General features: G+C 67.9%; 207 protein-coding genes, 4 tRNA genes and 2 pseudogenes (2 of these 213 running past the window's edge). 74 read left to right on the top strand and 139 right to left on the bottom strand.

All coding sequences use genetic code 11. From position 1 onward, the window contains the following. Together OG405_RS06190 and OG405_RS06185 are read right to left on the bottom strand one after the other, a co-directional pair. Nucleotides 1-185, bottom strand: the 5' end (the start) of a protein-coding gene (locus OG405_RS06190) for a hypothetical protein (protein WP_327150661.1). 1,417 nt of this gene lie to the left of the window's left edge; 185 of the gene's 1,602 nt are visible here — the first part of the coding sequence; the start codon lies at nucleotides 183-185; the stop codon falls past the left edge of the window. Continuing rightward, on the bottom strand, nucleotides 182-499 hold the full coding sequence (locus tag OG405_RS06185) for a type VII secretion target (RefSeq protein ID WP_327150660.1): 318 nt from the start codon (nucleotides 497-499) through the stop codon (nucleotides 182-184). Before OG405_RS06185 ends, OG405_RS06190 begins: the two co-directional genes overlap by 4 nt. 203 nt (nucleotides 500-702) lie before the next feature. On the opposite strand from OG405_RS06185, the gene OG405_RS06180 reads away from it, so the two are divergent. The 4 genes from OG405_RS06180 (at nucleotide 703) to OG405_RS06165 (ending at nucleotide 6,027) form a co-directional block, all read left to right on the top strand. Beyond that, nucleotides 703-1,704 (top strand): NAD-dependent epimerase/dehydratase family protein, encoded by a 1,002-nt coding sequence (locus OG405_RS06180; RefSeq protein ID WP_327150659.1) that lies wholly within the window; start codon nucleotides 703-705, stop codon nucleotides 1,702-1,704. A gap of 31 nt (nucleotides 1,705-1,735) precedes the next feature. Next, entirely contained in the window at nucleotides 1,736-2,752 is a 1,017-nt protein-coding gene (locus OG405_RS06175) for an Rv2578c family radical SAM protein (protein WP_327150658.1), read from the top strand. A 228-nt stretch (nucleotides 2,753-2,980) separates the two neighbouring features. Then, a complete protein-coding gene (locus tag OG405_RS06170) occupies nucleotides 2,981-4,942 on the top strand; it encodes a 2-oxoacid:acceptor oxidoreductase subunit alpha (protein ID WP_327150657.1) in 1,962 nt (653 codons plus the stop codon). After that, nucleotides 4,939-6,027 carry a 2-oxoacid:ferredoxin oxidoreductase subunit beta gene (locus tag OG405_RS06165; RefSeq protein ID WP_327150656.1) on the top strand — a complete coding sequence of 363 codons (1,089 nt, stop codon included), beginning with the start codon at nucleotides 4,939-4,941 and terminating at the stop codon, nucleotides 6,025-6,027. The genes OG405_RS06170 and OG405_RS06165 overlap by 4 nt, the downstream gene beginning before the upstream one ends. 58 nt (nucleotides 6,028-6,085) lie before the next feature. On the opposite strand, the gene OG405_RS06160 is transcribed toward OG405_RS06165, so the two are convergent. Together OG405_RS06160 and hisS are read right to left on the bottom strand one after the other, a co-directional pair. Further along, nucleotides 6,086-6,730, bottom strand: a complete 645-nt coding sequence (locus tag OG405_RS06160; protein WP_327150655.1) for a hypothetical protein — start codon at nucleotides 6,728-6,730, stop codon at nucleotides 6,086-6,088. Nucleotides 6,731-6,917: 187 nt separating this feature from the next. Continuing rightward, nucleotides 6,918-8,177 carry a histidine--tRNA ligase gene (gene hisS, locus OG405_RS06155; RefSeq protein ID WP_327150654.1) on the bottom strand — a complete coding sequence of 420 codons (1,260 nt, stop codon included), beginning with the start codon at nucleotides 8,175-8,177 and terminating at the stop codon, nucleotides 6,918-6,920. Between the two features lie 185 nt (nucleotides 8,178-8,362). On the opposite strand from hisS, the gene OG405_RS06150 reads away from it, so the two are divergent. Both OG405_RS06150 and OG405_RS06145 read left to right on the top strand, forming a co-directional pair. Next, nucleotides 8,363-9,256, top strand: coding sequence for a peptidylprolyl isomerase (locus OG405_RS06150; RefSeq protein WP_327150653.1), 894 nt, complete (start codon nucleotides 8,363-8,365; stop codon nucleotides 9,254-9,256). A 322-nt stretch (nucleotides 9,257-9,578) separates the two neighbouring features. Beyond that, nucleotides 9,579-10,175 (top strand): hypothetical protein, encoded by a 597-nt coding sequence (locus tag OG405_RS06145; protein WP_327150652.1) that lies wholly within the window; start codon nucleotides 9,579-9,581, stop codon nucleotides 10,173-10,175. A gap of 78 nt (nucleotides 10,176-10,253) precedes the next feature. Here OG405_RS06145 and OG405_RS06140 read toward each other — a convergent pair whose 3' ends face one another. The 23 genes and pseudogenes from OG405_RS06140 to yajC form a co-directional block, all read right to left on the bottom strand. Beyond that, entirely contained in the window at nucleotides 10,254-10,718 is a 465-nt protein-coding gene (locus OG405_RS06140) for a DUF4913 domain-containing protein (protein ID WP_327150651.1), read from the bottom strand. Next, nucleotides 10,715-12,676 carry a type IV secretory system conjugative DNA transfer family protein gene (locus tag OG405_RS06135; RefSeq protein ID WP_327150650.1) on the bottom strand — a complete coding sequence of 654 codons (1,962 nt, stop codon included), beginning with the start codon at nucleotides 12,674-12,676 and terminating at the stop codon, nucleotides 10,715-10,717. The genes OG405_RS06140 and OG405_RS06135 overlap by 4 nt, the downstream gene beginning before the upstream one ends. 28 nt (nucleotides 12,677-12,704) lie before the next feature. Continuing rightward, nucleotides 12,705-13,217: a hypothetical protein gene (locus OG405_RS06130; protein WP_327150649.1), complete on the bottom strand. Its 513-nt coding sequence runs from the start codon at nucleotides 13,215-13,217 to the stop codon at nucleotides 12,705-12,707. 89 nt (nucleotides 13,218-13,306) lie between these two features. Beyond that, the gene (locus OG405_RS06125) at nucleotides 13,307-14,983 is read right to left on the bottom strand and encodes a peptidoglycan DD-metalloendopeptidase family protein (protein ID WP_327150648.1); all 1,677 of its coding nucleotides are present in this window, start codon (nucleotides 14,981-14,983) and stop codon (nucleotides 13,307-13,309) included. Nucleotides 14,984-14,999: 16 nt separating this feature from the next. Then, nucleotides 15,000-15,308 (bottom strand): transposase, encoded by a 309-nt coding sequence (locus OG405_RS06120; RefSeq protein WP_327150647.1) that lies wholly within the window; start codon nucleotides 15,306-15,308, stop codon nucleotides 15,000-15,002. Next, a complete protein-coding gene (locus tag OG405_RS06115; RefSeq protein WP_327150646.1) occupies nucleotides 15,305-17,353 on the bottom strand; it encodes a hypothetical protein in 2,049 nt (682 codons plus the stop codon). Before OG405_RS06115 ends, OG405_RS06120 begins: the two co-directional genes overlap by 4 nt. 7 nt (nucleotides 17,354-17,360) lie before the next feature. Further along, nucleotides 17,361-18,851: an SCO6880 family protein gene (locus OG405_RS06110; RefSeq protein ID WP_327150645.1), complete on the bottom strand. Its 1,491-nt coding sequence runs from the start codon at nucleotides 18,849-18,851 to the stop codon at nucleotides 17,361-17,363. Continuing rightward, nucleotides 18,848-20,410 (bottom strand): hypothetical protein, encoded by a 1,563-nt coding sequence (locus tag OG405_RS06105; protein WP_327150644.1) that lies wholly within the window; start codon nucleotides 20,408-20,410, stop codon nucleotides 18,848-18,850. Before OG405_RS06105 ends, OG405_RS06110 begins: the two co-directional genes overlap by 4 nt. A gap of 5 nt (nucleotides 20,411-20,415) precedes the next feature. After that, nucleotides 20,416-21,225, bottom strand: a complete 810-nt coding sequence (locus tag OG405_RS06100; protein WP_327150643.1) for a hypothetical protein — start codon at nucleotides 21,223-21,225, stop codon at nucleotides 20,416-20,418. After that, nucleotides 21,222-21,872, bottom strand: a complete 651-nt coding sequence (locus tag OG405_RS06095) for a hypothetical protein (RefSeq protein WP_327150642.1) — start codon at nucleotides 21,870-21,872, stop codon at nucleotides 21,222-21,224. The genes OG405_RS06100 and OG405_RS06095 overlap by 4 nt, the downstream gene beginning before the upstream one ends. A gap of 31 nt (nucleotides 21,873-21,903) precedes the next feature. Next, nucleotides 21,904-22,173 carry a hypothetical protein gene (locus OG405_RS06090; protein WP_030521531.1) on the bottom strand — a complete coding sequence of 90 codons (270 nt, stop codon included), beginning with the start codon at nucleotides 22,171-22,173 and terminating at the stop codon, nucleotides 21,904-21,906. A 7-nt stretch (nucleotides 22,174-22,180) separates the two neighbouring features. Further along, complete coding sequence (locus tag OG405_RS06085; RefSeq protein ID WP_030521532.1) at nucleotides 22,181-22,480, bottom strand: hypothetical protein; 300 nt, start codon at nucleotides 22,478-22,480, stop codon at nucleotides 22,181-22,183. Between the two features lie 96 nt (nucleotides 22,481-22,576). Then, nucleotides 22,577-23,242 carry a hypothetical protein gene (locus tag OG405_RS06080; protein ID WP_327150641.1) on the bottom strand — a complete coding sequence of 222 codons (666 nt, stop codon included), beginning with the start codon at nucleotides 23,240-23,242 and terminating at the stop codon, nucleotides 22,577-22,579. A 64-nt stretch (nucleotides 23,243-23,306) separates the two neighbouring features. Then, entirely contained in the window at nucleotides 23,307-24,173 is an 867-nt protein-coding gene (locus OG405_RS06075) for a MinD/ParA family ATP-binding protein (RefSeq protein WP_327150640.1), read from the bottom strand. 14 nt (nucleotides 24,174-24,187) lie between these two features. After that, on the bottom strand, nucleotides 24,188-25,120 hold the full coding sequence (locus OG405_RS06070) for a hypothetical protein (protein ID WP_327150639.1): 933 nt from the start codon (nucleotides 25,118-25,120) through the stop codon (nucleotides 24,188-24,190). Nucleotides 25,121-25,177: 57 nt separating this feature from the next. Next, nucleotides 25,178-26,824 carry a cutinase family protein gene (locus OG405_RS06065; protein WP_327150638.1) on the bottom strand — a complete coding sequence of 549 codons (1,647 nt, stop codon included), beginning with the start codon at nucleotides 26,822-26,824 and terminating at the stop codon, nucleotides 25,178-25,180. 294 nt (nucleotides 26,825-27,118) lie between these two features. After that, the gene (locus tag OG405_RS06060) at nucleotides 27,119-29,515 is read right to left on the bottom strand and encodes a RelA/SpoT family protein (protein ID WP_327150637.1); all 2,397 of its coding nucleotides are present in this window, start codon (nucleotides 29,513-29,515) and stop codon (nucleotides 27,119-27,121) included. Between the two features lie 176 nt (nucleotides 29,516-29,691). Next, a pseudogene (locus tag OG405_RS06055) lies at nucleotides 29,692-30,081 on the bottom strand (ABC transporter ATP-binding protein); the annotation flags it as partial. 351 nt (nucleotides 30,082-30,432) lie between these two features. After that, on the bottom strand, nucleotides 30,433-30,939 hold the full coding sequence (locus tag OG405_RS06050; protein WP_442790727.1) for an adenine phosphoribosyltransferase: 507 nt from the start codon (nucleotides 30,937-30,939) through the stop codon (nucleotides 30,433-30,435). A gap of 97 nt (nucleotides 30,940-31,036) precedes the next feature. Beyond that, nucleotides 31,037-32,722: an ABC transporter substrate-binding protein gene (locus OG405_RS06045; protein WP_327150635.1), complete on the bottom strand. Its 1,686-nt coding sequence runs from the start codon at nucleotides 32,720-32,722 to the stop codon at nucleotides 31,037-31,039. A gap of 18 nt (nucleotides 32,723-32,740) precedes the next feature. Beyond that, nucleotides 32,741-33,955: a protein translocase subunit SecF gene (gene secF, locus OG405_RS06040; RefSeq protein ID WP_327150634.1), complete on the bottom strand. Its 1,215-nt coding sequence runs from the start codon at nucleotides 33,953-33,955 to the stop codon at nucleotides 32,741-32,743. Nucleotides 33,956-33,957: 2 nt separating this feature from the next. Continuing rightward, nucleotides 33,958-35,904 (bottom strand): protein translocase subunit SecD, encoded by a 1,947-nt coding sequence (gene secD, locus OG405_RS06035; RefSeq protein WP_327150633.1) that lies wholly within the window; start codon nucleotides 35,902-35,904, stop codon nucleotides 33,958-33,960. A 104-nt stretch (nucleotides 35,905-36,008) separates the two neighbouring features. Further along, a complete protein-coding gene (gene yajC / locus OG405_RS06030) occupies nucleotides 36,009-36,392 on the bottom strand; it encodes a preprotein translocase subunit YajC (protein ID WP_327150632.1) in 384 nt (127 codons plus the stop codon). Between the two features lie 191 nt (nucleotides 36,393-36,583). Here yajC and OG405_RS06025 point away from each other — a divergent pair, with 191 nt between their 5' ends. Beyond that, nucleotides 36,584-36,829, top strand: coding sequence for a DivIVA domain-containing protein (locus OG405_RS06025; RefSeq protein WP_327150631.1), 246 nt, complete (start codon nucleotides 36,584-36,586; stop codon nucleotides 36,827-36,829). Nucleotides 36,830-36,868: 39 nt separating this feature from the next. Here the strand turns inward: OG405_RS06025 and ruvB are convergent, their stop codons facing one another. Genes ruvB through ruvC form a run of 3 tightly spaced genes read right to left on the bottom strand, consistent with a single transcriptional unit; the run spans nucleotide 36,869 to nucleotide 39,132 of the window. Further along, nucleotides 36,869-37,957: a Holliday junction branch migration DNA helicase RuvB gene (gene ruvB / locus OG405_RS06020; RefSeq protein WP_327150630.1), complete on the bottom strand. Its 1,089-nt coding sequence runs from the start codon at nucleotides 37,955-37,957 to the stop codon at nucleotides 36,869-36,871. Nucleotides 37,958-37,963: 6 nt separating this feature from the next. Beyond that, nucleotides 37,964-38,566: a Holliday junction branch migration protein RuvA gene (gene ruvA / locus OG405_RS06015; protein WP_327150629.1), complete on the bottom strand. Its 603-nt coding sequence runs from the start codon at nucleotides 38,564-38,566 to the stop codon at nucleotides 37,964-37,966. Then, nucleotides 38,563-39,132 (bottom strand): crossover junction endodeoxyribonuclease RuvC, encoded by a 570-nt coding sequence (gene ruvC / locus OG405_RS06010; RefSeq protein WP_327150628.1) that lies wholly within the window; start codon nucleotides 39,130-39,132, stop codon nucleotides 38,563-38,565. Before ruvC ends, ruvA begins: the two co-directional genes overlap by 4 nt. Before the next feature lie 336 nt (nucleotides 39,133-39,468). Here ruvC and OG405_RS06005 point away from each other — a divergent pair, with 336 nt between their 5' ends. Together OG405_RS06005 and OG405_RS06000 are read left to right on the top strand one after the other, a co-directional pair. After that, nucleotides 39,469-39,870 (top strand): metalloregulator ArsR/SmtB family transcription factor, encoded by a 402-nt coding sequence (locus tag OG405_RS06005; protein ID WP_327150627.1) that lies wholly within the window; start codon nucleotides 39,469-39,471, stop codon nucleotides 39,868-39,870. Then, on the top strand, nucleotides 39,867-40,361 hold the full coding sequence (locus OG405_RS06000) for an SRPBCC family protein (protein ID WP_327150626.1): 495 nt from the start codon (nucleotides 39,867-39,869) through the stop codon (nucleotides 40,359-40,361). Before OG405_RS06005 ends, OG405_RS06000 begins: the two co-directional genes overlap by 4 nt. On the opposite strand, the gene OG405_RS05995 is transcribed toward OG405_RS06000, so the two are convergent. The 3 genes from OG405_RS05995 to OG405_RS05985 form a co-directional block, all read right to left on the bottom strand. Continuing rightward, on the bottom strand, nucleotides 40,358-41,113 hold the full coding sequence (locus OG405_RS05995; protein WP_327150625.1) for a YebC/PmpR family DNA-binding transcriptional regulator: 756 nt from the start codon (nucleotides 41,111-41,113) through the stop codon (nucleotides 40,358-40,360). The genes OG405_RS06000 and OG405_RS05995 overlap by 4 nt on opposite strands. 12 nt (nucleotides 41,114-41,125) lie before the next feature. Then, entirely contained in the window at nucleotides 41,126-41,785 is a 660-nt protein-coding gene (gene pdxT, locus OG405_RS05990; RefSeq protein WP_442790726.1) for a pyridoxal 5'-phosphate synthase glutaminase subunit PdxT, read from the bottom strand. 119 nt (nucleotides 41,786-41,904) lie between these two features. Next, entirely contained in the window at nucleotides 41,905-42,723 is an 819-nt protein-coding gene (locus OG405_RS05985; protein ID WP_327150623.1) for an acyl-CoA thioesterase, read from the bottom strand. A 94-nt stretch (nucleotides 42,724-42,817) separates the two neighbouring features. Here OG405_RS05985 and OG405_RS05980 point away from each other — a divergent pair, with 94 nt between their 5' ends. Beyond that, on the top strand, nucleotides 42,818-43,432 hold the full coding sequence (locus OG405_RS05980; RefSeq protein WP_327150622.1) for a hypothetical protein: 615 nt from the start codon (nucleotides 42,818-42,820) through the stop codon (nucleotides 43,430-43,432). Between the two features lie 156 nt (nucleotides 43,433-43,588). On the opposite strand, the gene pdxS is transcribed toward OG405_RS05980, so the two are convergent. The 17 genes from pdxS to OG405_RS05895 form a co-directional block, all read right to left on the bottom strand. After that, the gene (gene pdxS, locus OG405_RS05975; RefSeq protein WP_327150621.1) at nucleotides 43,589-44,509 is read right to left on the bottom strand and encodes a pyridoxal 5'-phosphate synthase lyase subunit PdxS; all 921 of its coding nucleotides are present in this window, start codon (nucleotides 44,507-44,509) and stop codon (nucleotides 43,589-43,591) included. A gap of 403 nt (nucleotides 44,510-44,912) precedes the next feature. Next, the gene (locus OG405_RS05970) at nucleotides 44,913-45,950 is read right to left on the bottom strand and encodes an NUDIX hydrolase (protein ID WP_327152237.1); all 1,038 of its coding nucleotides are present in this window, start codon (nucleotides 45,948-45,950) and stop codon (nucleotides 44,913-44,915) included. Beyond that, a complete protein-coding gene (locus OG405_RS05965) occupies nucleotides 45,950-47,074 on the bottom strand; it encodes a glycosyltransferase family 4 protein (protein ID WP_327150620.1) in 1,125 nt (374 codons plus the stop codon). Before OG405_RS05965 ends, OG405_RS05970 begins: the two co-directional genes overlap by 1 nt. Beyond that, nucleotides 47,071-48,042 carry a phosphatidylinositol mannoside acyltransferase gene (locus OG405_RS05960; RefSeq protein ID WP_442790668.1) on the bottom strand — a complete coding sequence of 324 codons (972 nt, stop codon included), beginning with the start codon at nucleotides 48,040-48,042 and terminating at the stop codon, nucleotides 47,071-47,073. Before OG405_RS05960 ends, OG405_RS05965 begins: the two co-directional genes overlap by 4 nt. Beyond that, complete coding sequence (gene pgsA / locus OG405_RS05955) at nucleotides 48,039-48,707, bottom strand: phosphatidylinositol phosphate synthase (RefSeq protein WP_327150619.1); 669 nt, start codon at nucleotides 48,705-48,707, stop codon at nucleotides 48,039-48,041. The genes OG405_RS05960 and pgsA (OG405_RS05955) overlap by 4 nt, the downstream gene beginning before the upstream one ends. Nucleotides 48,708-48,782: 75 nt before the next feature. Further along, nucleotides 48,783-49,382, bottom strand: coding sequence for an HIT family protein (locus OG405_RS05950; protein ID WP_327150618.1), 600 nt, complete (start codon nucleotides 49,380-49,382; stop codon nucleotides 48,783-48,785). A gap of 35 nt (nucleotides 49,383-49,417) precedes the next feature. Then, nucleotides 49,418-51,490: a threonine--tRNA ligase gene (gene thrS / locus OG405_RS05945; protein ID WP_327150617.1), complete on the bottom strand. Its 2,073-nt coding sequence runs from the start codon at nucleotides 51,488-51,490 to the stop codon at nucleotides 49,418-49,420. 234 nt (nucleotides 51,491-51,724) lie between these two features. Beyond that, the gene (locus tag OG405_RS05940; protein WP_327150616.1) at nucleotides 51,725-52,372 is read right to left on the bottom strand and encodes a (2Fe-2S)-binding protein; all 648 of its coding nucleotides are present in this window, start codon (nucleotides 52,370-52,372) and stop codon (nucleotides 51,725-51,727) included. Nucleotides 52,373-52,389: 17 nt separating this feature from the next. Next, nucleotides 52,390-52,776, bottom strand: coding sequence for a TIGR02611 family protein (locus OG405_RS05935; RefSeq protein WP_442790725.1), 387 nt, complete (start codon nucleotides 52,774-52,776; stop codon nucleotides 52,390-52,392). Nucleotides 52,777-52,967: 191 nt separating this feature from the next. Continuing rightward, complete coding sequence (locus tag OG405_RS05930) at nucleotides 52,968-55,277, bottom strand: bifunctional SulP family inorganic anion transporter/carbonic anhydrase (protein WP_327150614.1); 2,310 nt, start codon at nucleotides 55,275-55,277, stop codon at nucleotides 52,968-52,970. A 390-nt stretch (nucleotides 55,278-55,667) separates the two neighbouring features. Next, complete coding sequence (locus OG405_RS05925; RefSeq protein WP_327150613.1) at nucleotides 55,668-57,995, bottom strand: SulP family inorganic anion transporter; 2,328 nt, start codon at nucleotides 57,993-57,995, stop codon at nucleotides 55,668-55,670. A gap of 1,096 nt (nucleotides 57,996-59,091) precedes the next feature. Then, nucleotides 59,092-60,462: a class I adenylate-forming enzyme family protein gene (locus tag OG405_RS05920; RefSeq protein WP_327150612.1), complete on the bottom strand. Its 1,371-nt coding sequence runs from the start codon at nucleotides 60,460-60,462 to the stop codon at nucleotides 59,092-59,094. Next, entirely contained in the window at nucleotides 60,455-61,057 is a 603-nt protein-coding gene (locus OG405_RS05915) for an energy-coupling factor transporter transmembrane component T family protein (protein ID WP_327150611.1), read from the bottom strand. The genes OG405_RS05920 and OG405_RS05915 overlap by 8 nt, the downstream gene beginning before the upstream one ends. Beyond that, entirely contained in the window at nucleotides 61,054-61,734 is a 681-nt protein-coding gene (locus tag OG405_RS05910; RefSeq protein ID WP_327150610.1) for an energy-coupling factor ABC transporter ATP-binding protein, read from the bottom strand. Before OG405_RS05910 ends, OG405_RS05915 begins: the two co-directional genes overlap by 4 nt. After that, on the bottom strand, nucleotides 61,731-62,858 hold the full coding sequence (locus OG405_RS05905) for a thiolase family protein (protein WP_327150609.1): 1,128 nt from the start codon (nucleotides 62,856-62,858) through the stop codon (nucleotides 61,731-61,733). Before OG405_RS05905 ends, OG405_RS05910 begins: the two co-directional genes overlap by 4 nt. Beyond that, entirely contained in the window at nucleotides 62,855-63,976 is a 1,122-nt protein-coding gene (locus OG405_RS05900; RefSeq protein ID WP_327150608.1) for an AMP-binding protein, read from the bottom strand. The genes OG405_RS05905 and OG405_RS05900 overlap by 4 nt, the downstream gene beginning before the upstream one ends. Beyond that, nucleotides 63,969-64,553 carry a biotin transporter BioY gene (locus OG405_RS05895; protein WP_327150607.1) on the bottom strand — a complete coding sequence of 195 codons (585 nt, stop codon included), beginning with the start codon at nucleotides 64,551-64,553 and terminating at the stop codon, nucleotides 63,969-63,971. The genes OG405_RS05900 and OG405_RS05895 overlap by 8 nt, the downstream gene beginning before the upstream one ends. Before the next feature lie 232 nt (nucleotides 64,554-64,785). On the opposite strand from OG405_RS05895, the gene OG405_RS05890 reads away from it, so the two are divergent. From OG405_RS05890 to glyS, 3 genes and pseudogenes are all read left to right on the top strand, one after another. Then, nucleotides 64,786-67,176 carry a molybdopterin-dependent oxidoreductase gene (locus OG405_RS05890; protein ID WP_327150606.1) on the top strand — a complete coding sequence of 797 codons (2,391 nt, stop codon included), beginning with the start codon at nucleotides 64,786-64,788 and terminating at the stop codon, nucleotides 67,174-67,176. Nucleotides 67,177-67,319: 143 nt separating this feature from the next. Beyond that, nucleotides 67,320-67,703 (top strand): annotated as a pseudogene (locus OG405_RS05885) (glycine--tRNA ligase subunit alpha); the annotation flags it as partial. Beyond that, nucleotides 67,675-70,203 (top strand): glycine--tRNA ligase subunit beta, encoded by a 2,529-nt coding sequence (glyS, locus tag OG405_RS05880; protein WP_327150605.1) that lies wholly within the window; start codon nucleotides 67,675-67,677, stop codon nucleotides 70,201-70,203. The pseudogene OG405_RS05885 and the gene glyS, both read left to right, overlap by 29 nt. Before the next feature lie 133 nt (nucleotides 70,204-70,336). On the opposite strand, the gene OG405_RS05875 is transcribed toward glyS, so the two are convergent. The 4 genes from OG405_RS05875 to OG405_RS05860 are packed head-to-tail and all read right to left on the bottom strand — an operon-like array spanning nucleotide 70,337 to nucleotide 73,161. Beyond that, nucleotides 70,337-71,071, bottom strand: a complete 735-nt coding sequence (locus OG405_RS05875; RefSeq protein WP_327150604.1) for an ABC transporter permease — start codon at nucleotides 71,069-71,071, stop codon at nucleotides 70,337-70,339. Between the two features lies 1 nt (nucleotide 71,072). Continuing rightward, complete coding sequence (locus tag OG405_RS05870; protein WP_327150603.1) at nucleotides 71,073-71,792, bottom strand: fluoroquinolone export ABC transporter permease subunit; 720 nt, start codon at nucleotides 71,790-71,792, stop codon at nucleotides 71,073-71,075. Further along, entirely contained in the window at nucleotides 71,789-72,652 is an 864-nt protein-coding gene (locus OG405_RS05865) for an ABC transporter ATP-binding protein (protein WP_327150602.1), read from the bottom strand. Before OG405_RS05865 ends, OG405_RS05870 begins: the two co-directional genes overlap by 4 nt. Continuing rightward, a complete protein-coding gene (locus OG405_RS05860; protein WP_327150601.1) occupies nucleotides 72,649-73,161 on the bottom strand; it encodes a GbsR/MarR family transcriptional regulator in 513 nt (170 codons plus the stop codon). Before OG405_RS05860 ends, OG405_RS05865 begins: the two co-directional genes overlap by 4 nt. A 420-nt stretch (nucleotides 73,162-73,581) precedes the next feature. Between OG405_RS05860 and OG405_RS05855 the strand changes: the two genes are divergently transcribed. Both OG405_RS05855 and OG405_RS05850 read left to right on the top strand, forming a co-directional pair. Beyond that, nucleotides 73,582-74,904, top strand: a complete 1,323-nt coding sequence (locus OG405_RS05855) for a TrkH family potassium uptake protein (protein ID WP_327152235.1) — start codon at nucleotides 73,582-73,584, stop codon at nucleotides 74,902-74,904. Between the two features lie 31 nt (nucleotides 74,905-74,935). Beyond that, nucleotides 74,936-75,568, top strand: coding sequence for a potassium channel family protein (locus tag OG405_RS05850; RefSeq protein ID WP_327152234.1), 633 nt, complete (start codon nucleotides 74,936-74,938; stop codon nucleotides 75,566-75,568). 67 nt (nucleotides 75,569-75,635) lie between these two features. Here the strand turns inward: OG405_RS05850 and OG405_RS05845 are convergent, their stop codons facing one another. Continuing rightward, nucleotides 75,636-76,430: an ABC transporter permease subunit gene (locus OG405_RS05845; protein WP_327150600.1), complete on the bottom strand. Its 795-nt coding sequence runs from the start codon at nucleotides 76,428-76,430 to the stop codon at nucleotides 75,636-75,638. After that, nucleotides 76,420-77,319, bottom strand: coding sequence for an ABC transporter ATP-binding protein (locus tag OG405_RS05840; RefSeq protein WP_327150599.1), 900 nt, complete (start codon nucleotides 77,317-77,319; stop codon nucleotides 76,420-76,422). The genes OG405_RS05845 and OG405_RS05840 overlap by 11 nt, the downstream gene beginning before the upstream one ends. A 74-nt stretch (nucleotides 77,320-77,393) precedes the next feature. Between OG405_RS05840 and OG405_RS05835 the strand changes: the two genes are divergently transcribed. Continuing rightward, the gene (locus OG405_RS05835) at nucleotides 77,394-77,873 is read left to right on the top strand and encodes a GbsR/MarR family transcriptional regulator (protein WP_442790667.1); all 480 of its coding nucleotides are present in this window, start codon (nucleotides 77,394-77,396) and stop codon (nucleotides 77,871-77,873) included. Nucleotides 77,874-78,040: 167 nt separating this feature from the next. On the opposite strand, the gene OG405_RS05830 is transcribed toward OG405_RS05835, so the two are convergent. The 9 genes from OG405_RS05830 to OG405_RS05790 form a co-directional block, all read right to left on the bottom strand. After that, entirely contained in the window at nucleotides 78,041-79,015 is a 975-nt protein-coding gene (locus tag OG405_RS05830) for a fused (3R)-hydroxyacyl-ACP dehydratase subunits HadA/HadB (protein WP_327150598.1), read from the bottom strand. Between the two features lie 17 nt (nucleotides 79,016-79,032). Further along, a complete protein-coding gene (locus tag OG405_RS05825; RefSeq protein ID WP_327150597.1) occupies nucleotides 79,033-80,154 on the bottom strand; it encodes a class I SAM-dependent methyltransferase in 1,122 nt (373 codons plus the stop codon). Beyond that, nucleotides 80,151-81,539 (bottom strand): FAD-binding oxidoreductase, encoded by a 1,389-nt coding sequence (locus tag OG405_RS05820; protein ID WP_327150596.1) that lies wholly within the window; start codon nucleotides 81,537-81,539, stop codon nucleotides 80,151-80,153. The genes OG405_RS05825 and OG405_RS05820 overlap by 4 nt, the downstream gene beginning before the upstream one ends. Then, entirely contained in the window at nucleotides 81,536-82,882 is a 1,347-nt protein-coding gene (locus OG405_RS05815; protein WP_327150595.1) for a class I SAM-dependent methyltransferase, read from the bottom strand. The genes OG405_RS05820 and OG405_RS05815 overlap by 4 nt, the downstream gene beginning before the upstream one ends. Continuing rightward, on the bottom strand, nucleotides 82,879-84,084 hold the full coding sequence (gene hsaA, locus OG405_RS05810; protein WP_327150594.1) for a 3-hydroxy-9,10-secoandrosta-1,3,5(10)-triene-9,17-dione monooxygenase oxygenase subunit: 1,206 nt from the start codon (nucleotides 84,082-84,084) through the stop codon (nucleotides 82,879-82,881). The genes OG405_RS05815 and hsaA overlap by 4 nt, the downstream gene beginning before the upstream one ends. A gap of 71 nt (nucleotides 84,085-84,155) precedes the next feature. Next, the gene (locus tag OG405_RS05805) at nucleotides 84,156-84,878 is read right to left on the bottom strand and encodes a class I SAM-dependent methyltransferase (protein WP_327150593.1); all 723 of its coding nucleotides are present in this window, start codon (nucleotides 84,876-84,878) and stop codon (nucleotides 84,156-84,158) included. Further along, nucleotides 84,875-92,128: a polyketide synthase gene (locus tag OG405_RS05800; protein ID WP_327150592.1), complete on the bottom strand. Its 7,254-nt coding sequence runs from the start codon at nucleotides 92,126-92,128 to the stop codon at nucleotides 84,875-84,877. Before OG405_RS05800 ends, OG405_RS05805 begins: the two co-directional genes overlap by 4 nt. Beyond that, on the bottom strand, nucleotides 92,125-92,619 hold the full coding sequence (locus OG405_RS05795) for an OsmC family protein (protein WP_327150591.1): 495 nt from the start codon (nucleotides 92,617-92,619) through the stop codon (nucleotides 92,125-92,127). Before OG405_RS05795 ends, OG405_RS05800 begins: the two co-directional genes overlap by 4 nt. Continuing rightward, nucleotides 92,606-96,532: a non-ribosomal peptide synthetase gene (locus tag OG405_RS05790; protein ID WP_327150590.1), complete on the bottom strand. Its 3,927-nt coding sequence runs from the start codon at nucleotides 96,530-96,532 to the stop codon at nucleotides 92,606-92,608. The genes OG405_RS05795 and OG405_RS05790 overlap by 14 nt, the downstream gene beginning before the upstream one ends. Before the next feature lie 46 nt (nucleotides 96,533-96,578). Here OG405_RS05790 and OG405_RS05785 point away from each other — a divergent pair, with 46 nt between their 5' ends. Then, nucleotides 96,579-97,670 (top strand): aldo/keto reductase, encoded by a 1,092-nt coding sequence (locus OG405_RS05785; RefSeq protein ID WP_327150589.1) that lies wholly within the window; start codon nucleotides 96,579-96,581, stop codon nucleotides 97,668-97,670. A gap of 35 nt (nucleotides 97,671-97,705) precedes the next feature. After that, a complete protein-coding gene (locus tag OG405_RS05780; RefSeq protein WP_327150588.1) occupies nucleotides 97,706-98,320 on the top strand; it encodes a class I SAM-dependent methyltransferase in 615 nt (204 codons plus the stop codon). Between the two features lie 282 nt (nucleotides 98,321-98,602). On the opposite strand, the gene OG405_RS05775 is transcribed toward OG405_RS05780, so the two are convergent. Further along, nucleotides 98,603-99,868 carry an alpha/beta hydrolase gene (locus OG405_RS05775; RefSeq protein ID WP_327150587.1) on the bottom strand — a complete coding sequence of 422 codons (1,266 nt, stop codon included), beginning with the start codon at nucleotides 99,866-99,868 and terminating at the stop codon, nucleotides 98,603-98,605. Nucleotides 99,869-99,986: 118 nt separating this feature from the next. Here OG405_RS05775 and OG405_RS05770 point away from each other — a divergent pair, with 118 nt between their 5' ends. Both OG405_RS05770 and OG405_RS05765 read left to right on the top strand, forming a co-directional pair. Continuing rightward, nucleotides 99,987-100,532 (top strand): helix-turn-helix domain-containing protein, encoded by a 546-nt coding sequence (locus tag OG405_RS05770; RefSeq protein WP_327152232.1) that lies wholly within the window; start codon nucleotides 99,987-99,989, stop codon nucleotides 100,530-100,532. Continuing rightward, nucleotides 100,529-101,476, top strand: coding sequence for an alpha/beta hydrolase family protein (locus OG405_RS05765; RefSeq protein WP_327150586.1), 948 nt, complete (start codon nucleotides 100,529-100,531; stop codon nucleotides 101,474-101,476). Before OG405_RS05770 ends, OG405_RS05765 begins: the two co-directional genes overlap by 4 nt. 51 nt (nucleotides 101,477-101,527) lie before the next feature. Here the strand turns inward: OG405_RS05765 and OG405_RS05760 are convergent, their stop codons facing one another. Then, nucleotides 101,528-102,430, bottom strand: a complete 903-nt coding sequence (locus OG405_RS05760) for an alpha/beta fold hydrolase (protein WP_327150585.1) — start codon at nucleotides 102,428-102,430, stop codon at nucleotides 101,528-101,530. A 35-nt stretch (nucleotides 102,431-102,465) separates the two neighbouring features. On the opposite strand from OG405_RS05760, the gene OG405_RS05755 reads away from it, so the two are divergent. Next, on the top strand, nucleotides 102,466-102,993 hold the full coding sequence (locus OG405_RS05755) for a helix-turn-helix domain-containing protein (protein WP_327150584.1): 528 nt from the start codon (nucleotides 102,466-102,468) through the stop codon (nucleotides 102,991-102,993). A 123-nt stretch (nucleotides 102,994-103,116) separates the two neighbouring features. On the opposite strand, the gene OG405_RS05750 is transcribed toward OG405_RS05755, so the two are convergent. From OG405_RS05750 to OG405_RS05740, 3 genes are all read right to left on the bottom strand, one after another. Next, the gene (locus OG405_RS05750; protein ID WP_327150583.1) at nucleotides 103,117-103,356 is read right to left on the bottom strand and encodes a hypothetical protein; all 240 of its coding nucleotides are present in this window, start codon (nucleotides 103,354-103,356) and stop codon (nucleotides 103,117-103,119) included. Next, the gene (locus OG405_RS05745) at nucleotides 103,353-103,589 is read right to left on the bottom strand and encodes a hypothetical protein (RefSeq protein WP_327150582.1); all 237 of its coding nucleotides are present in this window, start codon (nucleotides 103,587-103,589) and stop codon (nucleotides 103,353-103,355) included. The genes OG405_RS05750 and OG405_RS05745 overlap by 4 nt, the downstream gene beginning before the upstream one ends. Nucleotides 103,590-103,638: 49 nt before the next feature. Further along, a tRNA-Val gene (locus OG405_RS05740) sits at nucleotides 103,639-103,710 on the bottom strand. A gap of 311 nt (nucleotides 103,711-104,021) precedes the next feature. Between OG405_RS05740 and OG405_RS05735 the strand changes: the two genes are divergently transcribed. From OG405_RS05735 to OG405_RS05725, 3 genes are all read left to right on the top strand, one after another. After that, a tRNA-Gly gene (locus tag OG405_RS05735) sits at nucleotides 104,022-104,094 on the top strand. Between the two features lie 44 nt (nucleotides 104,095-104,138). Next, nucleotides 104,139-104,209, top strand: a tRNA-Cys gene (locus OG405_RS05730). Nucleotide 104,210: 1 nt separating this feature from the next. Next, nucleotides 104,211-104,285, top strand: a tRNA-Val gene (locus OG405_RS05725). Between the two features lie 67 nt (nucleotides 104,286-104,352). On the opposite strand, the gene OG405_RS05720 is transcribed toward OG405_RS05725, so the two are convergent. Next, complete coding sequence (locus OG405_RS05720; protein ID WP_327150581.1) at nucleotides 104,353-105,459, bottom strand: baeRF11 domain-containing protein; 1,107 nt, start codon at nucleotides 105,457-105,459, stop codon at nucleotides 104,353-104,355. A 449-nt stretch (nucleotides 105,460-105,908) separates the two neighbouring features. Here OG405_RS05720 and OG405_RS05715 point away from each other — a divergent pair, with 449 nt between their 5' ends. Further along, complete coding sequence (locus OG405_RS05715; protein ID WP_327150580.1) at nucleotides 105,909-107,132, top strand: sigma factor-like helix-turn-helix DNA-binding protein; 1,224 nt, start codon at nucleotides 105,909-105,911, stop codon at nucleotides 107,130-107,132. A 157-nt stretch (nucleotides 107,133-107,289) separates the two neighbouring features. Here the strand turns inward: OG405_RS05715 and OG405_RS05710 are convergent, their stop codons facing one another. The 3 genes from OG405_RS05710 to OG405_RS05700 form a co-directional block, all read right to left on the bottom strand. Continuing rightward, entirely contained in the window at nucleotides 107,290-108,204 is a 915-nt protein-coding gene (locus OG405_RS05710) for a hypothetical protein (RefSeq protein WP_327150579.1), read from the bottom strand. Nucleotides 108,205-108,352: 148 nt separating this feature from the next. Next, the gene (locus tag OG405_RS05705; protein ID WP_327150578.1) at nucleotides 108,353-109,306 is read right to left on the bottom strand and encodes a LysR family transcriptional regulator; all 954 of its coding nucleotides are present in this window, start codon (nucleotides 109,304-109,306) and stop codon (nucleotides 108,353-108,355) included. A 7-nt stretch (nucleotides 109,307-109,313) separates the two neighbouring features. Further along, the gene (locus OG405_RS05700; protein ID WP_327150577.1) at nucleotides 109,314-111,725 is read right to left on the bottom strand and encodes a flavin-containing monooxygenase; all 2,412 of its coding nucleotides are present in this window, start codon (nucleotides 111,723-111,725) and stop codon (nucleotides 109,314-109,316) included. 176 nt (nucleotides 111,726-111,901) lie between these two features. On the opposite strand from OG405_RS05700, the gene OG405_RS05695 reads away from it, so the two are divergent. Then, the gene (locus OG405_RS05695; RefSeq protein ID WP_327150576.1) at nucleotides 111,902-112,435 is read left to right on the top strand and encodes a GNAT family N-acetyltransferase; all 534 of its coding nucleotides are present in this window, start codon (nucleotides 111,902-111,904) and stop codon (nucleotides 112,433-112,435) included. Nucleotides 112,436-112,444: 9 nt separating this feature from the next. Here OG405_RS05695 and OG405_RS05690 read toward each other — a convergent pair whose 3' ends face one another. Together OG405_RS05690 and zapE are read right to left on the bottom strand one after the other, a co-directional pair. Next, nucleotides 112,445-113,248, bottom strand: coding sequence for a tyrosine-protein phosphatase (locus tag OG405_RS05690; RefSeq protein WP_327150575.1), 804 nt, complete (start codon nucleotides 113,246-113,248; stop codon nucleotides 112,445-112,447). 159 nt (nucleotides 113,249-113,407) lie between these two features. Further along, nucleotides 113,408-114,424, bottom strand: coding sequence for a cell division protein ZapE (gene zapE / locus OG405_RS05685; RefSeq protein WP_327150574.1), 1,017 nt, complete (start codon nucleotides 114,422-114,424; stop codon nucleotides 113,408-113,410). A 35-nt stretch (nucleotides 114,425-114,459) separates the two neighbouring features. On the opposite strand from zapE, the gene OG405_RS05680 reads away from it, so the two are divergent. From OG405_RS05680 to msrB, 4 genes are all read left to right on the top strand, one after another. Further along, nucleotides 114,460-115,224: a pyrimidine reductase family protein gene (locus tag OG405_RS05680; RefSeq protein WP_327150573.1), complete on the top strand. Its 765-nt coding sequence runs from the start codon at nucleotides 114,460-114,462 to the stop codon at nucleotides 115,222-115,224. Nucleotides 115,225-115,319: 95 nt separating this feature from the next. Then, nucleotides 115,320-116,870 (top strand): alpha/beta hydrolase, encoded by a 1,551-nt coding sequence (locus tag OG405_RS05675; RefSeq protein ID WP_327150572.1) that lies wholly within the window; start codon nucleotides 115,320-115,322, stop codon nucleotides 116,868-116,870. 107 nt (nucleotides 116,871-116,977) lie between these two features. Then, nucleotides 116,978-118,324: a glycosyltransferase family 87 protein gene (locus OG405_RS05670; protein WP_327150571.1), complete on the top strand. Its 1,347-nt coding sequence runs from the start codon at nucleotides 116,978-116,980 to the stop codon at nucleotides 118,322-118,324. Between the two features lie 38 nt (nucleotides 118,325-118,362). Continuing rightward, nucleotides 118,363-118,815, top strand: coding sequence for a peptide-methionine (R)-S-oxide reductase MsrB (gene msrB, locus OG405_RS05665; protein WP_327150570.1), 453 nt, complete (start codon nucleotides 118,363-118,365; stop codon nucleotides 118,813-118,815). Between the two features lie 80 nt (nucleotides 118,816-118,895). On the opposite strand, the gene hemQ is transcribed toward msrB, so the two are convergent. The 3 genes from hemQ to hemE form a co-directional block, all read right to left on the bottom strand. Beyond that, nucleotides 118,896-119,591, bottom strand: coding sequence for a hydrogen peroxide-dependent heme synthase (hemQ, locus tag OG405_RS05660; protein WP_327150569.1), 696 nt, complete (start codon nucleotides 119,589-119,591; stop codon nucleotides 118,896-118,898). Nucleotides 119,592-119,684: 93 nt separating this feature from the next. Next, complete coding sequence (locus tag OG405_RS05655; protein WP_327150568.1) at nucleotides 119,685-121,043, bottom strand: protoporphyrinogen oxidase; 1,359 nt, start codon at nucleotides 121,041-121,043, stop codon at nucleotides 119,685-119,687. 17 nt (nucleotides 121,044-121,060) lie between these two features. Then, nucleotides 121,061-122,116, bottom strand: coding sequence for a uroporphyrinogen decarboxylase (gene hemE / locus OG405_RS05650; RefSeq protein WP_327150567.1), 1,056 nt, complete (start codon nucleotides 122,114-122,116; stop codon nucleotides 121,061-121,063). A gap of 296 nt (nucleotides 122,117-122,412) precedes the next feature. On the opposite strand from hemE, the gene OG405_RS05645 reads away from it, so the two are divergent. Further along, a complete protein-coding gene (locus OG405_RS05645) occupies nucleotides 122,413-122,964 on the top strand; it encodes a DUF3000 domain-containing protein (protein WP_327152231.1) in 552 nt (183 codons plus the stop codon). 38 nt (nucleotides 122,965-123,002) lie between these two features. After that, nucleotides 123,003-124,370 carry a ribonuclease D gene (locus OG405_RS05640; protein WP_327150566.1) on the top strand — a complete coding sequence of 456 codons (1,368 nt, stop codon included), beginning with the start codon at nucleotides 123,003-123,005 and terminating at the stop codon, nucleotides 124,368-124,370. Between the two features lie 81 nt (nucleotides 124,371-124,451). On the opposite strand, the gene dxs is transcribed toward OG405_RS05640, so the two are convergent. Beyond that, a complete protein-coding gene (gene dxs, locus OG405_RS05635) occupies nucleotides 124,452-126,350 on the bottom strand; it encodes a 1-deoxy-D-xylulose-5-phosphate synthase (RefSeq protein WP_327150565.1) in 1,899 nt (632 codons plus the stop codon). Nucleotides 126,351-126,581: 231 nt separating this feature from the next. Here dxs and OG405_RS05630 point away from each other — a divergent pair, with 231 nt between their 5' ends. Beyond that, nucleotides 126,582-127,247 carry an SIMPL domain-containing protein gene (locus OG405_RS05630; protein ID WP_327150564.1) on the top strand — a complete coding sequence of 222 codons (666 nt, stop codon included), beginning with the start codon at nucleotides 126,582-126,584 and terminating at the stop codon, nucleotides 127,245-127,247. A gap of 27 nt (nucleotides 127,248-127,274) precedes the next feature. Here the strand turns inward: OG405_RS05630 and OG405_RS05625 are convergent, their stop codons facing one another. Together OG405_RS05625 and OG405_RS05620 are read right to left on the bottom strand one after the other, a co-directional pair. Then, nucleotides 127,275-128,648: a class I SAM-dependent RNA methyltransferase gene (locus OG405_RS05625; RefSeq protein WP_327150563.1), complete on the bottom strand. Its 1,374-nt coding sequence runs from the start codon at nucleotides 128,646-128,648 to the stop codon at nucleotides 127,275-127,277. Nucleotides 128,649-128,655: 7 nt separating this feature from the next. Then, nucleotides 128,656-130,644: an APC family permease gene (locus OG405_RS05620; protein ID WP_327150562.1), complete on the bottom strand. Its 1,989-nt coding sequence runs from the start codon at nucleotides 130,642-130,644 to the stop codon at nucleotides 128,656-128,658. Between the two features lie 185 nt (nucleotides 130,645-130,829). Between OG405_RS05620 and OG405_RS05615 the strand changes: the two genes are divergently transcribed. Both OG405_RS05615 and OG405_RS05610 read left to right on the top strand, forming a co-directional pair. Beyond that, nucleotides 130,830-131,495 (top strand): potassium channel family protein, encoded by a 666-nt coding sequence (locus OG405_RS05615; RefSeq protein WP_327150561.1) that lies wholly within the window; start codon nucleotides 130,830-130,832, stop codon nucleotides 131,493-131,495. 2 nt (nucleotides 131,496-131,497) lie between these two features. Continuing rightward, complete coding sequence (locus tag OG405_RS05610) at nucleotides 131,498-132,217, top strand: potassium channel family protein (protein ID WP_327150560.1); 720 nt, start codon at nucleotides 131,498-131,500, stop codon at nucleotides 132,215-132,217. A 38-nt stretch (nucleotides 132,218-132,255) separates the two neighbouring features. On the opposite strand, the gene shbA is transcribed toward OG405_RS05610, so the two are convergent. The 3 genes from shbA to OG405_RS05595 form a co-directional block, all read right to left on the bottom strand. Beyond that, nucleotides 132,256-132,894, bottom strand: a complete 639-nt coding sequence (gene shbA / locus OG405_RS05605) for an RNA polymerase sigma factor ShbA (RefSeq protein WP_327150559.1) — start codon at nucleotides 132,892-132,894, stop codon at nucleotides 132,256-132,258. Nucleotides 132,895-133,037: 143 nt separating this feature from the next. Beyond that, nucleotides 133,038-133,763 (bottom strand): DUF3159 domain-containing protein, encoded by a 726-nt coding sequence (locus tag OG405_RS05600; protein ID WP_327150558.1) that lies wholly within the window; start codon nucleotides 133,761-133,763, stop codon nucleotides 133,038-133,040. 3 nt (nucleotides 133,764-133,766) lie between these two features. Continuing rightward, entirely contained in the window at nucleotides 133,767-134,171 is a 405-nt protein-coding gene (locus OG405_RS05595) for an OB-fold nucleic acid binding domain-containing protein (RefSeq protein WP_327150557.1), read from the bottom strand. A gap of 158 nt (nucleotides 134,172-134,329) precedes the next feature. Here OG405_RS05595 and OG405_RS05590 point away from each other — a divergent pair, with 158 nt between their 5' ends. Beyond that, on the top strand, nucleotides 134,330-134,992 hold the full coding sequence (locus OG405_RS05590) for an alpha/beta hydrolase (protein WP_327152230.1): 663 nt from the start codon (nucleotides 134,330-134,332) through the stop codon (nucleotides 134,990-134,992). A gap of 44 nt (nucleotides 134,993-135,036) precedes the next feature. Here OG405_RS05590 and OG405_RS05585 read toward each other — a convergent pair whose 3' ends face one another. Next, the gene (locus OG405_RS05585; protein WP_327150556.1) at nucleotides 135,037-135,978 is read right to left on the bottom strand and encodes a DUF3710 domain-containing protein; all 942 of its coding nucleotides are present in this window, start codon (nucleotides 135,976-135,978) and stop codon (nucleotides 135,037-135,039) included. Nucleotide 135,979: 1 nt separating this feature from the next. Next, entirely contained in the window at nucleotides 135,980-136,474 is a 495-nt protein-coding gene (dut, locus tag OG405_RS05580) for a dUTP diphosphatase (protein ID WP_327150555.1), read from the bottom strand. A 142-nt stretch (nucleotides 136,475-136,616) separates the two neighbouring features. Between dut and OG405_RS05575 the strand changes: the two genes are divergently transcribed. Further along, nucleotides 136,617-137,114, top strand: a complete 498-nt coding sequence (locus tag OG405_RS05575) for a DUF3093 domain-containing protein (RefSeq protein WP_327152229.1) — start codon at nucleotides 136,617-136,619, stop codon at nucleotides 137,112-137,114. A gap of 13 nt (nucleotides 137,115-137,127) precedes the next feature. Here OG405_RS05575 and OG405_RS05570 read toward each other — a convergent pair whose 3' ends face one another. After that, nucleotides 137,128-137,430, bottom strand: coding sequence for a DUF4193 domain-containing protein (locus OG405_RS05570; RefSeq protein WP_062995989.1), 303 nt, complete (start codon nucleotides 137,428-137,430; stop codon nucleotides 137,128-137,130). 391 nt (nucleotides 137,431-137,821) lie between these two features. Here OG405_RS05570 and cei point away from each other — a divergent pair, with 391 nt between their 5' ends. Next, entirely contained in the window at nucleotides 137,822-138,502 is a 681-nt protein-coding gene (gene cei / locus OG405_RS05565) for an envelope integrity protein Cei (RefSeq protein WP_327150554.1), read from the top strand. Between the two features lie 25 nt (nucleotides 138,503-138,527). Here the strand turns inward: cei and OG405_RS05560 are convergent, their stop codons facing one another. Then, on the bottom strand, nucleotides 138,528-139,439 hold the full coding sequence (locus OG405_RS05560; protein WP_442790666.1) for an inositol monophosphatase family protein: 912 nt from the start codon (nucleotides 139,437-139,439) through the stop codon (nucleotides 138,528-138,530). Between the two features lie 210 nt (nucleotides 139,440-139,649). Here OG405_RS05560 and ppgK point away from each other — a divergent pair, with 210 nt between their 5' ends. Beyond that, nucleotides 139,650-140,408 carry a polyphosphate--glucose phosphotransferase gene (ppgK, locus tag OG405_RS05555; RefSeq protein ID WP_327150553.1) on the top strand — a complete coding sequence of 253 codons (759 nt, stop codon included), beginning with the start codon at nucleotides 139,650-139,652 and terminating at the stop codon, nucleotides 140,406-140,408. A 168-nt stretch (nucleotides 140,409-140,576) separates the two neighbouring features. Next, nucleotides 140,577-141,956, top strand: coding sequence for an RNA polymerase sigma factor (locus OG405_RS05550; protein ID WP_327150552.1), 1,380 nt, complete (start codon nucleotides 140,577-140,579; stop codon nucleotides 141,954-141,956). Nucleotides 141,957-142,035: 79 nt separating this feature from the next. Here the strand turns inward: OG405_RS05550 and eutC are convergent, their stop codons facing one another. Continuing rightward, a complete protein-coding gene (gene eutC, locus OG405_RS05545) occupies nucleotides 142,036-142,830 on the bottom strand; it encodes an ethanolamine ammonia-lyase subunit EutC (protein WP_327150551.1) in 795 nt (264 codons plus the stop codon). A gap of 37 nt (nucleotides 142,831-142,867) precedes the next feature. Then, nucleotides 142,868-144,289 carry an ethanolamine ammonia-lyase subunit EutB gene (locus OG405_RS05540; RefSeq protein WP_327150550.1) on the bottom strand — a complete coding sequence of 474 codons (1,422 nt, stop codon included), beginning with the start codon at nucleotides 144,287-144,289 and terminating at the stop codon, nucleotides 142,868-142,870. A gap of 244 nt (nucleotides 144,290-144,533) precedes the next feature. Here OG405_RS05540 and OG405_RS05535 point away from each other — a divergent pair, with 244 nt between their 5' ends. Together OG405_RS05535 and OG405_RS05530 are read left to right on the top strand one after the other, a co-directional pair. Then, nucleotides 144,534-145,748, top strand: coding sequence for a sensor histidine kinase (locus OG405_RS05535; RefSeq protein WP_327150549.1), 1,215 nt, complete (start codon nucleotides 144,534-144,536; stop codon nucleotides 145,746-145,748). Beyond that, nucleotides 145,745-146,407, top strand: coding sequence for a response regulator transcription factor (locus OG405_RS05530; protein ID WP_327150548.1), 663 nt, complete (start codon nucleotides 145,745-145,747; stop codon nucleotides 146,405-146,407). The genes OG405_RS05535 and OG405_RS05530 overlap by 4 nt, the downstream gene beginning before the upstream one ends. A gap of 18 nt (nucleotides 146,408-146,425) precedes the next feature. On the opposite strand, the gene OG405_RS05525 is transcribed toward OG405_RS05530, so the two are convergent. Next, entirely contained in the window at nucleotides 146,426-146,785 is a 360-nt protein-coding gene (locus OG405_RS05525) for a DUF952 domain-containing protein (protein WP_327150547.1), read from the bottom strand. Between the two features lie 269 nt (nucleotides 146,786-147,054). Here OG405_RS05525 and OG405_RS05520 point away from each other — a divergent pair, with 269 nt between their 5' ends. Continuing rightward, a complete protein-coding gene (locus tag OG405_RS05520) occupies nucleotides 147,055-147,249 on the top strand; it encodes a DUF7455 domain-containing protein (protein WP_029903635.1) in 195 nt (64 codons plus the stop codon). A gap of 87 nt (nucleotides 147,250-147,336) precedes the next feature. Here the strand turns inward: OG405_RS05520 and OG405_RS05515 are convergent, their stop codons facing one another. Continuing rightward, the gene (locus OG405_RS05515; RefSeq protein ID WP_327150546.1) at nucleotides 147,337-148,074 is read right to left on the bottom strand and encodes a TetR/AcrR family transcriptional regulator; all 738 of its coding nucleotides are present in this window, start codon (nucleotides 148,072-148,074) and stop codon (nucleotides 147,337-147,339) included. A gap of 383 nt (nucleotides 148,075-148,457) precedes the next feature. Here OG405_RS05515 and OG405_RS05510 point away from each other — a divergent pair, with 383 nt between their 5' ends. Next, nucleotides 148,458-150,209: a DEAD/DEAH box helicase gene (locus tag OG405_RS05510; protein WP_327150545.1), complete on the top strand. Its 1,752-nt coding sequence runs from the start codon at nucleotides 148,458-148,460 to the stop codon at nucleotides 150,207-150,209. Continuing rightward, a complete protein-coding gene (locus tag OG405_RS05505; protein WP_327150544.1) occupies nucleotides 150,209-150,769 on the top strand; it encodes a hypothetical protein in 561 nt (186 codons plus the stop codon). The genes OG405_RS05510 and OG405_RS05505 overlap by 1 nt, the downstream gene beginning before the upstream one ends. 11 nt (nucleotides 150,770-150,780) lie before the next feature. Here the strand turns inward: OG405_RS05505 and OG405_RS05500 are convergent, their stop codons facing one another. Further along, nucleotides 150,781-152,514: a DEAD/DEAH box helicase gene (locus OG405_RS05500; protein ID WP_327150543.1), complete on the bottom strand. Its 1,734-nt coding sequence runs from the start codon at nucleotides 152,512-152,514 to the stop codon at nucleotides 150,781-150,783. 185 nt (nucleotides 152,515-152,699) lie between these two features. Here OG405_RS05500 and OG405_RS05495 point away from each other — a divergent pair, with 185 nt between their 5' ends. Further along, complete coding sequence (locus OG405_RS05495; protein ID WP_442790724.1) at nucleotides 152,700-153,797, top strand: YihY/virulence factor BrkB family protein; 1,098 nt, start codon at nucleotides 152,700-152,702, stop codon at nucleotides 153,795-153,797. A gap of 127 nt (nucleotides 153,798-153,924) precedes the next feature. Here OG405_RS05495 and OG405_RS05490 read toward each other — a convergent pair whose 3' ends face one another. Next, nucleotides 153,925-154,161 carry a DUF3039 domain-containing protein gene (locus tag OG405_RS05490; protein WP_327150541.1) on the bottom strand — a complete coding sequence of 79 codons (237 nt, stop codon included), beginning with the start codon at nucleotides 154,159-154,161 and terminating at the stop codon, nucleotides 153,925-153,927. Nucleotides 154,162-154,325: 164 nt separating this feature from the next. Here OG405_RS05490 and OG405_RS05485 point away from each other — a divergent pair, with 164 nt between their 5' ends. The 3 genes from OG405_RS05485 (at nucleotide 154,326) to OG405_RS05475 (ending at nucleotide 157,501) form a co-directional block, all read left to right on the top strand. Next, complete coding sequence (locus OG405_RS05485) at nucleotides 154,326-154,772, top strand: DUF3099 domain-containing protein (RefSeq protein ID WP_327150540.1); 447 nt, start codon at nucleotides 154,326-154,328, stop codon at nucleotides 154,770-154,772. Between the two features lie 60 nt (nucleotides 154,773-154,832). Next, the gene (locus OG405_RS05480; protein ID WP_327150539.1) at nucleotides 154,833-156,356 is read left to right on the top strand and encodes a DUF7782 domain-containing protein; all 1,524 of its coding nucleotides are present in this window, start codon (nucleotides 154,833-154,835) and stop codon (nucleotides 156,354-156,356) included. Between the two features lie 176 nt (nucleotides 156,357-156,532). Further along, on the top strand, nucleotides 156,533-157,501 hold the full coding sequence (locus OG405_RS05475) for a sigma-70 family RNA polymerase sigma factor (RefSeq protein WP_327150538.1): 969 nt from the start codon (nucleotides 156,533-156,535) through the stop codon (nucleotides 157,499-157,501). Nucleotides 157,502-157,743: 242 nt separating this feature from the next. On the opposite strand, the gene OG405_RS05470 is transcribed toward OG405_RS05475, so the two are convergent. Together OG405_RS05470 and OG405_RS05465 are read right to left on the bottom strand one after the other, a co-directional pair. Further along, nucleotides 157,744-160,443: a bifunctional acetate--CoA ligase family protein/GNAT family N-acetyltransferase gene (locus tag OG405_RS05470; protein ID WP_327150536.1), complete on the bottom strand. Its 2,700-nt coding sequence runs from the start codon at nucleotides 160,441-160,443 to the stop codon at nucleotides 157,744-157,746. After that, complete coding sequence (locus tag OG405_RS05465) at nucleotides 160,436-161,701, bottom strand: acetoin utilization protein AcuC (protein WP_327150535.1); 1,266 nt, start codon at nucleotides 161,699-161,701, stop codon at nucleotides 160,436-160,438. Before OG405_RS05465 ends, OG405_RS05470 begins: the two co-directional genes overlap by 8 nt. A gap of 183 nt (nucleotides 161,702-161,884) precedes the next feature. Between OG405_RS05465 and OG405_RS05460 the strand changes: the two genes are divergently transcribed. Together OG405_RS05460 and galE are read left to right on the top strand one after the other, a co-directional pair. Continuing rightward, a complete protein-coding gene (locus OG405_RS05460; RefSeq protein WP_327150534.1) occupies nucleotides 161,885-162,574 on the top strand; it encodes a metal-dependent transcriptional regulator in 690 nt (229 codons plus the stop codon). Between the two features lie 3 nt (nucleotides 162,575-162,577). Continuing rightward, nucleotides 162,578-163,558, top strand: a complete 981-nt coding sequence (galE, locus tag OG405_RS05455; protein ID WP_327150533.1) for a UDP-glucose 4-epimerase GalE — start codon at nucleotides 162,578-162,580, stop codon at nucleotides 163,556-163,558. A 17-nt stretch (nucleotides 163,559-163,575) separates the two neighbouring features. Here galE and OG405_RS05450 read toward each other — a convergent pair whose 3' ends face one another. Continuing rightward, entirely contained in the window at nucleotides 163,576-164,946 is a 1,371-nt protein-coding gene (locus OG405_RS05450) for a DUF4192 domain-containing protein (RefSeq protein ID WP_327150532.1), read from the bottom strand. 429 nt (nucleotides 164,947-165,375) lie between these two features. On the opposite strand from OG405_RS05450, the gene OG405_RS05445 reads away from it, so the two are divergent. The 3 genes from OG405_RS05445 (at nucleotide 165,376) to speD (ending at nucleotide 169,337) form a co-directional block, all read left to right on the top strand. Then, nucleotides 165,376-166,314 (top strand): PAC2 family protein, encoded by a 939-nt coding sequence (locus tag OG405_RS05445; RefSeq protein WP_327150531.1) that lies wholly within the window; start codon nucleotides 165,376-165,378, stop codon nucleotides 166,312-166,314. Nucleotides 166,315-166,391: 77 nt separating this feature from the next. Further along, nucleotides 166,392-168,890: a DEAD/DEAH box helicase gene (locus OG405_RS05440; protein WP_327150530.1), complete on the top strand. Its 2,499-nt coding sequence runs from the start codon at nucleotides 166,392-166,394 to the stop codon at nucleotides 168,888-168,890. 36 nt (nucleotides 168,891-168,926) lie between these two features. Continuing rightward, nucleotides 168,927-169,337 (top strand): adenosylmethionine decarboxylase, encoded by a 411-nt coding sequence (speD, locus tag OG405_RS05435; protein ID WP_327150529.1) that lies wholly within the window; start codon nucleotides 168,927-168,929, stop codon nucleotides 169,335-169,337. Here speD and OG405_RS05430 read toward each other — a convergent pair. Then, nucleotides 169,319-169,954: a DUF5134 domain-containing protein gene (locus tag OG405_RS05430; protein ID WP_327150528.1), complete on the bottom strand. Its 636-nt coding sequence runs from the start codon at nucleotides 169,952-169,954 to the stop codon at nucleotides 169,319-169,321. The genes speD and OG405_RS05430 overlap by 19 nt on opposite strands. Nucleotides 169,955-170,116: 162 nt before the next feature. Between OG405_RS05430 and hrpA the strand changes: the two genes are divergently transcribed. After that, nucleotides 170,117-174,325, top strand: a complete 4,209-nt coding sequence (hrpA, locus tag OG405_RS05425; RefSeq protein WP_327150527.1) for an ATP-dependent RNA helicase HrpA — start codon at nucleotides 170,117-170,119, stop codon at nucleotides 174,323-174,325. Nucleotides 174,326-174,335: 10 nt separating this feature from the next. Here hrpA and nrdR read toward each other — a convergent pair whose 3' ends face one another. Continuing rightward, nucleotides 174,336-174,803, bottom strand: coding sequence for a transcriptional regulator NrdR (nrdR, locus tag OG405_RS05420; protein ID WP_327150526.1), 468 nt, complete (start codon nucleotides 174,801-174,803; stop codon nucleotides 174,336-174,338). A gap of 203 nt (nucleotides 174,804-175,006) precedes the next feature. Beyond that, nucleotides 175,007-175,510 (bottom strand): hypothetical protein, encoded by a 504-nt coding sequence (locus OG405_RS05415; RefSeq protein WP_327150525.1) that lies wholly within the window; start codon nucleotides 175,508-175,510, stop codon nucleotides 175,007-175,009. A 221-nt stretch (nucleotides 175,511-175,731) separates the two neighbouring features. Between OG405_RS05415 and lexA the strand changes: the two genes are divergently transcribed. Both lexA and OG405_RS05405 read left to right on the top strand, forming a co-directional pair. Then, nucleotides 175,732-176,469 (top strand): transcriptional repressor LexA, encoded by a 738-nt coding sequence (lexA, locus tag OG405_RS05410; RefSeq protein WP_442790665.1) that lies wholly within the window; start codon nucleotides 175,732-175,734, stop codon nucleotides 176,467-176,469. Between the two features lie 75 nt (nucleotides 176,470-176,544). Continuing rightward, the gene (locus tag OG405_RS05405; protein WP_327150523.1) at nucleotides 176,545-177,258 is read left to right on the top strand and encodes a histone deacetylase; all 714 of its coding nucleotides are present in this window, start codon (nucleotides 176,545-176,547) and stop codon (nucleotides 177,256-177,258) included. 68 nt (nucleotides 177,259-177,326) lie between these two features. Here OG405_RS05405 and OG405_RS05400 read toward each other — a convergent pair whose 3' ends face one another. Beyond that, entirely contained in the window at nucleotides 177,327-178,199 is an 873-nt protein-coding gene (locus OG405_RS05400) for a helix-turn-helix domain-containing protein (RefSeq protein ID WP_327150522.1), read from the bottom strand. Between the two features lie 103 nt (nucleotides 178,200-178,302). Here OG405_RS05400 and OG405_RS05395 point away from each other — a divergent pair, with 103 nt between their 5' ends. Both OG405_RS05395 and OG405_RS05390 read left to right on the top strand, forming a co-directional pair. Beyond that, the gene (locus tag OG405_RS05395; RefSeq protein WP_327150521.1) at nucleotides 178,303-179,094 is read left to right on the top strand and encodes an SDR family oxidoreductase; all 792 of its coding nucleotides are present in this window, start codon (nucleotides 178,303-178,305) and stop codon (nucleotides 179,092-179,094) included. Nucleotides 179,095-179,104: 10 nt separating this feature from the next. Next, a complete protein-coding gene (locus OG405_RS05390; RefSeq protein ID WP_327150520.1) occupies nucleotides 179,105-180,184 on the top strand; it encodes an NAD(P)H-dependent amine dehydrogenase family protein in 1,080 nt (359 codons plus the stop codon). Between the two features lie 119 nt (nucleotides 180,185-180,303). Here OG405_RS05390 and OG405_RS05385 read toward each other — a convergent pair whose 3' ends face one another. The 8 genes from OG405_RS05385 to OG405_RS05350 all read right to left on the bottom strand — a co-directional run bounded on the left by OG405_RS05385 (nucleotide 180,304) and on the right by OG405_RS05350 (nucleotide 188,227). Then, complete coding sequence (locus OG405_RS05385; protein WP_327150519.1) at nucleotides 180,304-180,495, bottom strand: hypothetical protein; 192 nt, start codon at nucleotides 180,493-180,495, stop codon at nucleotides 180,304-180,306. A gap of 177 nt (nucleotides 180,496-180,672) precedes the next feature. After that, the gene (locus tag OG405_RS05380) at nucleotides 180,673-181,818 is read right to left on the bottom strand and encodes an acyl-CoA dehydrogenase family protein (RefSeq protein ID WP_327150518.1); all 1,146 of its coding nucleotides are present in this window, start codon (nucleotides 181,816-181,818) and stop codon (nucleotides 180,673-180,675) included. Nucleotides 181,819-181,991: 173 nt separating this feature from the next. After that, nucleotides 181,992-182,894 (bottom strand): lysophospholipid acyltransferase family protein, encoded by a 903-nt coding sequence (locus OG405_RS05375; protein WP_327150517.1) that lies wholly within the window; start codon nucleotides 182,892-182,894, stop codon nucleotides 181,992-181,994. 123 nt (nucleotides 182,895-183,017) lie between these two features. Next, nucleotides 183,018-184,577, bottom strand: a complete 1,560-nt coding sequence (gene hflX / locus OG405_RS05370; protein WP_327150516.1) for a GTPase HflX — start codon at nucleotides 184,575-184,577, stop codon at nucleotides 183,018-183,020. Nucleotides 184,578-184,637: 60 nt separating this feature from the next. Beyond that, on the bottom strand, nucleotides 184,638-185,519 hold the full coding sequence (gene dapF / locus OG405_RS05365) for a diaminopimelate epimerase (protein WP_327152227.1): 882 nt from the start codon (nucleotides 185,517-185,519) through the stop codon (nucleotides 184,638-184,640). A 100-nt stretch (nucleotides 185,520-185,619) separates the two neighbouring features. Further along, nucleotides 185,620-186,453 carry a TrmH family RNA methyltransferase gene (locus OG405_RS05360; RefSeq protein ID WP_327150515.1) on the bottom strand — a complete coding sequence of 278 codons (834 nt, stop codon included), beginning with the start codon at nucleotides 186,451-186,453 and terminating at the stop codon, nucleotides 185,620-185,622. Further along, nucleotides 186,450-187,433 carry a tRNA (adenosine(37)-N6)-dimethylallyltransferase MiaA gene (gene miaA, locus OG405_RS05355; RefSeq protein ID WP_327150514.1) on the bottom strand — a complete coding sequence of 328 codons (984 nt, stop codon included), beginning with the start codon at nucleotides 187,431-187,433 and terminating at the stop codon, nucleotides 186,450-186,452. The genes OG405_RS05360 and miaA overlap by 4 nt, the downstream gene beginning before the upstream one ends. Further along, nucleotides 187,430-188,227: a hypothetical protein gene (locus OG405_RS05350; RefSeq protein ID WP_327150513.1), complete on the bottom strand. Its 798-nt coding sequence runs from the start codon at nucleotides 188,225-188,227 to the stop codon at nucleotides 187,430-187,432. Before OG405_RS05350 ends, miaA begins: the two co-directional genes overlap by 4 nt. A gap of 390 nt (nucleotides 188,228-188,617) precedes the next feature. Between OG405_RS05350 and OG405_RS05345 the strand changes: the two genes are divergently transcribed. Beyond that, nucleotides 188,618-190,006: a DUF349 domain-containing protein gene (locus OG405_RS05345; protein WP_327150512.1), complete on the top strand. Its 1,389-nt coding sequence runs from the start codon at nucleotides 188,618-188,620 to the stop codon at nucleotides 190,004-190,006. Nucleotides 190,007-190,075: 69 nt separating this feature from the next. Here OG405_RS05345 and OG405_RS05340 read toward each other — a convergent pair whose 3' ends face one another. Then, nucleotides 190,076-190,789, bottom strand: a complete 714-nt coding sequence (locus tag OG405_RS05340; protein ID WP_442790664.1) for an Rv2732c family membrane protein — start codon at nucleotides 190,787-190,789, stop codon at nucleotides 190,076-190,078. Further along, on the bottom strand, nucleotides 190,786-192,252 hold the full coding sequence (miaB, locus tag OG405_RS05335; protein ID WP_327152226.1) for a tRNA (N6-isopentenyl adenosine(37)-C2)-methylthiotransferase MiaB: 1,467 nt from the start codon (nucleotides 192,250-192,252) through the stop codon (nucleotides 190,786-190,788). The genes OG405_RS05340 and miaB overlap by 4 nt, the downstream gene beginning before the upstream one ends. Nucleotides 192,253-192,706: 454 nt before the next feature. On the opposite strand from miaB, the gene OG405_RS05330 reads away from it, so the two are divergent. The 4 genes from OG405_RS05330 to OG405_RS05315 all read left to right on the top strand — a co-directional run bounded on the left by OG405_RS05330 (nucleotide 192,707) and on the right by OG405_RS05315 (nucleotide 196,282). Continuing rightward, nucleotides 192,707-193,435 (top strand): amino acid ABC transporter ATP-binding protein, encoded by a 729-nt coding sequence (locus OG405_RS05330; protein WP_327152225.1) that lies wholly within the window; start codon nucleotides 192,707-192,709, stop codon nucleotides 193,433-193,435. A gap of 71 nt (nucleotides 193,436-193,506) precedes the next feature. Next, entirely contained in the window at nucleotides 193,507-194,346 is an 840-nt protein-coding gene (locus OG405_RS05325) for a glutamate ABC transporter substrate-binding protein (protein ID WP_327150510.1), read from the top strand. Between the two features lie 135 nt (nucleotides 194,347-194,481). Beyond that, nucleotides 194,482-195,111, top strand: a complete 630-nt coding sequence (locus OG405_RS05320; RefSeq protein WP_327152224.1) for an amino acid ABC transporter permease — start codon at nucleotides 194,482-194,484, stop codon at nucleotides 195,109-195,111. Nucleotides 195,112-195,388: 277 nt separating this feature from the next. Next, complete coding sequence (locus tag OG405_RS05315; RefSeq protein WP_327150509.1) at nucleotides 195,389-196,282, top strand: amino acid ABC transporter permease; 894 nt, start codon at nucleotides 195,389-195,391, stop codon at nucleotides 196,280-196,282. A 94-nt stretch (nucleotides 196,283-196,376) separates the two neighbouring features. Here the strand turns inward: OG405_RS05315 and recX are convergent, their stop codons facing one another. The 11 genes from recX to pgsA (OG405_RS05260) all read right to left on the bottom strand — a co-directional run bounded on the left by recX (nucleotide 196,377) and on the right by pgsA (OG405_RS05260) (nucleotide 204,763). Next, nucleotides 196,377-197,030 carry a recombination regulator RecX gene (gene recX, locus OG405_RS05310; protein ID WP_327152223.1) on the bottom strand — a complete coding sequence of 218 codons (654 nt, stop codon included), beginning with the start codon at nucleotides 197,028-197,030 and terminating at the stop codon, nucleotides 196,377-196,379. Nucleotides 197,031-197,109: 79 nt separating this feature from the next. Then, on the bottom strand, nucleotides 197,110-198,150 hold the full coding sequence (recA, locus tag OG405_RS05305) for a recombinase RecA (protein ID WP_327150508.1): 1,041 nt from the start codon (nucleotides 198,148-198,150) through the stop codon (nucleotides 197,110-197,112). 221 nt (nucleotides 198,151-198,371) lie between these two features. Then, nucleotides 198,372-198,566, bottom strand: a complete 195-nt coding sequence (locus OG405_RS05300) for a DUF3046 domain-containing protein (RefSeq protein ID WP_327150507.1) — start codon at nucleotides 198,564-198,566, stop codon at nucleotides 198,372-198,374. A gap of 44 nt (nucleotides 198,567-198,610) precedes the next feature. Continuing rightward, the gene (locus OG405_RS05295) at nucleotides 198,611-199,774 is read right to left on the bottom strand and encodes a glycosyltransferase (protein WP_327150506.1); all 1,164 of its coding nucleotides are present in this window, start codon (nucleotides 199,772-199,774) and stop codon (nucleotides 198,611-198,613) included. 161 nt (nucleotides 199,775-199,935) lie between these two features. Continuing rightward, the gene (locus tag OG405_RS05290; RefSeq protein WP_327150505.1) at nucleotides 199,936-200,649 is read right to left on the bottom strand and encodes a PIG-L deacetylase family protein; all 714 of its coding nucleotides are present in this window, start codon (nucleotides 200,647-200,649) and stop codon (nucleotides 199,936-199,938) included. Nucleotides 200,650-200,738: 89 nt separating this feature from the next. Next, nucleotides 200,739-200,948: a hypothetical protein gene (locus tag OG405_RS05285; protein WP_327152632.1), complete on the bottom strand. Its 210-nt coding sequence runs from the start codon at nucleotides 200,946-200,948 to the stop codon at nucleotides 200,739-200,741. A gap of 72 nt (nucleotides 200,949-201,020) precedes the next feature. Then, on the bottom strand, nucleotides 201,021-201,965 hold the full coding sequence (gene pspM, locus OG405_RS05280; RefSeq protein WP_327150504.1) for a phage shock envelope stress response protein PspM: 945 nt from the start codon (nucleotides 201,963-201,965) through the stop codon (nucleotides 201,021-201,023). Between the two features lie 29 nt (nucleotides 201,966-201,994). Beyond that, complete coding sequence (locus tag OG405_RS05275) at nucleotides 201,995-202,828, bottom strand: PspA/IM30 family protein (protein ID WP_327150503.1); 834 nt, start codon at nucleotides 202,826-202,828, stop codon at nucleotides 201,995-201,997. Between the two features lie 224 nt (nucleotides 202,829-203,052). Next, nucleotides 203,053-203,493, bottom strand: a complete 441-nt coding sequence (locus OG405_RS05270; protein WP_327150502.1) for a helix-turn-helix domain-containing protein — start codon at nucleotides 203,491-203,493, stop codon at nucleotides 203,053-203,055. Between the two features lie 125 nt (nucleotides 203,494-203,618). Next, nucleotides 203,619-204,134, bottom strand: coding sequence for a CinA family protein (locus OG405_RS05265; protein WP_327150501.1), 516 nt, complete (start codon nucleotides 204,132-204,134; stop codon nucleotides 203,619-203,621). After that, nucleotides 204,131-204,763, bottom strand: coding sequence for a CDP-diacylglycerol--glycerol-3-phosphate 3-phosphatidyltransferase (pgsA, locus tag OG405_RS05260; protein WP_327152222.1), 633 nt, complete (start codon nucleotides 204,761-204,763; stop codon nucleotides 204,131-204,133). Before pgsA (OG405_RS05260) ends, OG405_RS05265 begins: the two co-directional genes overlap by 4 nt. A gap of 131 nt (nucleotides 204,764-204,894) precedes the next feature. Here pgsA (OG405_RS05260) and OG405_RS05255 point away from each other — a divergent pair, with 131 nt between their 5' ends. Both OG405_RS05255 and OG405_RS05250 read left to right on the top strand, forming a co-directional pair. Continuing rightward, on the top strand, nucleotides 204,895-205,446 hold the full coding sequence (locus tag OG405_RS05255; protein WP_327150500.1) for an amino-acid N-acetyltransferase: 552 nt from the start codon (nucleotides 204,895-204,897) through the stop codon (nucleotides 205,444-205,446). An 86-nt stretch (nucleotides 205,447-205,532) separates the two neighbouring features. Then, nucleotides 205,533-205,817 carry a YciI family protein gene (locus OG405_RS05250; RefSeq protein ID WP_327150499.1) on the top strand — a complete coding sequence of 95 codons (285 nt, stop codon included), beginning with the start codon at nucleotides 205,533-205,535 and terminating at the stop codon, nucleotides 205,815-205,817. Nucleotides 205,818-205,865: 48 nt separating this feature from the next. Here OG405_RS05250 and OG405_RS05245 read toward each other — a convergent pair whose 3' ends face one another. The 3 genes from OG405_RS05245 to OG405_RS05235 form a co-directional block, all read right to left on the bottom strand. Then, nucleotides 205,866-206,870 (bottom strand): TerC family protein, encoded by a 1,005-nt coding sequence (locus tag OG405_RS05245; RefSeq protein WP_327150498.1) that lies wholly within the window; start codon nucleotides 206,868-206,870, stop codon nucleotides 205,866-205,868. 127 nt (nucleotides 206,871-206,997) lie between these two features. Beyond that, the gene (locus OG405_RS05240) at nucleotides 206,998-209,628 is read right to left on the bottom strand and encodes a DNA translocase FtsK (RefSeq protein WP_327150497.1); all 2,631 of its coding nucleotides are present in this window, start codon (nucleotides 209,626-209,628) and stop codon (nucleotides 206,998-207,000) included. A 173-nt stretch (nucleotides 209,629-209,801) separates the two neighbouring features. Further along, nucleotides 209,802-210,425 carry a TIGR03085 family metal-binding protein gene (locus OG405_RS05235; protein ID WP_327150496.1) on the bottom strand — a complete coding sequence of 208 codons (624 nt, stop codon included), beginning with the start codon at nucleotides 210,423-210,425 and terminating at the stop codon, nucleotides 209,802-209,804. 124 nt (nucleotides 210,426-210,549) lie between these two features. On the opposite strand from OG405_RS05235, the gene OG405_RS05230 reads away from it, so the two are divergent. Together OG405_RS05230 and OG405_RS05225 are read left to right on the top strand one after the other, a co-directional pair. Next, a complete protein-coding gene (locus OG405_RS05230; RefSeq protein WP_327150495.1) occupies nucleotides 210,550-210,945 on the top strand; it encodes a DUF4189 domain-containing protein in 396 nt (131 codons plus the stop codon). 67 nt (nucleotides 210,946-211,012) lie between these two features. Next, a complete protein-coding gene (locus OG405_RS05225; RefSeq protein ID WP_327150494.1) occupies nucleotides 211,013-211,573 on the top strand; it encodes a hypothetical protein in 561 nt (186 codons plus the stop codon). A 78-nt stretch (nucleotides 211,574-211,651) separates the two neighbouring features. Here OG405_RS05225 and OG405_RS05220 read toward each other — a convergent pair whose 3' ends face one another. Next, complete coding sequence (locus OG405_RS05220; protein WP_327150493.1) at nucleotides 211,652-213,625, bottom strand: ribonuclease J; 1,974 nt, start codon at nucleotides 213,623-213,625, stop codon at nucleotides 211,652-211,654. Next, nucleotides 213,622-214,530 carry a 4-hydroxy-tetrahydrodipicolinate synthase gene (dapA, locus tag OG405_RS05215; protein WP_327150492.1) on the bottom strand — a complete coding sequence of 303 codons (909 nt, stop codon included), beginning with the start codon at nucleotides 214,528-214,530 and terminating at the stop codon, nucleotides 213,622-213,624. Before dapA ends, OG405_RS05220 begins: the two co-directional genes overlap by 4 nt. A gap of 150 nt (nucleotides 214,531-214,680) precedes the next feature. Here dapA and OG405_RS05210 point away from each other — a divergent pair, with 150 nt between their 5' ends. Further along, on the top strand, nucleotides 214,681-215,133 hold the full coding sequence (locus OG405_RS05210; RefSeq protein WP_327150491.1) for a hypothetical protein: 453 nt from the start codon (nucleotides 214,681-214,683) through the stop codon (nucleotides 215,131-215,133). A 23-nt stretch (nucleotides 215,134-215,156) separates the two neighbouring features. On the opposite strand, the gene OG405_RS05205 is transcribed toward OG405_RS05210, so the two are convergent. The 5 genes from OG405_RS05205 to OG405_RS05185 form a co-directional block, all read right to left on the bottom strand. Next, nucleotides 215,157-215,423, bottom strand: a complete 267-nt coding sequence (locus tag OG405_RS05205; RefSeq protein ID WP_327150490.1) for a hypothetical protein — start codon at nucleotides 215,421-215,423, stop codon at nucleotides 215,157-215,159. A gap of 198 nt (nucleotides 215,424-215,621) precedes the next feature. Next, nucleotides 215,622-216,074 (bottom strand): flavodoxin family protein, encoded by a 453-nt coding sequence (locus tag OG405_RS05200; RefSeq protein WP_327150489.1) that lies wholly within the window; start codon nucleotides 216,072-216,074, stop codon nucleotides 215,622-215,624. A gap of 121 nt (nucleotides 216,075-216,195) precedes the next feature. Then, entirely contained in the window at nucleotides 216,196-216,636 is a 441-nt protein-coding gene (locus OG405_RS05195; RefSeq protein ID WP_327152221.1) for a hypothetical protein, read from the bottom strand. Between the two features lie 59 nt (nucleotides 216,637-216,695). Further along, a complete protein-coding gene (dapB, locus tag OG405_RS05190) occupies nucleotides 216,696-217,448 on the bottom strand; it encodes a 4-hydroxy-tetrahydrodipicolinate reductase (protein ID WP_327150488.1) in 753 nt (250 codons plus the stop codon). 181 nt (nucleotides 217,449-217,629) lie between these two features. Beyond that, nucleotides 217,630-218,730 (bottom strand): alcohol dehydrogenase catalytic domain-containing protein, encoded by a 1,101-nt coding sequence (locus OG405_RS05185; protein WP_327150487.1) that lies wholly within the window; start codon nucleotides 218,728-218,730, stop codon nucleotides 217,630-217,632. 137 nt (nucleotides 218,731-218,867) lie between these two features. Here OG405_RS05185 and OG405_RS05180 point away from each other — a divergent pair, with 137 nt between their 5' ends. Further along, entirely contained in the window at nucleotides 218,868-219,263 is a 396-nt protein-coding gene (locus tag OG405_RS05180) for a VOC family protein (RefSeq protein ID WP_327150486.1), read from the top strand. Between the two features lie 8 nt (nucleotides 219,264-219,271). Here the strand turns inward: OG405_RS05180 and OG405_RS05175 are convergent, their stop codons facing one another. Beyond that, nucleotides 219,272-220,471, bottom strand: coding sequence for an MFS transporter (locus OG405_RS05175; protein ID WP_327150485.1), 1,200 nt, complete (start codon nucleotides 220,469-220,471; stop codon nucleotides 219,272-219,274). Between the two features lie 90 nt (nucleotides 220,472-220,561). Here OG405_RS05175 and OG405_RS05170 point away from each other — a divergent pair, with 90 nt between their 5' ends. Next, nucleotides 220,562-220,903, top strand: a complete 342-nt coding sequence (locus tag OG405_RS05170; RefSeq protein WP_327152220.1) for an ArsR/SmtB family transcription factor — start codon at nucleotides 220,562-220,564, stop codon at nucleotides 220,901-220,903. Nucleotides 220,904-221,031: 128 nt separating this feature from the next. Here the strand turns inward: OG405_RS05170 and OG405_RS05165 are convergent, their stop codons facing one another. The 4 genes from OG405_RS05165 to OG405_RS05150 all read right to left on the bottom strand — a co-directional run bounded on the left by OG405_RS05165 (nucleotide 221,032) and on the right by OG405_RS05150 (nucleotide 226,532). Next, a complete protein-coding gene (locus tag OG405_RS05165; protein ID WP_442790723.1) occupies nucleotides 221,032-222,441 on the bottom strand; it encodes a M16 family metallopeptidase in 1,410 nt (469 codons plus the stop codon). Beyond that, nucleotides 222,422-224,719, bottom strand: a complete 2,298-nt coding sequence (locus tag OG405_RS05160) for a polyribonucleotide nucleotidyltransferase (RefSeq protein ID WP_327150483.1) — start codon at nucleotides 224,717-224,719, stop codon at nucleotides 222,422-222,424. The genes OG405_RS05165 and OG405_RS05160 overlap by 20 nt, the downstream gene beginning before the upstream one ends. A 394-nt stretch (nucleotides 224,720-225,113) precedes the next feature. Beyond that, entirely contained in the window at nucleotides 225,114-225,383 is a 270-nt protein-coding gene (rpsO, locus tag OG405_RS05155; RefSeq protein ID WP_327150482.1) for a 30S ribosomal protein S15, read from the bottom strand. Nucleotides 225,384-225,566: 183 nt separating this feature from the next. Next, nucleotides 225,567-226,532, bottom strand: coding sequence for a bifunctional riboflavin kinase/FAD synthetase (locus OG405_RS05150; protein WP_327150481.1), 966 nt, complete (start codon nucleotides 226,530-226,532; stop codon nucleotides 225,567-225,569). A 189-nt stretch (nucleotides 226,533-226,721) separates the two neighbouring features. Between OG405_RS05150 and OG405_RS05145 the strand changes: the two genes are divergently transcribed. The 3 genes from OG405_RS05145 (at nucleotide 226,722) to OG405_RS05135 (ending at nucleotide 229,640) form a co-directional block, all read left to right on the top strand. Then, nucleotides 226,722-227,465, top strand: coding sequence for a metal-dependent transcriptional regulator (locus OG405_RS05145; RefSeq protein WP_327150480.1), 744 nt, complete (start codon nucleotides 226,722-226,724; stop codon nucleotides 227,463-227,465). Nucleotides 227,466-227,811: 346 nt separating this feature from the next. Further along, on the top strand, nucleotides 227,812-229,059 hold the full coding sequence (locus tag OG405_RS05140; protein ID WP_327150479.1) for an aspartate aminotransferase family protein: 1,248 nt from the start codon (nucleotides 227,812-227,814) through the stop codon (nucleotides 229,057-229,059). A gap of 86 nt (nucleotides 229,060-229,145) precedes the next feature. After that, nucleotides 229,146-229,640 carry a DUF3830 family protein gene (locus OG405_RS05135; RefSeq protein ID WP_327150478.1) on the top strand — a complete coding sequence of 165 codons (495 nt, stop codon included), beginning with the start codon at nucleotides 229,146-229,148 and terminating at the stop codon, nucleotides 229,638-229,640. A 101-nt stretch (nucleotides 229,641-229,741) separates the two neighbouring features. Here the strand turns inward: OG405_RS05135 and OG405_RS05130 are convergent, their stop codons facing one another. Beyond that, nucleotides 229,742-230,686: the 3' portion of an amidase gene (locus OG405_RS05130; RefSeq protein ID WP_327150477.1), read on the bottom strand. The gene runs 459 nt beyond the window's last position; only the last 945 of its 1,404 coding nucleotides appear in the window; its start codon lies beyond the right edge, outside the window; it ends in the stop codon at nucleotides 229,742-229,744.

Below are 230,686 nucleotides of genomic sequence, written 5' to 3'. Positions count from 1 at the left end.
GGCGCCTCCACCGGCTGCTCACCGTCGGGAAGCTGAGCCAGCGGAATGTCCTGGATGGCGGCGTTCGGATCCGGTTGTACCGAGGGCGCCACCGTTTCCGGAACACTCGCCGGGGCTGTCGACACCGCGTGCTGGAGTTCGGGCGCGATCACACCCGCCGACGCGGTGTTGTCGAGCGGCCTCACAGCCCGCTCCCGGTCGTACCGAGCGCACCAGCCGTACCGTCATCGGTCAGGTCGTAGTTGAACGCGGAGGTGAAGGCGGCCTCCGACAGCTTCTGATACTTGGCCGACAGATCGTTGATATCGCGCGCCTGCAGTACTTGGGCGGCAGCGAACATGGCCAGATAGTCGGCGCCGATCAAACCGAAAACCGGCGTCAGTGCGGCGACGTTGGTCACGGCGTCGATATTGCCGACCGCCGCGATCTCGGTCCCGATTCCGGAATTCGTGATTCCGAACGCGCGCAGGGCGTCGGTTGCTACCGAGACATCACTCATCGAGCTCCCCCCTCATTCTTCGTGAAACTTCATCGTGGCCACCGCATGGAACGTCTCGTAAGCCGCAACGACGCACACCCCTTGCGGCACCAAATGGTTGCCGCCCGAATATAGCCCACTCGACCACCCGCACACGAGACACCGCAAGGGGGGCGAAAATAGAACATGTTGCAAATTAGAACAAGTTCTATATTCTCGTCTCCATGAAGGTCGCAGTGACCGGCGCAGCCGGCTACCTGGGTACGAATCTGCTCCCGCTGCTCGCCGCGCGCGGCGACGATATCGTCGCCATCGACCGCGTGGCGCCACGGCAGCCCGGCGCGGCGAACATCACCTGGGTGAGCGCCGACGTCCTGGATCCCGAATCCATGCGGGCAGCCCTCGACGGCGCCGAGATCGTGTATCACCTGGTCGCGGTGATCACCCTCGCCGATAAGCACGACCTGGCATGGCGGGTGAACACCGAGGGTGTCCGGGTGGTCGCCGAGGCCGCGCACGCCGTGGGGGCCCGCCGGTTCGTACACGCCAGCTCGATCCATGCCTTCGACCAGTACAGCTGCGGGGGAAGTATCGACGAGACGACCCCCCGGTCCACCGAGGCGAGCCTGCCGGTCTACGACCGTTCCAAATGGAACGGCGAGATCGAGTTGCGCGCAGTGGTCGAAGCGGGCCTGGACGCAGTGATCTGCAATCCCACCGGCGTTTTCGGTCCGGCCGATCACGGGGCGCCCCTCTCGCGGATCAACCGCTCGCTGCGCGATGCCGCCCGCGGCCGTATACCGGCCATGATCGACGGCGGCTTCGACCTCGTGGATGTGCGCGATGTCGCGCGGGGGCTGCTCTTGGCCGGCGAACACGGCCGGACCGGGGAGAACTATCTGATCGGCGGTGAGATGATCTCCATGCTCGAGCTCTGCCGGATGGCCGCGCGCCACGGCGGGAAGAGAGGGCCGCGATTCTCCATCTCCCCGAAGCTGGTCTCGGGGCTCATTCCCGTGCTGGAGCCGATCGGCAGGAGGCTCGGCACCGATATCGTTTCGAAGGCCGCCCTCGGCGCGCTGATCTCGGCGCCACTGGTCGACCACGGCAAGGCCACCCGTGAACTCGGTTATCAGCCGCGTCCCATCGACGACACCGTGCGGGATCTGGTCGGGTTCTTCGCCGATCCGCACGCCCCCCTCCCTGATTTCACCCCGACTGCTTGACAGCGTTTAGAACGCGTGTTCGACTGGTCCGGTGCGGTGGCAGAACCAAACCCTGGACGCCGACGACGGCGCGCTGCCCGGCCTCGACAAGGCCGGGTTCGCCCGCACCGTACAGACTCCCGAGTTCGACGGGATCACCTTTCACGAGGTGCTCTGCAAAAGTGCGCTGAACAAGATCCCCGACGAATCGAAGCTGCCCTTCCGGTGGACGGTCAATCCGATGCGCGGATGTTCGCACGCCTGCCGTTACTGTTTCGCGCGCGGATCGCACGAATATCTGGAATTCGACGCCGGAACCGATTTCGACACCCAGATCGTGGTGAAGACCAATATCGCCGCGGTCCTGCGGCGTGAACTCACCCGCCGGTCCTGGCATCGGGAGAAGGTAGCACTCGGCACCAACACCGATCCGTACCAGCGTGCGGAGGGCCGGTACCGGCTGATGCCCGGAATCATCCGCGCGCTCACCGATTCCGGCACGCCGTTCTCCATCCTCACCAAGGGCTCCCTGCTGCACCGCGACCTGCCACTGCTCACTCTGGCCGCGCGTGCGGTACCGGTGCACATCGGGATATCACTGGCTCTACTGGAACCCGAACTGCACCGTGGCCTGGAGCCGGGTACACCGTCACCGCGAGCCCGGCTGGATCTGGTACGCGCCTGCAGCGATGCCGGATTCGCGGTGAACATCATGGTGGCCCCGGTGCTCCCGTACCTCACCGACAGCCGATCCCAGCTCGACGAACTCTTCGGTGAACTGGCCGGTGCGGGCGCGGTATCGGCGGTGGCCCTGCCGCTGCATCTACGCGGGAGCACCCGGGGTTGGTTCCTGGGCTGGCTGGCCGAACATCATCCGGCGCTGCTGCGTCGGTACCGAGGGCTGTACCGACGCGGTGCCGTGGTCGCCCCCGAGTACGCCGACTGGTTGCGCGAACGTATCGATCCACTTCTGGAACAGCACGGCCTGCTCGCCGTACGAGAAGACGAGCCCCTGATACCACCCGCCGCCGAACCGCGGGCGGCCCCGCAGCTCGAGCTGTTCGCCTGACCCGCTTCTTCCTGTACCACCCGTAGGCAACCTGATGCGGAGTCCCCAGGTCATACGGCTGCCGTGCGCGGCGCGCCTACCCTGGTAGGTACGCACCCAGAAAAGACGTACGAGCACCTCGTTCCGCTCCCGCCGCCGACCCGGCCCGCGCTTTTCCGGCGCGACGACCCCGCACCGGGGTAGGTTGGCGACCGGCAGCTCATTTCGACGAGGAAGTGAAGCACGCATATGGTTTCGCACCACGACAACATCGGCCGCCCCGAGACCGCGTCCATCGGAAACGATTCCGGCACAGCGGTATTGGATCGTGTCGTCATCCGTTTCGCCGGCGATTCGGGCGACGGTATGCAACTCACCGGCGACCGGTTCACCCACGAGGCAGCGGCCTTCGGCAACGATCTCGCCACCCAGCCGAATTTCCCGGCCGAGATCCGGGCACCGCAGGGGACGCTGCCGGGTGTGTCGTCGTTCCAGATCCAGATCGCCGACCACGATATCCTCACCGCCGGCGACCAGCCGGATGTACTGGTTGCGATGAACCCGGCGGCGCTGAAGGCCAATCTGGGCGAACTGCCACGCGGCGGCACCGTGATCGTCAACACCGACGAATTCACCAAACGCAATCTCACCAAGGTCGGCTACACGGGCGACCCGCTGGCCGACGACAGCCTCGGCGAATTCGTGGTCCATCAGGTGCCGATGACTTCGCTCACGCTGACCGCCACCGAATCCACCGGAGTCGGCAAGAAGGACGGACAGCGCGCCAAGAACATGTTCGCGCTGGGGCTGCTGTCCTGGATGTACGGGCGGCCCATCGGCGGGACCGAGAAATTCCTGCGGGAGAAGTTCGCCGCGAAACCGGATATCGCCGAGGCCAATATCCTCGCCTTTCGAGCCGGTTGGAACTACGGCGAGACCACCGAGGCCTTCGCCACCACCTACAGCGTCGCCCCGGCCGTACTGCCCGCCGGCACCTACCGGCAGATCACCGGTAACACCGCACTGGCGTACGGCCTGATCACAGCCAGTTCCCTCGCGGGACTGCCGCTGTTCCTGGGTACCTATCCGATCACCCCGGCCTCCGATATCCTGCACGAACTCAGCAAGCACAAGAATTTCGGTGTAACCACCTTCCAGGCCGAGGACGAAATCGCCGGGATCGGTGCGGCGCTGGGAGCGTCCCTGGGCGGCGCACTGGGGGTCACCAGCACATCGGGCCCCGGTCTGGCGTTGAAGAGCGAGACCATCGGCTTGGCCGTGATGACCGAACTGCCGCTGATCATCATCGACGTACAACGGGGTGGCCCGTCGACCGGCCTGCCAACCAAAACCGAGCAGGCCGATCTGTTACAGGCCCTCTTCGGACGCAACGGCGAATCCCCGGTGGCCGTTCTGGCGCCGCGCTCCCCCGCCGACTGCTTCGCTGTCGCGGTGGAAGCCGCGCGGATCGCCCTCACCTACCGGACACCGGTACTGCTGCTCTCCGACGGTTCGATCGCGAACGGATCCGAGCCGTGGGCCATCCCGGCGGTGCGCGAACTCGACCCGATCGACCCGGGATTCGATACCGGCGGCGAGGACGATTTCCGGCCCTATGCCCGGGATCCGGAAACCCTGGCGCGCCCGCTCGCGGTACCCGGTACAGCGGGGCGGGCCCATCGGATCGGTGGCCTGGAGAAGGCCGACGGCAGTGGCGATATCTCCTACGACCCGGCCAACCACGATCTGATGGTGCGGTTGCGGCAGGCCAAGATAGACGGGATCCCGGTACCACCCGCCGAGGTCTATGATCCCGACGGCGCGGCCGAGGTGCTGCTGGTCGGCTGGGGTAGTTCCTACGGTCCGATCGGCGAGGCCTGCCGGCGAGTACGGCGCCGCGGCGGACGAGTGGCGCAGCTGCCGCTGCGACATCTGAATCCGCTACCGCCCGATCTGGGCGAGGTCCTGAAGCGGTATTCCACGGTGGTCGCACCGGAGATGAACGGCGGTCAGCTGGCCCTGTTGTTGCGCGCGAAGTACCTGGTCGATGTCCAACCGTGGACCAAGGTGGCGGGTACGGCATTTTCCGCCCAGGAGCTCGTGGGTGTCATCGACGCGGCGCTGGAGGGCACTCTGGCCGGCCTCGAGCACGACAAGGTCCGCGCCGCGCGGGACCGGGCCACGTATCGGACGAACGGGGGCACAGCATGACCATCATCGAAACCTCGCTGATCGGAACCGAACTGGGACTCACCCCGGTCTCCGGACTGTCCGGGGTGCCCACCGCCGACGGCCCGCAGAAAGCCAAGGACTACACCTCCGACCAGGAGGTACGCTGGTGCCCCGGTTGCGGTGACTACGTCATTCTCGCCACCGTGCGTGGTTTCCTGGCCGATCTCGGCCTGCGCCGGGAGAATCTGATGTTCGTCTCCGGAATCGGCTGCTCGAGCCGCTTCCCGTACTACCTCGACGCCTACGGCATCCACTCCATCCACGGCCGCGCCCCGGCGATCGCCACCGGGATGGCGGTGACCCGGCCGGATCTGTCGGTCTGGGTGGTCACCGGCGACGGCGACGCCCTCTCCATCGGCGGCAACCATCTGATCCACGCGCTGCGCCGCAACGTCAATATGACGATCCTGCTGTTCAACAATCGGATCTACGGCCTGACCAAGGGGCAGTACTCCCCCACCTCCGAACCGGGCAAGGTGACCAAATCGACCCCGATGGGTTCGGTGGACCACCCGTTCAACACTCTGTCGGTGGCCCTCGGCGCCGAAGCCACCTTCGCCGCGCGGGCACTGGACTCCGATCGCACGGGCCTGAACGACGTGCTGCGTGCGGCTGCCGAACACCGGGGCACCTCGTTCGTGGAGATCCTGCAAGACTGCCCGATCTTCAACGACGGATCCTTCGACGTGCTGCGCCGCGGCGACAGCGAATCGCGGCTCATCCGCCTGCGCCACGGCGCACCGCTGCGGTTCGGTGCCGAAAGCGAATTCGCCGTAGTACGCAGAGGATTCGGGCTGGCGGTGGTGCCCGCGGCGAATGTGCCCGACAGCGAGATCATCGTCCACGACGCACACACCGACGACCCCGAATACGCTTACGCCCTGTCCCGCCTGTCCGATCAAGGCCTCGATCACGTGGTCACCGGCGTCTTCCGAGCGGTGGACCGGCCCACCTACGACGACGGTGTCCGCGCCCAGGCCGCCGCGGCCCGGGAACGGTTCCCGGTCACCACCGATTCACTGCAGAATCTGCTCACCGGCCCGGAGATCTGGACCGTGGGCTGAAGTCACGAATCCGCGCCCGGGCAGCACGGTGGCCCCACACACCGCGTCCGGATACCGGTCAGAGCAGGGTCGCGATCTCCTGGTCGGTGAGGACGATCGGAGAGACGTAGTCCTTCGCTCGGGTAAGCGTCACCGCGCGGTACAGCGGCCGTTCCGTAAGTGCCGCGTCACGCGCTTCGGCGCGCAGTTGATGGACGAGCAGATCCGCGACCGCCGGTGCCGCGGGGAGCTCGCTGCGCACCAGCGCGTCGGCGAGTCGTCGCAATCCGAGCAGATGAAGTTCCCGGCCGCTCCCGGCGTCGGTGTACATGGCGAGCGGGATGATCTGCCGGTCGGGGCCGGCGGTGAGCCGCAGCACCAGGCGACTCAGCCGTCCGGGGTACACGAGCAGTTCGACACCGGTGAGGGCCGCGATATCGAGCAGGCGGGCGCCCAGCAAGGTGCGGGCAGTGATCGTGGTTCCGCGCAGCCACAGCCGGCGTCGGCGGACCGCTACGGCGTATCCCACGGCGGGTACCGCTACCACCAGCCCCGCCACCGACCCGATGAGCACGTCGAACAGCAGACCGGTGATCACACCGATTCCGAACGCGAGAGCGAGGGCGACCAGCGCCAGCCGTCGCAGCACCGGCGCGTACAACTCGGGTGCCACCAGGTCCAGCCCGATTCGTTGCTCGTCATCGGGCGGAGGTGCATCGGTCACGGCAGCCGCTCTTCGATCGGGGGACTGGGTCGCACCGGACAGTACTACGCCCCGTCGGACAGTGCGCATTTCGCGCCGACCGCCGGCCCGCGAAATCGCCGGACGACGCCCTGGGCCGATCCCGCGGCTCGATACCGGTACCGGGCTCCGCCGCTCCCGCACGGCCCGCCGAGGCGGTGCGCGCCTGCTACGCGGTCAGCGTGGCGACGATCTCGTCGAGTGGGACCTGCCGCTGGTCGCCGGTCTGCATATCCTTCAGCCCGGCGGTCCCGTCGGCCAGATCGCGGTCGCCCAGGATCAGGGTGTACCGCGCGCCCGACCGATCGGCGGCCTTCATACCGCCCTTCACCCCGCGATCGCCGTAGACCAGGTCGACCCGGACCCCCGCCGCGCGCAACTCACCGGCCAGCACCACCATGCGCTGTTTGGCGGCCGCACCGAGCGGGACGCCGAACACCTCGCAGCGGGCCGGGTCGCCCGCGGTGACCCCCTCGGCCGCCAGTGCCAGAACCGTACGGTCGACACCCAGGCCGAACCCGATTCCGGACAGGGCCTGGCCGCCGAGTTCGGCCATGAGACCGTCGTACCGGCCGCCGCCGCCGATCCCGGACTGCGCGCCCAATCCGTCGTGTACGAACTCGAAGGTCGTCTTGGTGTAGTAGTCCAGGCCGCGCACCATTCGCGGATTCAGCACATACGGCACACCGAGCGCATCGAGGTGCGCGAGGACCTGTTCGAAGTGGGTCTTCGCGGACTCGGACAGGTGATCGATCATCAGCGGCGCCGTCGCGGTCATCTCCCGCACCTCGGGTCGCTTGTCGTCGAGCACCCGCAGCGGGTTGATCTCGGCCCGCCGCCGGGTCTCGGTGTCCAGGTCGAGGCTGTACAAGAATTCCTGCAAGCGTTCGCGGTACTGCGGGCGGCAGGTGTCGTCACCGAGCGAAGTGATCTCGAGCCGGAACCCGGTCAGGCCCAGACTCCGGAAACCCGCATCGGCGACCGCGATGACCTCGGCGTCCAGCGCGGGATCGTCTACGCCGACAGCTTCCACCCCGACCTGCTGCAACTGCCGGTAACGGCCCTTCTGCGGCCGCTCGTAGCGGAAGAATGGCCCGGCGTAGCTCAGCTTCACCGGAAGCTGGCCGCGGTCCAGGCCGTGCTCGATCACCGCGCGCATCACCCCCGCGGTGCCTTCCGGACGGAGGGTGACGCTGCGTTCGCTGCGATCGGAGAAGGTGAACATCTCCTTGCTCACCACGTCGGTGGATTCGCCGACTCCCCGTGCGAACAGTTCGGTGTCCTCGAAGACCGGCAGCTCGATATGCCCGTACCCGGCGAGTCGGGCGGCGCGGAGCAGGCCGTCGCGTACCGCGACGAACTCGGCCGAACCGGGCGGAACGTAATCCGGCACCCCCTTCGGGGCGGAGAAGCTGCTGGTCTTGGTCACGGTGAACCAGTTTCCCCCACCCGGCCCGGTCGAGTCCAACCGGTTACGCTCCGCCCCCGGGCAGCCGGTCCGGGCGATATCCGGGTTTAGCGCGCCGGAGATGGCAGACTCTGTGCCGGAAGCAACAGACCAGCCGCGACCGGCCGGGCCTGCCGGGCCGGCCGCCGCACGGGAGGAACGTGGTAGTGCCCAGCAACGAACAACGCCGAACGGCGGCGAAACGCAAGCTGGAACGACAGCTCGCCAACCGGGCCGAACGCGCGCGCAAGCGTAAGCAACTCACCATCGCCGGATCGGCGCTCGGAGTTGTCGTGGTGATCGCCGCGGTGACCGGGGTGTACTTTCTGACCCGCGGCGACGACAGCACCGATACAGCGGCCCAGAGCAGCGCGTCACAGACGCCGGACGCCTCGCTGTCCAGCACGCCGGGCGCGGCCCCGCCGCCGGCGGCCGCCGCCAAGCCGGCCAGTGTGAACTGCACCTACCGCGACAGCGCCGAGCCCGCGGCCAAGCCGGTGCAGAAGCCGCGCGCCGAGGATATCCAGACCGGTGACGGCAACTCCTCGCTCAGCATCAGCGTGGACAGTAACCAGGGGCCGATGGGGCTGACTTTGAACAACGCGGAGTCGCCCTGCACGGTCAACAGCTTCGCCAGCTTGGCGGGCCAGGGGTACTTCGACGGCACCGACTGCCACCGGCTCACCCAGGGCGAGGGACTCAAGGTGCTCCAGTGCGGTGATCCGACCGGCACCGGCAGCGGTGGTCCGGGCTACGAATTCGACAACGAGTACCCCACCGATCAGTACGCGCCCAGCGATCCCGCGCTACAGCAGCCGATCGGCTACGGCCGCGGTGTGCTGGCCATGGCCAATGCCGGGCCGGGCACCAACGGCAGCCAGTTCTTCATCGTGTACGGCGATTCGATGCTGCCGCCGAACTACACGATCTTCGGCACCGTGGACGAGGGCGGGCTGGCGACTCTGGACAAGATCGCCGGTCAAGGCCAGGACGAGTCCAATGGTCCCGGCGACGGCAAACCCACGCAGCCGGTCACGCTGAACTCGGTCCGGATCGACTGAGCTCGGCGCCTCGGCCGTCCGGCGAGTTCCGCTCACCTCGGTTTCCGGCGATATATGCTGGTCGGCGCAACGTTGTACAGACTGTGCCGCCGTTTCTCGGGTAATCTCGAAAAAGGGAGTGCGCGTGACCAACTCGTGCTCATCGGCCGCAGGTCCGGGCCGAGGCGCCGTTCGCGGGTTCTCCCGGTGTTCGCGTCGCGCCGGGCAAACCTTCGCCGGGCGGTTCGCGGGTCGTGCGGCGGATTCCGATCCGCCGGTTCGGTCCGCTACGCCGGGGCACCACAACATCCAATAGTGCACACCGCAGTATCGGGGAGCAGCCATGTCCGAGGAACTGGACGACATCGGCCGGGAAACCGCGGCCATGATGAAGACGATGTTGCAGATCGCGACATTGGTCGCACTCAAGGCCCGGGAACGCGGTCAGCGCGAGGCCGAGATGCGGGTCAAGACGACCGAGGCCCGGGTGAAAGAGGCCCGGGAGCTGCAGATCCGCGAGGCGCGTGACGCCAAGTCCAAGGATCCGCGCAACCTCGCCTTGGCCCAGACCATTTCGCGGTCGGTCGCGGAGGTCGGGCCACCGGGTACTTCGGTACCCCACCGGGAGACGCCCGGTTACCGAGGCGTCCAGCTCGAGAAGGACCGCTTCTCGATGAGTTCCTTCGCCGAGAAATCCGATCAGACGAGCAGCGCGGCCGACGCGGTGCGCTATGACTCGACGGAGCGGCGTGCGGCGCTGGCCGCGCATCTGGCCAAGGTCGGCGTCGCGCCGGAACTGGCTGCGGCCCGGATGCTGGTCGAGGTGGGTCAGGCGACCCCGCCGAGCGAGGCGGTACGTACCCGGCCCGAGCCGGCACCGGCCGTGCGGCGCGCCCGAGAGCAAGAGCAACGGGACCGGGGCCTGGAACGCAGTCGCTAGATCCCGGTTCCCGCCGGGATTATGGAGTATGCCCGTCCGACCGGACGGGCATACTCCGTAATCGACGTGGATTCGGCTTCAGTGCCGCGCTTCACTACCGACCGAACGGCGGTCCTCGACCGACCTGTGGTCCTCGTCCGGCCCGTTTTCTTCGGCGGGCTCGGGACCGTCGGAGGGGTTGCTGAACATCCCGTGTGGCACGGCCTTGAAAGGCAGCGGGATGAGCATATCCTTGTGCCCGTTGCGCACGCTGCAGTATTTGAACGGGCCCTTCGGGTCGAGCAGCACGGCCATATGCCTGTCGGCGTGATCGAGGAACCACACACTCATCCCGGTGGCACCGTCCTGCCGGAGGTGCTCCCAAGCCCGCCACATGGCGTCCAGTCGTGCGATCGCCTCCGTATGGTTCCACCACTCGGGGCACCACACGGTATCGCTGAGATCGCTGACCTGCCGACGATAGACGACACTGAGGTAGTCCTCGACGAACGCCACCACGTTCTCGTAGGTCGGTATCTGCTGCTGTTCGGGGGTATCGGTCACCGCGGTCGAACCTCCTGCCTCTCTCCCGGCCCGTTCTCCGGGCCCGGGTGTGTTCCGCCCGGACCGTCATCCGGTTCCGTGGACGCGCCTGCCGGCTTCTTGTCCAACACCGTGGGGGCTCCTGCCGGACCGTGGTCCGGCTCCGTAGGGGGCTGCCCCGCGGGTGGCTTTTTGATCAGCGCCGGGGACCCGATGAGATCGGCGACCAGTGTTTTGCGCTGTGGATCGTGCTGTTCGATGGATTTCTTCACCGCGGCCGAGTACTCGCCTTCCCACCAGGGCACCGTACGCACCAGAACCGGTGGGGCGCCGGAGGAGAACACGATCGCCCGGCCGCGCGGCAGTGTCGCGAGGGCTTGCACGGTGAAGGTCTTGGAGGAACCCAGCGAACGCGAATAGCTTTTACCGCCCTTGGATTCCGATACCGAGGCCGAGATGGCGGAATGCTCACCGATGGCCTCCGACCGCTCCCGCAGGAAGTTGGTGTCGTCGACACCGCTGCCCAGCACTTTGATATTGGCGGCCGACCAGAGGGCGTTCATCCCGGCGTCCCCCCAGCACCGGGCACCCTGTGCCCACGACTGCAGCACGGTCATGACGACGATGCCGCGGGAGCCGAAGTGACTGTACTGCTTGGGCAGATCCTTCCACCGGACCACGTTCGCGGCCTCGTCCAGCACCGCCAGCAGCGGAATCGGCAACCGACCGAAGGCCGAACGCGACGCTTTACGCATGGCCACATCGATCACGGCCTCGGTGAGCGCGCTCACCAGTGGCGCCGCCGAACCCCGGCCCTCCAGCGAGAGGCTGTAGAGCGTGCCGTTCTTCTCGATGAACTCCAGTTCGTCGAACTGGATTCGCGGCAGCTCCACCCCCTCTTTGTGGGGGGTGACCCATTTGTGCACATTACGCAGTTTCAGGCAGCGCACCATCTTCTTGGCGGTACCGAAGATACCGCTTCGGGTCCGAGGATCGGCGTTGTACTGGGCGGCCAGGCCGGAGGCGGAGAAATCGTGGCCCGCTTCGCGCAGGAAATTGATGGGTTCGATGTTCTGTGGTTCGGTCACCCATTCCCAGATCTGAGTGATCGGCTTGTGTGCGATCGCGGCGGCCAGGAAAAGTCCGGCCAGCAGATCCTCGGCCTCCGGATCGAAGAAGGCGTCGTTGCGGGAATCGGAACCGCTGTCGCTGTCGGCGAAATGACCGGCCAGGCGCGCGGCCCGCATCTCACAGCCATCACTGTTCGCATCCACCCAGGCCAGCGGATTCCAAAACCAGGTGGGATCTTCGGCGGCCACGCCCTGCGGGTCGAAGACGAACGTACGACTGCCCTTGGCCTCCCGCACATCGCGGGTAGCGTCCACCACGTCGCGTTTGTTCGAGGTGGCCAGAACTGGGCCGATGGCGGTGAGGATCGCCGGGATCACCCGTGAGCTCGATTTGCCCTGCCGCGGACCCCAGATATCGAGATGCAGATCCTCATAGGAGCCGTACAGCATCGTGCCGTCGGCGACCGCGACCCCGATCGGCACCCCGGGGGCGTCGTTGTAACCGAGCTCGACACCCATGTGCTGGGCCTTCTCCCGGACACCGGCCTCGGTGAGTGCGGCGATCGCGCCGCCGTTACCCATCACATCGGCCTTGTCGTCCACAGCGAGCCGGCCCACCAGGCGTCTGGCGGCCGACCGCCGCCGGAACAGCACGAAAAGAGCCAGCACGAGCAGCACGAGCAGCAGGATCACTGTGGTGCCGGTCGGCCAGTGCAGCTCGCCTTTGACCATCCCCGCCATGATGTCGATCGGGTTGACCGGCATGTCCTGCTTCTGCAGCGAGAGCATATTGCCCAGATGCAGGGCCACCCAGATGGTTCCCAGGAGGGCACCGCCGACGTAGATCGCGATGAGGGTCAGATCGGGCCCGACCGCGGCCGGGTCCTTCAGCGGTTTCTTCTTCGCCATTCCTGCCTCCTGAATAATGCCTGCCGGGTCACCGGTAGCCGTCGAGACGCCAGCCCTGGGGCGTACGTACGACGGTCGCGATAACGGTGGACGGCGCCAGGGGTTCCTCGCGGCCGTCCGGGTAGACGACGGTCTGCTCGATTCCGATCTTGAACTGCTGGACGTCGGGATCCGGTCCGGCCGGCGGACGATCACCGGAGGCGAACGTGAAGGCCTCCACCTGCGCACCCGCGCCGGCCCAGTCACCCCACTGCAGCGACACGGCCGGAGCGCCGACGGCAGCCGTCGACACATCCAACACCCGGACCAGACTGGGACCCAGCCATTTCCGCGCCCGCTCCAACGAGGCGCCCGGTACCTCGGTGGCGGGGTTCCACCGATAGATCTCACGCAGCGCCGCCACCGCGACTCCGTCGGGAGTCACCGGGTCCGGGGCGGGCACGGCCTCGAGCCGCCGAGGGGTCGAAGTGGCCGCTGCGCCACCCGATCCCGCCTCCTCGCTACTGCCACCGCATCCGCTCAGTACCGTGATGGCCAGCATCAGCATCACCACCAGTCCCGCACCAGCACTCGTCTTCTCGTTCCAGGCTAACCGCCCGGACCTCGTAAACGATGCCGATCCGCGCGTGTTCACAGCACCCTCCTCGCCCGGGCGTCACCGGGTACCACGGTTTCGGTCACACCACCGGGCGACTCCGCGGTCATGGCCGGCGCCGCCTGGATCATCTGCCCGTTCCCGGTAGAGATGCCGACCCGCGCGGGTCCGCGCGGACCGAATTCACTGAACACCAGATCCCCCGGCCGGATTCGAGCGACCGGTACCTCGGTCCCGGCTTCCCATTGCTGCTCGGCAGTACGCGGCAGGGATACCGCGCCGGAGGAGGCCGCGAACACCGCCGCCGAGGTCAGGCCGGGGCCGTCGAGCCCACCGCCGCTGGGCCCCTGCGGGCCGCCGCCGCCCCAGACGTACGGTGTGCCGAGCCATTCGTGCGCGGCCTGGACCACCTGATCACCCGCCGACCCTTCATCGTCGGGTGCAAAACGCCCGGTGGCTCCCGGATCGCGGTATTCCGCTTCCATGGCCAGGATGTTCGTGACGTAGGGCTGGGTCTCGGAGTAGTGCGCGGCAAACTGGTTCGGCATTCCACCGGACGCCAGCACCGCGCCCTCGCCCGCGTTGTAGGCCGCCAGAGTCAGTGCGACCGCATCACCCTGAACCCGACCCTCACCGATCCAGCCGGTGATCTTGTGAGCTATCGCGCACATATATCGGCCCTGCCCCACGATGGCGTCGCCGTCGTCCCATACGCTGGCCACCCCGTTGCCATCGACATCGATGACGTAGGGCTGACCATCGTCGGGATTGATACTCGCCGCTGTGCCGGGGAGGAACTGCGCGAGCCCCTGCGCCCCCGCCGGCGAGGTGAGACCACGCCGGAACCCGGATTCCTGTCGGCCCTGGGCGGCCAGCAGCGACGGCGTCACCTCAGGGCACAGCGACCCCGCCCGGCGGTACCAGAGCTCCAGTTCCGGCGGCACTTTCCCGTCGGCCAGCGCCCCACCCGCCGTGCCGAAACCACGCACGCATGCCGGGTCGGTCGAATACGCGCGGGCGCCACCCAGATCGGGGGTGGGCGCACCGTCGAGCCAGGGCATCGGGTCGATCTGCCGGCCGCCGGTGAAACGGCCGCCCGGCACGATCTCGAAATGCAGGTGCGGGCCGCTGGATTCCCCGGCCGACCCGACCGCGCCGATATGTTGTCCGGCCTGCACGGTCTCGCCGACCCGCACGAGTACCCCGCTGTCCCACATATGTCCGTACACCGCGGAGTACGCGCGCCCGTTACCCGGATCGGTCGAATCGACGACGATCCAGTTACCGAAACCCGATGCCGGTCCGGCGGCCACCACGACTCCGTCGGACACCGAGAAGATCGGAGTGCCGTCGGGTGCGGCAAGATCGACTCCCTTGTGCCCGCCGCCCCGGGAACCGAAGACATCGGAGACCGAATACGTCCCGGCAGCCATCGGCCAGCTACGACCGAGCGGACCCGCACCGGCGGCCAGCGACGGCGTCGCGGTCAGCGTGGGATTGGCTGTAGAACCGCCGAGCACTCCGGTCTCGCCCGCGGCGCGTGGATCACCGGGGGGATAGCCGCCCAGCGGCGGCGGTGTCGTCCGGCCGGAGTCGAGCACCGAACCACCCTCGCAGGGGTCGTCCACAGCGGGCATCACGATGACGAGGATGACCGTCATCAGGCCGAGTACCAGGCCGAGGCAGGTCCACAGCACCGATTTCGCGTTCACCGGGCTCCTGTGGGGGTCACGTGTGGCGCCGGGTGTCGTTGAGAGTATCGGCCAGAGCGCGGTTCACCTCGGCGGCCGCCGCCAGTTGCTGCTGGAGGAGGGCGACCTTACGGCGCAGCGCGGCCGCGTCCATTCGCTCGAGGCTCGGCCCCTCTGCGGCCCGCACCCAGTTGCGCACCGAATTGGTGTGCACGCCGATCTGTTCGGCGACCAATCGGCACGCCTCCGATTCGCTGCGTAGTTTGCCCGTGAGAGCTTGGACCTGTTTCACCGCGGCGGCCCGGACCTCCGGCGAGACCCGGCGATAGGACCGATGCGGCATCATGTATCGCTCCCGCCTACCGGCTGTGAGCTCTCCGGGGGCCCGGCCTTTTCGACCGCGTGGCGGCCCGGGTAGGAGGTGAATTCGTCGAAGCGCTGGTTGGTGTCGTGGATCCCGCTGAGTTTCTCGGCAGCGGTGAACTCCATATGGAAGGGAATGCCCGGCCGCCGATCCTCACCGATTTTCAGCAGGAACTTGCCGGTACCCGGCGGGGACGGCCGCAACTGGCCGGGTTTGAGTGCCTCACCGGTCAGGGCCTGCGGGGCAGACCAACTGGTCACCATCTCCTCTTCGGCAGCGGTGAACGGCACGGTGCTGTCCAGTCGTTTGATCTCCTCGCCGGGCAGGGCACCGAAGATCTTGGCACGCGCCCGCTCCAGGAACCCGAGAGCCTTGGCGATGGCCGCCTCCGAACCCAGCGACTGCAGATCCTTGATCGTATGGCTGATCATGATCAGGGCGGTCGCGATCCCGCGCTGCAGGCGGGTCAGCTCGTCGACCCGGTCGACCATGAAATCGCCCAGGCCCAGCACCTGCCACAACTCGTCCATCACGACCTGGAAGTACCGCTGTGGCGCCATTCCCGCGTCGGTGAGCGTGTGTGCCGCCTCGACGGCTGCGAATCCATCGGCCCAGCAGGCCAGCATCACGGCAGCCTTGAGCTTCTTGTCGCCGTTGGGGATATGGGAGACATCGATGCACACCGCGACCGAATCGGTATCGATCGGTACCGACGTCTGCCCGTTGAACACCGCGCCGAACGGGCCCTGGGTGAGCGCGCGCAGCGAACGCCGCAGACCCCGGATCGCCTCGTGGTACTCGGTGGGACTGTCGGCACCGGCGTCGAGCATCATCTCCTCGCCCCCGGCGACGATGACCTCCAGCAGGTTCTCCATGATCGGCGGCTGATCCGGGGTGTAACCGCTGCCCGGCCGGTACAGGATGCGCAGTGCCGTGGCGATCAGCGTCTCCTCGTAGTCGCGGACCCGCGCCCCGCGCACAAGTTCAACCAGACCGGCGATCAGCGTGACCTGTCGGGCTCGCAGATCCTGCAGCACCTGACGCTGCAAATCGGGGTGCTCCGCCAGGCGCGGCACGATCTCGCCGAGTACACCACCAGCGAGCGGATTGAGTTTGCCGTGTCCGTAGCCGAGGTCGATCACCTGGCCACCGACCAGTTCCACCAGCCGCCGGTAGTCGGGTTTCACATCGGCGAGGATCAGCGGGGTGATGTTCTGCGCGACCCCGCCGAGCACGATCCGCCGCACCAGCGACGACTTACCGAAACCGTTGAGCCCCAGCACGAAAAGGCTCGGCGCGGTGATGAAACTACCGCGCATGAACCAGTTCATCGGATCGAAGCAGACCGGAGATCCGGTATGCAGATGGGAACCGAGCGGAGTACCGATCAGCGGAGCGCCGGCGCCCACCGACCACGGCCACAGTCCAGCGACCTGCGCGGTGGTGGCACGATACTCGACGGGCCGACCCACCACGTTCATCCGGCCGCCGCCGGCCCCGGCGAACCCACGTTCGGTCAATTGGGCAGTCTGCCGGTCGAATCCGTCCTGATATTCCTGTTCGGCACGGGCAGCGTAGTTACGGCGGCGGATATCGTCGGTCCGGACCCGGAAGGTGGCCCAGGCCGCGCGGATACCCGCGCCTTCCCGGCTCACTTCCTCCAACCGGGAGCGGGTGGCCGCGTCCAGTAGTTCCGGGCCCGATCGCCTGCGCTTCTCGGCGCGCACCTTCGCCCGGCGAGCCGCCTTGTCGAATTCCGGTGTCCCCATCGCCCGATCGGCGGTGGTGTCCACCCGGGTGCGCCGAGTCCGATCCCGGCCGCCCGGATCACCGTCGCGCGCGGTGCGGGTCCGCCGGTCGGCGCGCGAGCGTTCGGTATCCCGCCGCTCGGCGGTGCCGGACGCGCGTTGCCCGTCCCGGTCGCCCCGTGCGCGCCGGTCGTCTTCCCTACCCGTATGGGCCCGGTCGCCGGGGGCGACCCGGGTTCTGTTGCGCTCCCGTACGGGTGGCTCGTGCTCGCGTGCCATCAGTCGTTCACCCTGCCAATGCTTTGGGAATGGTCGCGTGCTCGGGCAGGATCACCCCGCAGCCGAGCGATGCGGCGAAGGCCGCCGCCTGGTAGCGGTAGCAGCGTCGAATCTTCAGCCGGGCCTGTGTGGACAGGTCACGGGTGATCGCCTCGATCCGCGGCAGGTCACCGCGGCTCGGCTCGGTAATAGTGACCAGGGCGCCGAACCGGGTGACGCCGTGGCCGCGCGCCTGTTCTTCACGCGCCTGCTGGGTCGCGCCGACCCGCAGGGTCGCCGAGGCCGACACCACGCCGCGTTCGCTCTGCTGGGCGACCAGGGCGTTCTTGAAATCGTCGTCGACGATCTCGGCCGCGTCGGCCGCCGAATGCGGCCGGTACACGATGGCGATCCGTTTCCGCGGTACCTCCGGGTTCGGAGCCAGCAGCCGCTGCAGCACCCGCTCGTCGACCGCGCCCTCGGGCGCGGTATCCATTTCCCAGGTCACCGACCGGCCACCGTCGTGGATGAGGTGATCCCATTTCTCGTCGTGCGATACCGGTCCGGCGTCGGCCCAGTCCAGACCGTGTCCCTCCGGCTCGCCCGCCGCCACTTCGAGATCGGCCTGCGAGGCCGGATCGTAGCTGCGTCGGATGAACGAGATCACCTCGTCGGCCGACATCGGCTGTGCCCGGACTCCGGCTTCGGCGAGCGCGGCGCAGATGCCCGGCAGGCGGCGCCCGATCTCGACCGCCTCCTCCGCCGGGTTCTTGCGGCGTTCGGCGGTGGTGGCCTTGAAGGTGATCGAGACCCGGGGCAGCAGTTGCACCCGCTCCTGCGGCAATTCGGTGGCAAGCTCGTACATCACCTGCTGTGCCAGATCCGGCGCCTCCGGGCGGGTGATCGTGGAAACCTCGGTGAGCAGCCGGTTCCCGGTTTCCGGGACAGTGTCGATCACCGGAACCACGGCGACGATATCGCTGGTCTGGCCGACCGAGGCGAGGAAGGTGCCCCAGGCCGAAACCCAGCGATCGATCACCGGCTGGTCCACCGCCTCGTGCCCCTGCGGCCACGCCCGTAGCACCACCGTGTACTGCGCGAACTGCGGTAGGTGGATCATTCCGAAGCTGTAGCCACCGGCATCGATCCCCTCGTACAGCCTCGACGGGGCGAGCAGCCCCGGCAGCCGGGTGAACCCGCCCGGTACCCGGGAGAAACGACCGCCGCGGTACACGTGCTCACCGCGGTTACGCGAACGCATCCAGTGGAACATCATCAATCCCGTCTCGTAGCCCGAACGCCCGCCGCGGCGCATGACCAGCGGCGCCATGATCACCACACCCAAGCCGCCCACGACGGCACCCCACTGGAAACCGCCGATCATGGCGGTGAGCAGCGCGGTGATCACCACAGCGAACCCGAGCACGGTCTCTTCCCAGCGCAGCCCGAAAAGACCGGCGCTGCGCGGCTTCTGCCACAGACCGTAGGAGCGGCGTTCGTAGGTTTCGGTGCTGGTCATCGCGGGATGGTGCTCCTACCGAGGTCGGGGGAACGGTTGGTCCAGCGGTCACCCGCGACGTCACCCATGGCCTGGTCCGCGCGGGTCATCCCGGTGGTCGCGGAGCGGGCGGCGCCGACCCTGTTCGCCACGCGGGACGCACCGGACGGTACACCGCCGGTGGATCCGCTCGAGCGCGGTCCCTGTCCCCCGGCCGGGGCGCCACCACCGCCGCCACCACGTGGTGGCGGCATCGGACGTGGGGCGCCGCCACCGCGGCCGCCGCCGGGGGGCGGGGGTCCCGCGGCACCGCCGACGTATCCGGCCCGGCCCGGCGCGGCCGCGCCCTTCGCACCGACCGCCTTGGTACCCATGGCACCCAGACCGGCTGCCGCGATCAGGGTTCCGCCGGTGGCGGTGAGACCCGAGCCGCCACTGCCGACGATGGCGACCGCCGGCGTGACCAGCCGCATCAGCGCCGGCAGGACGAACGCGACACTGCACAGCAGCACGATCGCAACCAGCATGCGCTGGGCTTCCTCGGCCTCGGGCAGTCCGCCCGCCGGGGTCATCTCGTCCACGTGTCCAGCAGTGGTGAACGCGATCATGTAGACGATCGCCGCGACCGGTTTCCACAGCATGAAGGCGATGATCCAGCCGACCAGTTTCTGATACGACTGTTTTCCGGTACTCATTCCGGATGCCGCGGCTGCCAGAGGCAGGACACCGGCGGCGATCACCAGCAGCCCCTGCCGGACGATGGCCAGCACGATCTGAGCCAATGCGCCGAGCAGTCCGACGATCGCGATGATGAGCACCAGGCCAGGCGAGAAAGCCTGCAATTTACTGGTTTTCACCATGAGCTCGGCCATGTTACGGGCGTTGCCGTCGGTGGAGTCCTGGATGATCCATTCGGCGAAGCGGTCGGAGGCCACCGTTCCGGCCACGATCACCGCACCCAGCATCCATGAACTGAACACGACCCGGGTGAACATGCGGAACGATTCCGCCGCCTCCTGCATGGCGCCGCCGCGTCTGGATTCGGCCAATCTCAGACCGGTGATGATGATGGAGGCCATGAGCAGCAGAATCTGTATCTGATATGTGTAATCGTTGATCTTGGTGAAGAGCGAACCGGAATCGCTGGCCACCTCGTTGGGCACCTTCATCCAGAAGGTCAGCGCCAGGATGATGGCCTCACCGAGTCCGTTCATCAGTGAATCGACCACTTTACCGAAGGTCGAATCCCACGCCTTGTCCTTGACCGCGGCGGCCGCTTCGCCCGGATGCGCACCGGCGTTACCGGCCTTGCACACCGCGGACACGGCGTCCCCGAGCGATATTCCGGGAATGCCCAGATCGTCCAGCGCGTCGTGTATCTCGTTACAGGTCTGGTCCCACCCGTAGGGCTCACCGTAGGCCACCACCGGTGTCGCCATACTCACGGTGAAGATCACCGCGAGGATCGTGACGAGCCGTCTGGCCAGTGATACCCGGTGCGATACCGCGGGGGTTCGCTCCCCGCGCTCGGACGGGCTGTCTTCGCGCACTACCTGAGCATCCACATTTCGTCCCAACATCGGAATCACCATCGAGTCCACCCCTCGAGCGATTCGACATACTCGGTCTGTGTGTTCGGCGAGGTGGTCGGCTTGAGCCGCCAATCCCCCGCGTCCCACACCATGATCAGCCGCAATGTCACCCATATCGGCTTCGCGTCGAGCGCCGGAGCACGCAGCGCCAACCGCACGATCGCCATATCGTCCGCGTAATCGTCGATCTTGAACGCATCGGACGCGACCAGATACCGGGTCACCGATTCGGGCTGCTGTTCGGGCAGCCGATCAGCTTCCAGGGCTTGGTCGTAGGCCGCGATCTGCTGCGCCGAGACACGTACCTGCCGAACGTAGAGATCACGGTCCGCCGGCCGGGCGTTGAGCCGGTAGGTGATCTGGGCCGCGGCCAGCGCGGCGCCCTGTGGAGTATGGGAATACCCCACCGCCAGGCCGTCCTCGATCCGCAGCGGTCCATCGGAGTTCGAGAAGGGCACCGAGGCTCCGTACACCCGCTGCCAGCCGCGGGGATCGGTGGTGCCCTTCGGGGCAGCGGTCAGCCAATCCGGGTCCGTCGGTTTTCGCTGCGGGGACGGATCCTGCGGGAGGACCTGACCCGCCGGGTTGTTCGGGATATCGATGCGCCGGTTGAACACATCCAGGTCCGGATCAGCGAATCCCTCGCCCACCGCCGCCGGGGGCGGCGCCGGTGCCGATGCGGGCTCGTCGTCCCGGCCCGTCCACATGACGACACCGACCACGACGATCAGCGCCAGTACCGCCGCGGACGCAATGACGCCGAAGGAGACACGGTCACGCTGGTAGGTCTCCTTCCCGCTCATTTCGGCGCCTCCAATTTCACTGTCTCACTCGGCAATTCGGATATCGGGTCGATCGGTCGCGTGGTCGATTGCGGATCCGGCAGCCGTAACCTCCAATCCTGCGCGAACCACTCCACAATCGTGTGGTTCACCGCCTTCGAACTGTCCGAGTACTCGGTATACACATCCACCACCGCGCGCTGGTCGCTGTACTCGGTGATGCGGTACCCCAGCATGCGCGGCGCGTAGACCGGATCCGCGGGCCCACTGATGGACAGCTGCACTCGGTTCACCGCCCATTCATCCTTGGCCGGCCCCGGAACCACTTCCCGGGCGGCGATATTCGACCACTGGCCGTCATCGGCGATCGACAGGCGCACGGCATGCACCACTGCGGCCACTCCGGCGCCGGTCGGTGTGTGCTCGAAACCTGTTGCAGCACCGTCTGTTTCCGCTGTCGGACCTTGATCGGTATGGGGTAACGATACGCCTTGGAACGGCAGCCAACGCACATTCGTCGGCGGTGCGGAAAGGTCGGGCGGCGCCGCGGCCTCCCCACCGCCACAGCCCGCGGCGCCGGTCAGCAGTGCCGCGGACAGCAGTCGGGCAGCCCAGCGGGCAGACGGCCGGCCGGTCCGGCGCGCAGCCGGAATCACGGTCGAATTCATGCGCAGGTCGTTCTCCTCGCCTCGCCCCGGATCATCCGGGCAGGAATGCCAGGGCGATACCAGAGGCACCGCTGGCCACGATCGCGCCGAGCAAACTCATGAGTACGCCGTGTGAGGCGTCGTTCATCGCCAGATCACCTTTGAAGGTCAGCCACAGTTTCCCGGCCGAGACGATCATCCACGCCAGACAGCCCATGAGGACGAACCACAGCAACCAGTTCAGCAACTGCATCAACGGTTCCAACACCTCGGCCGGCATCTGCTTGTACGCAAGAACACCGGCCGCCCCGACCAGATCCATCACAACCTCACGTTCCGATGACAGCGTTCATGATGGTCCCGGCACTGGTCGCGACCACGCCGCCGATCATCGCCCCGGCCACCATCTTCGGGGACTCCAGCCCGCCACCGGTCCATTTCTCCCACGCGAACTTGCCACCCGCGTAGATGATGCCGCAGATCCCGGAAAGCAGCACGAACCAGGTGAGATATCGCACCAGCTGCAGGATCTTCTCCGATCCGGGCGGGGCCTCAGGCGTCGGATTGCCCACCTGGGCCACAACAACGGTGTCGTAGACCTGGTGAACCGCAAGAAGTACGGTGCTCATCGGGTGCCTTTCTCGATAGCTGAGGTGCAACATTCGGTCCGCGCGAGCGCGGGGAGCACGAAAGGGGGTACATGCTCGACGGCGGCGATCACGGCATCACTCCTCTACGAATCTCGATCGGCCCCGAGTGGGGGCGGCCTCCGATTCCTCCAGCGCGGCCCGGGCGGCCGCGACGATCTCCGAACCGAGCTCCCTGATATCGAGCGGGACCTCGTCGAGTGGGTCGATCCGGCGGCGGCGCTGCACCGAGGTCGCGACCCCAGGCGTCCACACCGGTAACTTCTCCGGTTCTACCAGCGTCCACTCCTCGTACCAGGGCACCTGCCACACCTGCCCGGCCAACGAGGCGACCACCTCGCGGTAACGGCGGATCTCGGGCGCCATCCGGCCCGGTCGCGCCGCCACCGTGACGAGGCCGAGAACCTGGCTGGGCCCGGCGAATCCGGAATGGTGCTGGCGCAGCAGATCGTGTGCATGGGTCAGCCCCGCGATGGTCTCCCGCGCCACCAGCACGACGAACGGTGATTCACGGTCGAAGACACCGGGCCACCGCCGGCCGGAATCCGCGGCGGGCGCCAGTATATGGGCGAGCGAACTCGCGCCGGCGCCACCGTGGACACCCAGCAGCCATACCAGCGGCGCGCGACCGGCACCGGGAACAGGACGGTCCCACACTGCGGCACGGCGCGATTCCGGCGGCGGTACCACTCCGGCAACAGCGTTACGGTCGGGTCGGCGAGGAAGATTCATAGCAAGTGACATGATGCCTCCCTCCAGAGCGCAGCATGCAATCCGCGGAGGCCGCAGCGCAGGCGGAGGTATCGCATCATGAGGCCATCCCGGCGAGTAGGCGCTCGTAGGTCTGCCGGGTCTCATCGGCGAGTGCGATGTGGCGGACCAGTTCACCACGCGCCAGATGGGGATCGTAGGGCACCTCGACTATATCGCGGACCCAGCCCGAAAGATGCTCCCGCAAATGGTCGGCTACCCGAGAATCCGCGCCGCGCTGCTGATGGGAGACCACGATCGTGGTGTCGCCGACGATGCCGCCGCCCATCGGCTCCGACGAATCGCCGTATTCGTCGTCGAGCCATTCGAGGGTCACCCGCAGCCGGTTCGCCGCATCCACACGTGCCGGGATGGTCAGGACCAGTGCGACATCCGCATCGTCGAGCAACGGTCGCAACTGCCGGCTCGCGATCGGACTCCCACCGTCGTAAACGCCGGTGTACCCGGCCTGGTCCACTGCGCGGGCCACGGTGAGATAGCTCGCGCGGCGTCGCAGCGGCGCGGCGTCGCGCCACAGCAGACCGATACCGGAGGTCGCCCGGGACATACATTCCTTCAACGGAGCCGGTTCGTCGTCACCCCGGCCGTACAGCCACTGCTGCATGCTGATCGGATGCAGATGCTCGTCGGCGCCGCGCAGCGCGAGATCACCCCCGGCCGGAGTGGCGTCCACCGCGATCGTGGCGGCGCCGCCGAGACCGAGTTCACCGGCCAGCCCCAGTGTGGTGGTCGTGGTTCCGGCTCCGCCGCAACCGCCTACCACCAGGATCGGCCGGGGCTCACCGGCGACACGGGTCCGGGCTCCGCCCGGCAACCGCACCACTCGCGCCTTCCGGTCTCCGCCGGTCTCGTCCGCCGCCGAATCCGGTGCGGTATCGAGCCAGCGGCTCCAATCCTCTCCCATCGCTGCACTCTCCTCTATCCGGCCGTGATACCCGTGATGAGGGTGCGGCCGTCGATCACCGCGGTGGTGACCGTTTGCCTGCTGTAGACGGCGGGTTCGCCACCGGGCCGGAACTCGGTGACCTCGACCGTGTACCGGTCGTCGGCCACGGTCACGATCCGTACGCAGTGCGCAGTACCGGGTGAGACGGTGTCGATACCCGCCTGGATGGTCTCGGGGGCGGACACCGGGGCGCCGGGCGCGACCGCCGAGTGGGCTTCGGCGCCGGAACGCTTCACGTAGTAGGCGTATTGGAAACGAAGGATGGCCTCGGGCCCGGAATTCGTCCCGCCGGCGCCTGCGCCGCGCGCCACCTGAGCGGTCTGTTCGGCCGGACATGTCGGGGCGGCGGGATCGGCACCGGCACTACCTGCGGCGAACCGCAGTCCGGAGCCCCTGTCGGGAGCTGTACCGGGACCGGCGGCCCCGGACGTACCCGGTGCCAGCAGATACAGGACCACGGCCGCGGCGATACCGAGCAGCACCACGGCCGCGAGCAGGACACCGGCGGTACGGCGCCGGTGGGCGGCTTGATCGGGTGCGGCATCGCGGAGCCGGGCCGGAGTGCGGCCGATCCGGGCAGGTTCGGCGAGTTCGTCGTCGGAATCGGTCCAGGGAAACTGCACCAGGTCCGCGTCCCGGTCGTCGACGGGCGCGTCCACCCAGTCCGACCAGCCGCCGGTGAATTCGGTGCGACGACCGGACAGTTCGGCGGGCGCGAGGTACGGCCGTGCGGAAGCGCTGCCGGCCTCGGCGATGTAGTCGGGGTACCTCGCGGGGCCGTCGTCGGCCCCTGGCATGTCCTCGCCACCGGATTCGGGTGCGTGTGCCGACACGTCCGTGTCGCGCGCCCCTTCGGGCTCCAGCGGACCGTACCATCGATCGAGCTTTTTGTAGGACTTCAACATTCCCCCATTCCCGTGGCGCCGGGCACGTGATCTGGCATCATCGATCCCTCTCGGCGATCAGTTCACGGAGAACGAGTCGGTTTCGGTTGTGCGGGGAGCGGGAGTCGTAGCCGCCGGGCCTTCCGAGGCACCATTGTTCACTCCTGTCCCAAAAGGGAATTGTCCCGTACCGGAGGGGGTGGGTGGGAGCGACGCGCCGGGGTCGGAACCTGAGAATCCGTTCGGAGCGGGCATTCCGCCGTTCGGAGTGCTCCCGACCTGCGGCGCTGCCTTTTCGGACATGGGTTCGTTGCCACTACCGTGGACTGCGGCGAGATCCCGCGCCGCGGCGGCGAACCAGTCGGCGATGAAGCGGGTGGGCGCTTCGCCGGTGGCCGAAATGGCCGCATTGCCATAGGCCTGATGCCGCTGGATGGTGTCCCAGTACCGCACCCAGGTGGTGGTATCGAGCAGGGCGTGGTTATCGGTGATGTTGTCGATCACCGCATCGAAAGCCTGACTCACCAGCCGAATACCGGTGGTCGGCGGTACGAGCTGCGGAATCGCCCCGAGCAGTTTGACTCCCAGCATCAGCAGTGCCGCCGGCGGGTTCGCCAGGCCGGCGGTGGCCAGTTCGGCGATCGCCGTGGGGTTCAGCACCGTCCGCACCACCGTGACCACCGCGTTCAACCCGATCATGCCCACTTTGAGCAATGCTCGCATGGCACCCGGGATATCCAGCGGAGTCCGCGGATCGGCCGCGTCGGCCAGCCGTTCGGAGATCGACTTCTTCGGCGAGATGTTCAGTGTCGCGAGCGAGGTGCCCTGGACGTCCTCGTTGACCACCTTGGTGGCAGTTTTTATCGAGGTGAAGGCGAGCGCCTGCGCGATCGAGGTGAGTGAGGCGATCGGATCGCCGCCGCTGAGCTTCATCTGCCCGACGACACCGGCGACCGCCTTGAGGATCGGGGCGCCCTCGGGCGCGTCGCAGGCGAGATCGCCCGCGGCACAGAAGCTGGCCACCCGGCCGGTGAGCGCACCGAAATTCTCCGCGGTATCGCGGTCCGGGGCGATACCGCCACCGGCGGCGGGCGTCTGGTTCAGCGCCGCGATATGCCCGATCTCCGCTCCTTCGGTACCGGGCGCGGGGTCGGGGTTCGCCTTCCCGGGGGAGCCGGGGAACAGGGGTGCGCCCGTATTACGAGTAGGATCACCGATCAGCGCTACGGCGGCAACCTTTTCGGCCGCCAGAGTACCCTGCCCGCGACCGACCTCCTGTGCGAACACCGAGGCCACATGCGCGCCCTGCGAATAGCCGACGATCGCGAAGCGGGTCTCGGGGCAGCGCTGCGCCACCGAGTTCGCCATACTGCGCAGCCGGATCAGGCCGCCCTTCACCGAATCCGAATACGGTGTGGCGCTACCGCCGTCGACCCCGCCGAAACTGGATTCGTAGGGCACATAGGCACGTTCCACCAGCCCCTGCTCCGGCGCCGCTGCCATGAGCGGACGGAAGACGGTGGACAACATGCCGGTATCGGTCGTCGGCGCGGCATCCGGCGAGGATTCACCGGTGCCCTGAATCCCCAACGCGTACAGTGCCGGACACGACGTCACCGCGAGCTCGGTCGACGGGCCCGACGGGCCGGCCGGTTGAGCGTATGCGGGAGCGGCGACTGTGCCTGCTGTCGCCGTCGCCACAGCGACGGTGAGTGCGATCAGCATCCCCGAGAATCTTGTGCATCCAGCCATAGCGACCCGCAATCAGTTCTACCGCAGTTACCGAGCGCGACGAAACGCAGTAAACGGTAACAGATTCCGGCTATGACCGCTGAAGCGGCGGAGAGTTTACGCGGCCCGCCTGACCCGGCCGTATACGACGCGGCGCGTCGAGGCCCGAACGTTATAGATTTTCGGCGGACCCGATCCGGCTGCCAAGACCCCGAAACACCCGCTCGAAGCCGTCGGGTGCAGTCCGTCCGCGACCCGCGCAGGGCCGGAGCGAACGCGGAGGGCCGCTCAGGCGGCGGAGGTCACCCGGTACACGTCGTAGACACCCTCGACATTGCGGACAACATTCAGCAAATGTCCGAGATGCTTCGGATCGCCCATCTCGAAGGTGAACTTACTGATGGCGACCCGGTCGCCGTGGGTGGCCACCGAAGCCGACAGTATGTTGACCTTCTCGTCGGCGAGAACCTTGGTGACATCGGAAAGCAGGCGCGCACGGTCGAGAGCCTCGATCTGGATGGCCACCAGGAACACCGAATGCGGTGACGGCGCCCACTCCACCTCGATGATGCGTTCGGACTGCGTCTGTAGCGAATCGGCGTTGGTGCAGTCGACGCGGTGCACGCTGACCGACCCGCCGCGGGTCACGAAGCCCAAGATCTCGTCGCCCGGGACCGGAGTGCAGCATTTGGCCAGTTTCGCGACGGTGCCCTCGGCGCCCGGGATCAGTACGCCGGCATCGCCGGTGAGCCGCTGCCGCGACGGCGTGGTGGACGGTGTGGAGCGTTCGGCGAGTTCGTTCTCGACGTCGCCGATACCGCCCAGCTGGGCCATCAACCGCTGCACCACATGGTGCGCGGAAACCTGATGCTCCCCCACCGCGGTGTAGAGGGTGGAGATATCGCCGTAGTGCAGTTCGTGGGCGACGGCGTTCATGGCGTCGACGCTCATCAGACGCTGCAGCGGCAGCCCGACCCGGCGAACCTCCTTGTTGATCTGCTCCTTACCGCTCTCCAGCGCCTCTTCGCGACGTTCTTTGGCGAACCACTGCCTGATCTTGGCCTTGGCGCGCGGCGAAACGACGAATGTCTGCCAGTCGCGACTGGGCCCGGCGTTGGGCGCCTTCGAGGTGAAGACCTCGACGACCTCCCCGTTCTCCAACTGGCGTTCCAGTGCGACCAACCGCCCGTTGACCCGGGCGCCGATGCATTTGTGCCCGACCTCGGTGTGCACCGCATAGGCGAAATCCACCGGCGTCGATTTCTGCGGCAACGTGATCACATCGCCCTTGGGCGTGAAGACGAAGATCTCCGGCGCCTTGAGGTCGAACCGCAGCGATTCCAGGAACTCGGCAGGGTCGGCGGCCTCCCGTTGCCAGTCGAGCAGCTGCCGCATCCAGGCCATATCGTCGACCTCGGCGGCGTCTCCGGAGTGGCGGCCCTTGGTCTCCTTGTAGCGCCAGTGCGCGGCGATGCCGAACTCGGCGGTCCGGTGCATATCGTGGGTGCGTATCTGTACCTCGAGCGGTTTACCGTCCGGGCCGACCACGGTGGTGTGCAGCGACTGATAGACGCCGTAGCGGGGCTGGGCGATGTAGTCCTTGAACCGCCCCGCCATCGGCTGCCACAGCGAATGCACCACACCGACCGCGGCGTAGCAGTCACGCACCTCGTCGCACAGGATCCGGATACCCACCAGATCGTGGATATCGTCGAAATCCTTCCCCTTCACGATCATCTTCTGATAGATCGACCAGTAGTGCTTGGGACGGCCTTCGACAGTGGCGGGGATTCGGGACGCCGCGAGGGTGTTGACGATTTCCGCGCGCACCTTTGCCAAATAAGTGTCACGTGACGGCGCACGGTCGGCAACCAGGCGAACGATCTCGTCGTACTTCTTGGGATGCAGGATCGCGAACGCGAGATCCTCGAGCTCCCATTTGACGGTGGCCATACCCAGCCGGTGTGCCAGCGGCGCGATCACCTCGAGGGTTTCGCGCGCCTTCTTGGCCTGCTTCTCCGGGGGCAGGAACCGCATGGTCCGCATATTGTGCAGCCGGTCGGCCACCTTGATCACCAGGACACGCGGGTCACGGGCCATCGCGATGATCATCTTACGGATCGTCTCGGCCTCGGCGGCCGCGCCCAGATTGACCTTGTCCAGCTTGGTGACACCGTCGACCAGGTGGGCGACCTCGGAACCGAAATCGGTGGTCAGTTGCTCCAGCGAGTACCCGGTGTCTTCCACGGTGTCGTGCAGTAGGGCCGCGACCAGGGTGGTGGTATCCATCCCCAGTTCGGCGAGGATGTTCGCGACCGCCAGCGGATGGGTGATGTATGGGTCACCGGATTTCCGGAACTGGGTCGCGTGCCGCTCGTCGGCGACGTCGAACGCACGCTGCAACTGGGTGAGATTGGCCTTCGGATACAGCTCGCGGTGCACCGTGGCCAGGGGTTCGAGCACCGGCTTCACCGCGGGGATACCGCGCTGACCGGTCATCCGCCGGGCCAGCCGGGCACGTACCCGCCGCGAGGCCGAACTCGGCACCGCTCCGGAAGCGCGGACACCGTCGGATTCGGGCGCGGTCTCCGGGCGCGAACCGGCGGCAGAGGCGGAGGTGGCGGCACCTTTCGACTGCGAGCCGGACGTCTGCTCGACATTCGCCTCGCCCAGATGCTGAGTCATGCCACCACCTCTCCGTGCCGCGGCCGATCACCGCAACGTTCCAGACCACCAACTTTAACCCCCACAGCACGGTGGGAAACCCCCACCGCAACACCATCGACATGTCTCGATATGCCGGATCACCCGGTAGAACGCGCCACCACCCTCCCACGTTCCCCCGGCGGCGGGAGCCGGGTTCATCCCACGAGCCCCGCCGGGGTCAGTTCCAGCTGCCGAGTACCCCGATCTCGTCCAGGAATCGCTGGTCATGGCTCACCTCACCCAGGCGCTCCCCGGTACCCGGCGAGCGCCTGGGTGAGGTGATCGAGACTCACCAGATCGAGATTATTGGTGGGCTCGTCCAATATCAGCAGGCCCGGCGGAGGCTCGGCGAGCAGTAGGACGGCCAGGGCCGCCGGCAGTCGCTCCCCGCCGGAGAGTGCGGCCGCCGGTACATCGGCGACCGCACCGCGGAACGGGAAACGAGCGAGCCGGCCCCGGATCCGTTCCGGTTCGGCGGGCCGGGCGGCGTCGGCGACATTCGCGTAGATGGTCCGGTGCTCGTCGAAGATACCGCACAGTACCGGTCGGGTAGCCGAGACCGATGCGGCCCGGACCGGGCATCGCGTCGAGCCCGTCGAACACCGGAGTTCCATCCGGCCAGGTGAACGAGAGGTCGGAACCAGAAATAGCGGCCACGGCTGCCCCTGGAGGTATCGCTACGGAAGCGGCGCACACAACGCGGCCGCACGAGCGACTACCTCATGAGAGCAACAGCAACTCCGATTCCTCGGAACAAGAGTCCGGCGGGGCTACACCCCTGACCATGGCGAATACCAGAGAATTACGTGCCATATCACACCGCGCTCCCTACGCCGGGCCGAGCCGGTGCGGTAAGGGCCACCCGCCCGCCACCCGGTCACCGACGGGCGGCCCGGTTACACGGCGACGATCGATGTGACCGGGTAATCGCCCTGCCGGGCGCGGCCGCCCAGCGCCTCGAGCTCCAGTACGACCGCCGCCGCGACCACCTCGGCACCGGCCCCGGCGAACAGATCGGCGGCCGCGGCCAATGTGCCGCCGGTAGCCAGTACATCGTCGAGCAGCAGGACCCGTCGGCCCGCCAATGCCACTCCGGTGGCCGGGATCTCCAGAGCTGCAGTACCGTACTCGAGTTCGTACTCCCGGGTGACCACAGGCGGCGGCAGTTTTCCGCGTTTACGGACGGCGAGGACGCCGGTGCCCAGGGCCGTGGCGACACCGGCGCCGAGCAGGAAACCTCGGGCGTCCACCCCGGCGACCAGGTCGATATCGGGTACCAGCGCCGCAAGGCAGTCGACCACGGTCCGGAAGCCCTCGGAATCGGCGAAAACCGGTGTGAGATCGGCAAATCTGACCCCGGGTTCCGGGAAGTCGTCGACCCAGCGGGTGTATCTGCGCACCATCGCGGCGGCCTCGTCACTCCGTCCGGCGACCGCGTCCGCGGCTTCGACCGCCGCATGCTTGCTCATCGACACCTCCATCATCGGCAACCCGCGCATCTCAGCGCTGCAGGACCCACTGGTCCATATTCCAGCCGGATCCAGCCCTGCTGGGCCCCGCGACAGCGTTCTGCAGACCACCGCTGAAAGCGATGGTGCGCGGGGTAGCGAACAACGGAATGCTCGGCAGCCGATCCCACAGCAGGTTCTCCGCCTCCGTGAGCAGATTCAGCTGATCCGTCGAGTTGTCTTCTGCCGCAAGCTGATCCGTGATCGCATCGTAGCGGCTGTTGCGGAACTGACCGGCATTGAGCCCGCTACCGCTGCGCAACCCACTGACCGCGGCGATCCCGTCGAGCGAACCGGCCGGACCCGGCAGTCCGCCCGGGCCGCCGAGAATCGCGTCCACGGCGCCGCCGGGGAGCTGCGCGGACCCGAAGTCCGGAGTACTCGCGTCCTCCACCGTGATCCCCGCCTGTTCACAGGAGTCGGCGATCATCGAGACGGTCCGCGCGCGCCGGGCATCCGGGGCCGGATAGCCGACCCGGACGGTGAGCTGTTTCTTCCCGGCTTCGGTGAGCGCGGCCTCCGCGCCGGCCATATCGCCGTCGGCGAACGGATCGGCGGCACCCGTGACCGCGGGGTAGTACGCCGAATCCGGTTGTACTGTCCGTGAATCCGAGAGGCCCGAACCCAACCCGGTCTCCGGCGCGTCGGTCACCCGGCCGAGCTGGTCGAACAGCGCCTGCCGGGGTACACACAGCGCGAACGCACGCCGTGCGGCATCCGACTCGAAGACCCCGCCGGTGCTGAGCACCAACTGTTCGACACCCCGGCTGGGCAATTGCTGGACAGCGAAAGCGTCCAGGTTCAGCTCGGGCAGCGAACCGGTGCCGATATCGACCACCGAGACCGAACCGTCCTCGATATGCCCGGCAAGATCGGCCGGCTTCGGAAACACGACGATCCGGCCGGTGGCGGGCGCATCCCCCCACCAGCGTTCATTGGCGACCAGAACCAGTCCGTCGTCGAGATCGAAGGATTCGAGCCGGTACGGGCCGGAGGACGGGAAGGCGGTGACGTCGAGATCGCCGGGCGCCAGATTCCAGCCCGTATTCCAGAACTGGGCGAGCCGGTCCAGGGCGGGCCGGTCGTCGTTCTGGACGGCGGCGACGATATCGGGCACATTCGCCGACTGCGCGGCCACATGCGCGGGCATCAGTTCACCGGCACCGAACAGGGTGCGCCAGGGCAGATAGCGGCGGCCCGGCCGGAACACCACGGTGCCGTCCTTGGACCCGGGCTGACATTCCACCCGCTCGATATCCTCGTAACCGGACGTGCTCGCCGAATCGAATCCGGGAAAGCGGCCGCTGCGCGCGGCCCAGGTGAACACCAGGTCGTCACATGAGGTGGGTACGCCGTCGGAGTACACGCCCGCGGGGTTCAACCGGTACTGGATGGTCTGCGCTTCCCCGGGGACCTCCTTGGCGGACCCGGTATCGGAATCGGCGACCGGCTGACCGTTCGGGCCGGTGTAGAAGAACCCGGTGAGCACCCGGCCGAAGACCGTCTGGGCGGCGGCCGCACCCGCGGTGGTCCCGCCGTTGTAGCTGGTGACTGTGGTGTCGACGGCGTACCCGATCGAGGGCACCTTGTCCTTGCCGGAACATCCGGCAGCCAGTGCGGCGGCCGCGGCCGTGGCCGCGAGCAGCGCGATCGTCCGGCGCAGAGATGAGTGTCGCATCGATCTACCCCTCGTCTGTCAGTGCCGCCTCTGTCGTTTTCCGGTGGGGCGGGCGCCGGGCGGAGGTCCGCCGGGCCCGGTCCTGCGTGCATTGCGCTCGTCCCGATCGTCGACAACGCCCGCGGGACGGCGACCGGGTGCCGCCGCGGCCCGTTCCGGACCGGGGACGGGCCGTCCACTCGCCTGCGCCGCACGGCGCGCGTGCACTTTCTTGGTGTGCGCCGCCACCGGGCCCCAGCGTTCCTTGATACTCACCAGCAGCGGAGTCGCGAAGAAGATGGACGAGTAGGCACCGACTACCGTGCCCACGAGCTGTACCAGCGCCAGATCCTGCAAAGTGCCGACACCGAGCATCCACACCGCGATCACCATCAGGCCGAGGATGGGCAGCGCACCGATGAGGGTGGTGTTGATGGAACGCATCAGCGTCTGGTTGACAGCCAGGTTCGCCTGTTCTCCGTAGGTGCGCCTGCTGGTGTGCAGGACACCACGGGTGTTCTCCTCGACCTTGTCGAAGACGACCACCGAATCGTAGAGGGAGAAACCGAGGATGGTGAGCATGCCGATCACCATCGCGGGTGTCACCTCGAAACCGACCAGCGAGTACACGCCGGCGGTGACCAAGAGGTCGAAGACGAGCGCGGCCAGCGCGGCCAACGCCATATCGCGTTCGTATCGGATCCCGATGTAGACACTGACCAGTACCAGGAACACCGCCAGCGCGATCAGCGCCTGCCGGGTGATCTGGCCGCCCCAGGTCTCGCTCACATCGGAGGCACTGATGGCGTTGCGGCTCGGATTCCCGCTGTCGTCGCGAGGCTGGAACTCGTCGAACAGCGCGGTCTGCAGAGAGCCGAGCTGTTCGACGTTCAGGGTTTCCGAGCGGATCAGAATGGTCTTACCGTCGCCGGTACCCACAGTCTGCACCGATTCGGGATCCGAACCGATGGTGTCGCTGTAGACCTTCTCCACCTGCTCGGTGGTGACATCGCCGGCCGGAAGCTGGATCCGGGAGCCGCCGACGAAATCGATACCGAAGGTGAACCCGCGCACTGCCATGCTGAGCAGGCAGACCAGCACGATCGCGGCGGTGATCAGATACCAGCGGCGGCGGTTGCCGACCACGTCGAGCACACCGGTACCGGTGTAGAGCCGGTTCATCCAGCTGTGCCGGACCCCGGAGGGACGCGGCGCGGAGGGTTGGGGCTTGTCCATCGTCACGGGACCGTTCATCGTCACGCCTTCCCGACCGCGGCTTCGGCCGCCTTGCGTTCACGGGCGAGTTCCTGCATCGCACCGAGGCCGTTCACCGACGGTTTGCCCCAGAAGGTGGACCGGGACGCCAGGTGGACCAGCGGCGCCGTGACCAGCACGACCACGATCACATCGAGAATGGTCGTCAATCCGAGCGTGAACGCGAAGCCGCGCACCTGTCCGACCGCGAGCACGTACAGCACGGCGGCGGCGATGAAGCTGACGGCATTGCCGGACAGGATGGTCTTACGGGCGCGCTGCCAGCCACGTGGCACCGCCGACCGGAAACTCCGGCCCTCGCGCATCTCGTCCTTGATGCGTTCGAAGAAAACGACGAACGAGTCGGCGGTCATACCGATACCGATGATGAGACCGGCGATACCGGCCAGATCCAGCGTGAACCCGATCCAGCGGCCGAGCAGGACCATGATTCCGTACACCGCGATACCGGACCCGATCAGCGACAACGCGGTGATGAACCCGAGCATCCGGTAGTAGATCAGGCAGTACACCAGGACCACGATCAGGCCGACCGCACCGGCGAGCAGACCCGCCCTCAACGAGGACAGACCCAGGGTCGCCGAAACCGTCTCGGCCTCGGAGGTCTGGAACGACAGCGGCAGCGAACCGTACTTCAGGGTGTTCGCCAGTTCCTTGGCACTGGCAGCATTGAAATCGCCGGAGATCGAGGTACGCCCGCCCAGCTGGGGTCCCTGCTGGACCACCGGCGCACTGACCACTTCCGAATCCAGTACGAAGGCAACCCGCTGCTGGACGTACTCACCGGTGAGCGAGGCCCAGGCATCGCTACCGCTGCCCTTGAACTCGAGGTTCACCTCATGGCGGGCCTGCTCGGTGTTCAGGCCGGATGTCGCGTTCGCGATCTCTTGCCCGTCGATCCGGCTCTTGTCGAGCAGGAACACCTCTTTACCGTCGGTCGAACAGGTGACCAGCGGCAGATTCGGATCGTCGTTACCGGCCAGCGGATCGGCCGCGGTGCAGTCCATCGACGCCATGGCGAGCTGCTGCGTCGTGGGATCGGTGCTCTGCCGGATGGCCTTGGCCATCTCGATCTCCTGCTGCGCCTGCTCCTGCGGGGTGAGCGACCCATCGGCGGGCGGCTGCTGACCACCCGGATCCTGCGGCGCCGGGGCCGGGGCCGTCTCGGCAGGTGCCGAAGGCTCCGCCGGCGGCTCACCGGGAGCCTGCGCCGGGTGGACGTCGATTTCGCTCTCCGGCAGCGGTGCGGCAGCGGGAGTCTCCTCGGCCGGTGCGGTGGCGCCGGTATCGGGAGTCGCCGCGCCGTCCTGGGCGCCGCTGTCCGGGGTTGCGCCGGCGTCAGCGCCTGTGCCGTCTGCGCCGGCGCCGGGGACTGTGCCGTCTGCGCCGGCATCGGGGACTGTGCCGTCTGCGCCGGCATCGGGGACTGTGCCGTCTGCGCCGGTACCGGGAACGCTGCCTGCCGCGCCGGCCGGAGCGGGCGCGGCAGGCTCCGGGGCCGGAGCGGTGCCCGGAGCCGGCTGCCCCGGCGCCTGCTGCGCGCTCGGCGCCGCAGCGGAATTCAGGACGGGCCGGATATAGAGCTTGGCGGTACTGGCCAGGGTGCGTGCCTGCTGGCTGTCCTCACCCGGCACGGTGATGACCAGGTTGTCCCCGTCGATCACGACCTCGGAACCGGAGACACCGAGACCGTTGACCCGGTTCTCGATGATCTCCTGCGCCTTGGTGAGACTGTCCTTGCTGGGCCGGTTCCCGTCGGGCGTTCGCGCGGTCAGGGTGACCCGGGTACCACCCTGCAGGTCGATGCCGAGTTTGGGTGTCGGTGATTTGTCACCGGTGAAGAACACCAGCGCGTAGATCGCGGCCACCAGCACGCCGAACACGGCGAGCCAGCGGAATTGGTGCGCCGATCCCTGGGACGGTGGCACAGGTCGTCATCTCCTAGGCGGAAGTTCTGGGGTGGAACGGCCACGGCACATGCCTATACCACCGGTCGCCCGGGATATCCGGTCCGGTGGCCGGGCCGTGGTGATCAGTCCTTGGTCAGCCGGGTTTGGGTCTGCTCGGGGGTCTCCTCGGCGGCGGGGGCAGCGGGCGAGTCGGTGGACTCGGCGCCCTCGGCATCCGTACCGGGGGTCTCCTCGGCGTCACCGGCGGTCTCGCCGTCGGTCCGCACATCGCGGATCGCGGCACGCAGCCAGGTCGTCACGACGTCCTCGGCGATCTCGAGATCGACACTGGTGTCGTCGGCCTCGATCACGGTGCCGTACAGGCCCGAGGTGGTGGTGACCCGGTCACCGACCTTCAGACTGTCCTGCATCTGGGCGACTTTGTCGGCCTCTTTCTTCTGGCGGCGCATGCCGAGAAACATCGGCACCAGCAACGCGACCAGTATGAGCGGAAACAGCAGATCCATGGTCGAAGTCAGTTCCTGATCTGGGTGAGGAGAGGGACAGGTACGCACACAGTCTGCCAGTTCTCCGGATCCGCGCCACACCCGCACGCCCGAACACGCGGTGTCCGGGCGCCACCGCGTCGAGCCGGTGGCACAGATCACCCCCGGGCGAAGGCCTCGCGGTGCGCGCTCGGCCCCGCGATAATCGACAGATGACTCCCGAGGAAGTTCACGAGATCGCTTTTACACGAGCGCCATTCGGGCGCCGAGGGTACCGGGAACAGGATGTCGACGAGCTACTGGACCTCGTCGCCGCCGCACTGCAGGGCCGCGCCACACTCACCGGCGAGACCCTCGGTCGCGGGTTCCGCGCCCCGTCGGGAGTGTTCGGGCGCGGCTATCACCCGGATCAAGTGGATGCCTTTGTGGAACGCGTCCGTCACGAATTCGGCCTCTGAGCGATTCGGTGGGGTGTCACCGGGCACGGACGCGGCTCCTCACTCGAACAGGTCGAGTGTCGGGTGGGGTTCGCGACTCCGGACCTCCAGCGCGCCGAACACCAGGTCGGGGGGCGGGGTCAGGCCCAGGTGCGACCAGGCGGTAGCGGTGGCGACACGCCCGCGCGGTGTACGTGCGACCATCCCGGCCCGAACCAGGAACGGTTCGCACACCTCCTCGACCGTCGCCGGTTCCTCACCGACCGCCACGGCCAGCGTCGATACACCGACCGGCCCTCCACCGAATCCACGGACCAGGGCCCCCAGCACTGCCCGGTCGAGCCGGTCGAGCCCCATCGGATCGACGTCGTAGACCTCGAGCGCGGCGCGGGCGACGGCGAGGGTGATCAGCCCGTCGGCCCGCACCTCGGCGTAATCGCGGACCCGGCGCAGCAGCCGGTTGGCGATCCGCGGCGTCCCGCGGGAGCGGCCCGCGATCTCGGCCGCGGCGTCGGTGTCGATACCCACCCCGAGGATCTGCGCGGAGCGCTGCAGGATCAACAGCAGTTCATCGGGTTCGTAGAAGTCCATGTGGCCGGTGAATCCGAACCGGTCGCGTAGCGGGCCGGTCAACGCGCCGGACCGAGTGGTCGCCCCCACCAGAGTGAACTGGGCGATATCGAGAGGGATCGAGGTCGCGCCCGGTCCCTTCCCGACCACCACGTCGACCCGGAAATCCTCCATCGCCAGGTACAGCATCTCTTCGGCGGGCCGCGCGATACGGTGGATCTCGTCGATGAACAGCACGTCCCCGGGCACCAGATTGCTGAGCATGGCGGCCAGATCACCGGCCCGTTCCAGGGCCGGCCCGGAGGTGATTCGCAATGCGGTGCCCAGTTCGCCGGCGATGATCATCGCCAGGCTCGTCTTACCCAGACCCGGCGGTCCGGACAGCAGGATGTGGTCGGGGGTGCCGCCGCGCGCCCGGGCGCCACGCAGCACCAGTTCCAACTGTTCGCGCACGCGCGGCTGGCCGATGAACCCCTCCAGCGAGGTCGGGCGCAGCCCGGAGTCGGTATCGCCGTCGGAGGCCAGGTATCCGGCGCTGACCGGGGATTCCGTGGAATTCGGGGGGTCGTCGTGCTCCATCGCGGCCTACCGGTTCTTACCCAGAACCGCGAGCGCGGCACGCAACGCAGCCGAATTCCCGGCGTCCGGATTCTCGGTCAAGACGGCGTCCACTGCCGATTCGGCCTGTTTGAGCGGGAACCCGAGACCGGTGAGTGCCTCCACCACCTGATCGCGGACCGGAGTGTGTACCGGCACGACCGCGGCAGTGCCGTCCGCTGGTACCGGAACCAGATTCACCTTGTCCCGCAGTTCCACGACCATCCGTTCGGCCCCACGTTTACCGATCCCCGGAACGCGGGTGAGCGCCGCGATATCCCCGGCGGCCAGCGCCTTGCGCAACGCCTCGGGCTCCAGCACCGCCAGCACGGCCATGGCCAGTCGGGGACCGACCCCGGATACGGTCTGCAGCAGGCCGAACAGATCGCGCGCCTCGGTGTCGGCGAACCCGTACAGGGTCATGGAGTCCTCGCGCACGATCAGCGCCGTATACAGCCGGGCCTGCTCACCACGGGTGAGCCCGGCCAGCGTCGCGGGGGTCGCGTTGAGCTGGTATCCGACGCCGGACGCCTCCAGCACCACATGGTCGAGGGCGAGTTCGAGAACTTCGCCGCGAATGGACGCGATCACCCGCGCACCGCCTTCCGCTGCTGTTCCAGTCGTTGTGTGTACTGCTGCCGAGCTCGCGCGGCCAGGGCCTCGGCCCTGGCCATCCGTTCCAGCAGCGGCGCCCGCCAGCAGTGACAGATGGCGAGTGCGAGCGCATCGGCGGCATCGGCCGGTTTCGGTGGTGCCGCGAGCCCGAGGATCCGGGTGACCATGGCGGTCACCTGTTTCTTGTCCGCGGTGCCGCTACCGGTGACGGCCGCCTTCACCTCACTGGGAGTATGGAACATCACCGGGATCTCGCGGCGCGCGGCTGCCAGCGCGATAACGCCGCCGGCCTGTGCGGTACCCATGGCGGTGCGCACATTGTGCTGCGCGAACACACGCTCGACCGCCACGACCTCGGGATGGTGGGTGTCCATCCATTCCTCGGCGGCGTCGGAGATACGCAGCAGGCGCTGGGAAAGATCCATATCGGCCGGAGTGCGGACCACATCGACCGCGATCGCCCGGACGGTGCGCCCGGTTCCCCCTTCGACCATGCTCACCCCGCACCGGGTGAGCCCGGGGTCGACGCCCATCACCCGCACCCGACGAATCCCTTCCCAGAACGAACAGTTGTTCGAAGTCTAGTGCAGGACCTGATATCTCGACGCCAGTGACACGGACCCGGGTCGCCGGGCGTTCAGGAACCCTGTTGCGCTGCGAAGATGTCGTAGGCGGTGGTGTCGAAGAGTACGAACCGCGCCTCCTCGACCCGCGTCGACCTGCCGCTCGGTGATATCCCGGTGCACAAGAGTCACAGCGACCATCTCGTCATTGTGCCGCCGCTCGCGGCCCCTCCACGGGGCACACCCGCCGCTCTCCTGATCGAGACCTGACAGGTTCCATGGACAAACGCGTAACCAACTGGTTACACTTTTGTGGTGGACGAGGTGGCCGCGGCGATTGCCGACCCGATACGGCGGGAGATCCTGGAGATGCTGCGCGGCACCCGCCACACCGCGGGCGCCATCGCGGCCCGGTTCCCGATCAGCCGGCCCGCAATCAGCCGGCATCTGCGGGTCCTGCGCGACAGCGGCCTGGTTCGCGACGAACTGGTGGGGCGGCAGCGGTACTACGCCCTGGACACCGCGCCACTGCGCGACTTGCGCACCTGGCTCACCGCCCTGGACGCACCCGCAACCTGGGAACACCGGCTCGACGCGCTGGCTACCGAGGTCTACCGAACCCGGCGAGAACGCCGGGACGACACCATCCGGCCGGAGCCGGGCGCACCGCGTTCCGGTAATTCGGCAATTTCCGACGACGAGGAGCACTCGGCATGAGCATCCGTCCCACCGGCCGCTTGGAACCCACACCGGGCGGTCACGATCTGATCCTCACCCGCACCTACCGCGCGCCCATCGAGGACGTCTGGGCCGGTATCACCGAATCCGAGCGCACCGCCCGCTGGTTCGGGCCGTGGGAGGGCGATGCGGGACCTGGCCGGACAATCCGGGTGAAGCAGTCCTACGAGGAAGGACAACCGTGGAGCGAGTACACCATCGAGATATGCGACCCACCGAGTCGGCTCGCCCTGCGCGCCGTGGACGAGCACGGCAGCTGGCATCTCGAGGTGACGCTCTCCGAGCAGGACGGGCAGACCGAGTTGGAATTCGTCCACCATCTGGATTCGACTCGGGAGCTTCCCGAGATCGGGCCGGGGTGGGATTACTATCTCGACGCGTTCGGGGCGTCGCGCAGCGATGCGCGACGCCCCGACTTCGACGATTACTATCCCGCGTTGCGGGATTACTACACGAACCTCACCGACTAGTCGGCATCCAGTTCGGCGAGTACCTCGTCGGAGATATCGACATTGGTGTAGACGTTCTGGACGTCGTCGCTGTCCTCCAGCGCGTCGACCAGCTTGAACACCTTCCGGGCGCCCTCCGCGTCGACCGCGACACTCACCGACGGCTGGAAACCCGATTCCGCCGAGTCGTAGTCGATGTCGGAGGACTGCAGCGCCTTCCGGACCTCGATCAGATCACCGGGCTCGCTGATCACCTCGAACGATTCGCCGAGATCGTTGACCTCCTCGGCACCGGCGTCCAGGACCGCCGTCAGCACATCGTCCTCCGAGAGACCGTTCTTCTCGAGAGTGACGACACCCTTGCGGTGGAACAGATACGAGACCGATCCCGGGTCTGCCATGTTCCCGCCGTTGCGGGTCATGGCGACGCGCACCTCACCGGCGGCCCGGTTGCGGTTGTCGGTGAGGCACTCGATCAGCACGGCGACCCCGTTGGGGCCGTAGCCCTCGTACATGATCGTCTGCCAGTCGGCGCCGCCGGCTTCCTCGCCGCCGCCGCGCTTACGTGCGCGCTCGATATTATCGTTGGGAACCGAGGACTTCTTGGCCTTCTGGATGGCATCGAACAGCGTCGGGTTGCCTTCCGGATCGCCACCGCCGGTCCGGGCCGCCACCTCGATGTTCTTGATCAGCTTGGCAAAGAGCTTGCCACGCTTGGCATCGATCGCTGCCTTCTTGTGCTTGGTGGTGGCCCATTTGGAGTGGCCGCTCATTCCCAACTTCCTTCAGGTCGATGGCACGGTATCGGTCGATAACGCTACGCCACGCACCAGATCGACGAACATTCGGTGCACACGGTGATCACCGGTCACTTCCGGGTGGAAGGCGGTGGCCACGACCGGGCCCTGCCGTACTGCGACGATCCGCCCCGCGGCCGGACCACCCGGTACCCGGGCCAGCACCTCGACCCCGTCGCCGGCCCGCTCTACCCACGGGGCCCGGATGAACACCGCCCGGACCGGACCTCCGGGCAGACCGGTGAACTCGACATCGGTCTCGAACGAATCGACCTGACGCCCGAAGGCATTGCGGCGCACCGTCATATCGATTCCGTTCAGGTGCTGGGCATCAGGGCGGGTGTCGAGCACCTCGCTCGCGAGCAGGATCATACCGGCGCAGGACCCGAAGGCCGGCATCCCGGCGCGCAGCCGGGCCCGTAGCGGTTCGAGCAGTTCGAAGATCTCCAGCAGTTTGCTGATCGCGGTGGATTCCCCACCGGGCAGTACCAGCGCATCGACCGCGGCCAGTTCGGCTGGTCGGCGGACCAGGACCGGGCGGGCACCGCACTCGGCGAGTACGGCGATATGTTCCCGGACATCACCCTGCAGGGCCAGCACGCCGATCGTGGGCTGGGTGGGTGCGGCACCGGCCTCCGGCTCGGCCACCGATTCCGGGGAAACCGCAGACTCGTTCACCTGTGCGAGCTTACGAGCCGGGCCGGTGTGCCCGGGGTCACCCCCGGCTCCCGGCGGGCGGCGCCGGTATATCCGCGGGCCGGTTCCGGCTAAGGACGCAGGGTCCTGATCAGCCCCTCCTGGACGACGGCCGCGACCAGCCGGCCGCCGCGATCGAAGATCTTGCCGCCGGTCAGCGCGCGCCCGAACCCGGCCGACGGCGACGACTGATCGTAGAGCAGCCAGTCGTCGGTGCGGAACGGGCGCAGGAACCACATCGCGTGATCGAGCGAGGCGTTCTGGGTGAGCTCGTCGGGGTGGGTGACCTTCGAGGAGCCGAGCAGCGTCATATCGCTCATATAGGCGAGCGTGCACACGTGGAACAGCGGATCGTCGGGCAGCGGATGCCGGTAGCGGAACCACACCTGCTGCGGGGACACCACACCCGGCCGCCGGGTCACCTGGTCCTGCGGTACCGGGCGAATGTCCCAGTGTTCCCATTCCCGCATGGCCCACAGCCGCTCCGGGTCCATCGAGGTCTTGGCGTCGGGAAGATCGTTCGGCGGCTGCACATCGGCCATCTCGTCCTGATGCGAGGGCCCCTGATCGCCGAGGTGGAAGGAAGCCGACATGGTGAATATCGCGTCACCGTCCTGCACCCCGGTGACCCGGCGGGTACAGAAGGAGCGACCGTCACGGATCCGGTCGACCATATAGACGGTCGGCGCCGCGGGGTTCCCGGGGCGCAGGAAATATCCGTGCAGCGAATGCACCTGGAACCGCGGCTCCACCGTGCGCACCGCCGCGACCAGCGCCTGGCCCGCCACCTGTCCGCCGAACGTACGCGGCAGCTGAGTCTGAGTGGACGCGCCGCGGAAGATATCCCGCTCGAGGCGTTCGATCTCCAATGCCTCTTCGATAGTCGCCATCCGCTGAGATTATCCCGAGCCGACTATTTCCCATGACCCGGTCGTGGTTGATCCCCGTCACCGCGGGCCGGGCCGGACCTGCTGAGATGATCCGGTGCCGCGCTTCACCCCGACAACCCCCGACGCACTCGCCGACCTGGTGACCCGGACCCTACGAACGCTGGACGGTCACCGGGTGGTCGGTGTCGACGGCGCCGACGCGGCCCGGCCATGGGACTTCGCGCGTCGCGCCGCGGATCGGGTGCGGGCCGACGGTCGTCCGGCGGCTCTGGTCACGCTGCACGATTTCGTGCGACCCGCGTCGCTGCGGATGGAGTTCGGCCGCGACGAGATCGCCTATCGCACCGGGTGGTTCGACTATTCGGCGCTCCGGCGCGAAGTACTCGATCCGGTCCACCACGCCGGTATCTGGCTGCCAGCGCTGTGGGATGAGGCCGCCGACCGTTCCGCACGGGCGCAACGCCGCACAGCGTTACCCGCGACGGTGCTGTTCGTCGCGGGCCCCATGCTCCTGGGGCGCGGACTGCCCTTCGACCTCACCGTCCGGCTCGACCTCGGCGCGGCCGCACTCACCCGCGGCACCCCGGATGAGGAAGCCTGGACCTTACCGGGCCTGCACGCCCACGATCGGGAGCACAGCGAGACACCGGATCACTTCGTGCGCTGGGATCACCCCGACCGCCCCGCCCTGCGGATCGACGCGGACTGACCGAGCCGACGCTGGGCGAACCGGCCGACGCACCACATGCTGCCCTCGCCACGGTCCAGAAACTTCCGGCACGAGTTCACGCTCGAGCGCCTTCAGCTGCTGACTCAGGGTCGGCGCTGCGATGAACAGCGGTCGGCCGCATGTTCTCCGCGCGGCTCACCAACCGCGTTCGGCGAGCCGGTGCGGCTGCGGGATTTCGTCGACATTGATGCCGACCATCGCCTCACCGAGACCGCGCGACACCTTGGCCAGCACATCCGGGTCGTCGTAGAAGGTGGTCGCCTTGACGATCGCGCTCGCGCGCTGCGCCGGGTTACCGGATTTGAAGATGCCCGAACCGACGAAAACGCCTTCGGCGCCGAGCTGCATCATCATGGCCGCGTCCGCCGGTGTGGCGATACCGCCCGCGGTGAACAGCACGACCGGCAGTTTCCCGGTCTCGGCGATCTCTTTGACCAGTTCGTAGGGCGCCTGCAGTTCCTTGGCGGCGACGAAGAGTTCGTCGGCGGGCAGCGAGGCCAGCCGGGTGATCTCCTGTCGGATCTTGCGCATATGTGTGGTGGCGTTGGAGACGTCGCCGGTGCCGGCCTCACCCTTGGAACGGATCATGGCCGCTCCCTCGGTGATCCGGCGCAGCGCCTCACCGAGATTGGTGGCACCACAGACGAACGGGATGGTGAAGTTCCATTTGTCGATGTGGTTGGCATAATCGGCGGGGGTCAGCACCTCGGACTCGTCGATGTAGTCGACGCCGAGGCTCTGCAACACCTGGGCCTCCACGAAATGCCCGATCCGGGCCTTGGCCATCACGGGGATGGAAACCGCCTCGATGATCCCGTCGATCATATCGGGATCGCTCATCCGCGATACGCCGCCCTGGGCGCGGATATCGGCGGGCACCCGCTCGAGCGCCATCACCGCGACGGCACCGGCATCCTCGGCGATCTTGGCCTGGTCGGGGGTGACGACATCCATGATCACCCCGCCCTTGAGCATCTCGGCCATGCCGCGCTTCACGCGGGCGGTACCGGCCTCGCGGGTCGCGTCGGGGGTCTGGGTGGTCTCGGGCGCGGTCACGGCAGCTCCTGGGTCTGTTGCCTGGTGTGGATCGTCTGTTACCTGGTGTGGATCGTCGATGAACACCACGATTCTAGGTGCGGCGACAAACCGGCTTCATAGCCAGTTGGATCACACTGGACTGATACCCACCTGCGTCTATCCGCCGACCTCCGGATACTGGACCGGAAAAAGACGCCGCCGGGCCGGTGCGAACACCGGCCCGGCGGGCACTCCGAAACCGAATCAGATCGGATTGACGACCAGCAGCTTCGCCCAGTACTCGGCGGCGCCGGGACCCAGAATCGGCAACAGGTAATCGAACAGGATGTAGGACACGTATTCACCTCCGCACACCGAATCGACACATTCTCGATGTGCCAAACCGCCCGCGACACTATCACGTCAGTGAGCCCGGTCACATTCACCGGATGGAGCGGACCTCCGGATCGCCCGTCGCATCGGCCGCCGCGGCCGCCTCTGCGAGCAGTTCGTCCAGCTGATATGGATAGACGATCTCACCCGCCGCGATATGCATCCGGATCTCGTCCGGATTGCACCACTGGCTACCGGTGATGGACCGCTGCTCCACATAGGTCAGGTCGGCCGCGTCGGGCTCGAATCGCGGGACTCGCAGGGCGAAGAACAGTTCCTCCGAGCGGATCAGATCACCGTTGAACGGGAACACCGCGACCCGGCGCCAGATCGGACCCCGCAGGGCGGACGGATCGGCGGTGAGGCCGGTTTCCTCGTATACCTCGCGCACCGCCGCTTCCCGCAGGGTCTCCCCCGGTTCCACCCCGCCACCGACGGTGAACCAGAACGACACTTCCGGAACCAACGGATCGTGCCCGCGCATGAGCAGGATCCGGCCCTGTTCGTCCAACAGTGCCACCCGCGCCGACACCCGAGTGGTGTCGACCTCGAGGCCGGTCGATGCCGCGGGAGTGGCCCGTTCGGCAATCTCGAAATAGGTGGGCACGGGCGCGGTACCGCCCAGGTGGAGCCAGCGCACCGGGCGGCGGGTCCGCAGCGCCAGAGTGTCGCGGACGGCGTCGTTGTGGAAGCGCCGCGCTATCAACACCCGGGCCTCCGCATCGGCCAGTTCGGCGACCTGCTGCGGTGGCAGCCGGGCGATATCGACGGCCGACAGCGCCGCCGCCAACTGGTTCTCCACCGTTTCCCGGTCCTCGCGACCGGCGCGTTCGGCGCGATCGGCGAGCACGGACAGCCGCCGGGCGGACTCGCCGGAATCGGCCTCGGGCCCGGACAGCGATACCGCGACCGCGCGGCCCACCACGGCCCGGCGGGCCAGGGCAGCGTCGAGGGCGTGCCAGGCCAGGTCGGTGCGCACATGCAGTCGGTCCAGCCTGTTCGCGGTGGAGTAGGCCCATACGCCCAGTGCCACCACGAGCGCCGCGATCAGGGCGAGAACGAGAACTGTGGTCGCGGAGAAAGTGATCATCCGGCCACCCGGACCCGCATATCGCCGACCACCACGGTTTCGTAGACCCGCAGGATCTGTTCGGCCACCACCGGCCAGTCGTAGCTGCCGACCACCTGCGTCGCGGTCCGCACAAGATCGGTACGGCGCTCCTCGGCGGTGAGTAGCGAATCCAGGGCATCGGCCAGAGCCGCCGAATCGCCGATCGGGATCAGCAGCCCCGCGGCACCATCGCGCAGTACCCGCCGGAAGGCGTCCAGTTCGCTGGCCACCACCGCGGTACCGGCTGCCATCGCCTCGATCAGGATGATCCCGAAACTCTCCCCGCCCAGGTTCGGCGCCACGTAGACATCGGCACTGCGCATGGCCGAGGCCTTTTCCGCGTCGGAGACCTGTCCCAGAAAGCGCAGGTGCCGGGCCAGCGGACCCGCTTCCCGCCGCAACCGGTCCTCGTCACCGCGGCCGACCACCAGGACCTCCAGGTCGGGATGGCGGGTGACCAGCGTCGGCAGCGCCCCGAGCAGCACCTGCATTCCTTTACGGGGCTCGTCGTAGCGTCCGAGGAACAGAACGGTGCCGCCCTGCCGCGGATAGCCGGGCAGCCGCGGTGCGCGGGCGAACGCCTGCACATCCACCCCGTTCGGGATCTCCACCGCGTCGGACCCGAGCGCCTCCACCTGCCAGCGCCGGGCGAGTTCCGATACCGCGATGCGGCCGCTGATCTTCTCGTGATACGGCCGCAGCACACCTTGGAATGTCGCCAATATCAGGGACTTCGTCGTGGAGGTGTGGAAGGTGGCCACGATCGGACCCTCGGCGATCTTCAGAGCCAGCATGGACAAACTGGGCGCGTTGGGTTCGTGGATGTGCAGGACATCGAATTCGTTGCTCTCGACCCACCGGCGGATCCGGGTGTAGGCGGTCGGCCCGAAGGAGAGGCGGGCCACCGAACCGTTGTAGGGGATCGCCACCGCACGACCGGCCGAGACCACGAAGTCGGGGAGTTCGGTCGTCTCCGAGGCCGGCGCCAGCACGCTCACCTTGTGCCCGCGTTCCAGGAAAACCTGGGCCAGTTCCGCCACATGCGCCTGGACGCCGCCCGGGACATCGAACGAGTAGGGACAGACCATACCGATTCTCATGGGGCGCGGTCTCCACCGGAATCGATCGAGTAGGTATCCCGGCGCGCCTGTTCGGCGTGGATCCGGTCCAGGCGCGCCTCGGACAGATCCGTTTCCCACAACGGCTGCAACATATGCCAGTCGGCCGGGTGTTCGGCGATCCCGGCGGCGAAGCAATCGGCCAAGGCCTGGGTCGCCGCCGCGACGCCGTCGGTGACGTCCAGGGGCGCCCGGGCACGCACCATCCAGCATTCGCGACCCTCGTCGTCGACGGTGAACCAGACGTGGACCGGCATCAACGCGGCGCCGGTCTCGACGGCCAGCGCGGCCGCGCCGGCCGGCATCCAGGTCCGCTCACCGAAGAAGGTCACCGGCACACCGCGCCCGGTGAGATCGCGCTCCCCCATCAGGCAGACGATCTTGTTGTCGCGCAACCGCTGCGCCAGCGCCGTGAACGGCGGCTGCTCGCCCCCGGTCAGCGGGAAGACCTCGAATCCGAGACTTTCGCGGTAGGCGACGAACCGTTCGAACAACGATTCCGGTTTCAGTCGCTCGGCGACCGTGGTGAAGGTGCCGTAGTTCTGTACGAGCCAGGTACCTGCCATATCCCAGTTGCCCGAATGCGGCAGAACGAACACCACCCCGCGGCCGCGCGCCAGTGCGGCATCCACATGTTCCAGACCGAGCACCGAGATACGGCCCGACCGCACCAGATCGGCGTGATCCATCGTGGGCAGCCGGAACGCCTCCCGCCAGTACCGGGCATAGGAACGCATACTCGCCCGGATCAGTTCGTCGGAGACGGCCTCCGCCGGCACTCCGACCACCCGGGCCAGATTGCGCCGCAGCTGGGTCGGGCCTCCGTTGCGCGCCGCGAAATCGGCGCCCCGGTCGAACAGGGTGCGCGCCACCCGATCCGGCAGGGCGCGCACCATTCGCCAGCCCGCGGCGTACCCGCGATCGCTCGCCCGCGCCCGCCACCCCCTCACGAAGGCTGCTCCGTTCCCTTGTTCGGCGTCCCCAGGATCTCGCGGGCACCGGGCGAGTTACGAACCGCCAGCACTCGCTGACCCACCGTCACGATGCTCAATACCGCCAGGATCCACATGGCCACATGCACGGCCCAGGTCAGCCAGTCGATACCCCAGTACGCGCCGATACCGGTCGATCCCGCACCGACCAGCACGATCACCAGCCGGTCCGGCCGTTCGATCAGTCCGCCGTCGGCGGACAGGCCGCTGGCCTCGGCGCGGGCTTTGGCATACGAGATGACCTGCGAGGTCACCAATACCACCAGAGTGGCGACGAAGAGCGGTTCGCTCTGTTCGTGGTAGACCGCCCACCAAGCCAGCGAGCCGAAGACGGCGCCGTCGGCGATGCGGTCGCAGGTCGCGTCGAGCACCGCACCGTAGCGCGTTCCGCCACCCCGAGCTCGGGCCATGGCGCCGTCGAGCATATCGAACATGACGAACAGCCAGATGAGGATCGTTCCCCAGAACAGATGCCCGGTGGGGTACAGGGTGACCGCGGCGGCGATCGTGGCGGCAGTGCCGATCAGGGTGACGGCGTCGGGCGTGAGGCCGGTCCCGACCAGCGCCTTACCGAGCGGCGCGGTGGCCTTGGCGAAGGTCGCCCGGCCGAAGATGCTCAGCACCTACCCCTCCTCTGCGCTGTGGTACCCGCACGACGGGCCGATTCCGGCGAACGAGCTGTCGGGGGCGTCACCCATCTACGCCTCCTCCCAGGCCGCCGCGAGCAGGGCCCGGGTCTCGCGCAGCAGCTGCGGCATCACTTTTGCGCCGCCGATCACAGTGATGAAATTCGCATCGCCACCCCAGCGCGGCACGATGTGTTGATGCAGATGGTCGGCCAGCGAGCCGCCGGCCACCCCGCCGAGGTTGAGCCCCACATTGAAACCGTGTGGCCGCGACACCTTCTTCATCGTCCGGATGGCCCGCTGTGTGAACTCCATCAGCTCGGTCGATTCCGCGGCGGTGAGATCCTCCAGGTTCGCGACCCGGCGGTACGGCACCACCATCATGTGTCCAGGATTGTAGGGATACAGGTTCAACACCGCGTACACCTGCTCGCCCCGGGCGACGACCAGACCGTCCTCGTCGGACATGGTGGGGATATCGGTGAACGGATGCCCTGTCGCGCCCTTCGGCGCGGTGGTGGCGGCCTCCGCGATATAGGACATCCGGTACGGCGTCCACAACCGCTGCAGCCGATCCGGCTCGCCCGCACCGCGATCCACGATCTCGCCGGCCGTCCGGTCGGTCGTATCGGGCTCCTCGGTCAGACCGTCCGGCGCCGTGCGCTCACTCATGCTCCATACCTTTCCCCGCCCGGGCCGCCCCGGCATCACTCGGGCGCACCGCCTTCACCGTCCGCCAGGGGACGAACCGTTTCCGCGGTGGGCGAGGAATTGTCGCGGCGGCGGACCCAGTCCACGACCACTCGTACCGCCTCATCCACCGGCACGCCGTTGACCTGGGTTCCGTCCCGGAACCGGAAGCTCACCGCGCCGGCCTCCACATCCCGCGCGCCGGCCAGCAGCATGAACGGCACCTTCTGCGCGGTGTGGTTGAAGATCTTCTTCTGCATCCGGTCGTCACTGCGATCGACGTCGGCGCGGACACCGGCCGCACGCAGTCGAGCCACCACCTCGTCCAGATGCGGAACGAAGGTGTCGGCTACCGGGATGCCGACGACCTGCACGGGCGCCAGCCAGGCCGGGAAAGCACCGGCGTAGTGCTCGGTGAGGACGCCGAAGAAGCGTTCGATCGAGCCGAACAGGGCTCGATGGATCATCACCGGCCGCTTCTTGGTGCCGTCGGAGGCGGTGTACTCGAGTTCGAACAGATCCGGCTCGAAGAAATCGAGCTGGATGGTCGACATCTGCCAGTTGCGGCCGAGTGCGTCCCTGGTCTGCACCGAGATCTTCGGGCCGTAGAAGGCGGCGCCACCGGGATCGGGGACCAGTTCCAGGCCCGAGGCCTCGCCCACCCGGCGCAGCGTATCGGTGGCCTCGTCCCACAGTTCGTCGGAGCCGACGTACTTGTCCGGGTCCTTGGTGGAAAGTTCCAGATAGAAGTCGTCGAGCCCGTAGGCCTTCAGCAGGTCGAGTACGAACCGCAGGGTGCCGGTCAGTTCCTCGACCACCTGCTCCTGGGTGCAGTAGAGATGCGCGTCGTCCTGGGTGAAACCGCGAGCGCGGGTCAGGCCGTGCACCACACCGGACTTCTCGTACCGGTACACCGAACCGAATTCGAACAGCCGCAGCGGCAGCTCCCGGTACGACCGGCCGCGGGACCGGTAGATCAGGTTGTGCATCGGACAGTTCATCGGTTTGAGGTAGTAGTCCTGCCCCGGCTTGCGCACGGTGCCGTCCTCGTCGAGTTCGGCGTCCAGGTGCATGGGCGGGTACATCCCGTCGGCGTACCACTCGAGGTGTTTGGAGGTCTCGAACAGGTGGGCCTTGGTGATATGCGGGGTGTTGACGAATTCGTAGCCCGCCGCCACGTGCTGCTGGCGGGAGTAGTCCTCCATCTCTTTGCGGATGATGCCGCCCTTGGGATGGAAGACCGGCAGACCCGATCCCAGTTCGTCCGGGAAGGAGAACAGATCGAGTTCCAGGCCCAGTTTGCGGTGATCGCGCTTCTCGGCCTCCGCGAGCATGTGCAGGTACTGGTCCTGCGCCTCCGGGGACTCCCAGGCCGTACCGTAGATCCGCTGCAGACCCTCACGGTTCTGGTCACCGCGCCAGTACGCGGCCGAGCTGCGGGTCAGTTTGAAGGCGGGAATGAACTTGGTGGTGGGGATGTGCGGGCCCCGGCACAGATCGCCCCACACCCGATCGCCGGTGCGCGGGTCGAGGTTGTCGTAGATGGTCAGCTCGTTACCGCCGACCTCCATGATCTCCGGATCGTCGATCCCGGATTTATCGCCGATCAGCTCGAGTTTGAACGGCTCCTTCGCCAGTTCGATCCGCGCCTGATCCACTTCGACCACGCGGCGCGAGAACCGCTGCGCACCCTTGACGATCTTCTTCATCCGGGTTTCCAACTTGGCCAGATCCTCCGGAGTGAAGGGCCGGTCGACTCGGAAGTCGTAGTAGAAACCGTCTCTGATCGGCGGACCGATCCCCAGCACCGCCTCGGGGAACTCCTGCTGGACCGCCTGGGCGAGGACGTGCGCGGCCGAATGGCGGATCACGCTGCGGCCGTCCTCGGTGTTCGCGGCGACCGGGCTGACCTCGGTATCGAGTTCCGGGGTCCAGGAGAGGTCGCGCAACTGTCCGGCGGCGTCACGGACGACGACGACGGTATCGGGGCCTTTGGTCGCCAGGCCCGCCTCACGCACCGCGGCACCCGCCGTCGTCCCGGCAGGCACCCGGACGAGGGTGGCTGGGCTGCGGGGGGCTGTGGTGGTCACGGTGGGGCTCTCCTCGGGTCTCTGCGGCTGGATACGTTCCGGCTCGCTCGGGCTTCGGACCGCTCGCCCCACACCGGCTCACTCCGGTTCGGTGACGGCTCGTCCGTCTTCGGTGACCGGGCACAGCCCGGCCGCGACCATGCTATCGGCACGGCCGCGAACGTGTGTCGATGGACCGGGCGAGGTCGCGCGCGGCGTCCGTACGACCGGCCGACACGGCGCGGGGCCGGCTCGTCAGCCCCGCCGCGCGTAGTCCGTCAGGAGCGCTTCGCGCTCTTCCGGGCGGCGTTTGGGGCAGCTCACGCATTTCTCGCAGCCCGGCGCCTCGTACACCAGACAGCAGGAGGCACGCCGAACGAACGTTCGCCCAGCGACCTCGATGAATCGGGGTTCGGGCAGCACCGCGCCGATCGCGTCCGCCAGCCGCCGGCCCACGATCGGCCGCCCGGCATCGACGGCCCAGCTGGCCACCACATCGGTGACCACCGCCCACAGCGCCGCTTTCCGGACACCCGACACCGCCGCGAGACGGTCGATCACCGTGGTGAGACTCACCCGCAGCGCCACCGCGATCTCGGCCGCGACATCCGAGCCTGTGTCCGGTTGGCGATGGTCCGGCGGCACCGCACCCGGCTCGCCCGGCCCGGCGTGACCGATCGCGACCCGCTCCACTGTCCCGTCGGCACGCAGCGTCAGCGCGAGCCGATCCAGCGTGGGTGCCGGTATCGGACGCTCCTGCGCGAGTGCCCGCACCACCTGTTCGACCAGCGCCGAGGCCGTCATACACCACCACAGCGTCGCGCCCACCCGCATCGAATCGGTACGCCAGGATGCGTTGAGGTCCGCGATCCGGGCCGCGAGCCACGATTCGTCCGTGAGCATCCGGCCGCATACCGGGCTCACGACATGAAGGGGCTGTGCAACCACTGCCAATCGACTCCGATCCAGTCACCGACCAATCCGAACGTCCCGAGCACCCACAGGGTGGCCACCACGAGCGCGCAGGTCGCCAGGAAGGCGATCACCTGAACGAACGGCCCACGCGAGATGTACCAGGCCATCCCGCGCCGATATCTGTCCCGCAACCACACCAGCGCACGCCGGGCCACCGCGAATTCGGTGGCGAGGATGCCGATACCGGCGAATACCAGTGCCCAGCCGGGCCCGGGGAACGGGATGGTGATCACCCCGACGACGAACACCACGGTGCCGACGACCGCTACCCCGACCCGGTAGACCAGCTCGAGCGTAGGACGTCGCGCGATCCGGTCCCGGTAGGCGCGCAAGAGCCCTGGACCGGGCCGTTCGGCGGACTCGGGTTCGGTGGCGGCATCCGCTTGCGCACCGTTTTCGGCTCCGCTGCGGTCCGCGACGGAATCGGAACGACTTTCCACGGAACCCAGCCTACGAGAGGCCGGCTTCCGGCTGGGCGGACGCGACCCGCCCGGAGTATCCGGGCGGGTCGGGTTCGCGGACATCACCGGGAGCTCTGCGCCGGTTCTCTCTGTAACTGCGCCAGTAGGCCGTCGTTGTCCTCGATGGGAGCGATGCCGTCGCCCCGGACCTCGATGACCCGGGCACTGGCGATATCGAAGAACAGTCCCGAGACGGTGAGTCCACGCTCCGCGACGGCCCGCCGAACCGACGGATGCCGCCGCAGGTTCTCCAACTGAACCGCGATGTTCACCATGCTCAACTGTTCCACCGGACCGAAACCGGCGGATTCGGCGGCCCGGCCGACCGCATCTCCGGCCCGGTACCGCTCCAGACTGGGCTGCCCGTGTTCGAGCCACCGGTCGATGCCCGGTCCCGCCGACTCACCCGAATGCAGGGCGCCCATCGCCCCACAGGACGAATGGCCGCAGACCACCACGGACCGCACATTGAGCTTCTCCAGCGCGAAGACCAGCGCGGCCTCCACCGAGTCGTCGCCCTGTTCGGGCACCAGATTGCCGACATTGCGGACGGTGAACAGATCGCCGGGACCGCTGTTGGTGATCACATTGGGCACGATCCGCGAATCCGAGCAGGTCAGGAAGAAGGAATCGGGATCCTGCCCATCCCGCAACTCGTCCAGATGCGACCGCACCAGATGCGCGTGACCGCGGTGGTAGGCCGCGATCCCACTGACCAGCGGATCACCGTTGCCGGCCGATCCGGTCGCCGCGCCCGCGCGGTCTACCCGCCAGGGCCCGAGTACATCGTCGAGCACCACCCGGCCCAGACTGCGTGACGGCGGCGCCGCCTCCGCCCGGGCCATCCGTGCTTCACCGATCTCTACGAAATCGACCGTGCCACCATTGCTCTCGTGTTGCCGGGCCCAATCGGTGATGGCGTCGTAGGCCGCGTGGTCGAGGAAGTCGACGGTCATCTCCACCGTCACCGCGGTGCCCTGCGGAACCTTCGCGAAGGTGGACGACAGTTTCGGCAGGGAAAGGAACGTGCACGATCCATCGATCCGCACGAGCCAGCGGTCGGTGCCACCGATCTGTTCGGCCGTCACCGCGACCCGCACGACCCGCCAGATCAACAGCGCGAACGCCAGCGCCAAGCCGATGAGCACACCTTCCAGCAGATTCAAGAACACCACCGCGCCCAGCGTCACCGCGTAGACGAGGAGATCGCCGGTGCGGTGCGCGAGCCGGATATGCGCCATTTTCACCAGCTGCACACCGATGACGATCAACAGACCGGCCAGCGCGGCCAACGGGATCTGTTCCACCAGTGACACCAGGGCCACCGAGAACACCAGCACCCAGACACCGTGCAGTACGGCCGAGACGCGGCTGCGCGCACCGGCCGCGACATTGGTGGAGCTACGCACGATGACGCCGGTGACGGGCAGGCCACCGAGCAGGCCCGACAGCACGTTCGCCGAACCCTGGCCGATCATTTCGCGGTCGAAGTCGGCGCGCGGCCCGGTGTGCATCTTGTCGATCGCGACGGCCGAGAGCAGGCTCTCCACACTGGCGATGAGCGCGAAGGTCAGGATCATCACCACGACCCCGGCCCAGTCGCTGCGGGGCAGTTCGGGCAGCCCGATCGCATCGAACAACGAACCGTCCAGCGCGACCCGCTTGACGTCGAGCGAGAACCCCAGCGACAGCAGGGTGGCGACCAGGATCGCGGCCAGGGCGCCGGGAACCATCTTGATTCGCGCGGGGAGGTACTTCCAGCCGAGCATGATGGCGATGACGACCACGCCGAGGAAGACGGCCGGTCCGTGCAACGAAGCCAGCTGGGCGGGGAGTTCGGTGATATTGGTCCACGCGGTGCTGTTGGATTCGCCACCGAGCAGTACGTGTAACTGTTGCAGTGCGATGGTGATGCCGATTCCGGCGAGCATGGCGTGCACCACTACCGGCGCCACCGCGAGAGCCGCGCGAGCGATCCGGCTCAAGCCGAACAGTATCTGCAGCAATCCGGCCGCGACGACGATGAATCCGGTTACTCGCCAACCGAATTGATGTATCGATTCGGCGACGATCACGGTGAGTCCCGCGGCCGGGCCGCTCACCTGGAGGGCGGAGCCGCCGAGCGCACCGGCGACCACACCGCCGATGACGGCGGCGATGAGTCCGGCGGCGACGGGCGCGCCGGACGCGATGGCGATGCCGAGCGAAAGTGGTAGCGCGACAAGGAAGACCACGATCGAGGCCGGAACATCGTGACGCAGGATCGAGGTCAGCCAGGGCGGGCCGGTTCTGGATCCGGACCCAGCGGACTCGGGCCCGTCCGGGCCCGAACCAGCATCTGGCCCGGAAGAATTCGTACTCTGGGTTGCCATGATTCTCCTTCGCGAGCCCGGCCGGAACCGAGGTCGGTCGACGATCGACATGTCCGCGTGGACACAGACCGCGAACCGGCATCTCGCGGTGAACTACGTACTCGGCACACCAACGGGCCGAGTTATAAACCGCTCCCATAGTAAGGGTAATGACTTATCAAAATCTGAGAAGAAACCCCCACCGCTGGCGATAACGCGCGCAACCACATCGTCCGATCAGCTCCTGGTGGCCTATTCCGAAAAAGGATGTGATGCAGAACATTACGAGTGCACGGACGCTATCGAACGGATGGCCGGAACCGACGACCGTCCCGTAGGCGACTCGATCCCGCCGTCACCGACTTTTCGGCATTGCCGGTGGCGCACGTGGCGAAGCCATGAGTCCCGAGGTCATGCCCGAACCACCCCACATCCGGTCCCCGCCGACGCCGGTTCGCGCTGCAATTGCGCCAGCAGTCCGTCCGAGTCCTCGATGGAAGCGATCCCCTCCACACCCACCTCGATCAGCCGGGCACTGGCGATATCGAAGAACAGTCCCGAGACGGTGAGTCCACGCTCCGCGACGGCCCGCCGGACCGACGGATGCCGCCGCAGGTTCTCCAACTGAACCGCGATGTTCACCATGCTCAACTGTTCCACCGGACCGAATCCGGCCGCCGCCGCCGCGGCGCCCACCACGTGCCCGGCCCGGTAGCGCGCGAGGCTCGGCTGCCCGTGTTCGAGCCACCGGTCGATGCCCGGTCCCGCCGACTCACCCGAATGCAGGGCGCCCATCGCCCCACAGGACGAATGGCCGCAGACCACCACGGTGCGAACGTTGAGTTTTTCGAGGGCGAAGACCAGCGCGGCCTCCACCGAAGCGTCGCCCTGTTCCGGCACCAGATTGCCGACATTGCGCACCGTGAACAGATCGCCCGGGCCGCTGTGGGTGATCACATTGGGCACGATCCGCGAATCCGAGCAGGTCAGGAAGAAGGATTCGGGATCCTGCCCGTCCCGCAACTCGTCCAGATGCGACCGCACCAGATGGGCACGGCTGCGGTGGTAGGCCGCGATCCCGCTGGCCAGTGGATCACCGTTGCCGGCCGATCCGGTCGACGCACCGTTGCGGTCGGCCCGCCAGGGCCCGAGTACATCGTCGAGCGCGACCCGGCCCATACCCCGCGAGGGCGGAGCATCCTGCGCCCTCGCCATCCGAGAGGCACCGATCTCCACGAAATCAACTGTGCCACCATTGCTCTCGTGCTGCCGGGCCCAATCGGTGATGGCGTCGTAGGCCGCGTGGTCGAGGAAATCCACGGTGAGTTCCACCGTCACCGCGACGCCCCGCGGGACGGCAGCGAAAGTTGTCGACAGTTTCGGCAGGGAAAGGAACGTGCACGATCCATCGATCCGCACGAGCCAGCGGTCGGTGCCACCGATCTGTTCGGCCGTCACCGCGACCCGCACGACCCGCCAGATCAACAGCGCGAACGCCAGCGCCAAGCCGATGAGCACACCTTGCAGCAGATTCAAGAACACCACCGCGCCCAGCGTCACCGCGTAGACGAGGAGATCGCCGGTGCGGTGCGCGAGCCGGATATGCGCCAGTTTGACCAGTTGCATACCGATGACGATCAACAATCCGGCCAGCGCGGCCAACGGGATCTGTTCCACGAGCGACACCAGGGCCACCGAGAACACCAGCACCCAGACACCGTGCAGGATCGCCGAAGCCCGGCTGCGGGCGCCCGCGGCCACGTTGGTTGAGCTACGCACGATGACGCCGGCTACGGGCAGGCCGCCGAGCAGTCCGGCGAATACGTTCGCCGACCCGAGACCGATCATCTCGCGATCGAAATCCGTGCGCGGCCCGGTGTGCATCTTGTCGATCGCTACGGCCGACAGCAGACTCTGCACACTGGTGATCAGCGCCACGGTGAGGATCATCATGGCCACGGCGGCCCAATCACCGTGCGGCAGACCGGGCAAGGCGATCGCATCGAACAGCGAACCGTCCAGCGCGACCCGCTTCACGTCCAGCGACAACACCAGAGATAGCCCGGTCGCCACCACGATGGCCACCAGCGCCCCGGGCACCACCTTCACGCGCTCGGGCAGGTGATTCCAGCCCAGCATGATGACGATAACGGTCACCCCGAGGACCGCCGCGGGACCGTTTGCCGAGCCGAGCCGGCCCGCCAGTTCGGTGATGTTCGCCCACGCGGCGCTGCTGGATTCACCGCCGAGCAGCACATGCAGCTGCTGGAGCGCGATGGTGATCCCGATACCCGCGAGCATGGCATGCACCACGACCGGCGCGACCGCGAGAGCGGCGCGGGCGACCCGGCTCAAGCCGAAAAGGATCTGGAGTATGCCGGCGGCGGCGACGATGAAACATGTTACGCGCCAGCCGAACTGATGAATGGATTCGGCGACGACCACGGTGAGGCCGGCAGCGGGGCCGCTCACCTGTAGAGCGGAGCCGCCGAGTACACCGCCGACGATACCGCCGACGACGGCGGCGATGAGTCCGGCGGCCACCGGGGCGCCGGAGGCGATCGCGATACCGATGGACAGGGGTAGCGCGACAAGGAAGACCACGATCGAGGCCGGGACATCGTGGCGCAGGATCGAGTTCAGGTCCAGGGAAGGTAAACGGGATCCGGGCTCGGCCGTAGATACGGACGAGCCCGATCCAAGCGGCGACGCAGGGGAATTCGGGCTATTGGTTGCCATTGGTCTCCTTCGCCGACTCGGCGCGGGCCGAGGTCGGTTGACGATCAACATGTCCAGTCGGGCACAGACCGCGAACCGGCATCTCGCGGTGAAGCAGGTCCTCGGCACGGCAACGAGCCGAGTTTTAAACCCTCGCTATGGTATTGGTAAAGCCTTAGCAAAGCTTAAGAAGGACCAGCACAGTCTGCGACAGCGCCACCACGAAGACCGAGCGGCAGCGATCTCGCCATCGGAACCACATCGAACGAGCGGGCTCGACTATCAGAATACCGTTGAAAACCCATGCAGGACAGCTGATCGAAGCACCGCGAACAGCGATCGGGCATACTCTTCCGGTTCACCGTCACCGCGGCGCTCGTGACATCCCATCGGTGCGAGAAGCCACAGTCCAGCTCCACATATAGTAAAGAACTACCCAAGTTCGACAATAGAGGTAGTGAGACGAAAACGACAATCGCTACCCAACCGATACGTGTCACTGAGACTCGGTGAACCAGGTCGCCCCGACGTCACCCCCATGTGACCGGACCATCGGTACGATCGATCCGCTTCGATGGATATATGCGACTCTATCGACCAGTGCCGCGCTTCGACCAGCGGAAACACAATATTTACCGACTGGATTCACCGGTGCGCGCTCGGCGCCCGGGTTCCGGGCCCCACCGGGCCCCGGGCCCCACGTCGAGCGCCGAGTCCGGGGCTGCCGGACATCTCTCGGACGGCCACCGACGACTTTCCACCGGTGGCCGATGGGCGTGTCGGATCCGCTCTACGTTCGCGAGACCGCACCTCGACCACCAGAGCCCTTCACACTCGAAACTCTGCGACCGGCACATCAATTGGTGCACCCGGCGTCGAACTCGCAGCCGTGGCAACGGTCGGGTATACGCCGGGTCGACGTTCCCTCGGCGCGGCCGGTCGAACGGTTCTATGGCGCCGGTCTCCGCAGTAGCGCCGACGCGGAAGACCACCGCCGGCGCGGTGAGTGAACGGTGGAAAGAGCACGGCCACCAAGTCGATTCGTCGGCCGGTACGGTCAGGCGGATCTCGGGCAGCGCGTCCGGCAGTTGATCGATAGCATCCGCCCGACCCGGCTTCAATCGAAGAGGGAGGCCAACGCGGTGCGGTCCACTTTGCCCCGGGGCGTCCGCGGGAGCCGATCCACCACCCGGATCCGGTCCGGCATACTCGGGCTCGGGAGTACCGCGCGCAGCCGCTTCCGGATCTCCTCGGGACCCGGCCCGGCGCGGGTCACCACGACGGCGGCCACCGGCACCTGGCCCCAGCGCTCGTCGGCGATCCCGATACACGCGGACTCGGCGACACCCGGGATCGCGGCCAGCGCGGCTTCCACCGCCGCCGGCTCCACATTCAGGCCCCCACGGATCAGCATCTCACCGTCGCGCCCGAACAGACGTAACCTGTTGCCCGACAACGCCCCCCGGTCACCGACGGAGAACCAGCCGTCGACCGGACCGTCGACCGTGCCCGCCTCGGTCAGGTACCCGGTGAAGACCATATCGCTGCGCACGTGGACACGGCCGTCGCGGATCCGCACCTCGACACCGTCGAACAGTTCGCCCGCCGCACTCTCGTCGGTATCGCCGAGACCGCGGTCGAAGGAGACGAAGCTCAGCTCCGAGGCCCCGTAGAAATGAGTGAGGGTGGCTGCGGGCAGCACCTCGCGCAACGCCGCACGTCCCGGCCGCGGCCAGCGTGCCGCCGAGGACAACACCTCGCGCACGCTGTCGACCGGCCCCGCGACCGAGCGCACCACATCCCAGGCGATGGCGGGTACCGCGTACAGATGCGTCGGCCGATCGGCCAGCGCCGTGGCGACCGGGCGCAGATCGACTGCCGCGCCCCGCGTCAGCGCGTGCAGCGCGCCGTAGAGAAAGTGGGTGTGGTCGAGCACGCCGGGCGCCGAGACCCGATCGCCCGCGCCGATATCGAAGGTCGCGTCGGAGCGGTCGAGGGTCGCCGCCCAGGACCGCTGATCGCGGACGAACAGTTTCGGTTCACCGGTGGTCCCGGAGGTGATCCCGACCAGCAGCTCACCGTCGGGCCGCGCCGGGCCGACCGGCCCGTCCGATTCCAGGTCCGCGGGGGCACGGATCGGCCCCGCCCAGCCCAGACGGCGCAGCAGGCGCGGATGTCCGGCCGCGGCACACACCTGCGCCGGACGGGTCAGTCGCAGCACTCGGTCGAGCTGCCGTGGCAGCAGATGGCGGTGCAGCAACACCACACCGACCCCGGCGTACATCGCCGCCGTGACCGTGACCAGCGAGTCGATATCGGAGGTGGGTAGTACGGCCACTCGTCCCGCGCCGTCGAGTCCCGCGGCGGTACGGCGGACCCGGTCCCAGAACTCGCCGTAGCAGATCCGGTCCCGGACAGCGACGACGGCAGTCGCCGACGGATCCCGGGCCGCCTGCCGCTCGATCCGGTCGGCGAGCAGCTCAGTCATCGTCCACACCACGAGCGGCCAGCGCATCACCCATCGCATCGGCGGTGCGCAGGGCCCGGACCAGTACCGGAGTCGCCAGCGCGGTGACCGACCACTGCAGCCCTCTGGCCCGGCGCGCGTCCGCCACCTCCCGCACGATCCCGGCCAGCAACGGCACACAGCGGATGGCCAGTGCCAGCAACAGGCCGATCCGCTCCGGGTCGACTCCGATATGCCGCAGCGGGCCGAGCACGCGAGTGACGGCGTCCAACATATCGGTGATCCGGGTCGTGAGGGTGACCAGCGCCGCGAGCGCGACCGAGATCAGCAGCAGTCCGCATACCACCGCAGCGCGCGCGGGTGAGGTCGTCAGCACCTGGACCACGGCGATGAGTGCCAGCATCCAGACCATCGGCCGTAACTGCGCCAGAGCCACCCGCCACGGGATTCGGGCGAGCGCGAACAGCCCCGCGACGATCACGGCGAGCACCCCGACATGGGCGGGCGTGCGCACCAGAACGGTGGCCGCCACGATAACCACCACGAGCACCAGCAGTTTCACCCCGGCGGGAGTGCGGTGCAGCAGCGAATGGCCGGGTAGGTACAGCCCGATCACTCGATCAGCTCCCGATAGGCCGGCACCGCCGCGGCGGGAGTGCCGTCGAACACCACCGCGCCGTCGTCGACGACGATCACGCGTTCGAAGCTGTCGAGCAGTCCGAGCTGATGGGTCACCACGATCACCTGCTGGTCGACCGAATCCAGCGCGGCGGCGACAGCGCGGGCATTGCGTAGATCCAGCAGCGTGGTCGGTTCGTCGGCGACGATCACCTCGGGACGCCGGATCAGTACGGCACCCAACGCGAGCAACTGCTTCTGCCCGCCCGACAACAGATGGGACGGATGCTCGGCGTGCGCGGCCAGGCCGAACCGGTCCAGCATCGCAGCGACCCGCTCGGCGATCTCGGTTCTGCCGAGACCGGTGCGTCGCAGCGAGAACGCCAGATCCTCGGCGACCGTCGGCATGACGATCTGCGAATCCGGGTCGGTGAAGACGAACCCCACCTTGCGCCGGACCTTGGCGCCCTTTCGCGACGCATCGATACCGTCGACCGTCACGGTGCCCGAGGTCGGCGTCAGCAGGCCGTTGATCATTCGCGCCAGGGTCGACTTCCCCGACCCGTTGGCGCCGATGATGCCGACCCGGCGTTCGGTGATGCGCAGATCCACCTCGCACAGCACCCGGCGTTCACCGTAGCGGTGGCTCACTCCGTCGAAAACGATCTCGCTCATCCCACCCGCTCCACGAGTACGGCGATTCCCTGCCCGCCACCGATGGCACAGGCCGCCAGCCCGAGCGGTGGCCCGTCCGGTCGCAGCATCTGGCTCGCCAACCGCACCAGCAGGACCGCGCCGGAGGCGCCCCAGGGGTGGCCCATGGCGATCGCGCCGCCTTCGGGGCAGAGCACCGATTCGTCCAGGCCCAGTTCGTCGGAGACAGCCAGCACCACCGACGCGAAAGCCTCTGTGATCTCGACGATTCCGAGGTCTGCGACCGAGTGTCCGGTACGGCGCAACACCTTGCGGATCGCCGGAACCGGCCCCAGCCCGGGCAGCGCGGGATCCGACCCGCTCACCGCCGAGCCGAGGATCCGCAACGCGGGCAGGCCACCCGCCCGCGCCTCGCTCGTCACGGCCACTACGGCCGCTCCGTCGGAGATACCGCACGAGTTACCCGCCGTCGCGGTTCCCTCGGTCCCGAAGCTGGGCCGCAATCGGGCCAGCCGTTGCGCGGTCATTCCCGGGCGGATGCGCTGGTCAAGGCTCACCCCGGCCACCGGAACGATCTCCGCGCCGAAATCGGCGGCCGCGGCACGGGTATGAGAACGCGCCGCATAGGCGTCCTGGCGTTCCCGGCCGATACCGCGGATACGAGCGAGATCGTCGGCCGCGACACCCATATCCGGATCCGGGAAACCGTCGGGGGCGAAGGGGGCCCGGGTATAGCGCACGGCTTCGCGCTCGGACTCCGGCGGCCAGAACCGCCACGGCGCGGTACTCGCCGATTCGACGCCACCGGCCAGGATCAGTTCGTCGCCGCCACTGCGGACCCGCAGCGCCGCCTGCATCACCGCGTCGAGCCCGGAACCGCACTGCCGGTCGACGGTCACCCCGGGTACGTGCACCCCGAGCCCGGCCGCCAGCGCCGCGACCCGCGCCGGGTCCCCTCCTGGACCGAGACAGTTACCGAGCACCACATCGTCGATCTCGTCGTCGACCCCGTCCGCCCGCAACGAGTCTGCCACGGCCGCCAGCACCGGCGCGGCCAGATCGGTCACCGTCAGCTCGGCGAACCCGTGACCGGCGGTGCCGATAGGGGTGCGCCGCGCGGCGACGAGAACAGGAACAGCAGTCACGCCAGCAAGTCTTTCAACCGGCCGCGGGCCACCTTCCCGGCGGGCGTGGTGGGGAGCTCACCGACCCGGACCCAGCGGCGCGGAATCGCTTCCCTGCTCAGCAGCGCCCGGGCCCGGCGCCGCACGTCGTCGACCTCGACCCCGTCCAATTGCACTGCCGCTGTGACTGTTTCACCGAACACCACATGCGCGGAACCGATCACCGCGGCTGCCACCACACCGTCGATACCGCCGATGACCCGTTCCACGTCCTCGGCGACGACCGTGGTGCCGCCGACATTGATCACCGCCTCGCCGCGGCCGCGCACCTCGAGCGCGCGGTCGTCCCCGAGTACTGCCAGATCGCCCACGCAGAACCATTCGGGCGCCCCGAGCACCGTATAGGGCGATCGCACGTAAAGCAGGCCGTCGCGGATCTCGGCGTCCACCTCGTCGAGTAACCGCAGCGGTTCGGGTACGCGGCGCGCCGCCACCAGGGAGACCTCGGAGGACCCGTAGTACTCGACCACACGCAGATGCCGGGCGGCCGCCAGCGCTCCGGGGTCGGGGGCTATCCCGGCGACGATCGCGGTACGCAGTTCGGGCGCGGTACGCACCACCTCCCGCAGCACCGCCGGGACGGCGTGCACGACGGTGGCGCGCTGTGGATCGTCGGTCACACAGGCCCCACGCCAGAGTGTGTGCAGGGCACCGAACAGATGCATGGTCGCGTGCAGCGGACCGGTGAGCAGCACCCGGTCGGTGGCAGTGACACCGGTGACAGCGGTGAAGGCCGGGAAACTGTCGTACCAGGAGGCAGCCGTACGAGCCAGGGGACGGGGCCGCCCGGTCGAACCAGAGGTGGCGACCAGCAGAAACGCCGAATCCGGCCATTCGGTCCGGACCGGGCGCGCGGCAGGGTCCTCGACGGCGACCGGCGCACCGCGGCGGGCCGCGGCGCAGACGCAGACCAGTGCCTCGGCGAGCGGCAGCGTGGACGCGTCGTATCCGGCGGGGCCCGGTTCGTACCGGTCGATCCAGCGGTCGACGGCGCGATCGAAGCCGGCGTAGGTCAGGACCTGTCCACCGATATCGAGTGCGGGTGCCGCGCCGGCCCCACCGAGTTCGTCGCTAGGCACGGATCAGCCCGGGATAGGCACGATGCACGCCCTTGGCCACCATCGTCGCGACGACCACCTTGAGCAGATCGCCGGGCAGGAACACCCCGTTGGAGGTGATCGCCGGCCACAGCCCGATATCGGTACGCAGCAGCAAACCGACCGTCCCGAAGAAATAGATGACCACGATGCCGCCGAGAGCGTTGATCAGCAACGCGGGCGCTACCGGATACTTCGGCACGATCCGGGCAGTGAGCAGTCCGATGAACAGCACCGCCGGGATCCAGCCCACCAGATATCCGGCGCTCGGGCCGGCCAGTGCCGTCAGTCCGGTGCGACCGCCCGACAACAGCGGCAACCCGATGATCGTAAGCGCGATGAATACCGCGACGGCGGCCGTTCCCTTACGCGGTCCCAGAACCGCCCCGGCCAGCACGACACCCAGTGTCTGCACGGTGATCGGGACACCGCTGAACCCGACCGTGATGGCACCCGGTAACCCGAGTGCCGCGATCAACGCGGCGAACACCGCGATCTGTGCCATATCGCGCGCGGTGATACCGGCCCGCGGCATCCGCTCGTTTTCGACACCGCTCACCGCGATACCTCCGCCACACCAAGACTTGAACGACGTTCAAGATAGCAATCGCCGAGATCGCCGTCCTCGGGTGCCCCCGGCAACCATCGTCCGGTACGCCCTCGTACAGACGGTACCGGTGTGCACGCTCGCACCGGATCGGTCCGTGACCCACCCCCGATCCACGACGCATTCCCCGGTCGTACGGTGATCGATGACCCGGATCGCCGCAGGACCGCCCGGAAGGACCACCATGACGCAGCCGATACCGACCGCGACACACTGGGGGAACTTCCTCATCGACCGCGGCGGCGACGGCGAACTCCGCGTCACCCCCGCCGGACACGATCCCGATCCCTCCCCGATCGGCCGGTCGCTCACCGCACTGCACGACCCCGATCACCGCATCGCCCGACCGGCCGTCCGGCTCGGCTATTACCGGGACCGCGAGAACAGCGATACATCGATGCGGGGCCGGGAACCTTTCGTCGAGGTCGGCTGGGACGAAGCGTTGGATATCGCCGCCGGTGCGCTGCGGTCGACCCGGGAGCGGGCGGGGAACCGCGCGATCTACGGCGGCTCCTACGGCTGGGCCAGCGCCGGCCGGTTCCATCACACACAGGGACAGATCCATCGCTTCCTGCGAATGTTCGGCGGCTACACCGCCTCGGTCGACACCTATTCCTTCGCCGCCGCCGAGGTGACGATCCCCCACGTCCTCGGCATGAACGCCTATTTCGCGGCACGACAGTCCCCCACCACCGAGGAGATCGCCCGCCACTGTGCCCGCATCGTCTTCTTCGGCGGCGCGGCGGCACGGAACGCACAGGTCAACCCCGGCGGCTTCGGCGCCCACCGCTACCGCGACCACCTGGCGGCCCTGCGCACCGCCGGCGTCGAAACGATCAATATCGGCCCGGTCCGCGACGATCTCGACCCGGCGCCGACGACCCGCTGGATCCCGTGCCGGCCCGGCACCGATACCGCGATCATGCTGGCCATGGTGCACACCCTCGTGGTGGAGGATCTGCACGACCGCGCCTTCCTCGACCGCTACACCACCGGTTTCGACCGCTTCGCCGAGTATGTGACGGGTCGCGCCGACGAAGTGCCGAAAACCCCGGAGTGGGCGGCGACCCTATCCGGGGTTCCCGCGCACGAGATCCGTGAACTCGCCCGGTCGCTGGCCCGCGAACGTTGCGTGATCGGACTGCCCTACGCCCTGCAGCGCGCCGAACACGGCGAGCAGACCTATTGGGCCGCTTGGGCGCTCGCCGCCGCACTCGGCCATATCGGCCTCCCCGGCGGCGGAGTGCTCATGGGTACCGGCGTCGGAATGACGAACGCCATGCGACGGCGCTACCTACCGTTCGAGATCGCCGCCCTCCCACAACCCACGAACCCCGTCTCCGACGTGGTTCCGGTAGCGCGGCTCACCGAAATGCTGGAACGTCCCGGCGAAACCGTCGACTACAACGGCCGCGTACTCGCCTACCCGGAAATCGATCTCATCTACTGGGCCGGCGGCAATCCGTTCCACCACCACCAGGACCTCAACCGGTTACGCCGCGCCTGGGCCCGTCCCCGGACGGTCGTCGTCAACGAGATCAGCTGGACCTCCACCGCCCGCCTGGCCGATATCGTGCTGCCCAGCACAGCAGCCCAGGAGCGCGAGGATTTCGCCGCCTCCCGCACCGACCACTGGCTCTCGCCCATGCTGCCCGCCCTACCGTCCTACGGACAGGCACGCGACGACTACTCGATCTTCGCCGCACTCGCCGACCGGCTGGGCTTCGGACCGCGGTTCACCGAAGGTCGCACCGCGCGCCAGTGGGTGGAACACCTGTGGCAGGCGACCGCCGCCAATGCGGCCGCGGCCGATATCCGTCTGCCCGGCTACGCCGAGTTCCGCTCCGGGCAACCGATCGATCTGAGCCCGACCCTCCCCGAGAGCCGGCACGTCCTCGAACAATTCCGGGACGACCCGGATCGCCACCCGCTGCCCACACCGTCGGGCCGGATCGAGATCTTCTCCCGCACCGTCGCGGATTTCGGCTACCCCGACGCTCCCGGCCATCCGGCCTGGTTTCCCGCCCGCGAATGGCTCGGCAGCCCACGTGCCCAACGTTTTCCGCTGCATCTGCTCTCCCACCAGCCGGCGACCCGCCTGCACAGCCAACTCGACTACGGGGCCACCAGCCGGGAATCCAAGATCCACGACCGCGAACCCCTGCGCATGCACCCGGCCGACGCCACCGCCCGCGACCTGCGCGACGGCGATATCGTCCGCGTCTTCAACGACCGTGGCGCCCTTCTGGCAGGCCTCCGGCTCACCGACGCCGTCCGCCCCGGAGTCGTACACATGGCCACCGGGGCCTGGTACGACCCGCTGGACCCAGCAGACCCGGATTCACTGGATATACACGGCAATCCGAACACCGTGACCGATGACATAGGTACCAGTTCGCTGGCCCAGGGCCCCTCGGCCAACAGCTGCCTGGTCCAGATCGAACGCTACGTCGGCGAACTCCCACCCCTGCGGATCCACCGGCTTCCGGAGTTGACCACAGCCGAACAACTCGACCTCCACACCACGCGACGCTCAACCGACACGGATATGAAGAATCTTCCTGGCCAGGAATAAGCCCGAGGCCGATATCGAGGGGAGCAGTCGCCACCGGGCCCACCCGCAGTGGATGCGCGGTTACCGACGCCTGCCGGGCCCCTCGCCCCGGGACCGGAGGCAGCGCAGGGAATTCCCGCTCTCGGCAACGATAGGATTTCGTGATGGCCCAGGTAGCTGCCCTCGACGACGACACCACATCCGCCCCCGTATCGATGCAGGAAGCGATCTTGCGCCTGCAGACGTACTGGTCGCAGCGAGGTTGCCTGTTGGGTCAGCCGTTCAACACCGAGGTCGGTGCCGGCACGATGAACCCGGCCACGTTGCTGAGCGTGCTGGGGCCGGAAACCTGGAACGTCGCCTATGTCGAGCCGTCGGTGCGACCCGACGACTCCCGCTACGGCAACAACCCGAACCGACTACAGACCCACACCCAGTTCCAGGTCGTCCTCAAACCCGAACCGGGCGACCCACAGGAGCTCTATCTGGGGTCGCTGGCCGCGCTCGGTATCGACCTCGATGCCCACGATGTGCGGTTCGTCGAGGACAACTGGGCGCAACCGGCGATCGGTGCCTGGGGCCTGGGCTGGGAAGTCCGGCTCGACGCGCTACTACCTCGACGACGCCGATGTCGACACCACCCGCGACCTACTGACCGCGTACTCGGCCGAAGCCGACCGAATGATCGCCGCCCAACTGCCGGTCCCGGCCCATGTGCACGTCCTCAAGTCCAGCCACGCGTTCAACATCCTGGATTCACGCGGTGCGGTGAGCACGGCGGAACGCGCGAAATGGTTCGCGGTGATGCGCAGGCAATCCCGTGAAATCGCCACCCTGTGGACGAACCTGCGCGAGCAGGCGGGCCATCCCCGCGGCATGCACAGCCCGCCGCCACAGGCCACTCCCGCGGCCGATCCAGCCACGATCGTCTCGGCCCAGGATACGGTGCTGCTGTTCGAGATCGGCACCGAGGAACTGCCGCCGTATGTCGTGACGGCGAGTATCTCCGCCGTGCACACCACGCTCACCGACCTCCTGAACGCCACTGCCCTGCCCTACGGCGAAATCATCGTGCAGGCGACCCCGCGCCGGATCAGCGTGCGAGTCGAAGGCGTCGCCGCTCGCGAACCCGACACCGTGGACCTACGCCGCGGCCCGAAGGTCACCGCCGCCTATGACGCCGACGGCAAACCCACTCCCGCTCTCGCCGGTTTCCTTCGCTCCAAGGGCGTCTCGGCCGATGAGCTCCAACGTATCGAGGTCAGCGGCACCGAGCACGTCGCGGTCGAGAGCATGCGCACCGGCCGGTCGGCACCAGTAGTGCTCACCGATGTGCTGTCTCGGCTCACCCTGTCGTTGCGGGCGAACAAGAACATGCGCTGGCGCGATCCGTCCCTGAGCTTCTCCCGCCCGATCCGCTGGCTCACCGCGCTCCTCGGCGACAACGTCCTCCCGGTCACCGCCGGCACCTTGGCGGCGGGCCGCCGCACCCGAGGCCACCGCCACTCCGCCACACCGATATTCGATATCCCCACCGCGGACAGCTACCACTCGACACTCGAGGCCGCCGGAATAGTCATCGACCCCTCCGAGCGCCGCGCCCGTGTCATATCCTCAGCCACCGCCCTCGCCGAAACCGAAGACGGGCGCATCGACCTCGACGGCGACGCCGCCTTGATCGACGAAATCACCAACCTCGTCGAATCCCCCACCGGCATCCTCGGTCGCTTCGACCCGAAATACTTGGACCTGCCCGAACAGATCCTGATCACCGTGATGCGCAAGCATCAGCGCTATCTCCCGGTCCGCTGCGGCACCGGTGGCCTGCTGCCGGTGTTCGTGACGATGGCCAACGGCGACTGCGACCCCGAGACGGTCCGCAAGGGCAACGAAAACGTGCTCCGCGCCCGCTTCGAAGACGCGGCGTTCTTCTGGACCGCCGACCTCACCGTCACCCCTGACAAGTTCCGGACCCGGCTCGCGGCCCTGATGTTCCACGAGAAAGCCGGAACCATGGCCGACCGCGCCGACCGCATCGCCGCAGCCGCCACAGCGCTCGGCGGCCGCACCGGCCTTTCGGCCACCGACTCGGCGACGCTGGCCCGCGCCGGCGCCCTCGCGAAATTCGACCTCGCCACCCAGATGGTGATCGAGATGACATCCCTCGCAGGCACCATGGCCCGCGAATACGCGGACAGAGCCGGCGAACCCGAACCCGTGGCCACCGCGCTATGGGAATCGGAGCTGCCCCGCCACCACGGAGACAGCCTCCCCACCACCGCGCCCGGCGCGCTACTGGCACTGGCCGACCGCTTCGACCTCCTGGTCGCGATGCTCGCAGTCGGCGCCGAACTCACCGGCAGCGCCGATCCCTACGGCCTGCGCCGCGCCGCCACCGGAATACTCGCGATCCTGCGCAACCACCCCGAACTCGTCGACATCACCATCCCCGCCGGCCTCGCGGTCGCCGCCGACGGGCTCCGCGGCCAGGGCCTCGCCGTCGACCCCACTGTCCTGTCCACCGCCGAGGAACTCATCACCATCCGCTACGAGCAACGACTGCGCGACGAAGCCGTCGACCCGGGACTCATCGCCGCAGTGCGCCCCTCCGCGCAAGCCCCACACCGAGCAGGCGATCTCATCGACCAGATCCGAACAGCCAGTGCAGACAACCGATTCGGCGCTCTCGCCGAAGGGCTGCAAAGGATCATGCGCATAATGCCCGCCGACGCGCCCGCCGGCTACGACACCACCCGACTCACCAGCACCGCCGAACAACAACTCATGACCACGTTGAACGCTCTCCCGCCAGCGGACGGCAGGCCGCTGACCGAATGGATCGGCCACGGCCACACCCTGATCGAACCGCTCACCACATTCTTCGGCGAAGTCCTGGTCATGGCCGACGACCCCGCCGATCGTGCCGCCCGGCTCGGACTACTCGGCGCGGTTCTGGACATAGCTCCAGCCGGAATCGATTGGCGAGAGGTTCACCAGTTGCTCCAGAAGCAGGACGGAGAACCGACTCGCGGCACTGGACAAGCATGAGGGCTCCGGTGTGCGGCGGCGACGCGCCCGACGACCTCACCGCGGACGCCGGCATTCGTTCGCCGCGTTGCTCGTCCATCGACGCGCAGGCCGCCCCGGCGTCGGCCATTCCGAGTTCTTTTCGGTAACACGTTCAGTTCTTCTGTCGTCCGAGTCGTCGTAGGAACCACCAGCACAGCAGGCCGCAGTAGACGGCGCCGAACAGGATGTACGGCCACGTCGTGCCACCGTCCGCCGCTTCCCAGTAGGCCTTGGCCGGCCAGTAGGTCGGCAGTATGCCGAACAGCAGCATGTAGGAGTTGTCGTCGAAGAAGTACGGGACCAGAGGTAGTCCGACCAGTACGCCGCCGACGGCGCGTGCGAGCGCCATCCCTTCCACCTTGTTGCGGGCCAGCGCGGCCAGCGTCAGACCGACAAGGGTCGCGTTCATTCCGCAGAGGATCGTGATCGGGATCGCGGTGATGATCAGATGGGCGGGTACCAAGAACGTCAGCCAGAGCGCGACGGTCAGCGACGCCGCCGTGGCGAGAGTGGTCGTCACCGCTCGGTACAGGGGGTAGCTCATGGGCGGGGCCGGAGTCACCCGCAGGGCCGCGAGTGTGCGCTGGTCCTTTTCGTCGATGAGGATCATGGCACAGATGAAGCCGAGTACCGCGCAGGGGGCGATCAAAACGAACCCGGAGACGATGACCGTGTGATAAGGCGTCAGGTCGAAGTCGTACTCGTCATCGAGGTAGCGGGTCAGCGCGGGGACGAACCACATGGCCAGCGCGTAACCGAGGGGGCCCAGCGAGACACCCACGAGCAGGGAGTCACGACGGATGTTGCGTAGATCGTTGCGGCCGTAGGCGGCCATTACTGCGGCCATGTCATTCCATTCCCTGAGAGGCGACGATGTGCCGATCGAACATGCGGCGCGAGACGACGCCGAGCGCGCCGACCGCCACCAGCGGATAGAGAACGCAGTAGGCGACCTGCCACGGTTGCAATGTGGTCTGGTCGAAAGCGCTGCCCAACAGCATGAGCGGGCCCTGGGTGGGGACGAGGTACGTCAGGTAGCTGTCCCATAGTCCCGAGTAGTTCAGCAGTGGCACCGACAGGAAGGTGAGAACCACCGTGGAGGGCATGATCCATTCGGAGATGTTGTCGAACGGGGTCGCCGAGACGAAGCTGCCCATCAAGAACAGCACCGTGCACAGGACAACTCCGACGGTGAAGGTCACCGGGTCGAAGTCCAGGCCGACGCCGGACACCGCGATGACGAGTGAGAGCAGCAGGCTCAGCAGAGTCAGTGCGGCCAGTTTGGCGGTGTAGTAGTCACGGAACCGCATCGGCGTCACCAGCAGGGCGAACAAGGTGCGTTCGCCGCGTTCGAAATACACCGCTGCGGCAATGAAGAAAAAGCCGACGATGGCGAGGTCGCCGAAGACGAGGTACGGCAGCGCCACCGGGTGCAGATCGGCCGGTATGAGATACAGGAACACTTCCCACACCAGGGCGGAGAACACCGCGGCATAGACGAAGCCGTATTTGACCTGCAGCCGGAGATCGAGCGCGAAGGCTTGTTTCAGTTTTCCGGGCACGCTCATTGCAGGCCCCTGCCGGTGATGTCGATGAACACGTCGTCGAGGCTGGCTTCCTGGCTGTGCACCGATTCGATGTGCTGCTCGCGCAGCAGAGCGCGGAAGGCTGGATCATCGCCCAGGCCGTCCAGCGGAAAGTCCTTGTGCTCGAGGGCTGAGCCCGACCGGTAGGTCACGGTGACCTGGCGGCGATGCCGCGAGAGTTTGTGTTCGGTGGGCGAGGCCAAAGCGGCGATCCGGCCGTCCACGACGAAGGCGACCCGATCGCACAGCTGGTCGGCGGTCGACATGTCATGCGTGGTCAGGAAGACGGTGCGGCCCTCGGCCCGTAGTTCGGTGATGATGTCCTTGACAATCCGGGCGTTCGCCGGGTCCAACCCGGATGTCGGTTCGTCCAGGAAGAGTAACTGCGGGCGGTGCAGCAGGGCCCGCACGAACACCAGCCGCATCTGCATTCCCTTGGAGTATTTGGCGACCCGGGTATCGGCGGCCTCGGCGAGACCGACACGCTCCAGCAACTGCATCGGATCTTCGGTGGGGCCGGAGTACAGCGAGGCGAAGAACTCCAGATTCTCGCGTCCGGTGAGTTTGAGATAGTGGTTCGGTAACTCGAAAGAGACCCCGATACGCTCGTAGTACTCGGACTTCCACGCGGCGGGCTCTTTGCCCCACACCGAAACCCGGCCGCCGTGACCGGTCAGCAGGCCGGTGAGAATCTTTTGCGTGGTGGACTTCCCCGCCCCGGAGGGGCCGAGAAAGCCGAAGATCTCCCCTGCCTCGACGGCTACGTCGATGCCGCGAACCGCCGGCTCGGCAGATTTGGGGTAGGTGAAGGTGAGGCCGTCGATTTCGATGACGTGACTCATGACTGGTGTTCCGATCTGGGGTCAGAGGTGGTCGGGGTGCTTGCCCGGCGTTCGTGCCAGAGGGTTTCGATCCGGGCGTATTGCTCGGCGAGGAAGGAGTACATCTCGCGTGCCTCGTGCAGGCGGCGTCGTGATTCGGGTGGGGAATCGGCGAGCAGCTCGAGGCCGCGCTCGGCGACCCCGACCCACTCGGCGGCCTGACGTGCCTTCTGGGACGCCTCGTCCAGCCAGAAACCGGGGCGCAGCCGGTAGTAGGTGCGGCGGTCACCGGGAAAGGCCACGATGTCGATGACATCATTGGCGCGCAGCAGCTTCATCGACATGCTGACCGAACCGCGGCTCACGCCCAGTTCGGCGGCGAGTTGGTCGGCGGATTGATGCGCCGGTTCACAGACCAGCAGCCAGCCCAGGATACGTCCGGCGATGCGCGGCAGACCGCGCTCCTCGTAATACAAGCCTATCTCGTCGGCGTACTCGTGCCGTGCGGTGCGGTGCGGCGAGGTGGTCATTCTGCTCGATCCTGTGACGAAACTGCTTGCACAGCAAAAGGTATCAAATGTTTCAGTTATTATTGAAACATTTGACCGATCTGGCTGCTCGAAGGGCGGCTGGATGACACCACGATGATGCTCACCGACCGGGCTTCCCGACACACGGCCGAACACCGGAGCAGCTCGGTATCACCGAACAGCGGGCTCGATGCGCGGCGCGTCCGTCACAGTAGGCCCGCAGCCTTGCGGTCGACCGGGCATGGCAGTAGCTTCCGCCGAGTCCACCCGTCAGCGGCGGCGACCAGAGTCGCTCCGCCCGGACAGAGGAACGCCCTGAGTACTACACGCACGACACCCAGCGCTGCTCGCAGGCTGCCCGGCCACAAGACAGCACGCAGGCTCGGCAGCTGGTTTCGCCAGCCGCGGCATCCGGCGCGGCTGGTGGTGTTCGGCTTCGGCGCGGCCACCGTGGCGGGGACACTGCTGTTGATACTTCCGATCTCGGCGGAGTCGAGATCGGTCACCGCTCCGGTCACGGCGTTGTTCACTGCGGTATCGGCGGTGTGCGTGACCGGCCTGGTGGTCGTGGACACCGAGAGTCATTGGTCGCTGTTCGGTGAGCTGGTGATCTTGGGATTGATCCAGGTCGGCGGGCTGGGGATCATGACGCTGGCTTCGCTGCTCGGGTTGCTGGTGGCGCGGCGGATGGGTTTGCGGATGCAGCTGATCGCTCAAACGGAGACCAAGACGGTTCGGCTCGGGGAAAGCCGGCGGGTGGTCATCGGGGTGATCCGGATGAGCCTTCTGGTGGAGGCGCTGGTAGCTGCCGTACTCGCGGCACGGTTCATGATCGGTTACGGGGAACGCGGTTGGCATGGGGTGTATTTGGGGGTGTTCCACGCAGTGTCGGCGTACAACAATGCCGGATTCGCGTTGTATTCGGACAGCCTGGTGCGGTATGCCACCGACGCGTGGATCATCGTGCCGATTTCGCTGGCGCTGGTGATCGGGGGTTTGGGGTTTCCGGTGATCTTCGAAATCACCCGGTCGATGCGCCGGCACCGGGTGCGTGGCTTTCGCTGGCGGCGGTGGTCGCTGCACACCCGAATCACGCTGATCACCTACGCCTTGTTGAGTGTGGTCGGGGTGGTCGCGGTGATCGCGTTCGAGTGGACCAACCCCGGCACCTTGGGGCCGTTGGGTACTGCACACAAGTTGCTGGTGGGCGGATTCCACGGTCTGACGCCCCGCACGGCCGGTTTCAACTCTCTCGATGTGGGGTCCATGCATTCATCAACATTGCTGATCAACGATGTGCTGATGTTCATCGGCGGTGGTAGCGCTGGTACCGCCGGCGGGATCAAGGTGACCACCTTCGCGCTGCTGGCGTTCGTCATCATGGCCGAGATCCGGGGTGAACCGACCGTGCATGTGATGGGACGCAGGCTTGCTGCCTCGGTGCAGCGCCAAGCGATCACCGTGGTGCTGCTGGGCGGCGGCGCCGTGGTGATCGGCACCCTGGTGTTGTTGGCGATCACCGGCATGGACCTGGACTCGGTGCTGTTCGAGGTGGTGTCGGCGTTCGGCACGGTGGGCTTGTCGACCGGTATCACCGCAGATATTCCGGATCCGGGGCTTATCGTGTTGATCGTGTTGATGTTCATCGGGCGGCTCGGCCCGATCACCCTGGCCACAGCGTTGGCGTTGCGCGACCGCGGCCGCCGCTACGAACTGCCCGAGGAGCGCCCCATTGTCGGATAAGGCGCCTCGCAAACAGGGCACTCGCGTCGTGGTGGTCGGTCTCGGCCGGTTCGGCGGTGCGCTGGCCCGGGAGCTGGTCACCCACGGCTCGGAGGTCTTGGCCATCGATTCCAATCCGATCCTGGTTCAGCAGTATTCCGACGAGCTCACCCACGTCGCGGTCGCCGACACCACGGATATGGAAGCACTCGACCAGTTGGGCGTCCCGGACTTCCCGCACGCCGTGGTGGGGATAGGCAGCAACATGGAGGCCAGCATCCTGACCACGTCACTACTGTCCGACTTCCGGATTCCCAAGATCTGGGCCAAGGCCACCAGCCGCCGCCACGGCCAGATCCTCCAACGTGTCGGCGCCCACCACGTGGTGCTGCCCGAACACGATATGGGTGAACGTGTCGCGCATCTGGTCACCGGGCGGATGATCGACTACATCGAGTTCGATACCGACTACGCCATGGCCAAGACCAGCGCACCCCGGACCAGCATCGGCAAAACCCTGACCGCCAGCGGCCTGCGGCAGCATTTCGATATCACCGTGGTCGCAATCAAACACCGCGGTGGTGAATTCACCTATGCCACTGCCGACACCGTGGTCGCTGCCGGTGATGTGCTCATCGTGTCCGGTCGCATCGAAGAAGTGGAGCGCTTCGCCGACCTCACCTGAGAACGCTGCGGCATACGAGCGAGCCCCGCGGCCGCTGAGCGGGCCGCGGGGCTCTGAGCGGTCGGCTTCAGGAGCGCAGGTCGCGCTGGTTGAACCGGAGGAATCCGAGTGACACCAGGACGACACTCACCGCGAGCAGAATTGCGGTATCGGCCCACTGCATTCCGTTGCGCAGGGGTTCGCCGCCGATGTAGTAGTGGAACGGCGAGAAATATTTCAGCCAGTCCGCGCCGATCACCCCGGCGAGGTTGCCGGCAATGTAGGTGAGCACCCCGATTCCCACGGATATGCCCAGCACCTGGCCGCGGTTGCCGAGTGCGGCGCCCAATCCGATGGCCAGCGCGCCGAAGGTGATTCCGAGCAGCGCCAACTGAACGCACTGGGCAGCGAACTCGGCGACGCCGATCGATTCGAGATCTGCACCGGACCGGATCGCCAGCATGCCGGCGAACACCAGGATCGCGATGGCGGCGGCGCCGCTGACCAGCCCGGCGAATCGCTCCACCGCGAGCCTGGTCCGGCCGACCGGGTGGGCGAGCAACAGATCCAGGTAGCCGGTTTCCTCGTCGCCGGCAACGGCGCGGGCGCCGAAGGTGACGCCGAACGCCATCACCAGCAACGGCAGCAGCAGACCGAAAACCGTTGAACCCAAATATCCTGCCGCCGAGCCGATGTCCTGCATACGCAGTGCTTCCCGCATGGCTTCGGGGTAGTTCTGGACGGTTTCGGCCATCCCGCCGCTGCCGCCGACCTGCGGGTAGAACGCGGCGTACATGACGCCGACTACCGCGGTGCCGATCGACCAGGCCATCAGCGGGCGGCGGTTGTCGGCGAGGGTCTGGGTGTAGATGTCAGGCAGCATCGGCTTCTCCGGTGTAGTAGCTGTGGAACAGGTCTTCGAGGGCGGGTTCGGTAACCAGCAGTCCCGCGACGCGATGCCCGGCCAAGGCGCGCAACAGGGCGTCGGGACTGCCGGTCACCTGGCAGCGCAGGGTCGAGCCCTCGATCTGCAAGTCGGCAACCCCGGCCAACCCTGTGAACGCGGCGGGGTCGACGGGCCCGGTAAAGGTGACTTCGACGTCGCGGACGGCGTCGGCACGCAATCCGGCGACAGTGTCGAGAGCGACCAGACGGCCCTCGCGGATGATGGCCACGCGGTCGGCGACCGCTTCGACCTCGCTCATGATGTGACTGGACATGAATACGGTCTGCCCGGCCGCGGCGGCCTCGGCGACCATGTCGAGGAAGATCTGCTGTGCCAGGGGGTCCAGGCCCGAGGTGGGTTCGTCGAGGATGAGCAGTTCGGGTTCGTGCATGAATGCCTGCACCAGTCCGACCTTCTGCCGATTGCCCTTCGACAGCGCCGAGATCTGTTTGCCCTGGTCCAGTTCCAGCCGCTCACACAGGAGGTCGATCCGGTCCGCGCCCGCTCCCCCGCGCAACGCGGCGAGGAAGCGCAGTGCCGCGCCGACCTTCTGCCGCCCTGGCGCGACGAAATCCCCGGCGAGATAGCCGATCCGCTCATGCAGTTCGACGGCGTCGGTGCGGGGGTCCAGGCCGAGAATCCGCGCAGTGCCACCGGTCGGGCGGATGAGGTCGAGCAGTAGGCGGATGGTCGTGGATTTCCCGGCACCGTTGGGCCCCAGGTATCCGAAGACCTCACCTTGTTCGACCGACAGTGACAGGTCGACCAGACCTCGGGACGAGCCGTAGGTCTTCGTGAGCCCGTTCAGCTCGATTGATTTCACCATGTGGCAGAAGGTATCGAACTTTCAGAGATTTGTAAATACTCAGAAGATTCGGAGCCTCTGATACCTTCGTGGGCATGGGAACCAACGAGCGATTGCGGGAAGCCGCGGAGAAGTTGGCATTGACACTCTCGGCGGGCGGCGGGATGCAGCGGTCGACCGCGCGCGTGCTGACAGCACTGCTCTACACCGAACAGGACACAATGACCGCCGCCGACCTCTGCACGGAGCTGTCGATCAGCTCCGGGGCGGTATCGACCGCGATCAAACATCTGATGCCGGTCGGCCTGATCGAGCGGGTACCCGCGCCGGGCAGCCGACGCGACCACTATCGCTTTCGCGCCGGAGCCTGGGCTGCGCTGATGTCACAGCAGAACACGATGCTGGCCACAATGCGCGACTCGGCGCAGGAAGGTATCGACGCCACCGGCTCCGACACCGTCACCGCACGCCGCCTGCACGAGATGCAGGACTTCTACACCTTCATGCTCAACGAACTCGTCCCCCTCATCGACCGATGGCGCGAGCAATATGCTGCCGACCACCCCCCGGGTTGACCACATCGGCCCCTGAACCCGCCGAAAGTGGCCGGACGGGGAATCGACCACTACGCTCACACGCTCGACCAGCGAAACCTACTCCGGTTGAGCGACAACAGTTGATGCGCACAGTGGGTCGACAACCTCGGCCGGGAAACGTATAGGTCGCACCGCGGACGCTGTCGTCAGACCAGCCCGACGGTCGCCGAGGCAGCGCCGAAGGCAGGTGTATCGGAGTAGTGAGCAGTCAGTGAGATGATGGCACGCATCGCCACCGGATCGATGGACCGGACCACTGCTCGAAAAGTGACATCCACAGGCTGATGCGCTTCCAGCACGACCGGTCTGGCGAATTGCACGTAGTAGGCCACGACACGGTCCGCCGCACCCAGCCACTCACTCAAACAGGCCGCACCGAGTCCCATGGTCAGCATTCCGTGCGCGGCGACGGCGTCCAGGCCCGCATGCCGAGCGGCGGCATCGTGCCAGTGGATGGGATTGATATCGCCGGAGACGCCCGCGTAGTGGACGAGTTCACCGCGGGTGAGTCCCATTGTTATCGGCGGGAACTCCTGCCCTTGGCGGAGGTCGGGCACGACGGTGCGCCGGACACTCACTCGCGGCCGGACATCGGCGCCTTCCGGAGACGGCGGAGTCCGGATGGTCTCGGGTCCGGGAAGGTCCAGCATGGCGAGCGCTTCCGCGGTCGGCGAGCTGCCGTGGTCGCGGCCGGCGAGAGTGGTGTGCACGGTTTGCACGACAGCTCCGGTGTCATCGTGGATGGTGGTGGTGAGCGCGATGAGTTCACCACCTGCCGGCGTGGACCGGCGGGAGTCCACCGTGATGCCGTGCGTCAGCCGGTCGCCTGCCGTCACCGGGCGGTTACTGTGGATTTCCTGCTCGACGTGGAGAAGGTGCGCCGGATCGTAGCCGTCGAGCGCCGCGCGCATGAGCTTCCGATGCGCCGGGAAGGTAACCGCGGAGGCGAAGGTGATCGGCGCGAGCAGCCCGGGGTGCCCGAGGTCGCGGGCCACGGTGTCCGCCCAGTGGGCCGGATGGAAATCCTGGACGGCGCGGGCGAAGTCGCGGATCTTCTCGCGACCGACTTCGTAGTGGTCCGTGGCGGTGTATCGGCGACCGACGGTCGGGTGAATGCGCATAGCGAGCAATCCTCGGGTCAGTGCGGTGTCCGGGCGGCGAAGATCCGCTGGCCGTGCGCGGCAAGCGGCTGCTCCGGCCCGGGCAGTACGAGCCAGGGCGCGAGATCGGCGGCGACGAGTTCAGCCCGCCATTGCGATTCGGTCAAGAAGATGCGGTCGGAGCCCGCGCGCACGTCGTCGACGCCGGGGCGTACTCCCCCGGTTCGAGGTGACATCAGGAAGTGCATCGAGGTCAGCAGTTGGGGGTGTTCCCGGCAGGACTCGATCACCAGTAGGTGTCCGCCGGGGCGGAGCAACTCGCGTAGCCGGCGTAGGGCCGCTCGGCAGTGGTGGGCGTTGTGCAGCACATTGGCGGCCAGCACGATATCGAAGGATCGGGGCGGTGGAAGTTCGGCGTTGAGGTCCAGCAGAGCGAACCGCAGCCCTGGGTGATGTGCGAAACGGGTACGGGCGGCGTCGAGGAAGAACGACGACACATCGGTGAAGTGGTATTCCACCGGGCGGCCGTCGAGTTGCGGGAGGAGATCCGCGGTGGTGCCGCCGACCCCGGCACCGATTTCGAGGATCCGTACCGGGTGACGATCACCGGCGAGTTCGTCCACCGCTCGTGTGACGACCCCGGCGGCCGCGGCGTTGAGGTACTGATTCACCGGGTTGTCCCGGTACGCCGCCTCGGCGGTGAGGAGGTCGCCGTCGGGGAACAACAGTTCCTGCGCCAGCAGCCGGTCCTGCAGCAGCTCGAGCGCATGCCGGTTGGCCTCGGCGAAGAACCGCGTGAGCTGTGCGGGGAAGCCGAGATCGGCGCAGGCCCGCTCGAGATCCGGTCGCTGAGGTGTGGGTACCGCCCGCAGCGAGGCGAATCCCCTGTTCTCCTCGTGTTCCAGCCATCCGTGCGTGCTGAGCAGGGCGAGCCAGCGCCGCAGCAACCAACGGTGCCGCGGCGCAACCTCCAACATGGCGACCAGGTCTTCCTCGGTACGTGGTTCCGGCCCGGACAGCGCGGGGCGCAGTACTGCTGCCATGGCCCGTAGACCGAACCAATCGAGGTCCGCGCGGGCGGCGAGGCACTGGCGGGCATCGAAATACGCGACCGACTCGGCGGCCTGCCGGGCGATCGCCGGTGTCTCGTCGCCGATCACGGTGCCTCGTTCAACGGTGGGATGTTGTGATTGCAGCGGAACGTGTTTTCGGGATCGTAGCGGGTCTTCACCCGCCGCAAGCGGGGATAGGACGCGGGGTGGTAGGCGCGGCGCACACGCTCGGGTGTGGCGGTGTCGTCGAGGATTCCGATATAGGGACCGCCTGCGGAGCAGGCTTGCAGCGCGTCCACCACCTCGGCGATCCAGGCGCGGGAAGCGGTGAGGTCGGTCCCGGCGGGACCACCGGAGAACATGACCGCGTGGTAGGCGGCGTCGTGGTAGCCGAACGCGGTCGCGTCCACCGGCATACGCTGCAGGGCGCCGCCGAGTCGATGGACCGAGACCAGTGAGTACGGAGTCGGCATCCGCGCCGCGAGATCGACGAGCGCGTCGGCGGCATCATCGTCGAATGCGCGGAGCCACTCGGTGCCGGTCGCGGTGCCGTGTCCTTCGTGGAACGCTTGTTCGGTGTTGCGTTGCAGCTCTGGATAGGTCACTGGGCGGATGAGGTCGAGTTCCGGCTCGCCCAATCGGCGCAGCGCTGTCAGTTCCGTTCGCGCTCGGTCGGGGGCGCCGAAGTGGGCGACGGTGACCGCGGCCATGGGCGGTCCTTCCGGGGCGGTGGGTGGCCAGTGCAGCAGAGTGGCGCGCAGCGCCATTTCGTCGGACGCCTCGGCGCTCAGCTCCTGGAATGTTCGGAAGATGCCGGGTCCCCGGTCGAGCCGGAACAGTAGCGTGCCCGCGTGCACCTGTCGGATCGGATAGAGCTCGAGCTCGAGCGCGACCACGATGCCGAAGTTGCCGCCGCCACCACGAAGCGCCCACAGCAGGTCCGGATGGTGGTCGCCGCTCGTGTGCACGAGGCGTCCGTCGGCCAGCACGACCTGCGCGGAGCGGACACTGTCGCAGGTGAAACCGGCGACGCGCTGGAGCCAGCCGCTGCCACCGCAGAGCGTGGAGCCGACCACGCCGACCGTGGATACGTCCGCTCCGGTCACGGCCAGTCCGTGACGATGGCAGACACGGTCGAATTCGGCCCACGTGACACCTGCCCCGACGACGGCTCGCCGGGTGGACGGGTCGATGGTGACGGTTTTCAGGCCCGAAAGGTCCAGCAGCAGGGAGCCGTCGGCTGCGGGATGCTGCGCGACTTCGTGTCCGCCGCCACGTACCGAGACGGGTAACCCGTGGTGCTGGGCAGTGGTGACGGCTGCCCGGACGTCCGGTACCCGGGTGCAGCGGACGACCGCTGCCGGTCGTTGGTCGATCGCCGAGTTCCATCGCTGCCGGGCGCGGTCGTAGCCGGGATCGCCCGGTGTCAGGACGGCGCCTCGGCAGGCGGAGCGGAGTTCGGTGAGATAGCTCGAAGGTGTGGTGGTGGTCATGCGGCGGAGGACTCCTGGACGACAGCAATGGGCGGGAGCGACGGCGCGGTGGTGAGCAATTCGAGGTAGTCGGTGAGCACTTCCGGCATCCTGCGTCGCAGATATCGCGCGAACGGGTCGTTGCAGAACGCGTTCGGCGGATCGTCGGGCCAGGCGGTCGGGTCCGGCTGGTGTTCGGGGCGGCCGGCCGCGAGCAGCCGGCCGTCGGCGGAGTCCAGGAGGAGCGCGTAGTCGGTTGGGAGCACCGCCGCGACCCGCGCCGGTTCGACCGCTTCTGCGGATTCGTAGTCGAGCAGCGCGTTCGGAATACCGGTGACCAGGGTCGTTTCCCGTCGTACCGAATCGGCGAGCGCGCGGAGCCGCCCGGCGGTGTCGCGGGCGGGCAGGTCATGCCACAGGATCGTCCGGGCCGGCGCCGACGAGGGTGCATCGACGGTCAACACCACGTCGTACCGATACCGGGTGAGTTCGGTATCGGCTCGCATGGGCTTGGCGTAATAGGCGACCCGCACCGATCGCGGGTGCCGGCGGGCGAGGTCGGCGAAGATCCGGGGATCACAGAGCAATTCCTCATCGGCATCCACGCGCGCCGCGGCGCACCGGTCGATCTCCTCGGCGGCGCGACCGGGGCCGAGGGCCCGCTCCAGCCATCGGGCGAAATCATAGGCGGTGGCGAGGTTGCGGATATCGCCGATGACGACGGTACCGCCGGGCGCCACCAGGTCGAGCGCGTCGTCCAGCACTGCGGTGAGATAGCGCTCGTCGGGGAAACATTGGGTGACGCTGTTGAGGAGTACGCAGTCGGGTCGGCCGTGCGGAGCCAGCTGCCCCACTGCGGCTGTCACGCGGTCGTCGGTGAGGTGGTGCGCGGCTGCCTGCACTACCGAGACGCTCGGTAGCTGCCGGGCGCGTAACCGCTGCACGACGGGTCCGGCCGGGTCGAGTCCCACATAGCTTCGGGTGAACGTGTGCAGGCGGTGTACCAGGAGTCCGCTCCCGCAGCCGATTTCGAGAACGAAACGCGGGTTCCCGCGACGCACGAGTCCGACGGCGTGCTCGATCCATTCGAGCATGTGTTCACGGGAGAACGGCGCACCGGTATCGGAGGCCCGCCAACCCGAGAGATCGAGGTCGTCGCCGTGCCGCAGCTCGTCGGACGAGTACACGAATTCATAGACATGTCGCCAGTGCTCGAGGTACTCGGTGACAAGGGCCCCGGGAGCCGGTCGCACGGCCATTGCGTCCGCGGTCGGGCGGACCATCAGAGCGCCGTGCTTCCGGTCCCACTGCGCCGAACCCACCCAGGGGTGTCGAGTGAGCACGGAGATCAGCTGTTCGGTCACGAGGTCCGCGCCTCGGACACTGCTGCCAGCTCGGACGCGGCGAACATCCGGTAGACGCGTTCGGGATCGTTGGCCGCATGCGCGCGTCCGGCGTGCACATCACGCCAGAAACGCTGGACTGTGCTGTCGGGTCGCAGCGCGCGACCACCGGAGTTCTCGAACAGCCGGTCGATCGCGGCCACGGCACGTTCGGTGCCGCGAACCTGATCGCGGCGTAGCCGTAGCCGCTCACGTGGTCCGATCGGTCGCTCCGCCGAGGCCAGGCGGTGTAGGTCGTCGATATTGTGTGTCAGTTGCCGCCAGGCCGCATCGATCTCGGTGGCGGCGAAAGCGATCCGTTCCAACGTGGCGGGGTCGTCCCGGAAGGCGTCACCGGTGAAGCCGGTATCCTTGCGCGCATCACCGGGCAGGGCCGCGCGGACGCGGTCGTGTTGCTGTTCGAGATGGGCCCGGTAACCGCCGCGAGCCATGCCCACGACGGCCGCGGTGATAGCGCTGGTGTGCAGACAGCCGAACGGGATCCGGTACAGCGGGCCGCCGTTGAACTGCTGTCCGGGTGTGCGGCACGCGGTGACCGCGTCGGAGCCGAGCATCCGGTGGGTGGGCACGAAAATATCGTCGACGACGATATCGTTGCTTCCGGTGCCACGCAGTCCGATGGCCTGCCACACATCGGTGATGGTGTAGTCGTCGGCGGGCACGAGGAAGGTACCCGAGTCCACCGGTTCCCCGTCGACGATCACCCGGGCGCCCAGCAGTGCCCATCGGGCGTGGTCACACCCGGAGGCGAACCCCCAGCTGCCGCGGAGCCGGTAGCCGCCCTCGACGGGAACGGCGGTGCCGGTCATGGCGTACGAGGAGCAGATCGGTGTATCGGGGCCGGCGCTCCAGACGTCGTCCTGGGCACGGACGTCGAAGAGCGCCAGATTCCACTGGGAGACACCGAGAACCGCGGCCACCCATCCGGTGGAACCGCAGGCCGAGGCCAGGTCGGTGACCGCGGTGTAGAAGTGGGCCGGGTGCGCTTGGTACCCACCTTGCCGTTCGGGCCGGAGCAGGCCGAAGAACCCGGTGGCGGTCAGCTCGGTGAGGGTTTCGGCCGGGATCCGCCGGGCCTCTTCGGTGTCGCGTGCGCGTTTGCTCAAGGTCGGCAGCAGGTCACCGACCGCGGCGAGTACCACTGTGGTGGCGTCATCGGTCATTGCGTTGTCCTCTGTAGCTCGAGTGGTCCGGAGCGGCTGCGGCTCCGGGGTACGGGGGTCCGGTGCAGGTATCAGCGGGTGAACCGCAGCAGACCGGTCGCCTCATCGAGGTCGACCCGACGAAGTCCGGCTGTGCGTGCTTCGGCGGTCAGCCGATCGGCGTCCGCCGGCCAGACGTGGTGTTCGGTGTGGACCTCCTGCATCAGTTCTTCACCTCGGTAGGCGCGGTAGGTCATCCGCCAGATCAGTGACTCCGCGTCCACCGGATCGGCTCGGCTCCAGCCCTCGTAACGCAGGTCACCGGCCCGGGCGGTGGTGTAGCGCCGTTCCGGTGAGGCGTCGACCCCGCCGGGGCGCTGCACCTCGACCACCGCGTCACCGCCGGCGGCGAGCGCACCGGCGATCGCGGCCCATACCCGCGGACGGGTGGCGGTATCGAAATGCCCGATCACTCCGAGTGCCACCACCGCCGCGCACTGCTGCGGCAGCGGGGTCTCGAGGAACCCGCTCGGTAGCACGGTGATCCGTTCGCGCAGGTCTCTGCGGGCAGCCAATCGCGACAGCAGCACCGCCCGCATCGCGGCCGCCGGTTCGACCGCCACGATCCGGGCGTCGGGCAGGGCCTCGGCGACGAGCACAGTGGACAGTCCGGTGCCCGCCCCGATATCGGTCACGGGGCCGGCGATCGTGTCCACCTCGGACAGCAGTCGAGTCAGCACCGGTTCTACCGCGGCCACATAAGGGGTGGCCATGAGGTCGTAGAACTCCGCGGCCGCGGCATAGTCGTCGGTCACGGTGTCTCCGAGTCGTCGAGGCCGGACAGCATTTCCGAGATCAAGTGGGCGACCGTGGCGACGGCCGGTGGCCGCAGCAGCGCGTAGTGGTGCGCGGCAACCGGCCGGTTGTCGATGGCGACGCGGGTGTATGCGGCCCACCCGAGGTCCGACAGGTCACCGCAGTCGTCGACGCCCATCCCGACGCCGGAGTTGTGCGGGGCCCGAACATCGGCCCGCACGAGCAACAGTTCGAGTCCGACACCGTCCAGGTCCCCGGTGTGATGACTGCCGAGTGCCCGCAGATGCCGGCGGAAGATGTCTTCCTTGAGCCGCTGGTCGGCCGGCTTCGCGCGATCGACGAGCCCGGCGGCCGCGAGTCTTCTCCGGATTTCGGCGCGTTGCTGTTCGTCGGGGCTGCGATCGAACTCGGAATCGACGATATCCATGCCGATCTCCAGATCCAGGTATGCGGCGAGCGATCCGAGGTAACGCGTCCAGAATCGGGCACCGTCGACGTGGTGGATCCGGTCGGCGATGTTCGAGTCGATCAGGACGAGCGCCTCGACCGTCGCGCCAGTGGCCCGCAAGCGCCGAGCTACCTCATGGGCGAGGATTCCGCCCATCGACCAGCCGCCTATGCGGTAGGGGCCGGCCGGCTGCTCGGCACGTATCACCGCTTCGTAGACCTGCGCCATTTCAGCGATGGTTTCCGGGCCCGGTGCTCCGGCGAGCTCCGGGTCCTGGACTCCGATCACCGGTCCGCGGGTATCGAGCGTCCGTACCAGGTCGAGATAGCAGAGGACATCGCCGCCGGTGGGGTGGATCAGGAACAACGGCCGGCCGGTACCGTCGCGCAGCGGCACCAGACAGTCACGCAGGACCGGCGGTTGCGGTGCCTCGTGGCGTGCCACGGAAGCTACGGCGGCCAAGGTCGGATCGGCGAGGAACTCGCGCGGCGTCACCACCAGGCCCAGTTCGTCACGCAGCCGGTTGAGCATACGGATGGCGTTTACGGAGTCTCCTCCGACGGTGAAGAAGTCGGTGCCGCGGTCGATTTCGCCGGCGACATCGACAATCCGCTGCCAGAGTTCGGCGATGGCCCGTTCGGTGCCGGTCGCGGGCGCACCACCGACCCGAGCCACAACAGGGTCGTCACCGCGCCGAGCTGGTTGTTCGATCTGAGGCACGTCTACTTGTGCCATCCAGGTGTCCGGCCGTTCGACGAGCGCGGTCACGCTGTCGCACACGTCCGCGAACAGTGTGTCGAGCACGCCCGGTGGGAACAGTTCCGCGACGGCGTCCAGATTCACCGCCACCGAATCGTCCCAATCCCATTGGAAGACCTGCACATCCAGGGCGACCTGCGGTGTGCGCACGCGCTGGTAGAACTGGCGGACCTCGACCGTGTCCGGGGTGCCACCCGGTGGGTGCAGCCCGAGGGTGCTGTGGAAGACGACCGGTGCCTGCGGGGCGGTATCGCGTCGGCGCCGGGCGAGTTCCCGCAGTACCTCGACACCGGCGACCTGCCCATGGTCGAGCATCGTGGCGGTGGCTTCCTGCACATGCCGGGCAGCGTCGAGGAACGTCGGCCGCTCGGGCAGGGCGATATCGAGCAGCACGGTACCCGCGTAGGGACCGATGGCGTGATCGAGATCGCGGGGCAGGTGCAGCCGGTTGAGGTACAGCACATTCAGCAGGAACCGGCGGTGCCCGGCGAGCCGGGCCAAGGCCAGGGTCCAGCAGGTGGCGAAGGCGGCCGTCGGTGTGATGTTGTATTCGGCGCAGTGTGTGCGCAGGACCGCCATCTGCTCACCGGTCACCCGGAATTCCCGGCGTTCCAGTGCCTCCGGACGCACCTGGTCGAACGGCACCGCGAAGGGCAGGGCAGGAGCCGGGGGCAGATCGTCGATCCGTTCCCACCACCACTCGCGCTGTGCCTGCCACTCGGGCTCGTCGCGCTGGCGCGCGATGGTCTCGACATAGTCGCCGAAGTGGGCGGTCAGTGGTGGAAGTACCGTGTTCGGATCGTCGAGATAGGTGAACAGCTCGGTGAACATCAACTGCACCGACCACCCGTCGGCCACGAGCAGACTGCACACGATATGCAGGCTCAGCTCGTCACCGGGTAACCGGACGGCGGTCACGGCGAACGGCCACGGATCCATCCGCGGACCGCTACGCTGCAGGGCGGCCCGGATACGGGCCAGTTGCCGATCGATCTCGCCGGTGCTCGCATCACGCATATCGAGATGCGTGATGGGCAGCGCGGACAGTCGCGGATCATCGTCCGGCAGTACCTGCTGGGTACCGTCGGGAAGCAGGATCGCCCGGAGCATGGGCTGGCGCTCCACCTGCCGACGCACCGCCGTGTCCAAGAGGGTGGGATCGATACCCGAGAGCCGGAAATCGACATAGTTGTGTGCCGAGTCGTAGCTGAGGGCGTACCCGTGCTGCTGGCCCACCCAATACGCCTGCTGCAAGGGAGTCAGCGGGAACGGCGCGCTCGGATCCTCTTGACGGGCCAGTTCGACGGCGGCAGCCGTGATACCGGCGCGGCGTTCGTCGATCAGTACCGCGAGTTCGGCGAAGGACAGATCACCCACGAGATCCGCCACCGGGACCGCGACACCGAGCCTGGCGCGGACCATGGTGGCCATCCGGACCGCCAGCACCGAGTCACCGCCCAGGCTCACGAAAGTGGAGTCGGGGCGCACCGCTCCGGATTCCAGGCCGAGCACCTGATTCCAGATGTCACCGACGACCTCGGTGACCTCTTCGTCCTGGCCCGTTCGGGCGGCCCCGGCGTCGGCGGCGGTCCACGCCTGCGGATCCGCGACGAGTCGGCGCAACCACTCCACGTAGGAGGCGAACGCGGTATCGGCCGCCACGGGATCGAGCACGGTTTCGAGCACATCCCACTGCAATTGCAGGCCGTCGGCGTGCACGAACGCCTGGTGGTCGAGCCACACCTGCGGAGTTTGGCTCACTCCGTGCACGATCCGGCCGGCCCACTCCAGATCGGGTGCACCGCCGACCAGTTCGACCACGTCGAGGGCGCTGGTGAACACGACCGGCAGCAGCCGTCGCTGCCCGGTGCGGGTGGACAGTTCGGCCAGCACATCCAGGGCCGAGTATTCGCGGTGATCGATATCGTCGAACAGCTGCCGCTGGGTGCGCGCAGCGCGTTCGGTGAACGACCCCGCACCGGCGCGGTCCACCTCGTGGGCCAGCAGGGTGGTGAAGTCGCCGACCGCGGAGTCGATACCGGGCAGGGCCACCGGCCGGTCTATCAGTGTCAGGGCCAGGGTGAACCGGTCGTCCCCGGCCCAGGCGGCGAGCACATCCGCGTAAGCGGTGAGCAGCACGGCGGACGGAGTCACACCGTTTTCGGCGGCCAGGCTGCGCAGCCGCTGCCATTGCGCGGGAGCGAGCCGGGCCTCCCGCCGGCCGAACCAGGGCTGGGTCTGGGTGCGCGTACGCGTCGGCAGGTTCGGCGGGCCGGGCAACTCGGCCATCCGTTCCTGCCAGTACGCGGCCGCCCGGCGCCGGTCGGCCGAATCGGCGCGGGCCTCGGTATGTGCCACGTAGTCGGTGAACCGGGTCGGCAGCGGCGGCAGCAGCACCGAGGCCGGATCGGTGTAGTACATCCGTAGGTCGCGATCGAGGACGAGGAAGCTACCCGCATCGCAGATCAGCGCGTCGAGGCCGATGAACAACCGGGTGGTGGTGGAGTCCAGGACTGCGGCCCGCACATCGAACAGAGGCCAGCGGTCGGGCCGGTGCACCCGGTGCGACAGCCGACGCCGCAACTCGGCGAGCGTGTCTTCCCGTGCTTCCTGAGCCGAGGTGGTGAGGTCGTGCCGGCGGATCCGGAAATCGGGCACTTCGGGCAGAATCCGATTCCTGCCGTCCTCGGTGACCACGGCGCGCAACATCTCGTGCCGCTGGATCACCCGGTTCCACGCCTGCTCGTAGCGGCCCAGGTCGAGATCCGTGCAGTCGTATTCGAGATAGATATGGCATGACACGTCGCTCAGGCCGAATGCGCCCGACCGCCCCACCCAGTACGCGTGCTGTACCCGGGTGAGCGGGAACGTCGGGTCCTCGGCAACCGGGATAGCGGGGGCCTCGGGCACCGGAATATCGACGCTTGTCGCCGCGGGCACCGGTGATCCGGTTCCGGCTGCCGTAGCGGGTCGACGGTCCCGTAACAACGTGGCGAAGTCCGCCACGGTCGAGTGCGAAAGCAATTCACGCATCCGGATATCGGTGTGTTCGCGCTCGTTGAGAATGTCCAGCATGCGGGTGGCGAGCATCGAGGTGCCGCCGAGCGCGAAGAAATCGGCCTCGGGGGTAGCCACCGTCTCACCGAGCGTCTCCGCCCACAGCGCGGCGACGGCATCCTCCTCCGGCATCGCGAAATCCGCGCGGGCGACGAGCTCTTTCACGTCGCCGTGATCCGCGGCCGCCGTGGCGCCGTTCGTTACCGGCAGCGCGGAGATGGTCGGCCGTGGGGTGTGCTCGTGCCCGGCGGTGTCCGAAGCTCGGGCGCCCACCGTCGCGAGGTCGGGCCGGATATCCGGTGCGGAGGCGGTCACGATCTCTGTCGGCGGCGCGGCAGTGGTGTCGGCGAGGTCGCCACGGCCGGCAGGTGCCAGCTCGGTGGCAGTGGGCGGGTCGATCCAGATACGGCGGCGCTGGAAGGGATAGCCCGGCAGGCGAACGCGCCGGCGCCGGCGGTGTAGCGCCGCCACATCGACATCCGCTCCGTCACACCACAGCTGTCCGATCGCCGAGAGCATGACCGCGCGGTCCGATCCGGTTCCCTCCCCGGCATCCGGCAGCGTGGTCAGCGTCCTGGCCAGCCGGGGAAGTTCGTTGCGCCGTGTGAGCGCGGCGAGTGCGCTGCCGGGGCCTACCTGGACGACGCTGGTAGAGGCCGCGGTCGTGGCGGCCCGCAGGGCGGAGGCGAACAGGACCGGCTCCCGCAGATGCCGGGTGAAGTGTGCGCTGTCGAGCGTATGGGCCCGCTGACCGGTCACCGTGCTGTAGAGCGGCAGCGTGGCCGGTGCGAACGCGACGGACGCGGCTGCCGCCCGCAGCGGTTCGACCGCGGCGGCCACCGCCGGTGAATGCAGCGCCGCGTCGACGCGCAACCTGCTGCACTGGATCGCGGCACGCCCCAGCGCCGTGGCGAACGCGTCGATCATCGCGACGGGACCGGAGACAACGCACGCGGTCGGCCCGTTCACCGCGGCCAGCGCGAGTTCCGGATAGCGGGTCAGCGCGGTACGCAGATCCTCCTCGGCGAGCGCGACAGCCAGCATCGCACCGGGTGCCGCCGCGGCCAACGCCAGCGACCGCACCGCCACCAGGTGGGCGGCGTCGGCCGGATCGAGGACACCCGCGACCACCGCGGCCGCGTATTCGCCCAGGCTGTGGCCTACCACAGCGTCCGGTTCGATCCCGTGACCGCGCAAGGTCGCCGCGGTCGCCAGAGATACGGCGAACAAAGCGGGCTGACCGTAGCGGATATCGTCGGCATCGCGCCGGTCAGCACGGCCGGTGACGATCTCGCGGATGTCGTAGTCCAGCACCGGCCGCACGGCTTCGGCGCACCGATCGATCCACTCGGCGAAGACCGGCTCGTCACGGTAGAGACCGGCACCCATTCCCGGGTACTGCGCGCCCGCGCCGGGGAAAGCGAAGACGATATCGGGCCGGCCGTCCGGTACCTGGCCGACGGCAGCCGGGTGGGGGCCGGCGGGTATGTCCGTCAGTAGGGCGGCTCCCCGCCAACCGGAATCCGGATGTCGGCCGCTCGAGGCCGTGTAGGCGTAGTCGGCTCGCTCCGCCGCCGCGACGGTGACAGCGTGGTCGAGCTGGGCGCGACAAGCGTCTTCCCCGGCGGCCGAGACGAGCAGCAGCTGGGCGCGCGTGTCGTCCTGGCCTTGTCCGTCCTGGCCGGGACCGTGTTCGAGGACGATATGGCAGTTGACGCCACCGATGCCGAACGAACTGACTCCGGCGATCCGGGTGCCGTCGCGTTCCGGCCAGTCCCGGGTCTGCTCGACAGGCTCGAGAAGCCCGCGGAGGCGTTCCAGCTCCGGATGAGCCGGACGGGCGTGCAATGTCGCCGGGAGTCGTCGGTGCCACAGCGCCAGCACCGTTTTGATCAGGGATGCGATACCGGCCGCACTGTTGGTGTGGCCGATATTGCTCTTCACCGACCCCAAGGCGATCGGTTCCGCCGCTGTCCGCTCACCGAAAACCGCTGCCAGCGCGGATAATTCGATCTGATCGCCCAGCGCGGTCGCCGTCCCGTGCGCCTCGATGAGATCGACGGCATCGATTCCGATATCGGCGACCGCCAGCGCCTCGGCGACAGCTCGCGCCTGACCCGCGGCCGAGGGTGCGGTGAAACCCGCCTTACCGCCGCCGTCGTGGTTCACCGCGCTGCCCCGGATCACCGCATAGACGGGGTCGCCGTCGGCGAGGGCATCCGCGAGGCGGCGCAGCACCACCATGCCGACGCCCTGGCTGTGCACCATCCCGGTGCCGTCCGCCCCGAACGCCCGGGTGTGCCCATCCGCGGAGAAGATCGCCTCGGGCACGTGCAGATAACCACGCCCCTGCGGAACGATCAGCGAGGCGCCCCCGGCCAGCGCGATATCGCACTCTTCCCCCAGCAGCGCCTGCGCGGCCACGTGCACCGCCACCAACGAGGTCGCGCAGGTGGCCTGCACGGCTACTGCCGGGCCGGTCAGCCCGAGACGGTAGGCGATCTGCTGCGGAAAGTAGTCGGTGAGGTTACCCGTCTCCGCCTGGAGGCGACCCAGCGGGTCCCGCTCGGCGCCGGTCCGATACGCGACGAGGTTGTGTTCGAGGTAGTCGCTACGGGAGGCCCCGGTGAAGACACCGACCGCGCCCGGTCCCGCGCCACCGCGGTGACCGGCGTCGCCCAGTGCGTCCCACGCGCATTCCAGCAGTAGACGCAATTGCGGATCCATCAGCGCGGCATCGTGGCCGACGACGCCGAAGTGCTCCGGGTCGAAGTGGTCCTGGCCGTCGATGACCGCCCCGACCGGGACATAGTTACGGTGCTCGCGCAGGTCGTCGGGCACTCCCCGAGCCACGAGCTCGGCATCGTCGAACCTGGTCAAACCCTCCCGTCCCGAAGCGATCAGGTCCCAATACGCGGCGAGGTCCGGTGCATCCGGGAATCGGCAGGCCATCCCGACCACGGCGATGGCATTGTCGTCGTTCACGATTCGATCTCCAGTTCCGAGTCCACGATCAACCGGCCCCGTGTCATGGCCAGTACCGGGCAGGACGCTTCGACGAGCCGATGCAGCTCGCGATAACGGGTAGGGTCGGGCCCGGCCAGCCTGGCGCGGACCCGGATACGTTCGGGCTGTGCCGGGTCGGTGAGCCCGAACACGCCACCGAGGTCCACATCGGCCTCGACATCCACCGCGAGCGCGGTGATCTCGATGCCCAGGCGCGCCGCGTGGAACCGATAGGTCACGGCCTGGCAGGCGCCGAGTGCGGCCAACGCCAACCCGATCGGGTCGGGTCCGGCGTCGGTACCTCCGGCCGGGACGGGTTCGTCGACCACGAACGTGTGCCGGCCGACGCGTACCCGCATTTCGGTAGGGGTGCCCGGCCGGTGTTCGGTCCGGGCGCTGAACCGTTGTCTGCGGTCGGCCGCGCGTGCTGTGGCGGCGCGCAACCGGTGCACGGTGTCAGTGAACGACATCGGCGAGCCTCGCATTCGATCGGTGTGCGCGCCGGCGGCGTCCGCGGGCCGCGGCGCCGGTGAGATCGATGGTCACGGTCTCGCGCGCTGGGGTGTCCGGCGCGGTGTGTTCGACGATCCAGTCCACCAATCGCCGGATCGTGCCGAGCCGGAAGATGTCCGGCACCGTCAGCAGCGGGGTGAGTGTCCGCAGCTTGCGGTGAGCACGGACCAGCGTGAGAGAGGTGGCGCCCAGATCGTGGAACGGCGTGGTCGTCGCCGGCTCGGAATCGAGCAGCTCGGTGAAGACCTGGGTGACCGTGGATTCGATCCGGACACGGTCGGCCGAAACCGGGGTCGTCGGAGGGCGCAGAACGAGCTCGGCGGTGTCCCCCACCTGCGCCTCGGCGATCACCCCGTGCGCCGTGGCTGCCGTGTGCAGCCGGCGTACCCAGTCGCCGGCGACAGTGGCGGTAGCCCCGTCGACCGCTTCCAGGCGCAAGGTGACAGTCAGCCCCAGTGCTTCCGCTTCGCGCGCCGCATACAACAGCCAGTGGTCGCCGGTTGGGTTCGTCGAATCGGCGGCGATGCCGGGAGTGTCCGCGAAACCTCTGGAGCCGGCGTTCCGGGTGACCGCAGTGTCGACGGGAACTCTCGAGTGCACCGCCCCCTGCATTTCCGGTGCGATGCGCGGGGGCATCGGCCCACCGTCGAGGGTCGTCTCCCGTGTATCCGGACGGGACCGGTCCGGTGATTCGGGCTCTTGTTCTACGCCGGACCGCCGGAAGGGATTCGGTAGCCGGGAGTGATCGACTTTTCCGTTCGAGGTCAAGGGCAGTGCCTCGACCGTCACCCAGCGGGACGGCACCATATAACGCGGTAGCAGACGTGCGGTGTGCTCGGCGAGTTCCGTTGTATCGAAGGGAGTTTCACCGGCGACCAGGTAGGCGACCAATTGCGGCCGGTCGTCCGCCCCCGGCACCGCGGCGGCCACCGATCGGCGCACTGCCGGATGCCGGGCGAGCGCGGCCTCGATTTCGCCGAGTTCGATGCGGTGGCCGCGCACTTTCACCTGCCGGTCGACGCGGCCGAGGAACTCGATGGTTCCGTCCGGCCGCCACTTGCCGAGGTCACCGGTGCGATACAGCCGCCGGTCCAGCCGCGGGTGGTGGATGAACCGCTGGGCGGTCTGCTCGTCGTCACCGACGTACCCGCGGGCCAGCCCCGCACCGCCGATGTGCAATTCGCCGGGGACACCTACGGGGCAGGGGTGCCCTTCTTCGTCGAGGATCAGGAAGAACTGCTCACGCAACGCCCTGCCGTACGGCACACTCGTCCATTCGGACCGCACCTCCTGCACCGGGTGACAGATGGACCAGATGGCGGCCTCGGTCGCACCGCCGAGGCTGATCACTCGCACGTGATCGCCGATCACCGCGCGGAGCCGCTCGGGCAACGACAGCGGTATCCAGTCACCGGACAGCAGGAGCACCCGCAGCGAGCTCAGCCGCGCCGCAGCAGCGGGATCGGCCTCGGCGTACTCGACGAGCATCTCGGCGAGCGCCGGTGCGGTATTCCACACCGTCACGCGATGGGCGCCCACCAGCTCGCACCAGTGGCCGGGGTCGCGCAGCCGGTCGGCGTCCGGAAGCACCAGCGCCCCTCCGGCCCCGAGCACACCGAACAGGTCGTACACCGATAGGTCGAAGCTGAGCGCCGACAGTGCCAGGACCCGGTCGTCCGGGCCGATACCGAAGCGGTCGTTGATATCGTCGATCGTGGTCCGTGCCGCACGATGCTCGATCGCGACACCCTTCGGCTCCCCCGTGGATCCGGAGGTGAAGATGACATAGGCCAGATCACTGTCCGCGACGGCTATGGGTTCGGCGACGGTGACCGCCGCGGGCAGGTCGTCGATCGGATGGACCCTGACGCCCTCGGGAAGCTCCACGACGCCGGAGACCAGGGCGTGCGCGATTCCGGCCCGGCGACAGACCGAGGCGATCCGCGTGGCGGGCCAGTCCGGTTCGACCGGCACGAACACTGCTCCCGCCCACAATGTCCCGTACACGGCGGCAATCTGTTCTGCGGACTTCGCCGCGACGACGGCCACTCGATCGTGCGGACGTATACCGGCTGCGAGGAGCCTGCCCGCTACCGCGCGCGCCCGGGCAGCCAGCTCACCGTGGGTGAGCGATCCCGCGGTGGTCACCACCGCGGTGGCATCCGGCCGCAGCGCGGTCCGGTGGTGCTGCGGTTGTACGAGCAGCCCTGTCCCGAGACCGTCCGGCAGTGCTCGCACCCCTTCGAAGTGGGGGTTCCAGCCGAGGTCGACTGTGTCCCAAGCATCCTCGTCCTCGGCCAGTCGCCGCAGCAGGCGTTCGTGGGCGGAGAGCATCCGCGTGACGAAATCCGGTGGGAATGCCTCGGTGACGGCATCCCAGGCCAGTCGCAGCCCGCCCGCTTCGTCCCAGACGATGTGATCGAGGGTGACCTGCGGTGTCTGCGATACCCCGAACGTCTCGTCACCCAACCAGCCCGCGGCCGGGCCGTCGGGTCTACCGAGCCCGACACCGCTGGTGAATACGACGGGGTAGCGCGGGGTGAGGTCGGCGGCCTGCTCGCGCTGCACCTCGACGCCGCTGTACGAGCGATGCTCCAGGTCGGCCCAGAAGCGTGAATTGACTCGCCGGGCGAACTCGGCGAAGCCCTGCCACTCTCCGGGGTTCACCTCGGGGATCTCGACCAGCGCGGTGGTGCTGAAATCTCCGACGACTCCCTCGGCCTCCACACTGTCGGGGCGATCGAAGAGCGTGGTGTTCAGGCAGAACGCTTCGTCGGCTCCCCACCGCGTCAACGTGACCCCGAAGGCCGCGAGCAGCACCGCCGTGGGGCTGAGACCGCGCTTTTTCGCGGCCGTGCCGAGCGCTGACCAGTGCTCCGGCGCCAATCGCGCCTCGTGCCGGCGGAAGCGAGCGCGGTGGATGGTCTCCGGGGCCACGGCATAGGGCAGTCGTGGTCCCGGCGGCAACGCCGGCAGACGTTCCTGCCAGTACAGGCGATCGCGCCGGCGACGCGATTCGTCGGTGCCGCGACGATCACGCAGAATTCGCAGGAACGACGTCGAAGGGCGTGGGAGGACGAGCTCGGGGTCGGCCACCAGCTCACCCCACTCCCACATGAGCTGGTTCCAACTCGCCATATCGAGCACGATGATGTCGAAGCCGATGAACAGCCGCAGCGCACCGGACGGCAGGATCGTCGCGTGGATGTCGTAGAGGGGCCATGCCGCGCAATCGCGGACCTGATGGGACTTCTCATCCCGTAACAGGGCCAGCGCCGCGGCGGCGTCGTCGGCGGAGCCGCGCAGATCGCCGACCCCGATCCGGTACCGCTGTCCCGGTGGCAGTACCCGCTGACGACCGTCGTCGGTGACGACAGCGCGCAACATATCGTGCCGGGCCACCACGTGGTTCCATGCCGCTTCCAGCGCGGCGATCTCGGCGTGCGGGTCCGCGGTGACGAAACGGGCGGGATCGCGGTCGTATTCGAAGTAATAGAAGGTGGCGACCCCGCCGAGCGGCATACCCGCTTCCCGGCCCACCCAGTACGAGGCCTGGATGGCGGTCAATTCCTCCTCCGTCACCGACTCGGTTGCCGGAGCTGACACCGCGACGCCGATCTCGGGCTGCACGGTCCCCGCGCCGTCGCGGCGCTTGTCGACCTCCGCGGCCAGCGACCCGACGGTGGCTCCCACGAAAGACTCCAGTGGTACCCGGATTCCCGTCCGCTCGGCCAGACGCAGGTGCAGACGCGCCGCGAGGAAAGAGTCCAACCCGTATTCCTGCAACGGAAGGTGGCCCGTGATGCCGTCCGCATCCATCCCCAGAACTGTCGCGGCGCATCGCCGCACTTCATCTTCTGTTGTCGGCATCTCCAGCCCTTGCTCGGCGAACTCAACGCGCTTACGCTAAACGACAATGACAACGATTTTCAACAATGGGAATGCGCTCGACTGCTACCGGACCCTGGGCAGATCGGGGTTGCGGGTCTCGCCGCTGGCACTGGGCACGATGGCCTTCGGCACCGACTGGGGCTGGGGAGCCGACAAGCTCGAAGCGCGGCGCATCTTCGACACCTACCTCACCCAGGGCGGCAATTTCCTGGACACAGCAGGCAACTACACCAACGGCACCGCCGAGGAATGGCTGGGCGAATTCGCCGCCGCCGATCGCGAGTCGCTCGTCCTGGCCACCAAGTACACCCTGCTGCGGCGCCCGACCGACCCGAACTCCGGCGGCAACCACCGCAAGAACATGATCGCCTCCGTCGAAGCCGCGCTACGCCGGCTCCGCACCGATTACCTCGACCTGCTCTACCTGCACATGTGGGACGACCTCACCCCACCGGAGGAGATCCTGCGGGCCATGGACGATCTGGTGCGCGCGGGAAAGGTGCTGTACATGGGTATCTCGAACACGCCCGCCTGGCAGATCGCACGGATGCAGACGATCGCCGATCTGCGCGGATGGACACCGCTCATCGCGGTGCAACTCGAATACAACCTGACCGAACGCACCACCGAACACGACATGCTCCCGATGGCGCGCGAGCTGGGTCTCGGCGTGGTCCCCTGGTCGCCACTGGCCGGAGGCGTACTCACCGGCAAGTACACCGAGGCCGACCTACCCGCGGAATCCCGTCGACCGATGCTGGGACATACCCGCCGAGATCTGATCGACGCCAACGGCGGTCTCACCGAACGGACACTGTCCATCGCGGCGACCGTAGTTCAGGTCGCCCGGCAACTCGGCCGGTCACCGGCGCAGGTGGCCCTCGCCTGGCTGTTGCATCGGCCCGGGGTCACCGCGCCAGTCCTCGGCGCCCGGACGCGCGCGCAGCTCGACGACAGCCTCGGCGCATTGAACTTGATCTTGGAAGACCACCATCTCGTCCGTCTCGACGATGCGTCCGTCGCCGCGCCGGGATATCCGCACAACGTACTCGCCCGCCCGATGGCCCGCCGGAGCATCTTCGGCGATATGCCGGTTCGGCCTGGCCCCCTCGGCTGAACTCCCTCCCACCCCGATCACGACAGGAAACCACGTTGGCATTGTTCGATCTGTTCACCGACCGCCTGCTGCGCAGACCTCGAGGCCCGCTGGCCCGGCTGATGTGGCGCGATATGAAGTCCCATCACGAAATCTTCCGCGACACGCTCGCGGAATTGCACCTCTCCGCCGACGACCATCTCCTCGAGGTCGGTTGCGGCGGGGGCACCTTCGCCGCGCGCGCACTCGAAAGCGGCTGCCGGATGACCACGGTGGACCACAGCGCCGATATGGTCGCGCTCACCGGATCGCGCAACAACGCAGCCGTCCGAGAGGGTCGGCTCGAAGTCCTCGAGGGCACAGCCGAGGCGCTACCGTTGCCGGACCAGCACTTCAGCTGTGTGACCGCGATGAACATCCTCTTCTTCGTCGATACACCGAAGACGCTGTCCGAACTGCACCGTGTTCTCCGGCCGAACGGCCGCGTGGTCCTGCACACGGTCGCACCCGACCCTCCGCGATCACTCATGCCGCCACCTGTCGCCCGGCGCGCGCATTTCCACTCCGACTCCGAACTCCGCACAATGCTGGAAACCGCCGGATTGGGCACGCCGCGGGTCCGGCGGGTGGACAACATCTTCCAGATCGTTACGGCCACCCGACCGGACTGATCCGAAGGGCCGGGCACGCCCACCGTGCCCGGCCCGGCGAAGCCCACGAACCACGGAAAGCACGGATGCAGAACCTGGCAGAGCCGGCAACATACCCCGGCCGGACCCTCCGGCCGCGACGCCGGTCCCCCCGACAACAAGCCGTGCCGGCCGCTCTGCGTACTTCTGGCGCCGTCAGATGTCGAGGGCGTCAAGGGCAGCCGCGCTCGATATCGTCGCGGCATGCGCTCTCGAAGAGGGTTCCGGTAATCATGGCGCGAGGAACAACGAAGTTCGTGTCGGTCATGTGGTGGTGAGCCAGGTGGCGATGTCGGTGACGACCTGTGGGTCGACATGCTGGGGCGGGACGTATTCGGCCGGTGTGGAGGGGCCGGTGCCCGGGAAGAACAGATGGTTGTCGGCGTCGTAGACGCGGATGGTCACACCGGCACGGCCCTCCAGCCCGGCCCGCCAGCGGGCCAGGTCATCGTCCACGGTGACCTGGTAGTCACGACCGCCCTGCAGGATCAGCATCGGTTTACCGACCGCCACGGCAGTCGCCACCGGGTCGTAGTCCCGCAAATCCAACCAATACGCGGCGGATAGTCCGAGCGGCAGTTCGCCGGCCGGTGTCGCCGGTGACAAGTCGGGCGCGTCGACCGATTCGGCCTGACGGGTGAGGGTTTCGATTGCGCTGCGTGCGGCGGCCTCGTTGTCGGGGTTCAGTGAGGCCAGGTATCGGGTGACCCGGACCGCCGCCCGGTGCATCGGCTCGGCGTCGCCGGCCATCAGGATCAGCCCTGCGACCGCGGGTTCAGCGGCGGCGACCCGTGGTGCGACCTTGCCGCCCATACTGTGCCCGAGTACGAAGACGCGCCCGGAATCCACCGCTGGATGCGCGCGCAGAGCACCCACGGCCGCCACCGCGTGGGGCACGTATTCGTCGGCCATGGTGAACCCATCCATATGGGCAGCCACGTCGCGGTGGGTGTGGGTGACCTTGTCGAACCGCAACACTGCGATGCCACGGCCGGCCAACCCCCAGGCGAGATCCTTCAGTGGTTTGTTCGAGCCGACGGTTTCGTCGCGATCGAACGGCCCGCCCCCGGCCAGCAGGACGACGGCTGGGCATCCGGTCGAACGCCTTGGTGCACTGAGGGTTCCGTGCACGGTGAACGGGTGAGGGCCGAGTGTCACGTCATGTTCTTCGAACTCCGTCTCGTCGGCGTAGGCGGGCGCCTGCCAGGGTTCGGCGGGCGGTGTCAGCTGGAGCCCCGCCAACCGGCCCGTCTCATCGACGACCAGCTCGATCATCAGCTCCCCGCGTTCGAGGTGGACGGGGATTCGCACCACTGTCGTTCCCGACGGCCCCGCCTCACCCACCGCTTCGCCGACCTCGGTGACCCGCCCGTGCCGCTGCTGCACCGAATCCCACGCATCGTGCAGGCTCCCAGACGACACCAACGCCTGCAGATGCGCCGCGAACCTCTCGTGCACCCCTGTAAAACCGTTGGCCCGCAGCAGTTCGACAACCTCGATGCCTGCCTGTTCTGCAGTTGTTGCCATCATCCGAAAGGATCCTCCTCATCCCGCCGGCAGCGCCATTCCCATCAGGGTGGCGCCCGCAGTCCAATATTCTCAACTTTGCAAACGGTATCAGAATTGAGATCATTGGGGGGTGAACCCTATGGAGTTGCTCGCGCACCCGGTGCGGCTGCGGATCGTGCACGCCCTGTCCGGAGGCCGTGTCATGACCACGTCGCAACTGTGCGCCTGTATGCCCGACGTTTCGAAGGCCACCGTGTACCGCCATGTCGACCTGTTGGCCGAGCACGACATTCTCGACCTCGCCGGTGAACAGCGCGTCCGCGGTGCGGTGGAACGCAGCTACCGGCTGCGCCGTGAACGCGCGGTGATCGACGCCGACACCGCCACGTCCGCGTCCGTCGACGACCATCGCCGTATCTTCGCCGTGGCGATGGCGACCCTGCTCGCCGAATTCCAGACCTACCTCGACAGTGACCACGCCGACCCGGCCGGTGACCTGGTCGGCTACCGCCAGCACGCGATCTGGCTCGACCGCGACGAACTCGCCGCATTCATCGCCGACCTCCGCGCTGTGATCGCACCCCGGGTAGCCCACCCGGCGACCACGGACCGCGAGCCATACCTGCTCAGCCCGATCCTGTTCCCACTGGCCTCCGAGCCCGATCGCACCGAAGACGCGTCATGACACACACCGAACACGCTCGGCAGCTACCGGAGTACGCCGCCCCAGAAGCCTTCGACGAGCACGACCTGATACTCGGTTCCGAGCCCGTTACCGTTCCCGGCACCCTCAGCATGCCCCGCGCCGACGGCCCGAGGCCGGGCGTGGTGTTGCTATCCGGGTCCGGTCCGACCGACCGAGACGGCACACTCGGCGACAACAAACCACTCAGAGACATCGCTTGGGGATTGGCCGACCGCGGTATCGCGGTCCTCCGATTCGACAAAATCACCTACGCGCGCCCCGAGCACATCGACGCGAAATTCACTGCCGCAGACGAATACGTACCCCATGCGGCAGCGGCCGTGGGTGCTCTGCGCGCACATCCAGCGGTGGATCCCGAGCGGGTGTTCGTGCTCGGCCACAGCCTGGGCGGGAGGATGGCGCCCCGCGTCGCCGCCACCGAACCGAGTGTGGCGGGCTTGATCCTCATGGCGGCAAGTGCACAACCGCTGCACTGGACGGCCGTCCGCCAGATCCGCTACCTCACCGAACTCGGTGGCGGCGCCTCCCTCCCCACGGTCGAAACCATCACCCGGCAAGCCCGATTGGTCGACAGCGCCGACCTATCACCGTCGACGCCGCGAGAGGAACTCCCCCTCGCGGCACCAGCCGCGTATTGGTTGGATTTGCGGGACTACGACCCGGTGGCGACTGCCGCGGCGGTCGGTAAACCGATGCTGATCCTGCAGGGCGGTCGTGACTACCAGGTCACCGTGGACGATGACCTGGCCCGCTGGCGGGCCGGGCTGGAGGGCCGTGCCGGGGTGACCATCCGCGTCTACGACGCCGACAACCATCTGTTCTTCCCGGGCACCGGCCCCTCCACACCGGCCGAATACGTCCCGCCCCAGCATGTCGACCCACAGGTCGTCACCGACATCGCCACCTGGCTCACCACCACATGACCGACACGAACTTCGTTGTTCCTCGCGCCCGTCCGGAACCCGATGAGATCGTCAGCGTTGCCGGTGGTCCGGCATCACGGGTGCAGCGCCGGCGGCAACGATATCTGGGCGGACCATGGGCAGGTTCGCGTGTGATGCGTCGGGCACCGTGACGCGCTCCACCCATGAGTGTCTTTCGGCGATATTGTCGTAGAGCCGCTCGCTCCCCTCCAGTTGCTGCCGTAGGAGGTCCGCGGGCACAAAAAGGCCTTGCTGCGCGTCTGTTCCGGTTGCGCTGATGAGTTGCGTCGGAACTTCGGGCAGCGGGCCTCCCTCCCGGAGCTCGTTGAGCAGGTGCGCCGCGTTCAGGCCCTCTCGGAACCCGACGGGGAACCGTTCGGTGCCCATGTGCAGGTCCAGAGCTGCTTTACCGATCTCGGCCGGGAAATCGCTGAAAGCGATTTCCATCGCGGTCCGTATCTGGTCGATCGCTTCCGCCGGAAGTTCGGGCATCTGCGCGTTTTCCGTAACGGGTGCCGCGCCGAATTGGAGCTCGGGCGGCACGAAGTCGTCCCAGTCCTGGTGCAGTGGATCGATCAGCACGAGCCGGGCGACCCGCTCGGGAAAGCGTTGCGCGAAGCGTTGGGCGTAGGCGCCCCCGAGGGAGTGACCGACCAGCGTCACGGCCGATTCGACTCCCAGTGCGGAGAGCAGATCAGTGATCTCGTCGGTGACCTCGTCCAAGGTGCGTGGAAGTGCTACGTCCTCGCTCCATCCGGTACCCGCACGGTCGTACAGCATCGGGGTGCAGTGCTCCTCGATCAGCTCGTACACCCGGTAGAAGTCCAGCCCGAAACTGCCGGCTCCAGGAAGGAACAGGATCGGATCGCCTGCGGGTTCGGCGCGCAGTGTCCACAGAGTCCGTGCGCCGACTGCGACGCGATCGCCCACCGGCCACGTGATTGGTATCGACATGTGAGAACGGTATCACCTTGTGAGACCATTGGAATATGGAGCTGGTAGAGGTTCTTCGCAACCCTGTGCGAATCCGCATCATCAACACCGTCATGGATGGCCGCGAGTTCACGGCCGCTTCGTTGCTGGATCGGCTACCCGATGTCTCGCGGCCGACGTTGTATCGCCAGCTCGCCGTGCTGCTCGATGCCGGAATATTGGTCGTGCATCGCGAAGAGCGGCGCCGCGGAGCAGTCGAACGGACCTACCGATTCGCACCCGGTGGCGCGGCGATGCCGCCCGCAGAAATGGCCGCATTGACCACCGACGATCATCAATCATTGTTCGCTGCAGCCATGAGTGTGCTGGCGTCGAGCTTTCAGCACTACCTGCACACCCCCGGCGCCGAGCCCTACCGCGACAACGTCTCCTACATCCAATTGCCCGTGTGGCTCACCGACGACGAACGCGCCCACCTCATAGCTCAGCTCCAGAAAGTCCTAGAATCGGTCGCCTCGAACGCACCGGAGGGTGAGCGACGTAAGTACCTCATCAGCCCGATCTTCTTTCCGCTACCGACGTGATGCGATGAATGGGGGCGTCGAGGTCGACCCCACGGGCGGTGGTCACCATTCGGCGGACATCCGCTTGTTCCGGCAGGGCGGCCTACCGGAGCGGCTCCGGTAGGCCGCCGCCTGGATGCCATCTCAGCGCTGCCTGCGGTCGAGCCCGCCGACCACGCGAACCGCCTCGGCAATGGCACGAAAGTCTTTGCGCAGGATGCTGCTGTGGTTGCTGGACACCTTGGTGTGAATCTCGATGTCGGGGTTGCGTTCGACTACCTTGTGCAGGCTCGCACGGATGCGTTCCTGCTCATCGCCTTTGCTGCCGAGTGAGGAGCCGGAGGCGTTGACGTAGCGGGTCGGCACGGTGATGTTGTCCATCACGGGCCCAGTTCACGCTCGCGTGCGATCTCGCCGAGCTCGATGTTGCTCTCGGCCATCTGCTCCGCGGTCATCCGCGGGGCCATGCCGATCGGGCGCAGCAGCGGCATCACCCAGCCCAAGCGGCGCCACAGCTTACACATGCCTTCTATATCGATCTCATCGATCCAGCCGTGTGGTTGCGCTCCGTCGACCAGGACCGCGCCGATAGCCCGATCGTTGCAAGTATACTGCACGCAAAACGGACAGGCCCGATAAAAAAACCTCTGACCTGCCCTTATGCAGTGGTCCCAGCTGGGATCGAACCAGCGACCTTCCGCGTGTGAAGCGGATGCTCTCCCGCTGAGCTATGAGACCGGGATGAACAGATTCCGGGAGCTTTTCGAAGCCCTCCGAACGAGAAGGAACTTTAACACGCACCACCCGTCCGCCACCAAATCACCCCGTTGTCGTTCATCTACCGAACTTCCGGCCACCGATCCACCCATGACCAATCCGAAGTCAGCCGCCGACGGTCCGCACGCCCACTACCCCACCCCTGCGTGGCCGAGAAATGACATGCATGTGATTTATGCACATCTACCAGGCGATTTGTGGGTTCCGTCGAAGGTGGGCTAATGTTCTGTCTCGCACCACGGAGGACCGAATGGCCGCCGGGGATGTGGAATGCGGATGTAGCGCAGCTGGTAGCGCATCACCTTGCCAAGGTGAGGGTCGCGGGTTCGAATCCCGTCATCCGCTCGAGAGGTAGGGCCAGGCGCAATGAATGCCGTCCCCCTTTGCGCGGTGGAGTGGCCGAGTGGTGAGGCAACGGCCTGCAAAGCCGTGCACACGGGTTCGATTCCCGTCTCCACCTCGCGCGATTAGCTCAGCGGGAGAGCGCTTCCCTGACACGGAAGAGGTCACTGGTTCAATCCCAGTATCGCGCACCAGTTCAGAACAGTCGAAGAGGCACTTTCCGGAATATCCGGAAAGTGCCTCTTCTGCTTTTCTCGGTGGCTATGCCGCGTAGCGGAGAATCCCGGCGATCTGCACGCCGTCGGGCAGATCATCGGTGCGGACGGCCAGCACCCGGCCACCGGTGAGCAGGACGCGGCGGCTGATCTCGTCCAGGATTCCGGGTGCGTCGATCTCGTCCGGCTCACCGAACGAGACCGTGCCGTCGGCGGATACGGTGCCGGGGACCGAGGCGTCGATATCGACGAGCAAGGTGTCGACAGCGCCCGCGACGGCAGCCCTGGCGAGATCGGATACGTCGGTGGCGGCCCGGCCTTCACTGCGGCGCCGGTTCAGCAGCTCGGTGAGCTCGGCCAGCTGCGCGGCGTAGTGGCGGTCCAGAATCGGCCGGGAGCGCTCGGCCAGCTCTTGGTCGGAGGCGTTTTCCGGGTTGCCGGGGATACTCTCGGCCAACAGGTTGTCGTAGCTGTTCACCGAGCGGAACAGCGAATCGGTCGGTTCGGTGGCGGCGAGGATCAGCGGAACGTGGCGGCCGGACAGGAAATCACGGAGTTCGGTATCGATGGCGCGGGCGTACTGGCGGACCCGCATCTTGCGGCCCTCCTCACCCTGAACCCGGCGTTTCGGAGCCCGATCGCCGAGACTGGCTTTTCCGGCGTGATCGGCCGCGCTGGGCGGCAGACCCGGTATCCGCACCGTGTACGCGGGTTTGTCGGCGGTCACCTCCACCAGGCGGACGCCGCCCTCGGCAAGCGCCAGCACGAACGCGGACTGCGGGAAGGTCACCGCGCGCAGCAGGCGTTTGAGGTAGAAGCGGTCACCTACCGTTTCGGAGGCGTTGAGCTCGTTGGGCAGCCGGTAGGTACGGATCCGCGTCGGGGTGGCCAGTACGACCAGGGTGCGCGACTGATAGCGCCAGAATTCGGCGTCGTCGATGTGGACGTCGAACTCCTCCTCCAGGGCCGTCCGGGCCTTGGAGTCGGTGACCTGGTCGAGCGCACGCCGGACCTGGTCCCCGAACGCGATCCGGTTGCGATCCGGGTTGGCCGAATCGGATTCGGTGGGGGTGTAGATCGAGACGCACCAATCATCGGTCGATGCCGCGAGCGCTTCGAGTTCGCCGCGGGTCGGGATATCGGTGTGCAGCACGAAATCCTCCACATCTGTCGGTCGGATCAGCGCGCCGGCATCCGGTGGAACCGTGTCCGAACTCTCGGCGGCCGGTCGTGGCGGGCTCGTCTCCGGAGATGCTTCGCGAAGGTCGCCGGTGGATCTACCGCCTCGGCAATCACTCGGCAAACTTCATTAGATCACAGGTCCGCGCTCTCCGATCCGCCCTCGCCGGGTTCGGCACGCCGCATGCCGCACCGAGGGAGGATCCATCGACTATCCGCCCTCCCGCGCAGGATGACGACGGGCTTCCGGCCTGCGCGGGAAGCCAGCGGCCCAGAGCTCGGACCGGGCCCCGTCCGGACTTCTGGATGGTCGGCGCCCTCGCGCACAGCTCCACCGGCCACCGGGATTGTCGGCGCACGCGGTTAAGCTGACCCGCACGAACTCGAGCCGGCCGGTCCGCCGGAATCCGACAGGGGGTGTGCGTGCAGACCGAACCAGCCCGCGACGTATTGCCGGACGGTCCGGCCGCCGCGGATACCGAGGACTTCTTTCCCGACGATCTGCGCGATCACCTGTCCTTCGGCATCGAGGAATGCGTGCACGAATTGGCGGGGCTCGTCGACGATTACGCGGTCGACCGGGAACGGGCCGGCACGATCCTGCGGCTGCGGCTCGGTATCTCCGGAGATCGCCCCGAAACGCTCACCCGGATCGGCGCGCGGCTGGACTTCTCCCGCGACCGTGCTCGCCAATTGCATACGAAGGCGGTCGGCGAACTGCTCCGGCATACGGCCCGCGCCGGACGGCTACCGGTCCCGGAGTACGCCCGGCGCTACCCCGTCGGCACCCGGGATTCGGTACTGACGCGGGCACTGCTGGCCGAAACCTACGCCACCGATACCGATATCGCCGTGAACGATCTGTCATACCTGAAACTGCGCCTGGCCGGGCATACCGCCACCGACGCGAAACGGGTCGCCGGCTTCGTCACCCAGCGCATCGTGGGCTGGCGCAAGAAGACCAACCACCTGCTGTCCCGTCTGCGCGCCGCCGGGGCACCCGCCGGGCCACCCGCACCGTGGACCTATCGGATCGATTGGCCCACGGGATTCGGTGGGCCCGCGCCGCTGCCCACCACCTCGGCCCGCACCTTCGATCTGGACGACGACGGTCGCGGCCGGTTCTATCTGCGCAAAGCCGGACGCGATATCGGATTCGACTCCGGACTGGAGGCCCGGCTCCTGCGCCTCTTGGACACCGACGACCGGATACACACTTTCCAGGAGTATCCCGACGCCGTCGGGTACGCGGTGGACGGTGAGGAACGGCTGCACTTCCCGACCGTGGTCGCCGAACTGACCGACGGCCGCCGGGTACTGATCGACGAACAACCGCTGGGATACCTCGGCTTCCACGGAAACCGGACGAAATCGGCGGCCGCGCGCCTCTGGGCCCACGACAACGGTTGGGGCTGGCTGCTGTGGACCGGAAGCGCGCTGGGCGAAGCCGAGCTCGTCGCTCGCCGGGTTCCCGGTGAGATCGAGGAACGTCTCACCGACCTGCTGGCGGCGGGGCCGGTCCGTCTGCCGGCACTACGGCAGCTGCGGGCCGACACCGGATTCGAATTCCTCGACCTGCTCACGCTGGTCCTCCGGAACGAATGGCGCTGGGAGCGTGCGCCTTTCCGCTTGGTCGCACGCTCCTAGACACGGTCGCGGCCACATCCCCGCCGCCCGCGCGCTGTACCAGCCACCACCGCGCCGCTGCACCGAGACCGGTAGCACCGTCCACCATCGGGCCCGGGCAGCCGCTCCGGACCGAGCGGCTGCGCTCCGGACCGGTTCCGCGCCGACCCTCAACCTTTCAGGGCTTGACCAACATGGTCGCCGCAATGAAAGTCGCGAGCAACAGCATCACGAACACGACGATCAACTGCCAGTTGTCGATGGTTTTGTGCAGGCGCCGGATAGTGTCCTCCAACGCGTGGTGCATCCGCTGCTGGTCGGCTATCCGGCGGTCCACCGCCGCCACCGCCTCGGCCTGATCCCGGGCACGCTGCGCGGTGCGCTCCATCCGGGAGACCGTTCTGGCGAGCTGCCGCTTCTTCTCCCGCATCGCCTGCCGCGCTACAGCCAGCGCGGTGCGCTGTGACATCAGTTCCAGACGCTGCCGCTCGAGCAGCATCGCCTGGGTCCTGGTGTGCTTCTCCCAGTCGGTCACAGCCGCCCATCCCTTCCTCACGTGATCGCGGTATCCCCACGCGACCTCACCTGCCACCCACTGCCGGAGGAATTCCCGCAACTCGTAGGGTCGTTCACCCGGCGCGACCAGACCTGCGGGACCGGTCTCCAGCATGCCGCTCACCGCGCGGTACTCACACGAGACGGGCGCGAGGTCGGCGATGCCGAGGGCGGGCAACTGGGACACCCAGAAACCGGGGGCGCACAACCACAGCACGTCCGCGTACCCCAGCGCGCGCAACCGGTCCGCATGTTCCTGCGCGAGTTCCTGAGTCAGTGGGCCGGTACGCACCTCGATCGCGAACTGCTCGGTGCCGCGCCGCCACCAGACGTCGACGGTGACAGGACCGGCGCGCCGATCCACCACCGCCTCGTCGGCACCGAACGCGAGTAGCCGACTAGCCAGCCAGTACTTGAGTCGCTGCGCGTCCCACTGCGACTCCACACAGCGAGCACAGCCGCAACCGTAACCCGATGTGGTCTTCTCCGCGGTGTCCGTACCCACCGGACCGTCGGATATACCCAGGTCGGACAACATCGTCCGGCGCCCACACCGTATTTCAGTCCGCCGCTTCGTCTGCATGCGACCACCCATCTAACCCGTCCCACCATGTCGGCCCGACACCACGCCGACATATCCAGGGTGCTCCACAAATGCCGGTCACCGCCAGGTTTCTGCCCAGCAGTTACCCAGATGGGACCCGCGCAACCTTCGCGCCCCGGGGTGTCCCGGTCACCGGATCGGCGGGTGCCAGGACCGTACGTACCAGGGTGCGCAACCACGCGTGCGCGGGATCGGGGGTGTTGCGCGGATGCCAGGCCAGCGAGATCGTCACTTCCGGCAGCGGCAGCGGTATCTCGAAGGGGCACAGTCCCAGGGCGGGCAGAGCGGTGGCCGCGACGACTTCGGGCGCCGGGCACACCGCGGCGCCGGAACGCACCGCCAGCAACGCCGTTGTCAGATCGGGGACAGTGGCCACGACGCGGCGGGTGCGACCGTGCAGCGCGAGCCTGTCGTCGATGGGACCGCGGGCGATACCGCGCGCCGAGATACTGATATGGGCCGCGGCGGCGTACGCGGCAACGGTGACCCTCTCGGTGACCAGCGGATGCTCGGGAGCCGCGACACCGATCAGCCTGTCTCCACGTACTCGTTCCACCCGGGTCTGCGGATCGGCCTGTGCGATCACCCCGACCTGGACATCGATCCGGCCGTCGCGCAGCGCGCTCACCGATGCGTCCGTATCACCGGGCACGAAGCGAAGAGTCACCCCGGGCGCGTGCGCGCGGACCTCGGTGAGCAGCCGGGCGGCGAGTTCGGGCAGCACCGCGTCGTCGACGTGCAGCGCGAACCCGCGCACCAGGGCGTTCGGGTCGACCGTATCGGGTTTGGCCAGCAACGCCCGGCCCTGTTCGACGAGCGCGCTCACCTCGAATCGCAACTCCAGCGCCCGCGGGGTCGGCACCAATTGGCGCCCGGCGCGCACCAGCAGCGGGTCGCCGTACACCCGGCGCAACCGGCCCAGGGCGCGGCTCATCGCCGGCGGTGAAGTGTTGAGCCGCTCGGCCGCTCGGGTGACGCTGTTGGTCTCGAGCAGGGCGTGCAACGCCACCAGCAGGTTCAGATCCAGATCCGGCACGGCCGGATCAGGCTCGGGAGGGCGAGCCGGTGGACTGTGCTTCGGGCTCGGTGGTCGCCGATCCCGCTTCGGTGGTCGCCGGTTCCGTTGCGGTGGTCGCGGACCCTACGGTCCCGGGTTCGCCGATCTCCGATTCGGTCGTCGCGGAGGCCGACTCCGCAGCTCCCGATTCCGGCTTCGGTGCACCGTCGTCCGGCTCCGTCGTCCCGGACCCCGGCTCCGGGCCGGTGGCTGCCGGTTCGGTGGCCCCCGTTACCGGATCAGCTGGTCCCGGTTCGACCGGGGTGGCTGCCGCCGGCTCCGCGGCCTGCGAAGCATCGACCGGCGGCGCCGGGTCGGCGGACTGCGGCTCGGGCAGCACAACCGGATAAGCGGCCGCCGCGGCCTGGGCCGCACGCATATCGAGCCGCACCGTCGGGCTGTTGGATCGTTCGGCGATACCCGCCGCCCGTTTCTCGGCCGCCGCCCGCCGGGCCGCGTCCGCGGCCCGCGCGGCCTCCACCGGCGACTGAGGGGCGGCAGTAGGCGACGGATCATCCGCGGGGTGGCCGTTGGGAGCCGGTGCTGCCGCGGCCTCCGGACGCGGCATATTCGGTGGCTGCGGCGCGGTCACCGGCCACCGGGTGTTCACCGGCTCCGGCGCGGTCACCGGCCGGATCTCGTTCGCCGATTGCGGAGGCGCCCCCGGCGCGGGCTGCGTGCCAGACCTCTCGGTAGGGCCGGCCGGTGGGCCACCGGGAACCTCGATAATCCTGGTCCGGTCGTCGGCCCCGGGGAGCGCCGACTCCGGCAGCCGCACGGTCGGGGGCTCGGATACCACCGGCTGTCCACCCGATGATTCGGGCCGGGCGGCGCCGGTGTGGATCGGCTCCGTCGCACCGGTGTGCGGTGGTGGTGACGGCGCGCCAACAGCGTTGTACGGGGCGGCGCCGGGGTCCTTCGCGACCGGTCCCCGTTTCCGGCGCGACACCGCCTTGTAGTCCCCGGGCCGGGCCGGGCGCACCCACTGTGCGATGCGTGCTGCGAGCGGAAGGTTCACTCCGAGATCGGCCAGCAATTCATCGATATCGCGAAGTGCGTAGGGAGTGACGGAGGCGCCGTGCGCGTGGTGACCGCCGGTGTACTCCTGCATCCAGCGCAGCCGGGCCTCGATCCGCTCGCTCATCGTCTCCGTGGGTGGCAGCGGCAGGCTTCTGCTGAGCAGGGCCGAGGTCCAGTGCGCGCCCACTTCCGCGCCCACCGCGCTCAGCAGTGACGAGTTGTAGCCGGCGAAGGTCAGATGCGGTACCTGCAGCGGCAGGATCTGCCGGTACAGGCGGAAATTGCCGTTGTCATCGGTGAGCTGACGCTGCACGTACGGAGTGAGGAAGGGAACTCGCTGCTGGAAACCGGTGGCGCAGATGACGATATCCGCTCGGACCAGGCGGCCGTCGGACAGTTCCGCGTACGGTCCGGCCTGGCTACCGCCCAGCGCGGCAACATCCGTCCCGCCGCAGACGGTGATACGGCCGGCGGCCACCTGTTCGGCGAAACCGTCCGCGACCAGGCCGAACGCAGCCTCATGCGCCTGCTCGAACCGCACCGGCGGTATCAGGCCCAGTTCCGCGGCACCGGAGCGCTGCGCCACGAGCGATTCGACGAGATCGAGGTTGCTCTCTCGGAAGGAGCGGCCCGGACCGTGCAGCAGCCGCTCGAACCGGCCGGGCTCGGGATGACGGAAATGGGCGGCACCGGTTCGGGTGAGCAACACTCGCTCAGCATCCAGTCCAGTGGCCAGGCGGCGCGGCATCTTCCACAAGAGCCGACGCGCCACCACCGTCGTCTGGGCGGCCACCCGGCTGATCTCGGTGGCCAGATCGCAGGCCGCGGCACCGTAACCGACCACCACGACCGACCGGTCGCGCACCGCGTCCACATCCAGGAACTGGGTGCTGTGCCCCAATTGACCACCGGCGCGCCCGAATTCGGTCGCACCGGCGAAATCGGGCACCTCGGGTTCGCTGAACACACCGTTGGCGATGACGAGGTGATCGCAGGAAGTGCGGTGCACGCCGTCGAGGTCGCGGATCTCGAGCAACCAGCCACCGTCGACCGGATCGGCCGCGACCACCTCGGTGCGCAACCGGAGCCGATCGGTCAGGCCGAAGGCCCGCACGTAGCTCGCCAAGTACTCCTGCATCCGCGCTCCGTCGAGCACCCGTGGGTAGTCGGCGGGCATCGGATGGTCGGAGAAGTGGTAGGTGTTCTTGCTGCTCTGCGCGCGTAAGCCCGGGTAACGGCGAGTCTCGCTCCACACGCCGCCGATATCGGGGGCTCGGTCGAATACCTCGACCGCGAACCCATCCTCACTCAGGACCTTCGCGCAGACCAGACCCGCGATACCCGCACCGACGATTGCGATGCGGTTCCCGCTCCTCATGGGCGAGAGATTACGTCGGATGTGTCCGGCAGCAAAGCTGAAGGCTCCATTACGCCGATCACCGCAGGTCGCGGGAGGCCGGCCGCGTACCCGGAAGAGCTGTCCGCGCGTGCGGCCCCGCCCCGCCGGACCTGCGGACACGCTGGTGCCCCGACGGCCTGTGGTCTCATTGGAATATGACCACTGTCACCGTGGACCGGGCCGGACTGTGGGACGCCGAAGCGCTCAGCGATGTCGCCGCCGCGACCTTTCCACTGGCCTGCCCGCCGGGTTCGGATATCGACGATATCGAGGTGTTCCTGGCGGAGGTCCTCTCCGGTGAACGGTTCGGCGAATACCTGTCCGATCCGGCACGCACGGTACTCAAAGCCGTTGCCGACGACGAGATCGTCGGATACGCCATCCTGCACAGCGGCCCACCGGACGACCCGGAGGTGGCGGCGGCGGTCATCCTGGATCCGGTTCTCGAGATCAGCAAGATGTACGTGCTGCCCGGCCATCACGGGACCGGTGTATCGAGTGCGCTCATGCGCGCGGCGCTGGAGCAGGCTCGCGACGCCGGCTACGCCGGTATCTGGCTCGGCGTCAACCAGCAGAACCCGCGGGCACAGCGCTTCTACGCAAAATACGGGTTCCAGCAGGTGGGTACGAGAACTTTTGCCGTGGGACGTCAGGTACACCACGACTACCTGCTGCGCCTCGAATTCTGACGAGCGGTCTCAGCTCAGCATGCGCTGCTTCAGCGTGTCGACCTCCGCGGAGCTCAGACCGAGGCCTTCGCTCACATAGCGGTCGAAACTGCCGTAGCTGCGCGCGACCTGATCGAAGGCCGCATCGAGCCACTCCTGCCGCACCCCGCCCACCGGATCACCGGCCGCGGCGGCACGGTAGTTGTTAGAGAGTAGATAATCCTCGGTGACCGTGGCCCGATCCACCCCGAGCACCGTGAGCAGGACCGCGGCGGTCCAGCCCGTCCGGTCTTTACCCGCGGTGCAGTGGAACAGCACCGGCCCGGGCTCGGCGCCGGACTCGGCGATATCGCGCAGCACTCCGGCCACTGCCTGGTTCGCTCCCGGGGCGGTGATGAACGCCCGGTAGAGATCGTTGCCCCCGGCCAGCGTAGACATCAGTTCCGGCAGCGGGGCGGCGCCGATCATGTCGTACCAGTTGGCGCGGGCACCGACGGGCACCCGGTCCGGTCCCAGCGCACGCTCGTAGACAGTGCGCAGATCGTCGACCTCACGGACCCCGAGCCGGGTCAGTTCGGCCAGATCCGCCGGGGTGAGATTGTCGAGCTGATCGGTGCGGAAGGCGATACCGGTGCGTACGGTGCGACCGTCGGCGGCGCGGTACCCACCGAGATCACGAGCGTTCGGCGCCCCCACCAGATGCAGGGAGCGATCGATGGTGAGCACGTCACCGACCGCCGGTGGAGCGGCGACACCGGCCGCCACGGCAGGCCCGAACGCCACCAGGGCGCCGGTGAGAACAGCGGCCGCTACCCGCGCCGAACGATGAACCATGGCGGAACTCCCATCGTGCTCGCCGGCACCGCCGCGCGGCGTGCCCGACTCAGCAAACCAACCCATCGGTCGCGGGTCAACCGGAAAACGGCGCGTCGCCGCATGTCCCGGGCGGCGTGGCAACGCGGCCGGACGGGCCCGGCTATCGCCGGGCTGCGTTCAGGCCGGGACTTCGAAACGCGACAGCGCCAGCAACCGGGATACCGCGCGCAGGTACTTCTTGCGGTACCCGCCGTCGAGCATCTCCTGGGAGAAGATCTCGTCGAGTTTCGCGCCGGAGACCGTCACCGGGGTCCCCGCGTCGTAGAGACGGTCGGCCAGCACCACCAGACGCAGAGCCACCGCCTGGTCGTTCACGGGGTGCACGCCGGAGACGAACACCGCGGATACGCTGTCGATCAGTGCACCGAACTTGGAGGGGTGCAGCGTGCTCAGATGGCGCAGCAGGGCGTCGAACTCGTCCAATGTCGCACCGGGTGTGGCCGCGGCCCTTTCTGTCAGCTGCGCCTCGCTGCTCGGTTCGGGGGCGGGCGGCAGATCGCGGTGGCGGTAGTCCGGACCGTCGACCCGCACGGTATCGAAGATGGCACCGAGCTTCTTGATCTCGCGCAGGAAATCCTGGGCCGCGAACCTGCCTTCTCCCAATTGGCCGGGCAGGGTGTTGGAGGTGGCAGCCACCGACACTCCGCGCGCGGAGAGCTCGGTGAGCAGCCGGGAGACCAGCATGGTGTCGCCCGGATCGTCGAGTTCGAATTCGTCGATGCACAGCACGCTGTTCGCCGACAGCCGCTCGACCGCGTTGGTGAACCCCAGCGCGCCGACCAGGTTGGTGAGTTCGCCGAAGGTCCCGAACGATTTGGGCGCCGGGGCGCTGTGGAATATCGAGGCCAGCAGGTGCGTCTTACCGACGCCGAAACCACCGTCGAGGTACAGACCCGCACCCTGGGTCTGTTTCTTCTTCCCGAAGAACGTTTTCTTGTTCGCGGCCCTGTGGATGGCGGTGACCTTCTCCGCGAAAGCGCGGGCCGAGGCCACCGCCGCGGCCTGGCTGGGCTCGTTCGGGTCGGGGATGTAGGTGTCGAAACCGACCTCGTCGAACATGGGCGGCGGTACCATCTGGGCGACCAGCTGGTCGGCGGGGACCTCCGGACGGCGGTCGACGAGGCGCATCGGCATGGACGTAGCGTAATGACGTGGTGTGAGCTGTCGGTATGCAGCGTATCCCCGATGCGACCCAGCTCACAGACCTCGACGGCGACGAGCTCGCCGATCTGTACGCCTACCCGGGCAAACGGGAACAGAGTTGGCTGCGGGTCAATTTCGTCTCCAGTATCGACGGCGCCGTCACCGGCCCCGGCGGCGTCTCGGGTGCCCTCGGCACACCGGCGGACAAGCGGGTGTTCCATCTCCTGCGCGAATTGTGCGAGGTGGTGCTGGTCGGCGCGGGCACCGTACGCGCCGAGAACTACGGGGGCGCGCTAACCGATCCCCGACTGCGCCGCGATCTCTTCGGCCGGGGCATCGGCGGTCACGCCGACGGCACCCCGCCCCCGATCGCGATCGTGACCGCCTCCGCCGCGCTGGATCCCGAGCACCGGGTGATCACCACCGCCCGCACCCCGACCTTGATCCTCACCACGGCGGCGGCGCCCGCCGAGCGGAAACGCGCCCTCGCGGACGCGGGCGCGGAGGTGATCGAGATCGGTGACGAGGTCATCGAGCCGCGGGCGGTCCCGGAGGCGCTGACAGCGCGCGGGTTGCGCCGGGTGTTGTGCGAGGGCGGCCCGCAATTGTTCGGATCGTTGGCGGCCGAGGGCGCTGTCGACGAACTCTGCCTGACCACCGCGCCTCTGCTCGTCGGCGGTGCGGCACGCCGGATCTCGGTGTCCCACGAGGAATTCGGCCTGCGCATGACCCCGGCGCATCTGCTCTTCGACACGGACGGGACGATGCTCATCCGCTGGGTGCGCGGATGAACCCGCGGCGGCGGGAACTCGTGGCGGTGACGGCCGCGCGGGTGCGAGGCGTCCCGCTCGGGCGAATCCGATCCGGACCTGGCAGGGTGTAGCGCATGCGCTGGACTCGGGCAGTGGTGCCGGCCTCGGCACTTTTGATCATGATCGCCGGATGCGGTGCCGGTCCGTCGGACCGCCCGCACGTGGCCGTCGAACGTCCGCCTGTGGCAGGCGATTCCACTACGTCGGCCCAGGTCCCGCCACCACCCGCCGCCGAGGTCCCGAAGAAGGACCTACCCTGGCGCGATTGCACCCGCGAGACGTTCGACCGGTCCGGAATGGGTCCGGGACCCGCCGGCCTGGTGCTGGAATGCGCCGATTTCTCCACTCCGATCGACAGCGCGGGCACGGTACTGGGTAACTTCCGCGCCGGTGCGGTGCGTGCCCGGCTGCCGCAGACCCCGACCGACGCCGCACCGGTCGTACTGACCTCGGGTGTGGACCGATCCTCCGGCGCGACCCTCGCCGGTCTCGTCACCGGGCCGGCGAACGCGCTGCTCACCGCACACCCGGTGGTCGCGGTGGACCGCCGTGGTATCGGCACATCCCAGGCGATCGATTGCCTGCCCGCCGATATCCGAGCGGGCCTGCAGGACAATGCCCAGTTCAGCCCGGGCGGCGATCCGGTGACCGGCATGTCCGATCTCTCCCGCAACGCGACCATCTCCTGCCGTGACTTCCTGCAGCCCTACGACGGCACCTTCGACGCCGCGCACGCCGCCGACGATATCGAGCAGTTGCGCCGGGAGTGGGATGTCGACCACATCGCCGTTCTGGGTACCGGTAGCGGTGCGCTGGTCGGGATGGAGTACGCCCGCAAATACGGCGACCGACTGGCACGACTGGTCCTCGACTCCCCCACCCCGGTGGGGGTGGACACGATCACCCGGACCGAAACAGCGGTCCAGGGTGCAGAGGCCGCACTGAACGCGTTCGCGCAACAGTGTGCCGGGCTCTCCTGTTCGCTCGGACCCGATCCGCGCGCCGCTGTGACCGCGCTGGTGCAGAAAGCCGCCGACGGACAGCTGGGCGACATCTCGGCAAACGCGGTACGCACGGCCGTCACCGGGTTCCTCGGCAGCCCGCGGGCGGACCAGACCGGCCGGGTCGGCGAATTCGCCGACGCGCTGTCGGCGGCCGGTCGCGGCGATGTGGGGGCGCTGAAGGCAGTCATCGACAACCAGGAAGCCGCCACCGCGACCGACGGCCAGTTCGTCAACGGCTGCACCGACCTGCCGCAGACCCCACCCGTAACCCAGATCACCGATCTGACCGGCATCTGGGCGCAGAAGTACCCCGCGTTCGGACGCGCCGCCGCGCTGTCGATGATGGCCTGCTCGGCGTGGCCGGTCACCGATGCGCCGCCCGCGCTGGAGAAGTTCGAACTGCCGGTGCTGGTGCTCACCGGCGTCGGCGACCCGGTCACCGGGGCTGCCCAGGCATCGGTGACCGGCGCGCTCGGCGCTGCGGGCGCCCGGAGCTCGACCATGACCTGGCAGGGCTGGGGTCATCCGGTGAGCGCCCATTCCGGGTGCGCGCAGACCGCGCTCGTGGACTACCTGAGGGACGGCCGGTTGCCCGGCGACGGCACCGCCTGCCCGGCTTGAACGCAGCCCCTCGAAGGCGTCCCGAGCAGGACCCGAGGCGCGCCTGACCGGCGCGTCGAGGGTGGGCCCCGGCAACACCACGGCACCGCCCGGTGTACCGTGCCGTGGTGTTCCTTCGACAGCTCGAGCCCCGCACTGCTCGAACAACCGCCGACGTGATCCGGTTCGCGCTCTGGCCGCTGGCGGTCATGACCGTGCTGAACCGGGTGTTCATCAAGGCTGTCAACGGTTTCGTCACCGATGACTACAAGCCGGTCTACCAGGCTTCGCTGGACTTCCTGAACGGGCGTGAGGTCTACACGGCGAATTTCGACTCGGTGGACCCGCACTACCTGTATCCGCCGAGTGGAACCCTGCTGATCGCGCCGATCGCGGTGATCGACTACGAGAAGTCGCGCTGGCTGTTCATCCTGCTCAACGCTGTCGCCATCCTGATCGCCTGGTATCTGCTGCTGCGATTGTTCAACTACACGCTGCGCTCCATCGCCGCCCCGGTCCTGTTGCTGGCGATGTTCCTGTCCGAGACGGTGATCAACACACTGGTGTTCACCAACGTCAACGGATGCCTGCTGTTGGCGGAGATGCTGTTCCTCATCCTGCTGTTACGACGACGCGATGTCTGGGCAGGTGTGGTCCTCGGCCTCAGTATGGCCGTCAAACCGACGCTCGCACCGCTGCTGCTCATCGCGCTGGTGCGCAAGCAGTGGACTCTGGTCGCCACAGCCGTGACCGTGCCGATCGCGCTGACCGCCGTCGCCTGGCCGCTCTCGCGCGACCCGGAGCGTTTCTTCACCAGCACCGCACCGTATCTGTTCGAAACCCGGGACTACTTCAACAGCGCCATCCCCGGCAACGCCGAGTACTACGGGCTGCCGCCCTGGCTCACCTGGACCATCCGGATCACCATGGCCGTTCTGGTTCTGATCTCGCTGTGGATCCTGTACCGCTACTACCGTGAGGACGAACTCTTCTTCGTCACCACCGCATCCGGTGTACTGCTCACCGCCTCGTGGCTGCTCGCATCGCTGGGCCAGATGTACTACTCGATGATGTTGTTCCCCTTCCTCATGTCGGTGGTGCTGCGCAATTCCGTCCTGCGCAACTGGCCGGCCTGGCTGGCGGTGTTCGGGTTCCTGTCCTACGACAAATGGCTGTCGGACCGCTGGCCCGATATCGGCCGCAACCTGGAGTATCTGCGCATCACCTTCGGCTGGGGGCTGCTGCTGGTCGTCGTGTTCTGCGTACTCGGCGACCGGTACCTGGCCGCCCGCCGCGCCGGTCGGCTGCCGCACCTGGATCCGGTGTGGATGGCCGGCGCACCGGATTCCCGGGATACCGGCGTGGACGATTTCGCCGCTCCGACGCGACCGGGCCGGCGGCCCGTTCCGTCCGCGCCCGTCGACCCCGAACCCGCCGGTGCACGCGTCGCCGAGACCCAGACGGTACGCGGCTGACAGGAGACGCGGTGCGGTCCACGTATTAGCGTGGAGGTATGAGCTCCGAAACGGACGCGACCGACACCTCTCTACCCGCGCCGAAGATCCAGTTGAGCCCGCAGCAGTGGCGGGCGAAACTGGACCCCGCAGAGTACGCGGTGCTCCGCGAAGCAGGCACCGAACGGCCGTTCACCGGCGAATACACCGATTCCGAGACCGAAGGGGTCTACAGCTGCCGGGCCTGCGGTGCGGAACTCTTCCGTAGTACGGAGAAGTTCGAATCGCATTGCGGATGGCCGTCCTTCTTCGATCCGGCGGCCTCGGACGCGGTGCTGCTGCGCGAAGACGTTTCGCTGGGGATGCGCCGAGTCGAAGTGCTGTGCGCCAACTGCCACAGCCACCTCGGACACGTCTTCGAGGGCGAGGGGTACCCGACACCCACCGACAAGCGGTATTGCATCAACTCGATATCCCTGCGCCTGCACCCCTCGACCGGCACAGCGGAGTGACCTCACCGCCCGCCCAACGGAGGTAACGGCCGCCCGGCCGGCACGACCTCGGTTCCGGAGGTCGGGCCGGGTGGCCCGGATCAGGGCAGCGCGGCGATGAGCTGGTCGAGGTCGACCCGCGGCCCGGTGTAGAACGGGGTCTCCTCGCGGACGTGCATCCGCGCCTCGGTCGCGCGCAGGTCGCGCATCAGATCGACGATACGGTGCAGTTCCGGCGCCTCGAACGCCAGAATCCACTCGTAGTCGCCGAGTGCGAACGAGGAGACCGTGTTGGCTCGCACATCGGCATAGCCGCGCGCTTCCTTACCGTGGTCGGCGAGCATCTTGCGGCGTTCGTCGTCGGGCAGCAGATACCACTCGTAGGACCGGACGAACGGGTAGACGCAGATATAGTTTCCGGCCTCCTCACCGGCCAGGAAAGCGGGGATATGACTCTTGTTGAACTCGGCGGGCCGGTGCAGCGCCACATTGCTCCAGACCGGGGTGCTGGCCCGGCCCAGCTCGGTGGTCCGCCGGAAATCGGCGTAGGCGGCCTGCAGATCCTCGACCCGCTCCGCGTGGGTCCACACCATGAAATCGGCGTCGGCGCGCATCCCGGCCACGTCATAGACACCGCGTACCACGACCCCGCGGTCGGCCAGACCGTCGAAGAATTCGCGGGCCTCCTTCAGCGCCGTCGTGCGGTCGTCCCCCAGCACTCCGGGCCGCGCCTGGTACACGGAGAACATGAGATAGCGGATGGTGGAGTTGAGAGACTGGTAATCGAGTCGCGCCATGATCCCATCGTGCCACTCGCCCGATCGTGTACAGGGCGGGGCCGGGAGATCGAGTCTGCGACCGCACCGCCGTCGCCACGCAACGGGTAGATATCAGGCCGACGCCGCCGTAGCGCCGGCGGCGATCCGCGTCGCGGCGCGGGACGCCGCCGCGACGCAAGCCGGTACACCGACACCGTGCAGATAAGCCCCGGTTACCGCGAGATCGTCGAAATCGGCCAGCGCGGACTCGATCTCGGCGACTCGTTCGGCATGGCCGGGTGCGTACTGGGCGAGCCCACCGGGCCAACGCTGCACGACCGCGGAACGCGGGACGATCGGCACCCCTGTCACCGTTGCCAGATCGGCGGTGGCGGCATCGATCAGTTCGGCGTCGGAGAGGCCGAGCACCGTGTCGTCGCCGAAACGCCCGAAGGAGACCCGCACCAGCGCGGTGTCGCGGGCGGCCAGATGCGCCCATTTGCGGCTGGACAGGGTGAACGCCTTGGCTCGCAGCGACTCTCCGGTCGCGACCAGAACACCCGAATTCGGCGGCAGCGCGGTGTCCTTCGGCAACTCCAGTGCGACCAGGGCCGAGGACGACAACTCGATCCCGGCGGCCGCGTTCGCCGCCGTGGGAGCGATACCGACCAGCAATCGGGCGGTCACCGGGGCCGGAGTCGCCAGCACGACCGCCTCGAACTCGCCCAGCGGATCGATCGCCCAGCCGCCGGCTGTCCGCCGGATTTCTGTGACGGCAGTATCCCGGGCGGTGGTCGCCGCCGTATGCGCGGCCAGCGCGGCCAGCAGCGCGCCGTATCCGTCACGCAGCGCGCCGAACACCGGCGCGTTCGAGGACGGGGGCAGCGCCTCCGCCACCGCCTCGGTGAGCGACGCCGCGCCACGGTCCAGCGCGGCCGCCAGCGCGGGCAGTGCCGCCCGAACCCCGATAGAGCGGGCACTGCCCGCGTACACACCGCCGAGCAACGGGTCGACGCTGCGCGCCACGGTCTGCTCACCGAAGCGGTCGGCCACCAGCGAATGAACGTCGATATCGGCACCGGGCCGCCAGATGAGCGGGCGATCGGGTTCGGTCGCGATCCGCTCGACCGTCGCGGCGTCCACCAGCCCTTCGACAGCCGCGGCCCCGGCCGGAATGCCCATCAGGGTACGGCCGGGCAGCGGGTGGATACGACCCTCCGACCAGATCAGCGGACGCAACCCGGCGGGATGCACCAGCTGATCGGCGAGACCGAGTTCGCGCAGGAGTTCGGGGACCTCCGGCCGCCGCCCGACGAACGCCTCCGCCCCTAGGTCGACCGGCTCACCGGCGATCTCGCTGGTGAGCAGAACTCCACCGAGCCGGTCCCGGGTATCGGCCACCGTGATCGCGGCCGAATCCCCGAGCGCCCGGCGCAACCGGTACGCCGCGACGAGCCCGCTGATCCCCCCACCGACTACCGCGATTCTCATACCCCGGCCGGGTCGGCTCACAGTTCGTGGACCAGTTCGACCAGCGCGGTCAGCACGCCGGGGTCGGTCTCGGGAAGGACCCCGTGGCCGAGATTGAAGATATGGCCCGCCGCGCCCATGGCCAGCGCCGCATCCGCCTCCTCGGCGATCCGGCGTGCCTCGGACTCCACCACCGGCCAGCCCGCGAAGAGCACCGCGGGGTCGAGATTGCCCTGCAACGCTTTTCCGGCGCCGACCCGCCGCACCGCCTCGGTCAGCGGCAATCGCCAATCGACGCCGACCACATCGGCGCCGACCTCGCCCATCGCGCCGAGCAGTTCCCCGGTGCCGACACCGAAATGGATCCTGGGCACCCCGGCGTCGGCGAGCTCGGCGAATACCCGTTCCGAATGCGGGAGCACGTAGCGGCGGTAATCGGCCAGCGAGAGCGCCCCGGCCCACGAGTCGAACAGCTGTACCGCATCCACCCCGGCCGCGAGCTGGGCACGCAGGAACACAAGGGTGATATCGGTGAGGGCGCCGAGCAACGCGTGCCAGGCCGTGGGATCACCGAGCATCATGGCCTTGGTGCGCTCGTGATTTTTGCTGGGGCCGCCCTCCACCAGATACGACGCCAGCGTGAACGGCGCGCCCGCGAACCCGATGAGCGGGGTCTGCCCGAGTTCGTCCACCAGTAGCCCGACCCCGTCGGCGACCGCGCCCACTTCTTCGGGCCGCAGCCGCGGCAGTGCTTGCACGTCGGCGGCCGTCCGCACCGGCGAGGCGACCACCGGACCGACGCCGGGCACGATATCGAGATCGATGCCGGCCGCTTTGAGCGGAACGACGATATCGGAGAACAGAATGGCCGCGTCGACCCCGTGGCGCCGGATGGGCTGCATGGTGATCTCGCAGACGAGTTCCGGGTCGAAACACGACTCCAGCATCCCGACACCGGCCCGGACCTCGCGGTATTCCGGCAAAGAACGGCCTGCCTGGCGCATGAACCACACCGGGCGCCGAACCGGTGCGGCGCCGGTGGCGGCGGCCAGGAACGGGGCATCGGACAACCGGCGGCGCGTGTATGTGCTCATCACACGCCATCGTATGCGTCCCCGCACGCGTGTCCGCACACCACAGCCGGGATCACCGATCACCACCGATCCGCCGCCCTGGGCGGTGGGTGGGCACGCACCCGGAACGGGTTGCGCGGTGTTTACCACGAGCGGGCCCGCGCACGCAGCAACAACGGTCGCCCGGCGCGCCTCCGCACGCCCCGGGCGCTACGGGTCTACCGTCATTCCCCGTGACACCGCTCGATATCCGCGACGGCGCACCCGATGATGGGCCCGGCGACGAACCCGCAGCGTTCCGTGCTGCCGTCTCGGCGATGGGCGCCGCGTCCGTGCACCCGCGGATCGAGCTGTCCCCGACCCGTCCGCCGCAGCGTCTCGCCCCCTACTCCTACGCGCTCGGCGCCGAGGTGATCCACGAGGACTCGCCCGTCGTGCCGATCGATTCCGACGGGGACGCTTTCGGGCGCCTTATCCTCCTCCACGACCCCAACGGCGACGACGCCTGGCACGGCGTATTCCGCCTGGTCGCCTATATCCAGGCCGATATCGACGGAGCCCTGGCCGCCGACCCGCTGTTACCCGAGGTCGCCTGGAGCTGGCTGGTGGACGCCCTGGAATCCAGGGAGGGACCGTTCACCGCGCTCGGCGGAACGGTGACATCCACCAGTTCGGTGCGCTACGGCGATATCGCCGGTCCACCGCGCGCGCATCAACTGGAACTGCGCGCATCGTGGACCGCCCGCACCACCGAGATGCGGCCCCATGTGGAGGCGTTCGGCGAAGTCCTGGCCTACGCGGCGGGTCTGCCGCCGGCCGGGATCACCGATCTGCGCCCCTCCCCGGCCACCGATACCGACCGTGGTTGAATATCGGACGTGGCTCCGGCCACGTAGAGTGGCCCTTTATGCCGGTAGTAGAGGAGCCCGAACACCTGTCCGGTGACCACCCGGATGGTGGCACCGGCCTGCCTCCGGCGTCCGATCCGGGGCCACGGGGCGTCGCTGCCGATACGGCGTCCGATTCCGATACGGCCGAGTCCACGGCCGTCCCGCTGCTGGTTCCCGCCGACGGTATCCCCCCGGTCTGCCGAACCGCCGAGGCCGTGGCGGCGGCCGCCGAGCATCTCGCCGCCGGTACCGGGCCGCTGGCAGTGGACGCCGAACGCGCCTCGGGTTTCCGATACTCGTCGCGGGCATATCTCATCCAGTTGCGCCGCGCGGGCACGGGCACGGTGCTCATCGATCCGATACCGGTCGCCGACGCACTGCAGCCGCTGGCCGAGGCGATCAACGGCCTGGAATGGATTCTGCATTCGGCTGACCAGGATCTGCCCGGCCTGGCCGAGCTGGGGCTGCGCCCGGCGGCGCTGTTCGATACCGAGCTGGGGGGGCGCCTGGCCGGATTTCCCCGGGTCGGGCTGGCGGCCATGGTCGAGCAGTTGCTCGGCCGGGCATTGCGCAAGGGTCACGGCGCCGCGGATTGGTCCACCCGGCCGCTCCCGGAGGCCTGGCTCAATTATGCCGCCCTGGATGTGGAACTACTGATAGAGCTGCGTTCGGCAGTGGCCGCGTCGCTGGCCGATCAGGGAAAGACCGAGTGGGCGGCACAGGAATTCGAACATATCCGGCTTCTCGAGCCCTCCGCACCGAAACCGGACCGCTGGCGGCGCACCTCCGGTATCCATACGCTGCGCCGGGCTCGCCAGCTGGCGATCGTGCGTGAGCTGTGGACCACCCGCGACGCCCTGGCGCGCGGCCGGGATATCGCACCGTCGCGGATACTCCCGGATTCCGCGATCATCGCCGCCGCGAAGGCCGACCCCGCATCCATCGGACAGTTGCGGGAACTACCGGTCTTCGGCGGCCCGCGTCAGCGCCGCTACTCCCGGGAATGGCTCGGCGCGGTAGAACGCGCCCGGCTGTTGCCGGACGAGGAGCTGCCCCGGATGAGCCAGCCGTACGACGGCCCGCCCCCGGTGAACCGCTGGGAACGCCGCGATCCCGTGGCCGCGGCCCGGCTGGCTCGGGCTCGCGCGGTGATGACCCGGATATCCGAGCGGGTGGCGGTGCCGGTGGAGAATCTGATCTCCCCCGATCTGGTGCGCCGACTGTGCTGGGATGGCCTGCCCGATTACCGCAGCGACCAGGACACGACCGGCGGGGTTTCCGCGGCCGTCGAAGGTTTCCTGGAAACTCACGGTGCCCGGCCCTGGCAGCGGGAACTCGCCGCCGAGCCGCTCGCGGCCGCGCTGGCGGACCCGTCCGAGGACTGACGGAACAGGGGCCCAGCGAGGGTCCATCCGTCAGCCTGAATCGGCCGCACCCGGAGCGCTACCGGTCTCGTGTGCCGACGGTCAGGGCGCATCCAGCCAGCCGGTGACCCGGCGGGCGATATCGGGGGCGGTGAGACCGAGTTCCTGCCGTACCTGGGCGATGCTGCCGTGCTCGAGGAATTCCTGCGGGATGCCGATATCGCGCGCGGGTACGTCCAGACCCGAGGCCCGCAGCCGAGCCGACACGGTCGCCCCGATTCCGCCGTGCAGACCGCTGTCTTCCAGCGTCACCACCAGGCGGTAGTTCTCGGCCAGTTTGACGACGGTATCGGAGACCGGCAGCACCCAGCGCGGATCGATGACCGTCGCGGTGATTCCGTCGGCCTCCAGCAGCTCCGCAGCCTGCAGCGCGGCCGGTACCAACGCGCCGATGGCCACGAGCAGCACATCGCCGCGCTGGGCCTGTGCCGAAGGGCCCTCCCGGTCCGGCAGCCACAGCACATCCACACCGTCGAGCCGTTCCATCGCCCGGATCTCGGCGCCCACACTGTCCTTGGGGAACCGCAACGCGGTCGGACCGTCGCTCACAGCCAGCGCCTCGGCCAGTTCCTCGGCCAGGGTCGCGGCGTCGCGCGGCGCGGCGACCCGCATCCCGGGCACGATGCCGAGCAGCGACAGATCCCACATACCGTTGTGGCTGGCACCGTCGGCGCCGGTGATACCGGCGCGATCGAGTACCAGGGTGACCGGCTGTTTCAGCAGCGCCACATCCATCAGCAGCTGATCGAAGGCGCGGTTGAGAAAGGTCGAGTAGATGGCAACCACCGGATGCAGCCCGCCGAGCGCGAGTCCCGACGCCGAGGCCAGTGCGTGCTGTTCGGCGATACCGACATCGAAGAGCCGGTCCGGGAAACGGTCACCGAACGCGGACAACCCCGTCGGCCCCGGCATGGCCGCGGTGATCGCGACAATGTCCTCGCGGCGCTCGGCATGGGCGATGAGTTCCTTGGAGAACACCGAGGTCCAGCTGACCGCAGTCCCGGTGCTCACGGATTCGCCGGTGAGCGGGTCGATGGGTCCGCAGGCGTGCATCTGATCGGCCTCGTGGTTCTCGGCCGGTTCGTAGCCGTGCCCCTTCTGGGTAACCGCGTGCACGACCACCGGACCACCGAAATCCTTGGCGTGCCGCAGCGCCGACTCGAGGGCGATGAGATCGTGGCCGTCGACCGGGCCCACGTATTTGAGCCCGAGATCGCTGAATAGCTCCTGCGGACTCACCGCGTCCTTGATCCCGGCCTTCACGGCGTGCACCATCGAATACGCGGAATCACCGACGCCCGGAATGCTTTTCAGGAAGCGGCGGCCCGTGTCGAGCATATGCTCGTACACCGGCTGGGTACGCAGCGCCGTCAGCCGATCGGCCAGCCCGCCGATGGTCGGCGCGTAGGAGCGGCCGTTGTCGTTGACCACGATGACCACCCGACGGTCCTTCGCGGCGGCGATATTGTTCAACGCCTCCCAGCACATACCGCCGGTGAGCGCGCCGTCACCGACCACGGCCACGACATGACGGTCCTGCCCGGTGAGCGCGAACGCCTTGGCCAAGCCGTCGGCATAGGACAGTGAGGCCGAGGCGTGCGACGACTCCACCCAATCGTGCTCGCTCTCGGAGCGGCTCGGGTAGCCCGACAGCCCGTCCTTTCGGCGCAGGGTGTCGAAGCGGTCCTTACGACCGGTCACGATCTTGTGCACGTAGGCCTGATGCCCGGTGTCGAAGAGCAACGGGTCGGCGGGCGAATCGAAAACCCGGTGCAGGGCGAGGGTGAGTTCCACCACCCCGAGGTTGGGCCCCAGGTGGCCGCCGGTGACGGCGACCTTGTGCACCAGGAACTCGCGGATCTCGGCCGCCAGCTCCCGCAGTTGCGGTGCCGAGAGCCGACGCACGTCTTCGGGCGTATCGACCCGGGAAAGCACTCCCACCTGATTCGCTCCCTCCGGATAGCGCAGTTGATCCGACCAGTCTAGGAGCCGCGGCCGACTGCACCACCCGGACGGCGAGCCGTACGCACCGCCGTGCCGGGCCGGAACCGCGGTCCGGCGTATCGGTCCAGCCTAAGGTGAACAGCGGGTGCCGCGCGAACCGCGTCCGGCCGCGAGCCCCGGGACAGCGGCGCACCGACGGGCGCCGGAGACCGACCGTGAGGAGACCGGATGACCCAGCCGCAGGCCGGGACGGTGACCGTATTCGGGTACGGCACTGTGCGCGCCGCCCCCGACTCGATCGTGCTGACAGTCGGCGTCGAATGCCGCGCGAGCACCGTGAGCCTGGCCTACGACCGAGCAGGCCGGAGTGTGACGGCGCTGACGGCCGCACTCCGCGAGGACGGCGTCCCGGCCTCCGATATCGGTACCGGCATGCTGTCGGTGCGGTCGGATACCGCCTGGCAGGACGGCACCTCGCGGGTGATCGGTTATATCGCGTCCAGCACGCTCACGGTCAACCTCTCGGCCACGGCCGATCCGGCACGGCCGGCTCCGTCGGAGATCGTGGCCCATGCCGTGGCGGCGGGCGGTGACGACGCGCGGCTGGGCGGTCTGCGGCACACTTTCGCCGACCGGGAGCGGCTGCTGGAGCGCGCCCGGGACGCCGCGTGGGACAACGCGCTCGACAAGGCCCGGCAGTACGCGCGCCGCGCCGCTCGCGAACTGGGGCCCGTGCTCGAGATCACCGAACACACCAGCGCCCCGCCGCCGCAACAGCCCGCCGACCCCGGCGGTATCCGGATGGTCGCCGCGTCCGCCCCGGCGGCGGTGCCGATCGAATCCGGCGAAGCCGAGGTCACCGCCACGCTGCGCGCCACCTGGCAACTGACGTAGCAGCTCACCGAATTCGCCCGGTCGACTTCAGCGTTCCAGGAGCGCAAGGCATTCCACGTGATGGGTGGCGGGGAAGGCATCGAAGGCGCGCAGCGCGCTCAGCGCGTATCCGGCCTCCAGGTAGAGGCGCAGATCGCGAGCGAACGACGCCGGATCGCAACCGATGTGCACGATCCGGTCCGGTTCGGCGGCGGTCACAGCGTGCACCACGGATTTGCCCGCGCCGGCCCGCGGCGGATCGAGCACGACGGCCCGCGGCCGCGCCCCGCGGTGCCCGGCGGTCCACGCTTCGACCCGGCCGGTCCGGAGTTCCAGCCACGGCAGGTCCGCGAGGGCGGCTTTCCCATCGGCGACCGCGGCCGACGCGGATTCCAGGGCAAGCACCGCGCCGGTGGATCCGACCTGTTCGGCAAGCCGCGCCGCGAAGACCCCCGCGCCGCTGTACAGATCCCAGGCGGTCGCGCCGGTTCCCGGATCGGCCCACTCGGCGACGATATCCGAATAGCATTGTGCGGCACCGCGATGCGCCTGCCAGAACCCTGCCGCGGAAACCTCCCAGCGACGGCCCGACACGTACTGAACGGCCCGGCCGCTACCCTCGACCACCCATTCGTCGCGGTCGGTACGGGCGGCGGCCCGCCGGGCCGCAGTGCGACGGCGTTGCGCACCCGGTGTCCCCGGCTCCGTGCCCGCCGCGGCCGCGCGATCGGAGCCGGACCGCGGCCCACGCGAGCCGCCCGCCCTCCTGTCCGCGCGGCCACCCGGCCCGGACCGGCCGCCGCGGCGACCGGTCTCCGGTGGGGCGATTTCGACGATATGCCGGGCTCCGGTGTCATCGATCGCGATCACCAGCTCCGCACCGGGTGTCCAACGGCTCGAATCGATACCGTCCAGGGCTCCCGGCACCGGCTGCGGGCAGCGCAGATCGGTCAGCACACCGGTGCTGCGGTAGCGGTGCACGCCTGCCCTGCCCGCGGCGTCCACCGCCAGCCTGATCCGGGTCCGCCAGCCGCCGGTATCGTCACCGGATCCGGTGATGGGTTCCACGTCGACCGCGCGCTCGATTCCGGTGATCCGGCTCAGTTGCTCGGCCACCACCGCGGCTTTGAGGCGGCGCTGCGCCGACGCGGTGGCGTAGGAGAAATCACAGCACCCCGCCCCGCCCGGCCCCGATACCGGACAGCCGGCCGGCACTCGGTCCGGTGAAGGCTCGACGATCTCCACGGCATCGGCCCGGCAGAACGAGCCGCCCCGATCCTCGGTGACCCGGGCCCGCACCAGTTCGCCGGGCAGGCCGTGCCGCACGAACATCACCCGGCCCTCGTGGCGGGCCACACAGAATCCTCCGTGTCCCGGTTGTCCGAGCCGTACCGAGAGCACACGATCACGCCAGGAACTCATGCGAACCTCACCCGTTGTCTCCATATCCGCGACGTACCGCTCCCGGCGCCGCGGGTTCGCCCGCCACCCGGGCGCGAGCCGAGGAACTGAGCTGCCACGGCACGCTGGTCACCATCACACCCGGTTCGAACAACAACCGGCCCTTCAACCGCAGCGCGCTCTGATTGTGCAGTACCTGCTCCCACCAGTGCCCCACCACGTATTCGGGGATGAAGACCGTCACCACATCGCGCGGCGCGTCCTTGCGCACCCGCTTCACGTAGTCGAGCACCGGTTTGGTGATCTCGCGGTAAGGCGATTCGATCACCTTCAGCGGAACCGGATTGTCGCTGTTCTCCCAGTCCCGTACGAGCGCGCGGGTGTCGTCCTCGTCGACGTTCACCGTGATCGCCTCCAGCGTGTCCGGCCGCCCGGCCCGGGCGTAGGCCAGGGCCCGGCGCGTCGGGAGATGCAGCTTCGACACGAGAACGATCGAATGGGTGCGGCTCGGGAGCACGCCGTCCCATTCGTGTTCCTCGAGTTCCCGCGCTACCGAGTTGTAGTGGTGGTGGATCATCTTCATGATCACGAAGATCACCGCCATGGTCACGATCGCGATCCAGGCGCCGGCGAAGAATTTCGTGATCAGCACGATCACCAGCACGGCGCCGGTGGCCACCAGCCCGAGCGCGTTGATGGCCCGGGAGCGGATCATCCGGCGGCGTTCGATCGGATCGGTCTCCCTGCTCAGCAACCGGGACCAGTGCCGCAGCATGCCGGTCTGGCTCAGAGTGAACGAGACGAAGACGCCGATGATGTAGAGCTGGATCAGCCGGGTCACTTCCGCGTCGAAGGCGATGACGAACGCGATCGCGCCGATGGCCAGGAACAATATCCCGTTGCTGAACGCGAGCCGGTCCCCGCGAGTGTGCAGCTGGCGGGGCAGGAACCGGGCCTGCGCCAGGACCGAGCCGAGGACCGGGAACCCGTTGAAGGCGGTATTGGCGGCGAGCACCAGGATGACCGAGGTCACGACGGCGACGAAGTAGAAGCCCGGGGTGAAACCACTGAAAACCGCATGCGCGATCTGCGCGATCAGCGTTTTCTGGTGGTATCCCTCCGGTGCGCCGACGAGTTGTTCGGGACGCTCGGCGAACACCACATGCGCCTGCCGGGCGAGCACGATCATGCCGAGCAGCAACACGATGGCGATCGCACCCAGCATCAGCAGTGTGGTCGCGGCATTACGTGATTTGGGTTTCCGGAACGCCGGAACCCCATTGCTGATCGCCTCGACACCGGTGAGCGCCGCACATCCGGAAGAGAAGGCGCGCGCGAGCAAGAAGATCAGCGCCAAGCCGGCCAGATGTTCGTCCTCGGCACGCAGTTCGAAGGATGCCGATTCGGCGCGCACTTCGTGGTCCAGAACGAAGATCCGGATCAGCCCCCACACCAGCATGGTGAACATCCCGAACAGGAAGGCATACGACAGCAGTGCGAACAACCGCCCGGACTCACGCACCCCGCGCAGGTTCATCGCGGTGATCAACGCGATGGCGGCCACCGCGAACAACACCTTGTGGGTGGCGATGAACGGGATCGCCGAACCGATCGTCGACGCGGCCGACGATATCGAGACCGCGACGGTCAGGACGTAGTCCACCAGCAGGGCACTGCCGACCGTCAAACCGGCCGTGGCGCCGAGATTGGTGGTGACCACCTCGAAATCACCGCCGCCCGACGGGTAGGCGTGCACGTTCTGGCGATAGCTGGTGACCACGATGACCAGCACGACCGCGACGGCCAATCCGAGCCACGGAGCGTAGGCGTAACCGGCGAGTCCGGACACCGACAGCACGAGGAAGATCTCCTCGGGCGCGTACGCGACCGAGGACATCGCGTCCGAGGCGAACACCGGCAGCGCGATTCGTTTCGGCAGCAGGGTGTGGCCCAGGGAGTCACTACGGAATGGCCGCCCCAGCACAAGACGCTTGGTGGCGGTCGTCAACTTCGACACTGGACGGAGCATAAGCCCCCGCGCTCCGCGGTGCTGCCAGGCATCACCGGAAGGCGGGGTTTGACCACCCCCTGCGGGGGGAACGTGGCTGAGGGCGAGAACCAGCGAGTACGGTTCGTTCTCGCAGCAGCTACAAGGCAGTTTCACTTGCCGTAGGGCAGACCGAGTCAGGAGCGAGGTTCACCGTGTACGTGGTGATCATGGGATGCGGCCGGGTGGGGGCGTCGCTGGCCCGTGCCCTGGTCCGGATAGGTCACGAGGTCGCCGTGATCGACCGCAACCCCGACGCGTTCCGGCGGTTGGGCGCGGATTTCCCCGGTGAGCAGGTCGTGGGCGTCGGTTTCGACCGCGATGTACTGCGCCGGGCGGGCATCGAACGGGCCGGCGCCTTCGCGGCGGTCTCCTCGGGTGACAACTCCAACATCATCTCCGCCCGGGTGGCGCGGGAGATGTTCGGTATCGAGCGGGTGGTCGCCCGCATCTACGACGCCAAACGGGCGGCCGTCTACGAGCGGCTCGGAATCCCGACCATCGCGACAGTTCCCTGGACGACCGACCGGTTCCTGCACACCCTCATCGGCGACGCGGGCACCACCACGTGGCGGGATCCCACGGGGACCGTGGCCGTCGCCCAACTCCTCCTGCACGAGGACTGGTACGGGCGCACGGTCAGCGAACTCGAGGACGCCACCGGCGCGCGGGTAGCGTTCGTCATCCGGTTCGGGCAGGGCAACCTGCCGGACGCCAGAACCGTCGTCCAGGCCGACGATATCGTGTACGTGGCCGCCACCTCCGGTTCCGCAGGTGAGGCCGTCGCGCTGGCCGCGAAACCTCCAGCCGACAAGGACTGATCATGAAAGTGGCCATTGCCGGAGCCGGGGCCGTCGGCCGCTCCATCGCTCGCGAACTACTGCGTTCGGGACACAATGTGATGTTGCTCGAACGCCAGCTCGACCATATCGACCGTGATTCGGTGCCCGAAGCGATCTGGGTACATGCCGACGCCTGCGAACTCGCGCTGCTCGAGGACGCCGGTCTGGAGGACTACGAGGTGGTCATCGCCGCAACAGGCGACGACAAGGCCAATCTCGTGCACAGCCTGCTGGCGAAAACCGAGTTCGGTGTCCGCCGGGTGGTCGCGCGGGTCAACGATCCACGCAACGAATGGCTGTTCGACGATTCGTGGGGGGTCGATGTGGCTGTCTCCACCCCACGCCTGCTCGCCTCCCTCGTAGAGGAAGCGGTGTCGGTGGGTGATCTCGTCCGGTTGATGACCTTGCGGCAGGGCCAGGCCAACCTGGTCGAACTCACGCTGCCGCCGGATACGACGCTGGCCGGGAAGCCGGTACGCAGCCTGAAACTGCCGCGTGATTCCGCGCTGGTCACCATCCTGCGCGGCGGCCGGGTCATCGTGCCGCAGCCCGACGACCCGTTCGAGGGCGACGACGAACTGCTGTTCGTGGTTTCCGCGACCGCCGAGGAGGAACTGCGCGCGGTGCTGGCCCCGCACGGTATGGAGCCGACGAGTGGCCACACCACGGGTCTGACGCCGGCTCAGGACGCCGAATACTGACCACCCGACAGCATTCGGCCCGTTCCTGGGCTCAGATGTCAGGCGGCGACCGGCTGCGCGGCGCGTGAACGCAGTTTGTTCAGCGCCCGATACTGCATGACCCGGACGACGCCGGGGGTGGTGCCGATCGCCGCTGCGGTCTCGGCAGCGCTCCAGCCCAGCACGATCCGCATCACCAGCACCTTGCGGTGCACGGGGTTGAGCTGCTGCATCAGTTCACGGGCCAGGTCCCCACGTTCGGCGGCCAGTGCCCGCTCCTCCGGGCCGGCCGCGGTCGACACCGCTTCGGGAAACTCGGCCACAGGGTAGGCCGGGTGGACCTGTGCACCCCGGAAGGCATCGGACACCTTGTTCGCCGCGATCCCGTACACGAACGCGAGGAACGATTTCCCCTGATCCCGGTAGCGCCCGATCGCCTGCACCGTCGCCATCAGCACCTCCTGCGCCACATCGTCGGCGGTGACGTGCAGATGGGTCGCGTTACCGAGGCGGGTCCGGCAGTAGCGCTGCACCGGGGGCTGGATCAGTCGCAGGATCTCGGCCACAGCCGCGGGGTCGCCCGCGGCCGCCGCCGGGACGAGGATTTCCAGTTCCGCGGATACCCGGCGGCTCTGGGACCGTACCGGATGCTCGTACCCCCGCTCCGGGCGTGTGATCGCGTGCTGCTCGGTTCGCATTCGCCAGTCCTCTCGGCAGATCGTCTTCCTGTAGACGATCGTCCGATGAACGGCGGCCCGGAGATAGACACCAAAGGGTGGGTCCTGGTCCACCCTTCCGGATCACCGTGGCCCGCTCCTCCGGATACGGTCCGGATCCGGACTCAGTCCGCGGTGGCGGAATGCCGCCCGGAGGCCGTGGGCAGATGCCCGGCGCGGCGCACCGCCCAGACCGTCACCCCCAGTGCGACGGCGGTGAGCGGCCAGCCCATCGCGATCCGCGCGGCGGCCAGCCAGCCCGTGCTGTCCGCGTCGTAGAGGTGATGCTGGACCAGGTAACGAGCGCCGAATACCAGAGCCCAGGCGATGGTCGCGATGTCGTAGAGACGGACCACCCGCGAGTCGCCGCGCCAGTCGCCGCCGTGACCGTTGAGCACGCCCCACACCACACCGACCAGCGGCCGGCGGATCAGGATCGAGATCAGGAACGCGGCGCCGTAGATCAGGCTGGTGTAGATGCCGAACAGGAAGAAGCCCTTGGCCTCCCCCACCCGCCAGGCGATCAGGGCACAGATACCCACCCCGATGAAACCGGAGATCGCCGGCTGGATCGGCTCGCGGCGCGCCAGCCGCCACACCAGAATCGCGGCCGCCACCCCGAGAGCTGCCCAGATCGCCGCGGCGAGCCCGAACAAAGTGTTCACCGGCACGAAGATCAGTACCGGCAGCGTCGAATAGATCAGGCCGCCGAAACCGCCCAGCTGTTCCAGCAACGTCTGCTGGGCCGGTTCCTCACGGGTGTCGTCGGTGGAGCCCTCGGTCGGCGGAGAATCCGCAGCGGCCTCGACTCGGGGCAGTCGCGTGGTGGCGTACTCGTCGCTCGATGGCATACGTCAGCTGTTTCCGCGCAATTCGTAGTAGGGGTTGAAGATCACCTTACGGCCTTCACGCTCCCCGATCCGGCCGCGCACCATGATGCGCCGTCCCGATTCGATACCGGGGATTCGGCGCCGGCCGATCCACACCAGGGTGATGGCATCGGTGCCGTCGAAGAACTCCGCCTGCACGCTCGCGCCCGTGGCCTGGGGACAGGAGTCGACGCTGCGTAGACGACCCAACATCGTCGCCTCCTCGCCACGCCGGCACTCCGACACCCGACAGGCGCCCGAGGCGTCCGCCGTCTCCGCCAGCTCCTCGGCGTCGAGCTGATCGAGATCCTCGGTCAATCTGCGGCCGAGCCTGCGAAAATATCCGGTCGCGGACTTGGCGCCCGCTTTTCTTCCTGCCGCGGAAGACATCGCCTGCTCTCCTGTGCGCGGATGATATGGATCGCACATCATCCGAATTTCCTGCTACGGCCCGGCTGTGGCCGTACCCGCCACTGTAGATGGGTACCGGCGGCACCGCTACGCTCGGTCCGGTGTTCGATTCCCCACGTCCGGCTGTCGTCGTCGCTCTGCCCGGGACCGGTTCCGACGCATGCTTCGCGCGCCGCGCGTTCGGCCCCGCATCCGCCGCCGCCGGACTCGATTTCCTTGCCGTCGACCCTGATCCGGACGCGGTGATCGAGAGTTATCGCACAGCCCTGGACAGTGCCGCGGCCCGCGGGCCCGTGCTGGCGGCCGGGATTTCACTCGGGGCTGCGGTCGCCGTCGAATGGGCCGCCGGCCGAGACCCGGCCGATGTCAGTTGCGTCGTCGCGGCACTACCCGCGTGGACGGGCCCCGATACCGCGGACTGCCCCGCGACCCTCAGCGCCGCGATGACGGCGGCGCAACTGCGCGCCGAGGGGCTGGAACCGGTGATCGCTCGTATGCGGGCCGGAAGCCCCGCCTGGCTGGCCGACGCGCTGACCCGGTCGTGGCGGTCGCAGTGGCCCGGGCTGCCGGGCGCACTGGAGGAAGCCGCCCAGTACAAATGGCCCGAACCCGCCTTACTCGACGCGCTGGCCGTCCCGCTGGCGGTGATCGCTGCGACGGACGATCCGGTCCATCCGCTGGCGGTGGGACGGGAATGGGCGCGGCGGGCGCCCCGCTCGGCGCTCGACGAGGTGACGTTGGCCGAACTCGGCGCCGATCCGGCCGTCGTGGGCCGGCTGGCCCTGCGGCACCTCGCCTGACGCCACGCGGTCCCTGCCCCGCCCGGGACCGGGACCGCGATCGATCAGTTCCGGCCGAGCTGCTGCATCGCCGAACCCTCGGCACCGCGCCGCGGCTGCTGGGGCTGCTGGGGCGGCAGCACCGCGGGCGTCGGCGAGGGCCGGGCGCTGGGTGGCGGGGTCGCCACCTGCTGCTGGGCCTGCTGTTGCTGCTGCTGGTGGGCGGCGGTGAGCTGTTCGGCGAGTTGCTGCGGTAGGACCACCGGCAGCGGTTCGCGCACCGGGAGCGCGTCGATACCGCGCCGAATGATCGTTTCGCTCAGCACCGTACGTGCCGCCACGACCAGTGGACCACCCGCCGCGGCCGAACCGGACGGTCCCGCCGCTACCAGCCGGATCATCCAGCGGTACCCGTCCACACCGATGAACCGCAGATCCGCGCCCTCGGTGACCGCCACCAGTTCCCGGCCCCACGGACCCTTCTCCACCGAGACCCGAGCACCGTCCTTGCGCAGCGATTCCGCGAGGTCGGCGGCGACCGTACGCCACTGGCCCTTCGATTTCGGCGCGGCGTAGGCCGCCACGGTGATGCGGCCGTGTTCGGTGGCCAGATGGACCGCCTGCGGCGTGCCCTGCGGGGTCATCTCGACCTGCAACTGGCCGCCGGGCGGCACCGGCAGGATCACCGAACCCAGATCGAGCCGGGTATCGGTGAAGTTCTCCAGCACCTCGGCGACATCGTCGTAGTCGTAGGGGCCGCGCCGCTGGGGTTCGGTATCGGGATCATCGATCGCGGCGTCGTAGGCGTCGCTGTAGGCGGCGCCGCCGTATCCGTCGTCGTAGCTCTCGTCACCCTCGTCGCTGTAGGACTCGTCGTAGTCGGCGCGGTGGTAACCGCCCTCGTCGTAATCTTCGTATTCGCCGGTTTCGTACTCGCCGGTGCTGTATTCGCCGGTGTCCTGCCCGTCCTCGGATCTGCGTCCGCCGGATTTCCGTCGTCCGAACATGTCAGGCCTCCTTGCCGTCGGCGGCGTCCGCCCCGCCCGGCGTCAAACTCGCGTGTCCCCCGCTGGATCCGTGACCGCCCGCACCGCGTGCCGACTCGTCGAGTCGATCCACCGCCACGAAATCAACCAGTTCCACCCGCTGCACCAGCAGCTGCGCGATCCGGTCGCCACGGCGCAATTCGATGGGAGTGCGCGGATCGTGGTTGATCAGGCACACCTTGATCTCGCCCCGATACCCGGCGTCGACGGTCCCCGGTGTGTTCACCACGGATAGTCCGGCCTTGGCCGCCAGCCCGGAGCGGGGATGGATCAGGCCCACGGTGCCCACCGGCAGCGCGACGGCGATACCGGTACCGACCAGTACCCGTTCCCCCGGCTCCAGGACGACATCCTCGGCGGTGCACAGATCCACACCCGCGTCGCCTTCGTGGGCGCGCGTCGGCATGGGAATCCCGGGGTCCAGCCGGAGCAGCGGTATCGGTGAGAGTGCGTTCACGTCCGACCAGCCTACGCGCAGGCCCGGCGCCAGTGTCGCTTAGTGTTGAGTCGTGTCCGACCAGCCTCGACCCACCGAAACCGAGCACCTCGCGGAACGCGAAAACGAGCGTCGCGCCGGGGGCGCTGACGAGCACCTCGCAGTGCGCGCTGACGAGCACCGCACTCGACCGCAGACACCCACTCATCGTGAGCGTCTCTGGGTCCCGCTGTGGTGGTGGCCGGTGGGCTTCGCCCTCGCCGGTCTACTCGCCGCGGAGATCCATATGGGTGCACCCGGCCTGCGGGCCTGGCTGCCGTATGTCCTGCTGTTCCCGGTGCCCGTCTGGGTGCTGCTGTGGATGAGTCGGCATCGTCTCGAGGTCGCACCGGACGCGACGGGCACGCCCGAACTGCGCGTGGACCGGGCCCATCTGCCGGTGTCGTTCGTCGCTCGCGCGACCGTGGTGCCCGAGAGCGCCAGAAGTGCGGCGCTGGGCCGTCAGCTCGATCCTGCGGCCTACGTCCAGCACCGCCCGTGGATCGGCACCCTCGTGCTGCTGGTGCTCGACGATCCCGACGACCCGACGCCCTACTGGCTGGTCAGCACGCGGCGGCCCGCAGCGGTCCTTGCCGCGCTCGGGATCCCGAGCGCGGAATGACCGCACGTACCGCTCAGGCTGCGCAATCCATGCAGATGAGCTGACCGCCGCTTTCGCTGGCCAGCCGGCTGCGGTGGTGTACCAGGAAACAGCTCGAGCAGGTGAACTCGTCGGCCTGTTTCGGGATAACCCGAACCGTCAGCACTTCCTCGGACAGGTCCGCGCCGGGGAGCTCGAACGACTCCGCGGTATCGGATTCGTCGACATCCACGACGGCGGACTGTGCCTCGTTGCGACGAGCCTTCAGCTCCTCCAGCGAATCCTCCGAGACCTCGTCGGATTCGGTGCGCCTCGGTGCGTCATAGTCGGTTGCCATGTCGTCTTCCCCTCGTCCTTACTCCGTATATCCGGATCGGCACACGCCGTCTCTCGACTGCGCCCGCCGCCCCGCCGGTGGTGCACTTCACACCCGCACCGGTCCTCTATCAGGGCGAATCCGGCAGACTCACCTCTGATAGCGTCCGGACAACGCATGAGTTGCCCTGCTTGTTCCCACGACCGAACGCAGATTTACTCATGGATATTTCGGTCTGGGCGGGCAGACAATAGCGGACGGTGCGGAAAATGTCGCAATCGAAACCCCGCCGTGTCGAAACCGCTGGGCAATCGATATGCGCCCCGGAGCGCGCCGTGACCGGCCCCGGTAACGCGCCCGGAGCGGCCTGGGTAATGCGCGGCGCCCGGGTCGGGGTACGTACAGTATCGACGTGGTTTCACTGATCACCGAAGGCAGTCCGACGGATTCCAAAGGCCGTCCATATCCGCGCCGACGGCCGCGGCCGTGGCTGATCCTCGTCGTCGTGCTCGTGGTTGTTTGCGCAGGTCTGTGGGTAAAAGCACTGACCACGAACGACGACGACCACACGCCGATGGCGTGCAGTTCGCCGACCCCCGCGACCGATCCCAAAGCCGGCCCACAGCCGCTGCCCGGGCAGCGGGTCGGCTCGAGTCGCCTCGGGGACGTGGAGCCGGCCCCGACGGGGGGCACGAAGGTACGTGTCCTGAACGCCAACGGTCAGCGTGGTCAGGCCGCGCATGTCGCGGCACAGCTCGGTGATCTGGGTTTCGGCAGCCCGCCCGGCGACCCTTATGGTAACGATTCGGTATACGCAAACGGTGACTTGGAATGCACCGGGCAGATCCGGTTCGGTGAGAACGGCCGCCCGGTCGCGGCCGCGGTACAGCTCGCGGTCCCGTGCGCCGAGCTCGTCGAAGACAAGCGGTCCGACGAGACCGTCGATCTGGTGCTGGGATCCCTGTTCGGCGGCGACCTCCAGCCGAACAACGACGCCGAAGAGGTTCTGCGGCTACTGAAGAACCCGGTCAGCGGGGAGAGTCCCGCCATCGACCCCGATATGCTCGCGGCGGCCCGAACCGCCCGCTGCTGATCGACCGACCGCCCGCTCCGGGCGGTCAGACCTCGGGGATCGGAGCGGATACACCGAGGTGGTCGAGCAGCGCGAACAGTTCGTCCCCGATACCGGGTGCCGCGGCCACCACGAGTGCTCCGTCGGCGCCGGTGGTGGGTAGCGCCGGCAGTCGCAGCACCGCACCGGCCTCGGCCGCGATCAGCGCACCGGCCGCCCAGTCCCACGGGTTCAGGCCGTGTTCGTAGTGTGCGTCCACCCGCCCCTCGGCGACCATGCACAGATCCAGTGCTGCCGCGCCGATCCGGCGGATATCCCGTACATGCGGCAGCAGCTCGGCGACGCGGGCTGCCTGCCGGGTCCGCCGGGAGACTCCGTAGGCGAACCCCGTGGCGACCAGCGCCAACCGCACGGACTCCACCGGATTGCAGCGCAACGGCGTATCGGTGCCGTCCGGCCCGATCCGCAGCGCCCCCGCCCCGGACGCGGCGGTGTAGACCGTCGACGCGGCCACGTCGGCGACGGCCCCGGCGACCGGTCGGCCGCCGCGTACCGCGGCAACCGACACCGCGTACGCCGGGATCCCGTAGAGGAAGTTCACGGTGCCGTCGATCGGGTCCACCACCCACACCACCTCGTCGTCACCCGCGGCAGCCAGATCGCCGCCGCCCTCCTCGCCGAGGATGTGGTCATCGGGGCGCAGCCGGGCGAGTTCGTCGCGGATCAGCTGTTCGGTCTCGGTATCGACGACGGTCACCGGGTCGGTCGGGGTGCTCTTGGTGCGGACCGCAGCCTCCGCGGCAGCGGTGGAGGCGAAGACTTCGGGACGGCGGTCCCGGACATGCGCGGCCGCGAGACCGGCCAGATGGGTGGCTATCCGGCGCAGCACGGTGGCATCGGCGGAGGTGGGTTCGGTGGCAGCGGTGAGAGTCCAAATCGATTCCGGCACGCCCTCCATCGCAGCACAGATCCTGCGGTCGGGGCATCCGGGCACGCGCATTACCCTTGTCGTGCACACCACATCGGCGGAGTGCGGGCCCCGGAGGAGGCCGCGCGACGCGTGTGGCCGGTCGACGCCGTCCGGAATTCCTCCCGCGCGGCCCGGCCCACACGAAAACCGGTGCGGCGCACGACCACATCGGCCAGCACAGGGAACGAGGGAACCCGCATGTCCGTTCGACGGCACGCGTTCGGTATCGATATCGGCGGCAGCGGCGTCAAGGGCGCCACGGTCGACCTGGATACCGGAGAGCTCGTGCACGACCGCATCAAGATCGCGACCCCGCGTCCGTCCACCCCTGCCGCGGTGGCGGCAGCCGTGGCCGAGTTGATCGAGTCCGCGAAGTGGGACGGGCCGGTCGGTCTCACCCTGCCCTGTGTGGTCCTCGGCGGTGTCGCGCACACTGCCGCCAACGTCGACAAGGCATGGATCGGTACCGACGCCCGGGAACTGTTCGCGACAGCTCTCGGCGGCCGGGAGGTGACCGTGCTCAACGACGCCGACGCCGCCGGGCTGGCCGAGGACCGCTACGGCGCGGCGCGCGATATCGACGGCCTGGTGCTCCTGCTGACCTTCGGTACCGGTATCGGTTCCGCGCTGCTCAACAACGGTTCACTCGTTCCGAACACCGAACTGGGGCATCTCGAGATCGGCGGGATGGAAACCGAGCACCGGGCCGCCGCCTCGGTCAAGGAGCGAGAGAACCTCGGCTACCCCGACTGGGCCGCGCGAGTCAGCACGGTGCTGAGCGGTCTGGAGGATCTTTTCTGGCCGACGGTGTTCGTGGCCGGGGGCGGAATCAGCCGCGACGCCGACCAGTGGATTCCCCTGCTCACCAACCGTACCCGCGTGGTCCCCGCGAACCTGCGCAACACAGCGGGTATCGTCGGCGCGGCCATGGCCGTCGACGCCGGGATCACCCCCTGAGGTTGTCCACGCCACAGGTCAAGGCACACTGGTCGGATCGTTACAATGAAAGCACCCGGCGGTGAGCCGGACCCCCGACCGGCGTTTTAGCCGGTAAACCCGACAGACCGCTCCGCCGGAATACTACTCTGGCGTGACGCCGCACGAGACCGTCACGAAAGGGCGTACGTGGTAGCCACGAATACCCGTCAGACAGCCGAATCGGCCGACGCCGAGGCCACGGAAGTTCCCGCGGCACGCCCGGCGCGCAAAGCCGCGGCCAAGAAGGCTCCGGCCAAAAAGGCCGCCGCCAAGAAGGCTCCGGCCAAAAAGGCCGCTGCCAAGAAGGGAGCCGCCAAGAAAGCCCCGGCCAAGAAGGCCGGGAGCGCAGGCGCCCCAGGCGCGGGAGAGGAGCAGCTCGACGACGATTCGCTGGAAGAGGCAGATCTCGGCGACCTGGAAGTCTCCGAGGACGATCTCGCCGAAGAGGGCGACGAACTCGTAGCCGAGGTTGCCGAGGAGACCGAGAGCGAGGCGGCGGACGGCACATCCGAACCCACCGCAGCGGACAAGGCCTCCGGCGATTTCGTCTGGGACGAGGAGGAGTCCGAAGCACTGCGCCAAGCGCGCAAGGACGCCGAACTCACCGCCTCAGCCGACTCGGTACGCGCATACCTCAAGCAGATCGGCAAGGTCGCGCTGCTCAATGCCGAGGAAGAGGTCGAACTCGCCAAGCGGATCGAGGCCGGGCTGTACGCCGCGGAGAAGATGCGTGAGTTCACCGAGGCCGGGGAGAAACTCCCCGTGGCCACGCGCCGCGATTTCAACTGGATCATCCGCGACGGCAACCGCGCCAAGAACCATCTGCTCGAGGCGAACCTGCGCCTGGTGGTCTCGCTGGCCAAGCGCTACACCGGCCGCGGTATGGCGTTCCTGGATCTCATCCAGGAGGGCAACCTGGGCCTGATCCGTGCGGTCGAGAAGTTCGACTACACCAAGGGCTACAAGTTCTCCACCTACGCCACCTGGTGGATCCGGCAGGCCATCACCCGCGCCATGGCCGACCAGGCGCGCACCATCCGTATCCCGGTGCACATGGTGGAGGTCATCAACAAGCTCGGGCGAATCCAGCGCGAGCTGCTCCAGGATCTGGGCCGCGAGCCCACCCCGGAGGAGCTGGCCAAGGAAATGGATATCACCCCGGAGAAGGTGCTGGAGATCCAGCAGTACGCCCGGGAACCCATCTCGCTCGACCAGACCATCGGCGACGAGGGCGACAGCCAACTCGGTGATTTCATCGAGGATTCCGAGGCCGTGGTCGCGGTGGACGCGGTCAGCTTCACGCTGCTGCAGGATCAGCTGCAGTCGGTGCTGGAGACCCTGTCCGAACGTGAGGCGGGGGTGGTGCGGCTGCGGTTCGGTCTCACCGACGGCCAGCCGCGCACCTTGGACGAGATCGGTCAGGTCTACGGGGTCACCCGTGAGCGGATCCGGCAGATCGAATCCAAGACCATGAGCAAGCTCCGGCACCCCAGCCGGTCGCAGGTCCTGCGCGACTACCTGGACTGAGTTCCGGCAGTCCCGCGCAGCGGCCCCTGGACACATCCGGAACCATCGGTTCCCGCAGTGTCCAGGGGCCGTTGCGCGGCTACCCGGTCTCGTTCGCCGGTAACGCAGCGGCCGTCCTCGGAAACAGCGCGTCCCGGGAGGTGTCCTTCAGTGCGACGCCGGAGCGACCGATCCGCCTGGCTCCGTCGATGAGCACGGCGATCACCTCCGCCGCCCGGCGGTAGCCCAGCCCCTCGGGCGGATGGATATTCGAGACGCAGTTGCGGTCGGCGTCGGTGCGACCGGGGCGCGGCAAATGGGTCAGATAGATACCGAGACTGTCGGCCACCGAGAGACCGGGGCGTTCACCGATCAGCACCAGTACCGTCGAAACCCCCAGTGCGGAACCGAGATGATCGCCGAGTGCCACACGTGCCTGCGTCGCCACTACCGGCGGCGCGATCGAATACTGCGGGACCAGCACCGCGAGGAGGGCCGCGACGGTGGGTGGACCGTGTTCGGCCAGTGCCCGGGCAGACAGCCCGTCGGCGAGGACCAGGCCGATCTCGGCACCGGCGTGCCGCGGGAGCCGATCGGCCATGTCCGGTTCGACCGCCGGTAGGCGTCCCAGGTCGGGACGGCGCAGATATTCGGCGCGGTCGCGGGCCCGGCTGGCGACGTGCACCGCATCACCTGCTCCGAGTTCGGCCAGCCGCGCGCTCAACGCCGGTACGTCGAGAGGAGTGTGCACCGCGTCGCGAGCGGCGGCGTGCGCGGCCGCGAATTCCAGCACACGGCGGGTAGGCAGCGCGTCGCCGGCGCGGCCCAGACCGATTCGCGCCTGGGTGAGCGACCGCAATCCGAGCCAGAAAGCCTGGGTTTCCGCGTCGTTCATCGATCCCCTATCGGTGGTCGGCGGCGCCCGGCCGGTGTCATCGGCCCGCCGTCAATGCCCGCAGTGGCGACGCGGCGGGCGCCACGGGCAGGATCCGCCCCGTCGCGTCCAGCATCCCGAGCCGGTCCAGCCACTGCGCGAATTCCGGGGCGGGCCGCAGACCCAGCACCCGGCGCGCGTAGAGCGCATCGTGGAAACTCAGGCTCTGGTAGCCCAGCATCACATCGTCGGCGCCGGGAACCGCGATGACGAACGCGCATCCGGCAGCCCCCAGCAGGGTGAGCAGGGTGTCCATATCGTCCTGGTCGGCCTCGGCGTGGTTGGTGTAGCAGACATCGACACCCATCGGCAGGCCCAGCAGTTTGCCGCAGAAATGATCCTCGAGACCCGCGCGCACGATCTGTTTCCCGTCGTACAGGTACTCCGGGCCGATGAAACCGACCACGGTGTTGACCAGCAGCGGGCGCAGTTCCCGGGCGACCCCGTAGGCGCGGGCCTCGAGGGTCTGCTGATCCACCGGCTTCCCGCCTGCTCCGCGGTGCGCATCGGCGGACAACGCCGAGCCCTGGCCGGTTTCCAGGTACATCACATTGTCGCCGACCGTGCCACGACGCAGCGACCGCCCGGCTTCGTTCGCCTCGCGCAGCAAGGCCAGATCCACACCGAACGCGGTATTGGCGGCCTCGGTGCCGGCGATGGACTGGAACACCAGATCCACCGGTGCTCCGGCCGAGATCAGTTCGATCATGGTGGTGACATGGGCCAGCACGCACGACTGCGCCGGGATATCGAATCGGGTCCGGATTTCGTCGAGCAACCTGAGCAGCTCCGCTGCCGCACGGGGGGAATCGGTGGCCGGATTGATACCGATCACGGCGTCTCCGCAGCCGAGGAGCAGGCCGTCCAGGATCGCGGCGGCGATACCGTCTCGGTCGTCGGTGGGATGGTTGGGTTGTAATCGGGTGGCCAGCGTGCCCGGGGCGCCGATGGTGGTCCGGAAAGCCGAACTCACCCGGGCGGCATGCGCGACGGCGATCAGGTCCTGATTCCGCATGATCTTGCTGACCGCCGCGACCATCTCCGGGGTCAATCCGGGCGCGAGGTCACGAAGGGTGGCGGCCGAGTCGCCAGTGCCCTCGCCTGCGGCGATGCCGAGCAGCCGGTCCCGCAGATCGCCGACGGTCAGGGCCGCGATCGGAGCGAACGCCGCACGGTCGTGGCTGTCCAGAATCAGCCGGGTGACCTCGTCGGTTTCGTAGGGGACAACCGGCTGTTCGAGGAACTCGGCCAGCGGTACCTCGGCCAGCACCCATTGGGCGGCCGCCCGCTCGGCATCGGTGGTCGCGGCGCAGCCGGCCAGTTCGTCGCCGCTACGCCGAGGCGTGGCCTTGGCAAGTACGTCCACGAGGCCGTCGAAGTGATGGTTGGTACCACCGAGCTGCTGGGTGTAGACCTTCATCCGGATCCCGTCCGTGCGGACCGCCCGATCGCCGGTTGGTGGTGAATCGGTCACCGTGCCGGTCGCGTGGGCGGCCGAAATACACCGTCCATTCGCAGGCTACCGCTGCCGCCGGCTCCGTGCGCCGCACAACGGTTGCCGGGTCGGCATGCGCCGATGTTCCCGGCGACCTCGGCACTCCGTACCGGCGCCGCTCATCACTTCGATGGAGCCCGGACGGGGATCGGTGTGCTGAGATGAACGGATGGGACGGTGGTCGGCGTTATCGGCGACGACACGTGACGTCGTCGTCGCGGGCGGGTGGTTCCTGTTCGGCCTACTGCTGTATCTGGCCGGTTTCAACATGATGTTCGCCGCCGAGGCGGAGGCGGGCCCGCTGTGGCCCCGCATCGTGATTCTCGCGCTGGCGAGTTCGGCCCTGCTGGTGCGGCGCCGGGCACCGATCACGGCCATGGTGCTGGGGCTGGTACCGCTGGCACTGGATCTCTCGCTCGGTCCGACGCTGCCGATCTGGCTCGTCTACACCGATCTCATCTACGCGGCGGTGGTGTACGGCACCCGGCGCCAGATGCAAGGTGCGGTGGTGGCCTGGCTGGCGCTCTCGGCGACTGCGGCAGGGGTCGTGCTGGCGATCACCGGCGATTGGCATCTGATGTCGCTGGCCCTGGTTCTCGCGGCGGCATTCGTCGGCACCTCGCTGTGGTGGGGCCTGACCGTGCGCGCGCACAAGGAGACCGCCGACGCCGAACGGGCTCGCGCTCGCGCGCAATCGCTGGTCGCCGAACTGGACAGGCAGGCGGCGGTGACCGACGAACGCAAGGCCATGGCCCGCGATCTGCACGATGTGATCGCCGGTCATCTGTCGGCGATCGCGCTGCAGTCCGAAGCGGCGCTGGGCATCCTCGACGGCACCGCCGACCCGCGGCTGGCCGGGGTGCTGGGCTCCATCCGCACCAACAGCGTCGAAGCGCTGCGGGAGATGCGGACGATGATCGGCCTGCTGGGCCGCGACGACGATGCCGACCAGACCGCCGCGCCGGGGCGACTCGCTCAGTTACCGGGGCTGGTGGCCGCCGCCCGGCAGGCGGGCATGCCGGTCCGGGTCCAGCTGGACCTGGGCGCGACCGTACCGGCCGGCGCGGTCGATCAGGCGGCCTACCGAATCGTTCAGGAAGCGGTGACCAATGTGATGAAGCACGCACCCGGGCAGCCGGTGGACATCGACGTACGCGCCGAGTCCGCTGCGTTGACGGTGACAATACGCAACGCTCTGACCGGCGGATCACCACCGGCGCAGGCCGGTCCGGCCGATGCCGACCGGCGCGGACTCACGAATATGCGCGAGCGCGCGACCGCGCTGGGCGGAACGTTGCGGGCGGGCCCGGAAGCCGGTGCCTGGTGGGTACGGGCCCGGCTCCCCCTGGTCGCGGTCCCCGAGACCGCGGGTGACCCGCGGTGACGGTCCGGGTGCTCATCGCCGACGATCATGCCGCGATCCGCGCCGGTCTGCGCATGATCCTGGACGCGGCCGGCGATATCGAGGTCGTCGGTGAGGCCGCCGACGGGGACGTCGCGGTATCTCAGGCCCGCGCCCTACGGCCGGATGTGGTGCTGATGGATGTGCGGATGCCCGGGGTGGACGGCATCACCGCGACGACCCGGGTCACCGACGCGGGGCTGGCCCGGGTTCTCGTCCTCACCACTTTCGACCTGGACGAGTACGTGTTCCGCAGCCTGCGCGCGGGCGCCGCGGGTTTCGTGCTGAAATCGGCGTCGGGACCGGCGCTCGTCGATGCGGTCCGCGCTGTCGCCGCGGGCGAGGGCGTACTGGCACCGGAGGTCACCCGCGCGGTGATCGACGCCTTCGCCGGCACGCCGTCCGAACGGGCTCCGCAACCGCCTCCGGGTATGGCCGACCTCACCGGCCGGGAGAAACAGGTGTTCGACTGCCTGGGCGGCGGGCTGTCCAACGCCCAGATCGCGACGCGGCTGTTCATCAGCGAGACCACGGTGAAAACACACGTCTCGCGTGTTCTCACGAAGCTGGGGATGCGGTCGCGCGTACAGGCCGCTATCCTGGCGCGCGAACTCGGTGACGGCACCGCCGGGCATCGGTAGCGAGGCCGGGGCGCCGGGTCAGCCGGCCAGCGGCGCGAAGTACCCGTCGGGGCCCGGCAGATAGCTGTCGACCTCCAACACGGATTCGACCGGCAGTGGGCCGTACAGATGCGGGAAACGCACGGCGGGATCGTCGCTGGGCGCACCCGGCTCCCAGCGTACCGGCGCAGCGAGCAGGTCGGGATCCAGCCGCAGTAACAACAGATCGCGTCGACCTGCGAAAAGCCGGTTGGCGGGTAGGTGCACCTGCTGCGGCGCGGAGAGGTGGACGAACCCCTCCGACCGCAGCGAATCGGGCCGATGCGCACCTCGTTCCCGGGCGAGTGTCCACTCACCGGGAGTACAGAGGTGAACAAGGGTGTGAGTGTCACAGGGCACGGGTAACCTCCGATACACAACTCGACAGTCGGTACGGAGCAGCGGTACTACGTTTTCCACACCCGCCCCGCGGTGTTCGCCACAGGCGGAAACCGCTGGTCGTGTTAGGGAAAACACAGTGGTTCCCCAGTGGGAACAAAGCCGATGCCCCGAACGTCTGACAGAGTAGTTACACCACTGCTGGGAAGTAGCGGAAGCGAGCCCGCGGAGTGACCACGGGCCTCACACCAGGTGAACGGTATTGTGCCGGAAGCCAGGACGGAGGAGTCATGCCAGGAACCCTGACAAGCACCCCACTGACCGCGGTCGATCGCTGCGATCGCTGCGGGGCGGCTGCGCGTGTGCGTGCCGTTCTGCCCGCAGGTGGCGAGTTGCTCTTCTGCCAGCATCACGCGAACGAACACATGGACCGACTGCGCGAACTCGAAGCCGTGATCGATACGGAATCCGCTCCCGCTCTCTGACCCGTCCTCGCGTCCGACACAACAACATCGAACAACAGAACACCGCTTCCGTGGCGGGCGACTATCCGGTCGCCCGCCACGGACGTCTCAACCCGGCAGGATGCCGTCGATCAACCGCTGCAGTCCGTAGTCGAAATCACCGTCGGGGTCACCCGGGGCCTGGTACAGCTCGCCGACGGCTGTGCCCACACGGGAGGACAACGGAAACTCGCCGGCGGGCATGACCTGCTCGAGTACCGGGCCGTGCGCCTCCCACCAGTCGGCATCGGACTGCTCCCGCGCGCTGCGGGCGGCGGCGAGCGCAGTCCGCGCGTTTCCGGTCGCGAACTGTCCCAGGACCGCGATCACCCGGTCCATATCGATATCGTCGAGCCCGGCCCCGTCCACTGCGGCCAAGTGCCGTTCGTAGCGCCGCATCCGGCCGGGCCCCAGCACCATCCGCCAGGCCGGCACTTCGAACAACCACGGATGGGCCAGGTACTCGTCCCGTATCTGCTGTGCGACGGCCACCAGCCGGGCGCGGACCGGCAGTTCGGCGGGAATCGGGGCGTCCTCGCGCGCGACCGCGTCGACCATCAACATGGTGAGCGCGTCCTTGCTCGGTACGTAGGTGTACAGGCTCATCGGCCGCAGACCCAGTTCCGCCGCGACCGCACGAATCGACACCTTCGCGTAGCCCTCCCGGTCGGCGAGGCCGATCGCCGCCGCCACCACCTCATCGACGCTCACGGTCTGCCGCGGGCCGCGGCCCCCGCTCCGGGGCGGCAGTTCGTGCCGCCACAGCAGTTCGAGCAGGGCCCGGGCCGGATCGGTCGCGCGGGTCACATCCGCCCCCGGCCGGCCGCACTCGGTACCGGTACCGGTCGGCCCACATGCCGAACCGGGCGGAGTTCGGTGACGGCACGGTGTTCGGTGCGCCCGGGCACCCCGGTGGAGCCGGCACCCGGGGCCGAAGAGGCCGGCACCCGGGCCGTTCCCGCGCTTCGGGGATACGGGCCACGGCGGCCACGAGGCCGCGGGCCCGCCGGGGCGCCGCCGCTGATCATCGAGCTCCTTTCATCGCCTTGTAGGGCCGCCCGAGAATCGATCGGACCGTATTGGAACAAAACCGGTAGCCTACGCGTTGGCCTATTACTCCGTACGCCATACGTTGATCATAGGGGTGCACACTGCCGACCATCGAGACCACCTACCTGCCCGACCGTCACATGTTCGCCCTGTGGACCTGGACCGGCCGGGAACCGGGCCCGGCGCCCGCGGGAATCGGCGATATCGCAACCCTCGAACTCGCCGTACCGAGCGGGACCCTGGCGCAGGCCCGTGCGGGAAGTACCACCGTGCAGGTGACTCCGGTCGACTGCGCCCTGATGGACCCCACCGGTTTCGCCGGACTCGTCCCGCCCGATCCCGGTGCCTCCACCCGCGCCTGGCAGGCGATCCTGGCCGGCGACCAGGCGGACCTCCCCCTCGCCGGACACGCGTTTCCCAACGCCCAGGCAACCGCGATACTCACCCGCGACCACGCCCTGTCGGCCCTCCGCGACACCACGGCCGTCGCGGCCGACCTACAGGATGTGCTGCACGCCGAACTGCGGCCCTATCAGGCACGTGGGATCGGCTGGCTGCGTGAGACCGTCGCCCGCCACGGCGGTGCGATCCTTGCCGACGAGATGGGTCTCGGTAAGACCGTGCAGACGATCGGCCTGTTGCTGGGCCGGGCCACGCTCGGCCCGCAACTCGTGGTCTGCCCGACCTCGCTGGTGGGCAACTGGGTACACGAAATCGCCCGCTTCGCGCCAGGGCTGCGACCGGTGGCCTGGCGCGGCGGCGATCTCGGCACCGAGGCCGGGGAGATCGTCGTCACCGGATATCCCGTCCTGCGGTTACACGGCCACCGGATCACCGGAAACGAGTGGGCCACGGCAGTGTTCGACGAGGCTCAGGCATTGAAGAATCCGCGGACACAGGTGTCGAAGGCCGCCCGGGCGCTCGACACCGCGGCCGTCGTCGCGCTGACCGGAACCCCGGTGGAGAACCGTCTGGAGGAACTCTGGGCGCTCCTACACCTCGTGACGCCCCGGTTGTTCGGACATCGTGCCCAGTTCCGCCGCCGCTTCGTCAAACCCATCGAGCAGGGGTCTGCCACCGCAGCCGCCCGGCTCCAGGACTCGATCGAACCGGTGCTGCTCTCCCGGCGCAAAGCACAGGTGGCCGCGGCGCTACCGGCCAAAATCCACAACGACCTCCTGTGCGACCTCACTCCGGAACAGGAGAAACTCTACGACCAACTCCTCGACCGGGCGGTGGCCGACGGTTTCGGCACCGGGACACAGCGGCAGGCCCGGGTTCTGGCGGCGCTCACCGCACTGAAGCAGGTCTGCAACCATCCCGGACTCGTGGACGGCGACCTGGGCGAATCGAGCGGGCGCTCCGGAAAGCTCGATCTGTGCACCGATATCGTCGCCGCGAATCTCGATAATTCCGCGCCCACCCTGATCTTCACCCAGTACCGCGCCACCGGCGACCTCCTGGTGCGGCATCTGGCCGAACAGTTCGCTGTCACCGCACCTTTCTTCCACGGCGGGCTGAGCCAGGCCGAACGCGCCGCGATCGTCACCCGGTTCCAGTCCCCCGACGGGCCGCCGGTACTGGTACTGAGCTTGCGCGCGGCGGGGACCGGACTCACCCTCACCCGCGCCGCCGATGTGATCCACTTCGATCGGTGGTGGAATCCCGCGGTCGAATCCCAGGCCTCCGACCGAGTGCACCGGATCGGGCAGACGCGCACGGTCACCGTCACCACACTGACCTCGGCGACCACCGTGGAGGAACATATCGCGAGCATGCAGCGCCGGAAGTCGGCGCTCACGGATCTCGCGGACAGCAGCGGTATCGCCGGTCTGGCCCGGCTCGACGACGAACAGCTACTGGAAGTACTGCGCCGGAAGCGGGGAAACTGATGGTGGACAACGAATTCGGATACACCCGCTGGGGTATGGATTGGGTCCGGCTGGCCGAGCCGCTCCGGCAGACCCGCCCCGAGCCGCTGCTCCCCCGGGCCCGCAGTATCGCCCGCAACAGCGGAGTCCACACGGTGACGGAGGGGCGGATCGTCCGCGCGCACATCCATCGCGGCGGGAAGGCATCGATCACCCACATCGAACTGGCGCCGCCGGCCCGGACCACCGTCACCGCGCTGACCGCTATCGTCGGCACCGCGCCGACTCTGCTGACCGACGAGATGCATGCGGCGGCCCGTGCCGCGGATATCCCGGTGGCCCCGGAGCTCGCGGCGATCGACTGTTCGTGCAGTGCGCGTACCGCGCGCTGCGTCCATGTACTGGCGACGTTCTACGATCTCGCGCGCCGCGTCGACGAGGATCCGCGACTCAGCCTGGATCTACAGGGGTTCGGTCAACCGGACCACGGTGCCGCGGCGGGCGATTCCGGTGCGGTAGCGGAACGACCGCGCTGGATACCACTCAACGCGCTGGATCCCGCGGGCTTCTTCGAGGTGTGAGCGCGGGGCCGTTACATCCGGCGTAATGCCGCGATCCGCTCACCGAGCTGATCGACGGTGGCCAGCGCGGTCGGCGGGCCACCGCACTGGCGCCGCAACTCACCGTGGATCACCCCATGCGGTTTACCGGTGCGATGGTGGTGCATCGCCACCAGACTGTTCAGTTCCCGCCGCAACTCGCCCAGTTTGTCGGCGGTCGCCACCCGCTCGGCGGCATTGCCCGCTGCCGGGGCCGGTACCGCCGGTTCGGCGGTGGATCGGTCGGCGACCTGCCGGGCCTGGCGCTCGCGCAGCAGCGCTCGCATCTGGTCGGCATCGAGCAGGCCCGGAATACCGAGGTAGTCGGCTTCTTCGGCGCTCCCGGCGAACGTCGCGGTACCGAAAGAGGACCCGTCATAGATCACCTGGTCCAGTTCGGCATCGGCGGCCAGCGGCACGAACGCCTTCTCCTCCTCGCCCGGTTCGTCCTGCTGTTTGTTCGCCTCGGCCAGCAGTTCGTCGTCGAGACCATCCTTCTCGCGGTGCGGTTTACCGATGACATGGTCGCGCTGCACCTCGAGCTGCGCGGCCAGGTCGAGCAGCACCGGAACGGAGGGCAGAAAGACGCTGGCGGTTTCGCCCGGCCGCCGTGCACGCACGAAACGACCGATCGCCTGGGCGAAATAGAGCGGAGTGGAGGCGCTGGTGGCGTACACCCCGACCGCCAAGCGCGGGACGTCGACACCCTCGGACACCATGCGCACCGCGACCATCCACGGCTGGGTACCGGCACCGAACTCAGCGATCCGGGCCGAGGAGGTCGGATCGTCGGAGAGCACGAGGACCGGCCGGTTTCCGGTCAGATGCTCGATCAGTTCCGCGTAGGCGCGAGCCCGCTCCTGATCGGAGGCGATCACCAGACCGCCGGCATCGTGCATTCCGCCCTCGCGCAACTGCGCCAACCGCATATCCGCCGCGCGCAGTACCGCATAGATCCAGTCACCGGCCGGATCGAGGGCGGTACGCCAGGCCCGGGCGGTCTGCTCGGCGTTCAGCGGTTCCCCGAGCCGGGCCGTGTACTCCTCACCCGCGCTGTCACGCCAGTGCGCCTCACCTGAATAGGCGAGGAATACCACGGGCCGCACGACCCCGTCGGTGAGCGCCTCCGTATAGCCGTAACTGTGATCGGCCCGGGAACGCGGCAGACCGGCTTCGTCGGGTTCGTAGGTGATGAACGGGATCTGGCTGTCGTCGCTGCGGAACGGAGTACCGGTCAGCGCCAGCCGCCGCGTAGCGTCGCCGAACGCCTCGGCCACCGCGTCGCCCCAGCTCTTCGCATCGCCCGCGTGGTGGATCTCGTCGAGGATCACCAGCGTGCGTCGGTTCTCGGTACGCACCCGATGTTTGAAAGGGTGCGCGGCGACCTGGGCATAGGTGACGACCACACCGTGGTAGTCACCCGAGGTGCCGCCGGTGCTGTTGGAGAAATTCGAATCCAGTGCCAGCCCGGAGCGTGTCGCGGAGGCGGCCCACTGGTGCTTCAGATGCTCGGTCGGCGCGACCACCGTGATCTGGTCCACGGTTCGATCGGCGAGCAGTTCCGCGGCGACCCGCAACGCGAAGGTGGTCTTACCGGCCCCGGGTGTCGCGACAGCGAGGAAATCCCTGGGTTTGGTCGCTAGGTACCGGGTGAGCGCGCGCCGCTGCCACGCGCGCAGGGATGCGGCCGGAACCTCCGTCGCAATAGCACCGCTCGCATCGGTCACGGGGACAAACACTAGCGGCCGTTGCGGCCGTCGCGCCAAACCGGCGCGGGGTCGCGACGGGTATCACACCCCGAACAGAGCAGTCCCCGGGCCGCGCCCGGTGACCGGTGATTCACCCATCGACCCCCGACACGTTGCCCGCTGCCATACCGCTGGGCGCCCGGGTGCGCGATGCTGGACAGACCATGCACAGTTACGGACGCGAACCCGGCACGGACCCGTCGGGTACCGCGTGGGTACGGCGCTCCCTCACTCAGATAGGCCGCTTGATCGTCCGGGTGGCCGTCAAAGCCTGGAACGACTCGATTTTCGCCAAATCCGCCGCGGCGGCCTTCTGGCAGACCCTGTCCCTGGTGCCGCTGCTGTTCGGCCTACTCGGTGGTCTCGGCTACGTGAGCGGCCTGTTCGGGCCCGACACCGTGGAGATCGTGGAATCGAAAGCGCTCACCTTCAGCCGTGACCTGTTCAGTCCGAGTGTGGTCACCGATCTGATCGAGCCCACGATCCGCGATGTGCTCGGGGGCGGCCGGGCCGCGTTCGTATCGGTGGGCTTCGTGCTCTCACTGTGGGCCGGTTCCTCGGCGATGGCGACCTTCGTCGACGCGATCGTGGAGGCGCACGGCCAGCAGGACGCCCGGAATCCGATCTGGCAGCGCATCTTCGCTCTACTGCTCTACGTCCAGTTCCTCATCGCGGCGATCTTCATCCTGCCGCTCGTGGCTCTGGGCCCGGTACTGATCGGGCGGATACTGCCCGACTCGTGGCTCGAACCGGGGCTGCGGTTGATCGACACTTTCTACTACCCCGCGGTGGGTCTACTGCTCATCATCGGCCTGGCCACGCTGTACAAACTCGCGCTGCACAGTTCCCTGCCCTATCACCGGCTGTTCTGCGGCGCACTGCTCGCGGCGGTGTTCTTCATGGCCGCCAGCGACATCCTGCGCCACTATCTGGCGCTGGTGACCCGGACCGGGGTCACCTACGGCGCGCTCGCGACGCCCATCGCGTTCCTGCTGTTCACGTTCTTTCTGGGCTTCGCGGTCATCCTGGGTGCGGAGTTCAACGCCGCTGTTCAGGAGTTCTGGCCGGCGCGCGCCACCCGGATGGAGCAGTTCAAGGCCTGGCTGGCCAAACGCCGCGGCGCCGCGCGGTCCGATGGCGAGCCGGATCCGGTCGATCCCGGCTCACATCGGATACCGCGGCGCCACGGTATCCGGCGCGGCGACGAAGAGACCGGGGGAGGCATGAGCGGGGGAACACCCGCCCCGGGGAATACGCGCTGAGGCATGGGCGACCGCGACCCGTCCATTCCGGAGACGGGTCGAACCGGCCGCACGCCGGCGCAAGCGCGCACGCACACAGCGGCCCGCCGACCGGTCGGATCCGGGCCGGGCGCGGCCGGAGCGCTGCTCAGCTGCCCTTACGGAGAGTCTCGTAGACCTTCTTGCATTCGGGGCAGACCGGCGAACCGGGCTTCGGCGAGCGGGTCACCGGGAACACCTCACCGCACAGCGCGACCACCATGGTGCCCATGACGGCACTCTCGGCGATCTTTTCCTTCTTCACATAGTGGAAGAACTTGGGGATGTCGTCACCGGTGGTCTCGTCGGTGGTCGTATCGGGGCGGACCAGCGTATCGGTACTCACGCCCTCCATGATGCCGCATCGGGCGGCCCTGCTCGCACGATCGCCCCCGAAACCGGGTGGCACCGGCATGTGGTGATGCGGCCGTGATCTGCCCGGCGCCTGGCTCGACCTCGCCGGCCGGACGCGTTGTACACGATGGTAGCGATAGTGCAAGACTCGAAGGTATGCAGCAGCACGGCGAAGACTCCGGGCGCGGCTCGGAGCACTACGACGCCGGTGCGAGCGATCCCGGTGAGCACCTCGGCGCCCCGCGACCGGCCCGGCCCTCCCGTCCGCGCGGATACTTCCCCGGCGACGATGCCAAACACGCGGCGCTGATCACCGAGGCCGCGCCCTCCTTCGAGGACCAGCATCGCGCCCGGGTCCGCCGGTACAGCATCATCATGGCGTTCCGGATCCCGGCACTGATCCTGGCCGCCGTGGCCTATTCGGTATTCGGCAACGCCCTGGTCCCGATCCTCATCATGGCCGCTTCGGTCCCCCTGCCGTGGATCGCGGTACTCGTCGCGAACGACCGGCCACCCCGGGACAAGAACGAGCCCAGTCGCTGGGACCGGCCCCGTCCGGCGCTGGAGGAACGCCGGCACGACGAGATCGACGGCCAGATGTGATGTACCCCAGCACCGCATGCGGCCGGATGGGCAGGCGCCCGAAGGTGGCAGAGTACCGCTGTGCCCACATACGGATCGACCGTCCGATCACCGCTGACCGCCCTGGCCCCGCAGTTGCGCACCGCTCTGAGCCGGGTGGGTTACGACGCCGACACCCTGCTCGGCGCGCTGGGCGAGGAGGCACACAGCGCATTGGGCCGCGGGGAACCGGTACCGGTGCGCCGGGCCGCCCGCGAGGCGGGTGACCTGGGCGCTCTCGTCCGCCTGCTGCTGCTCGGTGACGCACTCGACGAGCAGGAGGCCGCCGCCGCGCTGGCCCCGGTACGGATAGACGATGCCGTGACGGCGGGCCTGCTCACCCGGACCGGAAGTGATATCCGCGCGGCACTGGATCTGCGCCCGACCGATATCGGTGCGGGTAATCGCTGGATCCTGTCCGACCTGGACGATTCGATGCAGCGGCGCACGCTGACCGAGGACCATGTGCTCGGGGTCGGCCATGCCTCGCTCTCCCTGGTGCGGGCCACACCCACCGCCCCGGTCGGATCCGTACTGGACCTGGGCACCGGCTGCGGTATCCAGGCAGTGCACGCCGCGTCCTATGCCCGGTCGGTCACCGCCACGGATGTGAATCCGCGTGCACTGTGGCTGGCCGAGGCCACAGCCGCGCTCAACGATCTGGAGATCGACCTGGTCCCGGGGTCGTGGTTCGAGCCGGTCGCCGGACGCCGCTTCGACCGGGTGGTGGCCAATCCGCCGTTCGTGGTCGGCCCCGCCCGGATCGAGCACACCTACCGTGATTCCGGTCTCGCCCTCGACGGCGCGAGCGAACTGGTGATCTCGGGTGTGCCCGAGCTGCTGGCGCCCGGTGGGACCGCTGCGGTGCTGGCCGCCTGGGTACACACAGAGGACCAGGACTGGCGGCAGCGGATCTCCGGCTGGTTGCCCGCGCACGGTATCGATGCCTGGGTCGTACAACGCGATATCGCCGATCCCGCGCTGTACGTGGGGACCTGGCTGCGCGATGCCGGTCTCGACCCGCGCAGCCCCGAGGCTCAGCAGCGGGCCGGCGATTGGCTGACGGCGCTGGAAGAGGCCGGGGTCGCCGGGATCGGATTCGGATTCGTCTATCTGCGTGCCGTGGACGCGCCCACCGAACTGCTGGCCGAGAACCTCACTCACGGCTTCGACGATCCGCTCGGCACGGAAGCGCTGGCCCATTTCGAACGCTCGGCCTGGTTACGCGATATCGCCGCCGATCCGGCGCGGGCCTGGCGGTCCCGGTACCGGGTCGATCCGGCGACCGCGCTCGAGCGGGTGTCGCTGCCGGGCCCCGAGGGCTGGGAACAGCAGGTTGCCCGCCTGCACCGCGGCGACGGGCCGCGCTGGCAGCACGAGGTGGACGAGACGACCGTCTCGCTGCTGGCGGGAATGCGCCCCGACGGCCTGCCGTTGTACGAACTGATCGAACTGCTGGCACTGTCACAGGGAGCGCGGAAGGCCTCTCCCGAGTTCGCGGAAGCAGCTCTCGGCGTGGTCACCGGACTGGTGAGGCACGGGTTGATCCATCCCGTACCACGTTAGGGGCACAGCCCGGCAACGTGTAGCACCGTCTGCCGATGGGCTCTCCTTCTCAGGAACTTCTCAGAACGCCACCATGAAAACCGCAGTTCAGAGCGGTTTATCCGCACCCGGCGAGGGAACTTTCCCTATGTCGGGTCCGTTGTTCGGAGTGAGACACCACCGACAGGAGGCAAGTCATGACAAGCCCCGCCACCACTCGTGTGCGCCCCAGTGATATGGACCTCGACGCTCAGAGCCCCGCCGCCGACCTGGTACGCGTGTACCTGAACGGAATCGGCCGGACCGCACTGCTCACAGCTGCCGACGAAGTCGAACTGGCCAGGCGCATCGAGGCGGGTCTCTACGCCCAGCACCTGCTGGAAACCGGCAAGCGTTTGTCGGCGACCCGCAAGCGTGACCTGGCGATCGTCGTCCGGGAGGGCCGAGCCGCGCGATCGCACCTGCTGGAAGCCAACCTGCGCCTGGTCGTCTCGCTCGCCAAGCGGTACACGGGCCGGGGGATGCCGCTGCTGGATCTCATCCAGGAAGGCAATCTGGGCCTGATCCGCGCGATGGAGAAGTTCGACTACGCGAAGGGCTTCAAGTTCTCGACCTACGCCACCTGGTGGATCCGCCAGGCGATCACCAGAGGTATGGCCGATCAAAGCCGCACCATCCGGCTGCCGGTCCACCTGGTCGAGCAGGTCAACAAACTCGCCCGGATCAAGCGCGAACTCCACCAGCAGCTCGGGCGGGAGGCCACCGACGCCGAGTTGGCGGCGGAATCCGGTATCGCGGTGGAGAAGATCGCCGATCTGCTCGACCACAGCCGTGACCCGGTGAGCCTGGATATGCCGGTCGGTAACGACGAAGAGGCCCCCTTGGGCGACTTCATCGAGGATTCCGAGGCCACCTCGGCAGAGAACGCCGTCATCGCCGGCCTGCTCCACCACGATGTCCGCAGTGTCCTGAACACCCTGGACGAACGCGAACAGCAGGTGATCCGGCTGCGGTTCGGCTTGGACGACGGTCAGCCGCGCACGTTGGACCAGATCGGCAAACTGTTCGGCCTGTCCCGGGAACGTGTCCGGCAGATCGAGCGTGAGGTCATGTCCAAACTCCGCAAGGGCGAACGGGCCGACCGGCTGCGCGCATACGCCAGCTGATAGCTGCGCCGGAAACCGGTGACCGGCCGATTTCGGCCGGTCACACTGTTCGGATCGGCAGGTGATGGCGGGCGTTGAGCGGCCGCCCGCGCAGAACCGGGAATCGACCGATCGGCCCGGTGACCCTCGGTCACCGATCGCCGTTCCGGCCCGCCGACCTGTACCCCTCCAGATCGGCGGGCCGGGCGGCGCATTCTCACCCACGCGGATCATCGGTCGTATACCGCCCGGGCCGCCGGATTTCATCCCAAACGACGCGGGCCCGTGTCGAATCGGCTGGGCTGCGGCCCGATTCGCGCACGGGCGTAGAGAATCGCCGCGGACTCGGGGGCAGCCAGGACGGGCTCGAACGACAGCTCCCGCATCTCGGGCAGATCATCGAACATTGCCGAAATTCGTAGGGTGAGTTCGATCAGAGCCGCCTTGTCCACCCGCGGGCTGGCCGGGGTTCCGTTCAGTAGCGGCGCGGCGCGCGGCGCATCGATCAGTGCTGCCGCTTCCTGGGCGGAAAGCGGGAGTGCACGATAAGCCCGGTCGCCGAGCAGTTCGATGATAGGACCGGACAGGCCGAATTCGATCACCGAACCGAAAGCCGGATCGTCCTGCACTTTCAGCACACACCCGACCCCCTTGGGCGCCATGCGCTGGATGTGCAGGAGTGGATCTCCGCACAGATCCACAAGATCACGATAAGCCTGGCGGACCGAATCAGAGCGCCACAGGTCCAGACGAACCCAGCTCATGTCGGGGCGGCGCCGCCAGCTCTCGTTGGTCGCCTTCGCAGCCACCGGATAGCCCAATTCCGCCGCGGCCGCCACAGCCGCCTCCGCGTCCCGGACCGCTCGGAATTCCACCACGGAAACGCCGTAACACTCCAGCAGTTGCACCGTCTCGTCATCGGTCAACCACCGCCCGGCCGGGGCGGTGTTCCAGTCCGCCATCAACCGGACGGCCCGCTCGCTCTCGATACCCGCCGGGCGCCCGTTCTCGCCATTGGTGTGGGCGGCATCCGAGGGTTGGGAGGCAGGCAGATCGCGCCAGCGGGCGTATCGGTGCACCCGGGCCAGGGCGCGCACGGCCCGCGCCGGATCCGGGAAGGACGGGATCGAACCACGGATCGCGGCCGCACCCGGACCGCGTACGGCCAGCAAGTTGGGGATACCGTCGCCGCCGGCGAATGTGGTGAGCACTGGTTTGGCTTCGGGTACCGATGCCACGGCCGCCCGGATCGCCTCGGCATATCCGGTCTGCGGCAGCGGAATCGGCGGCGCGAATATGACGATCACCGCATCGGTCTCGTCGGATTCGAGCGCCGCGGCGACAGCGGTTCGGTAGTCCTCGGGCGTGGCTTGTGGACCCAGATCCACCGGATCCACGACGGTGAGTCCTTCGCTGCGTGCGGCATCGGAGGTGAGCCAGTTGAGCGCGGTGCTGTTACCCACTACCGCCGGCCGCGGACCGCGCGGCAGCGGCTGATAGCCCAGCAGCGCCGCGCAATCGAACATCTCCGAAATCGAATCAGCTTGCACCACACCGGACTGTGCGAAGAGATCGCGCACGATGGAGCGATCCAGCTCACCGCCGGACACCCCGCGGGCGGCCAGCCGGCTGGGACTCACCGCGACAATGGGTTTGTTGCGGGCCACCCGGCGAGCGATCCGGGAGAATTTGCGCGGATTGCCGAAGCTTTCCAAATACAGCAAGATCACATCGGTATCGGCGTCGGTGTCCCAGTACTGCAGTAGATCGTTACCGGAGACGTCGGCGCGGTTGCCGGCGGAGACGAACGTGGACAACCCCAGGTTGCGCGTGGCGGCTTCGGCCAGGATCGCGACACCGAGGGGGCCCGACTGGCAGAAGAATCCGATCCGGCCACGCCCCGGCAGCAGCGTGGCCAGCGTGGCGTTCAGCCCCACCGCCGGATCGGTGTTGGCGATACCCAGTGCGCTCGGCCCCACCACTCGCATTCCGTGCCGCCGGGCGGCCGCGACGAGTTCGGCCTCCGCGGTGCGGCCCTGCTCCCCCGTCTCTCCGAAACCCGCCGATAAGACCAGCAGCCCCTTGACGCCCTTGGCCATACAATCGTCGAGCACCGAACCGATCGAGGCCGCCGGGACCGCGACGACTGCCAGATCCACCTCGTCGGGAATATCGCGAACCGTCGGATAGGCGTGCACACCGCGCACCGAACGCCGCTCGGGGTTCACCGGGTACACCGCGCCCTGGAACGTTCCGTCCAGCAGGTTCGCGAGCACCACACCACCGACCCGGCCGGTGCTCGGGGTCGCGCCGATCACCGCCACCGAACGCGGGGCCAGCAAGTTGCCCACACTGCGTGCTTCCGATGCGCGTTCCCGCGCGTCGCGAACCGAACGCAACGCCTCGGTGGGGTCGATGGCGAATTCCAGATGTAGCACCGAACCGTCACGGCTGCGCTCCACCTGGTAGCCCGCTTCGCGGAATACGGTGACCATCACCGTGTTCTCGGCCAGCACTTCGGCGACGAAGGTCTCGATCCGGTTCTCCGCGGCCGCACCGGCCAGATGTTCCAGCAGGATGGATCCCAGACCGCGCCCCTGGTGCTCGTCGGCCACCACGAATGCGACCTCGGCCGCCCGGGGACCGGTCCGGTCGAGCAGTTCATAGCGACCGACGGCGATGATCGCCTCCCCCAGTGCGACTACCAGCCCGACCCGGTCGTGATAGTCGACATGGGTGGTGCGATGCAGATCCTTCGGAGAGATCCGCGGATAGGGCCCGAAATACCTTAGATAGCGGCTGCGCTCGGACAGCGCGGTATGAAACCGCTGTAGTTCCTCGGCATCGGCGGGAGTGATGGGGCGCAACCGCACCACACCGCCGTCGGAGGCCAGCACGTCGGCCTGCCAGTGCAGCGGTGCGGGCGGCGTTTCGTCGGGAACGCTGTCGATGGGGTCAGTCACGCGGATCCTCCGGGTCCAGGCCGAGCGGGCCGAAGCAGGCTCGGCGAGTGGCGAGAACGGCCGTATCGACCGCACGCTGGGCGCGATCGAGCCGGGCGTCCCCGGTTTCCGCGGTCCCCCCGGGACCGTCCCAGCGCCGGAACGCGATATCCGCACCGTCGCCCATGGTGCGGGGCGGCGATATCCGCGGCCTGTCGGTGAGCACGAGATCGATCCAATCCTGCGGTATCGCGGTCGTCGGGTCCACCGGGCGGTCGAGCGCGATGGCCAGCAGATGAGTCCAGGCCCGCGGCACCACCCGGACCAGGCCGTACCCGCCACCGCCGACCGCCAGCCAGCGGCCCTCGGCGTAGCGATCGGCCAGTTCCCGCATGGCGAGGAACGCCGCCCGCTGTCCCTCGATACCCAACTCGAGCTCGGCGAGTGGATCCTCGCGATGGGTGTCCACCCCGCACTGGCTGACCACCAGCTGGGGCTGAAACGCCGCTACCGCGCCCGGCACCACCGCGTGGAAGGCCCGCAACCATTGCGGGTCACGGGTGCCCGGCAACAGCGGGAGATTGATCACAGTGCCGTCGCCGGGACCGCTGCCCGTCTCGTCCGGCCAGCCGGTGTTCGGCCACAACGTGGCCGGATGCTGATGGATGGAGACGGTGAGAACCCGGGGATCGCGATAGAACGCGTGCTGCACGCCGTCGCCGTGGTGAACATCCACATCGAGGTAGGCGATCCGATCGAAACCGTGGTCGAGCAGCCAGGAAATGGCCACCGCCGCGTCGTTGTAGACACAGAACCCGGCGGCCCGGCCGGGCATGGCGTGGTGCATCCCCCCGCCGATACTCACCGCCCGGCGGGTGGCGCCCGTAGCGATGGCCCGGGCCGCCGCCAGTGTCCCGCCGACGATCACCGACGCGGCCTCGTGCATCCGGGGAAACACCGGGTTGTCGGTGGATCCGAGCCCGTACGGCGGATCTGTCGGCGGATCTCCGATTGTCTGCCGCGGCACCGCCGCGCGGACCGCATCGATGTAGTCCCCCGTGTGCACCCGGAGTAGATCGGCGGTATCGGCCGCGCCGGGGTCCAGGAGTTCGATACCGTCGAGCACTCCGAGGGCTCGCGCCAGCGCCATCGTGTATCGCAACCGGACCGGCTTCATCGGATGCTCGGGGGTCCACGAGTAGTCCAGGAAGCGGTCGGTCCAGACGACGGCCCCCGGTTCTCCGGCGGCAAGGTTCGGGTCCGGCGGTGCAGTGGCCATGATCGCAACCGTATCGGGAAGGGTGAAACCCCATCGCACGTTGTCATGCAGTAGAAATACATGTATGCGCGACTGCGGCGTCGGGCCGCGCGCCGAGTGTATTCCCATCGCATCACGCGACCCGTTCGATTGGACCGGGGTTGCTGGTGCGCAGGTAGAATTCGTGCCGACGAAGGGGCAACAGTGAAGGATCTGGTCGACACCACGGAGATGTATCTCCGTACCATCTACGACCTCGAGGAGGAGGGCGTAGTACCCCTGCGCGCCCGGATCGCCGAACGTCTCGAACAGAGCGGCCCGACGGTGAGTCAGACCGTGGCGCGGATGGAACGCGACGGACTGCTGCTCGTCGCCGGCGACCGGCATCTCGAGCTGACCGAGAAGGGCCGCAGTATGGCGGTCGCGGTCATGCGCAAGCATCGCCTGGCCGAGCGGCTGCTCGTCGATATCATCGGGCTGGACTGGCAGAACGTTCACGCCGAAGCGTGTCGCTGGGAACACGTGATGAGCGAGGATGTCGAACGCCGACTGGTGGAGGTGCTCAATCACCCCACCACCTCCCCCTACGGCAATCCCATCCCGGGCTTGGACGAACTCGGTATCGCCGCGACGCAGTTGCTGGAGGAGCCGCTGAAACGTCTGTCGGAACTGCCGCAGGGCCGTACGCACGCGGTGGTGGTGCGGCGGCTCGCCGAACACATCCAAACCGACCCCGAGGTGATCGGCCGACTGCGGGAAGCGGGCGTGGTGCCCGATGCCCGGGTCACGGTCGAGAGCAAACCGGGCGCGGTGATCATCACGGTGCCGGGCCACTCGGGTGGTTTCGAACTGCCCGATGAAATGGCCCACGCTGTCCAGGTGAAGCTGGTCTGATCGATGAAACTCCTGGTCACCGGCGGAGCCGGATATGTGGGTGGAGTCTGCGCTCTCGTACTGCGGGAGCAGGGACACGAGGTCGTCGTTCTCGATGATCTTTCGACGGGCAATTCCGACGGTGTTCCCGAGGGGGTCGAATTCGTCGAGGGTGATATCGCCGAAGCGGCGCCGGAACTGCTGCGCAGCCGGAAGTTCGATGGCGTCCTGCATTTCGCCGCGCAATCCCTGGTCGGCGAATCGGTGCAGCGACCCGAGAAGTACTGGCACGGCAATGTCGTGAAAACGCTCGCGTTGCTCGAGGCGATGCGGGAGACCGACACCCGCCGCTTGGTCTTCTCGTCGACCGCGGCGGTGTACGGCGAGCCGGAACAGGTTCCGATCACCGAGGACGCGCCGGCCCGGCCCACCAACCCCTACGGGGCGTCGAAACTGGCGATCGACCACGCCATCACCTCGTACTCCGTAGCGCACGGTCTGGCCGCCACCAGCCTGCGTTATTTCAACGTCGCGGGCGCCTACGGTGGTCTCGGCGAGAACCGGGTGGTGGAAACACATCTGATTCCGCTGGTACTGCAGGTCGCTGCGGGACACCGGGATTCCATCTCGGTGTTCGGTACCGATTGGCCGACCCCGGACGGCACAGCGGTCCGTGACTACATCCACATCCTGGATTTGGCGCAGGCGCATCTTCTCGCCCTGGAATCCGCCGCGGCGGGCACCCATCGGGTGTTCAACCTCGGCAGTGGCACCGGATTCTCGGTGCGGGAGGTGATCTCGGCGTGTGAGCGGGTCACCGGTCGACCCATCGCTGCGGTCGATGCTCCCCGACGCGCAGGGGACCCGGCCGTATTGATCGCCTCCAGCGGGCGCGCGATCGCCGAACTCGGCTGGAAACCCGAGCACAACGATCTCGACGAGATCGTCTCCACCGCCTGGAGCTATCTCCGGGGTCTCGGCTCGCGCGCGCACAGCGCTCGCTGAGCCGGCAGCGCCGGGGCTCACCACGCCCCGGTCAGATCGACGCCGAGGGCAGCGGCGGCTTCCCGGCCGCACTGCGCCAGATCACGTAGGCGTTCCGGGCGCATACCTGCTTCCAGCGCTGTATGCAGTAATGCGGCCATGGAGTGGTGCGGATCCGAATCCAGCGCGATATCCAGCGCGATCCCGGCGAACGGGCCGTCGCCTCGGACGTAGGCGAAGAACCCCAGCAGGGTTGCCGCCTCGGCTCGGTCGGCGCCGTCCAGGGCCCGGGTCAGCTTGGCCAACAGGGTTTCGGTGGCCTCGGCATGCGCCGTATCGGCCACGGCGAACACGGCGTCGCGGATCTCGCGGTCCCGCAAGGCCACCGCGATCTGAGCCAGCTCCCGTGAACCCAGCCCCCCATCCGATTCGGCGTTCGCGATCAACCAGAGCACCGTGCTCAGTTCGCCGCGCAGGTATCCGGCCGGATCACCACGCCGCGCGGCCGCCACGTACCGATCCTTGGCACGATCGCGGGCGCCCGCCAATTCATTCGAAACCTGCTCGCGCAGTGCGCCGTCCGCAGCAACCAATCCGGTCAGTTCGCTCCGGCTGCGGCGGATCGGCCGTCCTTCCAGGACCCGGCCCAGGGTTACCGTCGAGGCCACCGGATCGGAGATTCGGCCCCGGCGTGGCAGACCGGTCACACTCCACCACGGCTGTCCGGCCGATATCGACCGCGCCGCCCACCCGCCGCGGATCGGTACGGAGCGGGCCGACAGCTGCTTCTCCAATTCCCCCAGCACCGGAACCCGTTGCCGCAGAGCCTGTTCGTCGTCATACCGCTCGTCGTCCACCAGTACGACGAGCACGCCTACCACCCCGGGCCGGGCACAGACGCGCGTAGCTGCGGCGGCCAACGTATCGATGGCGGCGGGGGATCCGGTGTCCGGGTGCCGGAGGTCGAAGCGCACGACGAGATCGATGACGGCGCTCTCCGCGGTCGGCGACGCACACAGGACTGCCAGCACCAGTGAACGCTCCGGCCGGAACCCCAGCATGGCGGGGATGGCCGCGAGCAGGTCGCCCGGGTCGTCGAGATGGGTGGGCCCTGTGCGAAAAGGGCGGTCGTAGTCGTCGGCGGTGCGGTCGGCGCAGCGGGCGCGGACCGCACCGCCGCGACCGTAGCTATCCGCATCCGGTAGCTGTGGCGCCGGAACGGGCGGCGGGGCGGCCGGTGCCGGACGCGGCGGCACACCTGCGGCCAGCGCCCGGGCCGTGGGGCACCGGCCCCGCGTTCCGACTACTCGGCGGGATGCCGCGTCCGGGCGGCCGATGCCGCCGGATACGCAGAGTGGCAGCCGGCCGGCGGAGGTATCGGGGCGAGAGAACGATGCGGCGGAAGTCATGGCCCGAGCATGCGGCACAGCAACCCGGCCGGTTCTGCTGTGAGCTGGGCAAACGTGCGTAACGGGCAAGTCTGTGGACAATCCGAGCCCTGTGGACAACTCCCGTTTCGCCCGGTCCACGTCCGGCGCGTATGCCGGTCCCGGGTTGCCGGGACGAAAATCGGGTACATCCAGGAGCGGAGTGTGCGAGACTCCCCGGTGCGTTCACCGGCCACAAGACCACACCGACCTCTCCCGCGCCCCGCCGGGACCGGGGAATTCACCGGCGGCGACCACTGTTGTCAGCACTGAGAGCCGATATACGGTCGTGTGTGGCCGTACATCTGCGTGGGGGACAATAGACGGCGATTCGCGGCTCGCGGCGCGGTAGCGGATACAGCAGTGTTGCTCGACCCGCCCGCCCACGGATCGCGCAGGAAGGAGTACGCGATGGACTACGAGTCGCGAATGTACGAGCTGGAGTTCCCCGCTCCGCAGCTGTCGTCCGACGACGGGTCGGGGCCGGTCCTGGTGCACGGTCTGGAGGGCTATTCCGACGCGGGTCATGCGGTCCGGCTGGCCACGACCCATCTGCGGGAGAGCCTGGAGAGCGAACTCGTCGCCTCCTTCGACGTGGACGAGCTACTGGACTACCGGTCGAGGCGTCCTCTGATGACCTTCAAGACCGACCATTTCTCCGATTACGCCGAACCCGAGCTGAACCTGTGGGCGCTGCGGGATACGGCGGGCACCCCGTTTCTGCTGCTGGCCGGGATGGAACCGGATCTGCGCTGGGAGAAGTTCGCCACCGCGGTACGGTTGCTGGCCGAGCAGCTCGGCGTGCGCCGCAGTATCGGCCTGAGTGCCATCCCCATGGCTGTGCCACATACTCGCCCGCTGGGGCTCACCGCGCATTCGTCCAACCGTGATCTGATCCCCGACAACCAGCGGTGGCCCGGCGAACTACAGGTTCCGGCCAGTGCGGCGACCCTGCTCGAGTACCGCATGGCTCAGCACGGTCACGAATCGCTGGGTTTCTCCGTCCATGTGCCGCACTATCTGGCGCAGACCTCCTATCCGGAAGCCGCGCAGACCCTGCTCGAACACGTCTGCGAGAACGCCGGGCTCGAGATCCCGCTCGCCGCGCTGGGTGAAGAGGCGGCCCGGGTGCGTGAACAGGTCAACGAGCACATCGCCGGAAACGCCGAGGTCGAGACGGTGGTGCACGCGCTGGAGCGCCAGTACGACACCTTCGTCAGCGCGCAGGAACGGCAGTCCAGCTTGCTGGTCGGTGAGGGCGAACTGCCCAGTGGTGACGAATTGGGCGCCGAGTTCGAGCGTTTCCTCGCCGAACAGGGCGGCTACGGCGACGACGAAGAACGCGGCTGAGCCGCCACTCCGGATGGGAACCGGCACACGCCCACCGTGCCGGGGATCGGCGTACGGCAGCCCGTAGGGTGTCCCGGGTGGATCTGACCGAACTGCTCGAGATACCGGGGAACGACGCCGACGCACTGTACGAGTCGTTCGCGATATGGGCAGCCGAGCAGGGAACGGCCCTGTATCCCGCTCAGGACGAGGCCGTGATGGAGCTCGCGGCCGGATCCCATGTCATCCTCGCCACTCCCACGGGTTCGGGTAAATCTCTGGTCGCCGTCGGCGCGCATCTGTTCGCATTGACCCAGGGGCTGCGCAGCTACTACACCGCGCCGATCAAAGCGCTGGTGAGCGAGAAGTTCTTCGCGCTGTGCGAAGTCTTCGGCGCCGAACGGGTCGGCATGGTCACCGGGGATGCCGCGGTGAATCCGAACGCCCCCATCATCTGCGCTACCGCCGAGATCCTGGCGAATCTCGCCTTGCGGGAGGGTCCCGATGCGGAGATCGGGCAGGTGGTGATGGACGAATTCCATTTCTACGCCGACCCCGATCGTGGCTGGGCCTGGCAGGTTCCACTGCTCGAACTGCCGCGCGCTCAGTTTCTGCTGATGTCCGCCACTCTGGGTGAGGTCGATTTCTTCGCTGCCGACCTCGAGCGCCGTACCGGCCGCACCACTGCGGTGGTGGCCGGGACGGAGCGCCCGGTGCCTTTGCACTTCTCCTATGCGCGCACCCCGGTCACCGAAACACTGACCGAACTGGTGACCACTCACCAGGCGCCGGTGTATGTCGTTCACTTCACCCAGGCCGCGGCGCTGGAACGGGCCCAGGCGTTGACCAGCGCGAACTTCGCCAGCCGTGCGGAGAAGGACGCGATCGCCGAAGCATTGGGCGAGTTCCGCTTCTCCTCGGGCTTCGGAAAAACCCTGTCGCGACTGATCCGGCACGGGATCGGTGTCCACCACGCGGGGATGCTGCCGAAATATCGCCGTCTGGTGGAGCGCCTCGCCCAGGACGGACTGCTGAAGGTCGTCTGCGGCACCGATACATTGGGGGTCGGTATCAACGTTCCGATCCGTACGGTGCTGCTGACCGGTCTCACCAAATTCGACGGCGTCCGCACCCGGCGGCTCAAGGCTCGGGAATTCCATCAGATCGCGGGCCGGGCCGGGCGCGCCGGATTCGACACCATGGGCACCGTGGTGGTGCAGGCGCCCGAACACGAGGTCGAGAACACCCGGCTGCTGGCGAAAGCCGGCAACGATCCGAAGAAGATGCGGAAAGTGCAGCGGCGCAAACCGCCCGAGGGTTTCGTGTCGTGGAGTGAGGAGACCTTCGACCGGTTGGTCACCGCCGCGCCCGAACCGATGGTGTCCCGCTTCGCGGTGACCAACGCGATGCTACTGAACGTGATCGCGCGCCCGGGCAACTGTTTCCAGGCGATGCGACATCTGCTCGAGGACAATCACGAACCGCGTCCGGCACAGCGGCGCCATATTCTGCGGGCTGTCCGGCTCTATCGGGCGCTGCGCGACGCCGGCGTGGTGCAGCAGCTCCCCGAGCCCGACGAGAAAGGCCGTTACGCCCGGCTCACCGTCGACCTGCAACGGGATTTCGCGCTGGACCAGCCGCTGTCGCCGTTCGCGCTCGCCGCCTTCGAACTGCTCGACAATGCGTCGATGACCTATGCGCTCGATATGGTGTCGCTGGTCGAGGCTACCCTCGAGGACCCCCGGCAGCTGTTGATGGCTCAGCAACACAAAGCCCGGGGCGAGGCTGTGGCCGAGATGAAGGCCGAGGGGATCGAATACGACGAGCGGATGGAACTGCTCGAGGAAATCACCTGGCCGAAACCGCTCGCGGAGCTGATCGAGGGAGCCTACGAGACGTACCGGGCCGGGCATCCATGGCTGTCGGAGTTCGCACCGTCACCGAAATCGGTGGTCCGCGACATGGTCGAACGGGCCATGACCTTCACCGAACTCATCTCCTACTACGAACTCGCGCGCTCCGAGGGTGTGGTGCTGCGGTATCTCGCCGACGCCTACCGCGCGTTGCGCCGCACAGTTCCCGACGCGGCGCGCACCGAGGAACTCGACGACCTCACCGAATGGCTGGGCGAACTCGTGCGGCAGGTGGATTCCAGTCTGCTCGACGAATGGGAACAGCTGACCGGGGCGGGCGCGGAGACCGATGCCGAGCAGATCGCGTTCGGTGGCGAGAGCGTGCGACCGGTCACCGCCAACGAACGGGCCTTCCGGGTGATGGTGCGCAACGCCGTGTTCCGCCGGGTCGAACTCGCCTCCCGCCGGCGCTGGAACGAACTCACGGAACTGTCTCCGGGCCCGGACTGGGCAGCCGACCTCGCCCCCTACTTCGACGAATACGACAGAATCGGCACCGGCCCCGACGCGCGTGGACCGCAATTGTTCCGGGTGGAGACGCGACCCGGTTTCTGGCAGGTACGCCAGGTCTTCGACGATCCGGCGGGCGATCACGGCTGGGCGCTGGTCGCGACCGTCGATCTGGCCGAATCCGATGCGGCCGGTGATGTGGTGTTCGACGAGGTCACGGTGGTATCGGGTTGATCGCCGGCGCCGGATACAAGTGAGTGGGGTGGGTTGGTGGCGGCGGAATTCACCGGCCGGCATGTGCTGGCCGAGTTCGGCGGGGTCGACCGCGGGCTCTGTGACGATCTCGCCGCGCTGGAGAGCGCCCTGCGGTACGCGTTGACCGCCGCGGGCGTGACCGTGTGCGAGATGGTCGGCAAGCAGTTCGACCCGCACGGAGTCACCGTGCTGGCGCTATTGGCCGAATCCCATGCCTCGCTGCACACCTATCCGGAAACCGGTGACATCTTCGTCGATGTGTTCACCTGCGGCACCGCGGCGGACAGCGCCGGTAGGGTAGCCGAACTGCTCCGCGGGGCGCTGGCCCCCGAACATGTGCGGATCTCGACCGTGCTGCGCGGCCGGGCCGCGGGTGGCGACTCGCGGCAGGCGCCGGTTCCACCCGGTCACGCGACCAGCATGTAGGCCATTCCGAGGTCCATGATCAGGTGCGGCAGCACCGCGAGGGGCAGTCCGCGTCCCGATCCGGGCGTGACCGGATGCGCGGCCCACCAGTGCGCTCGGCCGCTGCACGTGGACACGACCACCACTGCCGCGTCCGCGAGGTACAGCACCGCGAAAACGAGCGCGGGCCCCGCCGCGTGGCCGGCGCTGTGCCCGGCACCGGAATGCCCCGACATCGTGAACAGCATCACCGCCGCCGCGAGGAGGTGATATCCGATGGCTGCCGCCCGGTGCCCGGCCCGGGGATATGCCCGGCGGTACCAGCGCACGAGTCTGTCGCCCAGCAACAGCGTGAAGACCAAGGTCATCGCGAGCAGCACACCGTGCAGGGCGTGCGCGTTCAGCTCGGCGGGAAAGAGCACCATCGCCAGCATCACCGCGCACATCAGCAGATGCGCCGCGTCGGATTCGTGATCGCCGTGGTGGGCGGCGTCGGTGCCGGGCGCGTCCCCCTGTTCGCTCGTCGCGAGCACCGGCCCGGCGAACACCACCCGGGCCAGCACCACCAGGGCTGCCGCCCCGAACGCCAGCGCTGCCAGGACTCGCACCCCCGCCTGGTCCAGTACGAATCCGGCCATGCCGCACCGCCTTTCGCGAAAAGCGCAACCCACCCATATTCGCACGACCCGACGAGCGCGAAGAGCCCTTCGGTCCGGCGGACGCCTCGCATACCGCCCCGGACCAGTGTTACCGGGCCGCGGCCCGGCCCGGCGCCGGGTTTCGCTAGGCTGGTCGACGCAATGACCAGGACCGCAGTCACGCACCGGGAACTCAGTACCCGGTTGGCTTCTCTCACCCTCCGCGACGAACACCGGCTGCAGCGGCAGCTGGATCGAGTGCGCGGCGGCGACCTCTCCCGGATCGAGTCCGATATCTCGGCCGCCGAGGAACGTATCGCGGCCCGCCGCGCCGCGGTCCCAGCGATCACCTATCCCGAGCAGCTGCCGGTCACCGGGCGTCGCGACGATATCGCCGCCGCCATCGCGGCCCATCAGGTCGTGGTCGTCGCCGGCGAAACCGGGTCCGGCAAAACCACCCAGATCCCGAAAATCTGCTTGGAGCTCGGTCGGGGTATCCGGGGGGCGATCGGGCACACTCAACCCCGTCGGCTGGCGGCGCGCACGGTCGCGGAACGGATCGCCGAGGAACTCGGCACCGAGCTGGGCGATACCGTCGGCTACACGGTCCGGTTCACCGACCACGCCGCCGAGCACACGCTGGTCAAGCTGATGACCGACGGTATTCTGCTCGCCGAGATCCAGCGGGACCGGCTGTTGCGCGCCTACGACACGATCATCATCGACGAGGCACACGAGCGCAGTCTCAATATCGATTTCCTGCTCGGCTATCTGAAGCAACTGCTGCCGCGTCGCCCCGATCTGAAAATCGTCATCACCTCGGCCACCATCGACCCGGAACTCTTCGCCCGCCATTTCGCCGACACCGCCGGCAACCCGGCGCCGATCGTCGAGGTCTCGGGCCGCTCCTACCCGGTGGAGATGCGGTATCGGCCACTGGTCCTGCCGGCTCCCGCGGTGGAGGACGAGGAGGAAGACCACCGGCCCGTCGACCGGGACCCGGTGGACGCGATCTGCGCGGCGGTCACCGAACTGTTCGCCGAGGGCGACGGCGATGTGCTGGTTTTCCTGTCCGGCGAGCGGGAGATCCGTGATACCGCCGACGCGCTCACCGACTCGAAGCTGCCACGAACCGAGATCCTGCCGCTCTACGCGCGCCTGTCCGCGGCCGAACAGCATCGAGTATTCGCCCCGCACTCCGGCCGACGTGTGGTACTCGCGACCAATGTCGCCGAGACCTCCCTCACGGTCCCGGGAATCCGCTACGTCATCGACCCCGGCACCGCGCGGATCTCACGCTATTCGATGCGCACCAAGGTGCAGCGCCTGCCGATCGAACCGATCTCGCAGGCCTCGGCCCGGCAGCGGGCCGGCCGCTGTGGTCGCGTCGCCGACGGGATCTGTATCCGCCTGTACTCCGAGGAGGATTTCGAGTCCCGGCCGGCGTTCACCGATCCGGAGATCCTGCGAACCAATCTCGCCGCCGTCATCCTGCAGATGACCGCGCTCGGGCTCGGCGAGATGGAGCGGTTTCCGTTCGTGGAGGCCCCCGACCAGCGAGCGGTGCGCGACGGGATCGCTCTGCTGGAGGAGTTGGGCGCTCTCGCCCGCCGTGCTCCGGAGAAGGGCGCGGCCCAGCCGAACCCCGCGGCGGCTGCGGACACCGATCAGCTCCGCCCGGAATCGGATTCCGCGGAGCACGACGACACGACTCGCTCCGGCCGGAAACGAAGCGCGTCCCCGCCGGGCCCCACCCTCACCCCGACCGGCCGGGAGATGGCTCGCCTGCCGGTGGATCCGCGGATGGGGCGGATGCTGGTGGAGGCCCACCGCAACGGCTGTCTGGCCGAGATGCTGGTGATCGTCGCCGCGCTGTCGATCCAGGATGTGCGGGAGCGGCCGGCCGATCAGCAGCAGGCCGCCGATGCGAAGCATGCGCGGTTCAGCGTGCCGAATTCGGATTTCCTGGCGTATCTGCGGTTGTGGGAGTATCTCACCGGTCAGCGGCGGGCGCTGTCGGCCAACCGGTTCCGGCGGATGTGCCGCGACGAATTCCTGCACTATCTGCGAATCCGGGAATGGCAGGACCTGTACGGCCAACTCCGCACGATCACCAAGGGTATGGGCTGGTCGCTGCATGAGGTGAGCGCGAAACCGGAAGTGGCGGACGACCACGCCGGACCGGCCGGGGCCGGGGCACGCCGCCGACGCGGTCGCAACAGATCGGAACCGGAGCGGGAAGCCGGCGACACCGGGCAGCACTCCGCAGTGCCGCCCGCACCGCGGCCTGTCGAGGAGATGACCCCGGATACCGATCCGTGGGACGCGACCGCCATCCATCAGGCGCTGTTATCGGGCATGCTGTCGCATATCGGGGTCCGGGAGGCCGAATCCCGCGAGTTCCTGGGTGCCCGAAAAGCGAAGTTCATGATTTTCCCGGGCTCGGGGTTGGCGAAGAAGCCGCCACGCTGGGTGATGGCGGCGGAACTGGTGGAGACCTCCCGGCTGTGGGGCCGGATCACCGCCCGCGTCGAACCCGAATGGGCCGAACGACTGGCCGGCGATCTGGTGAAACGTATCTACTCCGAACCTCATTGGTCCGCCAAACGCGGTGCCGCCCGTGCCTACGAGCGCGTCACGCTCTACGGGGTTCCTCTGGTGACCGGCCGTCCGGTCGATTACGGCCGTATCGATCCGGAGGTCTCACGCGAACTGTTCCTGCGGCACGCCCTGGTCCAGGGCGAATGGCAGACCCGGCACGATTTCTTCCATCGCAATCGTGCGCTGATCGACGATATCGCCGACCTCGAACACCGGGCCCGGCGCCGGGATATCCTGGTCGACGACGAGGTGCTGTTCGAGTTCTACGACCGCCGGGTCCCCGCCGAAATCGTGTCGGTCCGGCATTTCGACACCTGGTGGAAAGCTGCCGGTCGGCAAGACCCTCATCAGCTCGACTTCACGACCGAAACGGTCGTCAACGAAACCGCGAAGCAACTGGATCCCACCGATTTCCCCGATGCCTGGCGCCAGGGCGAATTGTCCTTCCCGCTCACCTATCAGTTCGAGCCGGGGCAGGCCGACGACGGTGTGACAGTGCGGATTCCGCTGGCCCAGCTGGCCCACGTCCGCGCGGTCGGATTCGACTGGCTGGTGCCCGGGATGCGCGCTGACCTGGCCACGGCGTTGATCAAGACATTGCCCAAACAATTGCGGCGCACGGTGGTCCCCGCACCCGATTTCGCCGCCGCCGCCCTGCGCGTCCTCACGCCACGGGCCGAACCGCTGCGTACCGGTCTGGCCAGAGAACTCACCCGGCTCGCCGCCACGCCGATCACCCCCACCGATCTGGATCCGGCCGCGCTCCCGGAACACCTTCGGATGACCTTCGCCGCTACCGGCACCGACGGCCGGGTACTGGCCACCAGCAAGAGCCTGGCGCAGCTGCGGACCCGCCTGGCCGACCAGGTCTCCGCATCGGTGGCCGCGGCCACCGCGAATGCCGAACGCGCACCCGCCACGGTGTGGACCTCGGAATCGCTGGGTGCTCTGGATGCCACGGTACGCAGTGAGGTCGGCGGACAGACCGTCACCGGCTACCCGGCACTGGTCCCGGAGGCCGAGGGAGTCGCGGTGCGGGTTCTCAAATCACCCGGCGAGCAGGCGGCGGCCATGCGCGCCGGAACCCGGGCACTGATACTCAACGCGATTCCTACCTCGGTGCGGGCCGTAACCGCCGGCCTGTCCCCGGCGGACCGGCTGGTGCTGAGCCAGAACCCGTACGGGTCGGTGGAGGCGCTGGTCGAGGACTGCCGCGCCGCGGCGGCCGACCAGCTCATCGCCGCCGCGGGCGGGCCGGTCCGCGACCCGGACCGGTTCGAGCGGCTGCTGGCGGCGTTGCGGCCGAAATTGAACGAAGTGGTCGTCCGAATCATCCGACTGGTCGTCCCGGTCCTGGCCGAAGCACATGAAGTCTCGACGGCCCTGACCGGCGTCCGGGAATCCGATATCGCCGCCGATGTGCAGGATCAGCTGGCGGAACTCTTGTTCGCCGGGTTCATTTCCGAATGGGGGCCCGCCCGGCTGCGGGAACTGCCCCGTTATCTGCGCGCGGCCGGAGTCCGGCTGGCGGCGTTACCCGGGTCTTCGCCACGCGACCGCAATGCCATGACGGAAGTGGATACCGCGCTGGCCGCCTACGATCAGCTACTGGCCCGGCTGCCGGAAGGCCGGCGGCGCACGCCCGATATCACCGAAATCTGGTGGATGATCCAGGAGTTGCGGGTGAGTCTGTTCGCCCAGAAGGTGGGCACGCCGTATCCCGTCTCGACGAAGCGGATCCAGAAGGCGGTCGCGGCCGTTCGCCGCTGACCGCGGCAGCTCAGTCCCCGGCGACGACCGCCGCCCGGGCCTCCCGCATATCCCGGATCTCACGTTCGAAATCCGCTGCGGAGGTGAAGGATCGATAGACCGAGGCGAAACGCAAGTACGCCACCTCGTCCAGTTCGCGTAGCGGCCCGAGAATCGCCAGGCCGACCTCATGGCTCGGCACTTCCGGGGCCCCCTTGGCCCGGACCGCGTCCTCTACCTGCTGGGCCAGTAGGTTCAGCGCGTCGTCGTCGACCTCGCGCCCCTGGCAGGCGCGCCGCACCCCCCGGATCACCTTCTCCCGGCTGAACGGTTCGGTGACCCCGCTGCGTTTCACCACCGACAGGATCGCCGTTTCCACTGTGGTGAAACGGCGGCCGCATTCCGGGCATGAGCGTCTGCGGCGAATGGCGGCGCCCTCGTCGGCCAATCGTGAGTCGACGACCCGGGAGTCGGGGTGTCGACAGTACGGGCAATGCATCCGGGGTCCTTCGTCGCTGCGAACGCTCGCGGCCGAACCGGCGCCGGTCGCAGGTCCGGCGAGCGCGGGTACCGGGCCGGTGCCCGGTATCGGGTAGGCCGGTCTCACGCACCGGCCCGAGTGCATAACACATCGAGGATACCGGTACGGGGTGTGTCGTGGTTGCGGTCACCCCTGGCCCGGACGCGCGCGGCGCCGGCACGCTACCGCGAGCCGGGAGCGCCGGGGCTCGAACCGGGCACAGCCGCGCCCGGCACGCCGGACGGAATCGGCTGGGGTACCGGCTCCGGGGCCCGGAGATGGGCCAGCGCGAGGAAAGCGACCACCACGGTCGCGCTGATCACGGCCGTCGACGCGGTCGCTACATAGCCGGCCCGGGCCCGCCCCATCAGATCGTCGGGTTCGGGTGGCCGGGGCAGCGGCCGGACGGCCGGACCCCGGCGCACTGCCGGGGTCGTCGTCGACCGGAGGATCGGGCGGGGCCCGCCCGCCGAGCCCCGGTGCGCCGGGGTGACGCAGTGGCGGGTCGGACCGTCCGGCCACGTGCCCGGACCCGGCGACCCGCCCTCGGCCGGGACGGTCGCACCGGCTGCCCCCGGCGGGACCGGACCGGGCCGTACCCGAGCGGTGACGTCGTCCCGCGTGCCGATCACGCTGATCGCGGTGTTCATCGGATAGACCTCCGTGCTGGTTGCTCGCGAAACCATCTGCGGTATTCGATCAAATGTTCGACGAACTGATGTTCGATTTCTACCACGCCGGGGGGATAATGTCAGTAGCAACACCGGACATGCCTCGAACAGATGTTTGATAGATCGGAGTGCGCCGACTAGATTCACTGCACGACATCAAACTTCGGGCACAGCCGGTCCGGGCCGTCTGCCGGGACGGCGGTCATGGGGCCGGAGACCGACGAGAAAGGGCGGTTGTGGTGAGCCAATCAGACGACACGGGTGCCGGGGCCGGCCCCGGCACCGAACCGGGGGCGACCGGCGGGGAACTCACCGTGCGTCAGCGCAAGGTGCTCGAGGTCATCCGCTCCTCGGTGAGTCTGCGCGGCTATCCGCCGAGCATTCGCGAGATCGGCGACGCGGTCGGCCTGAACTCCACCTCCTCTGTCGCGCACCAGCTGCGCACCCTGGAACGCAAGGGGTATCTGCGGCGCGATCCCAACCGGCCCCGCGCCGTGGACGTTCGCGGGATGGACGAGGCGGTCCGATCGGTGACCACTCTGGCCACGGCCGACTCCGGGCGCGCGCAGGCGTCTGCGGCCGAAACCACCGATCAGCCGATCCCGACCTACGTCCCGGTACTCGGACGGATCGCCGCCGGTGGGCCGATACTGGCCGAACAGGCGGTCGAAGACGTGTTCCCACTCCCCCGGGAACTGGTCGGCGACGGTTCACTGTTCCTGTTGAAGGTGGTCGGCGAATCCATGATCGACGCCGCCATCTGCGACGGCGACTGGGTGGTCGTCCGGCAGCAGAACGTGGCGGACAACGGCGATATCGTCGCAGCGATGCTGGACGGCGAGGCGACCGTGAAAACATTCAAACGCAGCGGTAAGGATGTCTGGCTGATGCCGCACAATCCGCATTTCGAACCCATCCCGGGCAACGACGCGCGGATCCTCGGCAAGGTCGTCACCGTGATCCGCAAGATCTGAGACGCGGACCGGCGCGCACCTCATCCGTGTGCGCCGGCCTCCGGGACCCTGCCCCGCGGCCGGAACGAGGAGCGGATGGCACCGCACGAGATCGCGGTCCTGCGGCCGCGTTCCGCGCTCGACTACACCACGGCGCCGGATCGGGTCTGGTACGCCACCTACGGTTCCAATATGGACCCGGACCGGCTGTCCGGCTATCTCACCGGCAGCGGGCCCGCCGACGCCGTACCCACCGCACCGGGCATATCGCCGGGTGGATGCCGTGACCGCACGCCACCGTCGCGTTCGCTCGCGCTCGTTCTCCCCGGACTGCTCTATTTCGCGACCGAATCGGTGATCTGGACCGGGGGTCGCGCCTTCTATGATCCCACCGCCCCCGCCGAGACCCCGGTACACGCCTATCTGCTGACCCTCTCCCAGTTCAGTGATGTCGCCGCCCAGGAGATGTACCGCCGGGCCGGAACCGATCTGGACCTCACCGAGGCCGTGCGCACCGGCCGCTCCCGCCTGGGCCCCGGCCGCTACGAAACCCTGATCTGCCCGGGCATATTCGACGGTGTACCCGTTGTCACGTTCACTGCCCCGTGGCGCTGGCGTGAGATCGGCGGGGTTCCGCCGTCCGCCGCGTATCTGCGGCATATCGGAACCGGACTGCGCGCGGCACACGAATGGTCGATCGGCGAGACGGCCGGCTATCTGGCCTCTCGCCCGGGCGCGGCCGGACACTGGACCCCCGGTCGGGTGGCCGAACTACTCAGCGAGGAAACGGATTCCCGGAGTCCGCGGTGACACCGGCAGATCCGGCCGGGTACGACCGCCGCCCGCGACACTCGGATCCACTACCCCGGCCGCACATCTCATTCGCCGGCAGTCAGCAGCGCTACCGAGATCGCGCCGGCGCCCGCGCGGACGATCTCGATATAGCGTGCCCGCTCGTCGGGGCCTGCCGCCGCCCGCAGCGGCCCGAGCTGAACCTCGTAGCGCGCTCGGTCACCGTGGAACACCGGTGCGGACACATAGCTGAGCGGCAGCGCGTCCCGGGTTTCGATATCGGCCGCGGTATATGCGCGCGAGGTCAATCGCCCGAGCTGGCGCAGCGCTTCGGCTCGTAACGCGGGCTGCAGCAGTTCGGCGCCGAGCGCGCCGAGCAGTTCGGTCAGCACATCGACCAGACCGGCGTGGTCGGCTTCCGGACGAAACATTGCGAAACCGTGCGCGGTGACGAAGTCGAGTAGTTCCGCCGCGCCGGGCCGGCCTTTCGTCGTCGTCAACCAGCGCCGCCGTTCGGCGGAGGTCCGCCAGGGCATCACCGCGGCCCCCGCGGGGTAGACCACCGGGACCGACTGCCCGACGGACAATCCCGGCACTATCCGCGCACCCGCGTACTGTTTGGCCACGATGGTGAGCCGATCGTCGGCGATCCGGCTCAGCGTCGCCCCACAGCCCGCGGCCTCGGCCAGTGCCGCCAGTTCAGCACCCACCGCCACTACCGCGCCTACGGGTTCGGCGGGCGACAGGCGGGTCAGCGCCGGTCCACGGCGGTAGGCCAGATTCGCATCCCGGACCACCCAGTTCGCTTCGCACAATTCGGTGAGCACCGCGGTGACCGTCGCCCGGGCCAGCGACAGACGTTCCACGATCTCCGAAACTGTCAGCGCCCGCTCGGATTCCGCGAGCAGTTCCACCACCGACACCACCCGGCGGGTCGGTGGAGACCCGACTGTGGCCATATCCGTTGCTCCCTTGTCGCCCGGTAGCCCGAGATCTACACTGCATCGACTATTCGATGAATAAACGTCGAATAGTCGTCATCAGCATACTTCAGGAGGAGCCATGATTCTGGACCGGTTCCGGCTCGACGACCGGGTCGCCATCGTGACCGGCGCCGGCCGCGGGCTGGGCGCCGCCATCGCCCTCGGCTTCGCCGAGGCGGGGGCCGATGTCCTGATCGCCGCCCGTACCGAATCCGAACTCTCGGGTGTCGCCGAGCAGATACGGGCGCTGGGCCGCCGGGCCCATATCGTCGTCGCCGACCTGGCCGATCCCGCGGCCTGCGCCGCGCTGGCGGAGACCGCCGCCGCAGAGTTCGACCGGCTCGATATCGTCGTGAACAACGTCGGCGGGGCGATGCCCACGCCACTGCTCGACACCACGCCCGAAGCTCTGACACAGGCCTTCGGTTTCAATGTCGCCAATGCCCACGCGCTGGTCCGGGCCGCCGTTCCGATCATGCTGGACACCGCGGGCGGCGGATCGATCATCAACATCACCTCGGCGATGGGCCGCCTGCCGGGCCGGGCCTTCGCCGCCTACGGCACCGCGAAAGCCGCACTCGCGCACTACACCCGGCTGGCCGCCATGGACTTGTGCCCACGGATCCGGGTCAACGCCATCGCTCCCGGATCCATCGCGACCTCCGCGCTCGAGATCGTCGCCGCCGACGAGAACCTGCGCGGATCGGTGGAGAAGGCGACCCCACTGCGCCGGATCGGGGACCCCGCCGAGATCGCGGCCACCGCGCTGTTCCTGGCCGCACCGGCCGGCGGCTATCTGACCGGCAAGGTGATCGAGACCGACGGCGGTCTGATCGCCCCGAATCTCGATATCCCGATTCCGGATCTGTGAGGAGAGACCTGTGACATACCGAGTGGTGCACTGGGGCACCGGCAATGTCGGCAAGCACGCACTGGCCGGGATCATCGAGGACCCCCGGCTCGAATTGGTCGGTGTCAAGGTGTCCGGCAGCGCGAAGGAAGGGCGCGACGCCGGCGAACTGGCCGGGCTCGAGACCCACACCGGGGTCACGGCCACCACCGATGCCGCCGCACTACTCGCTCTGCGACCGGACTGTGTGGTCTATACCGCGATGGCCGATAACCGCCTCGTCGAGGCACTCGAGGATCTGCGGACAATCCTTTCCGCCGGGATCGATATCGCCGCCAGCGCGCCCGTCTTCCTGCAGTATCCGTGGGGGGTGCTACCACAGGACATGCTCGCCCCGATCGAGGAAGCGGCGGCGGCGGGCGGTGCGTCCCTGTTCGTCAACGGTATCGATCCCGGGTTCGCCAACGATCTGCTGCCGCTCGCCCTGGCCGGTACGTGCCGGCGGGTCGACCAGATCCGCTGTCTGGAGATCCTCGACTACGCGACCTACGACAACGCCACGGTGATGTTCGACATCATGGGCTTCGGCAAACCCCTGGACGAGACGCCCATGCTGCTACAGCCGGGGGTGCTCTCCCTGGCCTGGGGCAGCGTGGTGCGCCAGTTGGCGGCCGGGCTGGGGGTGGAACTCGACGCGGTCACCGAAACCCACGAGCGGATCCCCGCACCGGAGGATCTCGAAATCGCCGCCGGCACAGTCGCGGTCGGTACCACGGCGGCAATGCGTTTCGAGGTCCGCGGAATGATCGGTGACCGGGCGGTCACGGTGCTCGAGCACATCACCCGGCTGCGAGCCGATCTGGCGCCCGAATGGCCCCGGCCCGCCCAGGAGGGCGGCAACTACCGTGTCGAGATCACCGGCGAACCGAACTACGCCATGGATCTCTGCCTGTCCAGCGACAACGGCGATCACAACCACGCGGGGCTGGTGGCGACCGCGATGCGGGTGGTCAACGCTGTCCCGGCGGTGGTGGCGGCCGCGCCGGGGATCCGCACGACGCTGGATCTCCCGCTGATCACCGGGCCGGGCGCCCGCACGGTACGACCCTGACGGCTCGTGGGCTTCGGGCGCGGCCCCGTAGAAGAGCAGCCCCGTAGAAGAGCAGCCAAGTCTCGCGCTCGCGATACAGCGGGTGCTCGGCCCCCGCTCTCCTGGCCGACGCGTTCGATTCAGGATTCGGACAGGTGATCGTCGACCAGGGCGATACCGAGATACGGTTTCGGGTTCGATATGAGCGGGAGTCCGGTACCGACCAACAGCTTGTCGAGCGCGCGCAGCTGGCCCATTAGGTGCTCGACCCCCTCGGGGTCGTTACGTTCCGCGATGTCTGCGTATCCGTGGGTTCCCACTGCCGATCCCATGCGCCGGAGGCTGATACACGCCGGTGACAGGTCGGGTACGAGAAGCACATCCTGTGCCGCGCGGAGACCATCTCGGTTCCCGTCGACCCGACGAAGCAAACGGGGCGGGTACCGGCCGACCGGAATACCCACCCCGTTCGAGGGACCGCTGCGGACGATCCGTCCGGATCGGCGCGATCAGGAGAGTTTGAGGCTGCGCCCGATGATCTCCTTCATGATCTCGGTGGTGCCGCCGTAGATGGTCTGCACCCTGGCGTCCAAATAGGCCTGCGCGATCGGATACTCACGCATGTACCCGTAGCCACCGTGCAACTGGAGGCAGCGATCGATCAGGTCGACCTGTTCCTCGGTGCTCCACCACTTGGCCATGGCAGCATCCTCGGCGGAGAGGGTACCCGCGTTGAGTTCGGTGATGGACCGGTCGACCAGTACCCGCACCGCGGTGGCCTTGGTGGCCAGTTCGGCGAGTACGAACCGGGTGTTCTGCAGAGCGCCGATCGGCTTGCCGAAAGCCTTGCGGTCCCGGACGTATTGACAGGTGTAGTTCAGGCAGGTCTCCATCGCCGCGGCGGCCATGACCGCGATGGACAGCCGCTCCTGCGGCAGGTTCTGCATCAGGTGGATGAAGCCCTTGCCCTCTTCACCGAGCAGGTTGGCGGCGGGCACCCGGACATCACTGAAACTGAGTTCTGCGGTGTCCTGCGCCTTGAGGCCGAGTTTGTCGAGGTTGCGGCCCCGCTCGAAGCCCGGCATTCCGCGCTCCACCACCAGCAGGCTGAATCCCAGTGCACCGGCCGACGGGTCGGTCTGGGCGACCACGATGACGATATCGGAGTTGATGCCGTTGGTGATGAAGGTCTTGGCGCCGTTGAGCACCCAGTCGTCACCGTCGCGGACCGCACGGGTCTTGATGCCCTGCAGATCCGAACCGGTGCCGGGCTCGGTCATGGCGATGGCGGTGATGATTTCACCGGAACAGAACTTCGGCAGCCAGCGCTGCTTCTGCTCGTCGTTGGCGAGCTCCAGCAGGTAGGGCGCGATCACATCGTTGTGCAGGCCGAATCCGAGCCCGGAGTACTGGCCGCGCACCGACTCCTCGGTGATGATGGCGTTGTAACGGAAATCCTTCACTCCGCCGCCGCCGTACTCCTCCGGCATCGCCATACCCAGGAAGCCCTGCTTCCCGGCCTCGAGCCAGACGGAGCGGTCTACGACGCCCTGGTCCGCCCATTGGTCGTGGAACGGCGCCACATGCATCTCGAGAAACTTGCGGTACGACTCCCGGAACAGCTCGTGCTCGGGCTCGAACAGTGTGCGCTCCACACCAACCTCCTAGTGAACACTGCGGACGTGACCGCGCCGGCCCGTCACTGTGATCTACCGTACCCGGAATGCGAATCGTTGTTCACTTCGCAGTCGAAATGAGCTGGTGTTCCCGCCCACCGCCGAGCAATTGCCCAGCTTTGCCATTCACCGGCGCCGAAACCTGAGTGCGTTCAGACCGGCAGCAGTTCGCGCAACCGCCCGCCGAGCGTCCGGCCGCGATCGACAGCCTGATGACCGAGCAGGAAGAGCAACTCCTCCCGGACCGCCTTCTGAACGACCCGCGACAACTGGCCCGCGGCCTCGTCGATATCGCCGGTCTCGCGCCAGGGCCCCGTATCGATCGGCGTCCCCGCGGTGAAGTAGAACCGTTCGGGCCGCGGAATCGGGGTGAGACCGAGCCCGCGCACCAGCGGCGGGGTGAGTTCGGTGTGGATACCGAGCGCCTCTACCAGTCGTCGCAGCGGACGCAGAACCCGATCATCCTTGTCGGCGACTATGTCGTAGGCATCGTCGATACCGACCATCGCCACCGGCACGATCGGGACACCGCATTCGATCGCCATCCGCGCGAACCCGGTGCGACCTTCCCAGCGCAGTGCGTACTTCTCCCCTTTACGGCGAATCGCCTCCCGGCCCCCACCGGGGAACACGAGTACCACTTCGCCCTGTTCGAGCAGGGCCCGGCAGTTGTCCCGGGTCCCGCGCACCGAACCGTAGTAGTGCAGCAGATGCCGCACCCCCGGTACGGCGATGAGCAGATTCTCGGCGAGACCGCGGATCAACCGGCCACGCGTACGCAGCACCTCTGGCATCAGTAGCGGCGCGTCGATCAAGCCGAGCAGATTGTGATTGGCGACCAGTAGCACCGGCCCTTCGGCGGGGATGTTGTCCAAACCGAAGAAACGGGGACTGCTCCAGGCTCGCAACGGCGCCAAGGCCGCTTCGAGCACCCGGAGATCGATCGCACTCAGATCGACCGAAGCCGGCGCGCCGTCACTGAGCCCGGCGCGGTCCATCAGCGCGCTGCGCTGCCGGTCGTCGCCGCCGATAGCGGTGCGGCCCTCCTGTGACATATAACCCTCCTGTAGTCGATTCATACCGATTGTGAATCAACATGGACGGATATCCCACAGGGTTATGCGATGTCCCACATTTCTGCGATGAGAGTTAGCCGGGGCGACTTCCGCTCGTAACGGTCACTCCTTGGCTGCGCCCGCGTGTGCGTAGCCGGAGAGAGCTGCCGCCAGCGAACTCGGTACGCGCGCTCGGACCCGGGTGCCGTTCTCGGTGTGCTCGGAACGCGAGATCCTGCCGTCCGCATGGATTCTGGCGAGCAGATCGCCGCGAGTATACGGAAGCAGCACACTCACTTCCACATCCAGACCGCCGAGTACCTCGTCGAGCCTGGTACGCAATCGGTCGATACCGAGATCCTTGTGCGCGGACACGAACTCGGCGCCGGGCAGCAGCCCGCGCAAGCGGGTCAGCTCCACCGGATCGACCTCGTCGATCTTGTTGACCACCAGCAGTTCGGGTGGCGCGGGATGGCCCGATTCCCGGATCACGTCGGTGATGACCTCCCGGACCGCCTTGATCTGCTCCGCCGGCAACGCGTCGGAACCATCCACCACGTGCAACAGCAGATCGGCGCCGGTGACCTCCTCCAGCGTGGACCGGAAAGCCTCGACGAGCTGGGTCGGCAGATGCCGGACGAAGCCGACCGTATCGGTGAACACGACCTCGCGGCCGTCATCCAGCTCGGCCCGCCGGGTGGTCGGATCCAGGGTGGCGAACAGTGCGTCCTGCACCAGCACACCCGAACCGGTGAGTACGTTCATCAAGCTCGATTTCCCGGCATTGGTGTAGCCCACGATCGCCACCGCCGGCACTCCGCTGGAGGTACGACGCGCGCGTTTCGTATCGCGGGCTGTCTTCATCTCCCGGATCTCCCGGCGCAGTTTGGCCATCCGCTCCCGGATCCGCCGCCGATCGGTCTCGATCTTGGTCTCACCGGGGCCGCGCAGCCCCACACCGCCGTTGCTACCGGCCCGGCCACCCGCCTGCCGCGACATCGACTCACCCCAGCCGCGCAGCCGCGGCAGCATGTACTCCATCTGGGCGAGCGCAACCTGCGCCTTACCCTCGCGGGAGGTGGCGTGCTGGGCGAAGATATCCAGAATCAGGGCGGTCCGATCGACCACTTTGACCTTGACGACCTTCTCCAGCGCCGTCAGCTGGGCCGGGGTGAGTTCACCGTCGCAGATCACGGTATCCGCGCCGGTGGCCAGCACCACTGCCCGCAGTTCCTCGGCCTTACCCGATCCGATATAGGTCGCCGGGTCCGGCCGGTCGCGGCGCTGGATCAGCGCCTCGAGTACCTCGGAGCCCGCGGTTTCGGCGAGCCGGGCCAGCTCGGCCATACTCGCCTCCGCCCGCGTCACACTGCCCTCGGTCCACACCCCGACCAGCACGACCCGTTCCAATCGCAGCTGCCGGTATTCGACCTCGGTGATATCGGTGAGCTCGGTGGACAGACCGGCGATACGGCGTAGCGCGCTACGTTCGTCGAGTTGGAGTTCGCCGGTGGTCGGGTCGGCCGACCATCCGCCGCGCCGGAACACCGGCCCGGATCCGTTCGCGCCGCGCGCGCCCGTGTCGGTATCGTCGACGGCTACAACCGGATCTGTCTCCGTCGATTCCGCGTCGAACGATTCAGGGGACCGATCCGTGGTCCCGGAAATTTCAGAGTTTCTCATACACCATCCATGCTGCCACTGATGCGCTGGTCGGCGCATATGATTTTTCGGGCGGTACGGCTACAGCGCGTCCCACCACTGCGCGGCCAGTCGGCCGGAGGCGAGCAATTCCGATGGTCCGCGCAACCACGCCCTGCCGGCGCCCACGCCGACTCGCACCTCTCCGCCGGGTACCCGGACGCCGACCTCGCCCGTCCCGTGGGCCAGGTCGAAACCGTCGGCGGCCAGGGCCGCGGCCGCCGCGGCCACGGTGCCGGTGCCACAGGAACGGGTCTCGCCGACCCCGCGTTCGTAGACCCGCATATCGACCGTGCCGTCCGCGTCGAGGCCGGTGAGGATCTCGACGTTGACGCCGCGGGGGAACATATCGGGGTCGTACCCAGGGGGCGCGGTGAGATCGAGTTCGGCCAACCCACCCGCCGACAGTTCACCGGTGACACAGGCCAGATGCGGGTTGCCGACATCGATTCCCAGCCCGGGATATCCCCAGCCGGCCACCGTGGCGGTCGAGGCGCCGAGCACCCGGACCGCACCCATGTCGACGGTCACCTCCCCGGCGACCGAACCGGCCGAGTGCACCACGACCGGGCGCGCCCCGGCACGGCTGCCCACCACGAACTCGGTGCCGCCGGCCAGGCCGCGGGCCACCAGGTAGTGGGCGAAAACGCGAACTCCGTTTCCGCACATCTCGGCGGCCGAACCGTCGGCATTGCGATAGTCCATGAACCAGTCCTGGGCGCTCACACCGTCGGGGTATCCGTCGAGGACACCGGCGGAAACCAGCGCACCCGCACGCGCGACCCGCAGCACGCCGTCGGCACCGAGCCCCCGGCGCCGGTCGCAGAGGGCGGCCACGCGGGAGACGGTCAGGCCCAGCCGCACCTCGGGGTCGGGCAGCACCACGAAATCGTTCTGGGTGCCGTGGCCCTTGGTGAACTCCACATCCTTCTCGTTGCTCAGGGGCTGATCGGGGCTTCTGCGCACGTCGGTTCCGGTCTCCTCGTCAGCTGTTCTCATCGGGTCTGCAGTTCTCATCGGGCTCTCATCGGGCAAACGTCCGGCGCTGCCGGGAAATTTCGTACAGGGCCACCGCCGCGGCCGACGGAGCCCCCAGCGAGCTGGCGCTGCCGCCCATCGGAATGGTGACCGTCCGGTCGCAGGCCGCGAGCCAGGCCGCGCTCATACCGCTGGTTTCGTTGCCGATCACCAGGATCGTCGCGTCGATCAGGTCGTCGTCGAAGATCGCGCATTCGCCGTTCTCGTCGGTACCCACGATCCGGGTGGGTACACCGCGCTCGATCTGCCGATCCCGGAACTCCAGTACTTCCCCGGTGCCGGGCGCCCGGAAGACCGGGACGGAGAACAGTGATCCGGTGGAGGCCCGGACACACCGCGGATCGTATTGGTCGGCGCCGTGACCCGAGACGATCACCGCTGACGCACCGAACGCGTCCGCGGACCTGATCAGCGTGCCCAGATTGCCGGGCGAATTGGGCCGGTCGAACACGACGACCACCGGAGCCTCGCCCGGCTCGCCGAGTTCGTAGCCCGCCAGCTCGCCACCGGAGCACTCCGCGACCGCCACCAGTTCGGGCGGTCCGCCGGTCTTCTCCCCCAGACCGGCCATCAGCTCGGGTGCCAGCCCGACAGCGGGAACCGTACTGGTCTCCAGGATCTCCCGCGCCCAGGCGGACAGTCCGGGATCGCCCAGGCGGTACAGCAGCGTCTCCATCGGCCACTCGTGCGCGAGCGCCTGGGTGATCGGCCGGACCCCGTGCACCAGGAAACGGCCGTCCCGATTGCGCTTGGTGCGATTGTCGAGATAGGCCGTCCACACCTGGACGGCGGCGTTGCGGCGGTGGATCTGCCGGGTCACGAGCGGGTTCGCTCCTCGGGTAGGCGTTCGGCCGCCCGCGGATCGGGCGGTGGTGAATCGGATACCGCAGAGTCTGCCAGCAGCGACAGGGCGGTCTCGGCCGAGGACGGGTCGGCGCCGTCCACCCAGCGCACCCGGCGGTCGCGCCGGAACCACGATCGCTGCCGCCGGACATAGCGGCGGGTTCCGATGAACGTGCGCTCCTGCGCTTCGGCCAGATCGTATTCGCCGTCGAAATGGGCCAGCACCTGGGCATAACCGATAGCACGGCGGGCAGTCCGCCCCTCGCGCAGGCCACGATCGGCCAAACCGCGTACCTCCTCGAGCAGCCCCTGTTCGAACATCGCCGCGGTGCGGTGGGCGATCCGCTCGTCGAGTCCGGCGGTATCGCGGTCGACCCCGAGGATCCGGGTCCCCCACCTCGGTTCACCGATCACCGGCGCGGCGGCCGCGAACGGGCGTCCGGTGAGTTCGACGACCTCGAGTGCACGCACCATCCGGCGGCCGTCGGTAGGCAGAATGGTCGCGGCGGCGGCCGGGTCGGCCCGCCGCAACTCCGCGTGCACAGCGGCCACGCCCTGCTCTGCGAGCAGGTCCTCCCATTTCGCCCGGACCGCGGGATCGGTCGCCGGGAATTCCCACTGATCGAGCAGCGCCTGTACATACATCATCGAACCGCCGACCACCACAGGAAGCCGTCCACGAGCCATGATGGCCTCGACATCGGCGGATGCGGCGGCCTGGTAGGCGGCGACCGTCGCCGTTTCGGTGATATCCAGAACGTCGAGCTGATGGTGCGCAATCCCACGCCGCTGCGCGGCCGGCAATTTCGCGGTCCCGATGTCCATCCCGCGATACAGCTGCAGCGCATCGATGTTCACGATCTCACCGCCGAGCCTTTCGGCCAGGTCGAGGGCCAGGTCCGATTTCCCGGTGGCGGTCGGCCCCACCACCGCGATCGGACGCGGGTTCCGGCTCACCGGCTCACCGCGGCCGGCCGCCACAATCCGGTGAACCAGGCCACGCCGAAGGGCGCGCCCCGGTACCGCTCGGTCGCCACGGGCGGTGCGGAGTCGGCGGCGAAGAGTCCGGCCAGCGTCTGGTAGGCGGCCCGGCCGGAGACCATCAGCTCGGCGCAGAGCGCCGGATCCAGCGCCAGCAGGGCCTGGGTATCACCTGTGGCGATGGCTCGGTCGAGCGCCGCCTGTACCCGAGCCGACCGTTCGTCGAAATAACCTGGCGCCGCTGTCGACAGGGTCGCGGCGCCGTCGGCGACCACCAGTACGCCCTGCGGTTCGTGCTCGGCATCGAGTTCGGCGCGTAGTTTCGCACCGACCTCGGCACATTTCCGGCCCGAGGTGTCGGCGGCGAGTACCCGCGCCCGCGCCGAGACATGCGGCGCCACCGCCGCCCGCAACCAACCGGCGACGAGCACGGCCAGCGGCAGATCCGGGTCGGGATCCGTGGCCGGGCCGACACCGGGTCCGCCCAGGTTCACCCGCACATCGACGCCGAACCCGCGGAAGGTGCCCGCCGTATCGGCGTCGTAGGTCCGCTCGGACGACCCGACTCCGAGCACAGTCCAGTGCGGGGTCGCCTCGGCCAGTGCCGCGCCGACGGCGAGGACGGCCCCGCGCAGCTCGATCACCGCGCGCTCCGGGGTCTGCGCCGCGCCCGGATCGGAAACGGAACCCGCACCGGCCGCCGGCGCGCCACCACACAACGCGGGGACCAGAACGGGCGGCGAGGGAATCACAGCCGCTAGACAGAACACGCCGTCAACCGTAGCCCGTACTCGCCGACCAGCGCCGGGGCCGGTCGGGCCCGCGCTCCCGCGCCCCGCACGCGGTATCGAGTGTCTCTCCCGGAAACCGGGCGGGAATTGCTAGGGTGCGAAGTATCCGGACCAGGTCCGACAGGTCCGGATCCGCAGGTCCGGCTGTACGCCGTCATAGCCGGCGGTGTGGTTTCCGGAAGTGCGGCCGGGTTGAATGGGGAGAGCGTGCGACAGCACGGGCATGCACGCACGACACGTCGACCCCAGCACGACCGAGATGGGCAGACGTAGCCAGAATGAGCGGGCGTAGCCAGAATGAGCAGAGCATAGCCAGAATGCGCAGCGCGTAAACCAGGCAGCCGTGACGCGCGGCAGGGACGAGGAGCAATGACCCACAGCAACGGAACCGCCAAACCCGGCCCGGGAAAACCCGGTCGCCCGTCCAGCGTTCCCAAGCCCGGTAACCGTCCCAAACCCGGCGAGTCGCACCCCAGCCCGGCCGCGATGAAAACGTCCGCGCCGGCCACCGAACACCCGCATCCGGTGATACTGCCGAGCGCCACCGATCCCAGCCGCTGGGGCCGGGTCGACGAGGACGGTACAGCGTGGGTCAAAACCTCCGAGGGTGAACGGATCGTCGGCTCCTGGCAGGCCGGTAATGCCGCCGAAGGCCTGGAGCATTTCGGCCGCCGTTTCGACGATCTGGCGACCGAGGTAGCCCTGCTGGAGGCCCGGCTCGCCGCCGGCACCGACGCCCGAAAGACCAAGGCCGCGGCGATCACTCTCGCCGAAACGCTGCCGACGGCGGCGGTCATCGGCGATATCGAGGGCCTGGCTGCTCGGCTGGGCGCGATCGCCGAACACTCCGACGAGGCCGCTGCCCAGGCCAAAGAGGAAAAGGAACGCACCCGGCACGAGCACACCGAACGCAAGGAAGCGCTCGCTGCCGAAGCCGAGCAGATCGCCGCCGAATCCAGCCAGTGGAAGGCCGCGGGCGACCGGTTGCGCGAAATCCTGGACGAGTGGAAGACCATCCGCGGTGTCGACCGCAAGGTCGACGACGCCCTCTGGCGCCGGTACTCGAAGGCCCGCGAGGCCTTCAACCGCCGCCGAGGCGCACATTTCGCCGAACTGGACCGGGAGCGCGCTGCCGCCAAGTCCCGTAAGGAAGAACTGTGCGTGCAGGCCGAGGAACTGTCGGGATCCACCGATTGGCCCGCCACTGCCGCGGTCTTCCGGGAGCTGCTGGTCGAATGGAAGAACGCGGGCCGGGCACCTCGGGAGGCCGACGAGGCGCTGTGGCGCCGGTTCAAGAGCGCCCAGGACGTCTTCTTCGCCGCACGCAATGCATCGGCGAACGAACGCGACGCGGAGTTCGCCGATAACGCGGTTGCCAAGGAAGAGCTGCTGAGCAGCTACGAACCGGCGATCGACCCCGATACCGATCTCGAAGGCGCCCGGGCCGCACTGCGTGATCTGCAGGAACGCTGGGACGCCCTCGGCAAGGTCCCCCGCGAGCGGATGCACGAGCTCGAAAGCCGGCTGCGCGCGCTGGAGAAGCGGGTCCGGCAGGCTGCCGACGCCCAGTGGCGCCGCACCGATCCGGAAGCCCTCGCCCGCGCGGCCCAGTTCCGCGAGCGGGAGGCCCAGTTCGAGGAGCAGGCCGCGAAGGCCACTGCCGCCGGTAAAACCCGGGATGCGGAGAAAGCTCTCGCCCAGGCCCAGCAGTGGCGGGAATGGGCCGAGGCGGCGGAGGGCGCTGTCAGCAACCTCTGATCGGCCCCGACCTCACCGATCCGTCCGTCGCTGCCCAGCGGGTTGCGGCGGACGGACCTGTATGCCGTCTCAGTCCTCGCCGAACCGTTCGCGCCGCTGCCGTTCCTCGTCGCGGGCCGCAGCGATCCGCCGCTGTTCCTCCGCCGCCAGCTGCAGCGAGGTCCGGCTCCACACGACCTTCACCCAGTGGAAGGTCAGCACCATGATCGCGAGCGTGCCCAGCATCAGCCCGATCCCCGGCCCGGCCCCCACATAATTGTTCAGCCCAGGGGTCTGCCGGTGCCAGATCGAGAACACCCCGAACGCGCTCGCGATCGCCGACCCGGCCACGGCGATCCACGCCAGTACCCAGCGCCGGGTCATCAGGGCCAGCAATGAGAACCCGATCCCGAAGACCAGCACGAACCAGACGAAGATCCGGGACGGCAGACCGATGTGCTCGGCTGTGGCGGCCTCGGACCCGAGCAGAACGTCGAAGCCGCGCGCACTACCGGCATGGGGTAGCACCAGCGAGACCAGCAGCGCGAACACCGCGACCGCCACAACCATTGCCCGCACACCCGGGTCGATCTCACCGGCGATCCGGCGTTCCACGGCGTCGAGGTCTTCCCGGAATTCTTCGAACTGCTCGGTATCGGCCGGATTCACTTCGTCCTCTTCTCCCTCGCCCGATTCGTCTCCCGTGGCCGGGGTTCCCGGCGTCGCGTCCGGCGGCAACGAGTCCCGGCCTTCCTCCGGCGAACGGTCCTGGTCGCCGCGATCCTTGTCCCCGGTCCCGCTCATATCCCGCATCCGGAGGCACAGCCCGAGGCGACCGGTTCCGCCGCGGGCGCCCCGATCCGCGGCAGCCCCAGCCCCACACCGATGGGAGCGGTCTTCGGGGTGGTCCCGGCCTCGTGTGCGTCACCGGCCCGGGTCCGGCGGTGGTCCCGGATCCCGGCGTCCGCGACCAGGTGGTGCGGTGCCGCTCCGGTCACCTCGACGGTGACCAGGTCGCCCGGGCGAATCGGTGCGGCGGTTCCGTCGGGACGGAAATGCACCAGTCGCCCGTCCCGGGCCCGGCCGCTCATCCGGGCTGTCGCCGCGTTCTTCTTACCCGCGCCGTCGGCCACCAGCAGTTCGACCTCGGTGCCGACCAGAGCGCGGTTGGCTTCCAGGCAGACCTGTTCCTGCAGCGCGATCAGCCGGTCGTAGCGCTCCTGCACGACCTTCTTGGGGACCTGCTCGGCCATCTCCGCGGCCGGAGTACCCGGGCGCGGCGAGTACTGGAAGGTGAAAGCGCTGGTGAAGCGGGCCGCTCGTACCACGTCGAGGGTCTGCTGGAAATCTTCCTCGGTCTCCCCCGGGAAGCCGACGATGATATCGGTGGTGATCGCGGCGTGTGGCATCGCGGCCCGAACCTTCTCGATGATCCCCAGGTAGCGCGCCTGCCGGTAGGACCGCCGCATGGCTTTCAGGACGCGGTCCGAACCCGACTGCAATGGCATGTGCAGCTGCGGGCAGACGTTCGGGGTCTCGGCCATCGCCTCGATGACATCGTCGGTGAACTCGGCCGGATGCGGGGAGGTGAAGCGCACCCGCTCCAAGCCTTCGATCCCACCGCAGGCCCGTAGCAGTTTCGCGAAGGCACCCCGGTCGCGGGGTTGTTCGGGATCGGCGAAGGAGGCGCCGTAGGCGTTGACGTTCTGCCCGAGCAGGGTCACCTCCAGCACACCCTGCTCCACGAGGGCCTGCACTTCGGCCAGGATGTCACCGGGCCGCCGGTCCACCTCTTTGCCGCGCAGCGCGGGCACGATGCAGAAGGTGCAGGTGTTGTTGCAGCCGACCGAGATCGAGACCCAGCCCGCGTAGGCCGATTCGCGCCGGGCGGGCAGGTTCGACGGGAACGCCTCGAGCGATTCCAGGATCTCGACCTGTGCTTCGTCATTGTGCCGGGCGCGCTCCAGCAGCACCGGTAGCGATCCGATGTTGTGCGTGCCGAACACGACGTCCACCCAGGGTGCCCGGCTCAGCACCGAATCGCGATCCTTCTGAGCGAGGCAGCCGCCGACCGCGATCTGCATACCGGGCCGGGACGCCTTGACCGGCGCGAGATGGCCCAGCGTGCCGTACAGCTTGTTGTCCGCGTTCTCCCGCACCGCGCAGGTGTTGAAAACCACCAGGTCGGCTGTCGCGCCGGGCGCGGCCTTCCGGTAGCCCGCATCCTCGAGCAGGCCGGACAAGCGTTCGGAATCGTGCACGTTCATCTGGCAGCCGAAGGTGCGGACCTCGTAACTGCGCGCACCCACCGGCTCGAGCTCGGCGGGAAGCGCTACCTGTCCGATCGAATCCACGCGTCCAGAGTACGGGCCGGGGTCCGACCGTTTCCCGGCAGATCCGCACCTCCGGCCGCTGCGACCGCCGCCGGGCTCCAACACGCCGATTCCGAGGGGCTACCGCCCCGTGGCGCAGTTCACAAAAGGCTGCGCTTCAGCAAATTTTCGCCGGCACTTTGTTTCGGCGCCTGAGGCAGGCAAATCCCGGACGAGCGAACGGATTACGGCGTATTACCAGCGGATTAAACCCGAATTTCGGCGCGGCGTGGCGTCGGGGTGTGTCGCCGAAAGGCTCGCAAAACCGGAATTTCGGCTTAAGGTCAGTCCCATGACCGACACCGACGCCGACGCGCCCGGGGCGGCCGGCGACACCACCGCTCCGCCCATGATCACCCTACGCGCCGTCGACAAGCACTTCGGTGCCCTGCACGTGCTGCGCGATATCAACCTCGAGGTGCCCCGTGGGCAGGTCGTCATCGTGCTCGGGCCGTCGGGCTCCGGGAAGTCGACACTCTGCCGCACCATCAACCGGCTGGAGCCGATCGATTCCGGCGAGATCAGCGTCGACGGGGTGCCACTGCCCGCCGAGGGGCGCGCCCTCGCCGCCCTGCGCGCCGATGTCGGAATGGTCTTCCAGTCGTTCAACCTCTTCGCGCACAAGACGATCGTGGAGAACGTCATGCTCGCGCCGTTGAAGGTCCGCGGGACCAAGAAGGACGAGGCCCGCCGGCGCGCCATGGAACTGCTGGAACGGGTCGGTATCGCCAACCAGGCCGACAAGTACCCCGCCCAACTCTCCGGCGGGCAGCAGCAGCGGGTCGCCATCGCCCGGGCACTGGCCATGAACCCCAAAGTGATGCTGTTCGACGAGCCCACCTCGGCGCTGGACCCGGAAATGGTCAACGAGGTACTCGACGTGATGGTTTCGCTGGCCAAAGAGGGGATGACCATGCTGGTGGTCACCCATGAGATGGGCTTCGCCCGCCGTGCCGGCGACCGGGTGCTGTTCATGGCCGACGGCCAGGTCGTGGAGGACACCGACCCGGAGACATTCTTCAGCGCACCGAAGTCCGATCGTGCCAAGGACTTCCTGGGCAAGATTCTCAGTCACTGAATCTGTCCGGCGGATAGACAGGCACAAACTCGAGGGCATCGCGCCGTCGAGGAGATGAGGGAAGGAAACCGATGAGGATCAATCGAGCACTCCGTATCGCGGTCGGCGCCGTCGCTGTGGCCGTCACCGCTGCCACCACCGCGGCCTGTGGCGGCGGCAGCGATAAGACCGCGCTGGAGAACGCCGAGGAAGGCGAGCTCACCATCGGCATAAAATTCGATCAGCCCGGGCTGGGTCTGCGTAATACCGACGGGACCTATAGCGGCTTCGATATCGAAGTGGCCAAGTACGTGGCCGCCGAGCTCGGCGTCCAGCCGGACAGCATCACCTTCAAGGAGGCCCCCTCCGCGCAGCGCGAGACCCTGATCGAGAACGGACAGGTCGATTTCGTGGTCGGCACCTACTCGATCACCGACGCACGCAAGGAGAAGGTCGATTTCGCCGGCCCCTACTACGTCGCGGGCCAGAGCCTGCTGGTGCGGGCCGACAACAACGAGATCACCGGTCCGGAGAGCCTCAAAGGTAAGACGGTGTGCTCGGTGACCGGCGCCACGCCCGCCCAGAACATAAAGGAGAAGTACCCCGATACCCAGCTGCAGACCTACGACACCTACTCGCTGTGCCTCGAAGGTCTCAACAGCGGTGCCGTCGCGGCGGTGACCACGGACGACATCATTCTCGCCGGTTACGCATCGCAGTCACCGGGCAAATACAAGGTCGTCGGCGATAAGTTCACCACGGAGAACTACGGGATCGGCCTGAAGAAGGGCGATCAGGACACCCGCAACAAGATCAACGACGCGATCGAGGAAATGATCAGCTCGGGCGCCTGGGACACCGCCTTCCAGGAAACGGTCGGTAAGGCCGCGAGCTACGCAACCCCGCAGGCCCCCCAGGTGGACCGGTACTGACCCACCGCATCGGAGGGCCGGGTCGCATCGCGATCCGGCCCTCCGATCCCGGCCCATCCCGCCGATCGGAGGCGCGCAACCACCGTGTTCGATTTGATCTCGGAATACGACACCCAGCTGCTCGAAGCATTCTGGATGACCATAAAACTCACCCTGTTCTCGGCCGTGGGTTCCCTGGTGCTGGGCACCGTCGTCGCCGGAATGCGGGTATCGCCGGTCCCCGTGGCCCGCTGGGCCGGTACGGCCTACGTCGCCGTGTTCCGCAATACCCCGCTCACCCTTATCCTGGTGTTCTGCTCGCTGGGCCTGTACTCGACGCTCGGGATGAACCTGGCTTCCGAGGGACCCACCTCGCTGGCCGACAACAATTTCCGCTGGGCAGTCATCGGCCTCAGTATCTACACCGCGGCATTCGTCTGTGAATCGCTCCGGTCCGGTATCAACACCGTCCCGATGGGCCAGTCCGAGGCCGGCCGCTCGCTGGGTCTGAGCTTTCTGCAGAACCTGCGGATCATCGTGTTGCCGCAGGCATTCCGTTCAGTGATAGCCCCGTTGGGCAGTGTGTTCATCGCGCTGACCAAGAACACGACGGTCGCCTCCGCGATCAGTGTCGCCGAGGCTTCGTTCCTGATGAAGAACATGATCGAAACCGAGGCGGCGCTGCTGGCCATCGGCCTGATCTTCACGCTCGGCTTCGTGATCCTCACGCTGCCCGCCGGCCTGCTGTTCGGACATCTGGCCAAACGATTCGAGGTGGCCCGATGATGCGATACCTTCGCCTTCGCTCCGGCCTCCGCGAGACCGCATCAACCCGAAACGTGGGAGGCTCGATGATGCGATACCTCCGCCTTCGCTCCGGGCTCCGCGGACCGCATCGACCCGATTCGGGGGAGCCCTCGATTATGCGATTCTGCGATACCTTCGCCTTCGCTCCGACCTCCGCGGACCGCATCAACCTGATCCGTGGAGGCTCGATACTGCGATACCTTCGCCTTCGCTCCGACCTCCGCGGACCGCATCGAACCGAGTCGTGGGAGGCTCTATGACACGCGAGGCATCTGTTCTCTATGACGCCCCGGGACCTGCCGCCCGCGTCCGCAATATCGTCTACTCGGTTCTGGTATTCGCGGTGGTCGCGGCCGCGGGCTGGTTCGTCTATCGCGGCTTCGCCGACAAAGGGCAATTCACGGCCGAGAAATGGGAACCGTTCCTGGACGGGGCGGTCTGGAGCACCTATATCCTGCCCGGCCTGCGCGGAACAGTGGTAGCCGCGCTGCTTTCCATCGTCTTCGCGCTGGTCATCGGCATGATCTTCGGTATCGCCCGGCTCTCGGATCACCGCTGGGTGCGCTGGACCGCGGGCACGCTCGTCGAGATCGCCCGCGCCGTCCCGGTGCTGATCCTGATGATCTTCCTGTTCGCGCTGTACTCCGAATACGACCTCTTCGAATCCGAGTACCTGGCGTTGGGCGCCGTTGTCACCGCACTGACCATCTACAACGGGTCGGTGATCGCCGAAATCGTGCGGGCCGGAATCCTGTCACTGCCCAAGGGACAGACGGAAGCAGGTGTGGCGCTCGGCCTGCGCAAGGGTCAGCTCATGCGGCTCATCCTGCTCCCGCAGGCGATCACTGCGATGCTGCCGGCCTTGATCTCCCAGATGGTGGTCGCGCTGAAGGATTCGGCGCTGGGCTACGTGATCACCTACGAGGAGGTCGTTCGAAGCGCCCAACAACTCGGTGCCGCGGAATCGAACACGATCCCCGCGCTCATCGTGGTCGCCATCATCATGATCGTGCTGAATGTGCTGCTCTCCACGACCGCCACCTGGCTGGAGAAGCGGTTGCGGTCCGGACGCCGCAAACGTGGCGGCACCGTCGTCGCGGCCGATTCGGTGATCGGGGACGCCGTACCCGGGGTGGATATCACCAAGTAGTCCCATCACTGTGCCCGGTCGAACGAGCCGGGCACAGTGAGATGGGCACCGATCGGATCTCGCCGATATCGTCTCCACGCACTTCCGGCGCCGATCAATCCGGCGGAGCGTCCTCGTCCCCGACTCCGCCGGACCCGTCCCATTCGGCTTTGACCACCGCATAGGCCACGGAATGCCCGTAACCGCGGCGGGCCAGCATCCCGACCAGCCGCCGGATGGCCTTCTCTCGATCCAGGCCTGTCGGCAAGCTTCGCAGCTTGCGCCGCACCAGCTCGGTGGCGCGCTCGTATTCGTCGTCGGCCGTCACGGTCTCCAGCGCGGCCGCGGAATCCTCTTGCGATACCCCTTTGCGCCGCAGCTCCTGTTCCAGAGCACGCCGACCCTTTCCGGAGAAACCGTGGCGTTGCTGTACCCATTGTCGCGCGAAATCGGCATCGTCGATCAGTCCGGCCTCGGCCAGCCGGTCGAGTACCTGATGGCTCACCTCGGGTGTATGTCCTTTGCCGGACAGCCGCTGCGCGAGCTCCGCTCGACTGCGCGCACGGACAGCCAATAACCGCAGGCAGGCCTCTTTCGCCTGTTCGAAGCTCCCTCCGGAATCGCCACCGCCGAGCTCGCGAGAATCGCTCCGCCGATCGGCCGACGATCGATCCGGTGCCTCGGAGCCGGCCGGACGAGCCCGCTGCGGATCGGGCTCGTCCGGCCGTGGACTCCGAGCGGAACCGGAAGCTACGCCACCGGCCGCCAGGAGTTCGTCGAGTCGGCGCTGCATCTGCGCCACCGGATCGGTAGTCTCGGCAGGCGCCCCTGCCCGTTCGCCCATCGGGTCAGAAATCGGCCGGGGTCTCTTCTTCCGTCGCGGTCACATCCGCACCGATCCCCAGCTTTTCCTTGATCTTCTTCTCGACCTCGTCCCGGATATCGGTGTTCTCCAGGAGGAATTTCCGGGCGTTCTCCTTGCCCTGCCCGAGCTGATCGCCTTCGTAGGTGTACCAGGAACCGGATTTACGAATAAATCCGTGTTCCACGCCCATATCGATCAGCGAACCCTCCTTCGAAATTCCGTGACCGTACAGAATATCGAATTCGGCCTGTTTGAACGGCGGCGAAACCTTGTTCTTCACGACCTTGACCCGAGTCCGGTTACCCACCGCGTCGCTGCCGTCCTTCAGCGTTTCGATACGGCGCACATCGAGCCGCACGGACGCGTAGAATTTGAGTGCCTTTCCGCCCGTGGTCGTTTCGGGGGAACCGAACATGACACCGATCTTCTCGCGCAACTGGTTGATGAAGACGGCGGTGGTGCCGGAATTGTTCAGCGCACTGGTCATCTTGCGCAGCGCCTGGCTCATCAGGCGAGCCTGCAGGCCGACGTGACTGTCACCCATTTCGCCTTCGATCTCGGCGCGGGGCACCAGGGCGGCCACCGAGTCGATGACGATGATGTCGATGGCGCCGGAGCGGACCAGCATATCGGCGATTTCCAGGGCCTGCTCACCGGTATCCGGCTGGGAGACCAGCAACGCGTCGGTATCTACGCCGAGCTTGGCAGCGTAATCGGGGTCGAGCGCGTGTTCGGCGTCGATGAAGGCAGCGACACCACCGGCAGCCTGCGCATTGGCGACCGCGTGCAGGGCGACCGTGGTCTTACCGGACGATTCCGGGCCGTAGATCTCGACGACCCGGCCGCGCGGCAGACCGCCGATGCCCAGTGCGACGTCGAGCGCGATGGAACCGGTCGGAATCACCGAGATCGGCTGCCGAGCCTCCTCGCCGAGGCGCATCACCGCCCCCTTGCCGAAACTCTTCTCGACCTGCGCGAGCGCGAGTTCGAGCGCTTTGTCGCGGTCATAGGGCTGTGGCGCCATCGTGACTCCCCTTTTCACCGGGTGGTAGGTGGGTGGTGTGGTTGGCGCCCACAGTAGAGGTCGGCACCGACAAGTTCCGGCATCAGCCTAGACGAACAAATGTTCGAGTCAAGCTACTGTTCCGCGCGTCGCGCCGGTTCACCACCGCGGTAGTCCGGTCACATCGCCTTCCGGCCGGGGCTCGTGGATACGCTGCTGATCCGCCCGCCGGCAGGTCCGATTCACCACCGCGCACGCGGGACATCGAATTCGGCGCAGAGGGCGCGCCATACCTCGCGAGGATCGACACCGGCTTCGATGGCGGCGGCACCGGTCCGGCCGTCCAGCGCGAGGATCACGTGATCGTTGAGCAGGGTGTCGCCACGAGCCACGCCGAATTCGGTGTGCATGAGTTCCTGGAATTCCGTCAACCGCACCGTGCACAAGTTACCCGCACTCTCCGCCGCGGCCACGGCGGCGGTCAGTGCGTCCGCACCGAATCGAGCACCCGGTGACAGATCCCTACCGGGTCGGCCACCGAGGCGGCCCCGGCGGCGGCCGCCCGGGACGCCTCGGTGAAACCCGGTTCGGCCAGTACGCGCAGCACCGCCTCGCGCACGGCCGCCGCGGTGAGCGGCCGGACCAGCAGCGAAGAACCCTGGCGTTGGGCGCGATTGGCGAGCTCCCACTGGTCACCGCCACCGGGCACGGTCACCACGGGCACTCCCGCGGACAGTGATTTCGCCAGCAGTCCGTGCCCCCCGCCGCCGACCACCACCGCGGCATGGGTGAGCAGTTCATCCTGTCGCCCGAGACCTGCGGTAGCCCATTGCGGCAACGACCGCGGCGGCTCGTCGAGCATGGAGATCGCTACTCGGAGGCCGGTCCCGTCCAACGCTTCGAGCACCGTCTCCGCCATCCCCGCCACCCCGGTGTGCGCGGTGGACGGCGCCACGACCACCAGGGGCTCGTCCCCGGGCGGCAGCTCCAGCTGCCGCTCGGTGGGCTCCCACAGCAGCGGTCCGACCAGTTCGGCTTCGGCCGGCCAGTCCGGACGCGACACCTCCAGCGCGGGCAAGGTCGCGATCAGCCGCGCGGCCGGTCCCGGATCGGGCGCCGGCAGACCCACCCCGGCCCTGGCGGTCTCCCGTTGCCGTAGCCCGGTCCGCACCGCGCGAGCGGTGAACATCCGCAGCACCGAATCCCGCGCACGTCCGCGCACCCCGGCGCCCGGCGCGAGCCCGCTCCCGATGGGTGGCAGACCTCTCGAGGGCAGGTAGAGCGGGTGCGGCGAGAGCTCGACCCATGGCACCCGCAGCCGCTCGGCAGCCAGACCGCCGCCCGCGGTGAGCACATCCGACACAACCAGTTCCGGCAACATCGCTCCGAGTTCGGGCAGGATCTCGGTCGAAATATAGGCGGCCCGTTGATGGATCCGGGCACCGGCGTCACCGTCGTCGTCGGTCGGCCTGGGCGCCAGGCCTTTCAGCCGGCGCACCCCGATACCGGCCGCCCGTGCGGCCTCGAACCAGCGGGGCCCGGTGAAGAGAACAGGATCGTCGCCCGCGTCCCGGAAGCGCAGGCACAGAGCGATAGCGGGAAACGCATGGCCCGGATCGGGACCGGCGACAACAGCCACTCGCATCCACTCAGCCTGCCACGCAACCAGCGCACAGCCGTTGCCGGGGTCGGCGGCCGGGAGTAGCCCGAGGCCGGCCGCGGGGGGGTCGAGCCGATGGTCACCGCCGATATCTCATTCCCCGCCCCCGGCAGAACCCCGCATCAGATCGCGGCGATCGACACAGCTCAACCGGCGAAGGTGAACAGTTCGAATCCGACGGCGCGTTCGGCGTCGAACCCGTCCAGTGGCCGCGTCGCCAACGTCATCACCGCGCGTACCTGGTCGTGCACCGGTTCCGGACTCAGCACCTCCAGGTAGCGCCGGTGTTCGGCCAGTGACGCTTCGGCCGCGGGGACCGTGGCGGTGACGTCCACGGCGTGGGTGGCACCGGAGGGAACAGCCACCGCCGCCCAGCGGGCGGTCCACGGCGGCTGATCGGTGAGATCGGGGAAAATCCATTCGTTGCCGGCATCGGAGACCGCATCCAGGGCCGACCGGCCCACGGCACGATGATCGGCGCTGTTGACGAATCCGGGCGCCCAGGTCTCCCCGAAATGCCCGAGTACTACCAGTTCCGGTCGGTGGCGGCGAATGGCGGCGGCAAGGTCGCGCCGCAGGGCGGGGCCTGCTTCGATCCGGCCGTCGGGGTGGCCGAGGAACTCCACCTCGCGAACCCCCACGACAGCAGCCGAGGCGCGTTCCTCGGCTTCCCGCAACGGCCGGGTCTCCGCGGGAGGCATACCGGCGATTCCCGCTTCCCCCGAGGTCACCAGCACATACCGGATGTCCTTGCCCTGGCCGGTCCAGCGGGCGACCGCAGCGGAAACTCCGTACTCGATATCGTCGGGGTGGGCGACGATCACCACTGCGCGCTGCCAGTCTTCCGGAAGGTGCTTCATGGCGTCATTCAAGCACTACCCCTTTGACACGGCAAAGCCGGATTACCTTCCAGTGGAGGGTAATCCGGCTGCGTGGACGCATGGGGCGATCAGACCTTGGTGACCGTGTGGTCGTCCGATCCGGCGATCGCCTTGTAGAGCAGATACAGCCCGAACACCACGGCGCTGATCACCAGGATCGGGAACAGTCCTTTGATCAGTGCGCCGATCACCGCCAGCGCGATCCAGACGACGGCGACAACGCCGATGATCTTCCACAGCATTTGTGCCTCCCAGCGGTTGTCCCCTGTTTCGAGCATGACACTGCCGCAGCGGGAAATCACCAGGTGAGAATCAATATCCGGGGAAGATCAGGGTTGTCCCTGAGGGAGCTACGGACGTGCTCGGCGGTGGTGCGCCGCCGCCATGGGCGGCTGCCGTGCGGCCTCACCGACGGCCGGCGGCAGCATGGATTCGGGGGCCCGGTCGGCGAGTTCGGTGAGCGCCTGCGCCCAGCCGTCCATCCGGTCCGCGGCATCGCGCAGATCGGCGACGATCCCGTCGAACTCGTAGCGGAGGGCGCCTGTTTCGTCGACCGCGAGGACCCGGGTGGCCGCCGCGACCACCTGCTCGTATTCGGCGACGCCGCCGTCGAGCCGGGCGACGATCGAATCCAGTGTTCCGCGGAGCCGGTGGACGTCGGCCGCGTCGGCGATCTCGGCAGCGCCGCCGCCGAGGGTGCGGATCGCACCTTCCATGGTGGCGATATCGGCGGCGAGCGCGCTGAGCGCGGCGGCGCCGGATCCGGCGGTGGCCACCAGATCCTCCAGTTCGTCGGCTGGGAGACGCCGGGAGCGCGCGATCTGACCGGCCACTTCGTGCAACGTCCGTTCGGCGCGCGCCAGACGATCCACGGCGGGACGGGCCGCAGAGCGGGCAGCGGGGAGTTTGCGCGGGACGTATCCGGCCAGCGGCAGCGGGACCCGCCGCAACCGCAGATAACGGCGGGTACTCAGAGCGGCGCCGGTGACCAGGGCGACGGCACCACCGCCGATCACCAAGACTGCCCAGGCAGGGGCGGACAGAATCACCAGCCCGACCGCTCCAGCGGTGGTGAGACCGGAGGCCGTGCCGAGACCGATGCTGCGCCGACGGGCGCGCCGGCGCCGACGGAGTTCGCGTTCACGCGGATCGGCCCAGCGGCGGACCGCGCCGAGCGCGTTCTCTCCGGCTTCACGCAGAGTGTCGGCGACGTAGGCGGCCTGCGGCTGCATCTCGGGCCAGGCACGGGCGAACGCCCGCGGCTCGGTCGGGAATCGGGGCCTGTCAGACTTCATCGCTGTCCTCGCCGAACTCGGTGGATCCGCTACTGCTGCGCGGTCTGACCCTTGTTCATCTGTGGTTGTGGCTGTGCGGGTTCGGTCGCGGATTTACCGGCATCGATCGCAGAATTGGTGTTCCCGGCGGGCAGCGAATCGCCGCGCATGGAAGCCCTGATCTGTTCGAGCCTGCTGTGCCCGGCCATCTGGACGCTGGCCTGCTGAACTTCGAGCATGCGCCCCTGGACGGTGTTCTGGGCGAGTTCGGCGGATCCGAGCGCGGTGGCGTAGCGGCGTTCGATCTTCTCCCGCACCGCGTCCAGGCTGGGCACGCTGCCGGGAGCGGACAGGGTGCTGTCCATCTGCTGCAGGGAGGCGCTGACCTGCTCCTGCATCTTGGCCTGTTCGAGCTGGCTGAGCAGTTTGGTGCGCTCGGCAACCTTCTGCTGCAGCAGCATCGCGTTCTGCTCGACCGCTTTCTTGGCCTGTGCGGCAGCCTGCAGCGACTGGTCGTGCAGCACCTTCAAGTCCTCGACCGACTGTTCGGCGGTGACCAGCTGCGCGGCGAACGCTTCGGCGGCGTTGGTGTACTGGATCGCCTTCTCGGCATCGCCCGCGGCATTGGCCTGGTCGGCGAGGACGACGGCCTGGCGGGCATTGGCGTTGAGCTTCTCGACCTCATCGAGCTGCCGGTTCAGTTTCATCTCCAGCTGACGCTGGTTTCCGATCACCGAGGCAGCCTGCTGGGACAGGGCCTGGTGCTGACGCTGGGCCTCTTCGATAGCCTGCTGAATCTGGACCTTCGGATCCGCGTGCTCTTCGATCTTGGAGTCGAAGAGGGCCATCAGGTATTTCCAGGCCTTCGTGAACGGATTAGCCATCGGTTGATCCCGCCTCCATCTGCTGTGCCGCCTGGGCGACTCGGAGTGCGCGACCGTCACGCACTCGATACATGCCTATCCTCCACCATGCGGTGCCGGGCACCGGCCACCGAACGATGCCGCGTCTCGCCGAGAGCGGCCCGCGCCGACGCATACATACGAATCTATCCGCTCTCGTATGTCGCGCGCATTGTCACGATCGGATATACCACCGCTATAACCGGTCAGGCGGCTTCGACCAGCACCAGCGGTCCGTTGGTGGGCGCGGGAATGACGATCCTGGTATCCCCGTCGACCTGCGTGCGGGTCCCGGCAGCCGACGCCGTGGCGACACCCGACGTTGCGGGGGCGGGTTCGGTAGCCGCCTCGACAGGCTCGGGGACCGCGGTGGTCTCGGCCGGTTCGGCGGCCGAGGCGGCGGTTACGGGCAGGTCCTCGCCCGCGATCGCGGTGCTCACATCCCACAGCACTCGCGACAGCGGGACGTCGAGCGCCTCGCAGATGGCAGCCAGCAGTTCGCTGGAAGCCTCCTTGCGGCCACGCTCGACCTCGGAGAGGTAACCCAGGCTCACCCGCGCCGAGGTGGATACTTCACGCAGGGTCCGGCTCTGGGCGAGGCGCGCACGCCGCAGACTGTCCCCGATCGCTTCTCGCAGCAGCGTCATCGAGTTCTCCTTCTCCCGGTAGGCTCTTCGCCCTCATATGCCGCAGCCCACGGCACGCACGCGGATCTCTCTTCGCACAACGTCGGAACCGGCCCCGCGGGTTCCCGGGCCGGCTACGGAACTGCTCACCGGATGGGTGATCCGCCCCGTACGCACCGCAACAATTCCTGTACTGCTGCGTGTGCCGCTGTGACCCTGATATTCCACCGGTCGCCGGAGAGTTTCAACCGCATCACCTCGGTATGCCCGGGACCGGCGATTCCGAGGAAGACGATGCCGACCTCGACGCCGTCCTGCGGGTCGGGTCCGGCAACTCCCGTGAGCCCGATTCCCCAATCGGCGCCGCAGCGGATCCGGGCACCGACCGCGAGCTGTTGCGCGGTACTCGCCGCCACCGGGCCCTCGCTGGTGAGCACCTCCTCGTCGACCCCGGCGAGACTGTGTTTGAGGTCGGTCGCGTACACCACGAGTCCGCCGCGCAGCACTGCACTGGCACCGGGCACCCCGGCGATCGTGGCAGATACCAGGCCCGCGGTGAGCGATTCGGCGGTGGCGACGGTCCGGCCGCTGTCCCGCAGGGCGGCGACCAGTTCGGTGGCGGCGCTCCCGGCGGTCAGTGGTCCCGCCTGCTCGGCGGTCATCCGCGGGTTCGGTGGGGTCCGGCCAGCCATAACCTGGCGGCCTGGCCGACATAGTCCAGCCCTGTTACCACTGTCAGCACCAACGCGATCCACATCAGCGTCATTCCCGCCGTCGCGAAGCCGCCCGACAATGGGAGCAGCAGGACTCCGATGGCCACCGACTGGACGAGTGTTTTGAGTTTTCCGCCGCGACCGGCCGGGATGACCCCTCGGCGGACCACAGCCAGCCGCAGTAGGGTGACCCCGATCTCGCGCGCGCAGATGACGATCGTCATCCACCACGGCAGATCTCCCAGCAGTGAGAGCCCGATGAGCGCCGAACCGATGAGAGCCTTGTCGGCGATGGGGTCGGCCAGTTTTCCGAAATCGGTGACGAGACCGTACTTGCGGGCCAGCTGGCCGTCGAATCGGTCGGTGACGGCAGCGAGCGCGAACAGCACGGTCGCGGTGATCCGCCATTCGGCCTGGTCCCCGCCGCCGGCGAACAGCGCCAGTACGAACAGCGGTACCAGCGCGATCCTGATCATGGTGAGGATGTTGGCGATATTCAGCAGCGGGACCGCCGATTCGGCGGGCGCCGGGACGAGGCCGCCCCGCAGTGGCCCGGGCACGGCGAGACGCCGATCCATCTCCTCGGGGTGCACGCTCATGGCCGCCCTTGTGCTGCGGCGCCGGGACAGGCGCGCAGGGTCGAGCGGGAGGGCGGAGTCTGCGGCACACACTCAGACTATCGGTAGCCCGGCCGACTACTGTGCACCCCATGACCTCACGGGGACCACTGAGTGGTTCGGCCGGCGATGCGCCCGGTACGCAGACCGCCATCGTGCGGGTGCGTCGCGCCCGCACCTCGGACGTCCCGGCGATCAAATCGCTCATCGATGTGTACGCGGGTCGTATTCTGCTGGAGAAGAACCTCGTCAACCTGTACGAATCGGTGCAGGAGTTCTGGGTGGCCGAACTCGGCGACCGGGTAGTGGGCTGTGGTGCGCTGCACGTGCTGTGGGCCGATCTCGGCGAAGTCCGCACAGTCGCGGTACACCCGGAGGTCAAGGGCCACGGTGTGGGCAAACTCATCGTGGAGCAGTTGGTGATCGTGGCCCGCGAGCTGGAACTGCGGCGGTTGTTCGTACTCACCTTCGAGGTCGACTTCTTCGCCCGGCACGGTTTCGCGGAGATCGAAGGCACCCCGGTAACCGCGGAGGTCTATGCGGAGATGTGCCGGTCCTACGACACCGGCGTAGCGGAGTTCCTGGACCTCAGCTATGTGAAACCGAACACCCTCGGCAATACCCGGATGCTGCTCACGCTGTGAGGATCGCCGCGGCGTCCCTGATCGGCGTCCGGGCCGGGACGGTTTCACCGGCCCGGTGCGCGCGGGCCGCGCACTAGAGTCGACCGGTGCCTCTCTTCGCTGTTCACTACGTCTATTCCGAAGCCACCGTGCCCGCCCGCGATACTCATCGCCCGCGTCACCGCGCATGGCTGGCCGACCGGCTGGCCGAGGGTGCCCTGGTCACCAGCGGGCCGTATCCGGACGGGTCCGGCGCACTGTTGCTGTTCCGCGCGGCCGACGACGCGGCACTACAGGATCTGCTGACGCAGGACCCGTTCGCTCAGGAGAAGCTGATCGACGACGTGCGGGCGGTCGAGTGGCAGCCTGTCCTCGGAGTACTCGCCGACTGATCGCCGCGGCCCCGCCCGGAAACCGACCCGGACGGGGCGCGCCCGGCGCTACTCGCCGGACCCCGACGCCGACTTCGGCCGAGCCTGCCCGCGGGTACGCAACAGGCTGGCGACGGTCGCGACCACCAGGATGCCGAGGATCACCGACAGCGACAGCACGGTGGAGATCTCCGGGACGCTGACGTGTTCACCGCCGTTGATGAACGGCAGGGTGTTCTCGTGCAGCGCGTGCAGCACCAGTTTGACGCCGATGAAGGCCAGGATGGCCGCCAGACCGTAGGACAGGTAGACCAGTCGGTCGAGCAGTCCCCCGATCAGGAAGTAGAGCTGACGCAGGCCCATCAGCGCGAACGCGTTCGCGGTGAAGACGATGTAGGGCTCTTCGGTGAGGCCGTAGATGGCCGGGATCGAATCCAGCGCGAACAGCAGGTCGGCGAAACCGATGGCCAGCAGGGCGAGCAGCATCGGGGTCACCGTTCGGCGGCCGTCGACGCGGGTGACCAGTTTGTCGCCGTCGTAGGTCTCGGTCGTGGGCAGCAGGCGTTTGGTGAGTGCGACGATGCGGCTGTCGCGTTTCTGTTCCTCTTCGACCTCGTGGCCGCTCTCCTTGACGAGGTTGACCGCGGTGTAGACGAGGAAAAGGCCGAACAGGTAGAAGACCCAGCTGAAGGCGCCGATCGCGGCGGCGCCCACGGCGATGAAGACACCGCGCATGGCGAGTGCCACCACGATGCCGATGAGCAGCACTTTCTGCTGGTAGATCCGGGGCACCGCGAAGGTGGACATGATGATCAGGAAGATGAACAGGTTGTCCACCGAGAGTGCTTTCTCGGTGACGAAACCGGCGTAGTACTCACCGGCGAAGGTTCCGCCCCATTTCCACGCGATCACCCCGCCGAAGGCCAGGGCCAAGCCGATGTACACGGCGGACCAGAAACCGGATTCACGGAAAGTCGGTTCGTGCGGGGTACGCACATGGGCGAAGAAGTCGAAGACGAACAACCCGAGGATCACCGCGATGGTGATTCCCCAGACGAGAGCGGTTACCTGCATGCGGTGATCCGTTCAGCGGTACGAGTCATGGCATCAATAATGCCCGATATGCCCGTTTCGGCCGACTTGCGGGGTGGTTGCCCGCTATCGTCGCATACCCGCGCCGCCACGAATCGCAGCGCGCCGGTCATTCGTCGTCCGGCTCCGGCGCCTCGTCATCGCCCCCACCACGGATCGACCAGAGCAGCCCGTCGAGCTCATCGGGTTTGATCAGCACATCGCGGGCCTTGGAGCCCTCACTCGGCCCGACCACGCCCCGGGTCTCCATCAGATCCATCAACCGGCCCGCCTTCGCGAAGCCGACCCGCAGTTTGCGCTGCAGCATCGAGGTGGATCCGAACTGTGAAGTGACAACCAGCTCCACCGCCTGCAGGAAAACGTCGAGATCGTCGCCGATGTCCGGGTCGACGTCCTTCTTCTCCCCGGCCTTGGCCACGGTGACGCCCTCTGTGTACTCCGGTTCGGCCTGGTTCTTGGTGAACTCGACGACCCCGTGGATCTCCTCGTCGCTGATGAACGCACCCTGCAACCGGGTCGGTTTACCGGCACCCATCGGCAGGAACAGACCGTCGCCCATCCCGATGAGTTTCTCGGCGCCGGGCTGGTCGAGGATGACGCGCGAATCGGTGAGTGACGAGGTCGCGAACGCGAGCCGCGACGGCACGTTGGTCTTGATCAGGCCGGTTACCACGTCTACCGACGGCCGCTGGGTGGCCAACACCAGATGGATACCGGCGGCGCGCGCCTTCTGCGTGATCCGGACGATGGCATCCTCGACATCGCGGGGCGCGGTCATCATCAGATCGGCGAGTTCGTCCACGATGGCCAGGATGTAGGGGTAGGGCCGATACACCCGTTCACTGCCCAGCGGCGTGGTGATGGCACCCGATTTCACTTTGCGGTTGAAATCGTCGATATGGCGGACCTTGCTGGCCTGCATGTCCTGATATCGCTGTTCCATCTCTTCCACCAGCCACGCCAGCGCCGAGGCGGCCTTCTTCGGCTGGGTGATGATGGGTGTGATCAGATGCGGAATCCCCTCGTAGGGAGTCAGTTCCACCATCTTCGGGTCGATCAGGATCATCCGGACCTCGTCCGGAGTGGCCCGCTGCAACAGCGATACCAGCATCGAGTTCACGAAACTCGATTTACCGGAACCGGTGGACCCCGCGACCAGCAGATGTGGCATCTTGGCCAGATTCGCCGACACGAATTCACCCTCGATGTTCTTGCCGAGGCCGATCACCAGCGGATGATGGTCGTTGCGGGTGGAAGGCGCGGTGAGCACGTCGGCGAGCCGGACCAGTTCCCGGTCGGCATTGGGCACCTCGATACCGACGGCGGACTTCCCGGGGATCGGCGCGAGCAGACGCACATTCTCGGTGGCCACGGCATAGGCGATATTGCGGGTCAACGCAGTGATCTTCTCGACCTTCACACCCGGCCCGAGTTCCACCTCGTACCGGGTGACAGTCGGGCCCCGGACGAACCCGGTCACCGCGGCGTCGATCTTGAACTGCACCAGCACCTCGGTGATCGCCTCGATCATCGATTCGTTGGCGGCGCTGCGCTTACGAGGCGGATCACCCTCCACGAGCAGGTTGATCGGCGGCAGCGTGTAATCACCCTCGGTGACCCGGTCCGCGACGAATTCCGGCGCCGGAAGCGGCGGCGGGGTCTGATCGACCACCGCGGGTTCGGCAGGTTTGCGTTTCTTCCGTTTACCGGGCTGCGCCCCGTCCGCGGCGGCTGCGATCGGTTTGGCGTCGCGCAGGGGCGGTTCGCCCGCGCCGGCCACCGCGGGTCCCACGAATTCGTCGGGCTGGTGGTTCTCAGCGGCAGTACGGCTACGACGGCGGGCCCGGGTAGGCGATTCCCCGGTCTCGTACTCGTCGACCGGGTCGTAGCCGTCCCGGTAGTCGGCCTCGCCTTCATAGCCGGGCGCACCGAAGAATTCGCGCAGCCGCTGCGGCGCTTCCCGCATCGTCGTGCCGGTCATCAGCAGCACACCGAACACCATGGCCATCAGCAGGATCGGCACCGACAGCCAACCGGTGAGACCGTCGGTCACCGGGCCGCCGATGACGAAACCCACGAACCCCGCCGCATCGGCACGTCCGGCGGCATCGGCGGGGGCACCGTCGGCGATATGCCACAGCCCGAGCAGCGGCAACCCGATCAGCAGCCCGCCGAGCACCAGCCGAGGCCGGATCTCCGGGCGGGGCTCGGTCCGCATGAGCACCACCGCGATCCCGGAGGCGACGAACGGCAGCAGCGCCGAGGCCGAACCGGTGACCGCACGGATCACGGCGTCCACCGCGCGCCCGACCGGCCCGCCCGCGGACAGCCAGACGGCGGCCGCGATCACCGCGCTGAGTGCGATCAGCCCGAGGGCGGCCCCGTCGCGCCGGTGACCGTGCTCGATCTCGCCTGCCCGGCTGATGGCTCGCGTCGTGGCCCCCAGCCCACGGGCGGCCATGGTCCAGCCGCCGCTCACCATCCGGCCGAACACCGCCAACGGCGCCGTCTCGGAACGCCGCGCGGCGGCGGGCCGGCGGGCCGCGGCGCGGCGCGGACGGGTGCCGGTCGCTGGGCGTGCGGCGGCCTTACGTGTGGTTCTACGAGCCGGACCCTGGGCTTCGGCCGCGCCGGCCGCGCGTCGCGAATTGCCCGAACGGGAACGCGCCGCAGTGGTCCGCCCCCGAGCCGATCCCGCCCGCGTATCAGGTGTGGTCGTGCCGCGGGACTTACCTGCCATGGCCTCAGGCTAGCCGCAACATCCCCATCCGGACCATCCGCAACACTGGTTACGGCCGTCTCGACGGTGCGAAACAGGCCTCCACGTCGACGGGTGTGCCGGTCACAGCCGGGTGATCATCGTCGATGATTCGTGCTTCGATCGTCGTCGATATCCGATATCCATACCGGCGTTCAGATGGAGCGGTCGAGTTCGAGCACCTGCCGGACCGCATCGGGTTCACCGGATGTTTCGATCCGCACCTGATCACGCCCGAAGGCATGCAACAACAACTCCGACGGCTCCCCGATCAGAGTCACCACCGGACCGGTACCGTCCACGATCCGCACCGGCTCCCCACCGGGTGTCGAGATCGCCACCGGTACCGGCGATTTCCGGTACGCCATCTTCCCCATCTTGCGCAGTACCGACCACAGCCGCTGCTGATCCTCGGCGGGTAGTTCCCGCGGCTCCCAGCCCCTGCTCGCCCGCCGGACATCCTCGTGGTGGACGAACATCTCACTCAGATTGGCGATCGCGTCCACCGGCCGCAGCGGCGACCACCAGGGCGGACCGGTGCGTACCTTTTCCAGCAATTCGTCGAATTCCCGGCGAGCCGCCTGGTCCTGCACCTTCTGCAGATAGCCGGCGAAGGGGCGCAACATGATCCCCGGCGCGGCATCGGGACGTCGCTCCCGGACAACCAGGTGGGCCGCTAGGTCGCGCACCGTCCACTCACCACATAGGGTATCCGCGTCCGGGCCGGTGCCCTTCATCGTTTCGACCAATGCACGGCGTTCACGCTGGGCCATGTTCACACGATGAATCTAGCCGAGACCCAGCCATCGGGGAGGGGATGCGTTACCGAACCGGTTGCTCCACGGCAGAGATGCTCTGTACTTTGTCATTCGGTCCATAAGGGTCGTGGACCGAAACGCACAGATGGGAACAACTTTGAAGAAGTTTCTCACCGTTGCCGCCGTTCTGGTGGCGACCATCGGTTCTATGTTCGTCGCTTCGGTGACGCCGGCGCACGCTCAATACAGTAGCTACTACGGCGCCATCGCGGTATCGCTGTCCACCGGCAACTACGGCTGGTCCTACGACTACGACAGCTACTCCGAAGCCGAGCAGGCAGCCGAGAGCAAATGCGGCGCCGCCGACTGTGTCGCCAAGATCTCCTGGCGCAACGGCTGTGGTGCCCTGGCGGTTTCGGACAACTGGCTGAGCTACGGCTCCGGCTCCACCCGGGCCGCGGCCCGCTCCGAGGCGCTGGCCAACAACCCGGGCAATGCCCACGTCGAGCATTGGAACTGCACCTCCGGCTACGGCCTGTGAGTTCGTACCGACCACATCTTCCGACCGGCGCCGAACTCGCCGACTACTCCGTAGGGAAACCAGAACTGTGAAAATTCGACCGATCCGGGTCGTGGCCGCCATAGCGATGGCCGCCGCCGCCCTCACTTTCACCGCGTGCTCGTCCACCGAGGACACCTCGACCGACGCCGCCGCCACCAGCACCGAGGCCGCCGCCGAGTTCGAATCGGGTAAGACCCAGGACGGCCGCGAGGAAGGCAAGGCGCCGACCACCACGCCCGCGCCGAACCTGCCGAAGCCGACGGCCGAGGAACTCAACGACAAGATCAACCGGGCACTCGACGGTTCGGTCGGTGAGGACGAGAAACTGGCGTGGATCGAGGATGCCGAACAGGATCCGCAGCTGGTCGACAAACTGGTCCAGGCGGCCAAGAAGAACGAAGTAACGGTAAAGATCACCGATGTCGGCGAACCGGTCGACGGCAAGGTGACCGCCGACGCGGACGTCACCATCAGTGGCAGCCCGGTGGAGAACGCGACCGTCGATTTCGTGGCCGAGGGCGATCAGTGGAAGATCGCGCACGGATTCGCCTGCAATATCGTGAAATCCGCGCAGCTGGATTCGGCGGCCTGCCAGGCCGATTCCTGACCCGCGAGTAGTTCCGCACCGATAAACGCGAAACCGCCGGAGGGCTGAGCCCTCCGGCGGTTCCTTCTGTTCAGAGGGTCAGACCCCGAGCACCGTCGGCACGATCATCGGGCGCCGCCGGTATGTATCGGCAACCCAGCGGCCCACGATCCGCCGCACGGCCTGCGCGATGCGGTGGGTATCGGTGACGCCCTCCCCCGCCAGGCGCAGCAGTTCGGCCTCCACCAATTCGGCCGCTTCGGCCAGCGCGGTGGGATCGTCGGAGAATCCGCGACCGCTCACCTCCGGCGGGCTCACCGCCTTGCCGGTCGTCTCGTCCACAGCCACCGTGATGGCGATGAATCCACCCTCGCCGAGCACGAGCCGGTCCGACAGCGTGGATTCACCGACGTCGCCGACCGACAGGCCGTCCACGTAGACATGCCCGACCGGGACGCGGCCCACGATGGAGGCGATCCCATCGACCAGATCCACCACCACGCCGTCCTCGGCCAGCACCACTCGCTCCTCGGGCACTCCGGTGGCGACCGCGAGCGCGGCATTGGCGCGCAGATGGCGCCATTCGCCGTGCACGGGCATGGCGTTGGTCGGGCGGACCGCGTTGTACAGGTACAGCAGTTCGCCGGCCGAGGCGTGCCCGGAGACGTGCACCTTCGCGTTCTGCTGGGTGATCACCGTGGCGCCGAGCCGCGCCAGCCCGTTGACGACGGTGAACACCGAGTTCTCGTTGCCCGGGATGAGCGAGGAGGCCAGCACGACCAGATCGTCGGCACGGATGTGGATCTGCCGATGCTCGCCGCGGGCCATCCGGGACAGCGCCGACAGCGGTTCGCCCTGGGACCCGGTGGAGATGAGAACCAGTTTGTTACCGGGCAGGGTGGCGGCCTGATCGAGATCGACCACGAGACCATCGGGCACGGTGAGATAGCCCAGGTCCTGGGCGATCTGCATATTGCGCACCATGGACCGGCCGACGAAGCACACCCGGCGCCCATACTTCTGCGCCACATCCACCACCTGCTGGATCCGGTGCACATGGCTGGCGAAGGACGCCACGATCACCCGGTTGCGCGCCTTGCCGATCACCGTGTCCAGGACACCACCGATCTCCCGCTCCGGAGTGACGAAACCGGGGACCTCGGCGTTGGTGGAGTCGACCAGGAAGAGATCCACACCCTCGTCACCGAGGCGGGAGAACCCGGCCAGATCGGTCAACCGGCCGTCGAGCGGCAACTGATCGAGTTTGATGTCCCCGGTGTGCAGCACGGTTCCGGCCGGGGTGCGGATGGCCACTGCGAGAGCATCGGGGATGGAGTGATTGACCGCGAAGTACTCGCATTCGAACGGGCCGTGCTCGGTGCGCTGCCCCTCGGTCACCTCGAGCAGCTGTGGATTCAGTCGGTGTTCCCGGCATTTCGCGGCGACGAGCGCGAGGGTGAACTTCGAACCGATGACCGGGATATCGCGGCGCAACCGCAGAAGAAACGGTACGGCGCCGATATGGTCCTCGTGCCCGTGTGTCAGTACCACGGCGACCACATCGTCGATGCGGTCCTCGATCGGCCGGAAATCGGGCAGGATCAGGTCCACACCGGGTTGCTGGTCCTCGGGGAACAGCACACCGCAGTCGACGATCAGCAGTTTGCCGCCGTATTCGAAGACCGTCATATTGCGGCCGATCTCGCCGATACCGCCGAGCGCAAAGACCCGCAGGCCCTGGCGCGGCAGTTTCGGGGGCAGCGAGAGCCGGTCCTGCGCGGCGGCCTCCGGAGTGACGGCGGGCGCCGAACGGGCTGTTTCGTTACGTCCGCGGCCGGATGGGCGGCCCCGGCCGCCGCGACGCGACCGTTGGCCGCGGGCCTCCGGGGCGGTTTCGGCGGCGGACTCGGGTTCGGTTGCCACGGTCTCGGTTTCCCTTTCGACAGTGGGTCCGGCGGGTTCGGCAACCGGAGTGGCGGGCGTGGGCTCGTGCTGCGGCTCCGGCGCGGGTGCGGGAGCGCCCGCGTTGCGCCGGGCAGTACGGCGCGGACGCCGGGCGACGGGTTCACTCATTCGAGCACCCCGGCAGCCCGCAGGTCCGCGGCAAGATCTTCGAGCTGTTCCGGGCTGGGCATGATCTGCGGCAGCCGTGGTTCACCCGCGTCGATACCGAGCAATCGGAGTCCGCCTTTCGTCATCGCGACACCGCCGAGCCGGGCCATCGCGGCGTTGAGCCACAGCAGGCTGGTGTTGATATCCCGGGCGCGCACCACATCACCGGCGGAGAACGCGTCCACCATCTCGCGCAGCCGTTCGGGAACCAGATGCCCGATCACACTGATGAAGCCGACCGCGCCCATCGCCAGCCACGGCAAATTCAACATATCGTCGCCGGAGTAGAAGGCCAGATCGGTCTCGGCGATGAGCGCGGCGCCCGCGTTCAGATCACCTTTGGCGTCTTTGACCGCGACGATCCGTGGATGTTCGGCGAGTCGGCGGATCGTATCGGAGGCGATCGGGACCACCGATCTCGGCGGAATGTCGTACAGGGTGACCGGTAGATCGGTGGCGTCGGCGACCGCGGTGAAATGCGCGTACAGACCCTCCTGGGTGGGCCGTGAGTAGTACGGGGTCACCACCAACAGGCCGTGTGCACCCGCGCGCTGCGCATTGCGCGCCAGCTCGATCGAATGCGCGGTGTCGTAGGTGCCGGCGCCGGCGATCACGGTGGCCCGGCTGCCGACCGCGTCGACCACCGCGCGCAGCAGATCGGCCTTCTCCGATTCGGTGGTCGTCGGCGACTCGCCGGTGGTTCCGGAGATCGCGAGCAGGTCGATGCCCCGATCGACCAGACGATGTGCCAGGGAGACGCCGGTGTCTATGTCGAGCTTGCCCTCGGCACTGAAGGGGGTCACCATCGCGACACCTACCGTGCCGGACGCGCTCAACACCGGGGGCGTCGATTCACCGTTCGTCATGGTCAGAAAGGCTACCCGGTCACCTGATATGCCTCGACACCCTCGTCTGTGTTCTCGGCCGCCACCCCGCCCTACCCGACAGCATGATACAGCCATAGTGCCGTCATTGCTTTACTTGAACGACATCAAATATGGCGTCATACTGGTGTCATGGATCTGTCCCGATATACCGCCCGCATCCGCGAGGACCTGGTGGCCGCCGCGGCCCTGGGCGACGAGAAAACGCAGGCCACAGCGGAGGCGCTGGCCACCGCCGTGGAGAATTCGACCAGGCTGGCCCTGCTCTCCGCACTCACCGAACTCGCCGATACCGTCACCGCCGAATTGGGCGACCGCACCGTGCGTGTCTCCCTGCACGGCACCGAGGCGAGCGTCGAGGTGCAGCGCGCCCCGTCCGGCGACAACCCCAGTTTCGAGGAAGTGACCGGCGATATCAGCCGGGTGACCCTGCGCCTGGTCGAGCAGGTGAAGGCCCGCGCCGAGGAGGCCGCCGCACAGAGCGGGCAGTCGTTGAACTCCTGGATGTCCGGCGTCGTCTCCGGAGCGCTGCGCGAACAGATGCGTGGCGGCTACGGCGCGCCGAAGCGCGACGACCAGTCCTGACGCCGGACATTATCGCCGGGAGCTCATTCGGAGACCAAGACGTCACCGGACCTTCCGATATCGGTCCGCCGGTCACCGTCCGTGCCGCGGACCAGCACCGTCGCTATATTGCGTCGACCGGCGGGCAACACCCGCACCGTGACGGAACCTCCCTGCGCGGCGTCCAGGGCCCGGATCGCGAACTGCACCACCCGATCTCGCACCGCGCCGGGAACCTCGGCGAAACCGCCGTCGTCGAGCAGCAGTACCTCGACCCCGCGGGACCGTGGCCGGCCACGATAATGGATCACCGGCCATCAGAAGCACGATGGCACCGGCACCCAGCATCGCGGCGGACGCGGGGCCCGCCTGTTCGGCCGGGACGATGCCGAACGTCGGGATCATACGCAGCGTAATGATCATCACGAGCCCGGTCAGGAAGAACCAGCGGCCCAGGCCGCGCATCCCGAGCAGTGCCCACAACTCGGTTGCAGGCGCTGCCGACCCGATCAGCCCATCAGCTGAGCGGCCACTGTCGCCCCCAGCTCCCAGCACCGCTCGAGATCGTCCTTCGCCGGTTTGCCCATCACCACGACCGGACTCGCGGCCTTGACCCAGCCGAGGCCGGTGGTCACCGATTCCACACTCCGCTCGGCACCTTCGGTGCCCTCGTTCCCGTGGACGTACAAGCCGTACGGCCGGCCACGCGTGCTGTCCAGGCACGGGTAGTAGCAGGTGTCGAACGCGTGCTTCAACGCACCGGACATATAACCCAGGTTGGCCGGGGTTCCCAGCAGATAGCCGTCGGCGGCCAGCATCTCGTCCGGAGTGAGGGCCAGCGCCGCCCGCCGTACCACCTCCACCTCTTCGATCTCCGGATCGGTCGCCCCGGCCAGGACGGCTTCGAACATCGCCTGCATATGTGGCGACGGGGTGTGGTGGACGATCAGCAACCTGGGCACATCGCCGAGCCTAACGACTGAGCACCACCACAGAAGCCCGCCCGGCACCGCGCGGCGGCATCGCCGCGGATCGCGCACCGCCGTTCGTTCGGCACATCCGCCGCGCGAGCCGGGCGCGGGGTCAGACTCCGCGCTCGTGCTTCTCCAATTCCACTGCGCGGCGCATGGTGTCCCGAGCCCGGGAGCGGTCACCGGCGTGGTCGTAGGCGCGCGCCAGCCGGTAGGAGATCCGCCAGTTGTCGGGGTCGGCCTCCCATTCCTTCTTGATCGAGAGAAACAGGTCGTCGGCGGCCGCGCGCTCGATCCGGCCCGACGGCCGGCGCGGCAGCTCCGAGATATCCAATTCCAGTCCCTCGTCACGGATCCTGCGGGCCAGCCGTTGATGATCCAGTGCGGACCGGATGGTGGAGCCGACCATCCACACTCCCAGCAGCGGCAGGATCAGCACCCCGATGCCGAGTGCGATAGCGGCGCCCCCACCGGAGATGATCAGTTCCACTGCGATCCGGCCGAGCCACAAGAAATAGAAGCCCAGCGCGAAGACCAGTGCCGCGAGCAGCATCAGGATTTTGAGAACAGCGCGATCCGGCTTGGATTCGCCCGGCTCACCGGCGGGTTCGTTCACAGGTCCAGGAAGGGGTCGAGCCCGACAGTGAGCCCCGGGCGCCGGCCGATCTGCCGGATTCCGAGCAGAACCCCGGGGGCGAACGAGGAGCGATCGATCGAATCGTGGCGGATGGTGAGCGTCTCTCCCTGGGTCCCGAACAGGACTTCCTGATGGGCGACGAGCCCCGCCAGCCGCACCGAATGCACCCGGACCCCGTCGACCTCGGCGCCGCGGGCGCCGTCGAGTTCGGTGCTGGTGGCGTCGGGCACGGGGGCAGCCCCGGCCTGTTTGCGGGCCTCGGCGATGATTCCTGCCGTTCGGTAGGCGGTGCCGGAGGGCGCGTCGGCCTTGTTCGGGTGATGGAGTTCGATCACCTCGACCGATTCGAAGAACCGGGCGGCCTGTTCGGCGAAGCGCATGGACAGGACCGCCCCGATCGCGAAGTTCGGCGCGATCAGCACGCCCACCTCAGGCTTTCCGGCCAGCCAGCCGCGTACTTGATCGAGCCGGGCGTTATCGAAGCCGGTGGTGCCGACGACCGCGTCGATCCCGTTCGCCACCAGGAACTCGAGATTTCCCATCACCACATCCGGGTGGGTGAAGTCGACGACCACCTGGGTGCCCGAATCGACGAACCGGCTCAGCGGATCGCCCTTGTCGACCGCGGCGGCGAGATCCAGGTCGGCGGCCGCCTCGACGGCCGCGCAGATGGCCTGCCCGACCTTGCCCCGCGCTCCCAGAACGCCAACCCGAATCGGTTCCGTCACCTCGCCACTCCCTACCTGTAGTCGGACTGCGAATCGAGCCTACTGTGTCTGTTCACGCCGCCTACCGCGGCGCGGGTCGAGCCCCGACGTCCCGTCGTCGCGCGCCCGAGACTCGCGTTTCACGGACGCGATATGCGGCCGACCGGTCCCGGCCCCGCGGCGGCGCAGGCGACGCCGAATTTCAGAAGATGATCACCTGGCGTAGTGCGTGCCCGGCGGCGAGTTCGTCCATAGCCACGTTGATATCCGCCAATCCGATCCGCGCGGAGATCAGTTTCTCGACCGGCAGCCGGCCTTCCCGCCACATTCGGACATACTCCGGGATATCGCGCGAGGGGACCGCCGAGCCGAGGTAGCTGCCGATGATCGAGCGGCCCTGGGCCACCAGGCCCAGAGGCGAGATGCTCGCGCGGGCATCAGGGGCGGGCAGGCCCACCGTCACGGTGACACCGCCGGGCGCGGTGGCCGCGACCGCGCTTTCGAACGCGCGCGCGGAACCCACTGCCTCGACGACCACTTCCGCCTGGACACCCTGGTCCGCGATCTCGGCGGGGGTGAACGCGCGGCCGGCACCGAGCTCACGAGCCAGGGCCAGCTTGCCCGGGACCATATCGACGGCGATGACTTCGCGCACGCCCAGCGATACCGCCACCAGGACGGCCGCCATACCTACGCCGCCGAGCCCGACAACCATCACTCGGTCGGTCGGGGCGGGTTTCGCCGAGTTCAGCAGCGCTCCACCGCCGGTGAGTACCGCACAGCCGAGAACGGCGGCCACTTCCGGTGGTACATCGTCGTCCACCGGCACCACCGAGCGCTGGTCCACTACCGCATGGGTGGCGAATCCGGACACTCCGAGATGGTGGTGCACTTCGGCACCGTCGCGGTGCAGTCGCCGACCACCGCCGAGCAGTTCGCCCGCGTTGTTGGACACGCTGCCGGGGATACACGGGGTCCGGCCGCCGGAGTCACAACCGGCGCAGTCGCCGCAGCGCGGCAGAAAGGTCATCACGACCCGCTGTCCGACGGGGAGAGCGGTTCCCGGACCTGCTTGCACGATTCTGCCCGAGGCTTCGTGGCCGAGCAGCATCGGTACAGGTCGTACCCGGTTGCCGTCGATCACCGAGAGGTCGGAGTGGCAGAGTCCGGCTGCTTCGATACGCACCAGGAGTTCGCCGGGGCCGGGATCGGCGAGATCGAGTTCGCTGATGGTGATCGGCGCCGAATCGGCGTACGGCACCGGTGCGCCGATCCGTTCGAGGACTGCCCCACGAATTCTCATGCTCCCCACGGTAGGCGGCGCCGGAGATTTGACCATGATCCGGTTCGGACTATCATTTTGTGCCGTGATGGTGCTCCCGTTGGCCGCCTTGTACCGAGCCCGGGGTCGGGACCATCACAACTCGAGGAGATATTCCTTTGTCCGTTCAGTTCAACCACACGATTGTCGGATGTCGTGACAACCGGGAATCGGCCGAATTCTGGGCCGATATCCTGAGCCTGGAACCCGGCGCCGCCATGGGCCCGTTCATTCCGCTGGTCGTCGGTAACGGGGTGACGTTCGATTTCGCGAACGTCCCCGGCCATATCACCGAGATCCAGGGCCAGCACTACGCGTTCCTGATCTCGGAGCAGGAATTCGATGCCGCCTACGCCAAGATCCAGCGCTACGGTCTCGAATACTGGGCCGATCCACAGCAGCGCGCCGCCGGCGAGATCAACAACAACGACGGCGGTCGCGGCGTGTACTTCCTGGATCCCAGCGGTCACTATATGGAGTTGATCACGGTCCCCTACGGGGGTTGGCCGAAGTAGCCGGTCGGTTACTCGCCGCCGCTACGCAATCCCATCGTCGCGGCGGCCAGGCAGGCCACGGCGACGATGCCGACGAACCACGGGAAGACAGTGTGCAGACCCCAGGTGGTCGCGGCCCAGCCCGCGAGGACGGTCGGTAGCGCCATCGAAGTGTAGGCCAGCAGATAGTAGGCCGACATGGTCTCGCCGCGACGGTGTTCGGGCACCACACGCGAGAGATGGCGCAGCGATCCGCCGAATCCGAGGCCGAAGGTGGAGCCCAGCAGGACACCGGCGGCCAGCACTACTGCCCAATTGTGCGTGCCGAGTGCGGGCACGGTCAGGACCAGTGCCACCGCCATCCCGATATCGCCGGCGACGGCCGCTCGCCGGGCCGGAATCGCGGTGGCGAACAGTTGGACTACAGCGGCAGCTGTAGCCGTCGCCGCCACCACGACACCTCCGAAGACGAGGTTGTGGATACCGGTCTGCTGTGCGGCCAGCGATGGATACAGCGACAGCAGTACCCCGAGCACCGACCAGGCGGCCATGACGCCTATTGCGGCGAACCAGAAGTCGGCGCGGATCTCCCGGGGTACGGCGGGACGGGCGATCCGGATGCGGCCGGCGACCCGCGCGGCGTGCGGTTCGCGTAGTGCCAGCACACCGGCGGTGACGAGCAGGCAGATCACGCTGATCACCACGTACGGCGTGCGCAGCGGATGGGGCGCGTACTGGGCGAGCAGGGCCGAACCGATGATGGCCACCGCCATACCCAGGTTGAATGCGACCCCGGTGAGCTGACCCGACCGCGCGCCACGATGTGGTCGCAGGTCGAGCAGGGCCGCCGCGCCCGCGACCACGGTCGCGCCGACGGCCAGCCCGTGCAGGGCGCGGGCGACGAGCAGCATGAGGACGGTATCGGCGAGGACGAACACCACCAGGCCGGCGATCAGCACACCGAACGCACCGAGCAGGACGGGTTTGCGACCGATCACATCGGAGATCCGGCCCGAGATGAGTACGGCGCCCAGCGCCGCGATCGCGTAGACCGCGAACACGACGGTGGTGGTCAGCGGGGAGAGGTGCCACTGCTGTTCGTAGAGACCGTAGAGCGGTGCGGGCACTCCGGATACGCCGAGGGCCACTCCCGTGGCGCCCAGGACCAGACCATAGGCCCAAGGCTGAATCGTTGCGTCGTCGGCGAGTACCGCTGCTGTGGCTGTCATGAGAACCCCCGAAACAGGTAAGTTTGACGTTGATCGAACTGGATCGAGCCTAACCGAGGTTCGATGATCATCAAACCTGACGAGCGGATCATGACGCAGACCACACCCACCACAGACACTCCGCACCCCCCGGTGGCCCCCCTACCTGTGGTCCTGGCCGCGCTCCAGGACCCGATACGCCTCGAAATGGTCCGCCGCCTGCACAACGCTGCCGAGGCCGTGCGCTGCGCCGCCCTCTACGAGGTCATCAACAAATCGACCGCCACTCACCATTTCAAGGTGCTGCGCGAAGCGGGCGTGATCGACCGGCTGATGATCGATGGGCAGACCCACCTACGCCTTCGCACCGCCGATCTGGACTATGTCCTGCCGGGTCTCCTGGACTCGGTGGTCGGCGCCGCCAACCGCGCGACCCCGGAACGGGGCGACTGACCGTCCGCGCGCGCCGCGAGCCGGATATCTCCTACTGCCGGCCCACGTGCCTCCGGAGCTCATCGACGACGATCGGCCGATGGCTCACCGCGGCCCACCGATCCGCCGGCGGGCCGCTTCCGTCCGGATCAGCTCGCGGCGAGCCGGCGCACCGGCGCCGGGAGATCGCGCACGCGCTGATACGGCCCCGCGACCGAAGCCGCGAACGGCCGGGACAGCAACGCCGCCGCGATTTCGCCGACCTCCTCGGTGGTCACCGCATCGATCCTGGCCAGGGTCTCGGAAACACTACGATGGTTGCCGTAGCTCAATTCGCTGCGGCCGATCCGGTTCATCCGGGACGCCGAATCCTCCAGCCCCAGCACCAGCCCGCCACGCAGCGAACCCTTGGCCCGGGCGCATTCGGCGTCGGTGATGCCGTCTGCGGCGACCTCTTCCAAGACCCCGCGGGCCAGCGTCGCCACCTCCCCGAGGTTCTCCGGCTGGCAACCCAGGTACACCGAGAACGCGCCGGTATCGGCGAACGTGTCCACACTCGAGTACACCGAGTAGGCGAGCCCGCGTTCCTCCCTGATCCGCTGGAACAGGCGGGAACTCAGGCCACCGCCGACCACCGTGTTGAGTACCGACAGGGGCCACCGCAGCTGTCCTTCGTGCCGCCCGTAGGCTCGCACCCCGAACACCAGATGCGCCTGTTCGCTGTCCCGGTTGGACCAGGTCAGCCGCGGCTCCTCCCGAGTGCGGAAACGACCCTCGCGCCGCGGCGCGGGCAGTGCGCCCGGGTCGAGTCGATCGGCGACCGCCCGGTGCACCAGTTCCACCGTGTGCTCGTGTTCGATATTGCCCGCCACCGCGACGACCATCCGGTCAGGGGTATAGCGGCGCTGATGGAAAGACCGCAGCTGACTCGCCCGCATCCCCTCGATGGATTCCACCGATCCGATGATCGGCCGGCCGATCGGATGCCCGCCGAACAGCGCGGTGAGAAAGGCGTCACCGACGAGATCCTCCGGATCGTCGTCGCGCATCGCGATCTCCTCCAGGACGACCTGGCGCTCCACATCGACATCGATCGCCCGGCACAACCCGTTGAGCACGACATCGGTGACCAGATCCACCGCCAGCGGCAGATCCTCGTCCACCACATGCGCGTAGTAGCAGGTCTGTTCCTTGGCGGTGAATGCGTTCAACTCGCCACCGACCGAGTCCATGGCCTCGGCGATATCCAGGGCCGAGCGGGTCGGCGTCGCCTTGAACAGCAGATGCTCCAGGAAATGCGCGGCCCCGGCGACAGTCGGGCCCTCGTCGCGAGAGCCCACCCCCACCCAGACCCCGACGGAGGCCGAACGCACGCCGGGAACGTGTTCGGTCACCACGCGCAGACCACCGGGCAGGACGGTGCGCCGCACTCCGTTGTCGATATCGACCGTTTCGCCGATCCGCCACGCCGATGACGAACCCCCCTGCCCACTCGGGCGCAGGGGGGCCGTCGTTTTCTGCTCCGTCACACGACCAGTACTACTCGGTCGCCGCCGCATCCGCATCGGCGGGCGCCTCGTCGGCGCTCTCGTCGACGGGGACCAGCGAGATCTTGCCGCGGTTGTCGATATCGGCGATCTCCACCCGCAGTTTGTCGCCGACGTTCACCACATCCTCGACCTTGGCCACGCGCTTGCCGTTGCCCAGCTTGGAGATGTGCACCAGACCGTCGCGACCGGGCAGCAGCGAGACGAACGCACCGAACGCCGTGGTCTTGACGACCGTGCCGAGGAACCGCTCGCCGACCTTGGGCAGCTGCGGGTTGGCGATCGCGTTGATCGCGTCGATCGCCGCCTGCGCCGACGGGCCGTCGGTGGCCCCGACGAACACGGTGCCGTCGTCCTCGATGGAGATGTTGGCGCCGGTGTCCTCGGTGATCTGGTTGATCATCTTGCCCTTGGGCCCGATGACCTCGCCGATCTTGTCGACCGGGATCTTGATCGCGGTGACGCGCGGCGCGTACGGGCTCATCTCGTCCGGGGTGGCGATGGCCTCGGCCATCACGTCCAGGATGGTGGTGCGGGCGTCGTGTGCCTGGCTCAGGGCGCCGGCGAGCACCTGCGAGGGGATTCCGTCGAGCTTGGTGTCCAGCTGCAGGGCGGTCACGAAGCCCCGGGTGCCGGCGACCTTGAAGTCCATATCGCCGAACGCGTCCTCAGCGCCGAGGATATCGGTCAGCGCCACATAGCGGACCTCCTGCGCGCCGGCCTCATCGGTGACGGTGTCCGACACCAGGCCCATGGCGATACCCGCGACCGGCGCCTTCAGCGGCACACCGGCATTGAGCAGCGACAGGGTCGAGGCGCAGACCGAGCCCATCGAGGTGGAGCCGTTGGAGCTCAGCGCCTCCGACACCTGCCGGATCGCGTAAGGGAACTCTTCCTGACTCGGCAGCACCGGGATCAGTGCCCGCTCGGCCAGCGCACCGTGGCCGATCTCCCGGCGCTTCGGCGAACCGACACGACCGGTCTCGCCGGTGGAGAACGGCGGGAAGTTGTAGTGGTGCATATAGCGCTTGGAGGTTTCCGGGCCGAGCGAATCGACCTGCTGCGCCATCTTGACCATATCGAGGGTGGTCACACCCATGATCTGGGTTTCGCCCCGCTCGAACAACGCGGAACCGTGCGCCCGCGGTACCACGGCGACCTCGGCCGACAGCGCCCGGATATCGGCCAGACCACGGCCGTCGATCCGGAATCCGTCGGTGAGGATGCGCTGCCGGACCAGTTTCTTGGTGACCGAGCGGAACGCGGCGCCGAGTTCTTTCTCACGGCCCTCGAACGACTCGCCCAGCCGGGACAGCACCTCGAGTTTGATCTCGTCGATCTTCTCGTCGCGCTCCTGTTTACCGGCGATACCCAGCGCTTCCGACAGCGGCGTCTTCGCGGCATCCTCGACGGCGGTGTACGCATCGTCGGCGTACGGCGGGAACAGCGGGAATTCCTCGGTGGGCTTGGCCGCGAGTTCGGCCAGATCCTGCTGCGCCCGGCACAGCCGCGCGATGAAGGGCTTGGCGGCCTCCAGACCTTCGGCGACCACGGCCTCGGTCGGCGCCTGCGCACCACCGTCGATCAGTTCGATCACGTTGTCGGTGGCCTCGGCCTCGACCATCATGATCGCGACATCACCGGTCTCGGTGACCCGGCCGGCCACGACCATGTCGAAAACAGCCTTCTCCAGCTGTTCGACGGTCGGGAAGGCGACCCATTGACCACCTGCGGCGGTGCCCGCCGCGGGATCGTTGATCAGGGCGACCCGCACGCCACCGACCGGGCCGGAGAACGGCAGGCCCGAGATCTGGGTGGATGCCGAGGCCGCGTTGATGGCGACCACGTCGTAGAGATCCTGGGGATCCAGGCTCAGCACGGTCACCACGACCTGGATCTCGTTGCGCAGGCCGTCGACGAACGACGGGCGCAGCGGCCGGTCGATCAGGCGGCAGGTGAGGATCGCATCGGTGGAAGGACGGCCCTCGCGGCGGAAGAACGAACCGGGGATCCGGCCCGCCGCGTACATCCGCTCCTCGACATCGACGGTCAGCGGGAAGAAATCGAACTGTTCCTTGGGGTGCTTACCGGCGGTGGTCGCCGACAGCAGCATGGTCTCGTCGTCCAGGTAGGCGACAACCGATCCGGCGGCTTGTTTCGCGAGCCGGCCCGTTTCGAAGCGAACCGTGCGGGTGCCGAACGCGCCGTTGTCGATCAGCGCGACGGATTCGAAAACACCCGGTTCTACCTCGATGGCCGAGCTCTTCGAGCGTTCAATCGTTTCTGGCATTTCTCTGTTCTCAACCTCTCGTCTCGCCGGATACAGCGCCCGGTGGCGCGATCCGACTGTGTCAGCCGTACCAGGTTCGAACGCGGCGCGTCGGCGGAACCGCGGTGACCGAGGGGTCAGCGGTAGCCGTATTCGTGCTGCGGCGCGTACACCCGGCCGAGCTCCCCTTGGAGCCGGCGACGCGGAGGCGGTCATCGATCGAAGCTCTCCGGCGCATCACGACCGGGCCGAAAAGCCACTACCGAAGACCGACGCCACGAGCGCGGGTGTGCACGGCTGGTTCTGTCGTTCCGTGCCCGGGAGACCCCCGGTACACGAAAATGCCGACGAGGCGATTGTATGCGCCCCGTCGGCATACGTACCGCCCGGCTCGTGGGACCGGGCGTGTTCGAGATCAGCGCCGCAGGCCGAGGCGTTCGATCAGGCTGCGGTAGCGGTTGATGTCGTTGTTCTGCAGGTACTTCGACAGCCGCTTGCGGCGACCGATCAGCGCCATCAGCCCGTGGCGGGTGTGATGATCGTGCTTGTGCACCTTGAGGTGCTCGGTGATATCGGAGATCCGCTTGGTCAGCAGCGCGATCTGCGCCTCCGGCGAACCGGTATCGGTCTCGTGCAGACCGTACTCCGTGAGAATGGTCTTCTTCTGTTCGGTGGTCAGCGCCATGGGGCATCCACTCCTGTTTCTCAGTTCCGCGCGCAAAGACCCGCTGACCGCACCATCCGATGGTCGCCGAAGGCGCATATCGGACAGTTCGGCCGGAAATCCGGGATGGGCGCCGCCGCGGACCGCAGCAGACCCGACGGGAAACCTTACCCGAACGGTCGGCCCACTCCCGCACGGGGCGGATCAGCTGCCCGAACCGAGGATCTTCCGGGTCGTGTCCACGTCCCGGCCCATGACCGCGACCAGTTCGTCGACCGAATCGAATTTCCGCATACCCCGCAGATGGTCCACGAAATCTACGGCCACATGCTGGCCGTACAGGTCGGCCTCCCGGTCCAGGACATAGGCCTCGACGGTCCGCGCCCGCCCGGAGAAGGTCGGGTTGGTACCGACCGAGATCGCGGCCATCACCGGCTCCCCCGGAGTCACGGTTCCGATGGTGGGGCCGGGTCCCAGCACAGTGAACCATCCCGCGTAGACCCCGTCCGCCGGAATGGCGGCATGCATGGGTGGCGCGACATTGGCCGTCGGGAAGCCCAGCGTGCGGCCGCGGCCGTCACCGCGCACGACCACACCCTCGACCCGGTGCGGGCGACCCAGTGCGTCGGCGGCGGCGGCCATATCGCCGGCATCCACGCACGCCCGGATGTAGGTGGAGGAGAAGGTGACGGCGTGCTCGCCCAGCAGCGTCACCGCGTCGACCTCGAAACCGAACCGGCCGCCGAGATCGCGCATGGTGCCCACGGTGCCCGCGGCTTTCTTACCGAAGGTGAAATTGTCGCCGACCACCACCTCGCTGACGTGCAACCGCTCGACCAGCAGATCGTGGACGTACTCACCCGGGGTGAGCTTCATGAAGTCATGGGTGAACGGCATGACGCAGAAGACGTCCACACCCAGCTCCTCGGCCAACTCGGCACGGCGGGTGAGTGTGGTCAGCTGCGCGGGGTGCGATCCGGGCCGGATCACCTCCATCGGATGCGGATCGAAAGTCATCAGCACTACCGGGACATCACGCTCGGCAGCGGACTTCACCGCCCGGCTGATCAACTGCGCATGCCCGCGATGAACACCGTCGAACACGCCGATCGTGAGAACGCACCGCCCCCAGTCCGCGGGTACGTCGTCGAGACTTCGCCACCTCTGCACAGACGCCAAGCCTACGCAAACATGCGCCCATCCCGTATTCGGGTGCGACCGGTGTTCGACTACACAACGCCGGGACGAACACCGGGTTTCCCGGAGGCGACGCCATCGGTGTACGCGGCATCCCCCGGCCGGGCACCGGTTGCGGGCGGGCTGTGCCCGGCGGCGCTGTCTAGGTGGATCGCCGCGGAAATGCCTAAGCTCGTGATCGTGCCCGGAAAACGAGATATCGCCACCCGACGGGACCTCGCCGATACCGCGGAATCGGTCGCTCCGGGACTGTCGTCGGTGGCCCAGGACTATCTGAAAGTCATCTGGACGGCCCAGGAGTGGTCGCAGGAGCGGGTGAGCACCAAACTGCTCGCCGAGCGGATCGGCGTCTCCGCCTCCACGGTATCGGAGGCGGTACGCAAATTATCGGACCAGGGTCTGGTGGAACACGCCCGCTACGGCTCGATCACGTTGACCGAGGAGGGCCGCCGGGCCGCCATCGCGATGGTGCGGCGGCACCGTTTGATCGAGACCTTCCTGGTGAGCGAGCTGGGTTACGGCTGGGACGAGGTGCACGACGAGGCGGAGATCCTGGAGCACGCGGTCTCGGATCTGCTGATGGCGCGGATCGACGCGAAACTCGGGTTTCCGGACCGCGATCCGCACGGTGATCCGATTCCGTCGGTGGACGGTGCCGTACCGACGCCACCGGCGCGCCGATTGATCGATTTCGAAGCCGGCGAGTCCGGCCGGGTGGCCCGGATCTCCGATTCCGATCCGGAGATGCTGCGGTATTTCGATTCGGTGGGCATCGCCTTGGACACGGTGATCGTGGTGGTGGAGCGCCGCGATTTCGCGGGCACTATCGCGGTGCGGATCGGGCGCGAGGAAACCCTCACCGACCTCGGCAGCATCGCCGCCGAGGCCATCTGGCTCCGGGACTGACCCGCGCCGGCACCGGGCGGTCACACGGACACCGTCGCGGCCACCTACAACGCCGGCCCGGACGGCCGATTGGCAGTATCCGTCAGGCGTAATCCCCCGGGCGTATTTCCATTGCGGCAACTCCGGCCGACCCTGCTGAGCGCGGCTACCCGAGCACCGGCGGCCCCGCCGGATGGCGCGGGTTGCTCCGAGGCTCGCAGACAACTGGGCACAACCATTGCCGGGGACCCGCTTGTCGTGCTATTCATATTGTCAACAATCCGACAATTCCCGAGTGGCTATCACTCGGCCTCGCACACCCGTCGGTCCGGCGCGCCGCACCGACCCTCCCGGGAGGCGGAACATCATGGCCGAACTTTCCCCGATCCTGAAGCAGGCCACCCCGGTCACCGTCGATCACGGCGCCGGCTGCTACCTCTACGACGTCGAAGGCCGTCGCTTTCTCGACTTCACCGCCGGTATCGGCGTCACCAGTACCGGTCACTGCCATCCCCGGGTGGTCGCCGCGGCGCAGGAACAGGTCGGCAAGCTGATCCACGGCCAATACACGACCGTGATGCACCGGCCGATGCTGGAACTGACCGAGCGCCTGGGCACCGTCCTGCCCGAGGGGCTGGATTCGGTGTTCTACGCCAATTCCGGCAGTGAGGCCGTGGAAGCCGCGCTGCGGCTGGCCCGGCAGGCGACCGGGCGCCCCAATGTGATCGTCTTCCACGGCGGCTTCCACGGCCGCACCGTCGCCGCCGCGACCATGACCACGTCCGGGACCCGGTTCTCCGCCGGTTTCAGCCCGCTGATGCCCGGCGTGCACGTCGCCCCCTTCCCCACCGCTTTCCGGTACGGCTGGACCGAGGCCGAGGCCACCGCCTTCGCGCTGCGCGAGCTCGACTACATCTTCGCCACCCTCACCTCGCCCGCGGAAACGGCGGCGTTCATCGTCGAACCGGTACTCGGCGAGGGCGGCTACATCCCGGGCAACCGGGAGTTCTTCCAAGGGCTGCGCGAACGCGCCGACCGGTACGGCATCCTGCTGATCTTCGACGAGATCCAGACCGGATTCGGCCGCACCGGAAAGTTCTTCGGCCACCAGCATTTCGATGTCCGGCCCGATGTGATCACCATGGCGAAAGGCCTGGCCAGCGGTTTCCCCATCTCCGGCATCGCCGCCTCCGCCGAACTCATGGGTCGCGCCTGGCCCGGATCGCAGGGCGGTACCTACGGCGGTAACGCCGTGGCCTGCGCCGCCGCGCTGGCCACCCTCGACGTGATCGAATCAGAAGGCCTCGTCCAGAACGCGGCGGTCCGCGGCGACCAACTGCTGGCCGGGGTGCGAGCGGCCGAATCCAAAGCCATCGGCGATGTCCGGGGTCTGGGTCTGCTGGTGGGCGCGGAGTTCACCACCCCCGACGGCACGCCCGACCGGGAGACCGCCACCGCCGCCCAGCAACTCGCGGCCGAGAAGAGCCTGCTGCTGCTGACCTGCGGTGCCCATATGAACGTGGTGCGGATGATCCCGCCGCTCATCGTCTCCGAGGACCAGATCACCGACGCACTGACCATCTGGTCCGAGGTGCTCGGCGAACTGGGCCTCTGACCGCTCCTGCGATCCACCCGGCGACACCGCCGATATCACCGGCGGACACAGCCGGTCCCGCCCGTTACGACCCTCAGGACGGATTGATGGCGCGCTATATCACGATCACCCTCACCAAATCCGGAATCACCTGCCGCGCGCGGCTGCTCGACGACGAGGCGCCGCGTACCTGCGCCGCGGTGTGGGAAGCCCTTCCCCAGGAAGGCGATGCCTTCCACGCAAAGTACGCCCGCAACGAGTTGTACACCCTGGTGCCCCGGATCCCGGGCGCCCCGCACCGGGAGAACCCCACGGTCACACCCATTCCGGGTGATGTCTGCCTGTTCGATTTCGAACCGTGGGAGATAGGCAACCCCGCCTACGGGTACGAACCGGGATCGACCGCCCACCACGATCAGGGCGCCACCGATCTCGCGCTCTTCTACGGCCGCAACAATCTGCTCATCAACGGCGACCTCGGCTGGGTCCCGGGAAATGTCTTCGCCACCATCGAAGATGGGCTATCCGAACTGGCCACCACCTGCAACGCCCTCTGGTTGCACGGCGTGGCCGGGGAAACCCTCGCCTTCGCCCGAGCTTGAGCGAGCTCCCGGGTAGGCCCGGCGAGCGATCCGAACGAAGCATAAGCCCACCCGCCGTGTCGACGCGGCGGGTGGGCTTATGTCATGCCTCGCCGTGCGGGTCAGCGGGCGGACAACACCGCCTCCGCGTACCGGCCGACCGCCAGCACGAGATCATCGGAGTGCCGCGGGCCGACGATCTGCAGTCCCACCGGCAGTCCGTCGCTCGTCTGCCCGGCCGGGATGCTCAGCGCGGGCTGCTGGGTGAGGTTGAACGGGTAGGTGTAGGGCGTCCAGTCCGGCCAGTCCGACATTCCGCTGCCGGGCGGGACATCGTGTCCCGCCGCGAAAGCGGGGATCGGGACCGTCGGTGTGATGAGGACGTCGTAGGCCGTATGGAAAGTACCCATGGTGATCGCCACCTGCGCGGCGACGGCACGAGCGTCGAGATAGTCGATGGCGGTCAGGGTTTCCCCGTACTCCCAGACTCGGCGCAGGCCGGGATCGGCATTGTCACGCGCGCCCGGGGGGAAGTTCGCCAGCATGGCCGCGGCGCCCGCGGCCCACATCACATCGAATGCCTCCCGTGGATCGGAGAAGCCCGGATCGACGGCCGAAACACGAAGCCCGGCGGTCTCGAGTGCCCGCACGGCGCCGGTAACGATCGCCTCGACCTCCGGGTCGGGTCGCACGTAACCGAGTGTCGGAGAGTAGGCGGCGGTCACACCGCGGACATCGCGCTGGATCTGGCCGCGGAAGGTCGTCAGTGTAGGCGCGAGCGCGGTGGGATCACGCGGATCCGCCAAGGCGAGAATATCGAGCAGCAGCGCGGCGTCCTCGACGGTGCGGGTGAGCGGCCCGCCGTGGGCCAGCGGCCCGAACGGGCTGGCCGGAAACAGTGGGATACGGCCGTGGGTGGGTTTGAAGCCGACGATCCCGCAGAACGATGCCGGAATCCGGACACTGCCGCCGCCGTCGGTGCCGACCGATACCGGACCCATACCGGCCGCGACCGCCGCGGCGCTGCCCCCGGAGGACCCACCGGCGGTGCGGGTGGGGTCGACGGG

The sequence above is a fragment of the Nocardia sp. NBC_01329 genome, from assembly GCF_035956715.1.
In the GTDB taxonomy this organism is placed as follows: Bacteria; Actinomycetota; Actinomycetes; order Mycobacteriales; family Mycobacteriaceae; genus Nocardia.
Note: the sequence above shows the minus strand (reverse complement) of the source record. Positions and strands in the feature narration are given on the sequence as shown.

Coding starts and splice junctions, on each gene's coding strand:
- OG405_RS06185 (WP_327150660.1), bottom strand. CDS start 499: ATGAGTGATGTCTCGGTAGCAACCGACGCCCTGCGCGCGTTCGGAATC.
- OG405_RS06180 (WP_327150659.1), top strand. CDS start 703: ATGAAGGTCGCAGTGACCGGCGCAGCCGGCTACCTGGGTACGAATCTG.
- OG405_RS06170 (WP_327150657.1), top strand. CDS start 2,981: ATGGTTTCGCACCACGACAACATCGGCCGCCCCGAGACCGCGTCCATC.
- OG405_RS06165 (WP_327150656.1), top strand. CDS start 4,939: ATGACCATCATCGAAACCTCGCTGATCGGAACCGAACTGGGACTCACC.
- OG405_RS06145 (WP_327150652.1), top strand. CDS start 9,579: ATGTCCGAGGAACTGGACGACATCGGCCGGGAAACCGCGGCCATGATG.
- OG405_RS06135 (WP_327150650.1), bottom strand. CDS start 12,676: ATGGCGAAGAAGAAACCGCTGAAGGACCCGGCCGCGGTCGGGCCCGAT.
- OG405_RS06130 (WP_327150649.1), bottom strand. CDS start 13,217: ATGCTGGCCATCACGGTACTGAGCGGATGCGGTGGCAGTAGCGAGGAG.
- OG405_RS06120 (WP_327150647.1), bottom strand. CDS start 15,308: ATGATGCCGCATCGGTCCTATCGCCGGGTCTCGCCGGAGGTCCGGGCC.
- OG405_RS06115 (WP_327150646.1), bottom strand. CDS start 17,353: ATGGCACGCGAGCACGAGCCACCCGTACGGGAGCGCAACAGAACCCGG.
- OG405_RS06110 (WP_327150645.1), bottom strand. CDS start 18,851: ATGACCAGCACCGAAACCTACGAACGCCGCTCCTACGGTCTGTGGCAG.
- OG405_RS06105 (WP_327150644.1), bottom strand. CDS start 20,410: ATGTTGGGACGAAATGTGGATGCTCAGGTAGTGCGCGAAGACAGCCCG.
- OG405_RS06100 (WP_327150643.1), bottom strand. CDS start 21,225: ATGAGCGGGAAGGAGACCTACCAGCGTGACCGTGTCTCCTTCGGCGTC.
- OG405_RS06095 (WP_327150642.1), bottom strand. CDS start 21,872: ATGAATTCGACCGTGATTCCGGCTGCGCGCCGGACCGGCCGGCCGTCT.
- OG405_RS06090 (WP_030521531.1), bottom strand. CDS start 22,173: ATGGATCTGGTCGGGGCGGCCGGTGTTCTTGCGTACAAGCAGATGCCG.
- OG405_RS06085 (WP_030521532.1), bottom strand. CDS start 22,480: ATGAGCACCGTACTTCTTGCGGTTCACCAGGTCTACGACACCGTTGTT.
- OG405_RS06080 (WP_327150641.1), bottom strand. CDS start 23,242: ATGTCACTTGCTATGAATCTTCCTCGCCGACCCGACCGTAACGCTGTT.
- OG405_RS06075 (WP_327150640.1), bottom strand. CDS start 24,173: ATGGGAGAGGATTGGAGCCGCTGGCTCGATACCGCACCGGATTCGGCG.
- OG405_RS06070 (WP_327150639.1), bottom strand. CDS start 25,120: ATGTTGAAGTCCTACAAAAAGCTCGATCGATGGTACGGTCCGCTGGAG.
- OG405_RS06065 (WP_327150638.1), bottom strand. CDS start 26,824: ATGCTGATCGCACTCACCGTCGCTGTGGCGACGGCGACAGCAGGCACA.
- OG405_RS06060 (WP_327150637.1), bottom strand. CDS start 29,515: ATGACTCAGCATCTGGGCGAGGCGAATGTCGAGCAGACGTCCGGCTCG.
- OG405_RS06050 (WP_442790727.1), bottom strand. CDS start 30,939: ATGGTGCGCAGATACACCCGCTGGGTCGACGACTTCCCGGAACCCGGG.
- OG405_RS06045 (WP_327150635.1), bottom strand. CDS start 32,722: ATGCGACACTCATCTCTGCGCCGGACGATCGCGCTGCTCGCGGCCACG.
- secF (WP_327150634.1), bottom strand. CDS start 33,955: ATGAACGGTCCCGTGACGATGGACAAGCCCCAACCCTCCGCGCCGCGT.
- yajC (WP_327150632.1), bottom strand. CDS start 36,392: ATGGATCTGCTGTTTCCGCTCATACTGGTCGCGTTGCTGGTGCCGATG.
- OG405_RS06025 (WP_327150631.1), top strand. CDS start 36,584: ATGACTCCCGAGGAAGTTCACGAGATCGCTTTTACACGAGCGCCATTC.
- ruvB (WP_327150630.1), bottom strand. CDS start 37,957: ATGGAGCACGACGACCCCCCGAATTCCACGGAATCCCCGGTCAGCGCC.
- OG405_RS06000 (WP_327150626.1), top strand. CDS start 39,867: ATGAGCATCCGTCCCACCGGCCGCTTGGAACCCACACCGGGCGGTCAC.
- OG405_RS05995 (WP_327150625.1), bottom strand. CDS start 41,113: ATGAGCGGCCACTCCAAATGGGCCACCACCAAGCACAAGAAGGCAGCG.
- OG405_RS05985 (WP_327150623.1), bottom strand. CDS start 42,723: ATGGCGACTATCGAAGAGGCATTGGAGATCGAACGCCTCGAGCGGGAT.
- OG405_RS05965 (WP_327150620.1), bottom strand. CDS start 47,074: ATGAGAATCGGTATGGTCTGTCCCTACTCGTTCGATGTCCCGGGCGGC.
- OG405_RS05950 (WP_327150618.1), bottom strand. CDS start 49,382: ATGAGTGAGCGCACGGCGCCGGACGGTCTGACCGAGGAGCCCGATACG.
- OG405_RS05940 (WP_327150616.1), bottom strand. CDS start 52,372: ATGCTCACGGACGAATCGTGGCTCGCGGCCCGGATCGCGGACCTCAAC.
- OG405_RS05930 (WP_327150614.1), bottom strand. CDS start 55,277: ATGGCAACCCAGAGTACGAATTCTTCCGGGCCAGATGCTGGTTCGGGC.
- OG405_RS05925 (WP_327150613.1), bottom strand. CDS start 57,995: ATGGCAACCAATAGCCCGAATTCCCCTGCGTCGCCGCTTGGATCGGGC.
- OG405_RS05920 (WP_327150612.1), bottom strand. CDS start 60,462: ATGACTGAGCTGCTCGCCGACCGGATCGAGCGGCAGGCGGCCCGGGAT.
- OG405_RS05910 (WP_327150610.1), bottom strand. CDS start 61,734: ATGAGCGAGATCGTTTTCGACGGAGTGAGCCACCGCTACGGTGAACGC.
- OG405_RS05890 (WP_327150606.1), top strand. CDS start 64,786: ATGACGCAGCCGATACCGACCGCGACACACTGGGGGAACTTCCTCATC.
- glyS (WP_327150605.1), top strand. CDS start 67,675: ATGCCCACGATGTGCGGTTCGTCGAGGACAACTGGGCGCAACCGGCGA.
- OG405_RS05875 (WP_327150604.1), bottom strand. CDS start 71,071: ATGGCCGCAGTAATGGCCGCCTACGGCCGCAACGATCTACGCAACATC.
- OG405_RS05870 (WP_327150603.1), bottom strand. CDS start 71,792: ATGAGCGTGCCCGGAAAACTGAAACAAGCCTTCGCGCTCGATCTCCGG.
- OG405_RS05865 (WP_327150602.1), bottom strand. CDS start 72,652: ATGAGTCACGTCATCGAAATCGACGGCCTCACCTTCACCTACCCCAAA.
- OG405_RS05860 (WP_327150601.1), bottom strand. CDS start 73,161: ATGACCACCTCGCCGCACCGCACCGCACGGCACGAGTACGCCGACGAG.
- OG405_RS05845 (WP_327150600.1), bottom strand. CDS start 76,430: ATGCTGCCTGACATCTACACCCAGACCCTCGCCGACAACCGCCGCCCG.
- OG405_RS05840 (WP_327150599.1), bottom strand. CDS start 77,319: ATGGTGAAATCAATCGAGCTGAACGGGCTCACGAAGACCTACGGCTCG.
- OG405_RS05835 (WP_442790667.1), top strand. CDS start 77,394: ATGGGAACCAACGAGCGATTGCGGGAAGCCGCGGAGAAGTTGGCATTG.
- OG405_RS05830 (WP_327150598.1), bottom strand. CDS start 79,015: ATGCGCATTCACCCGACCGTCGGTCGCCGATACACCGCCACGGACCAC.
- OG405_RS05820 (WP_327150596.1), bottom strand. CDS start 81,539: ATGACCACCACCACACCTTCGAGCTATCTCACCGAACTCCGCTCCGCC.
- hsaA (WP_327150594.1), bottom strand. CDS start 84,084: ATGACCGATGACGCCACCACAGTGGTACTCGCCGCGGTCGGTGACCTG.
- OG405_RS05795 (WP_327150591.1), bottom strand. CDS start 92,619: ATGTCGTTCACTGACACCGTGCACCGGTTGCGCGCCGCCACAGCACGC.
- OG405_RS05790 (WP_327150590.1), bottom strand. CDS start 96,532: ATGCCGACAACAGAAGATGAAGTGCGGCGATGCGCCGCGACAGTTCTG.
- OG405_RS05785 (WP_327150589.1), top strand. CDS start 96,579: ATGACAACGATTTTCAACAATGGGAATGCGCTCGACTGCTACCGGACC.
- OG405_RS05775 (WP_327150587.1), bottom strand. CDS start 99,868: ATGATGGCAACAACTGCAGAACAGGCAGGCATCGAGGTTGTCGAACTG.
- OG405_RS05770 (WP_327152232.1), top strand. CDS start 99,987: ATGGAGTTGCTCGCGCACCCGGTGCGGCTGCGGATCGTGCACGCCCTG.
- OG405_RS05765 (WP_327150586.1), top strand. CDS start 100,529: ATGACACACACCGAACACGCTCGGCAGCTACCGGAGTACGCCGCCCCA.
- OG405_RS05760 (WP_327150585.1), bottom strand. CDS start 102,430: ATGTCGATACCAATCACGTGGCCGGTGGGCGATCGCGTCGCAGTCGGC.
- OG405_RS05755 (WP_327150584.1), top strand. CDS start 102,466: ATGGAGCTGGTAGAGGTTCTTCGCAACCCTGTGCGAATCCGCATCATC.
- OG405_RS05710 (WP_327150579.1), bottom strand. CDS start 108,204: ATGTTGTCCGACCTGGGTATATCCGACGGTCCGGTGGGTACGGACACC.
- OG405_RS05700 (WP_327150577.1), bottom strand. CDS start 111,725: ATGAGGAGCGGGAACCGCATCGCAATCGTCGGTGCGGGTATCGCGGGT.
- OG405_RS05695 (WP_327150576.1), top strand. CDS start 111,902: ATGACCACTGTCACCGTGGACCGGGCCGGACTGTGGGACGCCGAAGCG.
- OG405_RS05690 (WP_327150575.1), bottom strand. CDS start 113,248: ATGGTTCATCGTTCGGCGCGGGTAGCGGCCGCTGTTCTCACCGGCGCC.
- zapE (WP_327150574.1), bottom strand. CDS start 114,424: ATGCCGATGCGCCTCGTCGACCGCCGTCCGGAGGTCCCCGCCGACCAG.
- OG405_RS05680 (WP_327150573.1), top strand. CDS start 114,460: ATGCAGCGTATCCCCGATGCGACCCAGCTCACAGACCTCGACGGCGAC.
- OG405_RS05675 (WP_327150572.1), top strand. CDS start 115,320: ATGCGCTGGACTCGGGCAGTGGTGCCGGCCTCGGCACTTTTGATCATG.
- msrB (WP_327150570.1), top strand. CDS start 118,363: ATGAGCTCCGAAACGGACGCGACCGACACCTCTCTACCCGCGCCGAAG.
- hemQ (WP_327150569.1), bottom strand. CDS start 119,591: ATGGCGCGACTCGATTACCAGTCTCTCAACTCCACCATCCGCTATCTC.
- OG405_RS05655 (WP_327150568.1), bottom strand. CDS start 121,043: ATGAGAATCGCGGTAGTCGGTGGGGGGATCAGCGGGCTCGTCGCGGCG.
- hemE (WP_327150567.1), bottom strand. CDS start 122,116: ATGAGCACATACACGCGCCGCCGGTTGTCCGATGCCCCGTTCCTGGCC.
- OG405_RS05645 (WP_327152231.1), top strand. CDS start 122,413: ATGGGCGCCGCGTCCGTGCACCCGCGGATCGAGCTGTCCCCGACCCGT.
- OG405_RS05640 (WP_327150566.1), top strand. CDS start 123,003: ATGCCGGTAGTAGAGGAGCCCGAACACCTGTCCGGTGACCACCCGGAT.
- OG405_RS05630 (WP_327150564.1), top strand. CDS start 126,582: ATGACCCAGCCGCAGGCCGGGACGGTGACCGTATTCGGGTACGGCACT.
- OG405_RS05625 (WP_327150563.1), bottom strand. CDS start 128,648: ATGAGTTCCTGGCGTGATCGTGTGCTCTCGGTACGGCTCGGACAACCG.
- OG405_RS05610 (WP_327150560.1), top strand. CDS start 131,498: ATGAAAGTGGCCATTGCCGGAGCCGGGGCCGTCGGCCGCTCCATCGCT.
- shbA (WP_327150559.1), bottom strand. CDS start 132,894: ATGCGAACCGAGCAGCACGCGATCACACGCCCGGAGCGGGGGTACGAG.
- OG405_RS05600 (WP_327150558.1), bottom strand. CDS start 133,763: ATGCCATCGAGCGACGAGTACGCCACCACGCGACTGCCCCGAGTCGAG.
- OG405_RS05595 (WP_327150557.1), bottom strand. CDS start 134,171: ATGTCTTCCGCGGCAGGAAGAAAAGCGGGCGCCAAGTCCGCGACCGGA.
- OG405_RS05585 (WP_327150556.1), bottom strand. CDS start 135,978: ATGTTCGGACGACGGAAATCCGGCGGACGCAGATCCGAGGACGGGCAG.
- OG405_RS05570 (WP_062995989.1), bottom strand. CDS start 137,430: ATGGCAACCGACTATGACGCACCGAGGCGCACCGAATCCGACGAGGTC.
- OG405_RS05560 (WP_442790666.1), bottom strand. CDS start 139,439: ATGGAGGGCGTGCCGGAATCGATTTGGACTCTCACCGCTGCCACCGAA.
- ppgK (WP_327150553.1), top strand. CDS start 139,650: ATGTCCGTTCGACGGCACGCGTTCGGTATCGATATCGGCGGCAGCGGC.
- eutC (WP_327150551.1), bottom strand. CDS start 142,830: ATGAACGACGCGGAAACCCAGGCTTTCTGGCTCGGATTGCGGTCGCTC.
- OG405_RS05540 (WP_327150550.1), bottom strand. CDS start 144,289: ATGAAGGTCTACACCCAGCAGCTCGGTGGTACCAACCATCACTTCGAC.
- OG405_RS05535 (WP_327150549.1), top strand. CDS start 144,534: ATGGGACGGTGGTCGGCGTTATCGGCGACGACACGTGACGTCGTCGTC.
- OG405_RS05520 (WP_029903635.1), top strand. CDS start 147,055: ATGCCAGGAACCCTGACAAGCACCCCACTGACCGCGGTCGATCGCTGC.
- OG405_RS05510 (WP_327150545.1), top strand. CDS start 148,458: ATGTTCGCCCTGTGGACCTGGACCGGCCGGGAACCGGGCCCGGCGCCC.
- OG405_RS05505 (WP_327150544.1), top strand. CDS start 150,209: ATGGTGGACAACGAATTCGGATACACCCGCTGGGGTATGGATTGGGTC.
- OG405_RS05495 (WP_442790724.1), top strand. CDS start 152,700: ATGCACAGTTACGGACGCGAACCCGGCACGGACCCGTCGGGTACCGCG.
- OG405_RS05485 (WP_327150540.1), top strand. CDS start 154,326: ATGCAGCAGCACGGCGAAGACTCCGGGCGCGGCTCGGAGCACTACGAC.
- OG405_RS05475 (WP_327150538.1), top strand. CDS start 156,533: ATGACAAGCCCCGCCACCACTCGTGTGCGCCCCAGTGATATGGACCTC.
- OG405_RS05465 (WP_327150535.1), bottom strand. CDS start 161,701: ATGGCCACTGCACCGCCGGACCCGAACCTTGCCGCCGGAGAACCGGGG.
- galE (WP_327150533.1), top strand. CDS start 162,578: ATGAAACTCCTGGTCACCGGCGGAGCCGGATATGTGGGTGGAGTCTGC.
- OG405_RS05450 (WP_327150532.1), bottom strand. CDS start 164,946: ATGACTTCCGCCGCATCGTTCTCTCGCCCCGATACCTCCGCCGGCCGG.
- OG405_RS05445 (WP_327150531.1), top strand. CDS start 165,376: ATGGACTACGAGTCGCGAATGTACGAGCTGGAGTTCCCCGCTCCGCAG.
- OG405_RS05430 (WP_327150528.1), bottom strand. CDS start 169,954: ATGGCCGGATTCGTACTGGACCAGGCGGGGGTGCGAGTCCTGGCAGCG.
- hrpA (WP_327150527.1), top strand. CDS start 170,117: ATGACCAGGACCGCAGTCACGCACCGGGAACTCAGTACCCGGTTGGCT.
- nrdR (WP_327150526.1), bottom strand. CDS start 174,803: ATGCATTGCCCGTACTGTCGACACCCCGACTCCCGGGTCGTCGACTCA.
- OG405_RS05415 (WP_327150525.1), bottom strand. CDS start 175,510: ATGGTTTCGCGAGCAACCAGCACGGAGGTCTATCCGATGAACACCGCG.
- OG405_RS05405 (WP_327150523.1), top strand. CDS start 176,545: ATGGCACCGCACGAGATCGCGGTCCTGCGGCCGCGTTCCGCGCTCGAC.
- OG405_RS05400 (WP_327150522.1), bottom strand. CDS start 178,199: ATGGCCACAGTCGGGTCTCCACCGACCCGCCGGGTGGTGTCGGTGGTG.
- OG405_RS05395 (WP_327150521.1), top strand. CDS start 178,303: ATGATTCTGGACCGGTTCCGGCTCGACGACCGGGTCGCCATCGTGACC.
- OG405_RS05385 (WP_327150519.1), bottom strand. CDS start 180,495: ATGGGATCGGCAGTGGGAACCCACGGATACGCAGACATCGCGGAACGT.
- OG405_RS05375 (WP_327150517.1), bottom strand. CDS start 182,894: ATGTCACAGGAGGGCCGCACCGCTATCGGCGGCGACGACCGGCAGCGC.
- hflX (WP_327150516.1), bottom strand. CDS start 184,577: ATGAGAAACTCTGAAATTTCCGGGACCACGGATCGGTCCCCTGAATCG.
- OG405_RS05345 (WP_327150512.1), top strand. CDS start 188,618: ATGACCCACAGCAACGGAACCGCCAAACCCGGCCCGGGAAAACCCGGT.
- OG405_RS05340 (WP_442790664.1), bottom strand. CDS start 190,789: ATGAGCGGGACCGGGGACAAGGATCGCGGCGACCAGGACCGTTCGCCG.
- miaB (WP_327152226.1), bottom strand. CDS start 192,252: ATGAACGTGCACGATTCCGAACGCTTGTCCGGCCTGCTCGAGGATGCG.
- OG405_RS05330 (WP_327152225.1), top strand. CDS start 192,707: ATGATCACCCTACGCGCCGTCGACAAGCACTTCGGTGCCCTGCACGTG.
- OG405_RS05325 (WP_327150510.1), top strand. CDS start 193,507: ATGAGGATCAATCGAGCACTCCGTATCGCGGTCGGCGCCGTCGCTGTG.
- OG405_RS05320 (WP_327152224.1), top strand. CDS start 194,482: ATGACCATAAAACTCACCCTGTTCTCGGCCGTGGGTTCCCTGGTGCTG.
- OG405_RS05315 (WP_327150509.1), top strand. CDS start 195,389: ATGACACGCGAGGCATCTGTTCTCTATGACGCCCCGGGACCTGCCGCC.
- recA (WP_327150508.1), bottom strand. CDS start 198,150: ATGGCGCCACAGCCCTATGACCGCGACAAAGCGCTCGAACTCGCGCTC.
- OG405_RS05295 (WP_327150506.1), bottom strand. CDS start 199,774: ATGCGAGTGGCTGTTGTCGCCGGTCCCGATCCGGGCCATGCGTTTCCC.
- OG405_RS05290 (WP_327150505.1), bottom strand. CDS start 200,649: ATGAAGCACCTTCCGGAAGACTGGCAGCGCGCAGTGGTGATCGTCGCC.
- OG405_RS05285 (WP_327152632.1), bottom strand. CDS start 200,948: ATGCTCGAAACAGGGGACAACCGCTGGGAGGCACAAATGCTGTGGAAG.
- pspM (WP_327150504.1), bottom strand. CDS start 201,965: ATGAAGTCTGACAGGCCCCGATTCCCGACCGAGCCGCGGGCGTTCGCC.
- OG405_RS05275 (WP_327150503.1), bottom strand. CDS start 202,828: ATGGCTAATCCGTTCACGAAGGCCTGGAAATACCTGATGGCCCTCTTC.
- OG405_RS05270 (WP_327150502.1), bottom strand. CDS start 203,493: ATGACGCTGCTGCGAGAAGCGATCGGGGACAGTCTGCGGCGTGCGCGC.
- OG405_RS05265 (WP_327150501.1), bottom strand. CDS start 204,134: ATGACCGCCGAGCAGGCGGGACCACTGACCGCCGGGAGCGCCGCCACC.
- pgsA (WP_327152222.1), bottom strand. CDS start 204,763: ATGGATCGGCGTCTCGCCGTGCCCGGGCCACTGCGGGGCGGCCTCGTC.
- OG405_RS05255 (WP_327150500.1), top strand. CDS start 204,895: ATGACCTCACGGGGACCACTGAGTGGTTCGGCCGGCGATGCGCCCGGT.
- OG405_RS05245 (WP_327150498.1), bottom strand. CDS start 206,870: ATGCAGGTAACCGCTCTCGTCTGGGGAATCACCATCGCGGTGATCCTC.
- OG405_RS05240 (WP_327150497.1), bottom strand. CDS start 209,628: ATGGCAGGTAAGTCCCGCGGCACGACCACACCTGATACGCGGGCGGGA.
- OG405_RS05230 (WP_327150495.1), top strand. CDS start 210,550: ATGGGAACAACTTTGAAGAAGTTTCTCACCGTTGCCGCCGTTCTGGTG.
- OG405_RS05220 (WP_327150493.1), bottom strand. CDS start 213,625: ATGAGTGAACCCGTCGCCCGGCGTCCGCGCCGTACTGCCCGGCGCAAC.
- dapA (WP_327150492.1), bottom strand. CDS start 214,530: ATGACGAACGGTGAATCGACGCCCCCGGTGTTGAGCGCGTCCGGCACG.
- OG405_RS05210 (WP_327150491.1), top strand. CDS start 214,681: ATGGATCTGTCCCGATATACCGCCCGCATCCGCGAGGACCTGGTGGCC.
- OG405_RS05195 (WP_327152221.1), bottom strand. CDS start 216,636: ATGCTGCTCGCGGCACTGGTCTTCGCGCTGGGCTTCTATTTCTTGTGG.
- OG405_RS05185 (WP_327150487.1), bottom strand. CDS start 218,730: ATGAGAATTCGTGGGGCAGTCCTCGAACGGATCGGCGCACCGGTGCCG.
- OG405_RS05175 (WP_327150485.1), bottom strand. CDS start 220,471: ATGACAGCCACAGCAGCGGTACTCGCCGACGACGCAACGATTCAGCCT.
- OG405_RS05170 (WP_327152220.1), top strand. CDS start 220,562: ATGACGCAGACCACACCCACCACAGACACTCCGCACCCCCCGGTGGCC.
- OG405_RS05165 (WP_442790723.1), bottom strand. CDS start 222,441: ATGCGGCGGCGACCGAGTAGTACTGGTCGTGTGACGGAGCAGAAAACG.
- OG405_RS05160 (WP_327150483.1), bottom strand. CDS start 224,719: ATGCCAGAAACGATTGAACGCTCGAAGAGCTCGGCCATCGAGGTAGAA.
- rpsO (WP_327150482.1), bottom strand. CDS start 225,383: ATGGCGCTGACCACCGAACAGAAGAAGACCATTCTCACGGAGTACGGT.
- OG405_RS05145 (WP_327150480.1), top strand. CDS start 226,722: ATGCCTAAGCTCGTGATCGTGCCCGGAAAACGAGATATCGCCACCCGA.
- OG405_RS05140 (WP_327150479.1), top strand. CDS start 227,812: ATGGCCGAACTTTCCCCGATCCTGAAGCAGGCCACCCCGGTCACCGTC.
- OG405_RS05135 (WP_327150478.1), top strand. CDS start 229,146: ATGGCGCGCTATATCACGATCACCCTCACCAAATCCGGAATCACCTGC.